Raw genomic sequence first — 230,686 nt, forward strand, 5'->3', positions numbered from 1 at the left:
CGGCGGCCTCTTCCTCGGTAGCAGCCTTGCGGCCGAGGATGCTGACCACCGGAGCCTTCGGATCGCTCAGGATGGCGGTGCCGATCGGGGCGCTGATGTCGCCCACGTGGATGGAGTGGCCGATGGCGAGGTCAACGACGTCAACGTTGATGTGCGCCGGGATGTGAACCGGGAGGCACTCGACTTCAACGGTGTGCATAGCGAAATCAAGGAAGCCGCCAGCTTTAACGCCGGCCGGGGTGCCGACCAGGTTCAGCTTGACCTGTACCTTCACCTTGTCGGCGAGGTTGATCTTGTGCAGGTCGACGTGACGTGCGTGGTTCTTCAGGGAGTCACGCAGCAGGTCGGCAACGATGACGTTGGCGCCTTCCAGTGCCGGCACGCCCTGCAGGGTCAGGATGTGGTTGCGGCCGCCTTCACCGGCGATGGCTTCGGTAAGGTCCTTCAGGGCCAGCGAGATGCAGATCGGCTCGATCCCTTTGCCGTACACGACGGCCGGAACGCGGCCAGCGGCGCGCAGACGACGGCAGATACCCTTGCCGGTTTTTTCCCTCAGTTCAACATTCAGCACCTGCTTACTCATACATCCTCCGATGTCAATCTTGGTATTTGATCTTCCAATGACAGTTTTATTTTGGTACTACACAAAAAGGGAGCTGACGGATTCGTCCTCGTGGATGCGGCGGATCGCCTCGGCCAGGAGGTCTGCTACGGAAAGCACCCTGAGCTTGTCGGTCTGTTCTGCCTTCTCGCCCAGCGGGACGGTGTCGGTGATGACCACCTTCTCGATGACGGAATTGTTGATCCTCTCGATCGCCGGCCCGGAAAGGACCCCGTGGGTGGCGCAGGCGTAGACGTTGGCGGCGCCGTGATCTTTCAGAGCCTGGGCAGCATGGGTCAGGGTGCCGGCGGTGTCGATCATGTCGTCCAGGATGATGGCGTTCTTGCCCTTCACGTCGCCGATCAGATGCATGACCTCCGCCACGTTCGGCCCGGTGCGGCGCTTGTCGATCACGGCCAGGGTGCAGCCGAGCCTCTTGGCAAAGGCACGGGCACGCTCGGTGCCGCCTGCATCCGGCGATACCATGACCAGGTTGTCGAGGTCATCAGCGAAGCGGCTCTTCAGATGGGTCAGGAGCACCGGCGCTGCGTAGAGGTTGTCCACCGGGATGTTGAAGAAGCCCTGGATCTGGCCTGCGTGCAGATCGATAGTCACTACACGGTCGGCGCCGGCTGCGGTGATCAGGTCAGCGACCAGCTTGGAGGTGATCGGAGTCCTCGGGGCAGCCTTGCGGTCCTGGCGCGCGTAGCCGTAGTAGGGAATCACGGTGGTGATGGTCGCTGCGGACGCCCTTTTGAGGGCATCGATCATGATGAGCAGTTCCATCAGATTGTTGTTGGTCGGGCAGCAGGTGGACTGCACCACGTAGATGTCACGACCGCGCACGTTCTCGCCGATTTCGACCATGATCTCGCCATCGGAGAAGGTCCTCACCTTCGCCTTACCCAGGGGGACCCTGAGGCAGTCACAGATCTTTTCTGCCAGAACCGGATTGGAGTTACCGCTGAACACCCTGATCTTGTTTTCCATCAATGCACCGGCCCTCTTTGTTTTTTTCTTTTATAAATGGCTGCGCGTGCACCGGTCGCATCGGCGGGGCAGCCTGCATCCAGAACCCAGGAAACGCTACTTAATACAATAGTTGCCCCTTGAAGTCAATCGAAAAGCTATCACGAGAGCGCCTCTCCGCGCTCACCGCCACGCCCTTCGCAAGCCTTGCGCGGCACACTTCGCCTGCCGCGGCAAAAAACCTGCGCTACAACGGATTGTTGACAAAATCCGCTATAGTTAATATCTAATCTGGACGATAAGAAGCCTGCCGATCAACACACATGTGTGCGAGGAGGATACGGAGATGGAACAGCGACGCTTTCACCGGGTCACATACAGTGCCCCCGGAGAATTAGTTCATCATGGCATCAAATATCGTTGCCGCCTGGAAAACGTCAGCCTGCGCGGCGCCCTGATCAGCGCCGACGAGTGCCTCATGGTACCTCTCCACGAGTCATGTAAACTCACCGTCCCCGTGGAACCGGGGAAAGAGCCCCTGACCATCACGGTCTGCGTGGTGCACTGCTTCTTCTCGATGGTTGGGGTGAAGTTCATCGGCTTCGCTGGAGACACCGAACTGAGACTGCTCGAACTGCTAAAGCGGGAAACTTCCGAACCGGACAGGCTCGCAGAGGAGTGGCAGAGCCTGGAAAAGAAGAGTGCAGTAAGCGAGGGAGAAGGGACAACCTGCATCCCTGAACCGGCCGTGGCGATCTTTTGATCGCCACAGTACCGAACCCCGTTCAGTGCTTGGTGGGGTGAATCTCGGAGTCCTTGGGTATGCGGCTTTCATAGGGAAGGCAGCTGTTGATGTTTAGTACCTCTTCAGCCAAAGCCACACTCTTGTACCTCAGCGAGACCTGTTCCAGCTTATCCTTCAGGCGCAGCAGAACGTCAATGCACTCGGTTTTGGCGTACTCGTTGTACAACTGCATCACTTCCAGGAATACCTCATCCAGCGATTCATCCAGGGAAACTTCCGGCACCGTCACTTCCGAACCTTCCTTGTTCCAGTTCTGACGCACCTCGTCTTTAAAGCGACCCAGAGCCATTTTGTCGATCTTATACTTGGCATTACCAATTTCAAGGATGCTTCTAACCATGCCCTCTCCCGATACAGCTCAAATTCATCAAAACAAGACGAGGCTACGACCGCCTCCATGATGTAAGATTTCGGCAACTACACGGGAAACTTTAGTGTTTTTGTCGTCAGCAGTAATGTGCAGCCGCAGCAAAATTGATTTCGCCTTAAAAACCTTCCTTGACAGGGTTCATGCCTTGAGCTATCGTTCCCACAACTTTTCCGACTCCACATACGATAGACGATAATACTAAACCATCCGCGAGGATGGGACGGAAAGCCTACAGGGTCTCACCGAGACAGCCGGGTCGCCGAAATATCAAAGAGATATTCGGTCCCGGCTTTTTTATTGCCCAAAATCCAGCCCCCCTTTCCGTCCAGACTCCAGCTATGACTGGATCAGGAAAAGGCTGATACACCAGGAGGAACTGACATGAGCATAAAATCGTTACTCAACACGCTTGCGGCAGGAGCCGTTTTCTGCATGCTCGGCGTCGCAACCGCGCAGGCCGGTTCTGTCGGCGTTAACATCAACCTGAACGGCTATATCCCCGCCCCCCCCGGAGTGCACATCTATTACGATTCCGGCCGCCCCTACTACGTAGAAAACCGCCAAAGGGTTTACCTGAAGGAAAAGGATCACCACGAGAAGGAGCACCACGACCACGGCAAGAAGAAAGGGCACAAGAAGCATCACAAGGACTAAATCTCTTCACAGGTAGAAGGAGGTTAGCACTATGCGAAACACGACTATTGCCTTTAGATCCGTCATCATCGCCATCGGCGCCATCATCGCTACAATGGTTTACCTGGGAGGATGCGGCGGCGGTGGCGGCGGCGCCAGCACCGGAACCCTGAAACTCGCCATCACCGATAAGCCAAGTGATGCCTACCAGAACCTGGTCATCTCCATCAAGGAGATCAGGGTCGTGCCCGCCGGTCACGAAAATGCGGCAGACAACGACCCGGCCCTCCCGGTCCTGGCCACCTTCAACCCGCAGGAAAAGGTCATTGATATCATGACCCTGCAATTCATCCAGCAGGCGTTGGGCGAGATCGTGCTGCCGGCAGGAACCTACAACCAGATTCGCCTGGTCCTTTACCCGAATCCGAACGAAAACCAGGCTCCGGTCAACTACCTCACCCTGAAGAGCGACCCGAACACGAAGATCCCACTGACCACTCCGAGCGGTCAAACCTCCGGGCTCAAGATCCTCGGCCCGCTCGAGGTCAAACCTGGAGTTATCAATGCCGTCATGATCGACTTCGACCCGAACACTGCAGTGGTTAAGCGCGGCAACAGCAACGAATACAACTTGAAGCCCACCGGCATCAGGATGATCCAGATGGCCAACATGCTGAGCCAATTCGGCTCCATCGTGGGCAACGTCAGCAACGCCTTGCAGAACTGGAGCAGCGCCACGGTCTCCATCAAGCGTCGCGGCACCATCAACGACGCCACGCCCATCGCCTCTGGCCAGATCTTCGCTGCCTATACCAGCGGCAAATGGCAAGCCCCCTTCTCCGCCTTCGTGCCGGCCAGCGAATCGGGCTGGGGCTACAAGACCTTCATAAACTCCAACGGCTTCGCTCTCTACTCCTCACCCACCGTGCCGGTGGTGCAGAGTCAGCCCAGCGATCTGGGACAAATCGTACTCGCTCCGCAATAGCGGAGGTCGTCATAACCCGGTCTTCCCCGCATGGGGGAGACCGGGTGCATTACTGATGAGGGAGAACAAAGTGTATGCCTATAATTGAATGGAAGGACTGCTATGTGGTCGGCATACAGGAGATCGATCAACACCACCAAAGCCTCGTGCAGTATCTCAACAAAACCTATGACCACTTCCGGGAGGGGCACCCGTTGGACCCCTCAGTGCTGGAGATCCTCATCGACTATTCCATGCAGCACTTTGGCTGTGAAGAGCGTTGGATGGAGAACTCCTCTTACCCAAAGCTCGGAACGCACAAGGATGAGCATCGACAATTCCGCGCCAAGATCTCGCAATTGAAGAAAAAACGGCCATTCGACACCAAGTGGTCGGTCGAACTCCTATGGTTTCTCTGTAACTGGGTCACCCACCACATACGGGAAACCGATGCAGAGTTCGGCAGGTACCTGAACACCAAGTCTCGACACGGCTGAGAACAATATAGCGACAATACTCAACCATCCGCGAGGATGGGGCGGAAAGCCTAAGGGTCTCACCGAGACAGCCGGGTTGCCGAACTATCACCAGATACTCGGCCCCGGCTTTTTTGTTTCTTCTGGGAAGGCTGGGGAATAAAATACAAGTCAAGGAAGCACTGCACGAGTTCTCGCACAATTTGACCACGAAGATCTGCCCCCGCCTCATCCCGTGTGCAAAGGGGAGACAGAGGGGATTTGCCATGGTGGACATTACCTGCATCACCTGAAAAGGAGGAACACACCGTTATGAAAATGATGAAACTTCTCGCAACAGCAGTAGCCGCAGTCATGATGACAATTACAGTCACCCCCGCCTATGCCGGGAAGGAATCGAGGAAGATTGAGGACTGCATCGAGGTGGTCAAGGCGATCAAGGCCATCCCCGAGGAAGGTATCCCCCCGATGTTGTTGAAGAACGCGCAAGGCATCATGATCATCCCCGAAGTGCTGAAGGTCGGTTTCGTGGTCGGCGGCAGGTACGGCACCGGTATCTTGACCGTGCGCGACGAAAAGGGGAACTGGACCGATCCGGTATTCGTCAAGATCGCCGGCGGCAGCCTGGGTTGGCAGATAGGCGCCGAGTCGACCGACCTTGTCCTGGTGTTCAAAACCAGGAAGAGTGTGGATGGTGTTCTCAGGGGCAAGTTCACTCTGGGTGCTGACGCCTCTGTTGCCGCTGGCCCGGTTGGACGAAGCGCCGAGGGTGCGACCGACGTCACTCTGAAGAGCGAGATACTCTCCTATTCGCGCAGTCGTGGTCTCTTCGCCGGGATTGCCCTCAACGGCGCCGCGCTCATGATCGACGATGATGCCAACGGTGCCTACTACGGCAACCTCGACCCGAGGACGATCGCCGCCGGAGAAGCCGGCAAGCGCACACCGGAAGTAAAGCAACTGCTCGACCTGCTGTAATTTATATACTGTAAGTGCCGCCCCTCTACTGTGGTGGGGCGGCATATACTTGTCTCAACGTCCCCTCGCTTCCCTCCATTTTGATACATCTCCCCTACCTTTCATTCGCCACCGCCATTTACACAAAATTGTTTACAGGCCCGCCAGTGCTTCCGCCGCGCGATTGAAGCAGGTTCCGCAGAAAAACATTTCTGCGAGCAAGTGAAGCGTTCCGTTGCGCAGAGAAGGCTTTCGACGGGCGACGGAAGTGTTCCGTCGAGCGGAGAAAGCTTTCCGCGAGCGACGAAAGCGTTCCGTTGAACAGAGAAAGCTTTCCACGAGCGACGGAAGCGTTCCGTTGAGCAGAGAAAGCTTTCCGCGAGCGACGGAAGCGATCCGTTGAGCAGAGAAAGCTTTCCGCGAGCGACGGAAGCGTTCCGTTGAGCAGAGAAAGCTTTCCGCGAGCGACGGAAGCGTTCCGTTTGACAGAGGAAGCTTTCCGCAGGTGACGGAAGCGCTCCGTCTCGCAGAATGTCATCAACACTGGAAAGGTAGGACGAGAAAGAGTAAGATAAGTTTTGGGCCATGAGCCCAGGCACATCAACCATTCAACCGGCGGGCTGTCGGGGTTGGTGTAAACTCCGAAGACGGAGAAATCCTTGAAAAGGCATAGAGGTTTGCCATGACAAAAGATCTGCTTAAAAATAAAGAATTCGACTTGGTTAGCGTTATTTACAACGCCTCGCAGGCAGCCGAAACCTGTAGCCAGTACATCAAAGACGCCGAAGGCGATCAGGAAGTGGAAAGATTCTTCAATGATGTAATCGACTCCAACTCGAACTTGGTGCAAAAAGGCAAAGACCTGCTGAAAGACAGGATCTAAAACACCATACGAGATGGAAGCGTGATGAGGGGGATTGACCGTAAGGCCAGTCCCCTTTTTGATGGCCGGTGGACAACAAATTTAAAAGCAAAAGGGCCAGCTGTAATAGCTGGCCCTTTCCTATGATTGGCTGGGGCGCCAGGGATCGAACCTGGGAATGACGGGATCAAAACCCGTTGCCTTACCGCTTGGCGACGCCCCAATAATTCTGTTTTTCTCTTACAGCGTCTGCACTGCTTCAGCGAACCAACCGTGCGCCGCGGCTATGTCGGCCGCCGCTTTTCTGGCGACTGCCTCGTCTTCGAAAATCCCGAAGACGGTGGCGCCGCTGCCGGACATCAGTGAACCGGCGGCCCCGGCAGCAAGCAGCATGTCCTTCACCTCGTTTAGGAGCGGATGTTTCCCGCAGGTTACAGGTTCGAGGTCGTTGGACAAAAGCTCGGCAACTTCTGTCGCGTTGCTGTATGAACCGCGAATTATAGTGGCAGGTCGCTTCCCTGTCAATATTAAATTTTGGTAGACCCAGGCGGTTGAGACATGGATGCCCGGGTTAACGAGCACCACCCACAGACTCGGCATCGATTCCAGGGCGGTGAGCTTGTCCCCTATTCCTTCCGCGAGCGCAGTTTTCTTGAAGATAAAGAAGGGAACGTCGGCGCCGAGCTTGACTCCTATCTCCATGAGATGCTGATCGGAAAGCCCTAGTCCCAGCAGTTCATTTACTCCCATGAGCACGGTGGCGGCGTCGCTGCTCCCTCCGCCCAGACCGGCAGCCACCGGAATGCGCTTGTCGATGGCGATGTCGATGCCGGTCTCTTTCCCAGAGAGTTTCAATAGTACATCGGCGGCACGCCAGGCGATGTTGCCGGGTCCATCGGGCACCCCCTTCTTGCCGCAAGTGACCCGAATACCGGGAGTCGCACTCAGGGCGATAGTGATCTCGTCGTACAGGCCGACCCGCTGCATGACCATGCGCAGATCGTGATAGCCGTCCGGCCTCTTCCCCAGCACGTCCAGCCGGTAGTTGACCTTGGCCGGCGCCTGTAATTGCAGTTTTTCCACGATTTACTCCTTCCGCCCCATAGGGGAACTGCATTTATTGATCTTTCATTACCTCGTTCAACACGCAGGTGGCGTAAGCGCCTCGCGGCAGGGCGAAATCGAAAAGCAGGTCACTACCATCCTGGCGCACTGTGGCGGCCAAAAGCGGCACGCGCAGCGGACGCCGCTCACCTTCCATCCTGAGTCCACCCGACAGGTTGAAACTCTCCGGCACCAGCCCTTCGCCAGCCAGGATCCCGGCTTCCAACTCACCTTGTGCCCCCTTGGCTTCCATCATGGTGCAACCGAACATGGGGCCGGTCGGCGAAATCTCGAAGGCCTGGACGCGCGGTGCCTCGGCGGCCGCATCCTGCACCAGGAAACAGGCACCGTTGTCATGCTTGAACGCGATGTCGCCCGCTTCCACCAGGTCCAGACGCTCCAGCCTCTGCTCCAGCGCCAAGTCAAACAGGGAGGACTGGAATGCGGAGAGGTACAATCTCTTCATGCGCGGTTGCACCGCGTGGAAGGCTTTCTCATAGGCATCGGGACGCTGCTGCAACCGTCCCAGCAGTTCGCGCTCGGTGCGGAAGTGTCCGGGGAACAGGGCGAGGCTTTCCGCCAGGTCCCCCTGGCGGTAGGCCTCGATGGCTTGCCGCCAGCGCTCATCCGTCACGTGGGCGGGGTCACCGATCAAGGTATCAATGGCCGCCTTGTAATCGCGGCGCAGCATGGCCGCGCCGATGGCGTGGGTGTTCCCCTGCACGCCGTAGCGCTGCACGCCGAACCGGTTAGGTACGCCCCGGGACATCAGGACGGCAAGTACCGCTTCGGCCTGGGTCAGAGCACCGAGCGCCACGTCACGAACCCTGATCCCGAAGCGGTTCCCCTTTAGGTGCCCAAGCCTCAGCTTATTGCCATGCAAAACGGCGGACAGCACCTTGATGCCCGGGATCTCCAGTGCGCGCACCTTGTCGGGTGCGACCCGGGGGATAGAGACGGTCTGGCGGGTGATGCCCACCGCGTCTTTCATGCCGGCATAACCTATGTCCCGCTCCTGCACACCAAGCGCCTTGGCGAGGCGACGCACAGCTTCGGGCGTCGTGATGCCGCGCTTTTCGATGGCGACGTAGCAGTGCTCCCCCTGTCCCGAAGGGAGGTACGCGGGAACCTCCTCAACGATAAAGTCTTCGGGGGTATTTTTTATAGTACCGCCGGTACCGGGTACCTCGGCTGTCAAATATCTCTGCACCGCTCCTCCACACCGAACGTTCTCTCGATCCCGGCATCATACCCAGTAGCAGGTCCACTTTCAACAGGTTTTGTCAGAGACAAAGAAAGGTTCAGCCTTGCCTTTCTCCTGACCTCCTGCGCCATTTTCATACCTACTTTCCCACCGTCGCTACGGAGGTTACCGATGAAAGAAGCTGTTGGTTGCAGCAGTGATGGGGCAGTCTGTTTACTCAAAGCAAACTTTTTTCAATCAGAAGCAAGATCTATTAAAGCAAATCGCTTTGTCGCTGATATACTGGTGCAGAAGCAGTTATATCGAAGCTAAAGGGGAATGAAGCATGACGAGCAAGGCCAATGTCAGGAAAAGCGTCGCCAGTGAGCTTTTAGAAAACCACAAATGGCTGAAAGAGCAGATAAATCCCTATTTCTTCACATCGATGCAGGACGAACCGGAGGCACTGGTGCTTCTGGAGCGCGAGCTTCGTTCCCTCAAGAGCAACCGGCGCCTGATCCTGGCGGACCGCGACAAGAGCCTGATCCTGGCGAGGGTCAACGAGCCGGGCTCCCTGTACGATTCGTTGCGCCACTTCCAGGACCGGGAGATCTCCTATGCCATGATCACCCATTCCGACGGCCCTATGCCCGGGATGAGCCAGGCGCTGGAGATACAACGCTTCGAATTCGACCGCAAGAGCAACGACGACATCAAGGCCTGGAAGGACGTGCAACTCCCTCAAGGGCTGACGCGCAAGATCGCAGCCGAACTGCGCGCGACCTATCCCGAATTTGATATGAAGGAGTTCGAGCGCCTGCTCAAGATCCTCTGGCTCAACAATGAAAGCTACGTCAAGGTGGCTTCGCCGCTGCGCGTGGCCCAGGTGCTGCACCTGATGCAAAAGTCGAGCAGGAGCGGCGGCCTGTACCTCCACGTCGAGCCGACCCCGGACGTGAAGATATCGAGAGTGCATTTCGCGGTCGCCAACCCGCCCCAGAAGGAGTTCCTGCTTCAGCTCATGGAGGTGTTCAACCGGCTCGACCTCGGTGTCAACCGTGCCTACTGCCTCACCATCTCCAACGGCATCCACCCCTATTTCCTGGGGACCTTCCTGGTGAACCGGCGCTCGGGCGAGGTGTTGGAGTTAGGATCGGAGCTCTACCGCAGGCTGCAGCAGGAGCTCTACAACACCCAAATCGTTTCGACGAAGAGCTACACCTATCGCGAGTTCGTCACCAACAACGTCATGACCGGAGAAGAGGCCTCGTTGGTGAACGCATTCATCGCATTCTGCCACACCAACCTGGCCCACAACCAGCCAGACCGCTTCGGGCTCGACGACGTGCAGAACGCCTTCCACGCGCACCCTGAGATGTCGCTGCAGCTCGTAAAGCTGTTCAAGGCCCGCTTCGATCCCGCAATCACCGAGAGCCATCCGCTCTACGCCTCGATTCTGGAGGAAACGGTGCGGGCGGTGAACGACTACAACACAGGTCACCGCTACCTCGACGAAGTCCGCCGCGCCATCTACCGCTGCTGCCTCATCTTCATCACCCACACGTTAAAGACCAACTTCTTCGTGCTGGAGAAGCAGGCCTTCGCCTTCCGGCTCAATCCGAATTACCTGTCCGAGCTGGGTCCGGCTTTCACCGCAGACCTGCCACAGGCGCTCCCCTTCCGGGTCACCTTCTTCTTCAGCCGCTTCGGTTTCGGCTATCACATCGGCTTCTCCGACATCGCGCGCGGCGGCTGGCGCACCGTCATTGCCCGCAACATGGACGACTTCATCACCAACTCGAACACCATCTTCAGGGAGAACTTCGTGCTGGCGCACACCCAGCACCTGAAGAACAAGGACATCTATGAGGGGGGCTCAAAGCTTGTGCTGATCCTGGATTCCTCCGATCTGCAGCGCGGCAGCGAGCGCCAGATGGAGAACTGGCGCCTGTACAAGCTGCAGCACGGAGTCACCAACGCGTTCCTGGACATATTCGTAACCGATCAGGGGGTGGCCAAGTCACCCGCAGTGGTGGACTACTACCGGGAGGATGAGCCGATCGAACTCGGGCCGGACGAGAACATGCATGACTCCATGATCGAGAACATTGCGCGCATTTCCAAACGGCGTGGCTACATCCTCGGCATCGGCATCATGTCCAGCAAAGAAGTGGGGATCAACCACAAGGAGTACGGCGTCACCTCGACCGGCGTTGTGAAGTTCGCCGAGATCACCATGGCGGAGTTGGGCATCGATATCTATCGCGATCCTTTCAGCGTAAAGTTCACCGGCGGCCCCAACGGCGATGTCGCGGGCAACGCCATGCGCATCCTCCTCGAGCGCGCGCCGCAGGTGGCGATCAAGCTCGTTCTGGACGGTACTGCCGCCTTGTGCGATCCGGAGGGGGCGGACCGCAAGGAACTGGGACGGATCGTGTTACAGCAGGATCTGGATGCCTTCGACCCGCAGGCGCTGCACCCCGGGGGCTTCCTGCTCTACCGTAGCGGCAGCCGACGCGACGGCCTGCGCGAGCTGTACCGCAAGGTGAGCAAGACCGCCGAGGGACTTAGGGAGGAATGGATCTCCACCGACGAGTTCTCCAGGGTCTACGCCGGCCTCCCCTTCACGGTGAAAACCGACCTTTTCATCCCGGCCGGCGGACGACCGGAGACCATCGACAAGGACAACTGGCAGAATTACATGTTGCCCAACGGCGCTCCTTCTGCGGGTGCAATCGTCGAGGGCGCCAACTCCTTCATCACTCCGGAAGCGCGGGTGCAGTTGCAGAAGAAGGGGGTCATCATCATGCGCGACGCTTCGGCCAACAAGTGCGGGGTGATCTCTTCCTCCTACGAGATCATCGCCAACCTGCTGCTCACCGAGACGGAGTTCATGGCACATAAGGAGCGTTACGTGCAGGACGTCCTGGAGATACTGGAGCAGCGCGCGGCGGACGAGGCACGGCTGATCCTGAAGCGGCGCCGCGAGCAGCCGGGGCTGCTCTGCACCGAGATCTCCGACGCACTGAGCGGCGAGATCAACGAGCAGTACGCGACCATCTACCGCTTCTTCCAGAACAGGCCTCACCTCTGCCTGCAGCCGATCTACAAGAAAGCGATCCTATCGCACCTGCCCAAGATGCTCAGGGACGAGCCGAAGTATGCCAAACGCATCAAGAACCTGCCGCAGAAGTACCTCTTCGCCATCCTGGCTGCTGAGATTGGTTCATCGCTCGTCTACCGTGGCGATCGCGAGGCCGATTTCGAAGCGACGCTCAAGGGGCACCTGACCAGGATGTTCGGAGAGTAAAAAGGCTGGCAGCACAAAAAAAGAGGGGGACCCCAAACGGGGTCCCCCTCTTCCATTATTTACTCACAAGGCTACTTCACCTTGTAGTGCATGAAGTAGATCTGTTTCCCTTCGGCCATGAACTTGCGCATGTATTTCGAGAGGTGGTAACCGGGGAACTCGTGGCGGTAGAGATCCGGGCCAAACTGGTTCTCGAGAGCCGCGATACCAGGAAGCGCGTTGGCGACGTCGATGCCGTAGTCGTCGAAGTCGGTGGCGAAGAAGAAGTCGGCACCGGGGACCATGTAATCCAGGAGAAACTCGATGAACTCCTTGTTCACCAGACGCCGCTTGCGATGCCGCTTCTTGGGCCAGGGATCGGGGCAGTTGATGTAGATGGCGGACAAGCTCCCCTTGGGAATACGCTCGGTGACGAAGGCGCGGGCCTCGTCGCGCACCACGCGCACGTTGGGGACGCCATGCCGGTCGATGCGGCGGCAGGTCTTGTCGCACCCCTTGTTGTAAAAGTCGATGGCGACGAAGTTGGTGTCAGGTTGGTCCAGGGCGGTCTTGAGCATGAAGTCGCCCACGCCGCAGCCGATCTCCAGGGCGAGCCGGTTGTCGTTGCCGAAGATGCTTGGCCAGTCTGGCTGGGTGGGAAGGTCTTGGAGTCTCAGGTAGTTGGGTGATTCGATGTGAATAAAGGATTGCGTCATCGGTACCTCTTGGGGATTTTGTCGCGGGGGAACATACCACAAAAAAACGTGTCACGCAAAGCCGCAAAGGCGCAAAGCGATCCAAGCACTCTTTTCCCCTTCGCGTCTTGGCGGCTTTGCGTGACATAGCCTTTGATTTGACGACAAACCGGCGTTCCCCTTTCTGTCATTGCCATTTTTCTCACAACATGCTAATTGTATCCGGTTGAAATAAGGCAAAAAAGGAAAACAACAACATGAAATTTACCGAGCTGCAGCTGCCGGAACTGGTCCAGAAGGGCATCGACGAAACCGGCTTCACCGACTGCACACCGATACAGGAAAAGGCGCTACCCCTGGCCCTCACCGGCAAGGACGTGGCAGGACAAGCCCAAACGGGCACCGGCAAAACCGCCACCTTCCTCATCACCGTCTTCACCAAGCTGCTCAGCCAGCAGAAAACCGGCGCCGTCAATCACCCCCGCGCCCTCATCCTCGCCCCCACCCGCGAACTGGTGGTCCAGATCGAGAAGGACGCCCAGGCACTGGGCAAGCACACCGGCTTCACCGTCCAGGCCATCTACGGGGGCGTGGACTACATGAAACAGCGCGATGCTTTGAAGGCGGGCGCCGACATCGTCATCGGTACGCCGGGCCGTCTCATCGACTATCTCAAGCAGAAGGTCTACTCGCTGAAAGACATCGAGGCCCTGGTCATCGACGAGGCCGACCGCATGTTCGACATGGGCTTCATCGCCGACCTGCGCTTCATCCTGAGAAGGCTCCCCCCCTACGACAAACGCCAGAACCTTCTCTTCTCCGCCACCTTGAACACTCGGGTCATGGAGCTTGCCTACGAGTTCATGAACATGCCGGAAAAGGTCTCGGTGACGCCGGAGCAGATGACCGCCGAGCGCGTGGAGCAGGTGCTCTACCACGTCGCACGCAAAGAGAAATTCCCGCTGCTCCTCGGCCTGCTCCGCAAGATGGGCATGGAGCGCACCATGATCTTCGTGAACACCAAGCGCGAGGCCGAGTACCTGCAGGACCGCCTGAACGCCAACGAGTTCCCGGCCAAGGTGATCTCCGGCGACGTCGAGCAGAGAAAAAGGATGAAGATCCTCTCCGACTTCAAGGCCGGCCTCCTCCCGATCATGATCGCCACCGACGTCGCCTCGCGCGGCATCCACATCGAAGGTGTCTCCCACGTCATCAACTACGACCTGCCACAGGACTGCGAGGATTACGTGCACCGTATCGGCCGCACCGCCCGCGCCGGTGCCGAGGGTATGGCGATCTCGCTGGCCGACGAGGACGGTGCCTTCTTCATCGAGGCGATCCAGGAGTTCATCAAGCAGAAGATTCCCACCGAGTGGGCGGAGGACGATATGTTCGTCCACGACTACAAGAGAACCGCCAGGCCTCCGCGCCGCACCGAGGAGAAGCCCGGCGGCAAGGGCGGCAAATCCGGCGGGCGCGGCGAGAAACCCGGGCGCGGTGAATCCCGTGGCAGGAGTGGCAGATCCGGTTCCGGCAAGGACAAAGCGGAGCAGAAGGAAGCTCAGCCGGCCGTAAAGGATGCAGCTCCGACAGGTGATGCCGCCGCAACAGGCGATGCACCGGCCAAGCGCAAGCGTCGTCGCCGGAAACCAAAGGCGAAGACCGGCGAGCAACAGCCCGAGCAGCCGTGACCGTAAAGGGACGTCCCCCGCGCAAATACTCCCAGGCGGGCCGGGTCCACGACGTGATCCGCCTCATCGAGGCGCGTCACGGCATCTCCGTGGCCGAGCTCGCCGATGAGACTGGCGTAAACAAGCGCACCATCCACCGCGACCTGGTCGCCATCCAGGAGGCGGGCTACCCGCTCATCTCCGACTGGCAGGACGGCGAGAAGGTGTACCGCTTCCTGACCCGTTTCAAGGACGTCCCTCCCATCAGCTTCACACTGCAGGAGCTGATGACCCTTTCCCTTTTGCGCTCCCAGCTCGACCTCCTCAAGGGGACCCCGTTTCTGGAGGACATGCAGAGCGTCTTCCGCAAGGTGAACTCCGTGCTGCCGCCTCGCCTTGCCGCCCACATGGAGCGCATCGCCGAGGTGTCCCTGCCGCTTTTGCAGGGAAAGCGCGACTACTCCCGCTACGCCGAATACCTGCAACTGATCCGCAACGCCCTGCTCTACCAGCAGACCGTAGTCATCTCCTACCGTCCCCCCAACCGTCCCGAGCCGGTCGGCTACCGGGTCGATCCCTACACGCTGCTGTTCCAGAAAGGCGGCATCTACCTTCTGGGCTACGCGCAGGAGCGTGAGGCACTGCGCACTTTCGCCGTCGAGCGCATCTGCGGCGTCGAGCCGCTCAAGGAACGCTTCGAAATACCGGAGGGGTTCCATCCCGGCTCTGCGCTAGGCGAGGCGTTCGGCATCGTCGCCGAGCCCCCCATGGACGTGGTGATCAGGTTCTCCGCGTCCATCGCGCACGCCATCAGGGACCGCGTCTGGCACTCGTCGCAAAGGATCGAGGAGCAACCCGATGGAACGATTCTTTTGACCTTTCACGCCGGCGGCAAGATGGAAATCCTTGCCTGGCTCCTCTCCTACGGCGCGCACGCCGAACTTCTCCAACCGGCTCACCTGCGCGAGGAACTGGCGGGGATGGTGCAGGCGACGGCGCGGGTGTACTGCCCCCCTCCCTGTCCCTCCCCCTCCGGGAGCGGGAACGCTTGAGGTATCGGGGTCACATCGTGCGACGGCGCAACTTTGCCGTCACCGAGTGCCCAGGCAACATTCCTTTTTGTCCCGCCTCAGTGAGCACTATATATAATTCATCCTGCCCCCGGTTCTCCCCCTGCGTTGACAACCATTTTCGTTCCGTATATATAAAGACCTTCAGATTCAGGAGGGCTTTTAATGGCTGACGAAGTGGCAACGACGCAACTGGCAGAAATCATCCTCAAACGCATCCGCTCCCGCGGTGACATCACCTTCGCCTCCTTCATGGAGAGCGCTCTCTACGAACCCGACCTGGGCTACTACACCTCCCCGGGGCGCAAGGTAGGCGCCGAGGGGGATTTCTACACCAGCATGAACGTGCACAGCGCCTTCGGCCGCCTGATTTCCCGCGAGATTGGCCGGTTCTGGCAGCTGCTGGATCGCCCAGAGTCCTTCACGGTCGCCGAAGCCGGCGCGGGGGGAGGGCAACTGGCACAGGACATCCTCGACGCCATCGCCGAGGAGAATCCCGACCTCTACGCCGCCCTCACCTACCGCTTGATCGAAAAGGAACCGTCCCTGCAGGAGGCTCAGGCAGCACGGCTCGCACAGCACGTCGACCGCCTGGCCTGGAGCTCGCCGCAGGAACTCTCCGAGGGCGCGCTCAGGTTCACCGGCTGCATCATCTCCAACGAGCTCTTCGACGCCATGCCGGTACACCTGGTCGAGATGGCGGAGGATGGTCTCAAGGAGGTCTTCGTCTCCGCCGACGCCAACGGCTTCCGCGAAAAACTCCTCGCTCCCTCGACCCCTGAACTTGCGGCGTACCTGGCCAAGTTCGAGGTACACCTCATGCCGGGCCAGCGGGCGGAAATCAACCTTGCCGCACCCGCCTGGATCACACGCGCCGCCACGACCCTCGAGCGCGGCTTCGTGCTCACCATCGATTACGGCTACCTCGCCGAAGAACTCTACACCCCGCAACGACGCAACGGCACCCTGCTCTGCTACCACAAGCACAGCACCAACGAGGATCCGTACCAGCTGGTGGGCGAACAGGACATTACCACCCATATCAACTTCAGTTCGCTCATCGAGGCAGGCAAGGAGGAGAACCTGGTCGCGGTCTGGTACGGCGAGCAGTACCGCTTCCTTTTGGGCGTGGGACTGATGGAAGAACTGATGCAGCTCGTGGCCCAGGCCAAGGACGAGCACGAAAGCCTGAAACACCGGCTTGCCATCAAGAAGCTGATGATGCCCGAGGGTGGCATGGGTGACACCTTCAAGGTGTTGATCCAGGCCAAGGGGGTGCAGAACCCGCAGCTTCTCTGCATGAGAAAATGGGGAATGGGGCTTTGATCGTCAAGGCCATCGTCTTCGACCTGGATGGGACCCTGTACCAGGAAGACCGCCTCGGTGAGGAGGTCAACCAAAGCGCCATACACTACGTGGCCGACCTCAAGGGACTCTCTCCACTCGAGGCGGAATCCCTCCTGGAGGCCACCCGCGCCGGCGACGGCGCCGGCGGCACGCTCAGTCGCACCGTCGTGGAGTTGGGGGGAACCCTGCAGGAGATGCACAGAAGATTCGCCGCCGACTGCCACCCCGAACGACTGCTCAAGCCCGACCACCGCGTCCGGGAGCTCCTGCAGCTCCTCTCAACCCGCTGCCAGCTGCATCTCTACACCAACAACAACCGCGACCTCTCCAGCAGGATCATGAAGCAGATCGGGGTGATCGACCTGCTGGACCGAGTGTTCACCATCGAGGATTACTGGATCCCGAAGCCGGATCGCCGCATCATCGAGGACATACTGGCAAAGATCGGCTGCCGCCCGCAGGAGACGCTCTTTGTCGGCGACCGCTACCGTGTCGACCTGGCAGTTCCCGAATCGATGGGATGCCGTATCTTCGAGATGAAAACGACTGAAGAGCTGCTGACACTGGCAGATCTGGTACACTGATAGCGCCATGCTGAGACTGAGACTCCGCCTGATTCTCCACGCTTTTTCTTAGAGAGAAAGCGAGAGAAACGAGTGACGGCACTAAGCCAGTGCAGGAGTCTTGAGCGACAGCATGCCCAAATCGTTTTCGAGGAGCTAGTCATGGCACACCGGTTGGAAAAAGACACCATGGGGACGGTCGAGGTCCCCGAAGGCGCCTACTACGGCGCCCAGACGCAGCGCGCAGTCAACAACTTCCCCATCTCAGGGCTTAAGCCGCACCAGGCGCTGGTGCGCTCCACAATCCGCATCAAAAAATGCGCGGCCATCGCCAACATGACCACGCACCGTCTGCCCAAGGAATTGGGCGAGGCCATCGTCAAGGCCGCCGACGAAGTGCTCGCCGGGCAGTTCGCCGACCAGTTCGTAGTCGACCCGTTCCAGGCCGGTGCGGGCACCTCGCACAACATGAACGTGAACGAGGTGCTGGCCAACCGCGCCAACGAGATCCTGGGCGGCACCGTCGGCGAGTACGCCCGGGTCAACGCCAATGACCACGTCAACATGGCGCAGTCCACCAACGACGTATTCCCGACGGCAATGCGTCTGGCGGCACTGGAACTTGCGCAAGAGCTCGATAACGAGTTGCGCGACCTCTCCGATGCGCTGGCGCGCAAGGGAATCGAGTTCGACCACATCCTTAAATCGGGGCGCACCCACCTGCAGGACGCGGTGCCGATCCGCCTGGGGCAGGAGTTTTCGGCCTGGTCCATCGCTATCGCCAACAACCGCTCCGGCATCGAGCGCACCTTCACCGGGCTGCGCGAACTTGGTATCGGGGGCACCGCGGTAGGGACCGGGTTGAACGCGGAGCAGGCCTTCATCGACCTGGTCGTCGAGGCGCTCGCTCGCGAAACCGGGCAGGAACTGACCCGGGGCGAAAGCCTCGTCGAGCGGATGCAGAACATGGATCCCTTCGTTGCCCTTTCCTCCAGCGTAAAAGGGGCAGCGGTCAACCTGATCAAGCTAGCCAATGACCTGCGCCTGCTCTCCTCCGGCCCCCGCACCGGTTTGGGCGAGATCAACCTCCCCGCCATGCAGCCGGGCTCGTCCATCATGCCGGGCAAGGTGAACCCGGTGCTCCCGGAGGTAACCAACATGGTCTGCTTCCAGGTCATGGGGTGCGACCTGACCGTTGCACTGGCGGCCCAGGCCGGGCAGTTGGAACTGAACGTGATGATGCCGGTCATTGCCTTCAACCTGCTCTTCGCCATGGAGATCCTGAAGAACTGCCTGCACCAGCTGACATCCCTCTGCATTACCGGAATCACCGCCAACGAGGAGCGCTGCCGCAACTTCCTCGACCAGTCTGTGGGACTCGCCACGGTGCTGGCGCCCAGCATTGGCTACGCCGCCGCAGCCGAGGTCGCCAAGGAGTCGGCCAAGAGCGGCAAGAGCATCCGTGAGGTGATCCTGGAGCGGGCCATCCTCACCGAGGAGGAGTTGGAAGAGGTGCTGGCGCCCTACCCGCTCACCACCCCTGGCGTACACGGCAAGGATTAACCGGCGGACGGAGTGTCGGCGGGCTTTGCAATTATTGTAAAAATCCTATAGACTCATACCTGTTCCAAACCAAAGATCACTGGAGGAGTACATGACTGAAGAAGTAAAAGCGATACTGGAAAACATCAGGCCGGCGCTTCAGGCGGACGGCGGCGATGTTGAACTCGTAGAAGTGACCGACGACGGTGTCGTCAAGGTGCGTCTGGTAGGGGCATGCGGCCACTGCCCGATGTCCACCATGACCCTCAAGATGGGGATCGAAAGGACCATCAAGGACAAGATCCCCGGCATCAAGGAAGTGGTTTCTGTGTAACGGGTACCCCCTCATTCGTAACACCCGAAGCGCGGAAGTAACCGATTGACGTTATTTCCGCGCTTTTCGCTTTTGGGTTCGGCTTATGACCAGCGTGCGGCGAAAAAGAAAGCAGTTGCTGTTTCAGACGGCAAAGTTCTTCGATTTTTTCAGGAGGAACACTGAGGCCGCCACGTTCATGGGCAACCGCGCCACGCTGTACCGCTACGGCTCCGAATTCTTCGCTGCACTTCTGGAGGCCCTGCCCGAGGCTCAGGAAAGCATCTGCCTGGAGTTCTACACCATCGCCGACGACGAGACCGGTCGCATGGTAGCCGACGCCCTCATCGCCGCCGCCTCACGCGGGGTACGGGTTTACGTGCTCTACGATTACATCGGCTGTTTCGACACCCCTGCCGCGTACTTCAAGAGGCTCGCCAAGGGAGGCGTCAACTGCGCCCCCTTCAACCCGCCCCCCTTCCGCAAAGGGATCGCCTGGTTCGACAAGCGTGATCACCGCAAGATCGTCATCATCGACGGCTGGCGTATATTCACCGGCGGCATGAACATCGCCGACGTCTACTCCGGCTTCGGCAAGAAGAAGACCAAGTGGCGCGACGTGGGACTGCGTATCGAAGGCGAGGCAGGGCTTGAGTTGCTGCGCCTGTTCCGCGAGACCTGGGCCGAGGAGTTCGGCGTGCCTCCGGTGGGAACCGATCCAGCTCCGCTGCCAGAACTTGACGGCGATGCGAAAGTCATGGTAGTGAACGGCGGACCGCACCAAAAGCGGAGCTTCATCAGGAGCGCCTTTCGGGTCGCCATCGCCGGCGCCTCGGAAAGCGTCACCATCGCCAGCCCCTACTTCATACCGGGCCCGCGGGTGATCCGCTCTATGCTGCGGGCGGCAGGGCGCGGGGTACGGGTGAGGTTGCTGCTCCCTTACAAGAGTGACGTCCCGCTGGTGCGCCTAGTGAGCCGGACCTACTACGGTCAGCTCTTGAAAAACGGCATTGAGATCCACGAGATGGACCGTGCCGTACTGCACGCCAAGGTTCTCATCATCGACGGCGACTGGACCATGGTCGGCTCCGCCAACATGGACCTCAGGAGCTTCCACCGCAACTACGAACTGAACGTGGTGGTAGACAGCCACGATTTCGGCGCACAGGTCGCCGACATGCTGGAGGCCGATTTCGCCGGCACCCGGCGCATCGTGCTGCACGAGCACGAAAAACGCGGCTGGCCGGTGCGCTTCCTGGAGCGCCTGTTCAGCCCGGTCGCCTGGTTTTTGTAAAACGAAAAGGTTCGCCAAAATCCTTCCCCTTGGCCTTTGCCTGTTTCTTCCCCCGGAGTTAGCTACATGATCGACAAGGACACCCTGAAGCGGCTGGAATTCGACAAGATCCTGGAAACCGCCGCTACCTTCGCCCACTGCGAGGCTTCCCACGAGGGAGCCCTTGCCATAGCACCGCTGCAAAGCCGTCAGGAGATGGAACTACGCCTGGGGCTCGTCGACGAGATACGCAAGCTGACTCGGCTCGGCATCGCGCTGAAGCTCGCCCCCTTCGAGGACATCACGCCACAGGTAAAGGCGGTCCGTCCCAAGGGCGCGGTCATTGCCCCCATTGCCCTCCAGCGCTTCATCCCTACCCTGCGCGTCATGGCAGCGGTGGCGTCACAGCTCTCCTTCCGCAGCGACGTACCGCTGCTACTCGCCGAGGCGGGCTGCATCACCGGATTCCCGGACCTTTTGAACCCGCTCGAGCACACGGTGAACGAGGAGGGCGAAATACTCGACACCGCCTCACGGCTTCTGGCTGACATCCGTGGTAGAAAGAAGGGGCTCACCGCGCGCATCAAGAAGAGGCTGGAGGAGATCGTGCGGGAGCGGCACACCGCTATCTTTCTGCAGGACGATTTCATCACCCAGAGGTCGGGGCGCTGGGTAATCCCCGTGCGCATGGACTCCAAGGGGATGGTCCCCGGGGTGGTGCACGATGTCTCCAACTCCGGCGAGACCGCGTTCATGGAGCCGCTGGAGATCATCGGTCTCGCTAACGAGCTGGAGAACCTGGTGGCCGACGAGCGCGCCGAGGAAATCCGCATCGTACGGCAGATCTGCGACTGGATCAGGGAGGACGCCGAGGCGATCCAGCAGCAGTTCGAGGCGCTGGTGGACCTGGACATCCGCAACTGCATCGCCACCCTGAGTGATCGCCTCAAGAGCGAGACGCCGGTCATCGCCGACACACCGACCATACTGCTCAAGGCAGCGCGCCACCCGATCCTCACCCTGATGGGCAAGGACGTGGTCCCGCTGGACCTGGAACTTGCCGCGGAGAACCGGGTCATGGTGGTCACTGGCCCCAACACCGGGGGCAAGACCATCGCCATCAAGAATGCGGGGCTTCTCTCGGTCATGGCACTGTGCGGCATGCCGGTCCCCGCCCTCTCTGGCACCATCCTGCCGAAGGTCGAGAGCATCTTGGTGGACATCGGCGACGAGCAGTCCATCGAGGAGAGCCTGTCCACCTTTTCGGCCCATATCTCCAAGATTTCCAGCATCATCGAGCACGCCGACCGGGGCGCGCTGGTGCTCCTCGACGAACTCGGTACCGGCACCGAACCGGGCCAGGGGGCGGCCATCGCGTGCGCCGTCCTTAAGGAGCTGCAAAACAAGGGGGCGCTGGTGGTCGCCACCACGCACCTCACCGAGATCATCGGCTTCGTGCAGCGCGAAGCCGGCATGGTGAACGCGGCCATGGCCTTCGACCGTCAGAAGCTGGCCCCCTTGTACCGGCTGGTGGTGGGCGAGCCGGGCGAATCGCACGCCCTCGAGATCGCAAGCCGCTACGGGCTGCCCGATCGGGTGGTGAGCTTCGCCCGGAGCATGATCGGCACCATGGAGGCCGACTTCCACGCCTTGCTGCGCGACTTGAAGGAGAAACGCGAGCAGTTGGACCGCACGCTCACCGAACTTGCCGAGCGCGAAGAGACGCTGGTACGCGCCGAGCGCAACCTGGTGGACCGCCGCGATGAAGCGGCAGCCCTGGTGCGCGATGCCCGTGAGAAGGGACTCCTGGAGGCGCAGCAGATCATCGCCAAAGCGCGCCGCGAGGTGGCAACCATGCTCGACGAGGCCAAGCGCGAGAAGGCGCGCGAAGCCAAGGAGAAACTGGACCAGGCGGCGCGCGAGGTCGAATCGGCGCTGGACGGACTACATCCCGAAGAGAACGTCGACCCGGACCAGGTGGCCGCTGGCGACGTCCTCTTCGTGAAGCCGCTCAACTGCGACGCCACCATCCTCTCCGTCGATCGGCGCGCCGGCCGGGCCCGGGTGCGCGCCGGCAGCATGGAGCTCGACGTGGCACTCATATCGCTGTTAAAGCCCAAGGGCAAAGAGCCGAAGAAAGTACGTAAGCAGCGCGCCAAGCAGCAGGAAGCGGAGGCCGCCGCCCAGGAGCCAGCAAGCAGCATCAACCTGCTCGGGATGCGAGTGGAAGAAGCCATCGGCGCGCTGGAGCCGTTCCTGAACCACGCCTCCCTGGAGCGGATGTCGGAGGTGCGTGTGGTGCACGGCAAGGGGACCGGCGCCCTGATGAAAGGGGTGCGCAGCTACCTTACCGGGCATCCGCTGGTGGCTGAGTTCCGCACCGGCGAGCGTTTCGAAGGAGGCGACGGTGTTACGGTGGTGACACTGCGCTAGTTGAATTGCATCACAGTGACCGCGGAGGCCTTATGATCATATCCATCATAGCTGCCATGTCTGACAACAGGGTGATAGGCGCGCACGGGAAGCTCCCTTGGGACATTCCCGCTGATTTAGCTCGTTTCCGAAGCCTCACGATGGGACATGCGGTGTTGATGGGGAGAAAGACCTTCGAGTCGATCGGCCACCCGCTGGACGGGCGCAAGAATATCGTGCTCAGTAAGAGCATGGGAAGGACCGACGGCATCATCGTCGCCCGCACTCTCCAGGAAGGGATCGCGGCCGCCGAGGGGGGCGAGGAGCTTTTCATCTGCGGAGGCGAGGAGGTCTTCCGGGAGGCGCTCCCCCTTTGCCAGAGGATTTACCTCACCGTGGTGCACGGCCGCTACGAGGGGGACGTCCATTTCCCGCAGCCACCCTGCACGTTCACCGAGATGCACCGGGAGGAATTCCTGGAAGGGTCCCCCCCCACCAGCTACGTGGTGCTGGAGAAGGTTGATCAGATCCAGCCGGGGAGCGACGTGTTCGAGCTCAGGGAGAAAGGGGTGGAGGCATTGAACCGCCAGCTCTACTTCCTGGCCCGCTGCTGTTTTGGACAGGCGCAGGCACTGGAGGATGATCCGGAAACCGCCTCCGACCTTGCCTTCAGCCAGGCTAAAAGCGGCGGCGACCTGGGCGAGGCCCTGAAGCTTGCGGAGAAGGCCTTCCGGGACGATCCCGGCAACCTGCGCATCCGGCTGAACCTGGGGCGCATCCAGATCATAACCGGCGAAAAGGGGAAAGGGCTCGACACGCTGCGCAAAGGGGTGCAACTGGGCGGCGGACAGGAGTTCTACACTGAACTAGCCAAGTGCGGCACCAGGGGTACACCGCCCATCAAGTCGCTGCCGCGAAGCCACCCGCTGAACCGGTATTTGGGACTGCTGATGAATAGGTTGAACATACGGGGGTAATCCCCCCTCCCAACCTCCCCCCTCCAGGGGGAGGAGTGTGTGTCGAAGTTATCACCCATTGACTCGCCACCTGCCGCAATGCTACTTTTCACCGCATGAAAAACGCTGAAGTTGAAGGGATAGTGCTGCGCCTCACCGACTTCGGGGAGGCGGACCGCATCGTCACCCTGTTTACCCTGGAACAGGGGAAACTACAGGGGGTGGCGCGCGGCGCCAAGCGGAGCAAGAAACGCTTCGCCGGCGCCCTGGAACCTTTCGCGCACCTTAAGCTTCAGCTACACCTCGGCACCGGCCTCGCCACGCTGTCCAACACTGACATCATCGACATCTTCCCCGGCATCCGCGCCGACCTCGCCCGGATCGGCTGCGCCGCCTACGCCTGCGAACTGGTGGAACGGCTCACCCCCGAGGACGAGCCGAGCCCCCGCCTGTTCCGCCTCCTGTACTGTTACCTGGAACGCCTCAACAACGCACCTGCCTCCCCCTCCGATCGCCGCTTCTTCGCCGTCAACCTTTTGAAGATCCTTGGCTATCAGCCGGAGCTGCAGGTGCGCGGTGTTTCCGAGGAAACCGCTGCTCTGCTCGCCCGCGCCATGCAGACGGGACGCTTCGGTGCCGTGGTCTTTCCGGACGCGCTCCTGCGCGAGGCTGACCTCCTCCTGAATCCCGCCATCGACCTCCACCTGGACCGGGAACTGAAGTCGTTGGCCTTTCTTAAGGAGTGCGGTGTGTAGCTGCAGCCAACAGGCCGGAAGCCCCCGGCACTGCAGCAACTTTCTTTTGCAAACCGTCAATTTTGTTGACCCCGGCGCCGGTAACAGGTACTATTCCTCGCTTCAGCCAAACCCGTACGTGCGGCCGCGCCTAGGCGCAGCTTTTTGTTTTTGAGGAACTGCATGAACCAAGCGGACATGAGAAAACTGCCGCCACAGAGCATCGAAGCGGAGATGTCGATCCTGGGAGGGATCCTGGTCGACAACGAGGCGATCAACCGCGTGCTCGAGGTCCTTTCACCGGAGGAAATGTACCGGGAAAGCCACAGAAAGATCATGCGAGCCATGATCGAGTTGAACGAGCGCGGCGAGCCCTGCGACCTGATCACCATGACCACCATCCTGCGCAAGAAGGGTGAGCTGGAGGAGGTCGGTGGCGGCGCCTACCTGGCCACCCTCGTCGACTTCGTTCCCATGGCGGCCAACATCTCCTACTACTGCAAGATCGTGAAGGAGAAGTACATCACCAGGAAGCTCATCTCCGCCGCCACCGACATCGTCAGTAACGGTTTCGAGGACAAGGTTGAGGTCGAGGAGCTGCTCGACTCCGCGCAGAAGGTCATCTTCGAGATCTCTGAGAACAAGCTGCGCCCCTCCTACTACAAGGTCAGCGACATCCTCAAGGACACCATCAAGAACATCGAGCTCCTCTACGAGAAGAAGGAGCTGGTGACCGGTGTCCCAACGGGGTACATCGACCTCGACAAGCTCACCGCCGGTTTTCATGCCGGCGACCTGGTCATCATCGCGGGACGTCCGGCGATGGGTAAGACCACCTTCGCGCTCAACGTGGCCCAGTACGCGGCGGTGGACTCGGAGAAGAAGTTCCCGGCTGCCATCTTCTCGCTGGAAATGCCCAAGGAGCAGTTGGTGGAGAGGCTTCTGTGCTCCGCCTCCCGTGTCGACCTTACCCGCCTTCGCTCCGGCCATCTGCAGGAAAACGACTGGCCCAAGCTGATCAAGGGCGCGGGGCTTTTGCACAACTCCAAGATCTTCATCGATGACACCCCGTCAATCACCGTGATGGAGCTGCGTTCCAAGGCAAGGCGGCTCAAGGCCGAGCACGACATCGGCATCATCGTCATCGACTACCTCCAGCTCATGCGCGGCGGCGCCAACAGTGAATCCCGCCAGCAGGAGATCTCGGAGATCTCGCGCTCGCTGAAAGCGCTGGCGAAGGAACTGTCCATCCCGGTGATCGCCCTGTCGCAGTTGAATCGAAGCTTGGAGCAAAGAACCGACAAGCGCCCGATGATGAGCGACTTGCGCGAATCCGGGGCAATCGAGCAGGACGCCGACATCATCATGTTCGTCTACCGCGGCGAGGTGTACGACAAGGAGAACGAGGACCTCAAGGGGAAGGCGGAGGTCATCATCGGCAAGCACAGAAGTGGTCCCATCGGCACCGTCGACCTCGCCTTCAGAGGCGAGTTCACCCGGTTCGAGAATCTCAGCAACAAGGATGGATATTAGATGCACCATTCGTGACCGGCACGGGGAGCTGGGTGAATGATTATTCACCCCTACAGGTGTCACGCGCGGGTCCACCTCCCCCCTCCTGGGGGAGAAGCAAACCAACACAGAAAGGAACGTAGATGAGCAGATACCATGCAATGACGGAAGTGCCGGCTACCGCCGGTTATAAGGAAGGGGACGTACTGTTTCTCTGCGGCGAGCTGTTCGGCCGCGGCTACGCCAACGGCATCGTGGACGAGGCCAGGGCCAAGGGCATGACCATCTTCGGCGCCACCGTAGGAAGGCGCGATGCCGACGGCACCTTGCGCCCGCTCAACGAGGAAGAGCTCGCCACCGCCGAGGCGGGGCTGGGCGGCAAGATCATCAACATCCCGCTGGAGGCCGGTTTCGACATGGAACCAGGCAAGGATGGCGTCGCCCCGGTGGACCGCTTCAAGGGTGTCAAGCCTGATGACTGGGCTTCGGTCAAGCTGGACGCGGCGGAAGTCGAGTACTCCAAGCAGCGCGGCACCGAGCGTTTCTGCAAAAACCTCGCGGCCGTAGTCGCAGAACTGGAGAAGATGATCCCGGCGGGGAGCAAGCTGCTCGTGGTGCACACCATGGCCGGCGGCATCCCGCGCGCCCGCGTCTTCATGCCGATCCTGAACAAGCTCTTCAAGGGACAAGGCGACCGCTTCCTCTCCTCCGAAGCCTTCTGGGGCTCCGACATGGGCAAGCTGTGCGAGGCGAGCTTCAACGAGGTCACCGCCGACACCTTGCGCTACCTGATCGATGCCACCGCCGGCCTCAGGGACAAGCACGAAACCCACTATGCCGCCTACGGCTACCACGGCACCGCCGTGCTGATCGACGGCGCCATCACCTGGCAGTCCTATACCCCCTACCTGCAGGGGTGGGCCAAGATCCGCCTGGAAGACATCGCCATCGAGGCGTGGGGCAAGGGAATCAAAGCGACCGTGTACAACTGCCCGGAGATCCTCACCAACTCGAGCGCGCTCTTCCTGGGCGTCGAGAACTCCCTCTACCCCCTCATGGCCACGCTGCGCGCAGAGGGTGTGCAGTCGGTAGTCGACGAATGCCAGGCGCTGCTGCGCGAAGGAGTAACCATTGACGATCTGCTGAAGATCGCCAACACCTATCTCACCTCCGATCTGGTTACCAGCACCCGCGACTTCGACAGCTGGCCGCAGCACAACAAGCCGGAGCAACAGGAGTACATGCTGAACACCTCGGCGGAGTTGATCAGCATGAACGCGGATCAGAAGGACATCGTTTGCGCGGTACTCTCACGCGCCGTGTTCCAGGGGGTAGGCAGCCTCATGTTCAACAGTTCCTGGAACCCGCAGGCGCCGGTGTTCTGGCTGAACCATGACGTGATAGCGAAGACGCTGGCAAAAGGGTAATAGGCAATAGTAAAGGGGCGAACGTGTTTCGCCCTTTTTTTAAAAAGGCAAATCCCCTCTGTCTCCCCTTCGCAAAGGGGAGGACGTGGGGGACGGGCGGTGCTTCGGTAGCACATTTACGGCTGGGAATGCTGGACCCGAGGCGTTTCGGGAAACGGATTCGGTGACGTGAAGCTTTCTTTGAACTTAAACTCTTGAACACACCGAAGAAGTAGGAGTACGCGTGGCACACAAGGTCCTGCTGGTAGATGACGTGAGTATGTTCCTGGAACTGGAGAAGGACTTTCTCTCCCTGTCCGCGGTCGATATCTTTACCGCCCGCAACGGCGAGGAAGCACTGCGCATCTGCCGGGAACAGCACCCGGACCTGGTGGTCATGGACCTGCACATGCCGGTCATGGACGGCGCCGACTGCTGCCGCGCCATAAAAAAAGACCCCCAACTCTCCAGCCCGGTGATTCTCGCCGTTTCTGAAGGGAAGGAGGCCGATCGTCAGCTCTGCCTGGCGGCAGGCTGCGACGACATTGTCTTTAAACCGCTCGACCGCGTGATTTTTCTCGAGGCGGCCCGCAAGCTCCTGCCCGCCGTGGACCGGCGCGACCGGAGGGGAAGTTGCCGCTTCAACGTGAAGTTCCGGGCCTTCGGCCTCACCGTCTCGGGCTTTAGTGTCAACTTAAGCCAAAACGGCCTCTACCTCGCGACAGACGTCGACCTGAGTGAAGGGACCGAACTGGAACTGCTCTTCGCGCTCCCCGAACCGTCAGGCGCCATCATCCAGACCAAGGGACGCATCGCCTGGCTCAACACCAGCAAGGTCCGCAGGAAGAGCGCGCTGCCCGAGGGCTTCGGCATCCAGTTCACCGGGATCTCCGACGAGGACCGCGAGCGGATCGACCGCTACGTCAGCACCCTTTCCCCTACCTCACGAGCTTAGAGAGCTTCTTGAACTCCTCGGTGCCTGCGACGCGCAGCAGTTGGAACAGCGCCGACTCCGTCGAGGTCATCACCGCGCCGGCCTGCGTCATGGTCTGCAGCGCGATATCCCAGTTGTGCTTCTTGCGGCTCATCACCGCGTCGACCACCAGGTGCACCACGTAGCCGCGCGACAGGAGTTCCAGCGCGGTCTGCAACACGCAGACGTGGGTCTCCATCCCGGTCAGGATCACCTGGCGCCTGCCGTTTTTCTCCAACGTCTCCAGGAAACCTTCCCCGCCACAGCAGCTGAAGGTCATCTTCTCCAGGCTCGGTGTGCACAGCTTCTCTTTCAAGGCGGGCACCGTCTCGCCGAGCCCCTTGACGTACTGCTCGGTGGCGAGCGCCGGGATCCCCAGTTCGGCCGCCGCATCGAGCAGGATGGAGATGTTGTTGGTCAGCTTCCCCAGCACCTTCTCGTCCATGGCGCGGCAAAGCTTGTCCTGCACGTCGACCACCACCAGTTGCGCACTATCTTTGTCCAGAAAAAACCTTTCCAGCAGGGTCATGGGAGCCTCCTAAAAGCAGGTTGAAGTTAAGGTTGGGACTGAGAAAACCAGTTACTCTTACTCCTTGCGGAGTTCGATCCCCAGCTCGGTGATCTTCTTCCGCAAGGTGTTGCGGTTGATGCCCAGGATATCGGCGGCGCGGACCTGGTTGCCACGGGTCTTCTCCAGGACGAAGCGGATCAGCGGACGCTCGACCTGCTCCAGTACCATGGCATGCACATCCCCGCTCTCCATCTTCTCCATGTTGGAGAAACTGCCGCGCAGTTTGAGATCGACGATCCCCTCCAGCGACAGTTCTTCCCCCTTCCCTTCGCTCTGGCGGGTCCTGAGGCCGGGGAAATCGGAGGCAACCAGCAGCGGGTCGGGTGACAGGATCACGGCCCGCTTGATGGTGTTCTCCAGCTCACGGATATTGCCGGGCCAGTTGTAGTTGGAAAGGAGCTTTACAGCGTCGGCGGAGGTGCGCTTGAGCGGGACCTCCAGCTCGGAGCAGATCTTGCCCAGGAAATACTGCACCAGGAGCGGAATGTCCTCCTTGCGCTCGCGCAGCGGCACCAACTGGATCGGGATCACGTTGAGCCGGTAGTAGAGGTCCTCCCGGAACTGCTTGTTGCGGACAGACTCCTCCAGGTCCTGGTTGGTCGCGGCCACCACCCTGACGTCCACCTGGATACTCTGGTTGCCGCCGGTCCGGGTGATCTCGCGCTCCTGCAGCACCCTCAAAATCTTGGCCTGCAGGTCGATGGGCATGTCGCCGATTTCGTCCAGGAAGATGGTGCCGCCGTTGGCCTGCTCGAACTTGCCCAGTTTCCTCTCGGTGGCACCGGTGAAGGCCCCCTTCTCGAAACCGAACAGTTCGCTCTCCAGGAGCTCCTTGGGGATGGCCGCGCAGTTGAGCGGGATGAACGGTTTACCCAGGCGCTTGGAGTTGTAGTGGATGGCGCGGGCGATCAGCTCCTTGCCGGTGCCCGACTCGCCCTGCACCAGGACCGTGACGTCCGAAGGCGCCACCTTGCCGATGGTCTTGTAGACCTCGCGCATCGCGGGGGAGTTGCCGATGATGGTCTTCTCGAGCTGGTAGCGGTCGGCCAGTTCCTCTTTGAGGAGCGACACCTGCGAGGTCATCTCGCGCGCCCGGCTCACCTTCTCCACCACCGCGTCGATGACGCCCAGGTCGAAGGGCTTGGTCAGGTAGTCGTAGGCGCCGCGCTTCATCGCCTCGACGGCGTTCTTCATGCTCGCCTCGGCGGTCATGATCACCACCATCAGGTCGGCGCGCTCCTCCTTGACCCGATCCAGGAGTTCCAGTCCCGTGACGCCAGGCATCTTGATGTCCAAAAGCGCCAGGTCGTAGACGTTTTCCTTGATGAGCTTGAGCGCCTCGTTGCCGTCCTTGGCGAGTTCGACGTTGAATCCTTTTTTCTTGAGGGCCTTGGACAGGACCCAGCGCATGCTCTCTTCGTCATCCGCCACGAGTATGTTGTTGATTGACATAAATGCTCCTAAAAAAACCGTTCAATGGTCAATGTTCAACGTTCGATGCGGTCATCCGCCCTTGGACTCTACGCCTTGACGTGCGACGCTGCAGGTCAGGCCAGGATGACGGCGCCACGGAAGCGGCGCGATCGAACCTTGAACGTAGAACGTTGAACAGCTGTAAGTTATTGCACCAGCGGCAGCATGACGGTGAAGACGGTGCCGCGGGAGGGATTGGAATCGACGCGGATCATGCCGCGGTGCTCGGACACGATCTTCTGGCAGATGGCCAGCCCCAGTCCCGTGCCCTGGGACTTGGTGGTGAAAAACGGGGTGAACATGTTCTCCAGCACGTCCTCGGGAATGCCGGGACCGTTGTCGGAGATGTCGATGGCGACCATGCGGGCACGCCGCTCTCCCTTTTGCGTCAATGCGTAGTCGGCAAGTACCCGGCTGGTCACCTTGACCACGCCGCCGGTACCGACGGCCTCCATGGCATTCTTGATCAGGTTCAGGAACAGCTGGGTCAAGAGCGCCTCGTCGGCGAGTATAGGGGGGATGCTGGGGTCGAAATACTGCTGCAGGTAGACTTCCTTCCCCTCGCAGGCGTTTTTCTGCAAGAGGACGATGTCGGAGAGAACCCGGTGCAGGTTTACCTTGCCGAGTTTCAGGCGCCCCGGCGAGGCGAGCCCCAGGAGCTCCTCGACGATGACGTTGACCCGCTGCACTTCCTTCAGCATGACCCGCACGTATTCCCTTAAGTCTTCGTTGTCCGGAAACTCCATCTCCAGGAGCTGGGCCGCCCCCTTGATGCCGCCAAGGGGGTTCTTGATCTCGTGGGCGAGGCCGGCGGCGAGCGCTCCCAGCGAGGAGAGGCGGTCGGCCTGACGCACGGCGCTCTCGAGCTCGCGCACGTTGGTGAGGTCGCGCAGCAGCACGATGGTGCCGATCCGCTCGCCGCTCGAGCTCAAAAGTGGCGAGGTGCTGGTCCCCACCGGGGTGATACGACTCCCCCTCTTGAGCACGATGTTTTCGTGGTCGGAAACGGACATGCCGGTGCTGACAGTCTTGGCCACCAACTCGTTCAGGGCGTGATCGTCCTTGAAGATCTCGCTGAAAAGATGCCCCAATGCCTGGCGCCTGGACACGCCGGCCAGTTCCTCGGCAGCCGGGTTCACCAGCGTCACGGCCCCGGTGTTGTCCAGTACGATGACACCGTCACCCACGCTGTCGACCACGTTTGCGTAATAATTCTCCAGGCGGTCAGCCATTAAAGAACTCCTCCATCGCCCCGACCAGCTCGGCAGTATGTTCGATCCGGTTCACCGCGGCGCGAAACTGCGCGGCTCCCGGAAGCCCCTTGGAGTACCAGGCAAGATGCTTGCGCATCTCCATCAGGGCCACTCTGCCCCCCTCTAACTCGGTGAAGAGCTCGAAGTGCCTGCGGGCGACCGCAAGCCGTTCCGCCACCGTCGGCGGTGCCGGGGTCTCACCGGCCAAAAGGGCAAGCGCCTCCCGGAATAGCCAGGGGTTGCCCATCGCGCCGCGGGCAACCATCACCGCGTCGCAGCCGGTTTCCCGGAACATGCGGACCACGTCGTCCGCGCTGAAGAGGTCGCCGCTGCCGATCACCGGGATCTTCAGCGCGCTCTTCAGTTCAGCCAGTTTGGACCAGTTCGCCTTCCCCTCGAACATCTGGGCACGGCTCCTGGGGTGCAGCGTGATGGCGTCGCACCCTTCCTCCTGCGCGATGCGTCCCACCTCGAGAAAGGTGTCGTCGCCGCAGACCCAGCCGGTGCGGATCTTCACGGTAAAGGGGAGCGAGGTCGCCTTGCGCACGCAGCGGATGATGCGGCCGACCTTGGCCGGGTCCTTCATCAGCGCGCTGCCGGCGCCGGTGCCGACCACCTTCTTCACCGGGCAGCCCATGTTGATATCGATGAGCTCACCGTATCCCTCAACCAGTCGGGCCGCTTCGGCCAGCATCTCCGGTTCGTCCCCGAAAAGCTGCATGCCGATGGGACGGTCCTCGGGAGTGGTCTTCAACAGATCGAAACTCTTGCGCCCCTCCCTGGTCAGGCCGTTAACGCTCACCATCTCGGTGAAGGTAAGCGAGGCCCCGCCCTCGCGGGCGATGATGCGCATGGGAAGGTTGGTGATGCCGGCCATGGGGGCCAGAAATACCCGATTCTTCAAGGTAAGGGAGCCGATGGCCACCGTGTTTTGCATATGTGATGACTTCCTTATCTGCCTAAAAAATGTGCATACTAACAGCCAAGAATTTAAAACGCAAGGGTTTTTTGTGGACGGCGTATACGGAAAACGGGGGAAATTTATAGGGAAATTGGAACGGGGTAAGGGGATAATCCCCCAAAGCTCACAGCAACCGCAGCGCCTGTTCGATGCCGGAAAGGCCCTCCAGCGCGCCGCAGGTAAGGGAGAGGTGTGGCGACCGGATCTGCGGTTCACGGGGGTTGATGCGGATGACGCGCGCGCCGGAAAGCGAGCCGATACGCTCGCTGGCGGCGCGGACGGTGGGAATGGCTGTCCCGGCGCCCATCTCCACGACCACGATGCTCCGGCCGGACTGGCGCGACAGGAACTGCCGGAAGCGCTCCTGCTGCCTCGCGGTACGCTCGCCGATCCAGGCGTAGTCCCCGAACATTAGGATGTTGGGACGGGCCGCCCTGCCGCAGCGGGGACAAAGCGGAACGTGGTCGGCGCGCATGGTCCCCTCGTCAATCTGGAACTGTTCGCGGTTGTCCCAGATCCGCTCGCAGCAGGGGCCGGTGCACTGCAGGTGGTGGATGGAGCCGTGGAATTCGAGGACGCCCTGGTCCGGGAACCCCGCCTTCTGGAACTGCCCGTCCACGTTGGAAGTGGCGACGAACAGGTCGAGGCAAAAGCGGGCAGCCCAGTCGAGCAGGAGCGCGAAGCCGGGATGGGGGACAGTGGCGCGGTACAGGTTGGTGCGGTGGCCGTAGAAGCCCCAGCCGAAGGCAGGGTCGTGTTCGAAGTGTTCGGGGTTCGCGGCATCGACGAAGCTGATGCCCAGACGCTGGTACAGGGGATAGGCGCGCCAGAAGCCGGTGTCTCCGCGGAAGTCGGGGAGACCGGAGTCGACCCCCATGCCGGCGCCCGCGGTCACCACCAGTGCCTGCGCACCGGCAAGCGCCTCGGCCGCAGCCTTGAACACCGGGGCACGGTCGACCGCCACGTCTAGATCCCCACCTTGACCGGGACCGGCTGCAGCACCCGCTGCAGCTCGGAAGGAGCCATGGATACCAGGAAGCCGCGACTGCCGCCGTTGATGTAGATGAGCGGCAGGTCGAGGATGCTCTCTTCGACGTAGACCGGCATCTGCTTCTTGGTGCCGAAGGGGGAGGTACCACCGACCATGTAGCCGGAGTGCCGGTTGGCGGTATCGGGGGTGCAGGGGGCGACGCTTTTGACGCCGATGGCCCGCGCCAGTTCCTTGGTGGAAACCTGGAGGTCACCGTGCATCAGCACCACGAGCGGCGCTCGGGCCTCGTCCTCCATGATCAGGGTCTTGATGACGCTATGCTCGTCAACGCCCAACTCGCGTGCGGAGACGGCGGTACCGCCCTTTTCCTCGTATTGGTAGGGATGCTCGCCGAAGGTGACCCCCGCTTGCCGCAGTACCCGGATGGCAGCCGTGACCGGCGATTTCACCTTGGCCATTGCAGTTCTCCTTGAACACATTTGATTTCGCTAGTAAAAAAGTCACTTGCCAGGCACGGACATACCGGCTATAGATTAATAGCACGTCTTCAGCAGCTTAACAACCGTGTAACTAGGGTAACTTGTTATGGGAAATGAGAACCAACGACCGGCCAAAGTTCTGGTGATGGACGATGACGAGATGGTCCGGTTTGTAGCCGGCGAAACCTTGAAGCGCTACGGCTTCGAGGTCGAGTTCGCCAATGACGGCGCGCAGGCCGTCGACATCTACCGCGAGCGCCACGAAGCGGGCAACGGCTTCGCCGCCGTGATCCTGGACCTGAACATCCCGGGAGGCATGGGAGGGCAGGAAGCAATGAAGCGCCTGCTCGAGATAGATCCCGCCGCCAAGGGATACGTGTCCAGCGGCCGCACCGACGATCCCGTCATGATGAACTACGAGAGCTTCGGCTTCAGCGGCACCATCGAGAAGCCGTACTTCTACCTGAACAAGCAACTCATGGAAGATTTCAGCAAGACCCTGCGCGGCACCGAGTAAGCATGACCGGATTGGAAAACTATTGGGCCCTCCTGGCACGCGTCGACGAAATCTGCCGGCGCACATCGGAAGCATTCAGCACGCACATCACCTGCCATGCCGGCTGCGATGCCTGCTGCCGCCACCTCTCTATCTTCTCCGTGGAAGCCGCTGCGCTCAGAAACGCACTCAAGGAGCTCCCGCCCGAGCAGGCCGAACTGGTCCGCTCCAAGGCCCGGGAGGCGCGCGAAGACTCTCCTTGTCCGCTGCTCCACGACGGCCTGTGCCTGCTCTACCAGGCCCGCCCCATCATCTGCCGCACCCACGGGCTGCCGCTTCTGCTGTTGCGCGAGGGGGAAAAGACAGTCGACTTCTGCCCGGAGAATTTCCAGGGGCTCCCGAGCATCCCCGGCAGCGCCGTCCTCGACCTGGAGCGGCTGAACATGATGCTGGCCACCATCAACGCACTGTACCTGCAGTCCTTCCCGGGGCCCGAGCGGCTCACAATTGCCCAGGCGCTTCTCGCCGATTGACTTTTCCATCGACTTCAGGATATATGGCCCGATGCGAAAAATTAGCGTCGCCGCCGTCGCACGTAAAGCGGACGATGGCGCGGTGGATTTGGGCGCATATACTTTACTGCTGGAAAAGGAGAGGCAACACGATGAAGGTAAGCTACAACACATCCGGGAGCTGCGCCTCCCGCATCGAGATAGAAATCGAGGACGGCGTCATCGTCGCCACCAAGTTCGTGGACGGCTGTGCCGGCAACACCCAGGCTGTGGCAGCCCTGGTACGCGGCATGGAGGTCAGCGAAGCGATCAGGCGCCTGAAGGGAATCGCCTGCCAGGGTGACACCTCCTGCCCGGACCAGCTGGCCAGGGCCCTGGAGCAGTCACAATGCAGCACCAGACCTTCCTAGACGGAGGCATTATGGAAATCTTCGGTGGCTTCATGATGATGATGAGCATCATCGGCTTCTTCCTGGTCGTGATCTGGTTCATCCTTCCCTTCGTGATCTTCAACATCAAGGGGCGGGTGGACCGTTCCGCGGCAATGCTCGAGGAGATGGACCAGCGCTTGAAACATATCGAGCGCCTCCTGCAGGAACGAGACGTCGAGGAGCCTCGCCCGCTCGACCCGCCGCTGTAGCCAACCGACTGCCCCTTTGGTCTCCACATCAAGCCCTCCCTCCGCCCGCGGCGGGGAGGGTTTCCCCCTCCCTCCCCCACCTTAAAAGGCTGTCATATCCCTTGCCAACCCCAGCTTTTTTCATTATCATGTGCCGCTGTGTGTCCGCCGGCAGACTAGAGAAGGTTAATCTGGCGCAGTCGACGGCAAGGAGAGTTCATGGGTTTACTGGAAGGCAAAAAAGCACTTATTTTCGGAGTAGCTAACGATAAAAGCATCGCCTGGGCTACCGCTGAGGCGTTTCACCGCGAAGGGGCTGATGTCGCCCTTGCCTATGCGGGCGAGGCGGTCGCCAAGAGGGTGATGCCGCTGGCGGAAAGCATCGACTGCAAGCTGGTGCTCCCCTGTGATGTGAGAAGTGACGAGGAGATCGCGCGCCTGTTCGCGGACGTGCGCGAGGCGTGGGGAGGACTGGACATCCTGGTGCACTCGGTCGCCTTCGCCAACAAGGAGGAACTGAAGGGCTCCTTCCTGAACACCACCCGCGAGGGGTTCGCGACCGCGCTCGACATCAGCGCCTATTCGCTGATCGCCATGGCACGGGAGGCCGCGCCGCTCATGCAGGGGCGCGACGGCAGCGTGATCGCGATGACCTACTACGGCGCCCAGAAGGTGTTCCCGAGCTACAACGTCATGGGTGTCGCCAAGGCGGCGCTGGAGGCGAGCGTACGCTACCTGGCCGAGGCGATGGGGCCGGAAGGAACCCGGGTCAACGCCATCTCCGCGGGCCCGCTGAGGACGCTGGCTTCCGCCGGCATCGGCGGCTTCGGCCAAATCGCCGGGCACGTCGCTGAAAAAGCGCCGCTTCGGCGCAACATCTCGCAGGAGGAGGTCGGCAACGCCGCCCTCTACCTCGCCAGCCCGCTCGCCAGCGGCGTGACCGGCGAGATCCACTTCGTGGACTGCGGCTACAACACCATCGGACTGTAGCGGAGGCGCGCCATCAAAGGACTGCACGGTAACCTGACAGGGCTGAAATCAAGCCAGGTGAACAGGCTGGAGAGGCTGTATCGCCGCCGGGTCAAACCCACGGAGGTCATTTCGCTGGAACTTGCCCGGGAGCTCGCCGACATCTCGCTGGAGATCCGGCGCCAGATCGGCATCCTGGTGAGCCGGATCGGCGAGATCGCCTACGTGGTGGTGGGGGACGAGCGCGGCATCATGATCCCCGCCCTCGAAGATTACCCGCTGGGCAAGCGGCTTTTGCGCGGCGTGCGCCTGGTGCACACCCACCTGAAAGGCGAGGTGCTCTCCGACGACGACCTGACCGACCTGTCGCTGTTGCGCCTGGACCTGATCGCCGCCCTGCAGCTCACCCAGAACCCGGACCGCTTCTCGATCCAGACTGCCGCGTTGGTCCCCCCCGACGGCGGCCACCTTCCCTACCAGGTAGAGCCCTCGGTTCCCTTCCAGAAGTACGACCTCGAGTTCAAGGGATTCGTGGAAACCCTGGAACAGACCATGGAGCGCGGCCTCAAGGAAGGCAAGATCGTCGCCAGCAGCCAGGAGCGCGGCATCCTGATCTCCGTCACCCAGCGTCCCATGGAGGAGGCGGTCGATTCCATCGAGGAGCTGAAGGAGTTGGCCCGCACCGCCGGCGTCGGCGTCCTCGATACCGTTATCCAGCGCCCCAAGGAGTTCAACCCGCGCTACCTGCTGGGCGAGGGGAAGATCCGCGAGGTGGTGATCAAGGCGCTGCAGTACGGCGCCACCATGCTGGTCTTCGACCAGGAGCTCTCGCCGGCCCAGGTCCGCTCCATATCCGAGCTGACCGAACTGAAGGTTATCGACCGCAGCCAATTGATCCTGGACATCTTCGCGCGGCGCGCCACCACCCTGGATGGCAAGGTGCAGGTGGAACTGGCCCAGCTAAAGTACCTGATGCCCAGGCTCTCCGGGCGCGGCGTGCAGATGTCGCGGCTCATGGGCGGTATCGGCGGGCGCGGTCCCGGCGAGACCAAGCTCGAGATCGACCGGCGCCGTATCAGGGACCGCATCGCGCACCTGGAAAGAGAACTGAAGGAGCTCTCCAACGGCCGCTACCAACGCCGACAGAAGCGCGTCAAGGCGGGCATCCCCATCATCTCCATCGTCGGGTACACCAACGCCGGCAAGTCCACCCTCTTGAACACCATGACCAAGAGCGAGGTGTTCACCGAGGACCTCCTCTTCGCCACGCTGGACACTTCTTCCCGGCGGCTGCGCTTCCCCTTGGACCGCGAGGTGATCATCACCGACACCGTCGGTTTCATCAGGAGCCTCCCCAAGTCACTGCTGGGCGCCTTCAAGGCAACCCTGGAGGAGTTGAAAGACGCCGACCTGCTGTTGCACCTGGTCGACTGCGGCCACCCGCGCCTGGAGGAGCACATCAACCAGGTGAACGACATCCTGGCCGAACTGGAACTATCCCAGAAGCCGACCCTCCTGGTGTTCAACAAGATGGACCTGCTTCCGGACCTGAAGAAGAGCGATCCCCTTGCCTTCATGAAGGTGCGGCAGCTGACCCGCAAGTACGGCGCCATCACCATCAGCGCCTCCGATCGCAAGACCCTCGAACCGCTCATGAAAGAGTTGCAGCACCGTTTCTGGCACGACGTCGAGGATTACCGGGCCCCGGGGGAGAACCACGACGAGTTCGAGGAGTAGTTCGGCTCTCTCCTTCCCGTAGTAGAGGAATCGATCTTTACATGGACCAGCAAGCCATCATCTACGCCCTCGACCTCCTGGGCACCGTCGCCTTCGCCGCCTCGGGAGCGCTCGCCGGCGTACGCCGCGGCATGGACCTCTTGGGCATCATCGTGCTCGGCATCGTCACCGCAACCGGCGGAGGCGTCATCCGCGACGTCCTCTTGAACGACACTCCCCCCTTCTGTTTCAAAAACGAGCTCTACCTCTACCTCGCCGTGGCCGCCTCGGTAGTGGTCTTTCTCACCCCGCGCAGTTTCGAGCGGATGAACCGCGCCATGCTCCTCCTGGACGCCCTGGGATTGGGGACTTTCCTGGTGATCGGGACCTCCAAGGCGCTCCAGTTCAACCTGGGGCTCATGGGCGCCATCATCATGGGGGTAATGACCGCGACCTGCGGCGGGTTGGTGCGCGACCTCCTCTCCAACGAGATCCCGCTCATCCTGCAGCGCGAGATCTACGCCTCGGCCTGCGTGGTCGGAGGAGCCCTCTTCTTCTTTCTGCACCAGACCAGCCTCCCCTCCCAGGTGAACCTCACCGTCTCCGCCGCGACCGTGATCGCCATCCGCTGCACCGCCATCGTCAAGGGGTGGCAGCTGCCGCGCGGCCAGGCCCTCTAACCCATGCCCAAACAGAGTGCGGGGCTCATCATGTACCGCGTCGTCAACGGCGAACCGGAGCTTCTTCTGGTGCACCCGGGCGGGCCGTTCTGGGCCAAGAAGGATCTCGGTGCGTGGTCGATCCCCAAGGGGGAATACCTTCCGGGCGAGGATCCATTCCAGGTGGCCCGGCGCGAGTTCTACGAGGAAACGGGACTGACCCCGGAGGGGGAGTTCCAGGAGCTGGCCGAGATCAGGCAGGCGGGGGGCAAGCGGGTCAAGGCATGGCTCTTTGCCGGCGACTGCGATCCCGCCACCCTTACCAGCAACAGTTTCACCATGGAGTGGCCGCCCCGCTCGGGACGGCAGACAGAGTTTCCCGAGGTGGACCGCGCCTCCTGGTTCACGGTGGCACAGGCCCGAGAAAAAATCCTCCCCAGCCAACTATCGCTGATCGACCAAGTAACCACACTGCTGCGCAAGTCGGACCAGTAAACTCGCACGGACCTCTTCGTTTTTTCCCGCCACACTCCCTCCCTTTTCATCCGGCTCATCTTTCCAGCTAAACTTCAGCACCTTACCTGCCAACAGTAAACAGCCACACTGTTCCCCTACCTTTTTTGACTCTTCTGTACCCTACTTTTTTTATCGTATACATTTAAGTCCATGAATCTACTGGTCGATGGGGTAGAAAGCGTCGCTGCGAAGACAGAGCCGACCACAAGGGCAGGTGCGGCACGACTATGAATGAACCAGGGGGGAAAATGAAGATTCAGGACATGAAGATCGGTACGCGGCTTAGCGTTGGCTTCGGCATCATCCTGTTACTGCTCCTTGTCATCGGTACCATCAGCGTTTTCAGCATGCTCAAGATCGACCAGGGGCTGGAAACCATCGTAAAGAAGGATTACGCCAAGATAAAGCTTGCCAACGAGAGCGCCGACAACGTCACGACCATCGTCTCCAGCATCAAGTCGATGGTCATCGAGTCCGATCCGATGGCCAGGCGCGAGGAAAACAAGAAGATCGAACAAGCCCGGCAGCAGTACAAGGCCGCCATGGAAAAACTCGAAAAACTTGAGAGCACCGAGAAGGGCAAGGCGCTGATCGCCAAGGCCAAGCTCTCGCTCGACAACGCCCGCAAGGCCAACAACCAGGCTATAGAGCTGGCCCTGGCTGGCAACAGCGCCCGGGCCGCGACCTTGTTCGAAAAGGAGGCTGAGCCGCTGTGCGCTGCGATCGACTCGGCATTCAGGGATCTGGTGCAGTACCAGGAGCAGGGTATCGAAGAGCGCTACGATAATGCCGCCGCACTCTCCGCGCGCTCCCGCATCATCGCCATCACCCTGGCGCTGTTCGCCATAGCCATTGGCGCGGCCATCGGCTTCGTCATCACCCGCAGCATCAGTCGCCCAGTGGGCGCACTGTCCGCCTGCGCCGACAAGCTCGCGCTCGGGGACGTCGAGGTGGAAATCGACACCGAGGGCAAAGACGAGATCGCCCTTTTGGCACGCTCCTTCAAGAACATGGCGGACAACATCAAGGAGGCCTCGCTTGCGGCCGAGCGCGTCGCCCACGGTGACCTCTCGGTGCAGGTCACCCCGAAATCGGAGCGGGACCTGATGGGCAACAACCTCTCCACCATGATCGCCACCATCGGCACGCTGAGCCAGGAGATGAACGAATTGATCAAGGCGATCCGGGAGGGCAAGCTCAGCGTACGCGGCGATGCGGCAGCGTTCCAGGGGGCCTGGGGTGAGCTCCTTACCGGGCAGAACCGGCTGATCGAGGCGTTCGTGCAGCCGATCGACGTCACCTCGCGCCACCTCGCCCGTATCTCCAAGGGGGACATCCCCGCCAAGATCACCGACACCTACTACGGCGATTTCAACGACATCATCAACAGCCTCAACCTGCTGATCGACGCCAACAACGACGCCACCAATCTCGCCAAGGAAATCGCGGAGGGGAACCTGCTCCTCGAGGTGAAGCAGCGCTCGGAAAACGACGGGCTTATGCAGGCGCTGTCAGCCATGGTGCGCAACCTGACCCGCGTGGTCTCCGACGTCAAGATCGCCGCCGACAACGTCACATCCGGGAGCCAGGCGCTCAGTTCCACCTCCGAGGAAATGTCCCAAGGGGCGAGCGAACAGGCAGCCTCGGCGGAAGAGGCGAGCTCGTCCATGGAGCAGATGACCTCCAACATCAGGCAGAACGCGGACAACTCGATGCAGACGGAAAAGATCGCGGTTAAGTCGGCGACCGACGCCAGCGAAAGCGGCCAGGCGGTGGCGAGAACGGTGGCGGCCATGAAAGAGATTGCCTCCAAGACCTCGATCATCGAGGAGATCGCGCGCCAGACCAACCTCTTGGCCCTGAACGCAGCCATAGAGGCGGCGCGGGCGGGGGAGCACGGCAAGGGATTCGCCGTGGTGGCCTCAGAGGTGAGAAAGCTCGCCGAACGGAGCCAACGGGCAGCCGGAGAGATCGGCGATCTTTCCCTCACCTCTGTCGAGGTGGCGGAGCACGCCGGAGCCCTGCTGGAGATGCTGGTCCCCGACATCCACAAGACGGCGGAACTGGTGCAGGAGATTTCAGCCGCCTGCAAGGAACAGGACACCGGCGCCGAGCAGATCAACCGCGCCATCCAGCAGCTGGACCAGGTGATCCAGCAAAACGCCAGCGCGTCCGAGGAGATGGCCTCCACGGCCGAAGAACTCGCCTCCCAGGCCGAGCAGCTGCAGGGCACCATCGCGTTCTTCAAGGTCGGCGCATCAGCCGTTGAACAGAGACGGCCCAGCAAGCCGGCGGCGGCGACGCAAAAGCGGGGGCAGCAGAAGCTGACCCGTTCCGGAAGCGTATTGCCGGGGCTGACCGGAGTCGAACTGAACATGGTGGCCAACGAGGAGAGCCTGCTGCAGGCGGGATTCGAGAGGTACTAGCAGACCATCTACAGCGTGACGAGAAAGGCGGCCCAACGCGGCCGCCTTTTCTTTGTCACGAAGTCGGGGTGATGGCCACCGCGCCGGGTCCCCCTTCCCTCCCTTCCACGCGGCAGGAAAGCTTCAGGAAGTAGCCCGTCACCAGAAGGTTGATGGCAAGGTGGCTGGTGATGCGCGAGGTGCGAAAGAGCGAGGCCCCCGTGCCACGGGCGAGGTAGAGCACTAGCTGGTCGGCGAGGTGGGGGTCGACCGCTTCGCCGCTTTCATGGTGCTCGAGAAACTCGCTGGCCGCCTCGGCCCCGACCGTTTCCGCGGGCTTGCCCCGCTCCCCCAGGGCGGTGAACCCGGCCACGGCGTGCTCGTACTCTGCCTTGATGAAGATGAAGGTCCCCTGCCCGAAGATGGTCAACTCCCGCGTTTCTATGTCCATGGGCAGACCGCGCTCCAGCTTACCCTTGAGGCCGGTGAGGGCTGACTGGATCTGCCGCTCGGCGATGGTCCTCGGGAGGTTGCCGACGGCAGAGACGATGCGCAGTCGGGTGAGCTTCCCCCTCTCCCGGGGGAGGTACGGGGCCAGCACTTCGGCTGGTTCCACCGTGCACTCCACGCGCCCTCCCCCCTTGGGGTAGAAGCCGAAGGAGCGGGCGGTGGTTTCGCCGCGCACCCCGAGCCGTGCGATGCTGGGCCAGAAGATTTCCTCGAAGTAGTTCCAGGAAGGGCTGAAAGGGACGTGGGTGCTGCCAATGACGGTGACCCTGCTTGCCTTGCGGGCGGCAAGCAGGGGGGGAATCACGGTCTGGAGCACGAGCGTTGCGGAACCGGCGGTGCCGATGTCGAAGCTGTACTCTCCGGCGGTGATGCGATCGGGTAGGAAGCTCAATTCCGGTGAGCCGAGCCGGTCGCCGGCCACGTTGGCCGAGGAGATGCGCGCCGCAGCCTGCACCGCCATCAGGTGCTGGCGCATCAGGCCCGATTTGGAACGGTTCTTCCTGATGTTGTAAATGTGGAAGCCTTCGCCGGTAAGGCAGGACAGGCTCAAGGCGCTGCGCAGCACCTGCCCTCCCCCTTCCCCTACGCTGCCGTCAATCTCGATCATGGCTGTCCCGCTTTCAGTACAGGAACATCGGCTTGCCCAGCACGTGGCGCACCTTGGGCCGGTACTCGGCGGCGTCGTACAACTCGGCCACGTCCACCCGCTTTTCCCCCTGCATGATGGTGCTGATCGGGATGTGCCGGTAGGTTCCCCCCTGCATGGCGACCATACGCCCCGACATCCCCTCGGTGATCAGGTCCATGGTCATGTTGGCATAATTGTAGGCCACCATCAGGTCGAGCGAATCGGGGGCACCGCTACGCATGAGATAGGAGAGCTGCTGGTAGATAATGTGGGACCCAGTCAGCTGCTTGATCGCCTCGCTCACCACCACGCCGATGCCGCCCAGCTTCTTGTGCCCGTAGGCATCCTCCTGGCCATACTCGACGATCTGCCCGCCGACCATGGAGGCCCCTTCCGAGATGGTCACCATCGCGTAGTTGCTGCGGTTGGATTTCTTATCCTCCTGCAGGAGCAGCGAAAGCTTCTCCACGTCGAAGGGGACCTCGGAAATAATGGCGCGGTCCACCCCGGCCAGGTACGCGGAGATGAGCGAGGTTTCCCCGGAGTTCCTGCCGAAGAGTTCCACAACCGCGATCCGCTCATGCGAGCCGGCGCTGGTGCGCAGGTTGTGGATGAAGTTGACGCTCCTTGTGACCGCCGTGGAGAAGCCTATGCAGTAGTCGGTGCCGAAGACGTCGTTGTCCATGGTCTTCGGGATGGCCACGATGGGGACACCCTCGCGGTTCAGGCGCTCGGCATAGCTCAGGGTGTCGTCCCCGCCGATCGGTATCAGCACGTCGATGCCAAGGTGCTCCAGGTTGGCGAGGATGTGCGAGGTGAAGTCGTGATTCCCCTCCGCGGACGGGTCGAACTCGGCGCCGCGCAGGAAGGTGGGAACGTCGCTGCCGGCCACCTTGCCGGGGTTGGTACGGCTGGTGTGCAAAAAGGTCCCGCCGGACCGGTCCACGGTGCGCACGGTGTGGCGATCAAGCGGCATGATGGTGTCGTCCCAGCTGTCCGGGTCGTCGCGGTTGTAGGCCAAGAGCCCGCCCCAGCCGCGCCGGATGCCGACCACCCGGTACCCGTTTTCCGAGGCGCGCGCCACCAGGGTCTTCAGGGCGGGATTGAGCCCCGGCACGTCACCACCGCCGGTCAGAACGCCTATGGTCTTCTGCCTGTCTGCCATGGCAATCTCCTTTAATGATCAGCATTAAAAAACTTTCACATTATACAGGAGCGGGTTTTCATTTCAAGGTGACCTGAGATCTCCATTTTAGGAATGTTATTCGGGAATTGTGGGGGGCTTGGTAAGACAAATTGCAATCCAGACAAAGAGCAAATCCCCCCTGCCCCCCCCTTTCACAAAGGGGGGACCTGGATCCCCCTACTCTTCCCGTTTGGCCGGGGCGAGGCGGAAGATGAAGAGGGACATCTCGGACGGGAGCATGGGGCCGCCGTAGCAGCCTTGCATGAGGCGGCGTTCGGTTGGCGCTTTCAGGTGGTGAGGTAGTAGGTGATCTCGTTGTGCCCGACCAGGAGTTCCAGCCCGGAGAGAGCGGGAGGGGCGCAAGGGGTCGCGCCGCTTTCCTGCAGCATGGACCAGGCGTGCTGTTCGCACTCGGGGGTGAAGTAGAGGTCAGTGCCCCCGTCTTGTACCGGTTTGCGGAATAAAGCCATGGTGCGGGGACCGCCCGCCGAGCGGAACAGCGCGGTGAAGGCGTCCTGGATCGCGGTCGACCTCCCCGCTGAGACCTCGACGGCGCTCAGGTGAAGATGGTGCCATTGCATACTCATACTCCCTCCCCGCCTTTACTTTCCGGGGGCGCAACGTAGCCGGCGCAGGTGCCGACCAGTTTCTCGTGAATCGCGTCCAGCATCTCCGCCTCGTCGGTGAAACCAGCGGCGGCACCCAGATTCAGGGCCAGAGGCAAGAGTCCCATGAGCAGGTTGCGCATGTTACCGCACCCCGTCGAGCCGCCCAAGGCTTCGGAGACCTTGCGCTGCAGGCCGCGCCCGATGACGAAGCCGTTCAACTCTGCCATTCGCGCCGATACGTTGCGGCAGTCCGGAGTGGGGGACTTACGGAAATCGGCTTCCGCCGAGATGATCTTCATAGTGGCTACCTCGACCCGCACCTCCAGGAGCACGTCGTGGAAGCGGTCCTTCATGGTGGCGGTGAGCAGCGCCGTACCGTCGCCCTGCTTCAACAGGCGGTACGAAATGTCCCTCTGGAAATCTTCCATGCTGTTCAGTTGCATCGACACTACCTTTCTGCGTTGGATGTCCGTCCCTGGAGCCGCAAGGCGGCCGGTCCGTCGGGGGGTGAGTTTCGCCGCTCGGGCAGGATATGTCAAGCGAAACTGGGGAGGGCTCCCGCCGCGCCGGCCAAGCGCGCAAGGAGAACGCCCGCTACACCCGCTCGAAGATCGCCGCCACCGCCTCACCGCCACCGATGCAGAGGGAGGCGAGGCCATAGCGCTTGCCGCTGCGGCTCAACTCGCGCACCAAGGTGGCGACCAGTCGGGCGCCGCTGGCCCCGATGGGATGGCCGATGGCGCAGGCGCCCCCGTTGACGTTGACCTTGCCGGCGTCGAGCCCCAGCTCCCTGATCGCTATCAGGGGTACGGCGGCGAAGGCCTCGTTGATCTCGAACAGATCGATCTGTGCCAAGTCCACCCCCGCCCTGGCACAGACGGCCTTGATGGCGCAGACCGGCGCGTCGGTGTAGTGGTCGGGATGCATGCTGCAGGTGGCATAGGCGACCAGGCGCGCCTTGGGCGCGAGGCCGAGGCGCTGTACCGCCTCCCCTCCGGCAAGGAGGGCAAAGGCGGCGCCGTCGTTGATGGTGGAGGCGTTGCCGGCGGTGATGGTCCCCTCCCGGCCGAAAGCAGGCTTCAGGTCCGCCATCCGCGCGATATCGGAGCGGAACGGCTCCTCGTCCTCGTCGACCACCTCCTTGCCGTGGTGCACCTTTTTCACGACCGGCACGATCTCGTCGGCGAAGATCCCCTCGCTCACCGTCTCCTGCGCCAACCGGTAGGAGCGTAGCGCAAACTCGTCCTGCGCCTCCCGCCCGAGCGCATGCCGCTTCACCGCCTCCTCGGCTATCTCCCCCATGTGCCGCCCCGAGTACGGGTCCTGCAGGCCGTCGTACAGCATCAGGTCCAGGAGCTGCCCGTGCCCCATGCGATAGCCGTAGCGCGCCTTCTTCAGGATGAAGGGAGCCAGGGACATGCTTTCCATGCCGCCGGCAATGACGATTTCTGCATCGCCCAGGGCAATGGATCCCGCGGCCAACATGATCGCCTTCAAGCCGCTGCCGCAGACCTTGTTGATGGTCATGGCGTTGGTGCTGTCCGGGATCCCGGCTCGCCGCATCGCCTGGCGCGCCGGTGCCTGCCCACAACCGCCGGACAGGACCTGCCCCACGATCACCTCGTCTACCGCCTCCGGGGTGACGCCGCTGCGCTCCAGGAGGGCCTGCAGCACCGGGGCGGCCAGGGCCGGCGCCTCCACATCGCACAACGCCCCGCCGAAGGAACCAAACGGTGTCCGCAACGCTTCGACCACGAATATGTCTTTCATGCCCCGTCCCCCTCACGCCACAGTCGATAAGAGAATAAAATGTACCCGCTTTTGGTCACATCTCCAGTGGCCGCTGACAAAACCGTGCTGGCTTCAAAAGAAAAAGGGCAGCCCGGTGTGGGCTGCCCTTGATGAGAAAGTCTGTGCCTATGCTCAGAGGTAGACGATGTCGTCAGGAAGGTCACTCAACCTGACGCCACCGTCGTCGCTCACTGCGAAGGTGTTTTCTATGCCGATGACCCCCATGCCGGGAAACACGAACTTCGGCTCTATGGCCAGGGTCTGCCCAGCCTGAAGCGCCACCTTGAACCCTTGTGCCAGTACCGGGAACTCGTCCAGCTCAAGCCCCACGCCGTGCCCAACAAACTTCGCATTCTCGCCTGGAGCTCCCATGAAGTGGTCGGAGAGCCCGGCAGCCTGCGCCATCTCGGCAGCCTTTAGGAACAGCTCCTCGCAGATCGCCCCCGGCTTCAGGTTCAGCGCCAGGTACTCCTGGATCGAGAGCGCCGTATGGAAAGCGTGCTCGAGCTCGGGGGCAAGCTTGCCGATCACAAAGAACCTGGTCATGTCGATGATGTAGCCGTTGAAGACCCCGGTGTAGTCAATGAGGATAGGAGCGTTGACGGGGATGAGGGCAGCGGAGGCGCCGTGCGGCGAGGCGCTGGACATCCCCTGCCCGGTGACCGCGCCGTCGAAGAAGCCGGTGTCGCCTGCGGTGGCCGAGGAGACCGCCAACCCCTGGAACAATTCCTGGTTGAAGGCGCGCATGCGCACGTACCCTTCTCCCCCAGCTTTCCTGAGCCGGTACTCGAACTCGGCAGCGAGGTCCACCTCGCGCATCCCGGCTTTGAGAAACCCGGGCACCTCGCGGAAGACGCCGGCCAACTGCGTGCCGCAGTAGCGGATCTGTTCCAGTTCCCAGGGCGACTTTACCGACCGAATCTCGCGGTTAACTGCGGAGACGTCGACGAAGTTACGGCCGGGGAGCAGCTTTTGATAGTAGTTCAACTGCTGTACCGGTGCCACGTCGAAGGTGAAGCCGATAGTAGTCAACTCGGCTCCGAACTCCCCGGGGAATTCCTTGCTGGAGGGAAAGGGGCGAGTGTCGTCGATGCAGCTTTCCTGCTTCCCCCTGATGAAGCTTTTGCGCACCCAGAGGCGCGGCTGGCCCGTGGCTGGGACCCATAGGGTCGAGTTCTGCCGGGTGCCAGAAAAATAGTAGACGTCGATCGGGTGGATGAAGAGGGCGCCGTCCATCCCCTTGTCCCGCAGCGCCTCTTGCAGCCTCGTGATTCTCTGTTGCGCTTCCTGCCTGGTCAGCATCGGTCCCCCCTGGTTGCGGCCTTAGCCGAGCGTGAAGAAAAATGTGGCGCCACTGCCGGGCTCGGACTGTGCCCAGATGTGGCCGCCATGGCGCTGGATGATGCGCTGCACACTGGCCAGCCCGATGCCGGTCCCCTTGAAATCATCCGAGTCGTGCAGGCGCTGGAATGGCTTGAAGAGGACCGAGGCCCGGCTCATATCGAACCCGGCGCCGTTGTCCCGCACGAAAAAGGCGTCCCGCCCCTGGTGCGACACGATGCCGAATTCCAGCCGGGTCTCCTCCTTCTTGGCTGAGTACTTCCAAGCGTTGCCCAAGAGGTTGTCCAGTACCACCCGCAGCAACTGGGGGTCAGCGTCGGCCACAATGCCGGGCTGGATCACGCACTCCACGCGGCGCTGCGGGTCGGAAAGCCTCAACTCGGTGAGGATCTCCCCGGCCAGTTCGCTCACATCCACCAGCTCCCTATTCAAGGATACGCTGTAGCGGCGCGAGAAGTTGAGCAGGGTGTCGATCAGGTGGTTCATCTTTAGGCTGCCGTTGATGATCTCCTGAACGTAGTCCTTGCACTGCGACTCCAACTGTTGCCCGTACAGTTCCATGATCACCTGTGCGAAGCCGTAGATGGCGGTGAGAGGGCGCCGCAGGTCGTGGGACACCGTGTAGTTGAAGGCTTCCAGTTCCTCGTTGGCCGTCTCCAGTTCGAGGGCGCGAGCGGAGAGATAGGTATGGAGCACCTCGATCTCCTCCGCGGCCTGCTTTCTGCGGGTGACGTCGGAGATCATGGCGAAGGAGCCCTGGAATGTGCCGCTTGCATCGTGAATGGGCATGGCCGATACGCTGGCCCAGACCCTGGAGTTGTCCTTGCGCACCAGGATGGTTTCGTAGTGTTCGGAGACGCCGTTCTCGCGGCTTCTCTGGCGGTCGGCGGTTTCGTCGTGCAGTGCCTGGTCGACGAACTCCAGGAAGGGACGCCCCAGCAGCTCGATAACCTCGTATCCCAGCATCTCGGCGAACTGGCGGTTCAGGTAGGAGAGGCAACCAGTGCGGTCGGCAGCGACGATAGACTCCTGCGCGGTCTCCACGATCATGCGGAAACGAGCCTCGCTCTCCTTGAGCGCCTTCTCGGCCGCCTTCCACTCGGTGACGTCGATCATGACGGCCATGGAGCGGACGATGGTTCCCTGCGCGTCCCGCTCGGCAGCGGCGCTCAGCAGGACGTCGATCACCGCCCCGTCCTTCTTGACCAGCTGGTATTCGACGTTGCGGCAGTAACCGACGCGGAAAAATTCCGGCAGCACCGTTTCCACGGCGTAACGACGCGAAGCGGGGGTAAGAAAGTCGATGGACGGGCGCCCCAAGACCTCGTCGCGGCCATAGCCCAGCACCTCGCACCAGTAGTTGCTGACCCCGAGCAGCAGACCGTTGCGGTCGATGGAGTGCAGCATGACCGGGGTGTCGTTGTAGAGGCAGCGGAAACAGCGCCCCCCCTGGTCCTCCCCTTGCAGAGCCTCCTGCTGTTCCTTCAGGATCAGACGCAAAGCGGCATTTTCAGCCTGCAGCCTGGCTACCTCGGCCTGGAGATCGCCTCCGGTTGTCACTTCGCCTTTCATAACAACTCCGGCACTTGCACGTAACGTTGGGGTGAGGATCTGTTTACGCTTTGTGGAGCGAAGTGTCAACCTGATTTGTGCCAGCAAAATCGCTGGAATTGGTCAGGCAACCTCGCGATTCGACAGGGATGAGGCATCGTCACAGGTTTTTTTGTATACGACATGCGACGCGCCCTTTATTTCCAGGAAAAACTCTGCTAAGGTAACCCTGCTTTACGTGCACGTAAACCAGATGAGGAGAAACTAGAGTGTCCAATTCAACCGTACTGAAAGCTTGTGAGCAGACCGAGATCGATCTCAGCGGCGCACCGGACTGGGTTCCGTTCGACGCACCGGCCCTGGTGGGAGACTCCCTGCGTTTCGTCTCCGGCGACTCCCGCGGCGACCGTTTCCGCGCCCGCTACTACCGGGACGCCGAACAGCACCTGCACGCCCGTTTCTGGCTGGGCCCCGAGGCGGAGGGGCCTCCAGGACATGCCCACGGCGGCGCCGTTGCGGCCATCATGGACGAGGCCCTTGGGCTTGCCGCGTGGGCAGCCGGCTATCCTATCGTGGTCGGCAACCTCAATGTGAGCTTCCGTAACATGCTGCCGCTCAGGAAGGTAGTGACCGTGGAAAGCAGGGTCGTTTCGGTTGAGGGAAGAAAAATCATGGTACACGGCCGTATCTTCCGCGGCGAGAAAACCTTCGCCGAGGCCCAGTGCCTGTGCATCACCATCCCCGGCAAGTGAGCCCGCTCCACGATTCCGCGGCGGCGTAGCCGCCGCGGGTCTCCGCCCGCCCTCGCGCTGGCCTGCGGGGCCCGCGGGCCGGCGCCCCCCCCCCCGCCCCCTCCGCCCCCCCCCCCCGGGGGGGGGGGGGGGCCCCCCCCCCCCGGTTCTCCTCCCCCCCTCCATCTTCCCTTACGCTCCAGCTGCCCTTCCCCCCGCACCTGCTTCCCTTTCACTCGCACTCCTCTCCTCGCTGCTGGCGCGCTGCCGCTGCTGGCGCGCACCTGCGCCGACGAGCCCCCTCTTTTTCGCAAAAGTCAGGTCCCAATTTCCCATTCACATTCCCGCACATGTTGCCGATAAACCACAATGAGTATGTCATAGCACCTCGGCAACTCTATCTGATCCGCAACCTGCAAGCCATAGGCACCGGGCTGCAAAGGGAGAAACTGAATGAGCATAAAACGGTTCAAAGACTGGAGCATCGCGGCAAAGGTGCTGAGCATCTCGCTGGCCACTGTGGTTATCATAGCGGCTGTGAACTTCTTCTACCTGCTGCCCACGATGCAGGACAGGATTTTAGCCGAACGGGAAGACACCCTGAAAGCGGTGGTCGACCTGCCGGTCGAGTTGGTCGCGGAATACGACCAGAGGGTCCAGAAAGGGGAATTCACCCTGGAGGAGGCGAAGAAGCGCGCCATGGAGCGCATCAGGAACATGCGCTACGGGGATAACGAGTACTTCTGGATCAACGACGTGAACGCGGTCATGCTCATGCACCCCCTCAAGCCGGAGTTGAACGGCAAGGACCAGAGTGGCACCAAAGACCCTACCGGCAAGACGCTCTTTGCGGAGATGGCCAACGTAGCCAAAAATAACGGAAGCGGCGTGGTTGAGTACCGCTGGCCCAAGCCGGGCTCGACCGTCCCGGTGGCGAAGCTCTCCTACGTGAAGCTGTACAAGCCCTGGGGGTGGATCATCGGCACCGGTCTCTACATGGATGACCTGCACCAGGTGATCGCGGATATGCGGTGGAAGATGGCGGGGATCACTCTGGCCATCGCGGTGGCGGTGCTGCTGCTGGGCTACCTTGTGGCGTCGCGGATCAGTAAAAACATCAACAAGCTGATCAAGGTCGCCGACCAACTGGCAGTGGGCAACGTGGACCTGGTCATCGAGAGCGATTCGCAGGATGAGGCAGGGAACCTGGCCCACGCCTTCAGCAAGATGGTCGACAACATAGCCGAGGCTGCCAGGGCAGCTGAGAAAGTGGCTGCCGGAGACCTGTCGGTCCAACTGCAGCCCAAGTCCGAGAAGGATGTCCTGGCCGTGAACCTCAACGTCACCATCGCCGCCGTACAGGCCATGGTCGCCGACGCCAACATGCTGGCCCAGGCCGCCATGGAAGGAAGACTCACCGAGCGCGCCGACGTCACCCGGCACCACGGCGACTACCGCAGGATCATCGAGGGGGTCAACGCCACCATCGCGCGACTGGTCGGTCTGCTGGACGCCATGCCGGCGCCGGCCATGATCGTGGACCGCGACTTCAGCGTCATGTACATGAACGAACTGGGCGCAAAGGTGGGGGGCAAGACCCAGGCCCAGGTGGTCGGCACCAAGTGCTACGACCACTTCAAGACCAGCGACTGCGGCAGCACCAACTGCGCTTGCGGCAGGGCAATGCAGACCGGCACCATGGCCAGTTCGGAGACCGACGCGCACCCGGCCGGGCTCAACCTCGATATCGCCTACACCGGCCTCCCTCTCCACGACAACAGTGGCCGCGTCATCGGCGCCTTCGAAGTGGTCACCGACCAGACCGCGGTCAAGCAGGCGGCCCGGCTGGCGAACAAGATCAGCGACTACCAGGAACAGGAGACCAGGAAACTTGTGCACGGCCTGGACAAACTGGCAAAGGGCCAGGTCGACTTTTCCATCACCACGGCCGAGGCGGATGCCGACACCGCCGACGCCAAGCAGATCTTCGATTCCCTCGCCGCCGCGGTGAACGGCTGCGTCGACGTGATCAAGACCCTCAACGCCGACACGGCGCAACTGTCCCAGGCGGCGCTGGAAGGGAGACTCACCGCCCGCGCCGAAGCACAGAAACACCAGGGGGCCTACCGCGATATCGTGCAGGGGGTGAACGACACGCTGACCACCATGGTCGGGTTTATGGACAACATGCCGGCGCCCGCCATGGTCATCGACAAAGACTTCAACGTCCTGTACATGAACCAGTTGGGCGCCAAGGTAGGCGGCAAGAGCCAGGCCCAGGTCATCGGCACCAAGTGCTACGACCACTTCAAGACCGGCGACTGCAGGACCGCGAACTGCGCCTGTGCCCAGGCCATCACTTCCGGCCTCGAGGCGACGCGTGAGACTGACGCCCACCCCTCCGCCGGCCTCGACCTCGACATCAGCTACACCGGCGTCCCCATCAAGGACAAAGAAGGCAAGGTGATCGGCGCATTCGAGGTGGTCACCGACCTCACCTCGGTGAAAACGGCGGCGCGCCAGGCCAAACGGATCGCGGACTACCAGGAGAACGAGACCAGGAAGCTCGTGGAGGGGCTCGGGCGGCTGGCTTTGGGCGACGTCAACATTTCGCTTTGCACCGAGCCCGCCGACAGCGACACCGCGGAAGTGAAGCACACCTTCGACACGCTGGCCCAGGCAGTGAACAGCTCCGCACAGGCCAACCGCAATATCTCCCAGGTCGCCCAGCAGATCGCGGCCGGGGACCTGACCCTGAAGCTGGTCGAGCGCTCCCCCGAGGACCAGCTCATGATCGCGCTCAAGGCGATGCTGGCCAAGCTGAACGAGGTGGTCACTGACGTCAAGGGTGCCGCGGACAACGTGGCGTCCGGCAGCCAGGAACTCTCCTCCAGTTCCGAGCAGATGTCGCAGGGTGCCAGCGAACAGGCGGCGGCAGCGGAGGAGGTCTCCTCCTCCATGGAAGAGATGACGTCGAACATCAGGCAGAATGCGGACAACGCACTGCAGACCGAGAAAATCGCCTCTAAGTCGGCCAAGGACGCCAAAGAGGGTGGCGAGGCGGTGACCCACACGGTTGCAGCCATGAAGGAGATCGCGGGCAAAATCTCCATTATCGAGGAGATCGCACGCCAGACCAACCTGCTCGCTCTGAACGCGGCCATCGAGGCGGCCCGCGCCGGCGAGCACGGCAAGGGGTTTGCGGTGGTGGCGAGCGAGGTGAGGAAACTGGCCGAGCGTAGCCAGCGGGCGGCAGCGGAGATTTCGGACCTCTCCTCCAGCAGCGTCGAAATCGCGGAACGTGCCGGCAACATGCTGAACCAGATGGTCCCGGACATCCAGAGGACGGCGGAACTGGTCATGGAGATCTCCGCCGCCTGCCGCGAGCAGGATACCGGCGCAGAACAGATCAACAAGGCCATCCAGCAACTCGATCAGGTCATCCAGCAGAATGCTTCCGCCGCAGAGGAGATGTCGTCGACCGCAGAAGAACTGTCGAGCCAGGCGGAACAGTTGCAGGGCTCCATCACCTTCTTCAAGGTGGAGGGCGCCCATGCCCAGCCCCCACTGCACGGGCTGAAGCAGGAGCCGGTACAGCACAAAGCCAAGCCGGCACCTCGTAAGAAGACCCTGACGCAGGCGGTGCCGCGGGTATCGGTGCAGTCCAAGCGCTCAGTCGTGGCGAGTGGACTGGCACTGGAGATGGACCAGGACGATTCCGACTTCGAAAAATTCTAATAAATTAGCTACAATAATAAGGCAGCACCGACAGTAACGGTGCTGCCTTACTTTTTTGAAGTTTTTGCTTCAGTAAAAACGGCCGACGCCGATAACTGAAACTATTGTGCAAACTCTGAAAGGACGCCCAGCGCGGGCCCACCCCCATCCATGGAAAAAACTCCCTTCGTCGTGCTGCTGTTCGTCGCCATAACAGCCCTTTTCGCGTTGAACCCAGGAATCCGCAAGGCAAGCCAGCAAGGCCGCAGCGAAATATCCGGCTACCAATACTCACAATTACATTCCGCGATGCAGCGCTACCCCGAGATCGCCGACAAGGCGCTCAATGAACTGACAGGAGAGCGGGTCAACCTGTCTCAGTACAACAGGATCATGCAGATAGTGGACCTCATCAAGCTCAGGGACGCACGACGCATGACGGCACACAACGGTGCAGTTCTACCAGTCAAAGCACTAGCCAAAAATTAGAGTGATTTTTTATTGATTATTTTTAATTGTATCGGTATTATTTCCGCGCTGGATCTAAAGCCGAAACTCCTGGGGCCACTTTACGTCGCCTCCCAGTAACTCTCAGCCTCGACCCCGTGGTCGCATTACTCATAAAAAGGAGACACCATGAGCAAAAAGATCCGCAACATCATTCTCGCAACAGCGGCTGTCGCAGCATTCGCCGTTCCGGCCCTGGCCGAAAGCACCAACTGCACGGTAACTGCCCCCGAAATCCGCCTGCGCAAGAGTGCCAGCAAGAAGGCGAAGGTGATCGCGGTCCTTAAAAAAGACGCCAAGGTCACCGCGGAGAGCTGCTCGGGAGGGTGGGTCAAAGTCTCCTCAGCTGACGGCAAGCTCAATGGTTACGTGGGTGGGTGGTCGCTCGCCTCGGCCGCTCCGGTCATGGTCGCCTCGACCGAACCGGTGCCCATCCCCTCCAATGCAGCACCGGCGGCAGAAGCTGCCAAGGAAGTCCCCAGCAACGAGAAGCTCGCCATGCAGATCACCGACCTGCGCCTCAAGGTGCTCAACGTCGAGCGCGACGTGGCCATGATGCGTAAGGACATCCGCAAAATCAAGGTCGCTATGAAGCACAAGAAATGATCCACGTGGGGACCGGAAACGGTCCCCATTCCCTCCCTCCCGCCGTCTTCCCCCAGTATCTCCCTTAGTCACGTCTCTAAGCCTGCCGACCCGCGCAACCTCCGGAAGCATCCAGCAGACCAGCTACGACGTGCAGCAAACGACCCGGGCGGCACATGACTCCGCGGAAGCGGCTTCGTTACTGAACCAGAACACGATGCAGCTCCAGGCCAGGGTGCGACAGTTCAGCATCGATTAGGGGATTGTTGAATCGGGATCGCGTTGCCTGGCGGCGCGTCCTTTGCTGCGCCGCGGCACCGTCCGCAGCGCAAGCAGGTACAGGGTCGCGCATGCGGCAACGGAGAAGAGCAGGACTCGCAGCCAGAGTGCTTCGACAACGACCAACGCGGTAACGGGGAAGGAAACCCAGATAGCGGCAAGAGCCAGGCATTTGGCGCGAAGCGGGACTGAGCCGTGCGCTAGGTACTCCTTCAGTACCGGGCCGAAATGCCTGTGTTCGACCAGCCAGGTGTGGAAACGTTCGGAGCTCCGGGAAAAGCAGATGACCGCCACCAGGAGAAACGGGACAGTCGGTATGAGAGGCAGGAACAACCCCACCACCCCGGCAAGAAGCGACAACAGGCCCGTCGCAATGAGCAGGTAGCGCAGCCATTCGCTTTTTACCAGCCTGACCTTCAGATGCCGATGCCGCATTGTACCCTCGGACAAGAACGGTCGCAGTGAAACTGCACGCCGAATCCACGTAAGACGAAATAACTCCCGTCTTAATTGTAAGCGAGGCGGACCGGTTTTAATATGGTATTTGTGCCAGGGTCAGGGACGCTGCAGCAGGAGAAGCTCGCGCTGTGCAAGCAGAAAGCGTCCCTCGGAGCCGAAGTCCCAGCGCTCAACCGTGCAGCATGGCGGGTCATCGTAGGCTAAGCGGCGACGGCGAGATCGAGCACATCCTGACAGCACAAAGAGAGGAGTTTAACACAATACGGGAGGGGAACAGGGTCGCTAAGAGGGAAGTTGACTATCTGCTGCCGGTTCTGCCACAATCGCGGAATGGAAATATTCGCATTGATAGCAGAAAGACGAATCAAGGAAGCGATGGAGCGCGGCGAGTTCGACAACCTTCCCGGGCGCGGCAAGCCGCTGGTGCAGGAAGACCTCTCGGCGGTCCCCGAAGAGTTACGCATGGCGTACAAAGTGCTCAAAAATGCCGGCTGCGTGCCTCCGGAGGTGGAGTTGACCAACGAGGTAGCTTCGCTACGGCGGCTGGTCTTGGATATGGAGGAGAGCGACGAGAGGGTTAAAAAGGTACGCGAACTCAACTTCAAGCTGATGAAGCTGGAGATGACCCGCAAGCGCCCTCTTTCCCTGGACCTGCTCCCCGAGTACCAAGGTAAGCTGCTCGACAAGCTGCACGGGGAATAGATCGTTTTATCTTTATCCTTGAAATGATCTGCCCCGTTCGGTATGGTGCCAGTGGAGACCACTACTAACCCCGCCCATTACATTCCCAAAGGAAACCCAGATGGAAAAACTAGACGAGGCGCTGGTAAGCATGCGCGAGAACACGACGGACGGCAAGAAGCAGTCCGCATTCTATGATCTCTTTCTCAACTCTTCCTTTTTCGTACCCATTATCGAGGATGGTGAGAAGCAAGACGAACAGGGCGGCGTCATGCCGCTGATCGCCGAGGCTGACGGCAAGGACTACTTGATGCTTTTCAGCTCGGTAGAGCGCCTCCAGGCTTGGGAAGCCACAGCCCCGTATATCGAGGTTCCTGGTCACCTACTCGCGTTGAGCACGGTCGAGCCGCTGAACTGGGCACTTAACGTCGGCACGGAGTATTCCAAGGAATTCCATTCTGAGGAAATCGCCTGGCTCAGAGACGCGGTCGAGCGATGCAACGCCGAAGCTGCGGCTGGCCAACAAGCTTGATGATCTTTCCGGGCGGGGTCCCGCCCTTTACAGCAAAAAATTGATCTCGAAGGGGCAGCGACGCCGGCTGCCTCTTACTAAACAGGAAAGGGGCAGCCATAACGGCTGCCCCTTTCTCATTTCACTACTGTCTAAAAACGAGCTTACTTCGAACGTTGTACCACGGCAGCCTTGACGCCGAGCTTCTCAAGTTCGGTCCCCTTCCGGGCGGCCTCCTCTTCGCTTTTAAAAGAACCGGCCGTGAGACTGAAGGTCGGAACCTGAACCGCTATCGGCCTGAGCTCCGTGGTGATACCGAAACGTGCCAACCGCAATTGTTCGTCCACCGCACTGATCTTGTCGAAGTAGGAGCCGGCATACACGTTGAACTTGCCACTCTTGTCCTGAAGCACGAAGTGATCAGCCTTGGCTTTACGCAGTTTCTGCAGCATTTTCTCTGCGGCCTGCGGATCAATGTACTCGCCGGCATGGATCCGGTTCATCTGCTCTTTTCGCTTGGGCCCACGCACCACGACTGCCTTGATACCGGCATTCTTGATCTTCTTCTTGACCTGGGCCACCTCGGACTTCAAGACAAAATTCCCGAAGTCGAGACTATAGCCACCAGCAGAAGCTGCACGTGCCGGTGCCTGCGGTTGGGATTGCGCTGCAACTACAGGTGCGGCAGCAGGTGCCGTAGCGTTGACCGCAGCATCGGTGCTGGTCTTCGCAGCGGCCTTGGCTACTAATTTCTCTGCAGCGGCCTTTTCCGCAGCAGCTTTCTTCGCGGCGGCTTTCTCTTCAGCCGTCTTTTTGGCAGCGGCTTTGTCAGCAGCAACTTTGTCAGCAGCGGCTTTCCTGGCAGCCGCCTTGTCGGCGGCGGCCGTTCCCGCAGCAGCTTTCTTAGCAGCGGCCTTCTCTTCTGCAGCTTTCTTGGCAGCGGCTTTGTCTGCAGCAGCTTTTTCCACAGCGGCTTTCTTGGCAGCGGCTTGGTCAGCAGCGGTCTTTTCGGCAGCAGCCTTCTTGGCGGCCGCCTTGTCGGCAAAGGCTTTCTCTGTAGCTGCTTTCTTGGCTGCAGCGTACTCAGCAGCGGCTTTCTCGGCAGCGGCTTTGTCAGCAACAGCTTTTTCCGCGGCGGCTTTCTCGACTGCTGCCTTGATGGCCGCGGTTCGCTTAGCAACCGCTTCCTCGATAGTCACCGGTCTTGCAGCAGATGCCTTGGGGGCAGCAGCTTGATCTGCAGACCCTTTTCCTGCGGCAGCCTCTTCAGCAGCTACTCTCTGAGCAGCCACCCTGTCCGCTGCCAGTTTCTCGGCTATCGCCTTGTCTACAGCAGCGTGCTCCGTTACTGCTTTCTCGGCGGCGGCCTGGTTCTTGGCTTGGGCAAACATTTCGTCTGAGTCTGCGAATGAGATGGAAGGAACAATTAGACAGGCCAGTACGAGTGCCACAAACAGGATGCGCATGGTGCTCATTCAAAACCTCACTTGTTTCAATAGAGTCCCCAGTTTTGGTGCGGTTGAGACAGAAGCAGGGAATGTTTCTGAACTTTTTGCAAGATTAGTGTACACGAAGGTCAATGTCAAAGAATAATTTAATATCATATTAGAAGAAGCCTGTAAGACTCTCCTGTAGAGTAGAGTAGAGTAGAGTAGAGTAGATCGTCCCACTACTGTTTGGCACAATCTCATTGCGTGACAGGTGCATTTCTTTTAGTACAATCTGCGGTATGAAAAGCATCGAATCATGGAATGAAGAGGAATTCCGCTCCGGTTTGACGGCTACGGTAGTGGAGGCTTTGCGAAAAGGCGCCGACCCTGCAACCGTGGCGCGTATGCTGGAGTCCTGTGCGGATGCTGCACAAGGCCTCTGCAACGATCGCCCCTACGCCTGTGCTGCCGGCTGCCCGCACTGCTGCGTGCTCAACGTAGCGGTTTTACTACCAGAAGCGATGACCATAGCGCTTTGGCTACGAGAAAGGCTCTCCGGTACGGAACTGGCCGGGCTGCAAATGCAGCTAGCCACGCATCGCTCCTGGGCCCGCTGGATGGACGACGACGAGCGGATCCTTAAGCAGATGTTCTGTCCACTGCTCGACCGTTGGGAGGCCTGCAGCGTCCACCACGTGCGTCCCCTCTCCTGCCGGGCGATAACCTCGCTGGACAGCCAGAGTTGCAAGGACGCGTTCTTCCCGACCGTCACGGATGAGGACCGTATGGTTCCTGCAGACCTGTTCCGCAAGGTGGTCTTCGACGCCGCCTTCACCGCCCTCGCCTCGGGGTTGTGCCAGGTCGGGCTGGACGACCGCAGCATCGAACTAGGCACGGGGGTTCTTGCCTTTTTGGAGCATCCTGAATTCGTGGAGAGGTTCCTGGCGGGGGAGAGGCTACCGCAGGCACTTTGGTTGTAATCCACCTAACCGCGGCAAAGGTTGAGGCAAATCCCCCCTATCCCCCCTATCCCCCCTATCCCCCCTATCCCCCCTTCGCAAAATGTGAGACCTCGTGATCTGGATCTATTGGGCAGATGCTCTGCAAAAGGGGCCCAGGCCATGGCCCTACCCTTTTTTTACGGCAGGACACGCTTATATTGGATGGCTGGTGTAGTCAATGACAAATTGCTCCAACAGGTTATGATACGCAGCTGTACCGGCGATTCCAATTCCGAAGTATGTCGCAGAGGCAAGACAAGCTGCACAACCAAAGGAAGCTGTTACAATTGTCAACTTGTCGTCGAGAACAGCGACACCCAGCTCACTTTACCAAAGTATGCGAAGGAGAAGCACTATGCCAGTTCTTGCCACAGTGTTAGGCCACCCCAGGATCGGTATCGCGAGAGAGTTGAAGAAGGCGCTCGAGGCTTACTGGAGCGGCGCATCCCCAGCAGAATCGCTTCTGGCGACAGCGCAGGAGATCCGCACCCGGCACTGGTCCATGATGAAGGAGGCCGGGCTGGACCAGGTCCCGTGTAACGACTTCTCCCTCTACGACCACATGCTGGACATGGCCGTTGCCGTCGGAGTCATCCCCGAGCGGTTTCGCAGCATCGCCAATCCCTTGAACCGCTACTTCGCCATGGCCCGCGGCGTCCAGGACAGGGGTGCCGGTATAGACCTCTCTCCCCTGGAGATGACCAAGTGGTTCGACACCAACTACCACTACATCGTTCCGGAGTTGGCTGCGGACCAGTCTTTCGCGCTGGACCCGACTAAAATCGCCGGCGAACTCGCCGAGGCACAGGCCCTGGGCGTGACGCCGCGCATGGTGCTCCCGGGCCCGGTAACCTTCCTGAAGCTGTCCAAGTTTGCCGACAACGTCTCCGGGTTAGACACCCTGGACCTGCTGCCGCGCCTGCTCCCGGTCTACGAGGAGTTGCTGGCGCTGCTCGCCGGCCACGGTGTGACTTGGGTCCAGCTCGACGAACCATGCCTGTGTTTCGACCTGGACACGCGTAGCGTGCAGGCGTACCGCACCGCCCTGGGCCGCCTGGCGACCACTGCCAAACGTCCTGCCCTGCTGGTGGCCGGCTACTTCGGGTCCATCGGCGATAACCTCGCCCTGGTCGCCGAGTCGGGATGCGACGCGCTGCACGTGGACCTGGTGCGCGCACCGGCGGACCTGGAAGCGGTACTGACCGGGCTCCCGGCTACCATGAAGCTGTCGCTTGGGGTGGTCGACGGTCGCAATATCTGGCGCGCGGACCTGGAAGCGGCGCACGGCATGGTCCGGCGTGCCGTCTCTACCCTCGGCAGCGAACGGGTCATGGTCGCCAGTTCCTGTTCGCTGCTGCATGTCCCGGTGGACCTGGATGCCGAGACCAGGCTCGACGCAGAGTTGAAGAGCTGGATGGCCTTCGCGGCGCAGAAGGTCGCCGAGGTGCGCCTTCTGGCCGACGCCGCCGAGCAGGAGCAGCCCCAGGGCGCGGTCTTCGAACAGGGCACCGCGGCGCTCGCCCGGCGCCGGGCCGCTGCAGCCGCCGACAACCCCACCGTCCGCCATCGGGCGGGACAGGTGACCGAGGCCATGATCAGGCGTAGCGCCCCCTTCGCGGAGCGGAGCGTCAAGCAGAAGCAACGCTTCAACCAGCCCCTGCTTCCTACCACCACCATCGGCTCTTTCCCGCAATCAAAGGAGGTGCGTGAGGCGCGCTCGAAGTGGCGTAGCGGCGCGCTCGACGCCCAGGGGTACCAGGATTTCCTGCGCGCCGAGATCAAGCGCTGCATCGAGAGACAGGAACAGCTCGGGCTAGACGTGCTGGTGCACGGCGAATTCGAGCGCACCGACATGGTGGAGTATTTCGGCGAGCAGTTGGATGGCTTCGCCTTCACCCAAAACGGCTGGGTGCAGAGCTACGGCTCGCGCTGCGTCAAGCCACCGGTGCTCTACGGCGACGTGGCACGCCCCCGCCCGATGACTGTCGAATGGAGCAGCTACGCCCAGTCGCTCAGCCAGCGCCCGGTGAAGGGCATGCTGACTGGTCCCGTCACCATCCTGCAGTGGTCCTTCGTGCGTAACGACCAGCCCCGCTCCGAGACCTGCCGCCAGATCGCACTGGCCCTGCGCGACGAGGTGGCCGACCTGGAGCGGGCCGGCATTGCCATGATCCAGGTCGACGAGCCCGCCATCCGTGAGGGGCTGCCGCTGCGTCGGCGCGACTGGGACGAGTACCTGGAGTGGGCCGTCGCCGCCTTCTGCCTCGCAACCGCCGGGGTGAGCGACGGGACCCAGATTCACACCCACATGTGCTACTCGGAGTTTGGCGACATACTCCCCGCCATAGTCGCCTTGGACGCCGACGTCCTCTCCATAGAATCCTCGCGCTCACGCATGGAACCGTTGGAGCATTTCCGCCAGTATGGCTATCCCAACGACGTCGGCCCCGGCATCTACGACATCCACTCACCCCGGGTGCCTACCGTGGAGGAGATGACGACGCTCTTGAAACTCGCCGCCGAGGTCCTGCCGGTGGAGCGCCTCTGGGTGAACCCCGACTGTGGTCTGAAGACCCGCGGCTGGCCTGAAATCGAGGCCTCGCTGGCCAACATGGTACAGGCGGCGCGGCAGGTCCGTCTCCAACTCGCCGCCGGTTAACCTACCGAACAGCCCCAACCGACGAAGTGAAACGCAAAAAAGGGATCAGCCGGTATCGGCTCATCCCTTTTTTCATGCGCGGGGCGCGGCACGTGCCGCGACAGTATCAGTCCAATGAGCGCGCCGCAGTTTTGCGCGTTCCCTTCTTCACCTTCGATACCGGTGCCCGGTGCGGCAGCTTCTGCTCGTCCACAGCCAGCGGCAGGAACGACGCCGGATCCGCCGGATGCAGTTCACTTAGGTGTGAGCTGGCAATCTTCCTGACGATCCCATCGTTGAAGTGGATTGCGACCCAGGCCGCGCTGATCTCCATGACCTTACCGGCACCCCACTGGCTCGCTCCGCCGTGACTTATTACATCACCTCGTTTGATGGACATATGGTTCCCTTCCTTGGTTAGCAGCATGAAAGGTGGCGCACCGGCAGGAACAGATGCGATGGTGAGCAGTGGGGAGGGGGATTTAGGAGGTGCCCCTTGATGTGTTCAAGAGGGGGCGCGTTCTGGAGCTGTACGGGGCGCGTCAGGCAGAACCTGGACGCCCCGCACAGGGATGCTTCAGTTACACCCTTGTTACATTGGCAGCCTGGAGGCCTTTGGGCCCTTTGACTACGTCGAAGGTCACGCTATCACCTTCAGCCAAGGATTTGAATCCGTCGCCGCTGATAGCGGAGAAGTGGCAGAATACATCCTCACCGTTCTCCTGCTCCAGAAAACCAAACCCCTTGCTGTCGTTAAACCATTTCACAGTACCGTTTGCCATGTCTTTTCGATCTCCAAAAATGTGTTGCGAATATGTCCGGAAAATCCGGAACTTTTGCCACCGTAACAGCTTGGTATTCACAAAGCAAGCTATTTAAATGTAACACACACACTTTCAATACCCAGTTTTTTGCTTTTTGCCGGTTCAGCGGCGGGTAAAAAAAGTATTCAAAAAAACCTGCTTATGCAACGAGTTCGGCAACTTATCTTATAGTGTCATTATAAATCCCCAAGCTCAGTAATTGTTGTTGCTATTTAAATGATGGAGGTTCAGCATTACGTGTGTTTTTGACTGGATAAAAAAGTAAGGCTAAGGGAACTATATCTGAATAGGCCGGTTTTTTTAAGAGGGAGGTCTGATGGCACAAATCAATTTTAAGTTTCAAAAGCGCCAGAAGGAACTGGATCGTAAGAAGAAGCAAGAGGAGAAGGCACTGCGCAAACAAGACAAAACGGGCCAGACACTCGAAGACGAGGCCGACCAACAGGATGCACTGACCGGGGCGGTCGAGCCGTAAGGCTCCCTGCGCTGGAGCGGAAACGGACAGGAGAGGCGAGCGTGTGAAGCTTTGACGAAAAAGGGATCAGCCCGCCGGCTGGTCCCTTTGCTTTTCTACTGATTGTATTGTTTGCTACGCCCGCCTACTTGGCGCCTGTTACCGGGTGCATGCTCCACGGCCCGCGCGTCGATATCTGCAGGACGGTTTCCTCGTCCACCCAGCCGTTGTGCACCGTCTTGGGCGGGATCGCAAAGTAGCTTCCCGCCGGAAGCACGGTCGGATTGTCCTGGGTCACTCCCATGGCCAGCTTCACGGTGCCGGAGATCACCGTCACCCGTTCCATCTTGCCATGGTAATGAGGCGCAATCTTGGCGCCTGCGGGGAGCTTGATCCTTGCCACGAAGAACCCGGGCTTGGTCAAATCCCCATCCAGAACGGCCATCTGCGCGCCGGGTATCGCCGGGGGACCGGCATGCCACTTGACTTGATCAGGCAGTACTATCACCTGTTGCACCGCTGCCTTGCTTACCTTCTTCTCCGCCGCAACCCCGACGACGGCCAGGGAGAAGAAGACCATCACCAGGAGCATCATCGTCCGTTTCATGTCTTTGCCTCCTCAACAGCCTGATTACCCTGTTATTCCACTTGCCTGACCTCTATTGTACGGCCCCCTCCCCCGCCAGCACCAGACAATTCTCCGGGAGCACCGGGCGTACCCGGCCCTTCCGAAAATAATTCTTTACATCGTATGACAATATGAATAAAATTCGCATTGAAAGGTGTAAACGAGAATGTTTGACGAAATAGACATTCACATACTGGAGATTCTTCAGGAGAAGGCGAGGATCCCCAACGCGGAGGTCGCCCGGCAGGTAGGGATGGCTCCTTCGGCAGTACTGGAGCGCATCCGCAAGCTGGAGGAGCGGGGCATCATCGAGGGGTACGAGGTGAGGCTGAACCCCGCCTGTTTCCACCAGGGGCTCTCTGCCTTCGTGCAGGTCGAAACGGACGGGGCCGACGCGCAGACCGCGACCGCGCTGGCCGCCATCCCGTCGGTGCAGGAGGTGCACCAGGTGGTAGGTCCCGACGGCTTTCTGGTAAAACTGAGGACCGCAGACCACACCACCCTGTCCCGCATCTTGCAGCAGATCAGGCCTCTGCCGGGGGTGAAGTCGATCCGGACCCAGGTGGTGCTGGAAACGGTGAAGGAAACCAGGCGGGTGGATCTCACGGACCACAACGGCAACGGCCGTCACAGCTAATCACGCTAAGCAGCTAACACTATAGAAGGAGAATTAAAGTCATGCCGATGTCCGCTTCTTTCAAAGATCGTCTGTTCCCCCGGATCCCTGAAATTCAGCAGCATTTCCAGACCCCGTTCCACATCTACGACGAGGCGGGCATCAAGGAGACCGGCTCGCAGCTAAAACAGGCCTTCTCCAGCATCCCCGGCTTCCGCGAGTTCTTCGCGGTGAAGGCACTCCCCAACCGGGAGATCCTGAAGCTCATGAAGGAGATGGGTTTCGGCTTCGACTGCAGCTCTATCCCCGAGTTGATCCAGGCCCGCCAGCTGGGCGCCAAGCCGGAAGACATCATGTTCACCTCCAACAACACCAGCCCCGAGGAGTTCGAGTTCGCGGCCCAGGACGGCGGCTGCATCCTTAACCTGGACGACATCTCGCTGATCGACAAGGTGCCGGTCTTCCCGGAACTGATCTGCTTCCGCTACAACCCCGGCCCGCGCCGCACCGGCAACGTCATCATCGGCAACCCCGAAGAGGCGAAATACGGCGTTTCCCACGAGCAGGTAGTCGAGGCGTACCGCAGGGCCAAGGAGCGCGGTGCCAAGCGGTTCGGCCTGCACACCATGGTGGCTTCCAACGAGCTGGACTACACCTACATCGTGGAGACCGCCCGCATGGTGCTCGAGGTGGCCGAGGAGGTCGAGGCGGCACTGGGCATCCAGTTCGAGTTCGTCAACATCGGCGGCGGCTTCGGCATCCCCTACCGTCCCGAGCAGAAGGCGCTCGACCTCTCCACCATGTCCAAGGAGATCACCGCCATATTCGACGGCTTCCGCGCCCGTCACGGCCACGCCCCCGCCATGTTCATGGAGAGCGGCCGCTTCATGACCGGCCCGCACGGCGCCCTGGTGGCAACCGCCATCAACAGCAAGGACACCTACAGGAAGTACATCGGCCTGGATGCGTGCATGTCGTCTCTGATGCGCCCGGCGCTGTACGGCTCCTACCACCACATCGACGTCGTGGGCAAGGAAGGCGTGGAGCGTAGCGAAGTCTACGACGTGGTCGGCTCGCTGTGCGAGAACAACGACAAGTTTGCCATCCAGCGCGAGCTCCCCCCCATCGAGGACGGCGACCTGGTGGTGATCCACGACTCTGGTGCCCACGGCCACGCCATGGGCTTCCAGTACAACGGCAGGCTGCGTCCCAAGGAGCTCATGCTGCGCGCCGACGGCCGGGTGGAGCTGATCCGCCGCGCCGAGACCGTCGAGGACTACTTCGCGACCTACAACTTCGAGCCCAACGTGCTCAAGCCGTAGTGATTGGTTCAAGGTAGGGCGGTGGTCACGCCCTGTCTGCGGAAAATGAGAAAGGCACCCAGTCTCACGGCGGGGTGCCTTTTTTTAATTTCTAGTTTTGCCCACTACCAGTACACCTGCCCAAGAGTTCCCCCCATTTCTCCACCCCCGGCGTTCACCAATGGTCTCTCACACGCTCCCGACCTTCATTGTTTGTCCCTCACAAGCTCCCCTTCGCCCCGCACAAGCGCCCTTCGGCCCTCACAAGTTCTCCCCTTTCCCTGCTCCCGCCTCGGCGCGGGCGAAGGCATCCTGCAGGAAGGCAGCGGCCTGGGGGGGGGGCATCGGCCTCGCATGCAGGTACCCCTGGACCTGGTCGCACTTGCACAACAGGAGTTTCTCCTGCTCCTCCTGGCTCTCCACACCCTCGGCGATGACCTGGAGCCCCATGCTGTGCCCGATGGCGACGATGGCCTTGATGATCCCGACGGCGTCGTCCCGGGCGGTGACGTCCCTGACGAAGGACTGGTCGATCTTGATCCGGTCCACCGAGAAGTTCTTCAGATAGCTCAACGAGGAATACCCGGTGCCGAAGTCATCGATGGAAATCTGTACCCCGAGTGATTTGAACATGCGCAGCATGGCCACAGATTCAGCCGCTTTCTCCATGAGCATGCTCTCGGTCAACTCCAGGTCGAGGAACTTCGGCTCCAGCCCTGCCTCGAGGAGCGTCCCCACCACCATCTCGGAGAATCCCTCCTGCATCATCTGCTTGATGGAGACGTTGACGCTGACGGTTACCTGGTAGCCTTTCTGATGCCAGCGCTTGCACTGAACGCAAGCCTCGCGCAGCACCCAGGCCCCTAGTTCGTGAATCAACCCTGTCTGCTCGGCGATTGGGATGAAGCGCGCCGGCGAGACTTCCCCCAAGGTGTCGTCGTGCCAGCGGGCCAGGGCTTCCATGCCGAGCCCCCTCCCCCCCGGCAACTCGAGCTGCGGCTGGTAGTGCAGCGTCAGCCGGTCGTTTTTGAGCGCCTCGCGCAAGGCCGCCTCGAGCGCCACCCGCTCCAGCGCCTGCTGGTTCAGCCCTTTTGAGAAGAACTGGTACCGGTTCCCCCCTGCGCTTTTGGCGGCGTACATGGCCAGGTCGCCGTTCTTGAGCAGGGTGGCGATGTCTCCGCCATCCTCGGGGAAGAGGACGATGCCGATGCTGGCGCCGGAATAGATCTGACGGTTCTCCACCTCGAAAGGCTGCTTGCCCAGGTCAAGCAGCTTCTCGGCCAGCTTGGTTACGCCGTCCACCCCCGACACCTGACAGCACAGCAGGGCGAATTCGTCTCCCCCCAGGCGGGCGAAGGTGTCGCTCGCCCTGATGATCGTCCGGAAACGCTGCACCACAAGTTGCAGCAACTGGTCGCCGGCATGGTGCCCCAGTGTGTCGTTGACGTCCTTGAAATGGTCCAGGTCGAAGAAGAGGATGGCGAACATCTCACCGTAGCGCTTGGCGCGGGCGAGCGCCTGGGAACAGCGGTCGTAAAACAGGGTCCGATTGGCCAGGCCGGTCAACTGGTCAAAGTACGCGAGGTTGTGGACCTCCTGCTCCGCCTGTTTGCGCAGCGTGATGTCGTGGCTCAGGCAGAGGAAGCGGTCCCTGTTTTCGCTCGACTCCAGCATGGTCGCTGACAAGTGAACGTGGATGGCGCGGCCGTCCTCGGTCGTCAGGCTGGCCTCCCGCTCCACCAGCCCTTCCTGGCGCAGCACCGCGGCGATGAAATCATCACCCAGGTTCGGATCGACGAACAGCCCGGCAAAGTCGCGGCCCACCATGTCCTTCCTGGCAAAGCCGAACACCTCCTCGGTCGCCCGATTCACGTCGAGGATGGCCCCTTCGCGGGAGACCACGGTGAGCGCTTCGGGCATGGTGGCGATGATACTGTCCAGGTACTTGTTGGTCGAACTGAGCCGTTCCTCAGATTCCCGCAACCGCTGCACCATGGTGTTGAAGGAGGCCGACACCGCCGTGATCTCGTCATGCTCGGTTACCGGGACGACCACGTCGCGCTTGCCTGCGGCGACCGCGGCGGCGGCATCCTTAAGGATCCCGATACGGCGGGAAATCTTGTAGGGAACTGTCACGCTTAGAAAAAGGGCAGCGGTCAATGCCACCACGGAGAGCACCACCGCTGAAACGATGGCGCTGGAGACGTTTTGCAGTGTTGCGGCGAGGTGCAGGTTCAGGTCGGCCATCTCCCGGTCATGCGCCTCGTTGACGACCTGAAGAAAATCCCTCTCCGCCTGCTCGAAGCGCTCCTTGGCTGCGATCAACTGGGAGCTGCTCCCCCGCGCATCGACAAGGGCGATGTAATTTCGCGACTCCTTGAGCAGGTCCTGGCCGCCACTCTCCAGCGCCTTGGGCATCGTTTCCGTACCGTGCACCAGGGTTTTGCTGCAGAGTTCGAGGTTGGCAGTAAAAGTGCTGCGGCCATCTTCGAGAAGCCGCGCCTCTTCTGCTTTGGCCTCCAAGTCCTCTTTACCTTCCCCTCCGGCAGGCTGCACCGAGGTAAGGAACGCGTACTCCATCGATGAAGAGACAATACGCAGCCCTGCATAGCGTAGATCCTTGAGCGCGAGCAGGTGGGGGATGACCTCCTTGTTGACTTTGTAAAAGCTGTCCCGCACCTTCTGTGCACCTGATATCCCCCCGATCGAGATCAGGACGGTGGCACAGATGATGGCGAGATAACTCAACAGCAATTTAAGCCAAAGTCGCATGCTACTCCCTCTGGTAGAAAAACTGGCACAGTTCAGTCATACCTATCGGCACAATGCCAGAAATCCTGAGGGCGTTATGTGGGGAAAGGAGCTTGATTGAAGCAACGGGGAGAAAAGATGGCGGAGGGCGCTCAGTGTGCCCTCCGCCATCTCATGCAAGTAAGGGTTATTGTCCAAGCGCGTGCTGCAGGTCCTGCTCTGGAGTGGTGATGGGGCCAAGGTCATAATTCTGCACCAGGACGTCGAGCACCGCCGGCGTCACGTAAGCGGGGAGTGATGGACCCAGGCGGATTCCCTTGATGCCGAGATGCAGCAGCGTCAGCAGGATCACGTGGGCCTTCTGCTCGTACCAGGACAGGATCATGGAAAGCGGCAGCTCGTTGACCTCGCACTGGAACGCGTCGGCCAGGGCGACCGCGATGCGGATTGCGGAGTAGGCGTCGTTGCACTGCCCCACGTCCAGTAGGCGCGGGATGCCGCCGATGTCGCCGAACTCTATCCGGTTGAAGCGGTTCTTGCCGCAGGCGAGGGTCAGGATGACGCAGTCCTTGGGGACCTTCTCGGCGAGGTCGGTGTAGTAGTTGCGCCCGGTCTTTGCCCCGTCGCAGCCGCCGATCAGGAAGAAGTGCTTCACCGCGCCGTTTTTCACCGCGTCAACCACGGTGCCGGCCACCTTGAACACCGCTTCGTGGCCAAACCCCACCAGGATTTCCTGTCCAGGGTTCTCGGGAAGGTCCGGCAGCGCCAGCGCTTTGTCGATAACGGGGGTAAAGTCGTACCCCTCCAGGTGTGGGATACCCGGCCACGCCACCTCGCCCCAGGTGAAGAGCCGGTCGGTGTAGCTCGCCTCGGGCTTCTGGATGCAGTTGGTGTTGAAGATGATGGCGCCGGGGAAGTCGGGAAGCTCGCGGGCCTGGTTCTGCCAGGCGGTGCCGAAGTGGCCTACGAAGTGGGGATATTTCCTGAGGCCAGGGTAGCCGTTGGCGGGAAGCATTTCGCCGTGGGTGTAGACGTTGATCCCCTTCCCTTCACTTTGCTTTAGGATCTCCTCCAGCATGGGGAGATCGTGGCCCGAGACCACGATCCCCTTGCCGCCTCGGGTGCCGAGGTTCACCTTCATCGGCTCCGGAGCCTGCAGCAGCTCTGCGTGTCCGTCGTAAAGCAGTTCCATGGTGCGCAGGTTCCACTTGCCGCACTCAAGCGACAGCCCGACGAAATCCTCCAGGCTCGCCTGCGGGTCGGTGGTCTTCGCCAGGGAGCGGTGGATGAACTCGTAGATGCCGTCATCTTCCTTTTCCATCTCGGCGGCGTGCCAGGCGAAGGCACCCATCCCGAGCAGGCCGTAGATCAGGATCTCGATGGTGGAGAGAATGTTTTCGTCCTGGTGCCAGGTGCGGATCCCGTGGTGACGCCCCTGGTCGATGAGCGCCCGGGTGTCCCCCGCCGGCTGCCAGTTGGCCGCCTCCTCGGTCAGTTGTGTCGCATCGCCCCCCTTTTGCTGGCGATCGGCGTCCTCGTAAAGCGCCTTGGCCTTCTCTTTCATCCGGTGGCAGTTCTGCAACCGGCGCGCTATGTCGTCGGGGTCGAAGTTGACGTTGGTGACCCGGGTGAAGAGGCCGTCCAGCATGAAGCGATCGACTTCCTCGTCCGTCTTGCCCAGCTCGCGCGCCTTGCTCGCGTACAGCGCCACCCCTTGCAGCCCGAAGATCATCAGGTCCAAAAGCGCCGAGACCTCGGGGTTCTTACCGCAGTTCCCCATTACGTCGCACCCTACCCCGCGCGCCGCCTGTTCACATTGCCGACAAAACATCGCACTAGCCATGTACGCCTCCTTAAAAGGTTGGAATTTTCCAATCAGGAGAGTTTGTCAGATCCCGAACAATTTTCAACCGGAGACGTTAGAGGGCTCACACCCGGCACCGGTCAGACTCATTTGCCATCGTCCCCCGGGGGTATCGTATCGGGGTAAAGGAGCGTCTCCCCCAGACCCTGGCGGGGCGCCTTCACAACCGGTCCGGCTTTTGTAAGGCCGGAGGAGAACCGGTGACCTTCAAAATCCGCCGCTGCCGCACAAGCACCACCGGCATTGCCTTCACATCGTTCAAATTTATATACTGTATTTCACAAGTTGATACGTGTTAAAATCAGCTTGTGGTCCGGTATTAACCCAAGTAATAAAATAGTAGCGTAGTTGTTTAAAAGGAGATCAGCCATGAGATCCAGCAGCAGAGATACATCAAACGGCATACTCCACGAAACTAAGGGCAAAGTTAAGGAAACTACCGGCAAGGTATTCGGGAATGTTTCATTGGAAACCGAAGGCAAGGCCGAGAAGATAGCCGGCAAGGTGCAGAAAAACGTCGGCAAAGCTGAGAAAAATATCGAGGAGGATCCCAGCTTGCACCGTCACGGCAAATACTAATCCGATCGGCCAACAGGTTTGACCAGAAGGGGACGGCGTCCGCGCCGCCCCTTTTCATTTGTGCAGGGGTGCCCTGGGCCTTTGCCGCGCGGGATTACTCCGGCAGAGGAGTTCCGCAGTAGGGGCAGACATGGCAGGAGGGGTCGAGGTAACGACCACAGGGGGGGAAGGTGCACTGCTTGGGCGGCTTTCTCGCCGGGGGCACCGGCTGAAATTCCTCAGGATCCTTGAGCGGCGTGCTCGGCAGCGGATCGCTCTGCGCGGCCTCCTTGAGAGGCAGGCATTCCAACGCTTCCTGCATCTGAATACGGCGCTTCTCCACGTTCTTTGCTTTCTTCAATTTGCCGTTTTTCGACATCTCGACACTTCCAGACGCAAAAAGGGGTTACCTGGCTGGGTAACCCCTGCTTCGTAATTAGTGGGGCAATGTAAACCTGCACTCTCGGGGGATAGTGCCTCGGCACCTCCGCTTTCCAGGAGCCGGTAGTCCGCCAGCTATAACATACATCCAGCCGCAACGCAACTTCTGGCTCCCCCCCCTGCCGCCAAAGACACCGGATACTGCTGTAGCATCCAGGGTTCCCATTGGAACAGCGCATGGCAGTGATCTCACAGGCAACAATTGCTTGTCTACTTCAACGAGGCAATGACTTCCCCACACCCCACGTACGGGAATAGAGAAGTCACTTACGAAAACTCCCACAGTGAAACAATTATTAGCATGATATAAACCACGAGATACCAAATCAAAACCTAGTGGCACGAACGCACTATCCTAATCTAATCCTGCACAGGAGAACAGTTTGCCCGTGCCGCTTTACCATAAGCAACAGCGCTCCCTTCTGCTGGCAGCCCTCATCCTCGCCGGTCTAGCCGGCAACTACTTCAATTTCAGCATCTTCCTCAACATCGACTTCCTCTTCGGCAGCATCTTCGCCATGCTGGCCCTGCAAACCCTTGGCCTGGGCCGCGGTGTGCTCGCAGCACTGGTCATCGGCAGCTATACCTATTTTCTGTGGAACCACCCCTACGCCACCCTGATCGTGGTCGCCGAGACCGCACTGGTCGGGCTTCTGGTGCAGCGGCGGCGTATCGGCCTGGTCGCTGCCGACGCGTTGTACTGGGCCGTAATCGGCATGCCCCTGGTCTTTTTGTTCTACCACGTGGTGATGCAGGTTCCCTTGAGCAACACCTACATCGTCATGACCAAGCAGGCCGTGAACGGCATCGCCAACGCGATCGTCGCCCGCCTCATCTTCACCGGCTTCGCACTCAGGTTGAAGTCTGCACGTATCTCGTTCGGAGAGGTAATCGCAACCCTGCTGGCCTGTTTCGTCCTGGTTCCCTCCCTGCTGCTGCTGGCCATCGGCTGCCGCTCAGAATTCACAGAAACCGATCGGATGATCAGGCAGGACCTGCTGCAGGGCATCGGGGTGGAAGCAAGGCGGCTGGAGACCTGGGTGGAGAACCGCAAAATTCCGCTGGTGCACCTGGCGGAACTGGCGGCTGCGTCCTCCCCGCGGCAGGTGCAGCCCTTCGTGGAGCAGACAGTCAAAAACGATCACAACCTCAAGCGCGCCGGCCTTTTGGACCGCGATGCCACGATCACCGCATATTGGCCCCTGCTAGACGACATGGGCCAACCCTGCATCGGCAAGAACTTCGCCGACCGCCCCTACATCCCGGAAATGAAGCGGACGCTCAAGCCCATGCTCTCGGAAGTAGTGATGGCGCGCATCGGGACACCGCACCCGATCGTATCGGTGTGTGCTCCGGTGGTAACGGCGGGAAAGTACAACGGCTACGCCATCGGGATTTTGAGCCTGGAGCAGGTCAAGGAACAACTGGACAAGGTGTCGGCTCATAGCGAGATGCTGTACACGCTGCTGGACAAAAACGGCAAAGTCATCATGAGCAACAGGCCGGGGCAGAAGGTGATGACCCCCTTGCACAGGGGTGAGGGAAGCCTGCGTCGCCTCGATGCCACGATCACCCAGTGGGTCCCCGTCGCGGCCCGCAACGTCCCGATATCGGAGCGGTGGAAGAAGTCCTACTACGTTGCCGAGGCGACCTTGGGCGATTTCGCCGAGTGGAAGCTGATCCTGGAGCAGCCGGTGGCCCCGTTCCAAAAGCGGCTCAACGACAGCTACACCGGCAAGCTCACAGTGCTCTTCGTGATCCTGCTCATGTCGCTGGCGCTCGCCGACCTGTTGAGCCGCCGCTTGATGGGGACCTTCCAAAACCTGCGCAGGATCACCAGCGATGTCCCCGCAACCCTGGCATCGGGTGGCAGCGTGACCTGGCCGGAGAGCGGCATCACGGAAACCAGCGACCTGATCGCCAACTTCAAGGAGATGAGCGGCAGCATCGAGCAGTACCTGGCCGAACTGAAACACCTGAACGATTCCCTCGAGCAGCGGGTCGAGGAGCGCACCCGCCAGGTGGAGAGACTGTCGAGCGAGCAGCGCACCATCCTCAGCACCATGCCGCTTGGCGCCTGCCTGATCATGGACCGCAAGATTCACCGGACCAACCCCGCCTTCGACAGGATCATGGGGTACCAACCGGGGGAAACGGTAGGGCAGGAGACTTCAATCCTCTACGCCGACCCGGGGTGGCACCAGAGGGTGGGAGAGGCGGGGTACCAGGCGCTCGAGCGGGGGGAAATCTACTGCACGGATGCCCTGATGAAGCGCAAGGATGGCTCGCTGATCTGGTGCAATCTCATGGGACAGATGGTCAATCCCGGCGCGCCAGAGGACGGCTCCATCTGGATCATCCAGGACATCACGGAACGAAAGGCGATGGAGTCGCAGCTGCGCAGCAGCGAGAGCCACTACCGCCTGCTTACCGAGGACGTGGCCGACGTGGTCTGGAAGCTGGACGGGGAGTTCCGTTTCACCTACATCAGCCCCGCCGACCATAAACTGCGCGGCTTCAAGGCAACCGAGGTCCTCGGGCACACCATCTTCGAACAGACCAGCGAGGCCTGGCATGACGCCATAACCGTGGCGATGGGATCGCACGACGCGGACCAGCCACCCGCCACGTCGCTCGAGATCCAGCAGCTTTGCAAGGATGGCTCGCAGATCTGGACCGAGATATCGATCACCGCCGAGCGCGGCAGGGACGGGGCGGTGACGGGGTACCACGGCATCACCAGGGACATCACCCAAAGAAAGCAGGCGGCCCAACTAGAACAGCAACTGCTGCACGCCCAGAAGCTGGAAAGCCTCGGCGTGCTGGCCGGCGGCATCGCCCACGACTTCAACAACATCCTCATGGCCATCATGGGCAACGCGGACCTGGCCCTGTTGCGCACGCCGGAGGGATCAGCCGTGGCGGACAACCTGCACAGGATCCAGGACTCGGCTGCACGGGCCGCGGATCTGACCAAGCAGATGCTCGCCTACTCCGGCAAGGGGAGGTTTGTCGTGGAGACGGTGGACCTGAACCGGCTCATCGAGGACCTGATGCACCTGCTGGAAGTCTCTGTCTCCAAGAAGGTCACCCTCACTCTCGACCTGCACCGGCCGTTACCGCTCATGGACGCCGACCCGACGCAACTGCGCCAGATCGTCATGAACCTGGTAATCAACGCCTCGGAAGCGATAGGGGACGCCACCGGCCATATCGTCATCGCCACCGGCAGCGCGGAGGTCGAGCGGCAAAAGCTGCAAGGTGGGCAGGAGGTGGCGTTGCCTGACGGTACCTACGTTTACCTGATGGTCTCCGACAACGGTTGCGGGATGGAGCAGGAAACGCAGGCGAGGCTTTTCGATCCCTTTTTCACCACTAAATTCACCGGCCGGGGTTTGGGTATGGCAGCAGTCCAGGGGATCGTCAAGGGACACAAAGGGGCCATCAGCATCGACAGCAAACCGGGCGAGGGGTCCATCTTCAAGGTCTTCCTGCCGGCAGGAGCAGTCGCAGCGCCGGTGGCGAAGAGCAGCCCGCCCCAGGCGGTCCGGCATCAGGGCGGCGGCACGGTACTGCTGGTGGACGACGAGGAGAACGTGCGCAGCGTAGGGACTCTCATGCTCAGGCAGATGGGGTATACCGTGCTGCAGGCAAAGGATGGCTATGAAGCGCTGGACGTCTTCCGGAAGACACCGGGGATAACCTTTGTCCTCCTCGACCTGGTCATGCCCCGGATGGACGGCAGGGAATGCCTGCGCGAGTTGCGCCGGCTCGCCCCGGACATCGCGGTCATCATGTCCAGCGGCTACGACGAGCAGGAGCTGGCACGGGAGTTCGACGACATCAGACCCAACGGGTTTTTGCAGAAACCCTACGACCTGGCGGTCCTTAGGGAAACGCTGGCAAGATCGCTGCCGGTGGAGGCTGTCACAACCTGAACTGCCCTACCAGCCGCTCCAGTTCCTCCGACTGCAGCGCCAGGGTGGTGGCTGCGGCGGCCGTGTGATTCACCCCGCGCGCGGTCTGCTGCACCACCTCGGTAATCTTCTGGATACTGCGGGTTATCTCGTCGGTGGTGGAGGTCTGCTGCTGGGCAGCGGCGGTGATCTGGCCGATCTGGCTGTTCACCTCTCCCACCTGGGCCAGGATCTCCTCCAGGGCCTCTCCAGAGCGGGTCGAGGACTCGGCCCCCTTGCCCACCTCGGCCACCCCTTCCTCTATGGCGGCGATCGCGCCGCGTGTCCCCCCCTGGATTGCCTTGATCATCTCCCCAATCTCACGGGTGGCGCTGGTAGTCCGCTCCGCCAGCGCACGCACCTCGTCGGCGACCACGGCAAACCCCCTCCCCTGCTCCCCGGCACGGGCGGCCTCGATGGCGGCGTTGAGCGCCAGGAGGTTGGTCTGATCGGCGATATCCTGGATGGTGCCGATGATCTGGTCGATCTGGTCCGAACGTGCGCCCAGTTCCGCCACGGTGGTAGCCGCCCCCTGCACCCGGCTCGCGATCCGCTCCATCCCCTGCGTGGTCTGGCGCACCACCTCGGCGCCAAGGCCGGCGCTCTGGCTGGCACGCTTGGAGTTGTCGGCTGCATTCATGCAGTTGCGCGCGATGTCGCCGGAGGTTACCGCCATCTGCTCGCTGGCGACAGCCACAGCATTGGTCTGGGCGGCGGCGTCATCGGTGCCGGCGGAGATGCGCTCCGCGTTCTCCTGCAGCTGGTGCGAGGTGAGGGCCACCTGCTCCGAGTTCTGCTTGATCTGGCGGATGATGTCGCGCATTGTGCTTTGCAGTACGTCGATCGAGCGGATAATGGTGCTGATCTCGTTGTTACGCTTGGCGGCGATGGGCTGGGACAGATCCCCGTCAATCATGGTCTGCAGGATGGCGATGATGCGCCGCAGCGCGTCGTTGACCGACCAGAACAGCAGCGCGCTGAAGAATGCACCCAGTACCAGGAACACCGTGGTCGAGACTACCGAGAGGGCCAGCGAGAACGACCTTCCTGCGACCACGGCAAAGACAATGCAGAAGCTGTAACAGATACAAAGCAGAATGATACGAGTGCGAATGCGGAGGTGGAGGTAGAGATCGAGTAGAAAGTTCATGACGGTCCCCGTTATTTCTTGCGACAGCAGACCGGCCTCAATGCCGTCTGCATCAGTTCCTGCAAAACCTCTTCGGTATGATAAAACGATGCTTTAGCGCTTTGTCACCCTTTTTTATCAAGAGCGGGCTCATAGTACTCAATTAAGTACCGACTGACTCAGCAGCGGGCGCACACTCTGCAACTTTTTTTATCCTCTAGATGATTCCGGAAACAACCGATAGAGTAGAGAAGAACGTTCCCTCCCTTTAACCGCAGATGCAAAGAGTGTGGCTGTGGCAGCGGCATTAATGCTTCCCTTTCCCTCACGGGAGACACAGCCCACTTTTGAGTACACAACTGAGTAGTAGTTGTAGTCACGTGTATGACAAAAGAAGCGCACCCAGGTACAGAATTAAAAATTACCAACCATGAAAAACCTTGTTTTTTCGAAACTAGCACCCTCTCCGCCCGTATACGCTGCACATGGCACGGTAACTGCTCTTTAGCGTTAATCGAATTGACCGAACAACTACCCCCCCGGCAAAGGTTGCATCATGAAAACAATCGGATTACCCAAGAAGCAGGGGATGTACGATCCCCAGTTCGAGCACGACGCCTGCGGCGTCGGCTTCGTCACCAACATCAAGGGGAAGAAGTCCCACGAGATCGTCCAGCAGGCGATTACCGTCCTGGAGAACCTGGACCACCGCGGGGCCGTCGGCAGCGAGCACAACACCGGCGACGGCGCCGGCATCCTGATCCAGCTCCCCGACGCCTTCTTCCGCAAGGTCTGCCCCGAGGCCGGCTTCGAGCTCCCCGCTCCCGGTGACTACGGCGTGGCCATGCTCTTCACCTCCCCGGAAGCCACCGAGCGTAGCGCCGCGAAGCACATCTTCCAGCGCATCATCGCCGAGGAAGGGGTCGAGGTGATCGGCTGGCGCGAGGTGCCGACCGACAACTCGTCTCTGGGTGACACCGCGAAGGCGGGCGAGCCGCTGGTACGCCAGATCTTCTTCAAGCGCGGTGCTTCCTGCCCCGATGAGGATGCCTTCAATCGGAAGCTCTACCTGGTGAACCAGAGGGCGATCCACGAGATCCGCGACCAGGAAGTCGATCCCTACTGGTACGTGGCCAGCATCTCGACCCGCACCATCGTCTACAAGGGGATGCTGATGCCGGCCCAGCTGGACCAGTACTACCCCGAGTTGCGCGACGAGGACGTCACCTCCGCCATCGCGGTCGTGCACTCCCGCTTCTCCACCAACACCTTCCCGAGCTGGGACCGCGCCCATCCGTACCACTACCTGGCGCACAACGGCGAGATCAATACCCTGCGCGGCAACGTGAACTGGATGCATGCGCGCCAGTCCATGTTCAACAGCGAGTTCTTCGGCGACGACATCAAGAAGCTGTTGCCGGTGATCAACACCAACGGCTCCGACTCGGCCATGTTCGACAACTGTCTCGAGCTTCTGCTCATGACCGGCCGTCCCCTGCCGCACGCGGTGATGATGATGGTGCCGGAACCGTGGGAAAACCACGAGACCATGAGCAAGGAGAAGCGTGCCTTCTACGAGTACCACTCCTGCCTGATGGAGCCGTGGGACGGCCCTGCCGCCCTCACCTTTACTGACGGCCGCATCATCGGCGCCGTGCTCGACCGTAACGGCCTGCGTCCCTGCCGCTACTACCTGACAGACGACGACTTGGTCATCATGGCCTCCGAGGCCGGCGTCCTGCAGGTACCGCCCGAGAAGGTGATCAAGAAGGGGCGCCTGCAGCCGGGCAAGATGTTCCTGGTCGATACCGTGCAGGGGCGCATCATCCCTGACGAGGAAATCAAGAACGAGCTGGCCACCGCCAAGCCGTACGCGGACTGGGTCAAGGTGAACCACCTCCCGCTGGCCGACCTTCCCAAGGCAAAAGGCCAGGCGGTGGAGGATTCCCCCCTGGTACAGCGCCAGAAGGCCTTCGGCTATACCTTCGAAGACCAGGAAACCATCATCGGACCGATGGCGACCTCCGGCATCCAGCCGCTGGGCTCCATGGGCACCGACACGCCGCTTGCGGTCCTTTCCGAGAAGCCGCAGCTGCTCTACAGCTACTTCAAGCAGCTCTTCGCCCAGGTGACCAACCCGCCCATCGACCCGATCCGCGAGGAGATCATCACCTCGACCGCGGTAAGGATCGGCTCGGAAACGAACCTCCTGAAACCCTCCTCGACCGGCGCCCGCGTCATCCGCCTCGAGCACCCGATCCTTACCAACGAGGAATTGGAGAAGCTGCGTGAGCTGGACCGCCCCGGATTCAAGAGCGCAACCCTGTCGCTGCTGTTCAAGGCGGCCGACGGCGCCGAGGGGATGGAGAAGGCACTGGAGAGCCTGTTCAACAGCGCCATCCGTCACATCGAGATGGGCACCACCGTCATAATCCTCTCCGACCGCGGCGTCAACGAAGAGTACGCGGCCCTGCCGGCGCTTTTGGCCGTGGCTGGCCTGCACCACCACCTGATCCGCACCGCCACCAGGACCCACGCCTCCCTGATCCTCGAGTCGGGCGAGCCGCGCGAGGTGCATCACTTCGCGGTGCTCCTGGGTTACGGCGTCACCGCCATCAACCCCTACCTCGCCTTCGAGTCCATCGAGGACATGATCCAGCAGGGGATGCTTACCGGTATCGACTACAAGAAGGGGGTCAAGAACTTCGTCAAGGCCTCCATCAAGGGTATCGTCAAGACCATGGCCAAGATGGGTATCTCCACCATCCAGAGCTACCGCGGCGCCCAGATCTGCGAGGCGGTCGGTCTGCACCAGTCCGTGATCGAGAGGTACTTCACCTGGACCCCGTCCCGCATCGGCGGCATCGATCTCGACGGCATCGCCCAGGAACTGCTGTTCCGCCACAAAAAAGCCTACCCGCACCGCGTGCCGGCCGATCCGACCCTCGACCCGGGCGGGCAGTACCAGTGGCGCAAGGAGGGTGAGGAGCACCTGTTCAACCCGCTCACCATCCAGTCGCTGCAGAAGGCCACCAGGACCAACGACTACAACGAGTTCAAGGTCTTCTCCAAGCTGATCGACGAGCAGAACGAACGTCTCTACACGCTGCGCGGTCTCCTGGACTTCAACACCGACATCCGCATCCCGGTACCCATCGAGGAGGTCGAGTCGGTCGAAGATATCATGAAGCGCTTCAAAACGGGCGCCATGTCCTACGGCTCCATCAGCCAGGAGGCGCACGAGGCGCTGGCCATCGCCATGAACAGGATCGGCGGCCGCTCCAACACCGGCGAGGGTGGCGAAGATCCGGCGCGCTTCACCTGGACCAACGAACTGGGCGATTCCAAGAACAGCGCCATCAAGCAGGTCGCTTCCGGCCGTTTCGGCGTCACCAGCAACTACCTGACCAACGCCAGCGAACTGCAGATCAAGATGGCGCAGGGCGCGAAGCCTGGCGAAGGTGGCGAACTGCCAGGCCACAAGGTGTACCCGTGGGTTGCCAAGACCCGCCACACCACCCCGGGCGTCGGCCTCGTGTCGCCGCCGCCGCACCATGACATCTACTCCATCGAGGACCTGGCGGAGCTGATCCACGACCTGAAAAACGCCAACCGCCGCGCCAGGATCAGCGTCAAGCTGGTCTCCGAGGTCGGCGTCGGCACCATCGCGGCCGGCGTGGCCAAGGCCCATGCCGACGTCGTGCTCATCTCGGGCTACGACGGCGGCACCGGCGCTTCCCCGCTCTCCTCGATCAAGCACGCGGGTCTCCCCTGGGAGCTCGGTCTCGCCGAAACCCACCAGACCCTGATGCTCAATAACCTGAGGAGCAGGATCATCGTCGAGGTGGACGGCCAGCTGAAAACCGGCCGCGACGTCGCCATCGCCGCCCTCCTGGGCGCCGAGGAATTCGGCTTCGCCACCGCGCCGCTGGTCACCCTGGGTTGCGTCATGATGCGCGTCTGCCACAGCAACACCTGCCCGGCCGGCGTTGCGACCCAGGATCCGGAGCTCCGGAAGAACTTCTCCGGCAAGCCGGAGTACGTGGTCAACTACATGCGCTTCATCGCGCAGGAAGTGCGCGAGATCATGGCGGAACTCGGCTTCCGCACCTTCAACGAGATGGTTGGCCGCGCCAACCGCCTCGAGCCCAAGCGCGCCGTGGCCCACTGGAAGGCTCAGGGGCTCGACTTCAGCAACGTGCTGTACCAGCCGCAGACCGGCATCAAGGGAAGCCGCTACTGCACCGAATCCCAGGACCACGGTCTTGAGAAGTCGCTCGACATGACCAGGCTGCTGGAGATTTGCAAACCGGCCATCGAGAAAGGCGAGAAGGTGAGCGCAGAGCTGCCCATCACCAACATCGACCGCGTCGTCGGCACCATCGTCGGCAACGAGGTTACCCGCGCCTACGGCTCCGAGGGGCTTGCCGACGACACCATCAGGCTCAAGTTCCGCGGCTCCGCGGGGCAGAGCTTCGGCGCCTTCGTGCCCAAGGGGATGACCCTGGAACTGACCGGCGACGTCAACGACTACCTGGGCAAGGGCCTGAGCGGCGGCACCATCGTGGTCTACCCGCCCGACGGCTCCCCGTTCAAGGCGGAGGAGAACATCATCGCCGGCAACGTCGCCCTCTACGGCGCCACCAGCGGCTCCGCCTACATCAGCGGCATCGCCGGGGAACGCTTCGGCGTACGTAACTCCGGCGTCAACGCCGTCGTCGAAGGCGTCGGCGATCACGGCTGCGAGTACATGACCGGCGGCACCGTCGTGGTACTGGGTGAAACCGGCCGCAACTTTGCCGCCGGCATGAGCGGCGGCGTCGCCTACGTCCTGGACAGCGCCGGTGACTTCAAGGAGCGCTGCAACACCGAGATGGTTGCCTTGGAACTGCTGGACGACAAGGACCAGGAGACCGTCAAGGAGATGATCGCGGAGCATGCCAGGAGAACCGGCAGCGCACGCGCCACGCGCATCCTGCACGACTGGAAGACCCACGCCCACAAGTTCGTCAAGGTCATGCCGATGGACTACAAGCGGGTACTCCAGGCCTTGGAACGCGCCCAGGCCTCCGGGCTTACCGGCGACGACGCGCTGGCCGCCGCCTTCGAAGAGAATGCACGCCAGGCAGCACACTAAAGACAGGTTGACAACCTCAACCTCAACCTGATTTTAAGGATAGAGCTATGGGAAAACCTACCGGATTCATGGAATACAAACGCGAGCTCCCGGCCGACCGCGAGCCGCTTGAGAGGCTCAAGGACTGGAACGAGTTCCACCTGCACCTGCCGGAAGAGCACCTGCGTACCCAGGGTGCCCGCTGCATGGACTGCGGCATCCCGTTCTGCCACACCGGCATGCTGGTGAGCGGCATGGCCTGCGGCTGCCCCATCAACAACCTGATCCCCGAGTGGAACGACCTGGTATACCGCGGCCTGTGGAAACAGGCCCTGGCCCGGCTGCTTCGGACCAATAACTTCCCGGAGTTCACCGGGCGGGTCTGCCCCGCTCCGTGCGAGGGGTCGTGCACCCTGGGCTCCATCGACCCGGCGGTCACCATCAAGAACATCGAGGTGAGCATCATCGACCGTGCCTGGCAGGAGGGGTGGATCACCCCGAACCCGCCGCAGGTCAAGACCGGCAAGAAGGTCGCCGTGGTCGGCTCCGGCCCCGCCGGCCTCTCCGCTGCCGCCCAGCTCAACAAGGCCGGCCACCAGGTCACCGTGTTCGAGCGCGCCGACCTCCCCGGCGGCTTGTTGATGTACGGCATCCCCAACATGAAGCTGGACAAGCGTGAGGTGGTACTGCGCCGCGTCAAGCTGATGGAGCAGGAAGGGATCAACTTCGTCTGCAACACCGCCATCGGCGGCGCCGACTACCCGGTGGAGAAACTGCGCGGCGACTTCGATGCCGTCGTGCTCGCCACCGGCGCCACCCTCCCCCGCGACCTCCCCATCGACGGACGTTCGCTTAAAGGGATCCACTTCGCCATGGACTTCTTGACCGCCAACACCAAGGCGGTATTGAACGAAGGGGCCGACTTCATCTCCGCCGAGGGCAAGGACGTCATCATCATCGGTGGCGGCGACACCGGTACCGACTGCGTCGGCACCTCGCTGCGCCACGGCTGCAAATCCGTTACCCAGCTGGAGATCATGCCGCGCTTCCCCGACACCCGCGCCGCCGACAACCCGTGGCCGGAGTGGCCGAAGGTACACAAGGTCGACTACGGCCAGGAGGAGGCAGCGGCCAAGTTCGGTGCCGACCCGCGCGTCTTCGTCACCACCGCGACCAAGTTCGAAGGGGATGCCCAGGGCAACGTGACCGCGGTACACACCGTCCAGGTGGAATGGAAGCAGAACGAGAAGGGGCAGTACATACCGGTTCCGGTGCCGGGCACCGAGCAGGTCCGTCCCGCCGACCTCGTGCTGCTCGCCATGGGTTTCCTCGGCCCCGAGCAGGAACTGCCCGAGGCCCTCGGTCTCGAGCGCGACGGCCGCAGCAACATCAAGGCCGACTTCAACCGCTACATCACCAACATCCCGGGCGTCTTCGCTGCCGGCGACTGCCGCCGCGGCCAGAGCCTCGTGGTCTGGGCCTTCAACGAAGGGCGCGGCGCCGCACGCGAGTGCGACCGTTTCCTGATGGGAGAGACCGAGCTCCCATAGTTCTGGTCAATACCGACGCAGCAACAGCGAAAAAGGCACCCGGGAAACCGGGTGCCTTTTTTTATCCGCATCAGCGTTACGCGGGTTGCCACGAAGGGCAGCAGACGAACCCGCGTCCCTCCCTTTGCGAAAGGGAGACAGAGGGAATTTGCTGCTGTGGCGTACCCCAAAATTGTGGCCGGCAGAGTGTGGCATGCCACAACTTAGCCCCCTTCATTAAACACCTCCCCCCTCCCCTTCACACCATACCGTGCACGTCCTCCTCAATGTAATTCCATACAATTTCAGCATGTTAACGACGCACCATCATCAAAATTCTAAATTTTCCCCTCCGTTAACCCCAATGGGAACGAATCATGTTTACGTAATACGACAAAGACCGACGCCAGGCACGCAAAGGTCTGGATCAGGCGACCAAGGGACAACAAGGCAAGGAGGGAGAAGCCATGACTGCACAGGCCAATTACACCAGCAACGATTTTCATCGTATCCGTCACATGTATCGCTCCTCTACCGGTATCACGCTGGGACATCACACCAGAGACCTGGTGTACAACCGAATGTCACAACGGGTGCACGCCACCTCCGGGCAGAACTTCTCCCAGTACCTGGACCGTTTGGTCCTCGGCGACAAGAGCGAATGGAGCGCCTTCACCAGCGCCCTCGGTTCGTCCCCAAGCTGTTTCTTCAGCGATGCACCCCATTTCGCCGCACTGAAGGAGTACCTGCAGGCCCTCCAAGGCCACGGGGCGCTGCTTTGGTCGTGTGCCACCGGTACTGGAGAGGAGGCATACTCGATGGCGATGACCGCCCATGATGCGCTGGGGGGCGATATCCGCTCTATCAAGATCCTCGCTACCGACATTGATCTCTCCGCCTTGGCAATTGCGGAAGACGGAGTCTACACTGCCGAACGGCTGCGTCACCTCCCCCAGCGCTACAAGGAGAAATACCTGGTCCGGCTCGCCTGCCGTGAAGAGGCATACCAGGTCGTGCCCGAGATTCGGCGCATGGTCTCCTTCCTCCCCTGCAACCTTGCGACGCGGGAGTGGGTGCTGAAAGGGAAGTACGACGCGATCTTCTGCAAGGAGGTCTGCGACCACTTCGATGCCGCGACGCAGCAGGAGTTGGTCGGGCGGATGGCGGGAATGCTGAAACCGGACGGGCTGCTCTTCCTGGGCAAAGCCGAACCGTCCCTCGTAGGTGATGCGCGCTTCGAGCGCAGAGGCGACAGGTCCTACGCCATGAAGTTGCGCTTCAATAACAGCGGCAGCTAGCCTGGCACAGGAACCGGGCGCCATCGTACCAGCTACGGTGGCGCCTCTCTTAGGCTGTTACGACACTCCCAGCTAAGACACTGGCCGTTCCCACACCGCACTCGTGTCTTCAACTACATCTGCTTAACTAGGGCTTGGGGTATTCAGGCCGGAAAGTATCTGGAAGAAATTGTGCGTCAGTACCGGATGCAATTCGGTGCCGGACATCTCGAGCATCATGCCCTTGATGCGCTCGAGTTCGATGGGGTCGCGGTAGCTGCGCCGGGTCCGGGTCGCATCGAAGAAGTCAGAAACCATGGTCAGGTGGCTGCAGAGGTTGAGCCGCCAGGATGGGGGGAGCTTGGGGTAGCCGCTCAGGTTGAACTTGGCGTGGTGCTCGTAGGCGGCAATCACAGCCATTCGGGGGACTCCCGGGATATCCATGAGGTAGCGCGCGCCCCGGACCGGGTGCTGCTTGATCGCTTCGAATTCCTCGTCGGTGAGCCTGCCGTTCTTGTTGATGATCTCTTCGGGAACGAAGAGCTTGCCGATGTCGTGCAGCATGGCGGCCACCCCGACATCCTTGAGCTGCTGTCCCTCGATGCCGAGAGCCATCGCCTGGGCAAGATTCAAGATGCAGACATTGGCGCAATGGGTGAACGTGTACTCGTCGCTATCCCTTAGGGCGGCGAGAACGACAAGAGGCATCCCTTCCTGGCGAAACAGCTCGACGAACCCGGCTACGATCTCGGCAATGCCGGAGACCTTGAACTTCTGGCGGCGCTGCACCGCCTGGTAGATTTCCGAGAACCGGTCCAGTTCCTGGCGGTTGAGTTCCTTGAGCACTTCCGCCGCACACCCCACTCCTGCCGCAGTTGCGGTGGAAGACTCCTCAGGGACCTTGAGCCAGCCAAAGCGCAGGTGATCCGTCGATGCGGCCTCGTCCCCTTGTCCGGAACTCAGCAGGAGAATGAGGTCGGCCACCTCCTGCCGGGTGATCCCCCGCAACAACTTGAGGGACTCGATGCCGCGCTCCTTGAGCATCAAGGTAAAGCGGTTCAGGAACAGGCTGTACTCCTGCGGGCGGCCGTCGATGATGAGGTCGTTTTCCACCACGATCAGGTGCAGTTCGCCGCGGGTATCGAGCAGCGCACTTAGCTCCTCGAATAACTGGTTTCCCAACCGGACGACCTGAAGATGCCCGCTCGAGTAAAGCGCGGCGCCGGCACTTGCCGACAGAAGCAGTCGGATGATACGGGATGTCGGGGTTGTACTGTTCATGAGGTACCGTCCACCCTGCCGCGCAGCATTGACGCAGCCTGCCGCCCGACCGCCCCCCTCTTGGCAGCGATCTTCTTCAGAAGTGGCAGGGCGGCATCCGCGGGGTACCGCCACAGCGTCATGACGGCATCGAGTTTCAACTTGGTCAGCCTGCTGCGGTACAGCAGGTTGACCGAGGCAAAGAGTTTCTCCAGCAAGGGGAGCGACTCTGGATTGCCTACCTCCCCCAGCGCCTGTACGACCTGCCTCTTCACCTGCAGCTCTTTGGTGGAGAAGCCCGGTGCCAGCAGCATGGCATGCAGGATCCCGAGGACCCTGGCCGACCCGGCCATTCCTGCGACCTCGAGCGCCGCGAGCACGGCCTGTTGGTTATCGCTCTCAAGATCCCTCACCAGCTTACCCTCCGCCATGGTATCCCCGAATTCGAGCAGCGCCCTGAGGGCTTCCTGGGCAACCCTACGGTCGGAATGACGGGCCAGCACGCGCAGCCTCTCCACGGTGTCGGAGAGTTTCATACGCCGAACCAGTGTGATCAGGTTGCGCAGAAAATACCAGCGGCTATCGGAGAGCCGAGCGATGACGGAGGGAGCGGCCGGGGTACCGATCTCCACCAGACGGTCCATCATGAACCGTCTCAGCGACATGCTCTCGCTTTGCGCCAGGCCCTCCAGGAGGGCATCGCTAAAAGGTGCACCTACCGTTGCAATCACCTCGGCGATCTCATCGAACCTGGGCTTTCCCCAGGTTTCCAGTCCGTCCAGTACCTCGCTGACGAACTCATCGCAGGCCAGAAGCTCCATGACGCGCTGGCGCACCTCGATGGGCACCTCGCCCCCGGTCACCTCGCGCAGAATCTTGATAAACTGCGGGTAGTCGCCCTCCCGCAGGAAATAGATCCCGATATCGTAAAGGTTCCTGGCATACCCGTCGATTTCCTCCCCCTCGCCCACGCCTGACTTCAGGAAGAGAAGCAGGAGCTCGCCGGTGCTCTTCTCAAGGCATGACTGTTCGAGGGTTACCAGGAGATCACGCACACCTTCGCTCCCCAGGAGGGGCACCTGGCCCGGGTCCATCATCTTGTGCAGCTTGTCCTGATAACTTTGCGGGATGAACTCTTCGCTGGCGTGTTCCTTGAGGATGGTCTCGACCCGCGCCGACAACTCCGCCTCCGGCAGGACTGGCTGCAGGGACTCGCCGGAAGGAGGGGCGCTGGAACTGAGCTGCCGCAGCAGTTGCAGTACGAAGGGGGGGATGCTCTGCTGGCGCTCGCCAATTTCCTTCAGCGTGTCCCGCACCACGTTCAGTGGCATGTGCCGGATGAGCGATTCCATTTCCGGTGCGGTGATCGCCTCGGACAACCATGCGGCGGCGAGAAACTGCTGACGCAAAACGGGGTTCAGCTTGGCGACAAAACCGGCGAAACTCCGGCCGATGACTTCTTTGGTGCGCGGAGCTGCGGTTTCTCCACGGGCAAAGGCATCCCCCAAGAGACGTGTGAAGTCCCCCAAAAGGCCACCTTGGCCGAATTGACAGTTGAGGGCTTCGGCTACCAGTTCCGGATCCAGCGCTCCTCCGGCGAGCACATCTCCCGCCTTCAGCCCGCTCTTCAAAACCAGGGCAAACCGTTCCCAGAGATCGAGAGCTTGACTCGCCACCTCCCCGGCCTGGGGTTGCGGTTCCTCTGTTGCAATGAACAGGTCGTAGCGTATCTCCCTGATAGCGAGAGAGGTGATGCCGGACTTCTCCCAGACCGCACCGACCCCGCCGGCGGCATGAATCTTTTCGCGTTTGCTGCCCAGGATGATGATGAAACGGCGCAGCTCCTCCTTGCTGAGCCCCCGTTTCAGAACAAGCGTCCCTATCCCCCGTTCATGCAACGTCCGGGCGAAATCCCTCATGACCGGATTCGACTTGTCGACTACCTGATCCGCCAGCACGAGAGTTGAACCGGCCACCCCAACGATGATCTCGTCGTGTTCGCCGAGGAATTCGGCGTAGCTGGTCAAGGCGCTGGCTAAAGAGGCGTCGATTATTTGATGCCCGGGCGGGTAAGCGGCCATGTTGCGGCGCGAAACATTGAGTTCACGCACCAGCCGCACCAATGACGGTGAGGACGCCGTGCTCAAGGGGGTAGTTTTTTTGGTTCGATTGCTCATATCAAGGCTTGTCTGAATCTGTCTGCAACCGTTGACGCCTTCTATCCAGGATAAGCGGAGGAGGACCGGACAATCACCCTGGCGAAGTCTATTAAACCAAGCTTTAAGTAGAGCGGCATATGTCCGGTAAAAGGGGAAGAACCAGACCGACACAACACAAGATATCCTATTAACATCACGGAATATATCTTAAACATTCATCAAAGAAAAGTTTATTGTGTCGCAAAGAGGTTTGTCAGGAACTGTCACATCAGACATCCCAGGACCGCTACCACCTGCCCCCATAATATTATTGAATTCTGCACCTGTTAGTGGGGGCAAGTTCAGGGTACCTTGAGGCAAAGTTCGGAAAGGAGCTTGATGCCCGGATCTATCTCGGCAACGCTCATGCCCCCGAACCCGAGCATGAGGCGAGTCCATGCGGGAGTTCCTCCGATGCAGGTCACGCTGAAGGGGAACAGGTTGATCCCCCTTGCCGCGGCGTCGCGAATGATGGTGCTCTCGGCGCAGGGGGCGTTCTGCAACTCAAGGATGACATGCAATCCTGCTCCCGCACCGATCACGGTCCCCCTGTCGCCGAAGTGTTGCTCGATCGCCTTGAGCATGGCGTCGTGCTTCTTGTGGTAAACGATGCGCATGCGCCGGATGTGGCGTTCCCAGTAGCCGTGCGCCATGAACTTCGCCATGGCCCTCTGTTCGAGGAGCGAGACGGTAGGGAAATAGTCGCCATACAAGGCGCGGAAACCCGCGAGCAAGGAGCTTGGCAGCACCATGTAGGAGAGGCGCAGCGCCGGCGAGAGTATTTTGGAGAAGGTTCCCAGGTAGATGATGTCCGCGTCCGGACGCAACCCCTGCAAGGACGGGATCGGCTTGCCGTAGTAGCGCAGTTCGCTGTCGTAATCGTCCTCGATGATCACGTTACCGCCGGACATCGCCCAGTCGATCAGGTTCAACCGGTTGGCGACGGGCATCACCTGACCCAGCGGCATCTGGTGGGAGGGGGTAACGTAGGCGACGGTACTCCGGCTGGCGCGCAGTCCCTCCAGGTCCATCCCCCCCGACCCGACCTCGACCGGCCGGATCTCGAAACCGTTGTTTTGGAACACTGCTCGCGGCAGATGGTACCCGGGGTTCTCGACCGCCAGTGCGGAATGACCTTTTCGCAGCAGGTGCGCCACCAGGTCAAGGCTTTGTTGCAGGCCGGCGCCGATGAAGATCCGTTCGGGGCCGCACATCACCCCGCGGGAACGCTCCAGGTACCTCTGGATGTTGCAGCGTAACTCCCAATCGCCCTGGAAACCTCCGTAATGGGAAAGCTCCGCCGGGCTCTCGCGCAGGGTTTCCAGAAGGGAGCTGCGCCACTGCGCCATGGGAAAACCGTCGGGGTCGAGGCGTGCGGGATGGAAGTCAAACCTGAACCTGGGTTCGCGCTGGCGCGGGCGCTCACTCTTGCGTACGGCACGGGACCGCGACACCGGTGCAACCGGCTGATCGATGGGGGATACGAAGTAGCCACTGCGTTGCCTGCTGTAGATGTAGCCTTCGGCGAACAGTTCCTGGTAGGCCCCCTCGACTGTGTTTCGGCTGGATTGCAGCTCTGTTGCCAGGTCCCTGACTGAAGGAAGCTTGGCATGCGCAGGGAGTTTCCCCGACAGCACCTGTTCCCTGATCTGGTTGTAAAGTTGCCTGTAAAGAGGGACTTTGTCTTTCACATCGAGAATAAACATAACGTCTTCCAGTCACACATTGGCTGTGCAAGATCACTAACAGGAGGTAGAAGAAATGATACCCGAAAAGCTGCTGGAAATTCTGAAACAGGATGGCGTGGTCGCCATCGCCACCCTGGGAGAGGATGGTCCTCACCTGGTCAACACCTGGAACAGCTACATCCGCGTCTCCGCAGAGGGGCGCGTATTGATTCCCGCCGGCTACATGAACCGGACCGAGGCCAACGTCGCCTACAACCCGGAGGTCCTGCTCACGGTGGGGAGCAGCAAGGTGCAGGGCCTGCACGGACCGGGCGCAGGTTTTCTCATCAAGGGGAAAGCCGCATTTATAACGTCCGGACCCGATTTCGATCAACTAAAATCCAAGTTCAGCTGGCTGCGCGCCACTTTGTCTGTCACCCCCGACACGGTCACCCAGACCTGGTAGACCTGAAACACCGACCAGCCCGATAAAGAAAAGGCAGCCCTTCACGCTTCACCTGTAATCACGTGGAGAGCTGCCTGCCCCCACCTCCCCCACCACCCACCAGCCTCTTCCCCTTTGAACTTCCCCGCTGCGACCGCATCGTTCCCCTCTACATCCCGGCTCGCGCTCTCTATCAAAATGGCCACATTGACTTTTCATTTAGCCGCGACATATACTTTGAACTCTCGAAGCCTACCGCAAACCTCCACCTCGCTCAGAAGGACCAACTCCCTTTGATTCGTTCGCGGTACATGAAAGGTAGCATCCTCTTCACGCAGCACATCCTGCCGGCACTGCTTCTGCTGGCCCTGTGCCTGGTCATGCCGTACTCCGCCTGGGCGGCGGGTGGGACCATCGTCGTCGGCGGTGACCACAACTACCCCCCGTACGAATTCATCGACAAGGACGGCCATCCCGCCGGTTTCAACGTCGACCTGACCCGCGCCATCGCGGAGGTGATGGGGATGACGGTGGAGATCCGCCTCGGCCGCTGGGACGAGATACGCAATGCGCTACGAACCGGCGAGGTGGACATCGTCCAGGGGATGGTCCAGGCGGACGTGCGTGCCAGGGATTACGATTTCTCGCCACCGCATTCCATCATCAACCAATCGGTCTTCGCCCGCCGCGGCACCAAGCCGGTCCGCGATCTGAGCGACCTCAAGGGGAAGGAGGTCTTAGTGCAAAACGGCGGCATGATGCACGACTACCTCCTGGGAAAAAACGTGGGGGCGCGCATCTTCCCGGTGGATACCCACATCGACGCGCTGCGACAACTCGCCGCAGGCAAACACGACTACGCCCTGGTCGGCAACCTGCCCGGACTCTACCTGAGCCGCGAGTTCGGGCTCTCCAATATCGTACCGGTGGGCAGGCTCTTCGCCGGCCAACCTTATTGCTACGCGGTCAGTAAAGGGAACGAGCAGATCCTTTCCCAGTTCAGCGAAGGGCTCGCCATCCTGAAAAACACCGGGCGCTATCAGAAGATCCACGACAAGTGGCTCGGCGCGCTGGAGCCTCCCACCGTCTCCTGGCGCAAGATCCTCACCTACGCGGCTATCACCGCGCTGCCGCTTTTGTTGCTGCTGAGCGCCATCGGCTACATCAACCGCAGGCTCGCCAAGGAAGTCGCCGTGCGCACCCAGGAGATGCAGTTGCAACAGCAGCAACTGATCCAGGCGGACAAGATGGCGTCGCTCGGGGTCCTCGTGTCGGGTATCGCCCACGAGATCAACAACCCGACCGGGCTTTTGCTCTACAACCTGCCAGTATTGAAGAAGATCTTCCGCTCCACCGAAGAGCATCTGGAACAGAGGTTCCAAAAGGAAGGAGACTTCCTGATCGGCGGGCTGCGCTACTCGCAGTTTCGCGAGGACATCCCTCTGCTCATCGACGAGATGCAGGACGGTGCGACCCGCATCAAGCGCATCGTCGAGGACTTGAAGGACTTTGCCCGCAAGGACACCTCGCAGATGGACCAGTCGGTGCTCCTGAACGACGTGGTCCGGGCCGCCCTCAGGCTGGTGGAGAATTCCATCCGCAAGACCACCGGCAACGTCGTCACCACCCTTGCCGAAGGCCTACCGGCAGTGCGGGGCAACGCGCAGCGGATCGAACAGGTAGTGGTCAACCTGATCCTCAACGCCTGCCAGGCACTCCCAGACCCGACCAAGGGGATCTTCCTCGCTACCAGTTATGACGCCGAACGAAACGAGGTCCTGCTGCTGGTCCGCGACGAGGGGGTGGGTATCGCCAGCGAGGATCTGCATCGTATCGCGGACCCCTTCTTCACCACCAAGCGCGAGACAGGCGGGACTGGCCTGGGCCTCTCCGTATCGGCCTCCATCATCAAAGAACACAAGGGGACCATGGCTTTCGACTCGCGACAGGGCGAGGGGACCACGGTACGGGTGGCGCTGCCCGCCCTGCAAGGAGCATGACCATGATCGACTCACTTAATCCCACGTTCGAGATCCTCCTGGTGGACGACGAGGAGGCGTGGCTGCGCAGCATCAGCATGACCCTCGCCATGTCGGGCGGCATCAACAACGTGGTGCGCTGCTCCGACAGCACCAAGGTCCTGGAGTTGCTCCGATCCCGCCCCATCGGCCTGGTCCTGCTCGACCTGAACATGCCGAACCTCTCCGGCCAGGACCTGCTCCCCGCCATCATCGAAGAGCACCCGGAGGTCCCGGTGATCGTGCTGAGCGGACTGAACCAGGTATCCGTCGCCGTGGAGTGCATGCAAAAGGGCGCCTTCGACTTCTTCGTCAAGACCGTCGAGGAGGAACGCCTGATCCAGGGGATCCACCGCGCTATCCGGCTGATCGACCTGCAGCGGGAAAACAGCGAGATGAAATCCCGCATTTTGAGCGACCGGCTGGAGCACGCCGAGGCTTTCGCCGACATCCTCACCGCGGACCGGGCCATGCTTTCCATCTTCCGCTACATCGAGGCGGTGGCCGGGAGCAGCCAGCCGATACTGATCACCGGGGAAAGCGGGGTCGGCAAGGAACTGGTGGCGCGGGCGGTGCACAAGGTGAGCCGGCGCCCCGGACAGCTCGTCTCGGTCAACGTGGCGGGACTGGACGACCAGATTTTCAGCGACACCCTCTTCGGCCACACCAGGGGCGCCTTCACCGGTGCGGAACTCCCCCGCAGCGGCATGATCGAGCGGGCGGCGGACGGGACCCTGTTCCTGGACGAGATCGGGGACCTGGCCATCACCTCACAGGTCAAACTGTTGCGCCTGCTGCAGGAGGGTGAGTACTTCTCCCTGGGCAGCGACGTACCCAAGCGCATGAACGCGCGGGTGGTCGTGGCGACCCACCACGACTTGGCCGCCAAGCAGGCCGCCGGAGAGTTCCGCAAAGACTTCTACTACCGCCTGTGCGGTCACCACATCCACATCCCGGCCTTGCGCGAGCGTCCCGACGACATCCCTCTTCTCTTCGACCACTTCCTGGACGAGGCGGCCCGGGAGCTCAACAAGAAGAAACCGACCGTCCCCAAGGAACTCCCCGTCCTGCTGACCAACTATTCCTTCCCCGGCAACGTGCGCGAGCTGCGCGCGCTGGTGTACGACGCCATGAGCCGCCACGAAGCGCACATGCTCTCCATGGACACCTTCAAGCGGGTCCTCGGTAAAGATCAGAGCCGCCCCGTGCGGCTGGACGAGCAGGGACAACGCAGTGTCTTCGTCCCCACCGAACCGCTCCCCGCCCTGTACGAGGTGAGCGATCTCCTGGTCGCCGAAGCGATGCGCCGGGCACAGGGGAACCAGTCCATAGCCTGCCGCCTTATCGGAATCTCCCAGCCGGCACTGAGCAAACGCCTTAAAAAGACAGGAGATTCCTTGTCGTAACCGTCAACGCCCAACGCAGTTTTACCCTCTCGCGCCGCCTGCGCGGCGGCGAGGGCGTCCGTCGCTTCTCCTCCCCACACAACCCCTATAACCTGCGCCCCTGCTATAACCTCCGACTAACTCGCCTAACCTTTCTTGATTCCAGGACAAATCTCTCTTAAGCACCGCATTGGCGCCCACAGGTTATACCCCCCTGTGCATTCCCTCCCCCGCCTGCGCACCTCATAACTTGTGGAGTTTTCGCCACTTATCCTTTTGTAAACGAGTTGGCAATTGTCTTGCTATCTCCGGGGTACTGCAGGATGTAGAAAACTATTTTATGGGAAGCTGTGAGATTGGGGACAACAATGCAATTCAACCTGAAGGAGAGTGCAGCATGAAAAAGAACAAATTGACCCTCTACATCCTGGTGGCGATGATTCTCGGAATCGTCGTCGGCTACTTCTGTAACCTCAATGCACCGGACGCCAAGGCTGCCAAAGTGATTGCCGGATACTTCGACATCATCTCGTCGGTCTTTCTGCGCCTGATCAAGATGATCATCGCGCCGCTGGTCTTCGGCACCATCGTCTCCGGCATCGCCGGCAACGGCGACTCCAAGGCCATCGGCCGGATCGGAATCCGCGCCATGGGCTGGTTCCTCTGTGCATCGGTGATCTCCCTGGTGCTCGGCATGGTGTTCGTCAACCTGTTCCAGCCCGGCGTCGGCACCTCGCTACCCGCACCGGCGACAGGCGCAACCACCAACCTCAACGTCGCCGCCCTCAACTTCAAGGATTTCGTTACCAACATCTTCCCGACCAGCTTCCTCGATGCCATGGCGAAGAACTCCATCCTGCAGATCCTGATCTTCTCCGTCTTCTTCGGGTTCGCCATTGCCTCCTTCAAAGACGACGCCACCAAAACCGTGGTCGCCTTCGTGAAGGAACTGGTAAACATCATGCTCAAGGTGACCGACTACGTCATGCAATTCGCCCCGGTAGGCGTCTTTGCCGCCATGGCGTCCTGCATCACCGTGCAGGGGCTCGGTGTGTTGACCACCTACGGCAAGTTCATCGGGAGCTTCTACATCGGCTTGATCGTGCTCTGGGCCGTGCTCATCGGCGCCGGCTACCTGTTCCTGCGTAACTCCACCTGGACCCTGCTCAAGCTGATCCGTGAGCCGATGCTGATCGCCTTCTCGACCGCGAGCAGCGAGGCCGCCTATCCGCAGACCCTGGAGTCCCTGGAGCGCTTCGGCGTGAAAGAGAAAGTCTCCGGCTTCGTGCTGCCGCTGGGCTACTCCTTCAACCTGGACGGCTCCATGATGTATCAGGCCTTTGCCATCATCTTCATCGCTCAGGTCTACAACATCGAGCTTTCCATTTCCAAGCAGATCGCCCTGCTCCTGGTCATGATGCTGACCAGCAAGGGTATGGCCGGTGTCGCCCGCGCCTCGCTGGTGGTTGTCGCCGCCACCCTCCCCATGTTCAACCTCCCCGAGGCGGGCCTGCTGCTCATCATGGGCATCGACCAGTTCCTCGACATGGGGCGCACCGCGACCAACGTCATCGGCAACAGCATCGCCACCGCCGTCGTCGCCAAGTGGGAAGGCGACCTCGGTGCCGAGCAAGAGGATGAGGCAGACGACGCGCTCCTCGTCGCGGTACCGGTACAGGAGTAGTACGGCTAGCTACCGTCGAACTGCCGGCACACCCGGCTATTGAAAACAAGAAAGGCACCCGGTTCATGACCAGGTGCCTTTTCTAGTTCATCTTCCATTATCGGATTGTTGAGAGTCAGTGATCACGAAGTTTCTTCGTCACATTCTTCGCGACATCGGAGGGAGCCAAACCCGGTTCCAGACCAGTTTGCGCTTTCAATGAACTCGCCCCTCCGCTGCCATTTTGCCGCGCTGCTGACCCCGGACGTACCCCTTCCAAAGCCTATTTCACCGGGAACTGTGCCCTTTGTCCCTGGGGCGTATTCAATATCGTCACCAGCTCGTTGCGCAGTTGGTTGATCCTTTCCATGAGCGCCGCGGTGTTGGCATCGCTGTTGTTCTTGATGGAGGTGGCATTGTTGTTGTCGTTGCGTTGTATGTCGGCGTGCTGGGTATAAAGGGTTGCGAACCCGCTGTCGATGCTGCCGGCGGTGTGCTGCAGGCAGGAGAGCGTAGAGGTCTGCAGCGCCCCCTGTTCCGACTTGAGGATCTCATCCACCGTGGTGTAGGCGATCTCCAGCACGGAGGCTGCCGTCTCGAAGGCCAGACAGACGATAGCGCCGTTGCCGCCGAACCCCAGGGCGACCGCGGTCTGTTTGCAACTGGCCCCCGCCATCCCCGCAAGTCCGCGCGCGGTGACCGATACCTGCCTCATTACCCCTGACGCGATGTCCAGGCCGGGGGTGCTGACCGGCGTATCGCACCCAGCCGAAACGGTCTGAGCCGACATCGAGAAGAGTGCCTGCGGCGCGACGGCATTCAGTTCCTCGAGGTCCCCGTTTACCTTGTGCAGTTCCCCTTCCAGCGCACCGTAGGCCTGTTCCATCGGCTCGGCTTCCGCCTGCATATCCTGCCGCTCCGCGTCAGTCACACCGTCATCCGCGTTGCAGATCTGATCGCACTCCAGGCCGTCCTGCCCTTTACCCTTGTTCTTCTTGAGCGGATTGCAGGCCTGCTTGTTCCCGTTGCTGTCAAGATCGATGGCAGCGCATTTCGCGCTCAGTGTGCCCTGGTCGTAGTCGCAGACGCCGTCGTTGTTCTGGTCATCCTGGGCCGAGAGCGGCACGCGGTAACAGGCGTTCTTGTTCGATTTTGCCCCGGTCTTGGCCAGTTTTTTGAACTCGCTGGCTCCGTTTTTGATCTTTGAGCGGCCAGTATTCATCTTCACCCCTTTAAGATGCTCGCGCTGCCCGGCCGTGAGCTTGTCGCCCAGCAGTGATCCCTCCTGGAAAAGACCAGTCATGAACTCGATCTGGTTGGCGACACCGTCGTGCTTGCACTTGAGCCTGTCGTAAATGTCCGTTTGATCACACGAAGCCGTGGCGGGTGGTGATGCCCATGCTGCGGTGTGGGAAGTGATGACCAGGACAGAGACAACGATGGCGCCAAACAACACAGGGGAGGCCAAACCGTTCAGTTTCATACTTTTCTCCTTTTGGGCTGCGAGGTGTGGAGTGTCCGGTTCTGGAACAGACGGTATCGGTATGGGGCAGACAAAAAAATGCCGGGCGCTGAACGCCCCCCGCAAAGGAGGCTCCGGCAGCCCGGCTGACTTGTTGGAAGTAAACCTCGAGGAAGTCCCGTGGTTTCCCGTGCCTCGGTCACCCGAGGTTCGGCTTTACCTGATGCAATGGTATTGCTGGAATCGGGAATGTCAAAGTACGAAAGGTCCTACATCACAACCTAACAGACCACGCAACGAATAATGCCACAGTGGATGTTTTTCCTGATCTTCTTGACTTGTATCAAAGGCGGGAGTCGACACGAGTGGCATCATATGATCATGATAGCTCCTCGAGTGACCATAATGAGTATCGCACTCCTGCTGATGATCGTTTCTTTTGTCGGCACCGCTGCAGCTTCCGGCCACAGCCTTGAGTTCAACGCCACTTCCGACCTCAGCGCCTCTTCCCTTGAAAACCCGCACAATTGGGACGATCAACCCGCTGATGACGATCATGATGGAATCCGGTGTTGCCAACAGGATGTTCCTTACGGGACGCTTGAGGGTAACGGGTATGAACTGAAAATAACGGAGCGGAAACTTGCCTGGCATGTCTCCGCACGTGGACTTGACGGATACACCAGGCAAATCTATATACCTCCACGGTGACCTCCCTACAGTGCTAACTTCCCCTCAGATGCACAACGACTGGGCACACTAGTGCCTGGGACACAAGGAGATGGAGATCTTTCCATGATGAGATTGGTAAAAATAACAGGGGCAGTAATTGCCACAGTAGCCACTGTTTCACTGGCAACGCCCGAGTTGGTGTCCGCACATTGCGACACGCTGGACGGCCCCGTGGTACAGGACGCGCGCAAAGCGCTGGGAACTAAAAGTGTCACCCCGGTTCTCAAATGGGTGCAGGCGAAGGACGAAAAGGCAATTAAAGTGGCATTCGACAAGGCAGTTGCGGCAAAGGGGAGCAAATCCGAAGCCGCACATAAACAGTTCTTCGCCACCCTGGTGAAGGTGCACCGCGCCGGCGAAGGCGCCCCTTACACGGGTCTGAAGCCTGCAGGAGCCGTAGAACCTGCCGTAGCCGAGGCCGACAAAGCCTTGACGACCGGGTCGGCTGACAGCTTGGTGCGACTGGTCACGGAGGATATCACCGCAGGTATCCAGAAACGCTTCGAGCGTGCCCAAGCGGCGTACACGCACAAGGACGAAAGTGTTGCCCAGGGCCGCGAGTTCGTTGAGGCCTACGTCGACTTCACCCATTTCGTGGAGAAGGTGCACCTTTCCACCACAGGCACCGCCCACGGTGAACACGCGGAGCACACCCGCCACGCCCCTGCCGGGCATGGCAGCGAAAAGCACTGAAAATGACATTAAGGGGCTCCGTAAGGAGCCCCTTAATGTGTCGCAGCCCAAGCCAGGAAATCCGGGTGAGGATGGAGGCCGATCTGGAATCGGACAAAAGCACCTTATCGCTGTCGGCTTTTATCCAGGATCGCGTCTATCGCTTTGGTCAAAATAGCGAGGTTGAAAGGTTTTTCTACGAATCCGGCTAATCCCGAGCCGGCGAACTTCGGCGCAACTTCGTACTCGCTGTAGCCGCTTGCCATGAGTACCAGCACCTTCGGGTCCAACTGCCGCAGTTCACGGAAGCATTGTTCCCCGTCCATCTGCGGCATGGTGAGATCGAGGATCACCAAGGCAAGATCCGGGTGTTTTTTGAAGAGCTCTACGGCCTCACGCCCGTTTTCGGCGGCGATGGGAGTGTAGCCGAGCAACTGGAGCATCTCGCAGCCGATCTTTCGCACCTCCTCCTCGTCGTCCACGAGGAGGACCTTTCCTTCGCTTTTGCGCCACTTCATTTCGGGGGCAGGAGACGCAGCGATCTCCGCAGCCTTGTCGCACGCCGGCAGGAGCACCCTGAATACGGTTCCCTTCCCGGGGGTACTGTCAACCTTGATGGTGCCCCTGTGCCCCCTGACGATCCCCAGTACGGCAGCCATCCCCAGCCCCCTACCTGTAAATTTGGTAGTGAAGAAGGGGTCGAAAATCTTTGCGGCCGTCTCTGGTGACATGCCGCATCCGGTGTCAGCGACTTCGACAAAGACATAGAGCCCTTCCGGGATGGCATCCACGAGCCAGGTCCCCTGGAGATACTTCTCGTCGCACTGGACGCTTCCCGTACCGATATCGATCACCCCTTCCTGCTCATCGAGGGCCTCAGAGGCGTTGATGACCAGATTCATTACGATCTGGCGGATCTGCGTGGCATCGGCATCAACAGGTGGCAGCGGCCGGATGAGATTGTAGTTCACCACCGCCTTCTTGGAGACCGACACCTCCAGCATATGCTTCATCTCCTCGACCAAGCGGTTCAGGTCGGTTGGCTCGACGATGAACCTCCCCTTTCCAGAGTAGGCGAGCATCTGTTTGGCAAGGTCGGCGGCTCGTGCTGCTGATTTTTCGATGCGTTGCAGGTTCTCCATAACCGGCGACCGAGGTTCGAGTTGTGCCAGGGCCAGATCTGCATTGCCGATGATGCTGGTGAGAATGTTGTTGAAATCGTGGGCTATGCCTCCCGCCAGGACGCCGAGGCTTTCCAGTTTCTGCGTGTGGAGCAGCTGCTGTTCCAGCCGGTTGCGCTCCTCCTCAGCCTCCTTGCGTTCCGTTATGTCACGTGCTGTCGCGTAAGTCATCCCGTCTTCCTGGTTATACACTGCGCTCCACGATAGCCAGCGGATAGAGCCATCCTTGCGCACATATCGGTTTTCAAACCTAAACGAGTTCCCAGACAGCATCTGCTGTTCCATTTCCACAACGGTAAATTCCCTGTCCTCGGGATGGACAAAGTCGATGAAAGGCTTAGCTACCAGTTCCTCCTCGCAATAGCCGAGGATTTCCGAGCAGGACGGATTGGTCTTGAGGAAGGCGCCTTTTGGATCTGCGATGCACATGAGGTCGTCGGAGGTCATGAACAGGGTATGAAACTGTTCACGTTCTTTTTCCGCCCGCTTGGAGTCAGTGACGTCATGGGCTGAACCGAAAAAACACTCCAGGGCACCCGGGTCGTCAAAGCAGGCGGTGGTTGAATCACGCAGCCAGCAGTACTCCCCATCAGCCCTCCGGAGACGGTACTCGAGGTCCAGGTTGACAGTTGGGCCGGTGCGATTAAGAAATGCCTGGTCAAGGGCGGCAAAAATGCGCACCCTGTCTTCGGGATGGAAGTAATCCTTGAGTGTCTCGAGACTGTTCTTTTGGAATTCTGCGACGGGATGGCCGGTTATCTGTTCGAAAGCGGGGCTCAGGTAGTCATACCTGCCTTGTGCTACGTTGAGGCGGTACAGGACGTGATGACGGCTATTCAGGGCCTGGGTGAAACACTTGTTCGTGTAGTCAAGCTCAGCCAGTTGCTGCCTGCGCTTGGTAATGTCACGGGTCAGCGCAAGCGCGACCGGCACTCCCCCCAGGTTAAAAACCGAGGTTCGTATCTCGACCGGAAATCGTGTCCCATCCTTGCGCTGGTGCACAGACTCGAAGATAGCCGGCGGTTGCCCTATCAGTGAGGCGAAGTGGGCTGTGAAATCCTCCCTGCTGATCAGGGGATCAATATCAGTGATCTTCATTTTGAGGAGTTCGTCCCTGGTATAGCCCAGACAGTCGCTGGTGGCGCTGTTCAGGTCCAGGATCTCCCCTTGTACCCCTATCAGTTCAAAACCGTCTCCAGCCTGTTCTACTAAGGTACGGAAGCGACGTTCGCTTTCGGCAAGTGACCGCGCAGCTTTCCGTGATTGGAGCATCTGGCGCAGCAGGACCATCAGGAGTATAACCAGGGCCACGATGGCAACGGACGCCGTGATGTGGTATGAGCCGTCCTCCCCAGGCAAGGCGCCCCCCCTTGCTCCCCCATCCGGAGTTGCAGCAGTTGCAGGCAACGGCACCTGCAGCACAAGGAACAGCAAAGCTCTGTGATAAAGCGAATTGAGCTGCAAGGAGATTTGGTTCATGGTCGCTGTCCGGTATGGGATCTCTACTGCAAGGCCGCTATCAGCTCATCGGTGGGGGCGGTCTTCCTTATTTTACACAGCACCACGTTCTGCAGCCATCGTGTGCAATATAACAGAAAAACATAAAAAAGTAGGACTGCGAGCACCCGACTCGGCTGCGAAAAAAGAAGCGGCGACTTCAAAAATGACTGGATATGTACTAGAGCAGAGCCGGCATGATCGATGATCGCACAGCTTTAGGCGGGTCATTACAGAAATCAAATAAGTTGTCGAGCAGGAGGAGGCTATCCTTTGGTGTCTTTACACCTGTCGCAGATCCTTACATCTTTTCCCCCGCGCATCCTTCGAAGCCCTTCATAGAACACCTCTACGGCGAGCCCCTCTACCGTAAATGGCTGATTTAACAGGATCGGCACGCGAGTTGCCTTACAATGGACAGCTTCAAAATAACTACGAACAGGAGGGCATGAGAATGAGAGCGTTTTTGGCAGGAATTCTGACCGTAGCGCTTATGCTTGGCGCGACCGGAATCGCCGGGGCAACATTCTACACGAGCACCACCGACCTGGACCGGATCCTGACCGGCATCGGCACGTTGTCTTGGCAGCAAGACATGCCGAGCGACTTCACGATGCCATACGACACCATCAACAGCGCGCACTTGACGATCTACTCGAACTTCGTCAACGGCAGCAACGACTACGTGCAGGTAGAGAGTAACTTCATGGGGACGCTAAAGGATGACACCGGCTGGACCTGGTTCTGGAACCCGATGGAATCGACCAAGTTCGACGTTGCCTCGAGCATCACAGCACCATGGGGGCAGGGCCAGGACCTCGACGTATCCCTCATCTACAGAGAAATTGGCTGTCTTGATTTCCTCTACTTGGACAAGTCGGTGCTCTGCCTCAACTATGACAACGGAACCGCCCCGGTCCCTGAACCCGGCACCATCCTTCTTATGGGCCTTGGCCTGGCCGGGATTGCCATCTACGGGAAACGCCGCGAAAACCAAGCTTGACCTTCTGTACGATCTGTTGAAGACCAAGGGGCTTTACATAAAGTGTAAAGCCCCTTTTACACAAATCTGCACGTGCCCCTGGCCGAAGACGGGCCGGCGTTCCCTCCAGAAACAAAGTGCGTCCCCGTCCCCAGTCTCCCCCGGGGGGTGACTCACTTTTCTTGACGGTTCTAGATTAGAGGGAACTGGTCCCTGATGGGAATGAACTGGAACCGTTCAGGGCCTCACGGGCCTGCTTGTTGTGGCAGCGGCACCCTCAATTCGACTTAGGCCTCTTTTGCATCGATGTTCAGGCCATGAATGCTCTCACGCAGCGCCGTCAACTTGTACGGCTTCTGAATAAATCCTGCCAGCCCTTTGCCGATGAACTTCTGTGTCACTTCCAGTTCACCAAATCCACTACTCATGATCACTTTAACGTTCGGATTCAGCGCCCGCAGCTCCCTAAAGCATTGTTCGCCATCCATGAAAGGCATGGTGAGGTCGAGGATGACGAAACTGATATCATGGCGTGATCGGTAAGCCTCAATAGCTTCACGACCGTCGTTAGCGGTAAGGACGTTGAAGCCCATTTCCTGAAGCATTTTTGTTCCAATATCTCGAACGGTCTCCTCGTCGTCGACGAGCAGCACTGTCCCCTTAAAGCTTCCATGATCGCTCTTTGCAACGTGCTTGACCAGTTCGACGGCTTTGTCGCTCGCAGGGAGGAGAATCTTGAAGGTGCTCCCCTTGCCCAACTCACTGTACACTTTCACGGCTCCCTTGTGCCCGCGGATGATGCCGAGGACCGCTGCCATGCCGAGGCCCCTTCCGGTAAACTTCGTCGTGAAGAACGGATCGAAAAGCTTGGCGAGCGTATCTTTGCTCATGCCGCATCCGGTGTCAGCGATTTCGATAAAGACGTATTGCCCTTCCTTTACCTGCTCATCGAGCAGGGCATCTTTCAGATAGCCGCTGTCACAGTCCAAGCACCCAGTGGTGACGGCGATGACGCCGTTATCCTCGCCAATGGCTTCCGAGGCGTTGATGACCAGATTCATAATGACCTGGCGGGTCTGGGTGGCATCCGCCTCTACCGGAGGCAAGGGGCGGTTGAGATTGAGGTGCAATACTGCTTTCTTGGAAATGGACACTTGCAGGATGTGCAGCATTTCTTCCAGTAGATCGTTGATGTCGTGGTTACTGATGACGAATTTCCCCTTGCCGGAGTACGCAAGCATCTGCTTCGCCAGATCGGCGGCTCGGGCCGAGGCCTTTTCTATGCTGTGCAGATTGTCGATGGCAGGAGATTCAGGGTTGATACGCATAAGAGCCAGATCGGCATTGCCGATTATCGAAGTAAGGATGTTATTGAAGTCGTGGGCGATACCACCGGCCAGCACCCCGAGGCTCTCAAGCTTCTGGGCATGAAGGAGCTGCTGCTCCAGTTTCAGGCGTTCCTCCATGGCGCGCTTTCGTTCAGAAATGTCACGGGTGTATGCGAAATTGAATTCATGGTTGCCGAAATGAACGTAGTTGGCGTTGACCTCCACAGGAAATATCCGGCCGTCTTTGGTGCGGTGCCGGGTCTCCAGGATGATGTTGCCGCGGGTCCTGAGTTCTTCGAAGTGAAGAGACCACACGCCAAGCTGGTATTCCGGATCCAGATCGAAAATGCTCATGCGAAGCAGTTCCTCACGGGAAAAACCAAGGCCCTCGCAGGTTGCATCGTTGACGTAGAGGATGCGCCCTGCGCTGTTGATCCAGAACATGCTGTCGCCCGCATGGTCAACGCAAAACCGCATCATCTGCAACGACTCGGCAGCCGTTCTCTGTTCAGTAATGTCGTGAAAGGACCAAAAGCGGCCAACGATCTCATTGCCGACCTTCTGGGGCTGCGTGTAACGCTCGAAGATGCGGCCATCGGCAAGGTAGAGTGTTTCGGTACACGATGCGTCCGGGTGCTTATACAGCTCGGCGACATGGGCGGTAAACTCGTCGGGGTTGGCCATTTGGGACGCGGCATGGGCAAGCAGCAGCTTGTTGTCGGGCATCTCGAGCAGATGCTGTGGTACCCTCCAAAGTTCGACGAACCGTTGGTTCCAGCGGGTGACCATACCCTGCCGGTTCACGATGAGGATGCCATCGGGCGTCGACTCCAAGGCAGCTGTGGCTAGGGCGGTCGAGTAGAGAAGTTTCAGGTCCGCTTCACGGCGGTCTTCCTGCTTCTTCAAGATCAAGCCGATGATGGTGGTGAGCACAGGATAGATGAGAAGGATAGGCAGGGCGATCTTCGCGAGGATGGCATTGCGCATTGGCGCCGGGAAGAGAAACATGCAGGAGAGCATGGCCAACTGGACGACGATGCCGAAGAGGTACAACTGAATCCAGTTGGGCACCTTGGTGAACTTCCCCTTGAACCGCCTTCCGCCAAGGCCCACCAGTGCGGTCACCAAAATGACGACCGTTCCGACTATCCCCCCCGCCCCCCCCTGGTAGAGCCTGAAGGCTCCGGAGATCGCAACCGCAATCGCCGTTGGGATGGTGCCGAAAAAAAGGCCGCACAGGCTGAGGAGAACCCACCTGGTGTCGAAATACAATCCCTTCTCAAGGGACCAGGGGTTGAGCATGACCGCGATGCAAATGAAGCCGACCAGGGCACCGATCAGCCCCTCACGCAGTTGCTTGTTTGATATTTTGTGGATGCTGAACGTGTCATAGACGACGCAAAGGATAAGCATCAATGCAGCATTGTTCAAAAAAACAGTGAAGGTATCCAAAATCCCCCCCATGTCAGACTTCAAGTACGGGCAGTTGCGAGAGCGGCATGATGCGTATGAAGTATCTTCGATTATGGCAATGAAAGCAATGACTCCGCGCACAATCCTTCAGAAAGTTATGGCGACGACACATATTTGCCACCAATTTCGGGGAAAGTGCTTGACCCGAATGGGGTGCAACCAGCTCCTGCCGACCTACGTGGAGCAGCACTTCCATCATGAAGAGACATTCCTGCGGTTCTTAGGAAGAATAACGAAATGATGAAGAGTAGACTAGAGTCCGGGCCGTGAAGTGCCACACTTGTCTTGGATTAACTTTGGTGGATCAATATGTAAAGGCAGGGAATAGGGTGAATTCGCAAAGAACGCAGATCTAAAACTTGGTGCTCGCGTACGATTAGCGGGTGTAGTGTGGCAGCCTGCCACAATAATGACAGGTGACAAAGGGGCATGTAGTCGACACCTAAATAACCACGTCCACTTTCTCCAACAATTTTATAACTGCCATCACTTTTGCAGGGGAAATCCAGATCGGCGCCAGCCAGCCATGTGTCCGTCAAGCAGGGCGATATTCCGGTAACCGTACGCCTGTAACAAGCTCTCAGCGATGCGCGCCCGGGGGCCGTGCTCACAGGTGATGACGAGCTCCGCGTTGCGATCAGACGGAATTTTGTCCAGTCTCAGCAGAATCTTCCATGTCGGGGCATGAAGCGCACCGGGAATGTGGCCTCTTCGGAACTCGATTCCCGTCCGTACATCAACCAGAATCGGTGCATTTTTCGATTTCATGCACTTCATCAATTCATTGGGCTGCATGTTATCTCCATATCACTTTTGCTCTGCCTCGCCATTCCTGTGACGTCCAAATCACAGGTAGTGAGGATACCCGAGTGTTGCGTGGCAAGAAGCAGCTGGGCACAGAGAGCGCTAGAAAAAGAGGGCCCCGGAACCCGGCCGATCTGTTGGAAGTACACCGCGGGAGCCGTATCGAGAATCGGCAGAGTCAACCTAAGCGAGTAGCATCTTAAGTGCGATAAGCAGCATGACCCCACCAAAAATTTTCTCCAGCATTACCGAAGAAACACTGGTGGCGAGTTTTGCGCCAAAAAATCCGCCCACGACAAATCCGAGACAGACCAGGGCTGCGATTTTAATATCGACGAACCCTTTCTGGTAATAGGTCCACGCAGCCAGTATACCAATCGGCGGTATCATGAGTGCAATCGTGGTCCCTTGTGCTGCCTGTTGTGAAAGTCCGAACAGAAAAACCAGAGCCGGGACAATGATGACACCACCGCCTATGCCGATCAGTCCACTCAGCGTCCCGGCCACCAGTCCCAGGAAGATTAAAGCAAATATCATCATTGTGAGACCTTTCCTCTTTCGTAGGGATAAATCGAGCGATCCCAATATACAGCAAGAGACACCTCATTGAATCACTTTTCGTAGCAGAGCAAAATTTACCTGCTGACATCGGTGACCACTCCGGAGTGAGCCACAAGCGCTGCTCGTAATTTTTCCGGGTTGACCAACGTGGCTAATCCCTTTCGTTCCAACAACTGCCATGCCTCCTGCGCGAGAGTCCCACCACCGGTTTCAGTTTCGTGAACCTCGACAAAGACATGCCCACCCACCAGCGCGACTTTGACAGGCTGATTGACGATGGTGACCTTTATCCCCACCGGGACACGCTTGAACAGTTCCAAAATATCTTCTGGATACAAGTGAATGCAGCCATGGCTTACCCGCATCCCTATGCCGAAAGGGCGGTCCGTTCCGTGAATCAGCACGGTTCCGATGGAAAGGCGCAAAGCGCGGTTGCCCAAGGGGTTGTCCGGACCGGGAGGGACCACCGCTGGCAGTTCCGGTTTTTGGGCCCTGATCGATGCGGGAACATGCCAGGCCGGATTTTCGATCTTCTCGATTACGCGGTAGGTCCCAAGCGGGGTGTCCCACCCCTCGTCCCCGATGCCGACCGGGTATGTGGCCACATGGTCACTTTCCCGCTCGCCGAACAGGTACAGGCGCATTTCGGCAAGGTTTATCACGATCCCTGAGTGCGCGGCCACATCGGGAAGAAGCCAGCGCGTCGGCAGAAGCACCGTGCTTCCCGGATCAGGAATAAAGGGGTCCAACACAGGGTTGGCGCCGGTTATCGCGTTGTAACCGATGTCATGGGCGCGGGCGATCTCCGGTAAGGAATCGTCACTGCGCGTCGTTGTCGTCTGCAGCCCTCCTCCCAGCCCTTCGTGGAACACGACGTCGGATGCCAGTGCCGCCATAGGCGAACCTGCAAGCAGAGTGAACAGCAAGACGGTGCTTGGCAAAGCTACCGCTAGTATAGAATGAAGAGCTTTCATATCGATTTCCTACACGGTAAAAATATTGAGGTAGAATACAACTAATTATTCATCCGGCTCTTCAAAGTGCAACTCCTGACTTTTGATCGACTACACTGTGGAAGACATCCTTTGAGTCCCACGGTGGAAAACAAGTAGGGAACCGCCTATGCCAGTTGTTTCACCTCCTTTGCCCCCGTCAGTCAACGCCCGTCAAAGTATCCTGCCATTTGCACTACTGGCTGTCGCCGGCCTGGCTGGCAACTATTTTGCCTTTACTTTCTTTTTGGACATCCGGTTCTTCACCGGATCGATCTTCGCGCTCTTGGCCCTGCAGCTTATGGGGCTGCGTATCGGTTGCGCGGTGGCGGCTGTTGCCGGGGCGGTCACCTGCCTTACCTACGGACACCCCTTTATCATGCTGCTTCTGGTAGCCGAAGTAGCCTCGGTCTGGTTCCTGGTTGTGCGCCGCAACGTCACCATGGTGCTCGCGGACACCTGTTACTGGCTTTTCGTTGGGATTCCCGCGATCTACCTGATGTTTCATCTGGCGCTGCAGCTCCCCTACGGGAGCACGACAATGACCATGGCAAAGCTTACCGTGAACGGTATCGCCAACGCCCTGCTCGCCCGGATGCTCTTTATGGGATGGGCAGCCTACTCCCGAAGCGTCCCCCTGTCCTACCGGGAAATAGTGCAAAACCTGTTTTCGCTCTTCGTACTGCTGCCAAGCCTCGTCATACTAGCCGTCAGCAGCAGGGCCGATTTCATAGAGACCGAACGCGCCATCAGCACCTCGCTAAACCAGGATTCGCAGCGGATCGACAAGCTGATGGAAACATGGGCGCTGAACCGAAAACAAAACCTTGCCGTGCTGGCCCAGACGCTTTCCGCGGCAACCTCGAGCGAAATTAGGAACTACCTGCTCCTTGCCACCAGCTCAGATCCAAGCTTCAAGCAAATAGCGCTTATGGACGCGAATGGTGAGGTCGTTGCCTTCTACCCGCCCCCCCGTCAGAGCGAGTCGTCCGAGGTGGGCCTAAACCTTGCCGACCGCCGCTATCTACCCCTGCTCAGGGCGTCCCTCACCCCGATTCTTTCCGATGTTTCCTTCTCCTGGAACGGATCCCCGCGTCCGCGGGTCGCCGTGCTCGCACCTGTAGTTAAAGGGGGCCGCTTTGCCGGTTATGTCTGCGGTGTGATAAGCCTGCAGCAGACCCGGGCACTGCTCGACAAGTTCACCGAGCACACTGAGAAAATCTATACGCTGTCGGACAAGAACGGCAGGGTCATCATGACCAACCGCCCGGCAGACACCGGGACGTCCCCCTCCGACGAAAACGCCGGAGCCTCCCCGATCTCCCTGCTGGGAAAGTGGCGCAGGGAAACGGACCGCTCAGGCGCCATGGTCACCAGGGCTACCGCTTACCGGTCGAAGATCGTGGTCGGGGAACTTGGCGAGTGGACTCTTACTCTGGAGCAACCGGCCGCTCCATTCCGGAGGGCACTGTACGCCAAGTACACAGAGAGGTTCACGCTGTTGTTACTGGTGTTGATCATGTCGCTGGGCCTCGCTGAAGTCCTGAGCCGCCGCATCATGACCAACCTGGAGCAACTGCTTCAGGTGACGCGTGCACTCCCGTCCCGGCTGGCCTCAGGGGCTACCGTCAGTTGGCCCGAGACCAGCGTCTTTGAAGCGAGCTACCTGATCGGCAACTTCAAGGAGATGGCCGGTTCGCTCCAGGACCAGTTCAAAAGAATCCAGGCCGCTAACGAGGCACTCGCGCGGCAGACGACGCTACTGCAGGAAAGCGAGGAAAAGTACCGGCTCCTCTTCGACAGCGCAAACGATGCCATCTTCATAACGGATATCGGCGGGCGCATCCTGGAGGCAAACCCGCTGGCCGTCGAACGGCTCGGATATTCCCGCTCCGAGCTTACCGGGATGTGCATCGCCGACGTGGAGACGAAAGAGGAGCGGCGCCCGCGGGAAGACCCCACGGAGCGACTGCTGGAAACGAAGTCCGTCACGTACGAAACGGTGCACAGACGCAAGGACGGTGCGCCGGTCTCTACCGAGGTGAGTGCGCGGCTGATCCAGTGGGGGGACCGGCCGGTCGTGCTGAGCATCTGCCGCGACATCACCGAGCGCAAACGGGCCTATCAGGCGCGCGTAATCGCCATGAGCGACCTCATAAGCGCCATCGCCCACCAGTGGCGTCAGCCCCTTGCCACCCTCGGCATGATCATTCAGCGCACCCATGCCTTGGGCTCGCGGCAGGAGCTGTCTCCGGAATACCTGGATGAGTTCAAGGCCAACGCCATGCGTCAGATCCACTACATGTCCGAAACCATCGACGAATTCCGGGACTTTTACCGCCCGGACAAGGAGCGCCAGGAATTCTCCCCCGCAACATGCATCGAGGAGTCCCTGAAACTGCTGGAGGCCCAGTTCGCCCATCACGGCATAGAGGTGCAATTAATCAGGGAGCCAGGTGCGGATCTTTTGGTGCGCGGGGGAGGAAACGAGTTCAAGCAGGTGATGCTCAACCTGTTGGGAAACGCGCGCGACGCCATCCAGGAACGTCGCAGCAAAGAGGGGGGGCCAGAGCGGGGCATCATAAGGGTGACGGTGGCAAGCCGCCGCCCCGGAATGCTGAACATCGAGGTCAACGACAACGGCTGCGGCGTGAGCGAGGAGACCGCCCCACGCCTCTTCGCCCCGTACTTCACCACCAAAAAGGAGAGCGGCGGAACCGGCATCGGGCTTTATCTCTCCAGGACCATCATCGAAGAAAGCATCGGGGGAACCCTCCGCTTCGTCCCCGATCAGGAAATGACAACCTTTTACATCGAGCTGCCCACGGGAAACCAACCATGAACGATCTGAAGAAAGTCACCTTATTGCTGGTCGAAGACGAACCGGATCTGCGGCACGAGACGGCCGCCTTTCTTTCGCTTTACTGCCGCAGGGTCATTGAGGCCGCCAACGGCAGCGACGCCTTGGCGCAGTTTTCCGCCCAAGCGCCGGACATCGTCTTAAGCGACATCCGTATGCCGATCATGGATGGACTTGAACTGACAGCAAGGCTGAAAGAGCTCTCCCCCGGCACTCCGGTGGTGCTTTGCACCGCCTTTACCGAAACCAGCTACCTGCTAAAGGCAATCGAACTCGGCATCAGCGCGTTCGTAAGAAAGCCGGCCGACGCCGACCAACTGCTGGCAAGCCTGACCAAGGCCGCGCTTCCCATAATCCAGCGGCGCGAGATCGACGGACTTTCCGACGAGCTGAGGGCGAACCTGTGGGAACAGTTGGGCGGAGCGCCGGCTCAGCGCTCCATGGCCGACCAGGTGGCAAAGGTTGCGAGAACCTCGTACAACGTTTTGCTGCAGGGCGAAACCGGGACGGGAAAGTCGCGGCTGGCGTCCCTCATCCACTCGCTTAGTCCACGCCGCACCGCGCCGCTGGTGACGGTGCAGATGGGAGCCCTCCCGGTGACCCTGGTTGAAAGCGAGCTTTTCGGACACGTTAAAGGTGCCTTCACCGGTGCTGATCGTACCCGGATCGGCCTCGCTGAACGGGCGGACGGGGGAACGCTTTTCCTTGACGACATCGAGTCTGCACCACAGGAGCTGCAGGCCAAGCTGCTGCGTTTTGTCGAGGAGAAACGTTTTAGCCAGGTCGGGGGAGCCGAGGAAAGAAAGATCGACGTAAGGATCATCGCAGCGAGCAACCTCAATCTCAAGGAGGAAGCAGCTGCCGGACGTTTCAGACAGGATCTCTACTACCGCCTGGCAGACACGGTGATCTCCATCCCCTCGCTGCGCTCCACCCCCGAGGCCATCTTCCCGCTCGCGCTGAGATTTCTCAGGGAGAGTTGCGAGGAACTGGGGCTGCCGTCCCCCCTGCTGGACGATGCCGCAATCAACCTTCTTACCGTTCTTCCCTGGCCGGGGAACATACGGCAATTGAAGAGCCTCATGCGCAGGGTGGTCCTGGAAACGGACGGGGTGATCCGGAGCAGCGACATCGAGGCACTTGCCGATCTACCCGTTAAACCTGAGGAGCGGACGTCGGCAGAGATACTTCTTCCCCCACCGTTTCCCTGTACCATGGAGACCATGGAGCGCTGGACCCTGGAGCAGGCTCTGCGCCACTGCGGCGGCAAACGCATGAAAACCGCGGCGATGCTCGCTATGAACTACTACACCTTCCGCCGCAAAGTGGAAAAGTACGGTCTCGCCGGCACCGAGGAGTGACGGGGGGCTCTCCCCCACTCCCCCCACCTATCTATTCGCGCTATCTATTTTCGATACCACTATCATCGCAGGACACTCCCCCCGGTCGCCGCTGCCGGCATAACATACTAAAATCACATAACCATCCCTCTGGCACGCCGCATGCTATCAGGAATGCATAAGCCCCTGTGCACAAGGTCGCGTACCTTGGCTGTGCCGCACCGCACGGTTGGCTGGTGGTGCCGGGCTAATATCTGACAGAGGAGGTAAGAAGCTATGAAGAAGGTGACGATGCTGGGGCTTTTGGGTTTGGTGCTCGCCATGTCGGGATGCGCGACGGACAGGTACGTCCAGGGACAGGTCGATCCACTGGCAGATCGACTGACTAAGGTCGAAGGAAAGGTGAACGCCTTGGAAACGCGGCTCACCTCGGATGAAGCCAAGCTGGAGCAGTACCATGCCAAGGACGACGCCAAGGCGGATCGTGCCGTGGAACTGGCTGGAAAGGCAGAGGGTGAAGCACGCAACGCCCTTGCCGCAGCAAATAAAGGCGAGGCTGCTGCCCAGTCTGCGGACCAGGCCGCCAAGGAGGCCGAAAAAGAGGCCAAGAAAGCGGAGAAGATCTTCCGCCTGGACCAGAAAAAATAGCCCGCCTGCCTGACGCACAAGGGAAAGGGGAGCCTGGAGAATTTCCATGAAACAGAGAATCCAACTGATACTATTGGCAGCCGGTCTCGCGACATTGACCCTGTTCGGCACCACGGCCCTGGCCGCGACAGCGCCAGGAAAACATCTTTTGAGACAGACTCCGGACTACGTGAAGCTCGCTGAGGACCTGACCCCGGCCGTTGTGAACATCAGCACCAGGAAGACCCTCAAGCCAAGCCGCCCGCAGTCATCCCTGCAGAATCCAGGGAACAGTGATCCATTCCAGGACTTCTTTGATCACTTCTACCAAGGCATCCCTGAACACTCTCAACCGCAAACGAGCCTCGGCTCCGGGGTGATCATCAGCGGCGACGGTAAGATCCTGACCAACTACCATGTTATAGCCGATGCCGACGAGATAACGGTAAGGCTCTCCGACCATCACCACTACAAGGCCAAGGTGCTCGGCACCGACGAAAAACTGGACGTGGCGGTGCTGAAGATCTCAGCCAAGGGCGCCCTGCACGCGGCGCCGCTTGGGGACAGCGACCGGATCCGCGTAGGGGACTGGGTGATGGCCATCGGCAACCCGTTCGGACTGGAACGCACCGTGACAGCCGGGATCATCAGTGCCAAAGGAAGGGTTATCGGCAGCGGCCCTTACGACGACTTTCTGCAGACGGATGCCTCGATAAACCCAGGCAACTCAGGCGGCCCGCTCATCGATGGCAAGGGTGAGGTAATCGGTATAAATACGGCCATCATCGCTTCCGGCCAGGGTATCGGCTTTGCCATCCCAATCAACATGATCAAATCCGTACTTCCCCAGCTGCAGCAAGGGAAGAAGGTGACGCGTGGCTACCTCGGCGTGAAGGTGCAGATGGTGACCGATGATCTGGCCAGCTCCTTCGGAATGGACGAGGCCAGAGGAGCCCTGGTCGCCGAAGTGACCAGCGGCGGACCTGCTGACAAGGCCGGGGTCAAGGCGGGCGACATCATAACCGAATTCGACGGCAAGGTGGTGCGTGATATGAATGAGCTCCCGCGTCTGGTGGCAGGGACCGCTGTGGGCAAGAACGTGCACCTCAAACTGCTCCGAGACGGAAAGACCATAGACAAAGCGGTCACGGTTGCGCTCCTGCCGTCGGATAGCGGGGCTGCGGCAAAAGCGGAGGCGTCCAGCATCGGCATTGCCGTACAGGACCTCACTCAGGAGTACGCCGCAAACGCCGGGATTTCCTACCGCAAGGGGGTCGTTGTCACTTCGCTTGAAGCAAACAGCACTGCGGAAGCGGCAGGTGTACAGGTAAACGACGTGATAACCGAGGTAAACGGAACGAAGGTGGCGACGGCAGCGGAATACGACAAGGCCGTAGCACAACTCAAAACGGGGAGTACAGCCAGGCTGCTGCTGAAGAGGGGGGAAACTTCCCTTTTCGTAGCCTTCCGCATCCCCTAAAAGCCTGCCGCAGACAGGCAAGGTGAAGTCATGGACCGTAAAAGACTGACACGCATACTCCATGGACGGAGCTGGGCACTCATCTTAATGATCGTGGTGCTGGTTTCCGGGTGCAAGAACGCACAGCAGGCGTCGGTAGTCGCGTTCCCTCGCTCCTTTTCGGAACTCGCTCAAAAGGTGCAACCCGCCGTGGTGAATATAAGCAGCACCAGTACCGTCAGGATCCCCGGCGATCCTTTCCGCAACTTCTTCGGGCAGGACGGTGATGCAACGGGTTTGAACGATTTTTTCGGCAATTTCTTCCACGACATCCCTGACCGTGCCGTGAAACAACAAAGCCTCGGCTCGGGCTTCATCATCGACCGCGGCGGCTACATCATCACCAACAACCACGTAGTGGACAAGGCGGACGAGATCAGAGTCAAGCTCTCTGACAGCAGGGAATTTTCCGCGAAGGTTGTCGGCCGCGACCCCAAGACCGATCTAGCTCTGATCAAGATATCGTCGCCCTTCAAGGCACTTCCGGTACTTCCTCTGGGGGACTCGGATAAGATGAGGGTGGGCGACTGGGTTCTGGCGGTTGGCAACCCCTTCGGGCTGGAACACACGGTGACCCAGGGGATCATCAGTGCCACGGGGAGGGTGATCGGCTCCGGCCCTTACGACAATTTCCTGCAAACCGATGCCCCGATCAACCCCGGCAACAGCGGCGGCCCCCTGATAAACATGCAGGGTGAAGTGATCGGCATTAACACCGCCATCATCCAGGGGGGACAAGGGATCGGCTTTGCCATCCCAAGCAACCTCGCCAAAACGGTTAGCGAGCAGATCAAGGAGAAGGGGAAGGTTACCCGTGGTTGGCTTGGGGTAACAGTACAGTCGGTCACACCGGAGCTCGCCCAGTCTCTGGCTCTCAAGGAACCCAAAGGAGCCCTGGTATCTTCGGTGGTGGCCGACAGTCCGGCAAGTGCAGCCGGCATCCACACAGGCGATGTGGTGATCTCCTGCTACGGACATGAAGTAACCAACGCCAACGACCTGCCGAGAATCGTCGCAGAGGCACCGGTAGGTAAGGAGATAGCAATTACCGTCATCCGGAACGGAAAGGAAATCCCGCTGAGAGTGACTTTAAAGGATGCCTCTACGTCGGTGGCGAGTCGCCCGGCCTTGACCTCGGAGAAAGATCTTGGGCTCACGGTCAAACCGCTCGATTCCTTACGTCAACAACGCAGCGGGCTCCCGAAAGGACGGGGGGTAGTAGTAACCGATGTCGACGAGGACGGTCCTTCCCGGATTGCCGGGATACGCCCTGGCGACATCATCCTTGAGGTCAACCGCAGGGTCATCCGGAACATTCATGATTTCAAACAAGCTCTCTCCGGGCACGGAACCCCGGTGCTGATGCTGGTACACCGGGGAGACGCAGAGTTCTTTGTCACGATTGGATAACCGACTCGTGGGCCTCACAGCCTCAGGGAGACCCCATGAGGGGCGAAGAGGAACAGGTAGGACAACATTGAAGCAACAACAGGAGGTGTACCATGTTAAGAACGATAGCAGCGCTAACAATGGCAACGATGGTAATGACCAGCATTCCCGCTCTTGCCCAGGGCAAAGACGAGTGCCTGCTGGTATCTCAGAACTGCAAGGACCAGGTGGACAGCATTCAGCAAAAAATTGCAAGACTGAACAAAGAGATAGCCAAAGGGAATAGGGTGTACACACCCAGCGAGATCAAGGTGCTGCAAGGAAAACTCAGGGAAGTCAACAACCAGTTGGACGTTCTGATGAGCCCTGGTCACTGATCATAAGCAGAATGGTTAACAGCATTTATGAGAATGTCTTGCAGCAGTCCCAGGGGCTGCTGCAAGACTGATTTATGACTGTTTAGATGAGGTGAAACCAGGTGGATCGAAACCTGAATCGAGAGTCATACCTTGAGGAGGACATCAGCGTCCACATTTTTACAGCTTCCGCGGCAATGGTGGGCGTCTGCCTTACCGTCATCGGACTGATCCGTGTTTTTACAAGCATGAGAAAAATCGACACACTAGCAGATGATATTTTGGCTGCTACTTCGCTTGCCTTCCTAATTTCATGCATACTTTCATACTGGGCCTTAAGGACCCGGAAGCACCGGCGAATGCACAAAATCGAAAGAATAGCCGATGGTGTTTTTATATTCGGTTTACTGTTGATGGTGATAGTCTGCGGGATTATCACATTCACCATAGAAGCAATATGAAGTAAAAATAGCGAAAAGCGGAACCTGCGTCGACATCCGCGCCTACAAAAACAAAAAGCCAGCTAGCTATTTGAGCTAACTGGCCGAAATGCCCTACTGCCCCAACTTACCCATATGACAAAGCTAATTAAAACCAAGTAAAAATTATCAACACCCCTAATTGGCACTAATCTTCCGCATGGGAATCCAGCTCCCTCAATCGGGACTTAATTACATACACCTCAATTCCCACAGTCACAGGCAAGCAACCTAGCTGGACGCAGCATTGCACTCCAGCCACAGCAGGAGACCGCCCTACTCTCACGGCAGAGTTTTATGACATATTTACCATTTCGCCAGTGGCGAATAAATAGCTCAAAAGTGCTAATTTGAAATATAAATTTGATTTTCCAGGCTGACCGAATAGAATTTCAATTATGGCTAATCTCTTAGACATAGTCTACAGTCGCGGCACTCCGGGGATCTTGATCTTCAATCTGGCAGGAGACCTGATTTTTTCAAATGAGGTCGCGATCGAGATGCAGGTCGTGACGCCAGGAGATGGACACAAGCAAGGATGGGTGCACGACGAAATTAGAAATGTATTACAATCAGTATTTAATTACTCGACGGACGACTTCGCATGCAGGACCGAACACCAAAACGTTGTCAATGCAGGAAAGCTCCCGTACTCGGCTCGCCCCTTCCTCATCGGGGGGGACGGCAAAGGCAGAATGCAGACCTGCATCCTGGTCCTGGTCGAAAAAGTCGTTAAGGAACACGAGGTCAACGTCGCCAGGTCACGGCAGAAATTTCGACTCACCAAAAGAGAAGCCGAAGTGGCCAAGTTCATAAGCAAGGGCTTCTCCAACAGGGAAATATCCGACAAGCTTTTCATCTCAGAGTTCACCGTTAAGAACCACTTGAAGCAGATCATGAAAAAGACCGGGGCGACTGCCCGGAGTCAGATCTTCGCGTTGCTTCAGTAGTACCCTGACGTACCTGCCAGGTTCACCTTTGCTCAAGACAGCGTCATTCTCTCTGGATCGGATTGCAAGTTTAACCCACCTCGGCACTGTTGAGCCTCACCTGCTGTCCTAACTGTCTAATGTTATGTTGTAGCTCGGTCATCTTTCGGACGCCGATAGGAGGGTAATTATTGGAACTCGATTGACAAATTTCCATTTACCCCAACAGGCTACAGCACCAAGAGGATTTGGAAATTAGAAGGAGGCGACGGCAATGAAAACACCTAATAAAATGGGGGTTGCTCTCTTTTATTTTTTGTCCTTGAATAGTATTGCTTATGCATTAGAGGGTAACATAACAGGCGTTGCAATAAATGGTTTCTTTGTCGATGTGAAAAATCCAGAAGCTGATACTCAAAAAATCCTCGGAAAAGAAAAAAATATAATCAAAAAGTGGATAGTTCAGTTCTCAGGATCAATCCATGAGGCTGACAAAAAAAAGATTCTGGATATCGGCTGCCGCATACATGATTACATCCCTGAGTTTGCGTTCATCGTCTCAATGGATGAAAAGACCAAGAAGAGAGTAGAGGGCTTTCCATTTATCCAAGGAGTGGTCAAGTATAAAGCCGAGTACAAGATAGAAAAAAAACTCGCCGAGAAGCTCGGAAAGAACGAAACGATAAAACAGTTCCACATCAGGGCTGATTCCGCTGAAAATATCTCAGTTATCCTGTCTGCTGTTTTAAAGAAAAAGGGTGTAATTCTGGATGTAGGACGGGCTGTGGCGAGAGTAAAGGTTGATTCTGGAGCAATCAACCAGATTGCAAACCTTGAGGAAGTAGTCTGGATTGAAGAAGCCGCAGATATGATGTTGCTGAACGATATTTCCAAATGGACAATCCAATCGTACATTCCTGAAAACACAACAATATGGGACAAAGGTATACTTGGTTACGGGCAGATAGTGGGCATCGGCGACACCGGTGTCGACTATGACATGCCATGGTTTTATGATCCTTTGGGAGTGCCTCTCGGCCCTACACATAGAAAAATCGTCGGGTATACGAGCTATGCAGACGATTATGACGGCACCTTCGGACACGGCACCCACGTATCGGGTACCGTTGCTGGCAATCGCACCCCAGTGGACGGCCTCTCTAACGCCAACGGAATGGCACCCAATTCCAAAATTTTCATGCAGGATTTAACGCCTGGTGATGAAAATTCCGTTTATCCTCCATCAGACCTCGGACTTTTGTTCAATACTCCCTATTACGCAGGGGCCAGGCTCCATACCAACAGTTGGGGAGCAACTGTCAATGCATATGATACGTTCGCCCGGACCGCCGACCTATTTATCTGGGAGAACAAGGATTTTCTTGCTTTCTTTGCCAACGGAAACTCAGGCGATGCCACAGGTACAGTCGGTACTCCGGCTACCGCAAAAAACGTCGTCAGTGTCGGAGCCTCTGAGAATGGTCTTAATGCGGAGAATCTGGCATCGTTCAGCAGCAACGGCCCCACTACGGATGGCCGAACCAAACCAACGGTCACTGCTCCGGGGGTAAATATTGTCTCTGCCGATTCCGACGGCATTCAAAACAGCTTCAACAGCGGAACGATCGCCATGAGCGGTACTTCGATGGCAACACCTACGGTCGCGGGTGCCGCCGCCCTTGTGAGGCAATATTATACGGACGGTTACTGGCCCAACGGAACGGCCAACGCTGCCAATGGTTTCGAGCCCTCAGCTGCCATGGTCAAGGCAACACTCATCAACAGCGCTCAGAACATGACCGGCAATTACACCGATGCCCCCATACCTTCCACCGGACAGGGGTGGGGAAGGATAAACCTCTCCAATGTTCTTCATTTTTTCGGCGACAATAAGTTTCTCAATGTAACTGACGTTACTTCCGGCCTGGTAACCGATGCAACATGGAGTCGGCGCTATTTTTCAGCAGGCGCCCAGATGTTAAAGGTAACGCTGGTCTGGTCGGATTACCCCGGGGCTGAGGAAGCAGCCAAAGCGCTCGTGAACGATCTCGACCTCACGGTAACCGCACCTGACGGCACCACCTATAAGGGTAACGTCTTCCAAAATGGTGTGTCCATCGCCGGTGGCAGTGCCGACAGGCTAAATGTTGAAGAGCAGGTTTTGATCCCGCCCACTTTGCAGCCAGGGAACTATACCGTATGGGTCACTGGCTACAATGTGCCATTCGGCCCTCAGCCTTTCACCGTGGTCGTCACGGGTGCCGCGGATATTACCTCAAAGGGATTCATCTATATTGACAAGACCAGATACAACGGCTCGGATACCATCAAGATCAATGTCGGCGACCGGGACCTAAATCACAACAGTTCGGCAGCCGAAACAGTGAGCGTAATCATCAAAAGCACAACAGAACCCGGTGGAGAGACTGTACAGTTGGTTGAGAGCGGGCCAGACACCGCGATGTTCACGGGTTCGATCGTTACCCGCAGTGGAGCGGCACAGACCAACAACGGGTATTTGGAGGTGGCGGAAGGGGATACCATCACAGCCACGTACCTTGACGCAGACAATGGCACCGGAACACCCTCGAGTACTTTTGCCACAGCTCTTGCCGATCTCAGTCCTCCGGTCATTTCGGCGATAACAATCAATTCAGTTGGCCAGGACAGCGCAACGGTCATGTGGACTACGAATGAACCGGCTTCGGCCGCCATCAATTATGGCGATACGAAAGTTTTAGGGGCATCACGGTCTAATCCCTGGTTCATGACCTCACAGGCCTTAACCATCAAGAATTTGAAAGAAGCCACTACATACTACTACGAGGTGAATTCCACCGACGAGGCAGGAAACATCGGTCGTGATAACAATGGTGGTGCCCTGTATTCATTCACCACGCTCAGTCTGCCTCCTGCCGTAACCGTGAATTCATCTAATTTCACGGTGACGTACCAGCCCGAAACCGTAATTTACGGTACTGCCAGCGACCCCTCGGGCGTTGCTTTTGTTGCGGTCAACGGCCAGCCGGCCTCCTATAGGCCCAGCGACGGCTACTACGAACTTACGGTCCCTCTAACCATTGGAGAAAATATCTTCACTGTAATTGCAACCGATACCCTCGGCAATTCAAATACACTCAGCATAAAGGTTACCCGCAATGTGCCGCCTGATCTTGCTATAACCTCGTTGGTCAACCCGGTGAAAGGAGGGTGGAACGAGCCCATCCACATAGAGAACAGCGTGTGCAACATCGGTTCAGGGACTTCTCCTGGCACGGGATATATCACATGGGTTCTTTCGGCCGACACAGTCATTTCTCCCGTCGAGGACAGAATGTTCGGCGCGCTCATATATGGGGATGACATTCTACCGGGAGAATGCGTATCAATACCTGTTGATATCCAACTTTCGCTCCCTATAAGCTTCGTATCAACCGCCTATTACGTGGGGGTCTGCGTTGATGCTTCGGATGATATATGGGAATCAGACGAAACGAATAATTGTCGCACGGGCAATAAAATGACCATTGAAGGTCCTGATTTGGTTGTGAGTTCCGTGTCTAACCCGGCCACCGCACTTACCGCAACCAGTTTCACCGTCTCAAATACTGTCACCAACATTGGTGTGGGAGCGAGTCCAACGGTTGACGTCTTGATATACCTTTCCACTGATCCCATAATCACTACGTCGGATATCATTATCGGCTACAGGCATATTCCCCTCCTCGAACCTGTTGGTTCACCCTCTAAATATCCTTCTGAGTCACGCGATAATACTGTCGTGACGATCCCCAGTACAGTTCCCGGGGGTACTTATTACATCGGTGTCATTGTGGACCCGTATAATACAGTCAAGGAATCTAATGATGCAAACAATGCCCGGACAGGTACCCCCGTCACCGTAATCGGGCCTGACATTGAAATGGCTTCCGTGAGCGGCCCTGCCAGCGGTTCTATTGGTCAGGCCATCACGGTCAGTAATACGGTCCTCACGAGTGCAACCGGCGGCGGTTCGTCCGGATTTAATGTAGCCTTGTACCTGTCAAAAGACAGCATGATCAGCACTTCTGATATCTACCTTGGAAGTCGTTATGTGAATGGTCTCGTGGCGGGCGGGTCAAGCACGTCCGAGATGACGCTCACCTTGCCTTCTTCAGTATCTCCCGGGACGTACTATATTGGCGCCATAGCGGACTATGACAATAAGGTGCTGGAATCCAACGAGATGAACAACGCCATTGCGGGAAACCAGATCGAGGTTGCCACTAGCAATCCCGCTGGTGTAGTGCTCACCCCGACGACAGTGTCGGTCACCGAAGGGGGCGCCACCGCCACCTATACTGTGGCGCTCGCAAGCCAGCCATTGGCAACCGTAACAATCTCCGTCACACCCGATAGCCAGGTTACCGTGGACAAGGCCGCGCTCACTTTCACAACGAGCAACTGGAATGTGGCACAGAGCGTTACGGTTACGGCAGTAAACGATGCTGTGGCTCAAGGGGCGCATACCGGGACCATCACGCACCGGGCCTCCGGCGGCGGCTATGATGCCGTGACGATCAGCAACGTCACGGCAAATATCACCGATAACGACGCCGCCGGGGTTGTAATCACCCCGACGACAGTATTGGTCACCGAAGGGGGCGCCACGGCCACCTATACTGTGGCGCTCGCGAGCCAGCCATTGGCAACCGTAACCATCACCGTCACACCCGATAGCCAGGTTACAGTGGACAAGGCCGCGCTCACTTTCACAACGAACAACTGGAATGTGGCACAGAGCGTTACGGTCACGGCAGTAAACGATGCCGTGGCTCAAGGGACGCATACCGGTACCATCACGCACCGGGCCTCCGGTGGCGGCTATGATGCCGTGACGATCAGCAACGTCACGGCAAATATCACCGATAACGACACCGCCGGGGTTGTAATCACCCCGACGACAGTATTGGTCACCGAAGGGGGCGCCACGGCCACCTATACTGTAGCGCTCGCAAGCCAGCCATTGGTAACCGTAACCATTACCGCCACTCCCGATAGCCAGGTTACCGTTGACAAGGCCGCGCTCACTTTCACAACGAACAACTGGAATGTGGCACAGAGCGTTACGGTCACGGCAGTAAACGATGCCGTGGCTCAAGGGGCTCATACCGGTACTATCACGCACCGGGCCTCCGGTGGCGGCTATGATGCCGTGGTGATCAGCAACGTCGCGGCAAGCATTACCGATAACGACACCGCGGGGGTTATAATCAGCCCGACGACAGTGTCGGTCATCGAAGGGGGAGCCACCGCGACCTATACTGTGGCGCTCGCGAGCCAGCCATTGGCAACCGCAACCATCACCGCCACACCCGACAGCCAGGTTACCGTGGACAAGGCCGCGCTCACTTTCACAACGAGCAACTGGAATGTGGCACAGACCATTACGGTTACGGCAGTAAACGATGCTGCGGCTCAAGGGGCGCATACCGGGACCATCACGCACCGGGCCTCCGGTGGCGGCTATGATGCCGTGGTGATCAGCAACGTCACGGCAAGCATCACCGATAACGACACCGCCGGGGTTGTAATCAACCCGACGACAGTATCAGTCACCGAAGGGGGCGCCACCGCCACCTATACTGTGGCGCTCACGAGCCAGCCGTTGGCAACCGTAACCATTACCACCACACCCGATAGCCAGGTTACCGTGGACAAGGCCGCGCTCACTTTCACAACGAGCAACTGGAATGTGGCACAGAGCGTTACGGTTACGGCAGTAAACGATACTGTTGCTCAAGGGGCGCATACCGGTACTATCACGCACCGGGCCTCCGGCGGCGGCTATGATGCCGTGGTGATCAGCAACGTCACGGCAAACATCACCGACAACGACACCGTCAAGCCTGATCTGGTTGTGAGCGGACTGTCCAGTCCTGCGCAGGCTAAAAATGGAGTCACAATCACGGTTAAAAATACGGTTAGCAATGTAGGTGGAGGATCTTCTGGCGGCTTTTTAATCGGGATATACTTGTCGAGTGACAACTTAATTACAAATTCTGACATCTATATTGGAAGTCGCTATGTAGGAGGGCTCATGGCGGGTGCTTCGAGCACGGGCAGCACAACAGTTACTTTGCCTCCTTCACTAGGGGCAGGTACATATTATATCGGAGCCATAGCGGACTATAACAATGAAGTGTCGGAACAGGTCGAGACAAACAACGCTTCTGTTAGTAATAGCAGGCTACGCATAAAGTAAGGGCAACACAAGTAATCAAGGTGATCTGCATCAGATGACTGACTGTTACCGCGACTGAATCCCATGGTACACATGGAACGAGAAAAGGGGTTAGCCATTACGGCTACCCCCTTGTAATCGTTTGGTTGCGGGGATAGGATTTGAACCTATGACCTTCGGGTTATGAGCCCGACGAGCTACCAGACTGCTCCACCCCGCGTCACGAACAACTTGACCTTTATACTACACGATTCCTCACAAGTCAATGTAAACATTTGATGAAAGCGAACAGGGATAAAGGGGATAAAAGGGGTAACTGCAAATCACTTGATCTTAGATCCCTTGCCTCCTTCCATCCTTCTACCCTAGCTGCAAAGCCTCTGACGCACGACCTCGAAAAGGAAAATGCCTCCTGCTACTGAGGCGTTCAAAGAGTTAACTCCTCCTTGAAGGGGGATGCTAACCACTTCGTCACATCCCTTCCGGACCAGGGGGCGGATCCCCTCCCCTTCCCCACCGATCACCAGGACGACTCGACCGGTGAAGTCCTGCTGATACAAGGTGCTCCTGGCAGAGCCGTCGGCGCCGTAAATCCAGAAACCACTCTTCTTCAACGTTTCCAGCGCCTGGGATATGTTGGTGACCTGCACGACGGCTACCGTCTCGGTGGCTCCAGCAGAGGATTTCTCGACTACGGCGGTGACACCTGCGGCGCGGTCTTTTGGGATGACGACGGCATGGGCGCCGGCGCACGCTGCGCTGCGGATCAGCGCACCAAGGTTGTGCGGGTCCTGTACACTGTCGAGAACAAGGATCAGCCCGCTCGGGTTGCCTTCGAGTCCTGCCAGCAGGTCATCCAGATCGGCGTAGGGAAAGGGCTCGACTTTCAGGGCGACGCCTTGATGGTGCTCAGTGCCGCACAAACGGCTCAAGTCGCCCTTCTCGCGCTGCCGGATCGGGACCTTCTTGTCGGCGGCCAGCTTTAAGAGCTTCTCCAGGCGCTTGTCGGCGCTGGTGCCGGCGACGAAAAGTTCGAAGATGCGACGACTGCCGCGCAAGGCTTCGGTGACCGGGTTCAGGCCGTAGATGATTTCTTCTTTTGACATATTAAGCCCTCAAAAAGGTGGAGCTCCCTGACGTGAGAATTTGTGCTCACGGGAAGCTCCGTCGATGGTGCAATTTTATCAGCCGCGCGGTCTGAGGGGGGGGCGAATGATTAATCGCCCCTACAGGTAGACCGCTGCCCCCCTCCAAACCTCCCCCCTCCGGGGGGAAGAGCAGGTTCGGGTCTAGCCGGCGACGATTTCGTCGACGATCTTCTGGGCGGCTTCAGCCGGGCTCTGGGCGGCGGCGATGGGACGACCGATGACGAGGTAGTCGGAGCCCGCCTTGACGGCTTCGGCCGGGGTCATGATACGCTTCTGATCGTCGGCCGAGGCGAAGTTGGGACGAACTCCCGGGGTGACCACGAGGAAGTCGTTGCCGCAGGCTTCCCTGATCAGTCCCACTTCCTGGGGGGAGGCGACAACGCCGTCGACGCCAGCACTCTTGGCCAGCTTGGCGAGCTTCACAACCATCTCGGGGACCGGGAGGTCGATGCCGATACCGCGCAGGGTTTCCTCGTTGGAGGAGGTGAGCACGGTGATGGCGAGCACCTTGGGACGCGGAGTGCAGCCGCTGAAGTTCTTGTCCAGGGTCTCCATGGTTGTGTTCATCATCTCGTAACCGCCCATGGCGTGCAGGTCGCAGAGCTGGACGCCGAGATTGGCGGCTTCGAGGGCAGCCATGGCGACGGTATTGGGGATGTCGTGGTATTTCAGGTCGAGGAACACCTCGCCGCCGCACTTCTGGATCATGCGGACCGCGGCGGGGCCGCAGGCGGTGTAGAGCTGCTTGCCGACCTTGAACATGCCGACGTGCTGGGAAAGGAGCTCCGCCCAGTACTGGACGTCACTGAATTCCTTCACGTCCATGGCGAATATGATCTTCTTGATTGCTTCTTCTCTGGTCATAGTTGAATCCTTTTAAATTCTGAAGCTAACCACAGAGGGCCCGGAGGTCCACAGAGGTCTCAGAGGAAACCACTTCCGCTCTCTTTATCCTCTGAGCACCGTTGTGTCCTCTGTGTTCCGCTTATTAATTATGCCTGCAGCGCCTCTTTCACGGCGGCCTTCACCTTGGCTACGGCTTCGGCTATCGGGAGGATCTCCACCTCGCCGCCCCTTCTCTCCTTAAGCTCCACGTTGCCCTCTGCCAGCGTCTTGGCGCCGACGACAATGCGCAGCGGGATGCCGATCAGGTCGGCGTCCTTGAATTTGAAGCCGGGACGCTCGTCACGGTCGTCGAGCAGCACTTCCACGCCTGCTTCCATGAGCTCGTTGTAGATCTGCTCGGAGGCGACCTTCACTTCGTCGTCCTTTGCGGAAAGCGCGGAAACGATGCAGTGGAACGGCGCGATCGGAATCGGGAAGATGATGCCGTTCTCGTCGTGGTTCTGCTCGATGCAGGCGGCGACGGTACGCCCAATGCCGATGCCGTAGCACCCCATGAAGATGATCTGCTCTTTGCCGTTGGCGTCGAGGAAGCTGGCGTTGAGGGCCTTGGAGTACTTGGTGCCGAGCTTGAAGACATGGCCGACTTCGATGCCGCGCCAGATCTCCAGCTTGCCGCTGTCGCAGCGCGGGCAGGCGTCGCCGATGACTACGTTCCTGATGTCGACGTACCCTTCCACCTGAAAGTCGCGACCGATGTTGACGTTCTTCAGATGGGTGTCGGCGGCGTTGGCGCCGGTGACGAAGTTGTGCATCCCCTGCAACGAGAGGTCGGCAACGACCTTCACCTTGCCGACCAGGCCGACCGGGCCCGCGTAGCCGGTGGGAGCACCGGTCACCTTGAGGACGACGTCGTCTTCTGCCATCTCGAGTTCGGCAGCGCCCAGATGGTTCTTCAGCTTGATCTCGTTGAGATCGTAGTCACCACGCACAAGCGCCACGACCGGTTCGCCGTCGGCGACCAGCACCAGGGTCTTCACGACCTGGGTCGCGTTCACGCCCAGGAATGCGGAGACGTCTTCGATGCTTTTCCGGCCGGGGGTGGCAACATGCTCCATCGAGCGCGGGTCGGCGTGCTCCACCGCGTCGTTCCTTTTGGTCTCTGCTTTCTCCATGTTGGCCGCGTATTCGCAGCAGGAGCAGGAGACGATAGCGTCTTCGCCGGAGTCGGCGAGCACCATGAATTCGTGGGAGTAGTTACCGCCGATGGAACCGGTGTCGGCTTCGACGGCACGGAATTTCAGGCCGCAGCGCTCGAAGATGCGGCGGTAGGCCTTGTACATCTTCTCGTAGGAGACGTCCGCACCAGCCTCGTTCACGTCGAAGGAGTAGGCGTCCTTCATGATGAACTCGCGGCCGCGCATGAGGCCGAAGCGCGGGCGGATCTCGTCGCGGAACTTGCCCTGGATCTGGTACAGGTTGATCGGCATCTGGCGGTAGCTGCGGATCTCCTTGCGGATCAGGTCGGTAATGACTTCCTCGTGGGTCGGCCCCATGCAGAACTCGGCGTCCTTCCTGTCCTTGAAGCGCAGCAGTTCCTTGCCGTAGAATTCCCAGCGCCCCGACTCTTTCCAGAGTTCGGCCGGCTGTACGGCGGGCATAAGGAGCTCGATCGCGCCGGCCCGGTTCATCTCCTCGCGGACGATCTGCTCGACCTTGCGGATGGAGCGCAGCCCCAGCGGCAGGTAGTTGTAGATGCCGGCGGCGAGTTTCCTGATCATGCCGGCGCGCAGCATCAGCTTGTGGGAGATGACCTCCGCGTCAGAGGGGGTTTCCTTGACGGTGGGGATGAAATACTGGGAATAACGCATTCGTTCGACCTCTAAGTGAATTTAAAAGCAAAAAGCAAAACCTCTCACAAGGAGAACATCTGAGGAAATCTGAGACTACAAAGACGGAGAAAAACATGTAAGTCTTAGGTTTTCTCAGACGTTCTCAGATTTCCTCCTTGTGAATGGTTTCAGGTTTTAAGGTTTCAACACTTCTTCTATCAGCGCATCGGCAAGCTTATCCTGGGGAACTTTGCGCAGGATCTCGCCGTGCTTGAACAACAATCCTTCTCCCCTGCCGCCGGCGATACCGAAATCGGCTTCGCGCGCCTCGCCAGGTCCGTTCACGGAACACCCCATGACGGCCACGGTGATGTTCTTGTCCAGGTGTGCCAGGCGACGCTCGACTTCTTCGGCTACGGGGATGAGATCGATCTGGCACCTGCCACAGGTGGGGCAGGAAACGAAGTTGATGCCGCGCTGCCTAAGCCCCAGCGACTTCAGGATGTCATAGGCAACACGCACTTCGTGCACCGGATCGCCGGTGAGCGATACGCGCATGGTGTCGCCGATGCCCTGGTGCAACAGGATACCCAAGCCGACGGAGGACTTGATGGTGCCGGAGAAGATGGTGCCGGCCTCGGTCACACCGATGTGCAGCGGGTAATCCACCGCTTCGGAGAGGAGTCGGTATGCCTCCAGCGTCCGCAGCACATCGGACACCTTGATGGAGATCTTGATCTCGCGGTAGTTGAGCTCTTCCAGTATCCTCACATGCCCCAGTGCCGACTCGACCATCGCCTCAGGTGTCGGATGCCCATACTTGACCAAGAGCTCCTTCTCCAGCGACCCGCCGTTGACACCGATCCGGATCGGGATCTGCCGCTCGGCGGCAGCCTTGACCACCTCGGCCACTTTCCAGCGCTCGCCGATGTTGCCGGGGTTCAGGCGCAGCCCGTCGACGCCAGATTCGAGCGCCTGCAGGGCCAGCTTGTAGTCGAAGTGAATGTCGGCGATCAGCGGCATGGGACTGCCGGCCTTGATGGCGGCCAGGGCTTTTGCTGCGTCCATGTCAGGGACCGCGCAGCGCACGATCTCGCAGCCTGCCTCGGCCAGACGACCGATCTGCCCCAGGGTCGCGGTCACGTCTCTCGTGTCGGTGGAACACATGGACTGTACGGAGCAGGGAGCGCCGCCACCGATCGGCACGTTGCCTATTTTTATCTGCCGGGTGAGCTTTTTCATAGCGGGACATACTAGCTAAATCTATGGGGAAAAGCAAGGAAGGATCACCCCCCACCGTCATTGCACGCAGCAACGGCGAACGGCGATTTCCTGCGCCACTAATTAGCGGGAGGACTATACTGTGCCTATTGGAGGTAAAAGACACAGGAGGTAGCTGTCATGAGTAAATTGGATCTGCTGAATCCAACCAACAGCACGGTCATCTTCATCGACTTCCAGCCTCAGATGACTTTCGGCGTTGCCAGTATCGACCGGCAAACACTTTTCAACAACGTCATGATCTTGGCCAAGGCCGCCAGGATTTTCCGCATTCCAACCATTCTCACCACCGTTGAGACCAAGAGCTTCTCGGGGAACATGTGGCCCCAGCTCCTGGACATCTTCCCGGACAACGACATCATCGAGCGCAACTCCATGAACTCCTGGGATGACCCGAAGTTCGTTGAGGCGGTAAAGGCCACAGGGCGCAACAAGCTGATCATGGCCGCGCTCTGGACGGAGGTGTGCCTCGCCTTTCCTGTCCTGGAAGCCATGAAGGCCGGCTTCGAGGTGTACGCGGTAGAAGACGCCTCGGGCGGCACCAGTGTCGCCGCGCACAACGCCGCCATGCGCCGGATCGAGCAGGCCGGGGCGGTGCCGATGACCTCGCTGCAGGTAATGCTGGAGTACCAGAGAACATGGGCCCGCAAAGAAACCTACGACGATGTCATCTCCGTGGTGAAAGAACATTGCGGCGCCTACGGGCAGGGGGTGGAGTACGCCTACACCATGGTGCATGGTGCGCCGGCCAGCCGCGCGAGCATCCTGAAATAGGATTGCCCATCCCCAAGGTGTCTATATACCCTCGCACTTTGGGAGAGGGTGGCCGAAGGCCGGGTGAGGGTATTTGGCACTTCGTGGCAACGCCCTCACCCCGCCCCCCTCCCGGGGGGAGAGGGAGAATGGACAGGGGCTGATGCATTTTCAGGATTTAAAGGGCTGTATGTTCGGCAGGCAGGGGCTCAGTCCCCTGCCTGTGTCTTTTGGGGAGGCACAATAATGAAGGGACCAGACCTGCTCATACATAACGGAAGAATAAGCACACTGGAGCAAGGCACTCCAGAGGCTTCTAGTATCGCAATAAGGGGAGGCAAGGTTGAGGCTCTCGGCGGCGAGGAGTTGACCGCGACAGCGGATGACAACACCCAGGTTATCGACGCAAAAAGGCGCCGGGTTATTCCGGGGCTGAACGACTCGCACATACACGTGATCCGTGGGGGACTCAACTTCAACATGGAGCTGCGCTGGGACGGGGTGCCGTCGCTGGCGCTGGCGCTGGAAATGCTGATGGAGCAGGCAAAGCGCACCCCGCCGCCGCAATGGGTGCGGGTCATCGGCGGCTGGACCGAATTCCAGTTCGCAGAACGGCGCATGCCCACTCTCGACGAACTGAACCTGGCGGCACCAGATACCCCGGTTTTCATCCTGCACCTGTACGACCGCGCCCTGGTGAACCGGGCCGCGCTGCATGCCCTGGGCTACGGCAAGGACACGCCCGACCCACCGGGGGGAAAGATCGAGCGGGACCGAAACGGCAATCCCACCGGGCTGCTGATCGCCAAGCCGAACGCCATGCTGCTCTACGCGAGCCTTGCCAAGGGGCCAAAGCTCGATTTCGAGGACCAGGTGAACTCGACGCGCCACTTCCTGAGGGAGTTGAACCGGCTCGGGCTGACCAGTGCCATAGATGCCGGAGGTGGCTTCCAGAATTATCCGGACGACTATCGTGTAATCCAGGAACTGGCCAAGGCGGGGGAGCTTCCGTTGCGTATCGCCTACAACCTGTTCACGCAACACCCCAAAGGTGAGCTGGCCGATTTCTCGCAGTGGGTCACCATGACAGAACCGGGACAGGGCGACGATTTCCTGCGGTTAAACGGCGCGGGCGAGATGCTGGTGTTCTCGGCTGCCGATTTCGAGGACTTCCTGGAACCGCAGCCGGATCTCCCGGCCGTAATGGAGGAGGAACTTACCTCTGTGGTTCGATTGCTGGCTGAGAAGCGGTGGCCGTTCCGGTTGCACGCCACCTACAACGAGTCGATCACGCGCTTCCTGGACGTGTTCGAAGCGGTAAATCGTGACGTCCCCTTCAACGGACTGCGCTGGTTCTTCGACCACGCCGAAACCATTAGCGCCGAGAACCTGGAGAGGGTCAAGGCACTGGGGGGCGGCATCGCAATCCAGAACCGGATGGCCTTCCAGGGCGAGTATTTCCTCGACCGTTACGGTGAGAGGGAAACGGCGCACACCCCGCCGGTCCGCAGCATGATGGCGCTGGACATCCCGGTAGGTGCCGGCACCGACGCGACGCGGGTGGCGAGCTACAACCCGTGGCTGTCGCTGTACTGGATGGTGAGCGGGCGCACCATCGGCGGGACCTTGCTTTACCCCGAGGCCAATCACTTGAGCCGCATGGAGGCGCTGAGGTTGTACACGGAGGGGAGCAGTTGGTTTTCCGGCGAGGAGGGTAAGAAGGGGATCCTGACACCCGGCGCCCTCGCCGACTTGGCGGTGCTCTCGGCCGATTACTTCGAGGTCCCCGAGAAGGATATCAAGGCGATCGAATCGGTGCTGACCGTGGTAGGCGGCAAGGTGGTGTACGGCGGCGAGGAGTTCGGTAACCTGGTACCGCCGCTGCCGGTGAGCCCGGACTGGTCGCCGGTAGGACGCTACAACGGCTACCACCGCGATGAGGCCTCGACTAACCACGTGGCGCGCAAAGAGGCGGAACCTGCGCACCGCCACACACGCATCTGGCTGCCGCGGCAGCGGCGCCTTTGGGACCTCGGCTGCGATTGCTTCGCCTACTAGGCCCTCAGCGGTGTGCATAGACCCCAAGGAGCTCGGCCTGCGCCAGGACTTTGCCGCGCATCGCCTGGTCGAGCTCCTTCCTGGTGCTGTTGCCGGAGAGGTTCAGGCGCTCGGAGAGCGCGTAGAGCCGGAAGTAATAACGGTGCTGCCCAGAGGGGGGACACGGTCCGCCGTAGTTTTTGCGCCGCCAACTGTTCACACCCTGCTGTGCCTCGCCGGGCAACGTCCCCTGGGCAATCTGGGTGGTGGACGGATCAATGTTCCAAAGCAGCCAATGCACCCAGGTTCCGCCGGGGGCATCAGGGTCGTCCATGATGAGAGCGAGCGACTTGGCTTCCTTGGGGACTCCCGCGATGGCGAGTGGTGGGCTCGTGTCGGTGCCGTCGCAGGTAAACGCGACGGGAATACTGCCAGAGTTACTGAATGCGTTGCTGGTAAGTTTCAGTTGCGACACCTTTACCTCCTTCGCCTGGAGCGATGCCGTACACAGAGGTGCCGACACCAGGCACAACAGTAGACTCCGCCAGAGAAAAATCATGGGATGCCTCCGTAACGTAAACCGTTTCTCACGTTCTACCGCTCTCTGAGGACTGATACAGCGGCGCCAGGCTTGAGTGTAACTTTTGCCCCGGACTCTGCAAGTGTCCGTGAAAATTCGGCGGTTGACATGGCTTGGTTTTCCCTTTAAGTATGAGGGATGAAAAATACCAGAAAACCAAAGCAATTCGACAGTCCCAAACCCCATCGCAAGGAAACTCCCACCGCTCCCGCGGCGAAAAAATCGGGTGCAAGAACGGATCGCCCCGCTTCGGCTGACCACTCTACCGCGAACAAGCCTCGCTCCACAGCGGGGAAGTTACACGAACAGCGCGAGCACGCGCCGGCTAAGTCAGCCAAGCGGACCGAGAATAAAGGCACCGACAGGCAAGCCAAGGGGAGGACTTCCGACAGGCCCCGCACCCAGGAAGAACGTCAGCCCACGCTGCGTAGCGGCCAGGTGCTGGAAGTTCAGATACAGGCCAACAACGACGAGGCCTACGGCGTCGCCTACAACGAGGGAACTAGGATCCTGGTCGCGGGGGGCATCGCCGGTGAAACCCTGGTGGTGAAAATTACCTACGTGGGACGCCGCGAATCCTTTGCCAACATCATAAAGATACTGAAACGCTCACCCGACCGCGCCCCCTCCCCCGCCTGCACCATGGGCCGGGCCTGTGACGGCTGTGGCCTGATGCAGATGAACTATCCGGCCCAGCTCACCTGGAAGAAGGGGCTCGTTGCCAGGCAGATCCGAAAGTACCCGTCGCTCTCCGATGCGGTGATCCACGACACCATCGCCTCTCCCAACGAACTGGGCTACCGCAACACTGCCAAGCTGGTGGTGGCAGGAAAAAACATCGATCCGGTGATCGGCATCTACCGGCGCAACAGCCACGACGTGCTCGAGATCGCTGACTGCGCCCTGCACCACCCGCTGATCAACAAGGTGGTCAAGGCGGCCAAGGCCGGCATCAAGAAGGGAAAGGTGCAGATCTACAACCCCAAGAGCGAAATGGGGCTGTTGCGGTACCTGGTGGTGCGGGTGGCCGAGCAGAGCAACAAGGTCATGGTGGTGTTTGTTACCACCGACGAGGGGTACAACGAGATGCACCACCTGGCCAAGTTCATCCAGCAAGCAGTGCCTGAAGTCGCGGTGGTGGCCCAGAACATCAACACCTCGACCGGCAACGTGATCTTCGGCCACAAGGACCGTTCCATAACCAAGGCGCAGACGCTGAAGGCTTACATCGGCGACAAGAGCTTCAACCTGTCCCCGCACTCCTTCTTCCAGGTCAACAGCGGCGCGGCCCGCATCATCTACGAAAAGGTGCGCGACTTCGCACGTCTGACCGGCAAGGAGCGGGTCATCGACCTCTACTGCGGCATCGGCGGCATATCGCTCTTCCTCGCCGACCGCGCCCGCGAAGTGGTGGGAATCGAAGTGGTGGATGCGGCCGTCGCCGACGCCACCGCCAACGCGGCCATGAACCGCGCCGACAACTGCAGCTTCGAGGCCGGTGATGCCGTGCACCTCATCGACGAGATCGGCGAGGAAGGTGGTGCCGATCTCATCGTGCTCAATCCGCCCAGGAAGGGGTGCGACGAGAAGGTGCTGAAGAGCGTGGCTTCTATCAAGCCGCAACGGATCATCTACGTCTCCTGTTCGCCGGAGACGCTGGCGCGCGACCTGGACATCCTGGCAGGGCTAGGCTACAAAACGCTGGAGATACAGCCGGTGGACATGTTCCCTCAGACGGTGCACGTCGAGGATGTGGCGTTGTTGGAAAAACTCTAAAAGCTGCTCCTCACGCAAAGGCGCAAAGACGCAAAGGTGACGATGGTACCCTCTCCCCGTGGGAGAGGGTGGCCGCAGGCCGGGTGGGGGTGCTGCAGAGGCAACATCTCTCTTCATGGCGACGCCCTCACCCGTCCCTCTCCCGGGGGGAGAGGGGGCTATCCGCTGCCGTTCTCAAAAATCACGCCTCTAATTTGCAGAGGTTTCCGTGGACCAGATAATCCAGAAACTGAAATCTTTCTTCCCCGACCATCTGCACTCTTCCATCTTCATGGTTGGCGGCATGGTGCGGGACGTGCTGCTCGGAGTCGAGTGCCAGGACGTGGACCTGGCAGCGGCCGTTCCCATCTCTGAACTCTCCGCCCTTGGCTTTCGCCTGGTGGAGTCCAAAAGCACCCCCAACATCTACTTCCGCTTCAAAGAACCCTTCGGCAAAATCGAGGTGACCTGGCTCCCTGCGCTGGACGCCCTTCCCGACGACCTGTCCCGGCGCGACTTTACGGTTAACGCCATGGCAATGTCACTGGACGGGCAGCTCGTTGATCCTCTTGGCGGCCAACCCGACCTCGAGCCGCGTATCCTACGCTGCTGCAGCCCCACCAGCCTCACCGATGACCCCTTGCGCATTCTGCGCGCCTTCCGCTTCGAGTGCGAAGGGTGGCACCTCGATGCCGAGGCGGAAGCGCTCCTGAAAAACCAGGAGTGGTTTGCGCAGTTGCAGGGAATCCCGGTGGAGAGATTCTCTCAGGAGATGCTGAAGGCTATGGCCAAGCCGGACCCGTCCCGCTTTTTCCGCCGCATGGTGGAGTTCGGTATCGGCAGCAACTTTCTCCCCGAGATCTTCAGGATGACGGAGATCATTGCGGGACCGCCTCAGCATCACCCTGAGGGGGACCTGTTCACCCACTCGCTGGAGGTATTGGAGCGGATGGCACACCTGACCCCGGACACCACCGCCCGCTTCTGCGCTCTCTTCCACGATCTCGGCAAGCTCTACACGCCGCCGGAACTCCACCCCAAGCATCACGGTCACGACACGCTGGGTGCAGAGCAGGTGCCGGCCTTCTGCAAGAGGCTGCGTCTGCCGGTCGCGCTGCAACGAGCACTGCAGGCGACCAACAGGCTGCACAACAATGCTAACCGCTGGGAGGAGTTACGCGATTCAACTAGGATCAGGCTGGCGTTGAATGCCATCAAGGGGGGGATTCAGAACTTCCTGCCATTGCAGGTGGCCGCGGACTTTCATGCCACCATGCCGGGATGGGAGGTGGCGCTGGAGGTGGCCAGGATGAACGCAGCGCAGTTGGGGATTGATCCGGTGCTGCTGGACAAAGAGGTCCCACCGGAAAAGCTGCAGCAGGTCATCATGCAGCATAGGGTGGCTGAGTTCAGGAAGCTTTCTTTATGACTCGGGGGAAAGGACAAAGGCAAATCCCCCCTGTCCCCCCTTCGCAAAAGGGGGGAACGTTTGGGCACGTGTACCGCTAATGGTCAAGACTTCCCCACTCCCCCACTCCCCCACTCCCCCACTCCCCCACTCCCCCACTCCCCCACTTCACTACTTCACTACTTCACTACTTCACTACTTCACTACTTCACTACTTCACTACTTCACTACTTCACTACTTCACTACTTCACTACTCCTACTCCTACTCCTACTCCTACTCTTTATTCTTCGCAGGCTTGACGGTCCGGTCCAGGCCGATCTTGAGGACGGAGCTGTCGTAGATCATCTCGAACATGTGCTCGATCCGGAAGAACGCTGCCAGGACGGCTGGGTCGAAATGGGCAGCGGGGTTAATCCGGTCATCACCGTTTCTAAACACATCGAGCGTTTCCCGGTGGCTCATGGCTCCCTTGTAACTCCGCCGCGAGCGCAATGCGTCGTACACATCGGCGACTTTGACGATGCGGCCGGAGATCGGGATCCTATCTCCCTTGAGGCGCTTGGGGTAACCGGTGCCATCCCAGTTCTCGTGGTGCGAGAGGGCGATTTCTCTGGCAATGCGTAGTTTGGGGGAGTCACCAATGATCTCGGAGCCGTAAGCAGGGTGCTGGCGCACCAGCTTCATTTCCCTCGGGGTCAGCCTCCCCTCCTTGAGCAGGATCTCGGTCGGGATGCGGATCTTGCCGACGTCGTGCATCTGGGCGGACAGGGACATGTCCTCAACGAAATCTGCATTGAACCCCATGTTTGCTGCGAGCGCTCCGGCGTAGCGGTTCACCCGCACGATGTGGCGGCCGGTATCGGGCTCGGCGGCCTCGCAGGCGCGTGCCAGCGCCTGAATGGTGTAGTGGAAGGCATGCTCTGTCTCACGCATACCGTTGGAGACGGTGAGCAGCGACCCGATCATGACGGCTGCGCTTCTGAGCACGTCGGCATCGTATTCGGTGACGTGGCCTGCATAGTTGAAGGCTTCGATCACCCCGCGCACATCGCCGCTGATGCGGCAGCTCACGAAATTGAGGATGGGCTCCCCCATGGCGGCCACCACCTCGGGATGGAAGAAGGTCTGGAACTCCTCGACGCTGGCGCAGCTATCCGACCAGTTGAGTGCCACCGCCTCGCTACCCCCCTCTACCATGATGAGGCTGCTGGCGTAGGTGGAGCCAGGTTCGATGGTGATCTGGTCGGATTGCTCCAGGAGTTCGCCGTGCCGCAAATGGAAAACTCGGCCGTTGCAGCAGACTTTACCAGGGCCTTCGTTGGCAATCAGGATACCGCTCGGGCCACGGCGGCCGTTGCCGCCGAGCAGTTTGCCGAGCACCTCGCGGTACAGTTCGTCGCTGCTAAACTTGCGGCGCGTCAGGTCCTTCAGCGCCTCGTCGGTCAGCCCGATGAGATCAAGGGTCTGTCTGAGGGCAAGGTGGCACAGTTCCTGGGGCATGCTTTTGTCCTTTATGGGCCGAAGTGTATCAGTGGCCTATTCTTTATAACTGATGACGGACAAACTTCAACGCCTCCGACACTCCACCTTACGCAAAGGCGCCAATGCGCAAAGCCCGCAAGGATTACCACAGAAAGAGACCGTGACAGTTCGAAGGCTTTACCTTTTACCTTCCTTGCGTTGTTGCGGTATTGCGTGAGATAAAAAAAAGGCCCGGCTGTGAGGCCGGACCTTTCCTGTGTCACTGGATGTCAGGACAATTAGGCGCGTGCTGCGATGGCTTTCTCGTAGCCCATCTGGAACGCCTTCTTGTTCAGCTCCATGAAAGCCTCCGGCACGCGGGCCAGGACTGCTTTCTCGGCGCCTTCTTTGGTGACCACACCGGTCAGTGCCACCATGGCGCCCAGCGCCACGATGTTGGCCACGATCTCACGGCCAACTTCGTTCTTGGCGGTGTTGATGATCGGGAAGGCAACGGTGTTGAAGTTCCCTTTGGGGATGTTCTTCACCAGGTCGGAGTCGATCAGCAGTACGCCCCCTTCCTTCAGGTCGTGGGAGTACTTGTCGGCTGCTTCCTGGGTCAGCGCCAGCAGCGCGTCGACCACGGTCGCTTTCGGGTAGTCGATCATGGTGTCGGAAACGATGACCTCCGACTTGGATGCGCCACCCCTTGCCTCCGGGCCGTAGCTCTGGGACTGAACTGCCTGCTTGCCGTCGTAGATGGAAGCGGCTTCTGCCATGATGACGCCGGCGAGGATGAGACCCTGCCCACCAGCCCCGGAAAATCTGATTTCATATCTCTGAGACATCTGAGGTTCTCCTCCTTTGTTATTTCTTGGCGCGCTCAATGACCTTCGCGTATTCGTCGGTGTAGTTCGGACGCTCTTCCTTGTACAGAACACCGGTGAGGATCTTGCCTTCGAGCTGCTCGGCAGTCATCTTCTCGGCGGCCTTGACCGGAACGGCGATGTCCTTCAGGCGGTTCATCATCTCGATGACGGACTTGAACTTGTTGCGGCGACCGTAGGTGGTCGGGCAGTCGTCCAGAATCTCGACCACGGAGAAGCCTTTGTGCTGGATCGCTTCGGCGATCAGCTTGTCGATCTGGGTCGCGTGGTACGCGGTGCCACGGGCGACAAAGGTAGCGCCCGCGCCGATGGCCAGCTTGGCGACGTCGAACGCCGGGTCGGGGTTGCCGTACACGGTGGTGGACGCCTTGGCGCCGGTCGGGGTGCAGGGGGAGAACTGGCCGCCGGTCATGCCGTAGATGTTGTTGTTCATGATGATGTAGGTCATGTCGATGTTACGACGGCAGGCGTGGATGAAGTGGTTGCCGCCGATCGCGGTACCGTCGCCGTCGCCGCCCACCAGGATGACGTTCATCTCCGGCTTGGCCATCTTGACGCCGGTTGCGAAAGCGGCGGCGCGGCCATGCGCGGTGTGCAAGGTGCAGAAGTCCATGTAGCCGGGGAGACGTGATGCGCAGCCGATGCCGGAAACGATGGCAGTGTTGTTCTTCTGAAGACCAAGGGTGTCGATTGCGCGGATCAGGCCTTTCATGACAATGCCGTGACCGCAGCCCGGGCACCAGATGTGCGGCAGCTTGCCGGGACGGATGTACTTATCGTAATCAAAAGACATGTTACTTAACCTCCTTGATCTTTTCGAGGATCTGCCCCGGGTTGATCGGCTCGCCGTCAACGCGGAAGATGCCGTGGACCGCCGCCTTGCCTTCAGTGCAGCGCTTCACTTCGCCGGTGCACATACCGAGGTTCATCTCCGGGGTGATGAACGCCTTCACCTTGCCGGCAAGAGCCGCGATCTGCTTCTCCGGGAACGGCCAGAAGGTCTTGATCCTGAACAGGCCGGCCTTGATCCCCTGCTTCCTGGCCTCGTTCACTGCGAAACGGGCGGAGCGGGAGGTGGAGCCGTAGGCAACGATGGCGACTTCGGCGTCGGCAAGTTCGTACTCTTCAAACTGGACGATGTCGTCGATGTTGGCGTCGACCTTGCGCACCTGGCGCTCTTCCTCGGCCTGCACCCAGGCAGCCTTGGTGGTCGGGAAGCCGTCCTGGCCCTTGTTGAGGCCGGTCACGTGGAAGCGGTACTCGCTGCCGAAAGCTGCCAGCGGCGGTACGTCGCCGAAGCTGGTGTCGTACGGCTTGTACTCGGCAGGCGAAACGCTCGGAGCGGTCCTGTTGATGACTTCCAGTTCGCCCGGCTCCGGGAACACGATGCGCTCACGCATGTGGGCCACGATCTCGTCCGGCATAACCATAACCGGGGTGCGATATTTCTCGGCCAGGTTGAAGGCGCGCACGGTCTCTTCGAAGAGTTCCTGCACGGAAGCCGGGGTGAGGCAGATGGCCGGGTGGTCACCGTGGGTGCCCCACTTGGCGCACATGACGTCGGACTGGGAAGGGCCGGTCGGCATACCGGTGGACGGGCCGCCCCTCATGACGTTGACGATGACGCACGGGGTCTCAGCGATGCAGGCGTAGCCGATCAGCTCCTGCTTGAGCGAAAGGCCCGGGCCGGAGGTCGCGGTCAGTACTTTAGCGCCGGTCAAGGAAGCGCCGATGACGGAAGCCATGGCACCGATCTCATCTTCCATCTGGATGAATTTACCGCCGATCTTCGGAAGCTCGACAGACATAACCTCTGCCACCTCGGTAGAGGGTGTAATCGGATAACCGCCGAAGAACGTGCACCCGGCGTAGAGTGCCCCCTGTGCGGCAGCTTCGTTCCCCTGAAGGAATGCAACTTTTTTAGCCACTTTCATACCTCCTAAGATTGTTTACGATACTTTGATTGCAAAATCAGGGCATCTCAGCTCGCACTGCATGCACTTGATGCAGGCCTCAAGGTTCTTGACGCTTGCCACAAAGCCCTTCATTTCCAAGACCTTGGTGGGGCAGAATTCCACACAGATGTGGCACCCCTTGCAGTACTTCTCGATGATCTCGATGTTCGCCGGTGTTTTCTCCATCAACGTAGCTCCTTTGACAAATTGCCCTCGCAGGCTGTGCAAATTGTGGGGTTATAACACATAGTGTTTACAAAATGCAAGTGCTCGGATTTTGGCCCAAACGGTATGTTTTTTGTAAAAAGGGGGTAGAGAGGGGAAACCTCCCTACCCCCTGTAGTACCACGTAAGCTGCCTCTTACTTCATGGAACCAACGAGTTCCTTAACGGCGGCAACCGACTTGTCCATCATGGCCTGCTCTTCGGCATCCAGTTCGAACTCGAGGATCGCCTCGACGCCGTTCTCGCCCAGGACGCAGGGAACGCCGACGTAGAATCCTTTCACGCCGAACTCGCCGTTCAGGTAGGCGCAGGTCGGGAGGACGCGCTTCTGGTCTTTCAGGATGGACTCAGCCATGCAGATGGCGGAGGAAGCCGGGGAGTAGAATGCGGAACCGGTTTTCAGCAGTGCGACAACCTCGCCGCCTGCACCGCGGGTCCTCTTGACCATGGCGTCCATGACTTCTTTGGCCTTGGCCTTGTCCTTGTACTTCTTCTCGAGCAGTTCCATGACCGGGATGCCGTTCACGGAGGCGTAGCGCACCAGCGGCACCATGTCGTCGCCGTGGCCGCCCAGGGTCATCGCGTTCACGTCTTTCACGGAAACACCCAGTTCCCAAGCGATGAAGGTCTTGAAGCGTGCGGAGTCGAGTACGCCGGCCTGACCGATGACGCGGTTGTAGGGGAAGCCGGTGATCTTCTGGCACAGGGTCACCATCGCGTCGAGCGGGTTGGAGATGACGATGACGAAGGAGTTCGGTGCGTGGGCTTTGATACCTTCCGCGACGGAGGTCATGATCTTGGAGTTGACCTCGATCAGGTCGTCGCGGCTCATGCCCGGTTTGCGGGGCAGACCTGCGGTGACGATGACGACGTCGGCGCCCTGGATGTCCTCGTAGCTGTTGGTGCCCTTGAGGCAGCAGTCAAAGCCGTCAACCGAACCGACTTCTGCGATGTCGAGCATCTTGCCCTGCGGCAGGCCTTCAACGATGTCGAACATTACCACGTCACCCAGTTCGCGCAGAGCTGCAAGCTGAGCAAGTACGCCGCCAATCTGACCACCACCGATAAGTGCGATTTTCTTACGTGCCATGTTTTGTTCCTCCGTTAATTGAATGAGATGTCTGTCGTACACGGAAAACTACTGTTTACGCTTCTTAGACGATAGAGTCAATAATCGCGTTCAGGGTTGCGCTCGGACGCATAGCGGCTTCGGTCTTGGCATCGTTCGGGTGGTAGTAGCCGCCCATGTCGACCGGCTTGCCCTGTGCGCCGATGAGTTCGGCGTTGATCTTCTCTTCGTTTTCCTGCAACGCCTTCGCGACCTTGGCGAACTTGGCGGCGAGGTCGGCGTCCTTGGTCTGGGCGGCAATCGCCTCAGCCCAGTACATGGCCAGGTAGAAGTGGCTACCGCGGTTGTCGATCTGGCCAACCTTACGAGCCGGGTTCTTGTTCTGGTCCAGGAACTTGGTGTTGGCGGCGTCGAGGGTCTCGGCGAGGAGCGCTGCCTTGTCGTTTTTGAAGGTGGCTGCCAGGTGCTCGAGGGAAACGGCCAGGGCCAGGAACTCGCCCAGGGAATCCCAGCGCAGGTAGCCTTCCTGCTGGAACTGCTGTACGTGCTTCGGAGCGGAGCCGCCCGCACCGGTTTCGAAGAGGCCGCCGCCCGCGAGCAGCGGAACGATGGAGAGCATCTTCGCAGAGGTGCCGAGCTCGAGGATCGGGAACAGGTCGGTGAGGTAATCCCTGAGGGCGTTGCCGGTCACGGTGATGGTGTCTTTGCCAGCCTTGGCCCTGGGCAGGGTGAATTTCATCGCCTCAACCGGGGACATGATGTGGAGCTCAAGACCGGTGGTGTCGTGGTCCTTCAGGTAAGCATTCACCTTCTCGATCATCTGGGCGTCGTGGGCGCGGTTCTTGTCGAGCCAGAACACGGCCGGAGCGCCGGTGGCGCGGGCACGGCTTACGGCGAGTTTGACCCAGTCGCGGATCGGGAGATCCTTCGCCTGGCAGCCGCGCCAGATGTCGCCCTGCTCGACCTGGTGCTGGATCAGCACTTCGCCGGCGGCGTTGACGACGCGCATGGTGCCGTTAAGCGGAGCCACGAAGGTCTTGTCGTGGGAGCCGTACTCCTCCGCCTTCTGTGCCATGAGGCCGACGTTAGAGGTAGCGCCCATGGTGGTCGGGTCGAACTGGCCGTTTTTCTTGCAGAAGTCGATGCACTCCTGGTACCACTCGGAGTAGCAGGTGTCAGGAATGACGCACTTGGTGTCGGCGAGTTTGCCGTCCGGGCCCCACATCTTGCCGGAGTCGCGGATCACGACCGGCATGGAGGCGTCGATAATGATGTCGTTGGAGGCGTGGAGGTTGGTGATCCCTTTGTCGGAGTCAACCATAGCCAGCGGCGGCTGCTTGGCGTAGGTGGCCTGGATGTCGGCCTCGATCTCGGCCTTCTTGCCTGCCGGCAGTTTGTCGAGCTTCTTGTAGAGGTCGCCCAGACCGAGGTCGGCGTTGACGCCGATTTCCTTGAAGGTCGCCTCGTGCTTCTCGAAGACGTCCTTGAAGTAGACGGAGACGAAGTGACCGAAGATGACCGGGTCGGAGATCTTCATCATGGTCGCCTTCAGGTGCACGGAGAAGAGGATCCCCTTGGCCTTGGCGTCGTCGATCTGCTCCTGGATGAACTTACGCAGCGCGCGGACGTTCATGAAGGATCCGTCCAGCACCTCGCCAGCCTGCAGCGGGAGCTTCTCCTTGAGCACGGTGACGTTGCCCAGGTTGTCCACGAACTCGATCTTGGCGGTGGTGGCCTCTTTGAGGGTCACCGACTTCTCGGAGTGGTAGAAATCGCCCGCGCTCATGTTGGAAACGTGGCTCTTGGAGTCGGAAGCCCAGGCGCCCATCTTGTGCGGGTGCTTCTTGGCGTACTCTTTAACGGCCTTGGCGACGCGACGGTCGGAGTTGCCTTCACGCAGCACCGGGTTGACGGCGGAACCGAGCACCTTGGCGAAACGCGCGTGCAGCGCTTTCTCCTCATCGGTCTTGGGCTCTTCCGGGTAGTTGGGGATGTTGTACCCCTGGCTCTGCAGTTCGGCGATGGCCGCTTTGAGCTGCGGAATGGAGGCGGAGACGTTGGGGAGCTTGATGATGTTGGCTTCCAGCTTCTGGGTCAGTTCGCCCAGGTAAGCCAGTTCGTCCGCGATCTTCTGCTCCGGGGTCAGGTTCTCCGGGAAGTTCGCGATGATCCTGCCAGCCAGGGAGATGTCCCTGGTCTCGACCTCGACGCCGGCTGCCTTGGTGAAGGCGTTGACGATGGGGAGCAGGGAGTAGGTTGCCAGTGCGGGGGCCTCGTCGATCTTGGTCCAAACGATCTTAGTCTGTGTTGTCATGATCTCTCCTTGGGTTTTGTACGAAGCTCAAATACAAAATGATGGGAAATGGCTACGCCGCCATCACCCGACATGGTGTTTTATTAGCCTGCGGGAGTCCGTCAACAACCTGCCACCTACCCCACGCGAGGGGCCATTGTGGCGACTCTCGAAATATATAAAGGATTATGGGATGTTAGCAGGATAAGCTGGGATTTCAAATTTTGTATACAGTATACAAAACGTTTTTCACTGTCAAGGGAAAATCTGGGCGAATTTGATGAGGATTCAAATGGGGTAAGAAGGGGTAGGTAAGGGGGCGCCGGCGAGGAGTGTGCTAGGCCAGGGCATGAAAAAATCGCGGTAAAACGCGCAGTGGCGTGGAAGCATTGACAAAAAGGACTGGAGCCGCACCCGGTGGGACAGGTACAGCGGCAACCATGCCCGAGCAGCGCCCCTCCACCTCCTCACCAGCGATGCATGGTGCCGGCGAGGTATCGACAAAATACCGTTCAAAAATAGTGTCTAACGAAAAAGGAAATTCAGTGCAGCGGGTGGTCTTGGGCGTAATGGCGGGCCTCGGCGTAATCATCGCGCCCGGCATTTCGGGGCACGCGCAGCACCTGCCCCGGCCAGATATGTTTGGGATCGCGGATCTGGTCCCGGTTGGCCCGGTAGATCAGGGGCCAGAGGTTGCGGTCACCGTAGACCTCGGCCCGCGAGGCGATCAGCGGCAAGGATTCGCCCCTGCGCACGGTCCAGGAGGCGACCAGAACCGGCTCTTTCACCACCGGACGCGCCTTGCGCCGCTCCGCCTCGATAGCTTCCCGCTGCGCCTTTTCGGCGGCCAACGCCTTGGCCAGGCGCTCCTCCTCCAGGCGGGCCAGCCGTACCAGCTCGGCCTGCCTGCGCTCTTCGGCCAGACGCGCGGCCTCCGCCAAGCGGCGCGCTTTTTCCGCGGCCACCTCCTGTGCCAGGAGATCCCCCTTGAGGATGGTCATCTGGAAGTAGCGGTCAGCTTCCTCCTGCTCACTCTCCATGAGGTAGGCGTCCCCCTTGAGGAACGCCTGCAGCACGCTCGCGTACTCGGCCGGGCGCAGCCGCTCCCCGCCTTCGAGCTTCAGCTGGTCCAGCTTGGCCGCAGCCTCATCGCGAAACCGCGGCGGCTGCGTTGCGCAGGCCGCCGCGGTTACGAGGAGCAGCAAGGTAATGAAACGGGCAAAAAGCCTCAAAAGTGCGGACTCCTACTGCTTGGTGGCAAGACGGATGCCCAGGTCGCGCAGCTGCAGGGTGTCGACGCCCGAGGGCGCCTCGGACATGAGGCAGGCACCCTTCTGGGTTTTAGGGAAGGCGATGACGTCGCGGATGGAGTCGGATCCGGTGATCAGCATCATGAGGCGGTCCAGGCCGAAGGCGATGCCACCGTGCGGCGGGGTGCCGTACTCGAGGGCGTCCAGAAGGAAGCCGAACTTGCCGCGCGCACTTTCCTCGGAGAGCCCCAGCATCTTGAACATGAGGGACTGCACCTCTTCCTGGTGGATCCTGATGGAGCCGCCGCCTATCTCGTTGCCATTAAGGACCAAGTCGTAGGCCTTGGCGCGGCAACGGCCGGGGTCGCTCTCCACGTACTGCAGGTCCTCGTCCATCGGCGCGGTGAACGGATGGTGCACCGCGGCCCAGCGCTTCTCCTCTTCGTCCCACTCGAGCAGCGGGAAGTCAGTGATCCAGACGAAACGGAACACGTTCGGGTCGGTGAGCCCCATCTTGGCAGCCAGGTGGTTCCTGAGCTTGCCAAGCGAGTCGTTGACGACCTTGGGCTTGTCGGCCACGAACAGGAGCAGGTCCCCTTCCTTGGCGTCGAAGGCCTTGTCCATGGTGGCTATCTCTTCCGGGGTGAAGAACTTGGCGATCGGGGACTGCCACCCTTCCGCGGTCATCTTCACGTAGGCGAGGCCCTTGGCGCCGTAGATCTTGGCGAACTCGGTGAGATCGTCGATCTCCTTACGGCTCATGGCACCGGCGCCCTTGACGTTGATACCTTTGACGATACCGCCGCCGTTGACCACGTCGGCGAAGACCTTGAAGCCGGAGTTCTTGACGATGTCGGAGAGCTCCACCAGTTCGAGGCCGAAACGCAGGTCCGGGTTGTCCACGCCGAAGCGGCGGATCGCCTCCTGGTAGGTCATCCTCTGGATCGGGAGCTCGACCTTCACGCCGCCTGCTTCCGAGAAGATGCGGGCCATAAGGCCTTCCATGACCGTGATGATATCCTCGCGGTCGATGAAGGACATCTCGCAGTCGATCTGGGTGAACTCGGGCTGGCGGTCGGCGCGCAGGTCCTCGTCGCGGAAGCAGCGCACGATCTGGAAGTAACGGTCAAAGCCCGAGACCATGAGGATCTGCTTGAAGAGCTGCGGGGACTGCGGCAGTGCGTAGAACTCACCCTTGTTAATGCGCGACGGGACCAGGAAGTCGCGGGCGCCTTCGGGGGTGGATTTGGTCAGGAACGGGGTCTCCAGCTCGAGGAAGCCGTTGTCGGTTAGGTAGGAGCGGGTAAGCTGGGCCACTTTCGAGCGCAGGATCAGGTTCTGCTGCAGCTGCCCGGTCCTGAGGTCAAGGTAGCGGTACTTGAGACGGATGTTTTCGTTGACGTCGACGAAGCCGTCCAGGGTGAAAGGGAGTGCCTTGGATGGGTTCAGGAGCTTGCACTCCTTGACCAGCACCTCGACCTCGCCGGTCTTCATCTTCGGGTTGACGGTCCCTTCCGGACGCGCCGCCACGGTTCCCTTGATGGCAAGCACGAATTCGTTGCGGGCGGTCTCGGCTTTGGCGTGGGCGTCGGCGTTTCTTTCCGGGTCGAAGACCACCTGGGCAACGCCGTCGCGGTCGCGCAGGTCAACGAAGATGAGCCCGCCGTGGTCGCGCCGCTTGGCTACCCATCCCATCAGGACCACGTCCTGACCGATGTGCTCGGCCCGCAACTCGCCGCAATAACTGGTTCTCTTCCAATCGCCCAGAAAATCTATCATGTAAACCCTCCTTGGTTTTATCTGCAGGGAAATAAATCGCGTAACTATAACCAAAAACAATTTTTGCTTCAACCAAAAAGCACCCCCGCGCGGGGATCGGGCGGCGTTCCGTCTGCCGGGGCCGGTGCAGCAGCAGCGAACAGCGGAGGCAAAAAAGGCCCGGCAGAGTGATCTACCGGGCCCTGGGCTCCCCTGGCTGGGGATGTTATTCGGATCCGCGCATGGAGACGTAGGCGGAGCAGCGTTTCTGCGCGAAATCGAGGTGCTCCAGCATGGCTTCGCGGGCGCCGTCCGGGTTGCGGTCGCGGATCATCTCGTAGATCTTCAGGTGGTGATTGAAAAGCAGTCGCTGGTCCTCCTCGGTGAGGTAGACGGCGCGCCAGACGTCGCGCTGGAACTCCTGCATCGCCTCGAAGATGCTCTGCATCATATGCGACCAGACCACGTTGTGGGTGGCGCGGGCCACCAGCATGTGGAAGTGGGCGTCGAAGTCCTCGGAGTGCTGGAGCTCCTCGAGGTTCTTCTTCATCCCTTCGATGACAGCCTCGAGGCGCCGGATGTCCTCGGGAAGCGCCCGGGTCGCCGCGTACCAGGCGGTCCAGGACTCCATCCCCTTGCGCACCTCGATCACGTCGAGGGCGCGGTCGCCGTCGATGCGGATCAGCTCCGTGAGCGGCATGGCCGCAGAGTTCTCGACCAGGGAGCGGACCAGCGTCCCTCCCCCCTGGTAGGTTTCTACCAGCCCCGACGAGGTGAGGATGTTGAGCGCTTCGCGCACCGAGGGGCGGGAAACGCCGAACAGCTCGGCCAATTCGCGCTCGGGGGGGAGCTTTTCGCCGGGGTTGAATTCACCCGCCAAAATCGAACTGCGGATCTGTTCGGCGATCTGCGTCGATACCTTTTTCGGTTTAATCGGCGTAAATTTCATGAGGCACCGATACTACATTAGAGTGGCTAAGGCAACAAAATTTTTAGAATCTGGCCGCGCTGACTGCGTCAATTTGACGCATGCGTCACCCTCATTTAGACCTGCCGCACCGCTCCCGTTCAGGCATTGAGACTCATCTGCAGCAGCTCGGTCAGGTGGATCACCTTGACCGGCGGCGTAGCCTCGGCGAGCGCCTTTTTCAACTGCAATAGGCAACCGGGGTTGCTGGTGACCAGGTAATCGGCGCCAGTCTTCTGAACGTTCTGCACCTTGCGCGACAGTACCCGGTCCGACATTTCCGGTTTCTCAATGTTGTAGGTGCCGGCCGAACCGCAGCAGGCATCCGCCTCGGGAAGTTCGCGGAAGTCGATGCCCGGAATCAGGTTGATCAGGGCGCGGGGCTGGCTGCGGATACCCTGGCAGTGGGCGATGTGGCAAGGGTCGTGGTAGGTCACCTTGATCGGCAGGGGCTTGAGCTTATCTTTCAACGTCGCCGCCTCGGTGGCCAATATCTCCGAGATGTCCCGAACCTTGGTGCTAAAGGCGGTAGCGGCAGCTTCGCCATCCAGGTGGTGGCCGTACTTTTTTAACTCGGCGCCGCAGCCTCCGCAGTCGGTCACCACGAAGTCGAGCTCCTGCGACTGGAACAAGTCGGTGTTGAAGCGGGCCGCGTCCTTGAGGCCATCGATGTCGTGTCCCAGCATGTTGGGGGCACCGCAGCACTTCTGGTCCTTCGGGGTGACCACCTTGTAGCCCAGGGTGGAGAGAAGTTCCACCGTAGCGAGGCTCGCTTCGCTGAAGATGAGGCTCATGACGCACCCCAGGAAGAAGCCGACCGTCCCCTTCTGCTCGCCGACCGCCGGGGTAACCTCGCTGATGGTCTGGCGCAGCGGGGCCGCGGGGAGTTTCGGCAGCAGCCCCTCCATCCTCCCCAGTGCCGACGGAAAGACTTTCAGGAGCCCCAGCGAGCGCACCACCTTCTGCAGACCGGTGCGCTGGTAGAGGCGAAGCGGTGCAGTGGCTGCCTCAAGGCGGTCGGGGTGCGGCACCAGCTTTCTGAGGATCAGGTCCTCCATGGTGGAGAGTCCCTGTTCCTGCTTTCTCTCGCAGCGGAACTCGGCTACCAGCTCACCAGCGTTGACGCCGCAGGGGCAGGCGGAGGCGCATGCCTGGCAGTCCAGGCAGAGGGAGACGTATTCCAGGAACTTCTCGCTTTCTACCAGCTCCCCCTCCTGGAATTTGCGCACCAGTGCCACGCGGCCGCGCGGCGATGCGGTTTCCAGGAAGGTTTCCTTGTAGGTCGGGCAGTGCGGCAGGCACATGCCGCAGCGCATGCAGTTGATGAGTTTTACATATTCCATGATGCCCTCTTTCTTTTCCGATCGGTCGGACGGTCTAACTGGTCCTGCAGGGCCGGCGGAGCCGGCGCCCGCCTAGAAGATCTTGCCCGGGTTCAGGGTCCCCCTGGGGTCGAAGGCGCCCTTGATACCGCGCATGACGCGCAGCCCCGACTCCCCTACCAGCTTGGGAAGGTACTTCTTTTTGGCCACGCCGACACCGTGCTCGCCTGTGATAGTCCCCCCCATGGCGATGGTCGCGTCGAATATCTCGCCGAAAGCCTGGTGCGCCCGCTTGATCTCATCGGGGTTTCTTTCGTCGGTGAGGCAGGTCGGGTGCAGGTTGCCGTCGCCGGCGTGCCCGAAGGTGCCGATCAGCAGGTCGTACTTCTTGGCGGTGTCCTGTATCAGCTTCACCATCGGGGCGATGCAGCTTCTCGGTACCGTGGCGTCCTCGAGGATGGTGGTGGGGCGGACCCTGGCCAGGGCGGAGAGTGCCACGCGGCGAGCGGTGGCGAGCTTCAGGGCCTCCTCGGTGCTGGCCGCAGTCTGGAAGAAGGAGCAGTGGTGCCGCTCGCAGATGTCACGGATGCCGGCGGCGTCCTCCTCCACCTGGGCGGGGTGACCGTCCACCTCGATGAGAAGCACGGCGTCAACGTCCAGCGGCAGCCCCACGTGGGCATAGTCCTCGACACACTTGATGGTGGTGCGATCCAAAAACTCCAGCGTCGCCGGGATGATGCGCGCGGCGATGATGTGCGACACGGTGAGTGCGGCCTGCTCGAGCTGCGGGAAATGCACCAGCATGGTCTTCTTGGCCTGCGGCTTGGGGATGAGCTTCACAGTCACCTCGGTGAAAACGCCGAGCGTCCCTTCCGAGGAGACCAGGAGCTGGTTCAGGTTGTAACCGGCCACGTCCTTCACCACCTTGCCGCCGGTCTTCAGCACCTCGCCGTCCGGGAGGATAGTCTTCAGGCCCATGACGTAGTCATCGGTGACGCCGTACTTAAGTCCCCTCAGGCCGCCGGAGTTTTCGGCCACGTTCCCCCCCATGGTGGAGATGTTCATGCTGCCCGGGTCGGGCGGATAGAACAGACCTTTGGCCTCTACCTCGCGATGCAGGGTCGAGGTTATGACGCCGGTCTCGACCGTCGCGGTCAGGTTCTCCTCATCGATCTCGACGATCCGGTTCATCCTGCTGGTCTGCAAGACGACGCCGGCATCGAAGGAGATGGAGCCGCCGGAGAGGTTGGTGCCTGAGCCGCGCGGGGTGACGCGGACGCCGGTGCCGTTGCAGAGCGCCAGCACCTTGGAGATCTCCTCTGCAGTGCCGGGGAGCACCACCGCGCCCGGGCGGCTTTGCAATTCGGGGGTCGAGTCGTAGCCGTAGCAGGCCAGTGATTCGGGATCAGAAAGGGTGTACTGCTCCCCCACGATGTTGCTGAGGGCTTTTATGAAGCTATCTTCCATGGCGTTAGTTCCTTTCATTCGTGTGAGGTTGAACCGTTAGCCGCTGTCGCTGCTAGCGCAGAAAAAGAGGCAAATAGTAAGGAGCCACCAGCGCGGTGAAAACCGCCGCAATGGCCATGGCCACACCGCCCATGGCACCGGCGGTCTCGTTTTCCAGTAGCGCCACGGCGGTACCCTGCCCGTGCGAGACGGTGCCCAGGGCGAGCCCGCGGGCGACCGGGCTCTGCACCCGGCACAGGGTGAGCAGCGTGGGGCCAGCGACGGAGCCGATCATCCCGGTGGCGACTACGAAGGCGGCGGTGAGACTCGCGTCGCCCCCGGTCAACCGGGAGATCTCCACCGCGATGGGGACTGTCACCGATTTCGGCCCCAAGGAGAGAAGCACGCCGTCATCCAGGCGCAGCAACCGTCCGGCCACGAGTGCCGCGGCCATGGTGGTCAGGGAGCCGGCGGCGACGCCGGAGAAAACCGGAAGCGCGTGTCTGCGCAGCACGAGCCGGTTGTGATACAGCGGCAGCGCCAGCGCCACGGTGGCCGGTCCCAGCAGGAAGGTCATCACGTCCTTCGCGGGGCGGTAATCCTCCAGCGTGAGCCCGGTCGCCTGCAGCAGCGCGATGATGGCTACAGTGCTGAGAAAGACCGGGTTCAACAGCGGGTGGCGGTAGGTGAGGAAGAGCCAGCGGGTGGCCAAATAGACACCCACGGTGAGCAGCACCAGCGAGGTGAAGATCAGCGGGTTCACGGATCCCTCCTGCGCTGCAAAAGCTGTACGGAAACTCCGGTCACCGCCGCCCCGGCAAGCGCACTCAGCAGCAGGATGACCAGCAGTGCCAGGCCACTGCGGCGCATCAGAGGACCGAAGGACATGAGCCCCACCGAGATCGGAATAAAGAAGAAAGCGAAGTGCTTGAGGAGAAAGCCGCTGCCGGCCTCGATCCAGGTTGGCTTGACTACGCCACTTACCAGCAGGGCGAACATGAGCAGCATTCCGGCCACGTTGCCGGGAAGAGAGAGATGAAGCGCGCCGACCAGGTACACCCCCAGGCGGAACACCAGCCACAGGAGCGCGGTCTGCCAAGTTATCTTGATGAGGTTAGTCGCCATGCCATGATGCCCTTAGTCGTTTAGAGTGGTCCCGGCGCCGCAGTATCAGACTGGTCGTTGTGCGAGCGGTGACCGGTGACGCTTCCCGCCGCCCACACGGGCGCCGGAAATTCCCCGGGAGGTGTGGCCTCCCGGGGTGTGACTGCCGTCTATCAGGGGATCATCCAGGGGAAGACATATGCCTGCAGCGCGACGATGATGCCCATGACCGTGGTCAGGAACAGGGCGTGCTTCAGGGTGAAGCGGAACAGGTTCCCCTCTTCGCCGACGAGGCCAGTGGCTGCGCAGGCGACGGCGATGGACTGCGGGGAGATCATCTTGCCCATGACACCACCGCTGGTGTTGGCCGCGCCGGTCAGGAGCGGGTTCATACCCAGCTGCTCCGCGGTCACCTTCTGCAGGCCACCGAAGAGGACGTTGCTGGAGGTATCCGAGCCGGTCAGGAACACGCCGAGCATGCCCAGGAACGGGGAGAGGAACGGGAACATCGCGCCCGCCTTGGTGAAGGACATGCCCATGCTGGTGGTCATGCCCGAAGCATTCATGACGAAGGCGAGACCGACCACCGAGGCGACGGTGACCGCCGGCCAGCGCATGTCGTACAGGGTCTTGCCCAACACCTGGATGAAAGAGCCGACGCCGACGCCGCAGATGAGGGCCGAGATGATGGCCGCGATCAGGATGGCGGTGCCGGCCGCGGACATGAAGTTGAAGGTGAACTTGGCGGCAACCTTGGCCGGGAGCTGATCGGTGACGGCCTTGTCCAGCGCCTTGAACTGCGCCTTATCAACTGTCTTGGCCTCGACCAAATCTTTCTGGATTTTCTGCAGGTCCTTCTGCTTCTTCTCGACCGCGTCATAGGCAGCCAGTCGCTCGGCGGTGACGACAGCCTTGCCGGCGGGGAGACTCTGCTCAACTGCCAGCACCTTGTCCTCGAGCGCCTGCAGTTCGGTCAGACCGACGGCCAGGGCTGCCTGCTTGGCATCAGCCGGGGAGAGGAGCGCGGCCTGCTTGGCGGCTTCCGCCTTAACTGCTGCGACCTTCTTGATGCCGTCCTCCGGCTTGGTGACTTTCTTAACAATGGCGTTGTCCAGGCCGGCGACCGGGATGACGACCTTGCTCTTGTCCAGGGAGGTCTTCACCGACGGGATGCCCCAGACCAGCACCATGATGGTGAGCACCAGGTAGGGAGCCCAAGCGCGGAACACCTCAGCGCCGGTGTAGTCATGGCTTTCCTTGCCGCTGAACTCCGGCTCGTGATCGAAGGTCCAAACGGTGGCGGGCTGCCAGAACTTGAGCAGGATGACCAGGGCGGCCAGGGTCAACAGCGATGCGGTGACGTCGGGGAGGTAGGGACCGAGGTAGCTCGCGGTGCCCCACTGTGCGAAGGCGAAGGTGACGCCGCAGACGATGATGGCCGGCAGCACCTCGATGGTCTTCTTCCAACCAGCCATGATCATGATGACGTAGAACGGGATGAAGATGGAAATGAAGGGGAGCTGGCGCCCCACCATGGTGGAGAGCTTCATGAGACCTGCATCGTCGTACCCCATGACGCCGGCCAGTGCGACCACCGGGATGCCGATGGCGCCGAAGGCGACCGGCGCGGTGTTGGCGATAAGACAGACACCCGCCGCGTAGAAGGGACGGAAACCCAGGCCGACCAGCGTGGCGCCGGCGATGGCGACAGGAGTGCCGAAGCCTGCGGCACCTTCGATGAATGCGCCGAAACAGAAGGCGATCAGCAGGGCCTGCAGGCGACGGTCACCGGTGAGCCCAGCCAGCGAGGCACGGATCACTTCGAACTGCCCTCCCTTGACCGTGATGTTGTAGAGGAGAATGGTGGTCACCACGATGTAGAAGACGGGGAAGAGACCAAAGGCGGCGCCGTGCAGGGTGGCAAGCCCGGCGAGCTTAGCCGGCATCTGCCATACGAAGATGGCGATGGCAATGGCGGAGGCAACCGCCAGCGGGCCGGCCTTGTGAGCCTTCATCTTGAAGACGGCCAGACAGACAAAGATGACGACGAGGGGGATGGCGGCAACCAGCGCGGACATCGCGAGGCTTCCCGCAACGGGAGTGTAGCTCTGAATCCATGGCATGACTGATGTTCTCCTTTGGTTCGTGATGCTGGTATGGGCGGCAAAATTGGCTATCTCAATTCAAATCGAATACGTTCGGAATGCCCCTACTGGGTGACGCCCACGACCTGACTTGCGGAGAACAGGGCAATCAAACCAAGTTATACATTTTGGTAAGGCCAATTAACCACCTTTTCAGAACAGTGTCAAGTTATTTTGCATACGCTATATAAATAGCTTTACTGATGCGGTTTTTTGGACTAGGATATTTTGGCCATATGGTAATATCTTTTTTCTTATATACCTAAGACCTGCTTCGCCGAACGAACGTATGACAGAAAAATCGAACAGGTTCCAAAGGATTTAAAACAGCTTTACCCTCATCAAACGCCCCACTCTCACGAAACCGACGCGGTGTTAAGCGGGTAATGTCAAAAGCGATGGAGGAAGAACAGCTATGTACGAGCAATTTAAGGCCAGGGCAGTCGGGGTCGGGGCGGAAGTGCACCGGGTCGGCACCTGTAGCGACGCGGTCGAATTCGTCCTCTCATTTTTAAAACAGGAAGGAGTTACCGACACTGCGGGGAGCTATGCCGTTTGGGCCAAGGGCCCTTTTCTGGAGGCGGCAGGCCAGGAGTCGCTGGCAGGAATTCCCGGGCTGGGCTTCGAGGTGACCAGAGAGCGTGCGGCACAGGCAAAGGTCGGCATCAGCGACATGTCCTTTGCCGTGGCCGACACCGGTTCCCTGGTGCAGGACCAGGCTGCGCCGGACCAGCGTTTGGCTTCCGCGCTGACCGGTATCCACATCGCACTGGTCCCGTCTGCCAACATCGTCGCTGACAAGGCAGCCCTCTTCGCCCGCATCAATCCTAAAAACAGTCGTTACATAGCCTTCATCACCGGCCCCAGCCGTACCGCGGATATCGAGCGCGTTCTCACTATTGGCGTACATGGGCCGGAGCGACTAATAATTCTGTTTGTCGACGAGTTGGGAGGTGAGAAGAAATGAAACAGGAATTCAAGGCATCGATAAAGCGGGCTTTGAACGACGCCAACCTCACCGGCGCGTTGGGGAAGTTTTCGGAAGCTTACAAAGTGAATCGCACTAAGGCCTACGAGGGGATCGACTTCGAGGAGTTGCGCGGCCGCATCGCCGAGGCCAAGTCGGCGGCGGCCTGCCATCTGGACGAGGTGGCGGAAACCTTCCGCAAAAACGCCGAGGCCCTCGGCGCCAAGGTCTTCCTTACCAGCGACCCTGAAGAGGTGAAACAGTACATCCTCAAGGTGGCGCGCGACAACGGCGTTAAGAATGTGGTGAAATCGAAGTCCATGGCCACGGAGGAGATCCACCTGAACAAGGCCCTCGTCGAGCAGGGCATTTCCGTCGCCGAGACCGACCTGGGCGAGTGGATCATCCAGCTCGCCGGGCAGACCCCGTCCCACATGGTGATGCCCGCCATCCATATGACCAAGGAGGAAGTCGCCGACATCTTCAGTAAGGAAGTGAACGAGCGGCTGGACACGGACATCCCGCGCCTGGTCAAGGTGGCCAGAAATGAACTGCGCCCGAAGTTCCTGGAGGCCGACATGGGCATCTCCGGCGGCAACATCGCCGTCGCCGAGACCGGCTCTATCGTCCTGGTTACCAACGAGGGGAACGCGCGCCTTGTGACCACCCTGCCCCGCATCCACGTGGCACTGATCGGCGTCGAGAAGCTGGTCGAGAAGTTCGAGACGGTGGTGCCGATCCTTGACGCACTGCCGAGAAGCGCCACCGCACAGCTCCTCACTAGCTATGTTTCCATCATCACGGGGCCCACTCAGAACGATGACGGCTCTACCAAGGAGCTGCACATCATCCTGATGGACAACCAGCGCACGCAAATGGCCAAGGACCCCAAGTTCAAGCAGGCGCTGCAGTGCATCCGCTGCGGCTCTTGCCTAAACGTCTGTCCAATCTTCCGCCTGGTAGGCGGGCACGTCTTCGGCAAGGTCTACACCGGCGGCATCGGCACCATCCTCACCGCATGGTTCGACGAGCTGAAGAAGTCCGAGGAGATCCAGGGACTGTGTATCCAGTGCGGTAACTGCACCCAGGTTTGCCCGGGCAAGCTGGACATCCCGGAGATGATCATGGAGATCAGGCGGCGGCTGGTGCTGGAAAAAGGACAGCCCCTGGTGCAGAAGGCGATCTTCAGCGTGGTCAACAACAGGAAGCTCTTCCACGGCATGCTGCGCGCCGCCTCGGTCGCCGGCAAGCCCTTCACTTCCGGCAAATTCATCCGCCACCTGCCGCTGTTCCTGTCCGAGCTCACCGACGGGCGCAGCCTTCCGGCCATAGCGGAGAAACCGTTCCGGGACCTCTATGCGGGGATCCAGCAACCCAAGGGTAAAGAAAAGGCCGTCTTCTACGCCGGCTGCCTGATCGACTTCGCCTACCCGGAAACCGGGGTCGCACTGGTCAAGCTGCTTAACAAGGCCGGGATCGAGGTGGTGTTCCCGGAGGAGCAGACCTGCTGCGGCGCACCCGCGCTCTACAGTGGCGCCTACGAGGTCGCCGCCCAGAACGCCGCTGATAACATCACGGCGCTCCTGGAACAGGACGCCCAATATGTCGTTTCCGCCTGCCCCACCTGTACCGTGGCGCTCGCCCATGATTTCGCCAAAACCCTCGAGGCTGTCGGGCGAACCGAGTGGCTGGACAAGGCGAAACAACTGGCCGAAAAGACCGTTGATCTCGCCACACTGGTCAAGCACCTGGTGGACGAGGGACGCCTGAGTTTCCAGGAAGGGGCTGAGCTCGGCAAGATCACCTACCACGACTCCTGTCATCTGAAGCGGACGCTGAAGGTTTCGGAACAGCCGCGCGAACTGCTGCAGCAAGCCGGCTACCAGGTCGAGGAGATGTTCGAGTGCGACATGTGCTGCGGCATGGGGGGATCCTACTCCATGAAGCTGCCGGAGATCTCGGCGCCGATCCTGAAGAGGAAGCTGAAGAACATCAAGGAGACCGGGGCGCCACTGGTGGCGATGGACTGCCCGGGATGCGTGCTGCAGATCAGCGGCGGGTTCGATCAAGACGGAGCTGCGGTGCGGGTCAAGCACACGGCCGAACTACTTGCAGAACGGCTAAAAGATTAGTACTCAAGTCCCCTCTCCCTTTGGGAGAGGGCTAGGGTGAGGGGAGTAGCGCTAGAACCTTACCCTCACCCGCCCTTCGGGTACCCTCTCCCGGAGGGAGAGGGTAGTAGCTGTAGATCATGACTAGCCAGAAAAAGAAAAGCCGCTCAGAAGAGCGGCTTTTCTTTTTACAGCGGACTACTACCACACCCTTGTTACGCCTTCATCTTGGCAGCCTCCGTTTTGCCAACCAGCGCCTTCAACGCGCCGATAACCAGCATGGCTGCAGGAACCATCTGGCCCGCGACGATGACTGCGGCAAAGCCCATGAAAGCCCAGACAAGGATGCCAGGCTCATCCGCCTGCGCACCGTTAGCGGCAAAAGCCGACGTTGCCGATGCGACTGTTGCGATGATCGAGGTGATAGGTGCTTTCGCTCTCATGACATCCTCCTTTTAGGATCGGTTGTTAGCCTGCTGGTTTCATGAACAGCATCATCCGTGCCAGAGACTGAGCCAGTCCTACATTTGTGCCAAGTATTTGATATCACGTCACTTTGTAAATGATTACCAACCACGGGGCACAGCAGCAGCGGCGCGGGTAGTATGTTTTTTTCATACACCCAGCTCCGCACTCCCCCCCCACCACCCCATGGCTTTACCACAACGCATTGAAAACACATGGAATATTTCCTAACGCAGGGGTGTATAATCGCCGCATGCGGCCACTGTTCAACCTTAAAACGAACAGGGGGCCCCTCCTGCCGGAGGCGCCCCCTGTTCCACCACTATCGGTTCTGCTGCTTACTTGGCCTTGGTCATTTCCACCTCGATATTGATCTTGACCTCGTCACCGACGGCTACTCCTCCCGCTTCCATCATCTTGTTCCAGGTAAGGCCAAAATCTTTCCTGTTGATGCTGGTGCTTGCCGTGGCGCCGCGCCGCATGGTGCCCATCGGGTCCTTGATCTCAGGCGAGAGTCCTTCCACGTCAAGGACTACCGGCCTGGTCACGCCGTGCAGGGTCAGGGTGCCCATAACCTTGAAGTTCCCCCCGCTCCCCCTAGAGACACCGGTGGAGACAAAGGTCATGGTGGGGTACTTGGCGACATCCAGGAAGTCCTGACTTTTCAGGTGTGCGTCACGCTTGGCGACGCCGGTATCGATGGAAGTGGTATCGATGGTTGCCGTCACCGAAGACCTACTGAGGTCGCTGTCATCGATGTTGACCACACCGGAAACCTTGCCGAATACCCCCTTGACGTTGGAGACCATCAAATGGCGCACCTTGAAGCCTATGCTGCTGTGGTCGGAGTCTATGTGCCAGGTGGCAGCCGAGGCAAGTACCGGTGCTGCAAAAAGAAATGCTGCCGTTAACAAGCCGGTGACCCGAGTCCCTGTCAATCTAAACATGGCCATCCTCCTCTGTGTCACTTGGTGCAACCAAACGACAAAATGATGTCATACGACATCACAATAATACCATTTTGGTCCTGTTTGTCGATAATGAGAAAAAGGCTTCGCAGGTCGGAGCCCGGTGACGGTCACCGAGCGTGTCAACGGATGGGAAAAGGTAGGGCAAGACGTGATGTATGGAGACGGCGATTTTCAGTCAGACAGCGGTCGAACCGGGGCAGGCGAGACCGCGGCCTTTATGCCGAATAGGCCAAGTGCAGCAGCGGCACCCCTACGTTCCTCACCGAAGTACGGCGAGCAACGCTGACTACGCACCGGATCGATGCCGACGCGAACCCACCCGGACCTCCGCTTGAAACTGGAGATGGCGCCAGACTGGATCAATTGATCCAGCATGTAGTCTTTGACGTAGTCGAACTTGTTGTCGTCGTAGCTCACCTGAATCAGCATTACGTCCTCCACACCTTGAGATGGATGCCGCCATCTGTTTCGGAAACGACACGGTACCTGCCTCGTATCGGCACCAGAGCTTAGCACAGGCTATTGAAAATGTCCAAATGATACGACATTTCTTATGCCAGCTTTGCCAAGCCTGGCGGGACATGCGCCGTCCCTGAAACAGTAACAGGGGAAAACCATTGGCTTTCCCCTGTACATTATCGACAACGAGACGTCTGACTTTAATAAAAGCTGAACTATTCTCCCAGGTAGGTGTAGGACTGCAGCGTTTTGTCCAGGAGTTCCAGGAAGTGGCTGCTCTCCTCGATAGACACCTTCTGCAGAGAAACGTCCTTCTCCAGGTTATTGCGGACCCGCTTTAGGATCTCCTGGGCGTCGTACTGCACGTACTTCAGGCTCTCCCAGGTGGCGTCACCGGTGATGACAGTATCGATCTTGTAGTTGGTCTTCTTGTTGAAGGTAATGTGCACGGCGTTGGTGTCGCCGAACAGGTTGTGCATGTCGCCCAAGATCTCCTGGTAGGCGCCGATCAGGAAGAAGCCAATGTAGTACTGCTCGTCACCCTTGATCTTGTGCAGCGGCAGCGCCTTGGTCCTGCCATTTTCTCCAACGAAGCTGGTGATCTCGCCGTCAGAGTCACAGGTGATATCGGCGATGGAGGCTAGGACGTCCGGTTTCTCGTCCAGACGCTGGATCGGGACGATCGGGAAGAGCTGATCGATGGCCCAGGAGTCCGGGATGGACTGGAACAGCGAGAAGTTGGCGAAGTAGGTCTGCCTCAGGCTCAGCTGGAAGTTCTGCAGCTCGTCCGGGATCGGCTTCATCTTCTCCACGATGGAGTTGATCTTCCTGATGATCTTCGAGTAGATCCACTCCGCGTTGGCGCGCTCGGCCATGTTCAGATAGCCCAGGTTGAAAAGGCTCACCGACTCCTGGATCAGCTGGATGGTGTCGTGGTAGTCCTCGCGCAGGGAGTGCTTGTCGATGCTCTTGTAGATGTCGACCAGTTTCTTGACTGTCGGGGAAAGCTTCTCCGTCTCGGTCAGGATGAACTCGAAGTCCGGCATGAGCGTCTGAGTGTTGTTGTTAAGCACGTCGGTGATCAGCACCGAGTAGTGTGCGACGGTGGCGCGGCCGGACTCGGAGATGATGTTCGGGCACGGCACGCCGGCGTCGTCACATATGTTCTTAACCTGGTAGATGACGTCATTGGCGTACTCATCGAGCGAATAGTTGACGCTGGAGAAGTAGCTCGACTTGGAGCCGTCGTAGTCGACGCCGAGGCCGCCACCGATATCTAGGAACTCGAGGTCGACGCCGAGTTTCCTCATCTCGGCGTAGATCCTGGTTCCCTCGATCAGGGCGTTCTTGATTTTGTCGATCTTGGTGATCTGGCTGCCAACATGGAAGTGAAGCAGTTTCACGGTGTTCAGCATGCCGTTTTCGCGCAGCATGTCGATTGCTGCAATGATCTCCGAGATGCGCAGGCCGAACTTGGCGTCCTCGCCGCCGGAGGTAGACCACTTGCCGATCCCCTTGGAGGAGAGCTTGACGCGGATGCCCAGTTTCGGCGTGATCCCGGTCTTTTTGGCGACCTCGACGATTTTCTCGAGCTCGAACAGTTTCTCCACCACGATGGTGATGTCATAGCCGACGCGGGTGGCGAAGAGCACGGTCTCGATGAACTCAGTGTCCTTGTAGCCGTTGCAGATGATGGGAAGGTTGCTCCCGGTCACCATAGAGATGGCCGCCACCAGTTCCGGCTTGGAGCCGACCTCGAGGCCGATGTTGTACTTCTTGCCGAAATTGGCGATCGCCTCAACCACCTGGCGCTGCTGATTGACCTTGATCGGGTAGAAGGTCTGGTACTTGGCCGGGTAGTTGTTGTCGTGAATAGCGTTTTTGAACACGCGGCTGATGGAGGCGATACGCCCCTCCAGGATGTTCATGAAGCGCAGCAGGATCGGCGGCTTGATCTTTCTCTTGATCAGGTCGTCGACCAGCACCTTCAGATCGATTGAGTATTTTGAATTGGGGGTCGGATGTACGCAGACGTTACCCTTCTTGTTGACCGAGAAGAGTTCCGCGCCCCAGTTGTCGATGTTGTAGATCTTCGAGGAATCGTTGATGGTCCATTTAGCCATGTTCAGTTCACCATGTTCAGCAAAGTGGAATGTTGACAGTCATCACGACAGCCGGTTCTTGAAATCTTCATAGCCGAAGCTGCGCACAACGCACAGTTCCCCGGTTTGCGGCTCATAGGTACAAATATGCGGCAGTTGGATGCCGTTGAACGTGGTCGTCTTGACCATGGTGTAGTGCGACATGTCCAGGAAGGCAAGCTTCTCCCCCGGCACCAGTTCATGGTCGAAGGACCAATCGCCGATCACGTCGCCGGCCAGGCACGAAGGTCCGCCGAGGCGGTAGTCGTGCCCCTTCTCTCCCGGCAGGTAGCCGTTCTGGATCTCTGGACGGTAGGGCATCTCCAGGATGTCAGGCATATGGCAGGTGGCCGAGACGTCCAGGATTGCGATATCCGCCTCGTTGTGCACTACGTCCAGCACTTCGGAGACCAGTATGCCGGTGCCGATGGCGATGGCCTCGCCCGGCTCGAGGTAGACCTCGAGGTCGTACTTCTCGCGGTAGTAGCGCACCAGTTCCACCAGGGCGTCGATGTCGTACCCCTCGCGGGTGATGTGGTGCCCCCCACCCAGGTTCAGCCACTTCATCTGCGGCAGGAACTCGCCGAACTTCTCCTCGAAGACCTTGGAGGTGCGCTCCAGGGGCTCGAAGAGCTGCTCGCACAGGGTGTGAAAATGGAGCCCTTCCACGCCGGCGAGAGATTTACCCTCGAACTCGGAGTGCAGGATGCCCAGGCGCGACTTGGGCGCCGCCGGGTCGTAGATCGGCGTGTGTCCCTCGGAGTGCCCGGGGTTGACTCGCAGGCCAATTGAGACGCGGCCGGCTTCCTTTTCCCACATGGGGCGAAAGCGCTCCAGCTGGTTGAACGAGTTGAACACCAAGTGGTTCGAGGTGGTGAGCAGCTCCGCCACGTCGCTTTCTTTGAATGCGGCTGAGAAGCTGTGCACCTCTTTGCCAAATTCCTCGCGACCAAGACGCGCCTCCCACGGCGAGCTGGCGCAGATCCCGTGCAGCGTCTGCGCGATGATCGGGAAGACGCTCCACATGGAAAACGCCTTCAGAGCCAGGAGGATCTTGGCGCCGCTGCGCTGTTGCACCTCGTCGAGTATCGCCAAATTGTGGCGCAGCCGCCCCAGGTCGACCACGAAGGCCGGCGAGGGAGCGATCCGCGTCATTTCTTCTACGTGCAGTTTGGTCACTTACAGTTCCGCCCAGTCACCACCGTCGACAACGACGGTCGGGAGGCCCATGGGGCCCAGTTTCTCGATAAACGGCTCCGGATCGAACTGCTCCATGTTGAACACGCCCTCGCTGCGCCACTTGCCGGTGAGCATCATGATGGCGCCAACCACGGCCGGAACGCCGGTGGTGTAGCTGATGGCCTGGCTCTTCACTTCGCGGTAGCACGCCTCGTGGTCGCAGATGTTGTAGATGTAGACCTGCTTGCGCTTGCCGTCCTTAATGCCGCGGGCAATGACGCCGATGCAGGTGCGCCCCTTGGTGAGCGGCCCGAGGCTGCCCGGATCCGGCAGCACCGCTTTCAGGAACTGCAGCGGCACGATCTTCTGGCCGTTGAACTCGACCTCGTCGATGCGGGTCATGCCGACGTTCTGCAGCACTTCAAGGTGCTTCAGGTAGTTGTCGGAGAAGGTCATCCAGAACTGTGCCTTCTTGATGGTCGGGATGTGCTTCACCAGCGACTCCATCTCCTCGTGGTACATGCGGTAGATGTTCATCGGGCCAATGGCATCCGGGAAGTCGAACACGCGCTTGGTGGACAGGGGCGCGGTCTCGACCCAGTCGCCGTTCTCCCAGTGACGGCAGGGAGCGGTCACCTCGCGGATGTTGATCTCTGGGTTGAAGTTGGTGGCAAAGGGCTGACCGTGGTTGCCCGCGTTGGCGTCGATGATGTCGATCTCGTGCACTTCGTCCAGGTACTTCTTGGCGGCAAGTGCAGTGTAGACGTTGGTGACGCCCGGGTCGAAGCCGGAACCGAGCAGGGCCATCAGCCCCTTCTCTTTGAAGCGGTCCTGGTAGGCCCACTGCCAGCTGTACTCGAATTTGGCGGTATCAAGGGGCTCGTAGTTGGCGGTATCGAGATAGTCCACGCCTGTGGCCAGGCAGGCGTCCATGATGGTCAGGTCCTGGTACGGCAGCGCCACGTTGATGACCAGCTTGGGCTGCTCGCGCTTGATCAGCTCTATCAGCTCCGGCACGTTGTCGGCATCCACCTGCGCGGTGCCGATCGGGAACTCTATCTGGTCCGCGATGGCGCGGCACTTGGATTCGGTGCGGGAAGCGAGGGTAATGGCGGTGATCACGCCGGTTGCCTGGGCACACTTATGGGTAACAACCCCGCCTACGCCGCCTGCCCCGATAATCAATACTTTGCTCATTTGACTAGCTCTCCTTCTTATCAATAGTAAAACGTTGGGGGTGTCACAACCCAGAGCAGCTTCGCCGCGCTCTTTCCTACATTTTTGACTGTATGCTTGCGGTCCGAGGAGAAGTAGAAGCACTCCCCCTTGTCCACCGTATATAGCTTGTCGTCCAACCGTAACTGCACCTTGCCGGAAATGACGAAACCGAATTCCTCGCCCTCGTGGATGGGCTGTTCGTCCATCTCGCCGCCGGGATCGAGTGTCACCAGCACCGGGTCCATCTCACGGTTCTGCGCGCCAGGCACCAGGAGCTCCACCTTGACGGTATCGCCATCGTCGGTCGCCTGCACCCGGGCATCTTTTCCGAAGACGATGTCCTGGTCGACTTCTTCACTGAAGAACTCCTGCATGCTGATGCCGAGAACGTCGACGATGTCTTTCAGCGTCGCGATGGACGGTGAGGTCGCGTCGTTCTCCAGCTGCGAAATGAAGCCCTTGGTCAGATCAGCGCGGCTGGCCAGCTCTTCTTGAGTGAGCGAATTGGCCATCCTGAGCCTCTTCAACCTCTCACCGATTTTCAAGTGCCCTCCCCGGTTTAGTAACAGTAAACCTTTTGTATTTTGGCAATGTATTGCGTTGCCCGAAGTTTGTCAACAAAAAGTTTAGTAATGGTATACTTCCTGTTTAACATTTAACACTCATTAATATTACTACTGTTATAAGTTGCTGATGTCCTGACAGTTTACACTACAGACGCGACGTAGATGCCGTATACGGATAATCTGCCAGTTCCCCGACCGACGGCCGTCAGCCCTGCGGCGGAGGTTGCAGCGCCGCCTCTCACCCGGCCTTGGTCCCAAGGGACCGTGTCCCCTACTGAAGTTCGCTTAACGTATACCGATTCACGCTAACTAGCTGTTGAGCCGTGACTTTTTTTGTGCTACTACTCTTAGATCGGCCCCTTCCCCCCTCTTGGCCGAGGCAAAATTCCAGACAGAGGAAACAGCATGAATCTTTTAGACGGCAAAAAGTGCGCTGACAGCCTGATCGCGGGCATCGCGAAGCAGGTCGCACGCCACGTGGACGCGGGGCTCAGGAAACCGCACATGACGGTGATCCTGGTCGGCAACCACGCCCCCAGCGAGTCCTACGTCAAATCGAAAATCACCACCTGCTCGCTCTCGGGCTTCGACAGCAACCTGATCCGCCTCCCCGAGTCGGTCAGCGAGAAGGAACTCCTGGCGCTGATCGCCGAAATCAATGAGGACAACTCCACCGACGGCGTCATCGTGCAGCTCCCGCTCCCCAAACAGATCAACGCCCAGCGCGTCATCAACGCCATCTCCCCTGACAAGGACATCGATGGTTTCCACCCCACCAACTTCGGGCGCATGGCCCTCGGACAGAAGGCGTTCCGCCCGGCAACCGCCTACGGCATCTGCAAGCTGCTGCAGTTCTACCAGGTGCCGGTAGCCGGCAAACACTGCGTGGTCATCGGTCGCTCCAACATCGTGGGCAAGCCCATCTCCATCATGCTCTCCAACGACTTCGATATTGGCAACGCCACGGTGACCCTCACCCATATCGAGACTCCGCGGGAACTGCTGCTCGAGGAAACCCGCCGCGCCGACATCGTCATCGTGGCCGTCGGTATCCCCGGTTTCGTCACCCCCGATATGGTGCGGGATGGCGTCACCCTCATCGACGTCGGCATCAACCGCCTGGAGAACGGCAAGCTGGTCGGTGATGTCGCCTTCGAAGCCGTCGCCCCCAAGTGTGAGTGGATCACCCCCGTTCCCGGCGGCGTCGGCCGCATGACCGTGGCCGCCCTCATGATCAACACGCTGGCCGCGTACCAGAACAACTTCGAGCTGGCTTAACCCCCTCATCGCTAGTCCATCCCCTCTCCCGGAGGGAGAGGAAGACTTAAACAAAAAGAAAAGGGTCCCGGCATTTCCGCCAGGACCCTTTTTCTTTAACAGCTGCATGCTTCTATCTTATCTTGCCGTTATCTCTTTTATCCCCTTTATCCCTGTTATTCCTTTAGAGAATGAACTGCGAGATGGTGTAGGCGACCACGGTGGAGACGCCGACGCCGATCAGGCCCGGGATCATGAAGCTGTGGTTCAGGAGATACTTGCCGATCCTGGTGGTGCCGGTGCGGTCCATGTTGATGGCGGCCAGGTCACTCGGGTAGAAGGCGAAGAAGAAGTAAGCGTAGCTGGCAGGCATCAGTCCCAGTAGCAGCGGGATGGGAAGACCAAGGGCAAGGCCCAGCGGCAGCGTGATGGCGAGAGTCGCCGCCTGGCTCTTGACGAAAGCGGAGATGCAGAAGGTGGCGATGGCGAAGGTCCAGGGTGCCATCTTCACCATGATGCCGATGTTGTCGATCAGGTACTTCTTGTTGGCGCTGATGAAGGTATCGCTCATCCAGGCGATGCCGAAGATGGAGACGACCGCGATCATGCCTGCGATAAAAACGCTTGAGTGGGCGATGTCTTTTGCCTTGACCTTGGCGGCGAAGAGAATGAAGGCACCGTAAGCGAGCATGATGAACTGAACCACGGTGGTCATCGGGACTGGCTTCTTGTCGGCGGCCAGCGGGAGGAGCCAGGGGCAGCTTGCCATCAGTATGATGGTACCGACGCCGGCAAAGAAGAGCGCCACGGAGACCTTGGCGACGGTGGAGATTTTCTTGTCCAGAGTGGTCACGTCCGCGTCGAGATTCTTACGGAATTCGGGATCCTGCAGTCGGGCCTGGAAGTCGGTGTCCTTGTCGAGGTCAAGACCGCGGTTGAAGCTCCAGGCTGCGGCGGCCAAGACACCGATGATGCCGGCAGGCATGGTGACCGAGATGATGTCGATCAGGGTGACGGGGTGACCGGACTTGGCGGCGAAGCCCAGGAAGAAGGTAACGGCGGCGGCAACAGGGCTCGCCGTGATCCCCATCTGGGAGGCGACACTGGAAATCGCCATCGGGCGTTCCGGACGGATCTTGGTCTTGATGGCCACGTCGGAGATGACCGGCAGCAGCGCGTACACGGCATGCCCGGTACCGCAGCAGACGGTCAGGAAGAAGGTACAGAGCGGGGCCAGAATGGTGACGTACTTGGGATGGGCGCGCAAAAGCTTCTCGGTCAACTGCACCAGGTAATCGAGTCCCCCCGCCACCTGCAGGGTTGCCGACGCTGTGACCACCGCGAGGATGATCAGCATGACGGCGATGGGGGGCTCGGATGGGGCGCTGCGGAAACCGAGCACCAGCACTGAAACGCCGAGGCCGCCGATCAGGCCGAGCGCCACGCCACCTTTGCGGATACCTATCAGCACCGCGCCGAGTACGAGTATGAATTGGATCCAGAACATCGCTGCCATGACAACCTCCTATGCTGCTCCTGGTTAGCTTTGGCGAGGTGATCCCTCGCGTCGTTATCTAACCGTGGTAGAGCAGGCATGATGCCAAGATCCACATTTTATATAAACCATTGTAATTACAAGTAATACCACCTAAAAGGCACCAACCAAAAAACAAAAATGCCATAACCGGAGGCTATGGCATCTCATATCTGCAGGGCAAAATATATGTCTTTTCAAAGAGTTATGTCCGGATATAACGCGAGGTTATCATTATAACCGAAGGTTATGCCTCTTCATGAGGGACGGCCGCGGCGTCGCCAACCGTTCCCGCAAGCCACCCTTGTGATTCAAGAGTGCATCATCTTCAACCGTTTGCTCAGGGCGGGCTGGGAGATGCCCAGCAGCCGCGCGGCGAGGGTCTGGTTGCCGTTGGCGCGGGCAAGTGCCTCCTGGACCAGGAACGCAGCCGCATCGCTGAAGGTGGGAAGCTCGTCGAAGCCGCTGAATGGATTTTCTCTTGGGGGAGGCACAGCGGAGGGGCCCGCCTCGGCCTGGGCGGACTCGACCGCCTTGACGAAGCTGTCCATGGAAAGCATCCGGTCCCGGTGCACGCTGACCGCGTCGAACACCATCGCCTTCAGTTCCCTGACGTTACCCGGGAAGCTGTAAGTGGAGAGAAACTGCGCCAGCCCCTTGGGGGGCGTCGGCTTCTTCTTCCCCAGCGCCTCGGCGGCCTCGGCCAGGAAATGGTCCAAAAGAAGCGGGATGTCGCCGCGCCGCTCCCTGAGCGCGGGAATCTGGACGCGGTGCGTGCGCAGGCGATAGTACAGGTCGCGGCGGAACTTCCCTTCTCCCTCCTTGGCGGAAAGGTTCTGGTGCGTTGCCACGATGATGCGCGCCTTGAGGCGCTTGGGTAGGTCGCACCCCAGCGGGAAATACTCGCGCTCCTGCAACAGCCGCAACAGCTTCACCTGCGAGGCGATGCTCAGGTCACCGATCTCATCCAGAAAGAGCGTCCCGTCGCTGGCTTCCTCCACCATGCCGCGCCTTGCCTGGTCCGCGCCGGTGAAGGCGCCGCGCACATGGCCGAACAGGGTGTCGGCGAACACGGTGTCGTCCAGCCCCGCCACGTTGACCGTGACCAGCTTGCCGCGGCAGCCGCTCAAGCGGTGCACTGCCTGGGCGACCAGCTCCTTCCCTACCCCGCTCTCCCCGGTGATCAAGAGCGGTTGCGGACTCTTGGCCACCGCCTCGATGTAGGCGAAAACATCGAGCATGGAGCGGTCGCCGGTGACGATGGCAGAGAAGGCCTCGGGGTGCGACAGCTCGCGCGAGATCAGGCGACTCGACACCTCCTGGAACTCGCTTCTCATCTCCACCATCCGGATCGCCCGCAGCACGCTTCCGACGATACGCTCCTCCTCGTCGGTCTTGACACAATAGTCGAAGGCGCCCAAGCGCATGCAGCGCACCGCCGTCTCCAGCTGGTTCAGGCCGCTCAGGACGATTACCGCGATGTCGGGGAAGCGTTCCGCGATCTGGGCCAGCACCTCCTCGCCGGATAGGTGCGGCATGGTCAGATCGAGCATGACCAGCCCGATGCGCGTCTCCTCGAGTATCGACAGCACCTGTCGGCTGTCGCTGCAGGTGGTGATGTTGCTGATCCCGCCGGCGGTCTCCAGGGTGAGGGTCAGGGAACCGAGCCAGTCGGGTTCGTCATCGACCAAGAGAACGCCGAAATCGGGGTAGAGGGTCTCGGTCACGCGTCAGCCTCCTTGTGATGGGCGGGCAGGGTCAGGGTGACCGTAGTGCCGCTGCCGTCTGATTGGAACTCGAGGGTGCCACCATGCTCCTTGACGATGCCGGCAGAAACCGAAAGCCCGAGGCCGGTCCCCCCCTGGTCCTGCTTGGTGGTGAAGAAGGGATCGGTCAGGCGGGACAGGTGCTCGGGCGCGATCCCGGCCCCTTCGTCGCGCAACCTGAGCACGACTGTGTCGCGAAAGGCATCGTGCCAGGTGATGAGTTCGATGCCCCTCTCCGGGTCGGGGAGCGCCTGGCATGCGTTCAAGATCAGGTTGACCAGCACCTGCTCGAGGCGCTGCCGGCTGCCGCGCACCCGGGGCAGCCCCTTGCGGTAACCGACGCTGAAATTGCGGGTGGCCTTGCGGATGGTCGGCTCTACCAGTCGCACCGCTGCCTGGGCGGCCGTGTTCAGGTCGATAACCTCGGTGCCGCTGGTGGTGTCCTGGCGGGCGAAATCCTTCAGGTCGTCCACGATCCTCTTGATGCGCTTGCCGGCATCCTGGATCTTCGCCAGCGACTTGGGCACCTCCTGGCGCATCCGGGAATACGGCAGCCCACCGCAGGTAAAGTCACCGTTTTCCTCGTAGTAGCGCTCCAGAATCTTGGTGGCGTCGGTGTGGAAGCGCTTCAGAATCGGGGCCTCCAAGAGGATGATCCCGGTGGGGTTGTTGATCTCGTGGGCGACGCCGGAGACAAGCACGCCCAGCGCGGCCATCTTGTCCGCCTGTACCAGTTGCTGCTGGTTCAGGCGCAGTTCCTCCTCAACCTGGCGCCGTTCCCCGATCTCCCGGGTCAGGTCGGCGGTACGCAAAGCCACCTGCCGGTGCAGCGTACGCGACCAGAGGGCGAAGCCGCCCAGGAGGAGAATCAGCGGCACGACGACCACGGCCGCGTACTTGACGATGGTCCACCAGTCGATGGGGGCAGTGTCCACCACCCCGAGCCACTTGTTGTGGATCGCGTCGTACTGACCGGTCTTCTTGAGGATGGCGAGCCCCTCGTTGAAGCGCGACAGCAGTTCGGCGTTCCCCTTGTCGACGGCATAACAGTAACGGTGGGTTGCCACGTTGCGGACCACCGGCACCAGGTTGGTGAGTTTCAGCTCGCGGATCATGTACATGCCGGGCACGATGGCCACCACGGCATACTCGATCTTGCCCGAGGCGACCATGCGCATGGCATCGGCGGGGGTGTCCGTCAGGGTGAGCCGCTCCCCCAGTCCCTGCTTGACCAGGTAGTCGTGCATGATGCCGCCGCGGTGCACCGCGACCGTCTTCCCCTTGAGCTCCTCCAGTGAGTTGATCGACGGATTGTCCTTGCGGCCGAAAATGGCGTGGTTGACAACGGCGTGCGGCACCGAGAAGTCGACCTCGTCGGAGCGCTCGGTTGAGAAGGACATCCCCTGCAACACGTCTACGCGCCCGGACTGGAGTGCGCCCCGCATCTCGGCCCAACTCCCCAGCCGGAACTCCACCTTCATCCCCATGACCTCGGCGATGGCGCGGGTCAAGTCGACGTTGTAGCCGGCGGGCTGGCCGGAGCGGTCAATGAACTCGTAGGGAGGATAATCCCGGTCGCCGCCGACCACGACGGTGCGAGTCTGGGCGGCGGTGGCCGCCCCGGCTGCCAGCAGCGCGGAAGGAGCGGCGAGCAGACAGAGGGTGATAAGGGTGAAAAGGGTGAAAAGGGCGAGGAAGGGGCGCCTCCTCCCCTGCCAAGATGCGGGGAGGAGTTGCGCTGGTTTGGTGCGCATGCGGCTGTTGCCAAGCCGGCGGTGGTTCATGCTCTTATTCCGGCACTGCCGGTGCCTGTTGGTGCTGCTCTGCCACTTCGATGCCCGCGAAACGGAGCAACTCCGCCTCGACATCCTCCGGGGTCCCGGGTTCCTCGAAACTGATGCGCCCCGCCTTGCCGGCGCGCAGTTCGCGCAGGAAGGTCTCGGCGGCACGGTGCACGTCGACGACGCCGCCGCTCATGATGCAGCCCAGGCAGCGTCCCACCGCCTCGACCACCTCGTACGGTGTCTCCGGGAGCTCGGCCAGCTTGTAGCGCTCCTTCAGGAGATCGGGGTAACGGCGCATCATGTAGGCGGCCGCGAAAACCCCGACATTGGTGTAGTCAAGGGCATTGGCGCCGATGGCGCCGCTGGCCGCCAGACGGTAGGCGCCCCCCTGGTCGTCCATGGCGGGCCACAAGAGACCGGGGGTGTCGAAGATGAGGATGCCGTTGTTAAGCGGGATCTGCTGCGGGCGCATGGTCACCGCCGGGCGGTCCCCCACCTTGGCGATGCTTCTCCCCGCCAGGGTGTTGATCAGCGTCGACTTGCCCACGTTGGGGATGCCGACCACCATGGTACGGATCGGGTAGCCGGGGTTGCCGCGCTGGGGCACCAGCTGCTTGCACAGCTTCACCAGGCTCTTCACTTCCGGGATGTTCTTTGCGACAAGCGGCAGGGCGCGCACGCCCGAACTCTTCTGAAAATGCTGCACCCATGCCCTGGTGACGGCCGGGTCGGCGAGATCGTTCTTGTTCAGCACTTTGATACAGGGCTTGTTCCGGCGTACCTGCTCCAGCAGGTGGTTCGAGCTGGAGTACGGAAGGCGCGAGTCGAGCACCTCGATGATCAGGTCGATCTTGCGGACCAGTTCCGAGATCTGTTCGAGCGCCTTGCTCATGTGGCCGGGATACCATTTAATCGTCATTTACTCTTCCTTGGCACTGCAAAAATCAGACACAAGGCGACACCATAGCACAGGTACCACTCAAAATGCCACTCCGCTGGCGTCTCCGACCCTTCTCATGTGTATCGCACGTCTGACGCATTAATATTAACCCGATTGACTCAGGTTGCCAGCGAGGCTAGCATTGCAAATATTAAAAATTACACACCATTTGGAAAGGAGCAGGTTTACCGGCGGTGCAAAAGGCCGCGGCAGGAGAACGAGCGATGAGAGAGCTATTGGCAGAGGCAATCAGGCTTGCGGTGAACGTGGAGAGGAACAGCGAAAGGCTGTACCGGAAAGGCGCCATGGCTGCGACGGAATTGGTGCAGAGGAGCTTCTTCGAGCGGCTCGCCCAGGAGGAGTCGCGGCACATCGAGGCCCTGTTGCAGCAATTGTCCCAGCGCGAGGCCGCGCAAAGTGACTCCGGCGCCATCTCGGCGCGACCCACTGCGGCGGCGGAACCGGCAACCGCGCCGATCAACCACCTGTACCAGGCTCTGCTCGACAAGCGCTTCAGCATCGACCTTTACGCCACTTTCTGCCGGTGCTTTAAGGACCCCGCCTTGTGTCGGTTCTTCGATGCCGCCCTGGCCGTCGCCCGCCGGGAGTTCAAACTGATCACCGCCGAGTACCTCAAGGGAAGTCACAGCGAGACTCCCACTGCCGTTCCGCCGCGGCGCAGCCACGTGCGGGGCGAACTTCCCCACCGCATCCCCAACCGCCATACCCAGCTCTTCTTCGCCATGCAGGACTGCGGCAGGCAGTCCCGTATCGGCTGATCCATAAGCCGCCTCAGCCGATCTCGGCTGACTCAGCAGACAGCCAACCTCAGGCTGCCTCGGGCGCAAGCTCCGGCAGCCTGTTCTTGTTTATCCTTAGGACCAAACCCGCCGCCAGCAGGCAGATCATACCCGACAGCAGGAAGGCGATCATGTAATCCCCCAGGTAGGTGCGCACGGTGCCGGCAAAGGTCGCCGCCAGCGCGGCTCCCACTTGGTGGCTGGCGAAGATCCAGCCGAACATCACCCCGACGTTCTGCCTGCCGAAGGCTTCGGCGGTGAGGCGCACGGTGGGGGGCACGGTGGCAATCCAGTCCAGGCCGTAGAAGATGGCGAAGGCGGAGAGGCTCCACTGCGGCCCCGAGAGCGCGAAGGGAAGTCCCAAAAGCGACAGCCCCCGCAGGCCGTAATACCAGCACAGCAGGTAGCGGCTGTTGTAGCGGTCGGAAAGCCACCCCGACAGGGTGGTGCCGAACAGGTCGAGGATGCCCATGAAGGCAAGCAGCCCCGCCGCCTGGACCTCCGGGATGCCGTGGTCAACGCAGGCAGGTACCAGGTGGGTGCCGATCAGGCCGTTGGTGCTGGCACCGCAGATGAAGAAGCTGCCGGCAAGAAGCCAGAAGTCGGTGCTGCGGATGCCGCGCTGCAGTCCCGACAGCGCGATGCGGAAGGGGTTTTCCCCGGAAGCGGTCGGCGCCGGCTCATTCTCGGCGGCGCCGTAGCGCGAGGTTCCGACGTCGTGCGGGTGGTTGCGCATGATAAAAAGCACCAGGGGGAACACGACGATGGCGGCCCCGGCGGTAGCGAAGGCGGCGGCACGCCAGCCGTGGTGGTGCGACAACTGGGCCAGCAGCGGCAGAAACAGCAGCTGCCCGGTCGCGGCACTCGCCGTCAGCACCCCCATCACTGTACCCTGGGATTCCTTGAACCACCTGCTCACCACGGTGGCGCTCAGGCTGTACGCAGTCATGCCGGCCCCGCACCCCACGACGACGCCCCAGATCAGCACCATGTGCCAAGGGCGGGTCATCAAGGTGGTGGAGCTTACCCCGACGGCGAGCAGGAAAAGCGCAATGGCCATGGTCCGGCGCACGCCGATCTTGTCGAAGAAGGCCGCGGCGAAGGGGCCCATCAACCCGTACAGGAGCAGGTTCACCGAGACCGCCAGCGAGATGGTGGCGCGGGACCAGCCGAACTCGTGCTCCAGGGGTACGATAAGGATTCCCGGTGTCGACCTGATCCCGGCCGTGGTGAGCAGTGTCAAAAAGGTCACGGCCACGATGAGCCATGCGTAGTGAAATTTTCTCGAAGCTGCCATCGCTACTGCCCTCCCCTATTCGGACTCGACAAAGTCCGCCGTTACCGCATCCTCTCCGGCGACCCCTTCCAGCGCCACAACCAGATCACCGAGCCGCCGCACGCCGTCGGCGCCGAGACGTTCCTCGATCAAGCGCTGTGCTTCTATCCAGCGCGGCCGCGCCTGCGCCACCGCTGCCCGGCCGCTTTCGCTCAGGCTCACTCCCCTCTCCCGCGGATCGACCGCTGTGGCCCCTTCGACCAGGCCGGCCTGCTCCAGGCTCTTTAGGTTGCGCACCAGCGTGGTCCGGTCCAGCCTGAGCATCCTGGCAAGCGCACTGACGCTGACCACACCGGCCCGGGACAGGTTCACCAGCACGGAGTACTGGGTCACCTTGAGCCCAGCCGGTTGCAGAGCGTCGTCGTAGACCTTGGTAATGGCGCGCGATGCCCGGCGTAGGTTGACGCAACTGCAAACGCTGGGCTGGTCGGTGGGTTTCTTTTTGATCCTGGCGGACGTTGCTTGAGTCAACGCTTCCATAGCGCCTCCTATGCGTGCATATACACGCATATAACATCAGGGCATCATTAGGTCAACTGTTTCTTGCTCCGGGCTGCTGCACTGGCATCGCCGCCGCCACGAAACATGATAAAGTTAAACCTTTCGCGCCGGGAACACGCCGCCACCGGAGCCCATCCGGGGCGCGCCACGGCCCAAACGACGGAGAAAGACCATGCCCAACCTCGCCGATCATTACCAGCAACTCCCGGGGACTGAAGGTGTGCCCGCGCCCCCGCTCGAACAATACGAACAGCTCCGCCAGCGCCGCGGCTATGCCTACCGTCCGCGCACCCGGCACCTGCTCCCGGAGGGATGGGCGAAGTACACCAACCGGCTCTTCCTGGAGACGAGCCCGTACCTGCTGCAGCACGCGCACAACCCGGTGAACTGGTTCCCGTGGGGCGAGGAGGCCTTCGAGCTGGCCCGACAGCTGGAACGGCCGGTCCTGGTCAGCATCGGCTACGCCACTTGCCACTGGTGCCACGTGATGGAGGAACAATCTTTCGAGGATGAAGCCATTGCCGAGTTCCTGAACCGGCACTACATCGCCATCAAAGTGGACCGCGAGGAGCGACCGGACGTGGACACGGTCTACATGACCGCGGTGCACGCCATGGGGATGCAGGGTGGATGGCCGCTCAACGTCTTCGTGGCTCCGGACCGCAAGCCCTTCTACGGCGGCACCTACTTCCCCCCCAACGACTATCCCGGCGGCCTCGGCTTTCTCTCGCTGCTCATGCGTATCAGGGAAAGTTACGTCGCCACACCGGACCGGGTCAGCCGTGCCGGGGTGCAGCTGACCGAGGCGATCCGCACCATGCTGGCGCCGACCGAGGGAGAGGGGGCCTGGCGCGAGGTCTCCCTGGAGCTTGCGACAAGGTTGTACCGGGACCGCTTCGACGACCGAAACGGCGGCCTGGCCGGAGCGCCGAAGTTCCCCAGTTCCCTGCCACTCCCCCTGCTGCTGCGCCGCTACCAGACCGGCGACGACCGGCAGCTGCTCGCCATGGCAGAGTTGACCCTGCAGCAGATGGCGGCCGGCGGAATCTACGACCAGGCCGGAGGGGGCTTCCACCGCTACGCTACCGACACGGCGTGGCAAATCCCTCACTTCGAGAAGATGCTCTACGACAACGCCCAGCTCACGGTGACCTACCTGGAGGGGTACCAGGCCACCGGGCGCACCGAGTTTGCCAGGGTGGCGCGCGAGATCCTGCGCTACTTGCAGCGCGACATGCAGGCGCCGGAGGGGGGATTCTACAGCGCGACCGATGCGGACAGCCTGAGCCCCGAGGGACACCGGGAGGAAGGGGTCTTCTTCACCTGGACTCCGGAGGAGTTGATCGATGCACTGGGCGAGGAACGGGGGAACCTGGTCGCCCGTTGCTACGGCGTGACGCCGGCGGGGAACTTCGAAGGGCGCAGCATCCTGCACCGGGACCGGAGCCTGGCGGAGTTGGCAACCGAGTTGAAGCTCCCCGAGCAGGAACTCGAGCTGATGTTGGCGGACTGCCGCGAGATGCTGTACCGGGCCCGGGCCAGGAGGCCGCTCCCCTTGAGGGACGAGAAGATCCTGGCATCCTGGAACGGCCTCGCCATTTCCGCTTTTGCCCGCGCCGGTCTCGTCCTCGACAACCCAGAGCTGGTGCAGGTGGCGGCAAAGGCGGCGGAATTCGTGCTGCAGAACATGGTGCAGGAGGGGAGACTGCGCCACAGCTACCAGGAGGGGAGCCCCAAGGGCGAGGGGTTCCTCGACGACTATGCCTTCATGGTCGCGGGGCTGATTGACCTGTTCGAGGCGAGCCACGAACTGCGCTGGCTGGAGCGATCGCTCGAGCTGTGCGCGTCGGCGGCGGAGCAGTTCGAGGACCGCGAACGAGGCGGCTTCTTCATGACCGGGCCGCACCACGAGCAGCTCATCTCCCGGGAGAAGCCGGCCTACGACGGCGTGATACCGTCCGGCAATTCCGTGATGGTGATGAACCTGCTGCGCCTGAGCACCCTGACCGGGAACGAGCGGCTGCTGGAGCAGGCCGATCGCGCCCTGTCCGCCTTCGCCACGCAAATGGCGCAGTCCCCCGCCGCCCTCTCCGAGATGCTGCTGGCCGTCGATTACCAGCAGCAGACGGCCAGGGAGGTGGTGATCGTGGCGCCGGCCGGAAAGCCGGAACTGGCGGAACCATTTTTGGCCGCATTGCGGCGGGTGTTTCTTCCGAACAGGGTGCTGGTGGTGGTATGTGAGGGGGAAGAGTTGAGCCAAGCGGCACGGGTGATCCCACTGGTGGAGGGGAAGGTCGCCCAAGCAGACCGTGCAGTGGCGTACCTGTGCCGGAACAGGAGCTGCCAACGTCCGACTGCCGACCCGGACGACTTTTACCGGCAGCTCAAGGAGGGCTAGCGCTCATCCCTTTTCCAGTAGGGGGCCTTGACCGGCATGATCCAGCGCACACCGCCGCGGGGATCCTCGGTGTCACCGGCATAGCGCGGGATCAGGTGGATGTGCAGGTGCGGCACGGTCTGCCCGGCAGCAACGCCATCGTTGACCCCGATATTGAACCCGTCCGGGGAATGTTGCTGCAGGAGCCGCTCCCGCATCTGCCCTACGAGGTCGAAGAGAGCGGCCTGTTCCTCCACGGTCGTCTCAAAGAAGGAGGCGACGTGTCGTTTGGGGACCACGAGAGTGTGCCCGAGTGTAACCGGAAAACCGTCGTGGAGGGCCAAAGCCAGCTCGTTTTCCAGCAGGACGTGGGCTGGATCGATCCGGCAGAAAGGGCAGGCAGCCTGGGTCATGATCGCCTCTATACGAATTCCACCTTCTCGGTCGCGGCGGTCACCACGAAGGCTCTCTCGTTATTGCTGTTGGGGTCGCAGGGGAAGACGATGAAAGTGGCGCGTGCCGGCGAGAAGCCCTGTGTGTAACCGACCAGGGTTTCGCCATCTTTGAAGCGGACCTTGATCTTCTTGCCCAGCCCAACCCTTTCCACGTCCAGCCGCTCCTGGTATTCGTGATTTCCCTGGAAGCTCTTGACGAAGAAGATGGCTTTCAACTGCTCGACGTTCACTTCGTAACGGTTTGCCGTTTCAGTCTCAGTGAGGTGAAAGAGCATCTTGTTGGCGGCGAGATCTTCGGTGGTACCCTTAACGACCTTGCCGTCTGCATAACGAACCACGATCTTTGCTATCACCGGTAACCTCTCCCTTCGTAAATCACAGCAGATTCAGGTTGTAAACCAAAGGCACTCCCCTACTATCACAAACCGTGAATAATTAGAAGCAGTTTTGCTTGGGTTACAGCCAGTGGCGCGGATAGGAGCGGTGATAGACAACGTTATTGGTAAAGCAGGCCACAATGAGCAGGATCAGCGCCCCGGTCAGTACCGGGAGCAGCACAAACGACGGCCCCACCGCCCCCTGCACTCCTATCAGGGCGGTGGCGCCGCCGGGAGGGTGGGTGGTGTGAGTCACATTCATCAGAAAAATAGAGGTACAGACGGCGAGGGCCATGCTAACTGGCGTCGACCCGAACAGTGCGACCGCGACCACCGCCACCAGGGCGGAGACGACGTGTCCACCGACCAGGTTGCGCGGCTGCGCCAGTGGAGACTCGTTGGCCCCGAACAGGAGCACCGCCGAAGCGCCCAGGGAACCGATAAGCAGGGGATGGCCTAGCAGGATGGTCAGTTCGCTGATGACGAGGAGGGCGCCCATGGCGCTGACAAAGCTCCAGGCCGCGTAGCGCAGCGTCATCGGGGAGCGTGTACCGCGAATGGGGGCCCGGCAGCGCCGCGGCACCCGCGCCAGCCTCTTGCGGATGGCGACCTTCCTCCGCATCACCACGGAAAGGCGTCGTTTCAAAACAGTTCCTCCGGTATCAAATGAAAAAGGGGCGGCGCCCAGGCGCCGCCCCCGTAATGGCAAGGCTACTTACCCGCGAATGGATCCTTTATCTCCTGTTCCGGCTTGAACATCAGCTTCTTCACGCCGCGGTTGTTGAGATATTTCGCCAGCTCAAGGTCAACCTTGGCGGGCACGTCCACCCCCGCCTTGACCAGCAGCTCCCGCAACAGCCGCTCGGCTGCCGCCGCGTGCGACATGGCGTCACCCAGGACGCGCTGCGCCTCGCCGGGGTTGTGGAAGCCAACCGAGTTTTCGGCCCCGATGAAGACCACGCGGTAGAAGGCCTCTTCGTAATGGTCCTTGGCCTGGGCGTAGAGCGTTTCATCAAGCTTCTTGCCGAAGGCGCGTGCCTTGTTGGCCATCTCGAACAGCTTGGCGTCGGTAGCGGTGGCGTAACCGGAGCGGATGAACTGCGACATGACCCGGTCCTGGATGGCGAAGATCTTCTCTCGCATTTGCGCCGGCGACTCGTCATGGCACTGCTTGCACGCCTTCAGGTCGTTCTTGAGCGGGCTCATGATGCGGTGATCGGAGACTTTGTCCTTACCCTCTCCGGTGGACGGCATGTGGCAATCGGCACAGGTGACGCCAGCCTGCCAGTGCACGCTGTTATTGGAGAAAAGCTCGAACTCGGGGTGACGGATGAAGGCGAGCTTGAAGCCGGTGACGCTCTGGGTCCACTCCCCGCTCGGCTTGTTACTCCTGAGCTTCTTGATGATGTTCTCGATGGTGATGCCCCCCCACTTGCTGCCGTCCCAGGGGAAGAAGACGTCGGTGGACTTCATGTCGGCGTCCTTGGGAATGCTGTAGGTGACGTGGCACTGGGCGCAGGCGAGGGTCCTCAGATCCTGCTTAGTCAGCTTGGACTGGTCGACGCCCAGCTTCTCCAGCCCCTTGCCCAGGGTGAAGCCGCGGGAAATTTTGAGCGACATGTCGCGGTTGTCATGACAGTCGATGCAGGCAACGCCGAGGGTCTGGTCACCCTTGGGGATCTTGCCGCGGATTTCCTGGTAGGGCTTGGCGAAGTAGTCTTTGCCGAGCTGCCTCTGCAGCGTCGGGGCATAGGGGGTCTTGCAGGTCAGGCAGGAGCCGCCCGCCTTGTAGCGACCGGGATCGACCTCGAGCTGGTCCTGGATCATGTAGAAGTGTCCGCGCGGCTCCTTGTACTCGGTCCCGAAGGCCCAGCCGTTGTACAGCAGCGCGAGGAAGGGGTACTCGTCGATCTTGTCCGGGTTCTCCTCGCCGACGTCCCACCCTTTCTTGTACCTGCTCTTGCCGGCCGGGGTCGGCTCGGAGGTCTGCTTCCAGAGCTGGTACTGCTTCGGGTAGAGCTTGCCCCACTCGGCCGGGTCAACGGTCCCGTCCGCAATGGCCGGGCGCACCTCGGAAACCTCGATCTTCTTCGGGGAGCAGCCGGCTCCCGCCAGGGCCACCCCCGCCACCGCCATGACGACACATCCTCGCAGCATCTTCATCACATTCTCCTCTGTTCTGATTTCCCGCCTTGCGCGGCAGCCGCCGACACGGGTAACGATCTAGATTACCTTGAGCAGGGACCGTGCCACGGTGACATTCAGCCATAAATCATGAGAATTCCATTGTCTTGAGAAGACATCGGAAGGAGCAACGGTGGCGGATGGGTAACGCGACGTTACCTACTGGTAACGCTTCATCTTCTTCCAGAGGGTTTTGCGTGAAATACCCAGGAGGCGCGCGGCCTCTGCGCGCCGATTGCCGGTGGCGGCCAGCGCCTGCTCGATTAACTCGGCCTCCCGGTCGTCGAGCTTGCAGGAAAGGACCGACCCTTGGGCAGTAGAGGACAGTGGCGTTGCGGTTTGCGTAGGCAACACAAGGTGGCCGAATTCGGCGGGGAGGTCGGCGATGGTGAGGGTGTCGCCGGTGCACAGCGCGGTGGCGCGTTCCATGGCGTTCTTGAGTTCCCTGACGTTGCCGGGGTAGCGGTGGCTCAAGAGTGCCTCCTTGGCCTCCCGGGAGAGCCTCAGCTCCGGCCGCCCCATCTCGGTAGCGAAACGGGACAAAAAGACGCCGGCAAGCGGCAGGATGTCCTCCAGGCGTTCCCGCAAGGGGGGGAGCTCGATCGGGATCACGTTGAGGCGGTAGAAGAGGTCCTCGCGGAACTGCCCGGCGGCGACGTCCTGGCGCAGGTCGCGGTTAGTGGCTGCCACGATGCGCACGTCGACCTGGATCTCGCGGCTGCCGCCGATGCGCTCCACGGTCTTCTCCTGCAGGACGCGCAAAAGCTTGGCCTGGGCCGACAGGGGGAGCTCGCCGATCTCGTCCAGGAACAGGGTGCCGCGGTGGGCCTGTTCGAACTTCCCCTTGCGCTCCCTGAGGGCGCCGGTAAAGGCCCCCTTCTCGAAGCCGAACAGCTCGGATTCCAGCAGGTTTTCCGGAAGTGCGGCGCAGTTGATCTTGACCAGGGGGGCACCGCTGCGCCGGCTCTTGCCGTGCAGTTCGCGCGCCACCAGTTCTTTGCCGGTGCCGCTTTCTCCGGTGATCAGGATGGTGGAGTCAAGCGGAGCAGTCGAGCGGATCATCTGGAAGACGGGCTGCATGGCGGGACTGCGGCCGATCATGCCGCCGAAGGAGCTTTCGCTCAACAGCTGATCGCGCAGCACCGAGTTTTCTTCCTTTAAATGTTCCCGCTCGGTGATGTCGCGGCTCACCATAAGGGTGCCGACGAAGCCGTCCTCCCCGTCCTTTATGGGATAGTAGCTGTTCTCGAAGATGCGTCCCTTGACCTCCAGGGGACGCGTGTGAAAGGCGAGGGTTCCGCTTTTGAGGCTGGCCAGGATGGCGGCGATGCGCGGCCGGGCCGGCGGCGAGTGGATGGCCAGGAGGTCGCGCCCCAGGTAGTTGGCTGCGTCGATGCCGCGGATCTGCTCGGCAGCCGCGTTGACGCAGACGATCTTGTTGGTGTGGTCGGCGAAGATGATCCCCTCGCCCATGCTGGTCAGTATGGCGCGGTACACCGCGCTGCCAGGTTCACTCTCTGTCATTGTCATCACGCCCCCGTTACCCATTGGTAACATCGATAGTAGGCGTTAGTGGCAGGAGCGCCTTGACCGAGATCAAAAACTAGTGAAAGAAGGCATGAATGACGAACAGGGTAGGCTTGGCTCTGGGTGAGAAGAGCCCCCTCCGACATCCGCCCTCCCTGGGCGGCAAAAACCTGCTCCATTTGTGACCTGTGACCATTGTCACGCCCCGTCCGTCGGGTATCGTTAGAATTCGTTAAAACATCAACCTTTCTTCCTATTCAGGCGAGAGCTGTTGCGGTGGCCGAGCCGGTACCCTCGGCGCCTGACAACCGGCAGCGCGACCTAAGGAGGCATCCCATGAGAGCCAAAAACATCGATGCAGATGTCGTGAACAGAAGATGGATGAGCGTTGCGGCGGTGGTGCTGCTCCTGGCATTGCCGCTGCTGAGAGAAGCCGGTGCCGGAGTGGTGCAACTGCCGAAGACCGGGCAAAAGACCTGCTACGACACGAGCGGGGCGCAGGTACCGTGTGCTGGGACCCGACAGGACGGGGAACTGCAGATGGGACTGGCGCCACCATCCCCGCGCTTTACCGACCACAATGACGGCACGGTCACCGACAACCTCACCGGGCTGATCTGGCTCAAGCAGGCCAACTGCTTCGGCCCCCAGCTCTGGATGGATGCGATGAGCCTGGCGAAGAACCTGCAGTCCGGTACTTGCGGCCTGTCCGACAACTCCCTGGCCGGTGACTGGCGCCTGCCCAACATCCTCGAACTTGAGAGCCTGGTGGACATCTCCAATATCAACCCGGCTCTCCCCACCGGGCATCCCTTCACTAGCGTTCAGAACACGGGTTACTTGTCTTCCACTACCAATGCTTTCCACCCGCTGCGGGCACGCTACGTCTACTTTCCAGACGGTGCGGTCAACGGCGCCAGCAAGACGACGGAACCGCATTTCGTGTGGCCGGTGCGGGGAGGACGCTAACCGACAGAGCATAACGACAGCCCCGGACGCTCGGTCGCCCGGAGGGCAGGAGGTGCCAGATGTTCAGATACGCTTTTCTGGTGTGCTTGTTGTTGCTGACCTTCGGTTGCGGGGGTGGAGGTGGCAGTGCCGGAACCGGCAGCAGTGGTGGAACCGGAGGGGGCACCACCGGAGGGGGGGCCGGAGACAACGGCACCGGCGGCACGGTGACTCCTCCGCTGCCACCCCCAGTACAGCCAACCAGCGCGGTGGTGACCCTGTCCACGTCCGGCTCACTGCAGCAAGGGACCGCCATTGCCGGCCTTACCGTCACCCTGGGTATTCCCGCCGGCGTCACCGTCGCCACCGACGCCAATGGCGCGGTGGCCGCCGGTGTGGTGACCGGGGCGGGACAGACCACGGCCCAGAACGCGGTGACACTGACGACCCTGGTCCCATCTACGGCCAGCACTGCCGGCTCGTTGCGGGTGGTACTCGCCAGCAGCGCCTCGGCCGGCTTCACGACCGGCGAGTTCGCCAAGGTCTATTGCGGTATCAACAGCGGCAGCTTTCCCAAGGCATCGGACTTCTCCACCACCGACTTCCGGGCTGTCGATCTGCGGGGGGCCACCATCACCGGCGTCTCGCCCACCGTCAGCGCGACCATACAGTAGACGCCGGGTATTTCGGCGCTCACGATTCAGGAGGCCGTCATGTGGTTCACTACGGTACTTTGCTTCTTAGTAATGACACTAGCTGCGCCCGCGGCACATGCCGCCACCATCCAGCTTCCCAGGACCGGCCAGACCCTGTGCTGGGACGTTGCCGGCACCGTGATAGACTGCGCCGGAACCGGTATGGATGGCGAAACCCAGATCGGCCACGAGTGGCCCTCGCCGCGCTTTACCGATAACGGCAACGGCACCTTGACCGACACCATGACCGGCCTGGTCTGGCTCCAGAATGCCAACTGCTTCGGCATCGTAACCTGGCAACAGGCGCTGGACGCCGCGAATTCCTTCGCCAGCGGTCCGTGCGGCCTGGCCGACGGTTCAGTGGCGGGGGCATGGCGGCTTCCCAACCGCAAGGAAATGCTGAGCATCAGCAGCCAGAACGTCTCCGACGGCGGGGCGTGGTTGAACAGCCAGGGGTTCGTGAACGGGCAGCATACCTACTATTGGACCTCGGACACCGACCTCAACTACTCCGCGGCCTACAAGTGGATCGTCCACCCAGTCGGGGCCGCCTACCCGGAAAGCTGGAATACTGATCCCCCAGTCTTAGGCCGGATGGTGATGCTGGTGCGCAACCCCGTCCAAGTCACCCTGACCGCGGCGGTTACCGACGGCAACGGCAGTATCACATCCCCCAACCCGCTCACCGTCGCCTACGGGTCGGCGGCAGCGTTCACCGTCGCACCTGACAGCGGGTACCTGCTGGCCGGCAACGTCAGCGGTACCTGCCAGCCGGGCGCCCTTAGCGGCAACGTCTATGAGGTGGCAGCCGCTACGGCGGATTGCTCGGTGAACTTCTCATTCACCCCGCAGACCTACACCGTTGCGACCAGCACCACCGGCAGTGGCACCCTCACCTGCACACCTTCAGCGTCCGCCACTTACGGCACCGCCATCTCCTGCACGGCCACCGCCACCCCCGGCAACCATGTCGCAACGGTGACCGTGGACGGTGTTACCCAGGCGACAGCAAGCGGGATCAGCTATACCTACTCCTTCGGCGCTCTGGATGCCGACCATACCCTGGCCGCGACATTCGACCTGAACAACTACCAGCTCACCTTCGCAGTCGACGGCAGCGGCAGCATCATCGGGAGCAGTAACCAGAACGTCGATCATGGCGGGACGGCATCAGCGGTCACCGCCGTCCCCGCCACAGGTTCGCACTTCGTGAACTGGACCGGAAACAACGGCTTCGCTACCACGACGACCAATCCCCTGACGGTGACCAACGTGTCCGCAGGTCTCGTGGTAACCGTGCATTTCGCTCTCGACACCCACCTGGTCACTCCGGGGAGCCCGGCCAACGGCACGCTCATCCCGTCATCGCCCCAGACGGTTGCCTACCAGGGGGTTACCACGTTCACCCTGGTCCCCGGCACCGGCTACCGGGTAGCCTCGGCCACCGGGTGCGGCGGCACCCTGGACGGCGCCACCTACACCACCGGGCCGATAACCGACGACTGCGCCATCAGCGCATCCTTCGCACCGGTGCTGTACACCATCCTCACTACCAGCGGCAGCGGGGGGAGAATCGACTGCACCCCAGGATACTCGGTCACCTACAACGGGACCGTTTCCTGTACCGCGCTGGCCGATACCGGCTATCACATCGCGAGTGTCGCGGTCGACGCCGCAGACCAGCCGGCAGCCTCCGGGACGTCCTCCTACACCTACCCATTCACGGAGGTGACGGCCAACCATGATCTGCGGGTCGTGTTCGCGGTCAATACCTACACGGTCAACTACACGGCGGGCGACCACGGCACGCTCACCGGAACCGCAACGCAGACCGTTAATTATGGCGGCAGCACCACGGCGGTTACCGCCGTCCCCGCAACCGGCTACCATTTCCTGGGCTGGATCGGCGGCAACGGTTTCAGCTCGACCCCCAATCCCCTGGTGCTGACCGGAGTGACCGGCAACGTCACCGTGACGGCCGGCTTTGGCATCGACACACACCAGATCACCCCGCTAGCCGCCGCTCATGGCGGCATCGCCCCGGCGACGGTGCAGACCGCAGAGTACGGGACCGTAGCCAGCTTCACCCTGTCGCCTGACACCGGCTACCGCGTCGCCTCCGCCAGCGGTTGCGGAGGGGTGCTCACCGGTGCGACCTACGCCACCGCCCCGGTCACCGCGGACTGCACCATCGCCGTCAACTTCGCCGCCATTTTCTACCCGTTGACCGCCACCTGCACAGATGACATGGGCACCATCAACTGTCCGGCCGAAACCGTACATGGCGGCAGCGCCACCTGCACAATGACGCCCAAGGCCGGCTTTCACCTCGCCACCCTTACCGACAACGGCAGCGATTGCCTTGGCCAGGTCGCCAACGGCAGCTACGCCTTGAGCGGCGTGACCGCCGCCCACACGGTCGCTGCAAGCTTTGCCGCCAACAGCTACACGCTGGCCGAAGTACAGACCGCCTACCGTTGGATGTTAGGGCAAGTGCAGCTCTCCGACACCGACAAGGGGCTCTTCGACGTCGCCCCGTTGGGTTCCGATGGCAGACCCGCTCCCGACGGGACCGTCGACGTCGCCGACCTGATCATCATGCTTCGCAAGTTGGTGGGTGCGGTGAACTGGTAGAGAATTTGGACGCAAAAAAACCCCGGAGGCGCAGACTTCCGGGGAGCACATGTTGCTAAGAAAGGGGATCAGATGATCCCCTTTCTTATTCATGCCTTTTTTACGTACTCCGACTTCAACTGCATCGCGCCGATGCCGTCGATCTTGCAGTCGATGTCGTGGTCGCCGTCGACCAGGCGGATGTTCCTGACTTTGGTGCCGACCTTGACCACCAGCGAGGAGCCCTTGATCTTGAGGTCTTTGATGACGGTGACCGAGTCGCCGTCCTGGAGCTGGTTGCCGAAGGCGTCACGCACCACGCTCTCCTCCGGTGCGGCCTCCGCTGCGGCCTGGGGCCACTCGTTGCCGCACTCGGGGCAGACGTAGAGCGCGCCGTCTTCGTAGGTATATTCGGAACTGCAGGAAGGGCATTTAGGCAAGGTTGTCATGTTGATCCTTTGGCTGAGATAAATGCGCGGCAGCAGAAAGGCCGCTCCCACCGGACTTAACCTCATCGCCCCCCTGCTGTCAAGCAAAGAGTGACACTCCTGACTTGTTGCCGAAAGCTGCCATCCGAATGCGGAGTTCCCCACGTTATCTTAACGACGCTCCCGCGCCGCCGTTCCTTGCCCTCCCTACTGCGGCGGCTGCTCGGCGGGGGGAGTATGCGGCACCCAGTTGCTGCCGTCGAAGATGTACTCGATGTTGCTGCTGCTGTCCACCCAGATCATGCCCACTACCGCCTTGGGCGGAGCGGTGTCGCTCACCACCTTGCCGCTTGGCGGCAGCGACGGGAGGTCGCTTTCCGTGGCCAGCGTCGTCCCCCCGGGTACCGGTTCCGCAGTGCACACCGTGGCCCACAACAACAAAGTTCCCATAAAGCCGGACGCAATCAAAATCGTCACAAACCGTTTCATGCCGATATCCTCCTCAGATAGTTCCCGCTCGTAATCTCCCAGCACGGCTCGGACCGAGATCGCCGGTCCGAGCCCTCCCCTAGGCCTAGTGGCACCCGAAGCAGGTCGATTTGAACGCCCCCTGCACGTTGACCGTGCCGTTTCGGTGCTGCGCCGGGTTGGTGATCGTCGTCCCCTGGCCGTTCACGCTGCTCACGTCGGGGTGGCACAACTGGCACTGGTTCAGGCTCGAGGTCGGGCCCTGGTTGCCGTGTTGCCCGCTGTGCCATACCCTGCCGTTCGCAGGCGGATTGCCGTGGCAGGCCGCGCACAGCTGGCCGGTCGCGTTCCAGGCCGGGGTACGCTGTGCACCACCGTAGTTCACCGTGATCAAATCGTACTCATCGGTTCCCGCGTTGTACGAGTAATAGCTGAAGCTGCCGGCTTTCACAGCGTGGCAGGATACGTTCGAGCAGCTCTTCCCGGAATCGTACAGCGGCGCAGAACCCGCAGTGAAGCTGTACTGGGTATCGACGGTAACGGTCACGTTCGACTGGTGGTCCTTGATGGGGAGCACCATGAGGTGGTTGGCCGCTCCGCCGCTGTGGCACGGCGTGCAGTTGTTCCATCCCTCCGAAGCCTTGGCCGTCTTCGCCACGTGCGACAAGTGCGCTCCGCCACCGCCCGAGTAGGACTCGAAGCGTGCCCCGGACCAGTTGTTCATAGTGCCGAAGCTAAGACCGACGCGCTTGGGCACTGGCGGATAGCCGTGGCAGGCGTCGCAGGTGCCAAAGGGCTTGAAGGCACCTCCGGCAGCGTTATGGCGATGGCAGTTCAGGCAGCCGGTGCTCGGGTGGCCGGTCTCCGGAACCCCGGCCCGGAAGTGCGCGGTTACGGTGTGGCAAACCTGGCAAAGCCCGAGGTTGGTCCCCTGGTCGACCAGCCCCGTGGTGCTGTTGGTAAAGGTGATGGCGACGCCATTGATCATGGATCTGATCATGGAATGGTTGGCGCTGCCGTGGGTGTCGTGGCAGGCGACGCACCCCATGGTCTGGCCGCTCCCTTTGGCGGTGAAGTGGCTGCTCATGTTGAGGAATGCCGGGCGAACCAGCGCAGCGTTGTTGTGGCAGGAGGCACACAGGGTATTTCCGGAAACGGACAGGCGGGTGTAGGAACCGAGCGCCCCGGAGATGTGCCGGCTGTTTTGATCGTGGCAGTCGGTACACCTGCTGCTTGCGACGTAGCGGCCATGACCGGTGCTGTCGAAGTTCGCCTGGTACGGTGCGGCTACCCCGTTCGGCAGTACCGACGGCTGCGCCGCGTGGCAGGAGGTGCAGGACAACCGGCCGCCACTCCAGGAGGGGAGACCGCCCGGATGGCAGCCGACGCAGGCGGAACCCGCCCCGTTGATGAGATCCACCGAGCCGTTTAAGTGGGTGGCAGGATCGAAGCTGTGGCAGTTCTGGCAGGCAGTCACCCCGTTACCGAAGTAGTTCCCCGGGCCGTAGGCGAGGGTTACGTGGGCGCTGTGCCCACCGGTGGCCATCGGCGTCGCGCTGGCCGCGCTGCCGCCGTGGCAGGTGGTGCAGCTGTCTTTCACCTGGTAGATGGCGAAGCTGTCCGCCATGGCCTGGCTGATGGCACCCGAGGCGACGAGATTGGGGATCGCCAGGGTTGCTACCGAGTTGTCCAGCTGAGCGTTGTCGAGGAAATCGATGGAGTCGAGCAGCAGTTGCTGCGCGTACTTCGGGTTGTGGGCGTAGCCCCCCGGCTCGCTGGCCAGGAGCACGTAGTTGAAGGCGGCCCCCATAGTGTTGGCCCCGTTCTCTCCGGAGCCCCAGTTGGTGGTGCTGAAACCGGCAGTCGGGGAGGTCGTCACGAAGCCGTTAGCGGCAAGCTGCGCCTTGAGAATCTCCAGCCCGTTCAGGAAGGCAGCGCGCTCAGCGGCAAGCCCCGCCTCGCTAAGGGAGCTACCGTGGCAGCTGGCACAGACCGGCAGCGCCCCGGTGACGAATGTGTGGCCGCTGCTGGCGTTCTTGTGGCAGGCGACACAGGGGCCGCTCGCGTCGCTTAGGCCAAGCCTGGTGTGGGTAGACTCGCCGCTGTAGCTGCGCCCCGGGAAGTGGTACCCACCCTTGGCGTAGCTGGTGCCGCCCACCGCCATGAAGTGCGGATCGATGAACTTGAGGTTGCCGAAATCGGCGTAGTTATCGCGCCGGACCGCGATGCTCTGCCCGTTGTTGATGCCGCTGTGGCAGCCAAGGCAGATGTTCGACTTGCCGAGGTTCGGGTTCTGGTAACCGGAGTCCTCGGCATAGGGGCGCACCGGAGTGACTGAGCGCAGGATCCCGTTGCTGATGTCGCTGTGGCAGCCGACACAGCTCAGCACCTCCTTAGTCTTGTCGGCCGCGCTTCCCCAGGCTGCGGTAATCTTGGCGCTGGACCAGGCCACAAAGCCGGTTGTGGTGTGGCACTGCACGCAGCCCGCCTTGGTCTTGAAGTCCTCCCCTTTCCAGGGAGCATCCGCGACTGCGGCGTGTGCCGAGCGCGCCCACTGCTGACGCACCGCGAGGTTTGCACTGCTGTCGGCATGGCAGTTGGAGCAGTTGGAGCGCGAGGTCACGTAGGAGGCCGGGTAGCCGGCGGCGGTCATGGTGTTGAAGTGCACGGAGGTCGCCCCTGCGGCACTTCCTGCAGTACTGTGCGGGTTATGGCAGGCGATGCAGGGATTGGCGCCGATGGCAAACGGGTGGTTGGCCACGTTGCCGCTGGAGTCGCGGTGGCAACCGTTGCAGACACTGTCGGCGACGTCAGGCCGGTGGCCGCCCCCCGTGTGGCAGGTCGAGCAGGTCAGGCCGTTGGCATTGTGGGGCGAGCCGGAAAATGCCGTGACGATCGAGGTCGGGTGGCAGGTAGCGCAAAAATTGGATCCGACGGTCCCGGCACTTGCGTAGGCGATCGTGAACGTGGAACTGTTCACCGTGTTGGTGTTGACCGGCGTTGGCATCGCCGAATTGGTGTGACAGGTTATGCAGTGTATCCCGGCCGTCTTGTGCGATCCGGTCGACCACAAAGAGAACGCCGTGGAAGGGTACACCCCGTGCGAGCTGTGGCAGCCGTTGCAATTGGTGCGCATGTAGCCGGTTACCGAGCTGGTGACGGTGATCTGTACCGTGTCGGAGGCAAGCGTCTTGGTCCCCGCCATCTCTGCCAGTTGCAGAACGTAGGTACCCGGAACGACGGGGATGAAGGAGGGGGTCAGGGTGTTCCAGGCGCTTGTGTCGACGGTGGCGGGACCGCTCACAAAGCTCCAGGCGAGGGTGCCGCTTCCGGTGAGGGTACCGGTCAGGTTGACCACCTGGTTGGTCTGCGCTACCTGGTCCACACCGGCATTGACGGCGGCCTGCATGAACGTTGCGGTCACCGTTCGCGGCCCGGTGACATTGGCGACGGTGATCTTGACAGCACCACCGTAGGGGTAGCTGACAGGACTTCCGTAGATATCGGCCACGGTGCCGCCGGTCACCCCCATGAGGTAGCAGTTGGTATAGGTTGGCGTTGCCGTCAGAACCGCCGAGCTGTTATAGGAGACCAGTACGGAAGTGGCAGAGATGCTGCCGGGCCCTACGGCGGTGGCAGTTACCTTGTACTGCCTCGCAATGAAACCGGCCACCAGGGATTGCGTGGTGCCGTTTGCCTTGTTGAAGGTCGTCGCATACTGGGTGGTGTAGTTGCCGAGAGGCACCGCAGTGCCGCTCTTGGTCAAGGCGGAGATCTTGTACCCCACATTCGCCGAGACCGTCACCGGCACATTGGCGCTGGTGGTGAAGTTGGTGTACACGACACTGCCGGCAGTGGTCTGGGTGGCATTGTTGCGCACCTTGAGCGTTCCACCCGTCGTACTCAGCTTCGTCTGCAACTGCCATGTGGTAGCGGACCAAGCATACAGAACCCCCACCGTCAGCAGGCAGACGAGAACAGATAGTACTCTCTTCAACATAAAGCCCCCCTTGTCTTAGTAAAAGACGGTCAGCGGCGACTTTCCGCTGAACGCGGTGCCATCTTGAAACTTTTCCGAACTATCCGTACAACAACTCTTAAAGCTGCGCTGCAGTTACCAGGGGCACAGTCGGGTTCCTGTCACAAAGTAACAGACAAGCTCACCCCAAAGAGAACATAACGACCTTAACGACCACAGACACCTGTTTTCCCGACGAGAACTGCACTCAAACACATAGACATAGGCTTATAAACCAATCATTACAAGATTTGATCCAAAATGTTACAATGAAAACAAATTTAAAAAATCTCTTCTAAAATAGCTGGATGAGTGAGTCGGCTGACTGGGGACAAGTGACACTGCCAGTGGGACCTGTCTTTTGGCGGGAATAACCGCGAATTCACTAATGTGAAACGTGTTGCGCCGGCGCTACTGTGCCGGCGTAAGCTTCACAAGTTCAGTGCGATGCCCGATTTTTCTCATCCCGAGGTCATAGCAACCTTTCTCATCAGATTCAGATGAATAAACATACACGAAACTGTTTTAAAAAGCATGCCTACTACTGACCACAGTTCCTTACTGAGACAGTAGTTATGATTGTGACTGCCACTGATGGGATTTGAGATAGGGGAAATAGGGTGCAGGTGCGGCCCTCATCATCAGGGTGGACCAGAACCGACTGGTGAACCTGATGGGACATGCCCCCAAAATGACGATTTATGAGGTGTACGGGCGCTACGTGGAAGGGTTGGAGCAGGACCGGCTGAGGATCCTCGCCTACTTCGGGCGGGACTTGAAAAAGGGCAGATAAGCGAAAGCCCCGGCTGCATGTGAAAGTTCATGCGGAAGCCGGGGCTTAAAAAGAAGAATCCGTGAAGATTCCTTGTAGATAGATGGAGCGGGAAACGGGGTTCGAAAACTGGCTGTCCGCACGCGACACAAAGCAACAACACAGTTTTTTCAACATATTACCCAACACACTCCACCGGCCCCAGTCCAAATAAATCTATCTAAATCTAACTTGAGCAACAACCATAAGTGAAAGGAAGATGAAAGGAATTCCCAATTTTTCCTCTTCCCCACAATACCTCCCACAAAGTATTAGATACATTAAATATTTTCATTGACCAGCCTAAAATAGATATAAATTCTGTTTGTGCGGCTATCGTAGGGGGTGAGTTGAACAGATCCCCTCAACAAGCCTAACTGAACATTATATGTTAAGAAATAATCCTGCCGAAACGGTAACATGCTAAAACAATGCTTCTTTAGTTAAACATGTGTCAATCGGCAACCAATTTTAACCCACCATCCGCATCTTGAGACCCACCCCTCAATCTGTAAAAGCTCAATATTTCATAGGGGGTGGGTCACCGTTGGACCCGATACCTGGTTAAAATTCGATGCCGATCCACAATCACTGTGAAATTACAGGTCAAGACATTGAAAATAGTGGGACAGCAATGCCTCGACATGTACGCATATATAAATATTTTAGCCATACTACACAAATCAATCCGGTACTATATATTATAACCTTTTTGATATAACTTTCATTGAATCAAACATATTGTTGTTGATTCTATCTTCTATGCGTCCGCCTCTTATTATAGCATACAGTATCTTATCTCTTTCATCAAACTTTACTTCAAGTTCGTATGCTTTGTTTAACTGAATGATAATTATCCCACCGAATTCGCCGCAAAAACCTTGGTAATAAATACAAGCAGGTCCACCCTTAAATGCAATATACTTTGATTTTGATTTGATTAACTGTTTAACTACATTATCAAGTGATGCATCACGGTGTATTCCAAAAGCCATTTTTTTTGGATAAGCTTTTACGCCTGTCTCAACCCTTTTGGGATTGATTGGATTATAATCTTCAAAATAAATATCATATGTGGCTGGATCGTCTTTACTGCCACCATTATCACCGTTTGCAACAACTCCATAATCAAGCAATTTGGCCTCTAATACTGCCCCTCTTCCAACAGGCTCTACATTATATTGCTCACTAAAAGAATAAATAGATTGAGTTGAGAATGGTTTGTTATCTATTGTGCATTTAAGTAGGTCGATATTAGGAATATGACTTGATGCAAAACAATTTAATTCGCATGACAATAATATCAATAATATATACGACACTATTGATAAAATTACCCCAAACCTAGACACAATCATGTCCCCCCCCCTTTACTTTTAGAAAAATTTATCAGTCAAATTAAAAATGCATTCCATATACAATTAACTATTATTTCCAACTCTGCTTTAAACTGTACATTCCTAATAAAACGCCAATTACGCCTGAGACAGCACCAACAATACCAAGCCAAACAGCAACACGAACTACAAGCTGTGGGTGGTCAATACCTGCGCGAATCTTGAATTTACAAGAATTAGTTGCAACCACGCTAATATCATAATTTTCCTGAGTATTGAATATATCAAGTTTTGCCCTGAACCAACTGTTCATTACAATAGAATTAACAGGGTCATCAATAATAAAGCGAGGTTGTTTATTATACTCACGCAGGAAATTATTATCTATTTGTAGTGCCTCACAGTATATTGCCTTACCATTCTTAGTGTTAATAACCTTAACTACAGATCTAGGAAGAAGCCCTTCCTTAAGTAGCCAAACATGCCCTTCGTTGATGTCATTTTTAAGTGAAGCGAATACTCTCATGCACTCTCCGTAAACATACCTACCATCGGCATCTTGAGACCCCACCCTCAATCTGTAAAGGCTCAGTATTTCATAGGGGAGTGGGTCACTGTGTGTCCCCTTACGCCCCCCCCGTCACGCAAAGCCCACTTCTAGCAAAATCTGTCCTTTTTTTAGCATGTCTTTTTTTTTAAATCAAAAACATTCTAATCCCCCCTAATTAGAGTTGTCAAAATGTAAACTTATTGGTTGACACTACGTCAACTATAGAGTATTTACGTTTTTCATAACGTCAACTAAACGAGGGCCGAGTATGAAAAAAGCGTTTCCTTTCGTAGATATCCCCGACCAGTACAAAGAAATTATCGGGGAAGCAGCCCCCGGCACACGGCTATACAAGACTGTCGGAGATAGGCAGCAATTCCGAGCTTGGAGCGATGCCGTGTTTGAAATTTGTGCAGGAGAAGGCGCTGTCTCTCCTGGCGGTGCGTCCCTTTACACCTATGCAACTAGGGCAGGCGTACATAAACGGCTCAAAGAAGGGCGTTTGACTGGTTTCTGCTTCAGCATCACCACTGATAGCAAGTTGATAAAAGGACGGAAAACTCTCGAAGAAGGTGGTAGGCCCTATGTCTATATTCCCTATAGTGAATGTAAAGCATGGGCTTCGGAACTCGAAGAAAGATCAAAATTTGAAGACATCGACTCCATAAAATCAGAAGCAGCTGGTTCAAAAAAAGACCTGGATGATAGCTTTATGCTGCCATCAAAGGATTGGCGTAAAAAATTGAAATGAGGAAGGAGGTGCTTAAAGTGGCGCAAAAACGTATAAGAGTCAGGGTATGTGATCTTCCCCTATTGTTAGAAGTGGAAGTTCCTCACGGTGAAGAGGTATATGAAATTAAACCAACAAGAAATCGCCTTGGAGTCTTCTTGAACAAAGTTACCACCCCTTTCAGAGAGTTACTGAAGGGCAAATAATTTTCCATCGACATCTGATTCCCCGCCCAATAGCAAGCAAATCCTTCCTGGTATTAGCAAGCAAGGGGCAATTTCTAATGCGTCAAAGACGCAAAAAGGAGTTGTGCCATGACTTGCTACGATCCCACCGACATTCAACAACAACAAGAGTTTAGGCCCGCAGCCTCTGCCTGTGGTCCCGGCGCTGCCGGGGGCATAGGCGGTGGGGCGGAACAGGTTTTAGCCCCCTCGCCACAACCGCAGCTGTCACTCCCAGGCTTAGAGGCATTTTTGCCGCCGCAGGCGGCGCCTCTTGAACTTGATATATGTCCCATAACTCTGACAGAGGACACCAAGAGACTTCTTGAGAAGTGGGACAAGGAAAGGGCTGTTAGTCGTGGTGCCTGCCTTACCATTTACCCCAGCGGAGAAATCTCCGCAGGCTATTTCCGTTCCGGTCGCCGATCGGTTCCCAAGCGAGCAGAAAAGCTGGTTTCTGTATCCTTCACAACCAGAGCACGTAAAACCATCCGCAGGGCCGTGGAGTGCTCGTCTGTAGAGTTCAAGCTCTTTGTAACGCTCACCTTTGATCCCAAAATAGCGCAGCTCAATGATTCCGGCCAAGTTGACCAAGAGTGGGCGAAGACCCGATTCAAGCGATTCCTCAATACCGTCAAAAAGAAGTATGACCGACTTCTCGAAAAGACCCGCAAGGCGCAACAGGAGCTTAGCTATATCTGGGTAGCTGAGATCCAGGAACAGCACACCAAGAATATCCACTTCCATATCCTGTTCGATCACCCCTTCATCCCCGCACAATGGCTCGCTAAGATCTGGGATCAAGCGCCCAACAGTGTCAACGTCAAGCGCTTAAACAACCAGGAGCATGCTGTCAGGTACATGCTCAAATACATGGGCAAAGGGCATTGTCCCATTGAGGGGAAACGATACGGTATGACCAAGAACCTCCTGGATAGCATTAAGCCCCTGAAGATCCGTTATGAGGGCGACGAACGGAGGGAAGCATTCAGGACCGTCAAGCGAAAGTTTTATTGGGAAATTGAGAACAATGGTGGACACGTCTCGGATTTTGGCCTGTCCATCCCCGCCCCTCGTCGGGAGAAGATCTGGCGAGATAAAGACGGTCGGCACCGGACAACCAAAGGCGTTCCTCCTGACCTCGCGCAAAGGTTCCTGCAAGCTCTGGACAAACCTATGAAGCGCATTGACTGGGAAAACGAAGTCCTTGGGATCACTCCTGAAGACGATTCCGATGTTCCGTTCTAAGGAGGGGTGCAGTGGACGATTTTTCTATTGACGCTGTTTTTGTCACCGAATGTCTGGCGACCTTTACCCCAAAAGAAACCGTTGCCTTTCAGGTCTACCTTAACCGGTATCTTAGCGATGGTCGCCTTACGGAAGAGGATGCTTTAGAAGCGGCCTGTCGCCGTGTAAAAGGGGTGAAATGCCATGACTGATAGCAACCCCTCTTTCCCCCAGGATGGCCAGCTCGAATTTCTCACTATTGAGCAATTAGCGGAGCGCTTGCACGTGTCCAGGGCAACTCTTTTCACCTGGAAGCAATCTGCACAACTCGTTCATGGGCGTCATTACCTGCAACGTGGCCGGGTACTGCGATTTGTTTGGTCGGCTGAACTCGCGCTGCTTCTCTTCTCCAACTCGGCCTCACCTGGCTCCATGTCCCATCCAGGGCGACCTTCTTCCAAGAGTCCCAACCTTACCAAAGGACGGGCCGTAAATTGGGATTATTGATCGGGACATTAAATGTGATATGGTTCCCCTCGGACTTTGGCCGGTGGGGATGTGGACAGGAGACATCCATGAAACACAAAACCCACCAAGACGTTTTGCTCTTTGACATCGACGACAAGAAACAGGGAACCATCATCAGAAAACCTGGGTCGCGCAACCTCTACTTCCTTTTCTACTACTTCAACCGGCGTGTCGAAAAAACAACCGGCCTCCCCGACACCAAGAAGAACAGGGATAAAGCTCGGCTCTGGCTGGATCGGGCAATGGAAAAGATCGCAGCAAGCAAGTTCGTCTTTGCTGACGCCTTCCCTGGAGCATCTGAAGAGGAAAAGGCTTACTTCGCCAAACTAGAGGGGTGGCAATACACCCCTGAGCCTAGGGATATCCTCTTCGGGGCTTACGTCCAGGAATGGTTTGAAAGTGTTTGGAGCAATTACCCCGTAGGGACCAAAAAGGACGATTACAAGCAAATCATCGACTACTGGCTTGTTCCGTACTTCGGGGATATGACCTTCTTCCAGATCAGCGGCGTGGAGCTGCAAAAGTTCATCAGCTCACTGAAGAGGAAAAAGGGCGTAAAGAAGGGGCTGCCACTTTCAAAAGCGCGGGCCGTGAACATCCTCATTCCCCTTCGTTCCATCTGGAATGATGCCTGCGACCAATTCAGATGGGTTCTTCACAACCCCTTCACGAACCTGAAAAAGCACCTTCCCAAGACCCGCCCCAAACGCCGGGAGGGCTTTCGCTATCAAGAATGGCAGGAATTCCTCAAGCACATTGACCCTTGGTATCAGCCGGTCGTTGAATTGATGCTTCTAACCGGCATGATCAATTCGGAAATGGCGGGGCTTCGGCGAAGTGACATCCACCCCGATTACATCATGGTGCAGCACACCAACGTAAGGGGACGTGAACAGGACACGCCAAAAACCTTCTACCGGATACGCAAAATTCCAATCACCAAAGCAATCCGGCAACGGCTTGACATCCTCCTCTCCAGGAGTACCGGCGATCTGGTTGTCACTACCAAGACCGGAACCGTCTTCCGGCCTGCAAACTTCCTGAAAGACGTTTGGACCAAGGCGGGAAAAGCAAGCGGCATAACAGACAAGGTGCCTTATTCCCTGCGCCACTCCTTCGCAGCCTGGGCGCTTACTCTTCGGATAGATCCTAACCGCCTTGTGCGGCTTATGGGGCATGGATCTAAGAAGATGGTCTATGAGGTATACGGGGATTACATCGAAGGGCTTGAAGAGGATATTTGGCAGATTTTAGACTACTTCGGAAGAGACTTTATTGAACCCAAGAAGAAACAAGCAGCCAGCATACTAGCTTTCCCAGGTCAACCGTTGACGGTCCCCTCTCCTGTCCTCACCTTGCCAACAGCAATAAACGAAAGCCCCGACTCTCTCTGAGAACCTTCTTAGTGAAAGGTTTGGTGAAAGTCGGGGCAAAAGAAAAGGAATCCCGAAGGATTCCTTGTTGTTAGTATGGAGCGGGAAACGGGGTTCGAACCCGCGACTTCAACCTTGGCAAGGTTGCACTCTACCACTGAGTTATTCCCGCTCAACAGAGATCCGTTTTATAGCAAAACCGTCTTGACCAGTCAACCCAAAAAACTGCCCGGCCTGCTATTTTTTTCATCCGCACGGAAAAAGAACGCTGCGTCAGTATTTTCCGCGGATCTGCTCTCCTGGCGGCTTCGCGTGCTACCGGCTACTTGCCGGTAAGCAGCTTGCGGATCATTTCGTAGATCTCTTTCGGGACGAAGGGCTTCATCAGGATTCCCTTGGCGCCGGCATCAAGAGCGGCCTGGGTGTCGCAGTCGAAATCGGAGGCGCTGGCAACCAGCACCCGGGCGTTGGGGTCCAGGGCGAGCAGGTCCTTGGTGGCGTCGATGCCGTTCATGTCCGGCATGTAGATGTCCATGATCACGATGTGCGGGCGCAGGGCGCGGTACCGCTCCAGGGCCTCGGCACCGTCGCCGGCCTCCCCGACCACGGTGAAACCGATCTTCTCCAAGATGGCGCGCAACACCTGGCGGAAAAATATCTCGTCATCAACGATGAGTATTCTCACGTCCTTCAAAGCCATGCAGACCTCCGCACGCTGATTTCTGCCACTTATTCAGCGTCCTTTTATACGATTTTTTCAAATATGTCAAAAACATCTCTCATTTTTTTGTTCAGTCAATCGATACAGCACCGCTAAGGCGTGACTACTGTAGTAGTGACAGACACGCTTCAAGCCAAAGGGGGCCAACTGTAAGTCCAGTTTGTCATGGCAGTAGCTCTTTGCGTTACCATCACAGCTGTAATAGTGTTGCAGGACCGAGCCACAGGGTGCATCCTCCTGTCTGCTGTTCACCTCGATGAGGAACAGGCCTCCCGGACGCAGGTTGGCCACCACGTTGTCGAGGTACTGTTTTTTGCGGCGGGTGGTCAGGATATTGAAAACGAAGGTGCACAGCACCAGGTCCACGCCCAGCCCCGCCTGGGCCAGTTCACCAACCGTCAACAATCCCGCCAGCCTCCCGGCCTCGGGATGGACCGCGAGCGCCTTGACCTGTTCCGGGACATCGGCGGCATAGACCTGGAACCCCTCTTCGGTGAGATAAAGCGCGTTGCGCAGCAACCCCGCCCCGTAGTCGAGCACCCTGTGCACCTTGGCGAGCCTGAAGTAGCACGCGTAGCGGATCACGCTGCTTGCCGGTCTGAGCATGTCATTCTCCCGGGCTTGCTGCTGCTGTCGATTCCTCTTACATCCGTGCAGCAGCATGTGGGCCTTGCACCCGGACAAGTGTATAGCAATCCGGCAAAAGATTAATCTTCTCCAACCAATTTTTCAGCGTCGGCGCCGTTTACGTTTTTTTGTAAAAATGGGTTGACAGGAGACAGGGGCGTTATTATTATCACGTCCTGTAAAGGGGAGTAGCTATCGACTGGAGAAATGGTCGACCTTTGGTTCGTCAAGACGGTGGTGACACCCGGGCCCGAGGATAATTCATCTAACAGCAAGACCTTTACCTGTAGCGAGCAGTCGCCCCGGGTAAAGGTCTTTTTTTTTACCGTCACAGGCGCCGTCGTGCTGTGACGGCGCCCTTTGCAAACGGGTAACACCCGGAAGGAGAGGAAATTATGGAACCGAAACAATACATGACCCAAGTTAAGAAAAAAACGGCGAGAAAGAAAAAGGAGATCAAGGAGCCGGTACTGAAGAACGTGGTATCGCTCAGGGTGAGCGACCAGGAGAAACGCCTCCTGGAGCGCCTCACCAAGGCCACCTCGCTCAACGTGTCGGACCTGGTGCGCGAGGCGATCGGCTTCTGGATCGCCAAGGGCATCCGCAAGGGGCGCACCCGCGGCAGTTCGACTGGCAGGATTCCCGTGCAACCGCTGCAGTTGGCCGGCAACTGAACCAACCACTCAACAGGAGAAACTACATGAAACGTAACTTCGCCAAAGCTTTCGCACTCCTCGCAGCAGTCTTCATGCTGAGTGCCACGGTGCTGGAAACCAGCGCCCATGCTCGCGCCGCCGGGGGACGCTCCATCGGCAGCCGCGGCTCCCGCAGCTACTCGACGCCGGGGACCACGTATCGCCAGTCCACGCCGTACCAGCAGTCGGCGCCCTCCCCCATGGGACAACCGCAGATGCAGCAGCCCTCCGCCGGGGGCGGCTTCCTGCGCAGCATGGCCGGCGGCATCGCGGGCGGCCTCTTGGGCGGCATGCTCTTCAGGGGCCTCGCCGGCGCGGGCGGGCCGGGTTACGGCGGCGGTGGCATCGGGCTGTTCGAGATCATCCTCCTGGCCGGCATCGGCTACATGATCTACCGCATGGTGCGCAGGCGGCGCAGCAACACCACGCTGCAGAGCGTCTCGACCGGCTACGGCTCGCAGGGGTACGACAGCTACCAGCAACAGAGCATCCCGGCGTCCTACCACGTCGAGGAGTCGATCCGGGACGACGTCCAGACCGGGCTGTTGCACCTGCGCCAGATGGATCCCAGCTTCGACGAGGCCCGCTTCAAGGACCAGGTGATGGACAACTTCTTCAGGATCCAGGGGGGGTGGATGAACCGCGACCAGCAGGCGCTCGCGCCGCTGCTCACCACCGAGATGCAGGGGATCTTCCGCGAGGATATCGAGCGCCTGCTGCGCGAGGCCCGGGTTAACCGACTGGAGAACATCGCTGTGCGCAGCGTAGAGATCGAAGAGGTGTGGCAGGAGGCTGGGCAGGATTATGTCACCGCCCTCATATACGCCAACCTGCTCGACTACACCACCGACGAGCGCGGCACCGTGCTCGAGGGAAGTAAGACCGACCCGGTGAAGTTCGAGGAGTACTGGACCTTCACCAGGCCGGTGGGCAACAATGCCTGGCGCCTGGCGGCGATAAACCAAAAGCAAGGTTAAGGTTGAGGTCGAGATAACCTCAAGACAAAAAGAAGGGCACCCCATTGATCAGGGTGCCCTTTTTTCGTACTTCAGTCTCAGTCTCAGTCTCAGCCTCAGCCTCGACCTCAACCTGCCGTTCTATCCAGCACCTCCCTCACCTTGTGCAGCAGCGTCATCGGCTGTACCGGTTTCATGATCAGGTCGACACTGTCGTCGAAGACACCGCGAGTTTTCATGAAGTCGGCGGTGTAGCCGCTGGAGTAGAGTACCCTGGCGGTTGCATCGATCCTCCTGATCTCGTCGAAGGCCTCCTTGCCGTTTTTACCGGGCATGATCACGTCCATCAGGATCAGATCGATCTTGCCGCGGTGTTCCAGGAACTTTTGAACGCAGTCGCTGCCGTCCACCGCCAGGACCACCTGGTAACCGTACTTCTTGAGCAGCGATTCAACCAAGCCCCTGACGCCGGCGTCATCCTCGGCAACGAGGACCGTCTCGCTCCCCAATGCCGGTGCAACTGGACCGGGTTCCGAGGCGTCCGCAACGGCCGTGGAGGATGCCTCGGGGAGATAGATCTTGAAGGTGGTCCCCTCCCCCGGCTCGCTGTAGACGTTGATGAACCCTTTGTGCTGCTTGACGATGCCGTACACGATGGACATGCCCAGGCCGGTCCCCTTGCCCACCGCTTTGGTGGAGAAGAACGGCTCGAAGATCCGCTCGCGGGTCCCCCGGTCCATGCCGCTGCCCGAGTCGGAAACGATGATGCAGGCGTAACGCCCCGGCTCGCCGTACCCCTGGGACCTGGCGTAGGCCTCGTCCACCTGCTGCCAGCAGGTCTCGATGGTAAGGGTGCCGCCGTCGGGCATGGCGTCGCGGGCGTTGGTGGCCAGGTTCATCAGGACCTGCTCGAGCTGGCTGCCGTCGGCGAACACGTTGAGCGGCTCCTGGGTCGGGGTGAACTGCAACGTAACGTCTTCGCCGATGATGCGCAGCAGGAACTTCTGCACCTGCCCCACCAGTACGTTCAGATCCTGGGTGCGCGGGTTCATGACCTGCTTGCGGCTGAAGGTGAGCAGCCCGCGGGTCAGTTGCGAGCCGCGCTCAGCAGCGGCGATGATCTGGCCCACCTGCTCGTGCTGCAACGTGGTGAGCGACCCGTCCATCTCCAGGAAGTTGCCGTACCCCGCGATGACGGTGAGGATGTTGTTGAAATCGTGGGCAATCCCTCCCGCCAGGTGTCCGATCGCCTCCATCTTCTGGGACTGCCTGAGCTGCTCCTCGAGGTGCTTCTTGTCAGTCTGGTCACTGATCACGCAGGCGATCCTGGTATTGTCTCCGTGGTCCTCGACCGGAGTGTAGGTTACCGTCACCGCGCGCACGCCCCGTTCCGGGAAGAACTGTTCCATCTCGAAGCGCACCGACTGTCCGCCCAGGCAGGCGTCCAGGTGGTGCTTGATCTCCCCGAAATGCTCCTCCCCAACCACTTCAACCACGGTCCGCCCCACCACCTGTTCCGCAGCCAGGTTGTGGTAGCGCAAAAAAGCGCCGTTGGCCATGCGGTAGCGGTAGTCGCGGTCCAGGACGCAGATCAGGTCCCGGGAACACTCGATCACCTTGAGGTACTCGAGCAGTTGCTCCTCGGAGCGCTTCTTCTCGGAAATGTGCTGGGCCTGCTGGGCATTCTGCTCTGCCAGCCGGGCGAACTGGTGCATCGCTTCCAGTTCCTGGGCAGCGCGGGAACTGGCGATGCCGAGCAATGTCTCGATCAGGGGAGCGTTGCGCAGGGGCGAACAGCTCAGGACACCGAGCAGGCCAAGCCCCTCTCCCTGGGCATCCCACAACGGCACCGCCGCGTACCCCTCCACCGCCAGGTCCCGCAGCACGTCGTCCTCCGGGAACAGCGCCGTCACCCCCTGGGGGTAGACGCAGACGCTCTTGCCCACCACGTTGTCGCAGGGGGTGCCAGCCAGGCGGTAGGTGATGTCGGAGCCGCCGCCAGAACGGGCGTAGAAACCGTGGGTGCGCGCCGACTGCCCGTCGGGGTTCAACTGGGCCACGAAGGCGTAGTCCACGCCGAGGGTGTCGGCAAGGTAACGGTTGATGCCGTGGAGGAGGTCATCGGCCCGGTTCTTGGCGCCGCACTCGTTGATGAAAAAGAGGGTGTCCTCGATCATCTTGCGGTCCGCCGTCTGCCGGACCACCTCGGTGGTCTTTTTGCGCACCTGCATGCGGAGCAGGATGATGAAGACGCTGGCCCCAGCGAGGAAAATAATCAGGCCGATCAGGGTGGGCGCGAGCCAGGGGGGAACCGCGTGCAGTGAGGCAGCATCGCCGTGGGCCCAGCGCTCCCGCGCCTTGTGATAGGGGGAATCCTGTGTGCCACGCCAGCTGGCCAGATAGCGGTCCAGGGTGGCGAGCAGTTGCGCGTTGCGCCCTTTGCCGGTGGCGAGGAAAATGTCGAAGGGGTTGAAGATGATGCCCGAGGAGACCAGGCCGTACTGGTACTGCTTGGCGGCCCCGAAGCTGTTGTTCACCACGCCGGCGTCGACCTTGCCGGCGACTACCGCCTGGAAGATCTCCTCGAAGTTGCCGTACTCTACGAAATGGCAGTTGATGCCGAATTTCTGCACCATGTTGCGGAAGCTGGCGCCGTTGAAGTCGCCCTTCATCACTGCGACCCGTTTCCCCGCGACGTCCTTGATGCTGTTCAGGCCGGCGTTGCGCGGGACGTAGAGTTCACCCCAGACCGTGAGCAGCGGCACCTTGCCGTAATCGAGAAACAGGGCGCGCTCGCTGGTCCACGCCACGCTGGTGATCAGATCCACCTCGCCGTTTCTGACACGGGCGATGCCGTCGGCCCAGTCGCCGTAGACGTACTCGATGCGCCACCCCTCACGGCGCGCGATCTCATCCAGGGTGTCCACGTAGAAGCCCTGGATGCTGCCATCCTTGGCCTTAAAGATGCCGGGGTAAAAGTTGAACGCGCCGATGCGCACCGTCTGCTGGGCAGCAGAGGCAGGGGAAATGCGGAGGGCAAGCAAACCGAGCCAGAGCACGGTAAGCATGATGAAAAGGCGTCCGGTAACGCGCTTCACGCAGAAACTCCAGAAAACGTGTGCCTGGGTACTGAGGGAAGAAACAGAATCTTGAACAAAATTGGGGCCGATAGTAACCAAAATCGACACAATTGTCCAGCCACAAGGCGCTCCCCCTCCCCGTGGCTGTCCGTCGTCAGGCCGCTCCCTCGGCCGTCTTGAAGATGGCGGGGACGTCCAGAATGAGCGCCACCGAGCCGTCGCCCAGGATGGTAGCGCCGGACATTCCCTCGACCTGCTGGTACATCCTCCCCAGGGACTTGATTACGGTCTGGTGCTCGCCAATGACCCAATCAACCACGAGTCCCACCCGTTTTCCCTCCAGTTGGCAGATCACCACCTGCTGGATGGCGGGGGCCTTTCCCTCTATCCGGAACATCTTTCTGAGCGGCACGTAAGGCACCAGCTTCTCGCGCACGAGCAGTATGTCACGTCCGTGCCCCTGCTCGATCTCCTTCTCGGTGAGCAGGATGCACTCGTCCACCATGGCCAGAGGCATCACGAAGCGGTCCTTGCCGATCTGCACTAAGAGGCTTTCGATGATGGCGAGCGTGAGCGGTATCTTGAGCGTAATGCTGGTGCCCCGGTCCGGTTCGCTCTTCACGTCGATGCTACCGCGCAGCCCCTCGATGGCCTGCTTGACCACGTCCATGCCGACGCCGCGGCCAGAGACGCTGGTAACCTTGGCCGCGGTCGAGAAGCCGGGGGCGAAGATAAGCTGCCAGATGTCCCGGTCGGGGAGGTCGGAGCCGGCGGGGATGATCTTGCGCTCGATCGCCTTGGCCCGGATGGCGTCGACGTTCAGCCCGGCACCGTCGTCGCGTATGGTGATCAGAACGCTGTCGCCGGAGTGCACCGCGGCGAGGTGGAGGCTGCCGGTCTTCGATTTCCCCTTGGCCAGCCGCTCCTGCGGTGTCTCCACGCCGTGGTCGATACTGTTGCGGATGATATGCACCAGGGGATCGTTCAGTTTTTCGATCACCGTCTTGTCCAGCTCGGTGTCGGCCCCCTCGGTGGTAAGGTCGATCTCCTTGCCCAGCTCCGCCGAGAGGTCCCGGACCAGCCGTTTGAACTTGGAGAAGGTTGCGCCGATGGGGAGCATCCTTATGTCGAGGGCGTTGTCCCTCAAGTCGTTGGTGAGCCGCTCCACTTCCTCGGCCACCGAGACCAGTTCGGTATGCCGTTTCAGTTCCTGTGCCACCAGGCTCAGGCGCGCCTGCACCGTGACCAGCTCGCCCACGAGGTTCACCAGGAGGTCCAGTTTGTCCGCACTGACCCGGATGCTGGAGGCGGCCTCCTGGCTCTGGGTCTGTGCCTGCCGCTCCTGGCGCATCTCCTTGACGTGCTGCTGTTCCACCAGGGCCGAAGTGATGGTGGTGGCATTGACCAACCCCGACTCCACCGCCAGTTCACCGAACCTCTTCTGCTTGCCCAGCAGTTCGTCCATCTGCTGCGGCGTCAGGTCGCCGCGCTCGATCAGTATCTCGCCCAGTTTCTTGTAACCGCCGCCAGCATCGTCCATCGTGCCGTCGTCCACGACCGTGACGCTCAATTCGCAGGAATCGGCGACGAAGATGAAGACGTCGTCGATGGCGTCCCTCCCCGCGCTGGTGCTGAGGATCACGTCCCAGTACAGGTAACAGAGTTCCGGGTCGAGCGCGTCCAGGGCCTGCATGTCGCAGGTATTGGCCACGATGCTGCAGGGTCCCAGTTCCTGCAGCTCGCGCAAGAGGCTCAGCGGATTACTACCGCTGGCGAAGATCCCCGCCTCCGGCTTGAACCGGATCCGGTAGGTAACCAGGGGCGCCGACGAGTCAACCTCCTCCCGAACCCCCTCGGCATCCGGCGGCGCCACGTTCCCGTCTTGGCTGGGAACGAGGGCCCGGAAGCCCCGGATCACCTCTTCGTTTCGTTGCGCATCCGCCGGTGCTCCCCCTTCGGCGGCCTCCAGCATGGCGAGGATGCGGTCCCGCGCTGCGAGACTCAGGTTCACCAGCTCCTTGCTCACCGCCAGTTCGCCGTTGCGCACCAGGTCGTACACCGTCTCCACGTTGTGGGTGAACGAGGCGATGTCATCGAAGCCGAACATGGCTCCCGACCCCTTGATGGTGTGCATGGTCCGAAAGACCCGGCCCACCAGGCCCAGGTCTGCCGGATTCTCCTCCATCTCGAGCAGCGCCTCCTCGAGGTCCGCCAGCAACTCCCGTGCCTCGTCCTTGAATGCCTGGGCAAAAGCATCACTCATACCGTCACCTTATCCGTATCTATGCGCCAGATGCAGGTCCCTTCCACGTCCTGCACGCATCCCTTGAGCCGCGGCAGCCCCGCCACCGCGGCTATGTCCGCCAGCACCTCGTTGCGTCCGGTAATCGTGCAGGGGATCCCCTTGGCCAACGATGTCCTGTGGCAACTGCACAAAAGCTGCAGCCCGGTCACGTCGATGGCGGTGAGCCCCGCCAGGGCGAGTTCCACCGGCTTGCCCGCGGCAAAGGCCAGCAGCAGACGCTCCCTGAGTTCACCGACGTTGGCTATGGTCATTTCCCCTGAGAAGGTGACCAGGGTGCGCTCCTTCTTCTTGGAGACCTTCACTTCTGCCGCTTCCATACCGTCCTCACCTTAATGGGGGCGGCCCGCAGGCCGCCCCGTAGCTTACTTCTAGAACCTCTCGAAGTCGCTGTCGCCGTCCATGTCGGCCATGATCAGGTCGTGCCCCACGGCTTTCTTGCTCTGCGCGTTTGACCTCTGCTTCAGTTGCTTGACCTCGCTCCTCGTTGCCGACTTGGTAAGCTGCTTCGGCGCCGACTGGTGCCCGGACGCCGCCATGTCTACCCTGAAGAAGGAGATGGTCGACTGCAGCTGCTCCGACTGCGAGGAGAGCTCCTCGGCGGTGGAGGCCATCTCCTCGCTGGCCGAGGCGTTCTGCTGAATAACCTGGTCCAGCTGCTGGATCGCCTTGTTGATCTGCTGCGCGCCGGTATCCTGCTCCTTGCTGGAGGCGTTGATCTCCTGCACCAGTTCGGCCGTCTTCTGGATATCGGGCAGGATGGCGGAGAGCATCTCGCCGGCCCGCTCGGCAACCTCGACGCTGGACACGGAGAGCTCGGAGATCTCGCCCGCCGCCACCTGGCTGCGCTCGGCGAGCTTTCTCACCTCGCTTGCCACCACGGCGAACCCTTTGCCGTGCTCGCCGGCACGGGCCGCCTCGATGGCGGCGTTCAGGGCCAGCATGTTGGTCTGGCGCGCGATCTCCTCGATGATGGAGATCTTGCCGGCGATGTCCTTCATGGCCTGCACCGTCTCGGCGACCGCCTTGCCCCCTTCCTTGGCGTCGTCGGCGGATTTCACCGCGATCTTCTCGGTCTGCTGTGCGTTGTCCGCATTCTGCCTGATGTTGGCGCTCATCTCCTCCATGGAGGAGGAGGCCTCTTCGGCGGCGGCCGCCTGCTGCGAGGCGCCCTGCGACATGGACTGGGCGTTGGCGGAGAGCTGGACACTGCCGGAAGCGACGTTGTCCGCCGCCACCTTGACCTCGGTGACCACCTCGGTGATCTTGGCAACCATGGCGGAGAGGGCGTGGATCAACTCGTCCTGTGCGCTTCTCTCTTTCAGGGAGACCATCAGGTTGCCGTTGGAGACCTCCTTGGCCGCGTCGGTGATCTTGTTGATCGCCTCGATCAGCACGTTCAGGTTGGTCTTGATCAGGTTGTACTGTCCCTTGTACTCGGTGACGATGGTCGGCGGCATGTCTCCCTTGGCGATGCGGTCCACGTAGTCCGCGGTCACCATGAGCGGGTTGACGATGTTGGTCACGGTGTCGTTGACCCCCACGACCAGCTTGTTCCACCCGCCTACGAACAGGGTGGCGTCGGCACGCTTGTCCAGCTCGCCGTTGGCCGCAGCCTTGATGATGATATCGGTCTGCTGCAGCAGCTCGTTCATCATCTTGACCACCGCGTTCAGGTTGTCCTTGATGATGTTGTACTGACCCTTGTACTCGGTCGCGATGGCGGGCGGGATGACCCCCTTGGCCACCTTGTCCACGTAGTCCGCGGTCACCATGAGCGGGTTGACGATGTTGGTCACGGTGTCGTTGACCCCCGCGACCAGTTTGTTCCACCCGCCCACGAACAGGGAAGCGTCGGCACGCTTGTCCAGTTCGCCGTCGGCGGCGGCCTTGATGATGATGTCGGTCTGCTCGAGGAGCTCGTTCATCATCTTGACCACTGCGTTCAGGTTGTCCTTGATGATGTTGTACTGCCCCTTGTACTCGGTCACGATGGCGGGCGGGATGACCCCCTTGGCCACCTTGTCGACGTAGTCGGCGGTCACCATGAGCGGGTTGACGATGTTGGTGACAATGTTGTTGACCCCGACCACCAGCTCTTTCCAACCGCCAATGAAGAGGTCGGCGTTGGCGCGCTGGTCAAGCTGCCCATCGGCAGCCGCCTTTACCACCTTGTCCGCCTCGATGAGCAGGTTGTTCATGATGTCGATGCAGTTGTTGAGGTTCAGCTTGATCTCGTTGAAGTCGCCGTTGTAGTTATCGGTGATGCGCGGCGGGATGTCCCCCTTGGAGATGCGGTCCACGTACTCCGCGGCCACGTTCAGCGGCCCGATCACCGCATCCAGCGTCTCGTTCACCCCGGCGACGATCTTTCTGAAGTCCCCCTCGTGTTTGGTCGCGTCGGCGCGGGTGGCCAGCTTCCCTGCCACCGCCGCCTGCACCAGCATGTCGGTGTCGGCAATGAGCGCCTTCAGGTTCGCGCGCACCTGCTCGATGGTGTTGTTGATGAAGGCCTTCTTGCCGGGGAACTTCTCCAGCTCCGCCTCGAAGTTACCGCGCCCGAACTCCGCGATGCAGGCCATCGCCTTCTTCTTCACCGCGATGTGGCCGTTGACCATATTGTTCACGCCTGCCGCCATCTGGCGGTAGACGCCCTGGTAGTTCTCCGCGCCGATCTGCACGTCGATGTCGCCCAGGTCGTGCTGGGTCGACATGTTGTTCATGTCGGTAATGAGGGCATCGAGGGTCTCGATGCAGACATTGAGGTTGTTCTTGATCTCGTTAAAGTCGCCGTTGTAGTTGTCCGTGATCCTGGGCGGGATGTCCCCCTTGGAGATGCGGTCCACGTACTCGGCAGCCACGTTCAGCGGCCCGATCACCGCATCCAGGGTGTCGTTCACGCCGGAGACGATCTTCCTGAAATCGCCCTGGTGCTTGCTGGCGTCGGCGCGGGTGGCGAGTTTGCCGTCTACCGCCGCCTGGGAGAGCATTGCGGCGTCCGCCACCAGGGCGTTGACCGCATCGATACAGACGTTGAGGTTGTTCTTGATCTCGTTGAAGTCACCGTTGTAGCTGTCGGTGATCTTCGGAGGGACGTCTCCCTTGGAGATGCGGTCCACGTACTCGGCCGCCACGTTGAGGGGCCCGATAACCGCGTCCAGGGTATCGTTCACCCCGGCCACCACCTTCTGGAAGTCCCCCTGGTGCTTGGAGGCGTCGGCGCGAGTGGCGAGCTTGCCGGCGATGGCTGCGTCGGAGAGCATGTTGGCGTCAGCCACCAGTGCCTTGATGGACTCGATCATCTTCTGCATGGCAGCCATGACGCTGTCGCCGTGTTTGCTGTCCACCTCGATGGCGACGCTCATGTCGCCCGCCGCCACGCGGTTTGCGACCTCGCCCACTTCCTTGGGATCGGCGCCAAGCTGGCGCTGCACGATCCTGGTGATGAAGAGCCCGAGCCCGATGGCCAGCGCCACGCCGACCACGATTAGGACCAGCATGATCTTGGTGGCCGAGGTGGCCAGTTCGGCGTTGCCGTCAGCGGTGAGCTTCGCCTGCTTCAGCTTGGCGTCGACCAGCTTCTCGATGGCGTCCTGCTCCATCCTGGAGAACTTGGCGCCGTCCCCTGCCATCAGGGCCCGTGCCTCGTTGTCGCGGTTGGCAACTGCCAGGCGTACGATCTGGTCAATGATCGGTTCATAGCCGGCGCGCGCCTGCTTGAACTCCTGGAACAGCTTACGCCCCTCGTCGGTGAGGATGGTCTTCTCGAAGTCGCTGGCGGCCTTGTCCATTTCCCCGCGCAGCAGCTTGATGCGCTCCACCTTGCCCTGCTCCTCCTGCGGGCTCGTGGCAGCGACCAAGTCCCTCAGGTTGACGCGTATGCGCTGGAAGGAGGTGGAAACGTCCTGCAACTGAGCGACCGGGATGGTGATCTTCTCGTACAGCTTGCTGTCGGCAGCTTCGATATTGTGGATCTCCCGGATACCGAAGTACCCGATCGCCCCGGCGATGACGGCTATCGTGATGAAACCCGTCATCAGCTTTGCCCCCAGCTTCAGATCGTAAAACCACTTCATGTCTGCCTCCTTGGTTCCGCGTTATCGCCCCGCGACACGACGCCACGAGGGCTTCGGGCGGCGCGGTGAGTTGTCATTTTCATGCTTGCTGCGCTTTCAGCACCTCGGCCAGGGTTTTCAACAGGATTTCCCGCCCCCCGTCTAGGACCGGCTCGTCGTGGCCGGAATAGATGCATTTAACCTTGAGCCCGCACAACCTCTTCAGGGCTTCGACGTATTCCTCGGTGTAGCTCCCCCCCTCGCCCCGCACCCGGACCTGGGTGTCGCCGGAAAAGAGTGCCTGCGCGGCGGGAGCATACAGGCAGATGGAATCGCTGGAGTGCCCCGGGGTATGCAGCACCTGCAGGAAGTCGTCACCGGCCCTGATAAACTGCCGGTCGTGCAGCACCTCGTCCACCCCTACCCCGTGCCGGTAGGCAAGCACCCGGCAGCCGAAGGCGGCCTTTATCGCCGCCACCCCCGAGGTGTGGTCGAAGTGGTTGTGGGTGAGCAGCACCTGCTCGACCGGCTGCTTGCCGAAGCCGGTGGATATCTCTGCGATCTGTCCCACGATGTAACTGTCCACGCCCGGGTCGATCACCGTGTTCACGTCGTCGATCCGGTTCCAGTCCCCGAGGATGAGGTACGAGTTGCAGCTGTAGGTCGCCGGACTCTTCTTCAGGGGGACGATCTTCATAGACTAGGCCCCTATCTTCTTGAACAGTTGGGCATCGGGAACCACCTGCTCAAAGAGATGGGCCACCTCCTGGGGTAGTTTCTGGGTGTTTTCGGTGGCGAGATAACCGCCGGGGGCGAGGGCCTGGTGGAACATCTTGAAGACCTCGACCCGCTCCTGGTACTGGAAATGGAGCAGCACGTTCTTGCACACCACCAGGCAGTAGTCCCCACCCGGCGCTTTCAGCGAGAGGAGGTCGTGATACTGGAAGTTGACCCGGTCCCGCAACAGTTGCACCACCCGGTACTGCCCGGGCTTGTCGGCCGGCTCGAAGTAGTTGTTGAAAAGTTCTGCGGGGGTGCGCTGGAGTTCTTCATAGGGATAGGTGGCCGCCTTGACCACGTCGCCGAAGTTGTTGGCGCTGTCGTAGTCGGTGGCGTCGATGCGGAGGTTCTTGAAGCCGAAGGAGTTCATCTTCTGGGCGAAGATCATGGCCAGGGTGTAGGTTTCCTGCCCCAGGGCGCAGCCTGCATCCCAGATCTTGATGCGGCTTCGGCCCATCGCGTAGCTGATCATGTGATCGGCCGCGTACTCCAGTGTGGGCTGGTCGCGCATGAAGAACGTAAAAGCCATAGAACACTCCCTAAATAGGAATGGAGTTTTAGCGAAATAACAGCTGCCATAACTCCCATGACAAGCTTTATCGGAGCCTCACTTCAATTCCTTAAATAAGCGTTTACGTTAACTGAATTATTTTATTTTAATTACATAAGAACGATCCGGGATTGTCAGTGCGGCCCTCCCCGTTACTGAAAAAATGAGGTCGGTGACCGTGCATGAGCGGGATCAACCGACGAAAAAAGCCCCGTCTCCATGCGGAGGCGGGGCTTTCGTTTTTGCTGCGGCTGTGGTTGCCGCTATTTCTTGGGCTCGTCCTTCTTGGCTACTGTCATGGCGTCGTTGAGGATCTTGACGCCCGCCTTGGAGGCGGCGATGGAGCCGGTCAGGGACTCGCGGGCCAGGTCGGGGTTATGGAAGCCGTCCGAGTTCTCGGCGGTCCAGTATTCCCACAGCACGTGCGCCTCTTCATGCTTGGCGCGCGCCTCGTCCAGGACGGTCGGGGCGACACCCATGCGCTGTGCCGCGGCGTAGGTATCGATCAGCTGCCCCAGCCAGTACTCGGCCTTGCGCATCTTGCCCTTCACGTAGTTCTGCACCGCGTCGATCTCGTAGGCTTTCTTGGCCACGCTGTCTTTCGGGTGGCAGCCCAGGCAGGCCTCTTTGACGTGGTTCTTGGGACGGATCACGCCGTGCGAGGAGAACATCTTGCCGTTTTTGTCCTTGTGCTGCGGCATGTGGCACTGGTGGCACTGCACGCCGGCCTTGTCGTGGACGCTCCCCGCGTAGGTCTCCGCCTCCGGGTGCTGAAACTTGATCAGGCGCGCTCCGGTGATGGCGTGCTTGAAGTCGAAGAAGTTGAGGTCCTGGTAGTGCTTCAGAAGCTGCAGCGAGTTCTTGAGCGGGAAGTGGTTGGTGCGCAGGTCGTCGTACTTCACCGCCTTGCCGTCGCTCCACTGGGTGCCGGCGTTGCAGTTGTACTCCACGTGGCACTGGGCGCACATCATCCTGGAGTCGGCCTTCTGCATGATGCCGATCTTCCTGAAGCCGCGGAAGTCGATCACCTTGAGGTCGGTGGTGCCGTTCTTGGCGAAGATGTTACCCTTGGGGTCCTTCTCGATGGCCTGGATCAGCGCGTCGCGCACCACGCGCGGCTGGGTGCCGTGCGGGTCGTGGCAATGTACGCAGCCGACCGGGTTGTTGGTGTCCTTGGCGACATCGACGACATTGGAGGTGCGGTCCCACTTGGCCTTGGGGTCCTTGTCACCCATGAATTTCCACTTGAGGAGATGATCGGAGGTCTTGCACTGGATGCAGGTCGCGTTGCCGGCCATGGCGGTTTCCGGGAGCTTCTTGCCGGTGTCGGTCAAGACATCCCAGGTCTTGCCGGTGGAGGTTACGCCTTTCCACCCTTCCTTGAACTGGAAGCGGCCGCCCTGGAAGCGGTCCACCACGAACTGGTCGATGACCATGAAGGCGTGGCCGCGCGGTTCGTTGTGCTCGAAGGTGAAGCCGTGCCCGGCCAGAAGCTTGTCCTGCATCGGCGAGCGCCCGGTGGGGGTGCCCTTCTCTTTCCTGGCGGCGGCCTCGTAGTTGACCTCAAAGAAGCTGTCGTACTGCGCCTTGTGGCACTTGCCGCACAGCGCCGCGTCGATGACGGTGACCGGCTTGTTCTTTTCCGGGTCGCTCATGTGGGCGTCCAACTTGTCGTGGCACACCTTGCAGGAGAGCTTGGCGTGCTTGGAGCCTTCTTTGAGCGCCTTCACCTCGTCGTGACAGTCGTAGCACTTGGCCCTGCCGTCGTTGGCGACCTGCACCGGCTTCGTTTTGGCCGCGGTGGTCAGGGCGGGGATCGACAGCAGCGCGATCACCCCGGCGATTGCCGCGGTTGCAGCCACATTCTTCTTAAGCATCGTTTTCCTCCTCTGTGGTGGGTAGAGATTCCGGCCGACAGCGCCGATTGCAGCATTAAAATTGGATTAATTCATGCACGAAACAGTCGACAAAAGATTTGACGGAAGTCAATTTTATTCAGATTGCCGCCAGCACACCTTTAGAAAGAAATAATACTGACACGGGGTGCGACCTGCGCTGACAAAGAGACAGGCGCCACGCCAAAGAAGGGGGCCTCCTGACATCTCTCGGTGAAAAAGGATGAGTAAAACGAGAAACGCTAAGAGTGTAGCCGCTAAATTATTCAGTGCAAGGGGCTGATATGACTGGGGGAGGTAAGAAATTTCGAAGGTAACTGCAAAGATCGAGGTGGTGGAATGAAAGCGCCGGCGCGTAACACCGGCGACGGCGGGAAGGCAGGTGCATCACCCGCTGATGGCGCGCCGCAGCACCCCCAGCAACTCCTCGGGCTTGATCGGCTTTTGCAGGTAGGCGCCGCCACCGCAAAACCCCTTTTCGGAGATGACGTCGGCAGGATAACCGCTCATGAAGATGACCGGTAGCCCCGGCTCCAGCTGCCGCACCTGCTCGCACAGCTCCCGACCGTTCATGCGCGGCATGACCACGTCGCTTAACAGCACCTGCACGCTCTCCTGGCTGTTCCGGTACAGTTCCAGGGCCTCGTGGCCGTTGCGGGCGGTGAGCACGCGGTAGCCGTGGCGCTCCAGGAGCAGCTGGGTCATGTCGCGCACTGTCTCTTCGTCCTCGACCAGGAGCACCGTACCGCTGCCCGCGCTCAGGCGCCCCTCGCTCTCGCCGCGTTCCTCGCGGGGGCGCTCACCGGACAGGGGGAGGTAGATGCGGAAACTCGTGCCGGTACCCGGTTCGCTCTGCAGGCGGATCTCCCCGTGGTGCTTCTTGATGATGCCGTAGCTGGAGGAAAGACCGAGCCCGGTCCCCTTCCCCACCTCTTTGGTGGTGAAAAAGGGCTCAAAAACCCGTTCCTGCACCTCCTTTGCCATCCCGGTGCCGTTGTCGGAGACCGTGATCACGGCGTACCGGCCGGCGGGGACATCCTCATCCTCCAGCTCCGCGGTCCCGGTGCTGATGTCCAGCACTCCCCCCCCGGGCATGGCGTCGCGGGCATTCACGGCGAGGTTGATCAGCACCTGCTCCAGCTGTCCCCGGTCGGCCACGCAGCAGAGTTCGGCACCACAGACGCGCACCACGAGCTCGATCTCTTCGCTGATAAGCCGGGACAGGCTCTTGTGCAGTTCCGCCACCAGCTGGTTCAGGTCCACCGTCTCCAGGTGCACCTCCTGCTTACGGCTAAAGGCCAACAGGCTCCGGGTCATCTCCGCGGCCCGCTCCACCGAGAACAGGATCTCCCCGGCCATGGCCACGGCTTCGTTTGGCTCCTCCCCGTTGCTCTGGATCAACGAGGCGTAGCCTGCGATGACGGTGAGGATGTTGTTGAAGTCGTGGGCGATGCCGCCGGCGAGGGTGCCGATCGCTTCCATCTTCTGGGACTGCCGCAGCTGCTCCTCCAAGAGCTTGCGCTCGCTCACGTCCTTGATCAGACAGGCAACGCGCTCCACCTTCTCCCCCTCGAATACGGGGGAAAAGGTGACCAGCAGGTCGCGCTTCCCCTTGTCAACGTAGTCGTGGCTATCCTCGTAGCTGAGCTCGTTGCCGGCGAAGCAGGCTTCCAGCCGCGGCTTGACGCGGGCGAAGGTATCGGCCCCGATCACCTCGGGGAGGGTACGACCGATCAGGTCCGGGAACAGACTCTTGCGGCAGTCGCAGTAAGCCTCGTTGGCCATCAGGTAGCGGTAGTCGCGATCAAAAACGTAAATGAGGTCGCCGGTGCACTCGAATACCTTGCGGTATTCCATGAGCCGCTGCTGGGCGCGGTTCAGCTCCTGGACCTTCTGCTCCAGTTTGCGGTTCACCTGCACCAGTTCCTGGTACAACGACCGGGACTCCCCCTGTACGGGGTGGGTAAACATCCCGTATTCCATCCCCTGCTGATCCGGACCTGGCACTATCCCTCCACGACAACTTTCATTTCATTGAAACAACCAGCTCCAGCATGTGCATCGCGTGCCCCACGCCCCTCTCCTCCCGGGAGAAGGCCAGGGTGAGGGCGTTGCCAGGGGCAAAATGGCAGCAGCGTGCAACGCCGTCACCCGCCCGGACACGCCCAGCCGTACAGGGCAAGTACTGCGGCGTTGGCAAGGACGGTCAAGCGGAACACCACCAGGAAGGAGCCCTTCTGCGTCTTGTGGTGCAGCAGGCGCTGCGCCAGGACGGCACCGGGCCAACCACAGCACAGGGCCGCCAGGTGCAGGGTGCGCTCGCGGACCCGGCGCACCCCGGCTACCGCGGCATTCTTGTCCACGGCGTAAAGGAGAAAGGTGGCGAGACTCGCCAGCAGGTAAACGTAGAGCAGCGCTGCCGGGAACAATTCCAGCCGGACCAGGACGGCAAGCAACAGCAAAGAGGCGGGGCCCAAAAGGTAGCTAGGTGGCTTGCGATGCTCACCTGCCTCGGCGTATCCCATCGGCGGTGCTCCCAGGCTTTGCTGCAGCTGCGGCAAGGCCGTGTCGAACGTGTGTCAAGTCATGTGGCGTCCGTATTGCCGGACGGTAAGGCGGGTAACAACGGGGAGCCTGCCTCGCTGTTGGAGAGAAGACAGGCCTCGGTTCTTATACAAGAAGGCAGTACCAGTTTCAAGCACTATTGCTGGAGTTCTTCATCCGCTGTTATTGAAGATGGAATGGGCACTGATGGCCACAAGGGCGTGGTTCATAAAATTAAAATAGCTAAAAATTGCCAATGCATGGCATAATACCCCGCACAGCCCAGATCATTGTCGTACTCCAGGCTGTACCGGCACGGTAAACTACGCTTTCCGCTAAAAGTTCTCAAGAGCAGGAACGTTCTTTCCGATGATGAAACTAAACACTTCATCCTGGTTGCCAAAGGTCTGTACCCTATGACAGAGTTGCGACAGTTTTATCGGGCCCCCTCCTCCAAAAGGGTGGAACTGGTGCACCACGGCGAGTGCCTTACCGGCAGCCTGGAGAACATTTCCTTCAACGGCGCCCTGCTGCACCTGCGCCACGCCGCTGCACTTCCCGGCGGTACCGGCTGCCTGCTGCGCATCCATCTCGACCCCGATCCTAACTTCCGTCCCCCATTGCAGATCTGGACCGAGGTGGTGCACGTCAACGACGAGCTGCTCGGCGTCAAGTTTGTCGACCACGACGTGGATGGCAGCGGCTGCATCACGATCCTGATGGAGCTTATGCGCGAAGAGCCCGACCAGGACCAGGACAACGTGGACCGCATCCGCGGCTACCTGGCCGACTACTGCAACACCCCCTGAATGCCGTGCCCGGCACGCCAACGACCGCTGGCGCGTCCTACGAGGACCGCACCATGAAACCTGCCCAACGAGCAAGGCACAGGGCATGGGCCGCCTTGCTGGCGCTGGCCCTTGCGCTGGCGCTGGCACACCCAGCCCTCGCCAACGAGCGCGTCACCCTCCAGCTCAAGTGGCTGCACCACTTCCAGTTCGCCGGCTACTACGCGGCGCTCGAGAAGGGGTTCTACCGCGAAGCCGGGCTCGACGTCACCATCCGAGAAGGTGGCCCCGAGGTCGAGGTGGAGAACGCGGTCACCACCGGGCAGGCCGACTTCGGCGTTGGCACCTCGGCGCTGTTGCTGCACCGGGCCCACGGCGACGACCTCGTCGTGCTGGGGCAGATCTTCCAGCACTCCCCCGCAATACTGCTCACCCCGCGCAAGACCGGCATCCAGAAGGTCGCCGACATGAAGGGTCGCCGCTTCATGTACTCCAACCAGCACGGCGACATGATCACTCTGCTCAAGAACAACGGCATCGAAGAGAAGGACATCGTCAAGGTGGAGCACCACGGCGATGCCCGCGACCTCATCGCCGGCAAGGCCGATGTCATGATGGCCTACAGCTTCAACGAACCTTACATCCTCGAACAGGCGGGGGAACCCTACCTCGTCTTCTCCCCGCTCACCTACGGCATCGACTTCTACGGCGACAACTTCTTTACCACCCGCGCCACTATCAACAACCGCCCCGCGCTGGTGCGCGCCTTCCGCGAGGCCAGCCTCAAGGGGTGGCGCTACGCCCTGTCCCACAAGGAGGAGATCGCCGACCTGATCCTGGCCAAGTACTCCCGCGAGCGCAGCCGCGAGTGGCTCCTGTTCGAGGCGAACCAGATGGAAGCGCTGATCCAGCCCACCCTTGTCGAAATCGGCTACCAGAGTCCCACCCGCTGGCGCCGCATCGCCGACACCTTCGCCGGCATGGGGATGATGCCGTCGGGGGTCGACCCCACCGGCATCATCTACGATCCCCGGCCCGGCGGCAACTACGGCCTGCTGCTGGGCGCCCTGCTCATCTGCGCCACAGTGATTACCATCCTGGGCGTCATCGTACTCAAGTTCCGCCAGTTGAACCGGGCCCTGAAGGCCGAGGTCGGGGAGCGCAAGGCCGCCGAGGCCGCCCTCAAGGAAAGCGAGGAGCAACTGAGGGTGACCTTCGAGACCTCCCAGGCGGGCATCATCATGGTGGACACGCAGGGGATGATCCGCTTCGCCAACAACCGTATGGCCGAGATGTTCGGCTGCAGCATGGAGCAACTGATCGGCTCGAGCTACATAAGCCACCTGCACCCGGAACAGCTGGCGGAGGGGAGCGAACTGATGCGACGCCTGGTGGCGGGCGAGGTAAAAGGAACCTCCACCGAGCGCCACTACCTGAGCGGCAACGGGGGGCATTTCTGGGGCTACCTCTCGGGCAGGAGGCTGGAGGCGCCGGACGGGTCGCTCAGGGCACTGGTGGGTATTATCTCCGACATCACCGACCGCATCGAGGCGGAGCAGGCGCGCGGCAAGGCGCTCATGCTGGTCGAGACGCTCTTGGCCCAGTCCCCGATGGGGATCGCGGTCTTCGACGGCGAGACCGGCAACTGCATCCGGGCCAACCAAGCCGTGGCGGATATCACCGGGGGCAGCGTCGCAGCTCTGCTGCGGCAAAACTTCAAGGAGCTGGCGTCCTGGCGCGACGGCGGGCTCTTGGAGCTGGCGCAACAGGTGCTCGCAGACGGTACCCCCCGCGTGCTGGAAAAGGAACTGCTGTCGAGCTTCGGCAAGCAACTCACCCTGCGCAGCTACCTGAGTCGCTTCATGGTCGAGGAGAAGGCGCACCTGATGGTAATGGTGCAGGACATCACCGAGGAGAAGCGCCTGGACCGCGAGAACAAGCGCATCGAGGCGCAGATGCTCAACATGCAGAAACTGGAGAGCCTGGGGGTGCTGGCTGGCGGGATTGCCCACGACTTCAACAACATCCTGACCGGCATCGTGGGCAACATCAGCTTCGCCCAGATGGTGCTGGAAAAAGAGCACAAGGCCAAGGGGCCGCTGGGCAAAGCGGAGAAGGCGTGCCAGCGTGCGGCGGAACTGGCGGGGCAGCTGCTCACCTTCGCGCGCGGCGGGCAGCCCATCAAGAAGGTGTTTTCGGTGAAGCAACTGGCGGGCGAATCGCTGTCACTGGTGCTGCGGGGGACCAACGTCAAGGGGAAGATCGAGATCCCCGACACCCTGGACATCGTCGAGGCTGACGAAGGGCAGATGAACCAGGCCTTCAACAACATCATCATCAACGCGGTGCACGCCATGCCCGGCGGCGGCACCCTGACCATCAATGGCAGAAACGAGCTCATGGAGCCGGGGAACCGGCTCGGGCTGGCACCGGGGCACTACGTGCGCCTCGACTTCAAAGACGAGGGGTGCGGCATCTCGGAGAACGACCTGAAGAAGATCTTTGATCCCTACTTCACCACCAAGGCCAGCGGCACCGGCCTCGGTCTCGCCTCGACCCACTCCATCGTGACCAGGCACGGTGGGGTGATTTTGGCCGACTCCACACCGGGCAGGGGCACCACCTTCACCATCTACCTCCCTTCACTGGGGCAGAACACCGCCGCGCTCGCCAGGGAGCAGGAGCCCGGGCACGCCCCCGCCGGGGGAGGCAGCGTGGTGGTGATGGACGACGAGGAACTGATCCGGGACCTCACCGGTGCCATGCTGGAACAGCTCGGCTACACCCCGACCACCTGCTGCGAAGGGAGCGAGGCGGTGGAGCTGTACCGAGCGGCGCGACAAAACGGGGAGCACTACGACGCGGTGATTATGGACCTTACCATTCCGGGTGGGATGGGAGGGAAGGAAGCGGCGCAGCGCATCCTGGAACTGGACCCGCACGCCTGCCTGATCGTTTCCAGCGGCTACTCCAACGATCCGGTGATGTCTGAGTACAAAAAGCACGGCTTCCGCGCCACGCTCAGCAAGCCCTACACGGTGAAGGAAATCGCACGGGTGCTGCGGGAGGTGCTGCCGGCAACGACAGGCAGCGACTAGGCCACCTGGGGCGCCCCCAAAAGCGCGGAGAGCTTCGGGATCTCCCGGGCGTGCGCCAGCGCCAGCACCTCGTCCCCCGGCTCGAAGACAAGGTTCCCCCGCGGCACGATCAGCCGCCCCCCCCGGATCACGGCGGCGACCACGCTCTCGGCCGGCAGCGCGAGGTCCGCGAGGGAGCGCCCCGCCGCGACGGAATGGGGATGCACCTTCTCCTCCACCAGCGAGTACTCCCCTTTCCTGAGCTTCAACAGGGTGATCATCTCGCCCAGCGACATCTCCTCAGCGATCAGGTGCGCCAGGATATCGGCCTGGTTCAGCGCCACGTCCACGCCCAGCTTCGGGGTGAACAGCCAGAGGTGTTTGGGATCGTTCACCCGCGCGATCACCCGGCGCACCCCGAACTCCGCGCGCGCGAGCCCCGCCACCACGAGGTTCACCTCGTCGGTGCCGGTAACCGCCGCCACCGCGTCCGCCTCCCGCACCGCTGCCTGTTCCAGCAGGCGCGGGTCGCAGCCGCTCCCCTGCAGCACCCGCACCCCGTCCAGCTCGCGGGTAAGCTCAGCGCACAGGTCGCGCCGCTCCTCGACCAGCAGCACCCGCTTCCCCCCCCGGGACAGGAGCCGGGCCAGGTGCGCCCCTACCTTGCCACCCCCTACGATGATGACGAACATGGCTCCCTCCTTATGCCAAGCCCAGCAGCTGCTTCAACCGGTCCGAAGAAGAAGTGAGCAGGGCCAGGTGCACGTGGTCCCCAAGCTGGAACAGCGTCCCCGAGGTCGGGATATGGGTCCTCCCCTGCCTGGTGACCGCGACCACCATGATCTCCCCGACCAGACTCAACTCCTGGACGCTGCGGCCAGCCAGCAGCGGCGGCAGCTCAACCTGCACCAGCTCCACCTCGCCTCCCCCCAGGCTCTGAACCTGTTCCACCTGCGAGTAGCACAAGAGCTCGACAATGCGCCCCACGCCCCAGGTCACATGCGAGATGGTGGGGATCCCCAGGCGCCGGTACCCCTCGACCCGGCCGGGGTCGTAGAGGCGCGCCACCACCCGGGGGACCTTGAAGAGGAGGCGCGCCGCCCGCGCGCTCACCGCGTTCACCTCGTCGCTGGGGGTGAGCACGGCCACCGCGTCGGCACTCTCGATGCCGGCCTGCACCAGCACCTCCCGGTCGAACCCCATCCCGGTTACCCGCTTGCCGGTGAAGGAAGGGGAGAGACGCTCGAAGGCCGCCGCGTCGCGGTCCACCACCGCCACCTCGATGCCGCGCCCGGACAACTCCCCGGCCAGCGCGGCGCCCAGCCTGCCGCAGCCGATCACGATCACTTTCATGTGGTACCTCCAGGTAAGCGCCGCGCCTCCCTGCTCCTCAGCCACCACTTGCGCAGTTCCTCAAGGCAGAGGAGCAGCACCGGGTAGCAAAGGGGCACCAGCCAGAGCCGGGGCGGCAGCGGCCCCAGTTCAAAAGCATGCCTTAGCGGCGGCAGGTAGACGATCAAGGCGCAAAGTGCCAACTCGAAACCGATCCCCCCGAGCAGGAGCCTGTTGCTGAAAAGACCGATGGAAAAGACCGAGGTTCGTTCGGTGCGGCAGGCATAGGCGTTACCCACCTGTGCGCAGACCACGCCGACCAGGAAGATAGTGGTCGCCATAACGTAGACCTCCCCGGGCCCGGAGAGCAGCCGTTCACGGTAGGGGAGCAGGTCCGGGCGGGGGAGGTGCAGGAAATCACTGTAGCCGTAGCTCGCGTAGAGGATGAAGAAGCCGACCAGGCAGAACAGCGCCTGAAGGGAACCCAGCCAAAGCAGCGCCCGCAGCAGAAGGGGGCGGTTGATGAGCCGCTCCCGGCGCGACCGCGGCGGACGCTCCATGACGCCCGGCTCCGGCTTCTCGGCCCCGAGCGCCAGCGCCGGCAGCATGTCGGTGCCAAGGTCGATGGCCAGCACCTGCATCACGGTAAGCGGCAGAGGGATACCGAACAGGATCTGCAGGATGAAAGGCCAAGCCTCGGGAACGTTGCTGGTGAGGATATAGGTCGCGAACTTCCTGATGTTCGCGTAGACCGCACGCCCTTCCTCAACGGCGTTGACGATAGAGGCGAAATTGTCGTCGAGAAGGATCATGTCTGCCGCTTCCTTGGCCACCTCGGTGCCGGTCACCCCCATGGCCACGCCGATGTCCGCCTTCTTGAGTGCCGGCGCGTCGTTGACTCCGTCCCCGGTCACCGCCACGATCTCCCCCTGCCCCTGCAGGGCACGTACCAGGCGCAGCTTGTGCTCCGGGGCCACCCGGGCGAAGATCACCGGTCCCGAGAACAGTCCTGGCAGGTCCGTCTCCTTGATCCGATCCAACTCCGCCCCGGTGACGAGGCGGCACTCCTCGCCTTCCCGTACCACCCCGATGCGCCGCGCCACGGTCTCGGCGGTGAGGCCGTAGTCGCCGGTCATCATCACGATGCGGATGCCTGCGACGCGGCACTTACGCACCGCATCCGCAACCTCGGCACGGGGCGGGTCGTGCATCGCCACGAGCCCCAGGAAGACCAGGTCGCGTTCAACCGATTCCGGCGTGTACTCGGGGAGGGGCGTGCTCAGTCCGCGCTCGGCCACGGCCAGCACGCGGTACCCTTTGCGGGCATAGCCGTCCACCTGCCGCAGCACCACTTCCCTTGCCGCCGGGGTCAACGGCTCCGGTTCCCCCCGCACCATGAAGTCGCACAGGGCCAGCACCTCGGCCGGCGCCCCCTTGACGAAGGCGGTCTCGCCTGTTCCGTCGCGGTGTATGGTGGTCATCCTTTTGCGTACCGAGTCGAAGGGAAGCTCGCGCAGGCGCGGCAGCCGTGACGATTCCAGGACCAGGTCCACCCCCCCTTTCACGGCGGCCACCTGGAGCGACGCCTCGGTCGGGTCCCCGAGCACCTTCCACGGCGCGCCCTCTCCCTCCGGCGGGAGCAGCCGTGCGTCGTTGCACAGGGACGCCGCCAGCAATAGCCTGTATGCCCCCGCGTTCTCCGGCAGCGCCCCTCCACCGACGGCGGTGATGGTCCCGTCCGGGGCATAACCGACGCCGCTCACGACAGCCCCCACGCCGCCGCTCCAGAACTCGCGCACCGTCATCTCGTTCTGGGTCAGCGTCCCGGTCTTGTCGGTGCAGATGACGGTGCAGCACCCCAGGGCCTCCACCGAGGAAAGCCGCTTCACCAGGGCGTTTCTCTTGGCCATGCGCTGCACGGCCATGGCCAGGGAAAGGGTGACGGTGGGGAGGAGCCCCTCGGGGACGAAGGCGACCACCATCCCCACGGCGAAGATGAACCCCGTGTGCAGCTCGCGCCCGAGCACTCCCACGGAGAGGGCGAAGAAGAGCGTGCCGATGGCCAGCGCCAGCGCGGTGACCACCCGCGTCATCCGGTTGATTTCCAGCTGCAACGGCGAGGAGCTTGCCGTGGTTTCGGTGGCAAGGTGGGCGATGTGGCCGAACTGCGTCGCCATCCCGGTCGCGAAGACGACGGCGGTGCCGGTACCGGCCACCGCGGAGGTCCCCGCGAACAACAGGTTGGCGAGCTCAGGGAGGGAAAGGGACTCTGCCGGCAGGGGGTCGGCGGTCTTCCTGACCGGGTGGGACTCGCCGGAGAGGGTGGACTGGTCCACGCGCAGGTCCCACTCCGCGATCACCCGCGCGTCGGCCGAGATGCGGTCCCCCTGGCTCACCCGCACCAGGTCGCCGGGGACCAGCTCCTCCGCGGGAACCTGCCGCTCGGTGCCGTCCCGCAGCACGGTGGCCTGGGCCGGCAAAAGCCTCTTGAGGGCGTCCACCGCCTGTTCGGCGCGGTGCTCCTGCCAGAAGGAAAAGATGGCGTTGATGAAGACGACGGCCCAGATGGCCAGGGCGAGTTGCGGCATGTTGCCAAGCCAGGCCATGGCGCCGCCGGCCCAGAGCAGGAGCGCCATCAGGTGGGTGAAGTGAGCCAGCAGTTTCAGGTAGAGGGGTTTCGCAGCGGCGGCGCGGATGGTGTTGGGGCCGTAGCGGGCAAGCCGGGCCGCGGCCTCCGGTGTGGAGAGCCCGGCGGCGGAGGTCCCCAGGCGCTCGAGGAGGTCGGGCACCGGGAGTTCGTGCCAGGGGAGGTTGTCGGGAAGCGGGTCGTGAGAGCCGTTCATGGTCACGCGCCGGCGACCGCCGTGGGCGGGCCGAGATCACAGGGACATGGCAGCGTAAAACCTGAACTTCAACTGTAATGGCAATTAGAAAGGAGTCAAACCCGTACTCATGGGAAAACTTCCGGCAGCGTTACGCTCACGCCGCCGGCATGGTGAAGGAGAATACCGATCCGTTCCCCTGCTCGCTCTCTACCCGCACCGTGCCGCCGTGGGCCTGCACGATGTGTTTCACGATGGAGAGCCCGAGGCCCGTGCCGCCGTTGTCCCGGCTTCTCGCCTCGTCCACCCGGTAGAAGCGCTCGAACAGGCGCGGCAGGTCCTTCTCCGGGATGCCGATGCCGCTGTCGCGCACCGAGATCCGCACCAGTTCCCCTTCGCGGCTGGCGAAGAGTTCCACCGTGCCCCCCGGTTCGCTGTACTTGATGGCGTTGTCCAGAAGGTTAATGAGCACCTGCTCCAGCCGGGCGCGGTCCGCCCGCACCGCCAGGCCTTCCAGCCCGTCCGCGCAGGTGAGCGCCACCCTTTTCTCCTCGCCGCGCTGCGCCACCAGGAGCAGCGCGTGCCGCGCCGCGTCGGCCGCCACGATTCGCTCCGGCTTGAGGCCCACCTCGCCGCTTTCCAGCTCGGACAGCGCCAGAAGGTCGCGCACGAGACCTGAGAGGCGCTCGGCGTGGTTCAGGATGATCTGCAGGAAGCGCTCGCCCCGCGCCGGGTCCTGCGCCAGCGCGCCGGAGAGGAGGGTCTCGGCGTACCCCTTGATCACCGTTACCGGCGTCCTCAACTCGTGCGAGACGTTAGCCACGAAATCGCGGCGGATCCGCTCCACCCGTTTCAGCGCCGTTATGTCGTGGAACACCGCCACCGCGCCCGCCAGTTCCCCCTCTTCGAGCAGCGGGACCCAGTGCACCAGCGTGTCGCGTCCGCCGGGGAGCGAGATTTCCTGGTGCCGCTCGCTGCGCGCGGAGAGCACCTCCCGGCAGGCAGCGTGCAGATCCGGGTGCCGGCTGATCTCCAGCAGCGGCCGTCCCGTCACCTGCGGTCCGGTTTCGAACAGGGCGCAGAAGGCGGGATTGACCAGGGTAACGGTCGCCTCGCGGTCGGTCACCATCACCCCTTCCCCCATCCCGGCCAGGATGGCGTCCAGCTGCCCCTTCTCCGACGAGATCTGCTCCAGCTGCTGCCTGATCCGGCCCGACATCTCGTTCATGACCCGCGCCAGTTCGCCCAGCTCGTCATGCCCGCTAATGGCGATCCGGGTTCCGAATTCGCCGCGACCGATACGGTTGGCGCCGGCGGCGAGCTTTGTGAGCTTGCGGGAGTTGATGTTGGAGAGGAAGTAGGAAAAAAGAAGCGAAGCGAGGACCGCCACCGCCAGGGTCGCGCCCAGGCTACGTCTCAGGCGATCTTTGGCCGCCTCCAGCTCGGAGAGCGGCAGCGCCAGGCGTACAACCCCCTTGTTGCCGAAGGAGGCCGCCACGTAAAGCATGTCGGTGTGCAGGGTCGCCGAGTAGCGAACTGAGCTGCCGATCCCCTCCCGGAAAGCGGCGATCACCTCGGGGCGGTGCCCGTGATTTTCCAGCCTTGACACCTGGGACGGGTCGACCCCGGAATCCGCCACGACGCGCCCGTCCCCGGCGATCACCGTCACGCGGGAACGAATTGCCTTGGCCAGCGACGCGGTCAGGGCCGGCGCGTCACGGTCGAGGTCGCCGATTTCCTTGAGCGCCATCAGCGCAGCCACCCGCGCCTGGTCCTGGAGGTGCTCCCGGGTGTCCCTGGTCATGGAGCGCTCCAAGCTCCCGGAAAGGTAGAGGTAGAGTCCGGCACCCAGGAAAAGCACCAGGGCCAGGTACGACCCCATCAGCTTCCAGCGGAAGCTCCCCCTCATGCCTCCTCCAGCTTGTAGCCGAAACCGCGCACGGTCTTAATCATGTCGCCCGCCGCGCCGAGCTTGGTGCGCAGGCGGGTCATGTGGGTGTCGACGGTGCGGGTGTCGCCCAGGTAGTTGTAGCCCCAGACGTTCTGCAACAGGACCTCACGGCTCTGCACCCGCCCCAGCCGCTCGGCCAGGTTCATGAGCAGCTTGAACTCGGTGGAGGTGAGCTGCACCTCCTCGCCCGCCACCTCGACCCGGTGCCCCTCGGTGTCGATGCGCAGCGCCCCCAGCGTGATCTGCGTCCCCTTGGCCGCCTCGCCGCCGCCGCGGCGCAGCACGGCGCGCACCCTGAGCATCAGCTCGCGGGTCGAGAACGGCTTTACCACGTAGTCGTCGGCGCCCATCTCGAAGCCGACCACCCGGTCGATCTCCTCACCCTTGGCGGTCAGCATGATCACCGGGATGGAGCTGGTCTGCTCGCCCCCCTTGAGCAGGCGGCACACCTCGGTCCCCATCATTCCCGGGAGCATCAGGTCGAGCAGAATCAAGTCCGGCCGGTGGCGGCGCGCCTCGCTCAAGCCGGAATTGCCGTCCCCTGCGATCAGGCAGTGGTACCCCTCCTGTTCCAGGTGGAAGGCCACCAGTTCGGCCAGATCCCTCTCATCCTCTATCACCAGTACCGTCGGCATCGCTGCGTCCTTTCGCCTCTCATGTGAATAGCCAGACAGCTGCATATTTAACGACTCCGTGCGCGATGTCAACGATTATGCACGCATAGGACCGACTGGTTGGGGAGAAATGCGACCAGGGAGGGGCCGCCATCACACATGAGGCTGCGCCGCGTGCAGTTAAATTGGTGATTTTTAATTCTATTCCGCTATACTGCACCAATGTGCCTGCGGCGGACGGGGCACACATGAGCACCAAGGGGCCCACAGATGAGCAACAGCATCAGCGATTACGGCATCATCGGCAACCTGCAGTCGGTCGCGCTGGTCGGGCGCAACGGCGCCATCGACTGGCTCTGCCTGCCGCACATCGATTCCCCGAGTGTCTTCGCCGCCCTTCTGGACCGGGAACGGGGCGGCAGTTTCTCGATTACCCCGGAAGGGGAATGGGATTCCACCCTCTCCTATCTTGACGACAGTAATGTCCTCACCGCGCGCTTCCGCACCAGGAGCGGCAGCTGCACCCTCACCGACTTCCTCACCCTTGCCGAGCCCAAGGGGAAGGACGGCCTGCGCGACTTCGTGCTGTTGCGCCTGATCAAGGTCGACAGCGGGCAGATCAGGCTCCGGGTGAACTTCGCCCCCAGGTTCGACTACGGCCGGGTCGTTCCGGAACTGCGGCTGCATCCCGGGCGCGGCGTGGTCGCCCACAGCGGTGACACCACCGTGGCCCTCTCCTGCACCGGCGAACTCTCGGTCAACGGCGGCGATGCCCACGGTGTCTGGGACCTGCACCAGGGGGACCGGGCCGTGTTGCGGCTGCACTTCGGGGCACGAGAGCCCGATCCCATCTCCGAAGGGAGGGCCGAACACCTCCTGGTGGAAACCCTCTCCTTCTGGCGCGAATGGCTGCACTCGAGCGGCACCGGCTTTTTCAACGAGCTCGGCCCGCACCGTGTCCCGGTGATCCGCTCCCTGCTTGTGCTGAAGCTCTTGTGCTTCGAGCCGCAGGGAACCATGGCCGCGGCCGCCACCACGTCGCTGCCGGAAGATATCGGCGGGGTGCGCAATTGGGACTACCGCTACTCCTGGGTACGCGACACCGCCATGGCGCTCACCGCGCTCTTCGAGGTGGGGCACTTCGACGAGGTGCAAAGTTACCTCGGCTGGCTGGAAGAGGTGATCCTGAAGAGCAGGAAAAACGTGCTGCAGGTGATGTACCGCATGGACGGCACCGGCAAGCTCGACGAATACGAGTTGCCGCACCTCAAGGGGTACCGCGGCTCCGCGCCGGTGCGCATCGGCAACAAGGCGGCCCAGCAGAAGCAGTTCAGCATCTACGGCCATGTCCTGATCGCGGCCCACCTGGTGCTGAGCCGCAACCGCGACAGCGCCGGTGAAATGTGGCAGGGGCTGCGCCTCATGTGCGACTTCGCGCGGGACCACTGGCGCGAGGCGGACTGGAGCATCTGGGAGATTCGCGGCGAGCCGAAGCACTACGTCCATTCCAAGTCCATGTGCTGGGTGACCCTGGACCGCGGCTTGCGCATAGCCCGGCACCTTGGCCTCCCGCCCGGTGAAGGATGGGAGGCGGCGCGCACCGAGATCGAAAACGAGGTACAGGCGCGCGGCTGGAGCGCCACCCGGCAGGCCTTCACTATGTGGTACGACAGCGACACACTGGACGGCAGCGCCCTCCTCATGTCCATCAGCGACTTCATCCCCTACGACGATCCCCGCATGTTGGCCACGGTTGAAGCACTGCGCATGGACCTGGCCGAAGACGGCTTTCTCTACCGCTACCGGGCCGACGACGGGCTCCCCGGGCGCGACGGTACCTTCCTCGCCTGCACGCTCTGGCTGATCACCAACCTGGCCAAGCAGGGGGAGATCGAGGAGGCGGACCTGCTATTGGGGCGCGTGGACCAGGTGGGAGGCCACCTGCACCTCCTGGCAGAGGAATACGACCCGATCTGGCAGGAGCAGTTGGGCAACTTCCCGCAGGCCTTCAGTCACGAGGCCTACATCGTCGCCGCCACCGCGCTCGCCAACGCCAAGGCGGATGAACGGCGCAGGCCCGAGCCCCCGCAGCTGTTCCTCCCCGAGGCGCCGCACGGAAAGGCTGCCGCCACCCCGGAGGAGTTGGCGCACCTGCTGGCCGAGGTGGCCCGCGACCATGCCGAGGATGGTCATCCCGACTACGGCAGGCTCGCCAGGGCCGGCATGCGGAAGAGGCTCGCCGAGGTCCTGGCTTCGCTGGCCGCCTTCGATTTAGACACACTGCAGGATATCCCCGAGCGGACCAGCTACTGGTGCAACCTGCACGCACTGGTGGTGATCCACGCCGTGCTCGCGCTCCAGCCGCGGGTATCGGTGAAGGAAATCCCCAAGTTCTACCGCAAGGCGGGATGCCGCGTCGGCCGCGAGGAGTACAGCGCCGAGGCGATCCTGCACGGCATCCTGCGCGGTAACCGCCCGGCGCCGGGGTGGCTCCTTCCTCCCCTGCCCCCCGGCGACCCGCGCCTGCACCGCTCCATCCGCCCCAGCGACCCGCGTATCCTGTTCGCGGTGCATACCGCCACCGCTTCGTCCCCACCGATCACCGTGCTCACCCCGGGCAACCTGGAGGAGGAGGTGTCGGCGGCGGTGCGGCGCTACCTCGGGCGGGAGGCGCGGCTGGATTTGAAGGGGAGGAAGCTGGTGCTGCCGCGCATCTTCAAGTGGTTCGACGATCCCGGCCGGACCGCCCACGACGTGGCAGTGTTCGTGGCCGGCTACACCGATGCCGACACCGCCCGCGAGATAAGGGAACACCCGGAGTCGTTCCAGCTCGAGTACGCGGAGTACGACTGGAGGCTCGCGGCGCCGCGGCGGCGCTGAGCCCAAGAGGTTTGCGGCGGTGCCGGTCGGGACGGTCCCGCCGCGGGAGGAACCGGCATGAAAAAGGCCATCGTGGAACGGGTGGAAGTGAACTGCTACCGCATCCCCACCGAGGAGCGCGAGTCAGACGGCACCTATCGCTGGGAGGACACGGTGCTGGTGGCGACCCACCTGTATGCCGCGGGAGAAAAGGGTTTCGGCTACAGCTACGCCTCCCCCGCCGCGGCGACCCTGATCAAGGACAAGCTGGGCGACCTGCTGCGCGGGCGCAACGCGCTGGACATCGCCGGGTGCTGGGTGGTGCTCACCGGTGCGTTGCGCAACCTGGGCGACGCCGGCATCGGCATGATGGCGGTCTCGGCGCTGGATGCCGCCCTGTGGGACCTGAAGGCCCGGCTGCTCGGGGTGCCGCTGGTCTCGTTGCTGGGCGAGGCGCGCGAGCGGGTTCCCGTCTATGGCAGCGGCGGCTTCTCCTCCTACACGGTGGACAAGTTGCAGCGGCAGCTCTCGGGCTGGGTGGGCCAGGGGATCGGTCGGGTCAAGATGAAGGTCGGGCGCGACGCCAAGACCGACCCGGAACGGGTCAGGGCGGCCCGGCAGGCTATCGGGGCGGAAACGGAGTTGATGGTGGATGCCAACGGCGGGTACGCCCGCAAGCAGGCCCTCGCCCTGGCGACGGAATTCGCCGCCCAACGGGTGACGTGGTTCGAGGAACCGGTGCCGCACCAGGACCGGGAAGGGCTGCGCCTGGTGCGCGACCTGGCACCGAAAGGGATGGAAATCTCCTCCGGCGAGTACGGCTTCAACCTCGGCTATTTCCTCGACCTGTTGCGGGGTGGCTGCGTCGACGTGCTCCAGGCCGACGCCACCCGCTGCGGTGTTACCGGGTTCCTGGAGGCCGCCTCCCTGTGCGGGGCCTGGGGCATCCCCATGTCGTCCCACTGCGCCCCGGCGCTGCACCTGCACCTTTGCTGCGCCGCGACACCCATCCGCCACTTGGAATACTTCCACGACCACGTGCGCATCGAGCGCATGCTGTTCGACGGCGTCATCGAGCCGTGGCACGGTACGCTGGCGCCTGACCTGGAGCGCACCGGCCACGGCCTGGCACTCCGGGTCACCGAGGCGGAGCGGTTCCAGATCTGACCAAGGAGGAGCGATGAGCGAAGCAGATAAAAAGGGAATCGAAACGCTGAACGCCCAGGCGCTCGAGGCCGAGCTGCGTGCCGCGGTAGACGGCGAGGTCCGTTTCGACAGCACGAGCCGCGCCCTCTACGCAACCGATGCCTCCAACTACCGCCAGATACCGATCGGCGTGGTGCTCCCGAAGACCACCGACGCCGTCATCAAGACCCTGGAGATCTGCCACAGGCATGGCGCCCCGGTGGTCTCGCGCGGCGGCGGCACCGCCCTGTGTGGCCAGACCTGCAACGTCGCCGTGGTCATCGACCACTCCAAGTACCTGCGCGGCATCCTGGACATCGACCCGCACAAGAAGACCGCGCGGGTCCAGCCCGGGGTGGTCCTCGACCAGTTGCGCGACGAGACCGAGAAATTCCACCTGACCTACGGCCCCGACCCGGCCACCCACGACCACAATACCTTCGGCGGCATGATCGGCAACAACTCCTGCGGTATCCACTCGGTCATGGCCGGGCGCACCGCCGACAACGTGCTGGAGCTGGACGTGATCACCTACGACGGGGTACGCATGACAGTCGGTCCCACCAGCGAGGAGGAGCTGGAGCGGATCATCGCCGCCGGCGGCAGGCGGGGCGAGATCTACGCCGGTCTGCGCGATATCCGCGACCGCTACGACAGGCAGATCAGGCGCCGCTATCCCAAGATCCCGCGCCGGGTATCCGGGTTCAACCTGGACGACCTCCTCCCGGAGAACGGCTTCAACGTGGCGCGGGCCCTGGTGGGGACCGAGGGAACCTGCGTCACCGTGCTGGAAGCGACGGTGCGCCTGGTGCACAGCCCGCCGGCGCGGACGCTCCTAGTACTGGGCTACCCCGACGTCTACAGCGCCGCCGACGACATCGGCGCCTTGATGGAGTTCGAACCGGTCGGTCTCGAGGGGCTGGACGAACTGCTCATCAAGTTCATGAAGAAGAAGAAACTGCACCCCGAGGACATCGAGCTCCTTCCCGAGGGGAAAGGGTGGCTCCTGGCCGAATTCGGCGGGGACACCAAGGAGGAATCCGACCACAAGGCGCGCGAAGCCATGAAGAAGATCGGCAAGCGGCACAACCCGCCCTCCATGAAGCTCTTTTCCGACAGCAAGGAGGAGAAGATGGTCTGGGATGTGCGGGAATCTGGACTGGGGGCCACCGCCAACGTCCCGGGCGTGCCGCTGGGGTGGCCGGGATGGGAGGACGCCGCCGTCCCCCCGGAAAAGGTGGGGCCCTACCTGCGCGATTTCCACGCCCTGCTCAAGGAGCACGGCCTGATCGCGTCGCTCTATGGCCACTTCGGCGACGGCTGCATCCACTGCCGTATCTCCTTCGACCTCTTCACCCACCAGGGGGTCCAGAACTACCTGAGTTTCCTGGACAAGGCCACCGACCTCGTGGTCCACTACGGCGGCTCCTTCTCGGCCGAACACGGCGACGGACAGTCCAAGGCGATGTACCTGGAAAAGATGTACGGCCCCGAACTCCTGGAGGCCTTCCGGCGCTTTAAGGAACTGTGGGATCCGGAATGGAAGATGAATCCCGGCAAGGTGGTGGAGCCCTTCCGCCCCGACCAGAACCTGCGCCTTGGGCCCGACTACAACCCCTGGCAGCCTGAGACCCGGTTCCGCTTCCCCAATGACGACGGCAGTTTCCCGCGCGCCATCCTGCGCTGCGTCGGCGTGGGCAAATGCCGCCGCACCCACGACGCCTTTATGTGCCCCAGTTTCCTGGCCACCCTGGAGGAGAAGCACACCACCCGTGGGCGGGCGCACCTGCTCTTCGAGATGTTCCGAGGCGACTTCGTGGCCGACGGCTGGCACAGCAAGGAAGTGCTGGAATCCCTGGAATACTGTCTTTCCTGCAAGGGATGCAAGACCGACTGCCCGGTCAACGTCGACATGGCGACCTATAAGGCCGAGTTTCTGCACCACCACTACCGGCACCGGCTCCGTCCGCTCCCTGCCTACTCCATGGGCCTCTTCGGGATCTGGGGCTCCTTGGGGGCCAAGGTCCCGTGGCTCGCCAACTTCATGGGCCGGACCCCGGTACTCTCCGGAATCACCAAGGCCTTGGGCGGCATAGCCCACGAGCGGAGCATGCCCCGTTTCGCACCGGAAACCTTCACCTCCTGGTACAAAAGCGGCACACATGGCGGCCGTAGCGAGGAGCGCCGCGTCGTTCTCTACCCTGACATCTTCAACGACTGTTTCTTCCCCGAAACCCTGAAGGCCGCCTTCGAACTGCTCACCCGCTACGGATACCAGGTCATCGTCCCGGAAAAGCGTCCCCCTGCGGTGCGTCCCCCCATCGACTACGGCATGATCGACTATGCCAGGAAGAAGATCCTCAAGACGGTGGAGATCTTGAGTCCCTACGTGCGCCAGGGTATCCCCGTGCTGATCCTGGAACCGAGCACCGCCGCCGTCTTCAGAGATGAACTCCCCGAGTTCTACCCGCAGCACGAGGATGGCAAGCGGGTCACCAGTCTCACCGTGACCCTATCGGAGTTCATGAA

181 protein-coding genes, 3 tRNA genes and 3 riboswitches (2 of these 187 cut by a window edge) are annotated in these 230,686 nt (G+C 60.4%); of the genes, 84 read left to right on the forward strand and 100 right to left on the reverse strand.

Features of this window, described 5'->3' with window-relative positions; translation table 11 throughout:
- Both K7R21_RS08330 and K7R21_RS08335 read right to left on the reverse strand, forming a co-directional pair.
- A protein-coding gene (locus K7R21_RS08330; RefSeq protein WP_224982802.1) for a 50S ribosomal protein L25 crosses the window boundary here: on the reverse strand, positions 1-583 show its 5' portion. 5 nt of this gene lie to the left of the window's left edge; only the first 583 of its 588 coding nucleotides appear in the window; its start codon is at positions 581-583; the stop codon falls past the left edge of the window.
- A 57-nt stretch (positions 584-640) separates the two neighbouring features.
- A complete protein-coding gene (locus tag K7R21_RS08335) occupies positions 641-1,591 on the reverse strand; it encodes a ribose-phosphate pyrophosphokinase (RefSeq protein ID WP_224982803.1) in 951 nt (316 codons plus the stop codon).
- Positions 1,592-1,916: 325 nt separating this feature from the next.
- Here K7R21_RS08335 and K7R21_RS08340 point away from each other — a divergent pair, with 325 nt between their 5' ends.
- Positions 1,917-2,333, forward strand: a complete 417-nt coding sequence (locus K7R21_RS08340) for a PilZ domain-containing protein (protein WP_224982804.1) — start codon at positions 1,917-1,919, stop codon at positions 2,331-2,333.
- Positions 2,334-2,355: 22 nt separating this feature from the next.
- On the opposite strand, the gene K7R21_RS08345 is transcribed toward K7R21_RS08340, so the two are convergent.
- Entirely contained in the window at positions 2,356-2,715 is a 360-nt protein-coding gene (locus K7R21_RS08345) for a hypothetical protein (RefSeq protein WP_224982805.1), read from the reverse strand.
- 217 nt (positions 2,716-2,932) lie between these two features.
- Positions 2,933-3,009: riboswitch (cyclic di-GMP riboswitch) on the forward strand.
- Between the two features lie 117 nt (positions 3,010-3,126).
- Between K7R21_RS08345 and K7R21_RS08350 the strand changes: the two genes are divergently transcribed.
- From K7R21_RS08350 to K7R21_RS08370, 5 genes are all read left to right on the forward strand, one after another.
- The gene (locus K7R21_RS08350; protein WP_224982806.1) at positions 3,127-3,399 is read left to right on the forward strand and encodes a hypothetical protein; all 273 of its coding nucleotides are present in this window, start codon (positions 3,127-3,129) and stop codon (positions 3,397-3,399) included.
- Between the two features lie 31 nt (positions 3,400-3,430).
- Positions 3,431-4,363, forward strand: a complete 933-nt coding sequence (locus K7R21_RS08355) for a DUF4382 domain-containing protein (RefSeq protein ID WP_224982807.1) — start codon at positions 3,431-3,433, stop codon at positions 4,361-4,363.
- Positions 4,364-4,437: 74 nt separating this feature from the next.
- A complete protein-coding gene (locus K7R21_RS08360; protein ID WP_224982808.1) occupies positions 4,438-4,839 on the forward strand; it encodes a bacteriohemerythrin in 402 nt (133 codons plus the stop codon).
- An 8-nt stretch (positions 4,840-4,847) separates the two neighbouring features.
- Positions 4,848-4,923, forward strand: a riboswitch (cyclic di-GMP riboswitch).
- Between the two features lie 207 nt (positions 4,924-5,130).
- Positions 5,131-5,796, forward strand: coding sequence for a lipid-binding SYLF domain-containing protein (locus tag K7R21_RS08365; protein WP_224982809.1), 666 nt, complete (start codon positions 5,131-5,133; stop codon positions 5,794-5,796).
- 661 nt (positions 5,797-6,457) lie between these two features.
- The gene (locus K7R21_RS08370; RefSeq protein WP_224982810.1) at positions 6,458-6,658 is read left to right on the forward strand and encodes a hypothetical protein; all 201 of its coding nucleotides are present in this window, start codon (positions 6,458-6,460) and stop codon (positions 6,656-6,658) included.
- 127 nt (positions 6,659-6,785) lie between these two features.
- Here K7R21_RS08370 and K7R21_RS08375 read toward each other — a convergent pair.
- The 3 genes from K7R21_RS08375 to truD form a co-directional block, all read right to left on the reverse strand.
- Positions 6,786-6,860, reverse strand: a tRNA-Gln gene (locus K7R21_RS08375).
- A 17-nt stretch (positions 6,861-6,877) separates the two neighbouring features.
- Complete coding sequence (gene ispE, locus K7R21_RS08380) at positions 6,878-7,720, reverse strand: 4-(cytidine 5'-diphospho)-2-C-methyl-D-erythritol kinase (protein ID WP_224982811.1); 843 nt, start codon at positions 7,718-7,720, stop codon at positions 6,878-6,880.
- Between the two features lie 34 nt (positions 7,721-7,754).
- Positions 7,755-8,951: a tRNA pseudouridine(13) synthase TruD gene (gene truD, locus K7R21_RS08385; protein WP_224982812.1), complete on the reverse strand. Its 1,197-nt coding sequence runs from the start codon at positions 8,949-8,951 to the stop codon at positions 7,755-7,757.
- A 165-nt stretch (positions 8,952-9,116) separates the two neighbouring features.
- Between truD and K7R21_RS08390 the strand changes: the two genes are divergently transcribed.
- Together K7R21_RS08390 and K7R21_RS08395 are read left to right on the forward strand one after the other, a co-directional pair.
- Positions 9,117-9,257 (forward strand): hypothetical protein, encoded by a 141-nt coding sequence (locus tag K7R21_RS08390; protein ID WP_224982813.1) that lies wholly within the window; start codon positions 9,117-9,119, stop codon positions 9,255-9,257.
- A 13-nt stretch (positions 9,258-9,270) separates the two neighbouring features.
- A complete protein-coding gene (locus K7R21_RS08395; protein ID WP_224982814.1) occupies positions 9,271-12,234 on the forward strand; it encodes an NAD-glutamate dehydrogenase domain-containing protein in 2,964 nt (987 codons plus the stop codon).
- A gap of 71 nt (positions 12,235-12,305) precedes the next feature.
- On the opposite strand, the gene trmB is transcribed toward K7R21_RS08395, so the two are convergent.
- Positions 12,306-12,929, reverse strand: a complete 624-nt coding sequence (trmB, locus tag K7R21_RS08400; RefSeq protein ID WP_224982815.1) for a tRNA (guanosine(46)-N7)-methyltransferase TrmB — start codon at positions 12,927-12,929, stop codon at positions 12,306-12,308.
- Between the two features lie 236 nt (positions 12,930-13,165).
- Here trmB and K7R21_RS08405 point away from each other — a divergent pair, with 236 nt between their 5' ends.
- From K7R21_RS08405 to K7R21_RS08465, 13 genes are all read left to right on the forward strand, one after another.
- Positions 13,166-14,599 carry a DEAD/DEAH box helicase gene (locus K7R21_RS08405; RefSeq protein ID WP_224982816.1) on the forward strand — a complete coding sequence of 478 codons (1,434 nt, stop codon included), beginning with the start codon at positions 13,166-13,168 and terminating at the stop codon, positions 14,597-14,599.
- Positions 14,596-15,630 carry a helix-turn-helix transcriptional regulator gene (locus K7R21_RS08410; RefSeq protein ID WP_224982817.1) on the forward strand — a complete coding sequence of 345 codons (1,035 nt, stop codon included), beginning with the start codon at positions 14,596-14,598 and terminating at the stop codon, positions 15,628-15,630. Before K7R21_RS08405 ends, K7R21_RS08410 begins: the two co-directional genes overlap by 4 nt.
- 183 nt (positions 15,631-15,813) lie before the next feature.
- Entirely contained in the window at positions 15,814-16,974 is a 1,161-nt protein-coding gene (locus K7R21_RS08415) for a class I SAM-dependent methyltransferase (protein WP_224982818.1), read from the forward strand.
- Positions 16,971-17,579 carry an HAD family hydrolase gene (locus K7R21_RS08420; protein ID WP_224982819.1) on the forward strand — a complete coding sequence of 203 codons (609 nt, stop codon included), beginning with the start codon at positions 16,971-16,973 and terminating at the stop codon, positions 17,577-17,579. Before K7R21_RS08415 ends, K7R21_RS08420 begins: the two co-directional genes overlap by 4 nt.
- A 141-nt stretch (positions 17,580-17,720) precedes the next feature.
- Positions 17,721-19,121, forward strand: a complete 1,401-nt coding sequence (locus K7R21_RS08425; RefSeq protein ID WP_224982820.1) for an aspartate ammonia-lyase — start codon at positions 17,721-17,723, stop codon at positions 19,119-19,121.
- Between the two features lie 91 nt (positions 19,122-19,212).
- Positions 19,213-19,434 carry a NifU family protein gene (locus K7R21_RS08430; RefSeq protein WP_224982821.1) on the forward strand — a complete coding sequence of 74 codons (222 nt, stop codon included), beginning with the start codon at positions 19,213-19,215 and terminating at the stop codon, positions 19,432-19,434.
- An 85-nt stretch (positions 19,435-19,519) separates the two neighbouring features.
- Complete coding sequence (locus K7R21_RS08435; RefSeq protein ID WP_224982822.1) at positions 19,520-20,707, forward strand: phospholipase D-like domain-containing protein; 1,188 nt, start codon at positions 19,520-19,522, stop codon at positions 20,705-20,707.
- Positions 20,708-20,773: 66 nt separating this feature from the next.
- Entirely contained in the window at positions 20,774-23,119 is a 2,346-nt protein-coding gene (locus K7R21_RS08440; protein WP_224982823.1) for an endonuclease MutS2, read from the forward strand.
- Positions 23,120-23,151: 32 nt separating this feature from the next.
- Positions 23,152-24,075, forward strand: coding sequence for a dihydrofolate reductase (locus K7R21_RS08445; protein WP_224982824.1), 924 nt, complete (start codon positions 23,152-23,154; stop codon positions 24,073-24,075).
- Positions 24,076-24,170: 95 nt separating this feature from the next.
- Positions 24,171-24,809 (forward strand): DNA repair protein RecO, encoded by a 639-nt coding sequence (gene recO, locus K7R21_RS08450; RefSeq protein WP_224982825.1) that lies wholly within the window; start codon positions 24,171-24,173, stop codon positions 24,807-24,809.
- 162 nt (positions 24,810-24,971) lie between these two features.
- Positions 24,972-26,321: a replicative DNA helicase gene (dnaB, locus tag K7R21_RS08455; protein ID WP_224982826.1), complete on the forward strand. Its 1,350-nt coding sequence runs from the start codon at positions 24,972-24,974 to the stop codon at positions 26,319-26,321.
- Positions 26,322-26,443: 122 nt separating this feature from the next.
- Positions 26,444-27,727, forward strand: coding sequence for an enoyl ACP reductase FabMG family protein (locus tag K7R21_RS08460; protein WP_224982827.1), 1,284 nt, complete (start codon positions 26,444-26,446; stop codon positions 27,725-27,727).
- Between the two features lie 223 nt (positions 27,728-27,950).
- Entirely contained in the window at positions 27,951-28,661 is a 711-nt protein-coding gene (locus tag K7R21_RS08465) for a response regulator (RefSeq protein WP_224982828.1), read from the forward strand.
- Here the strand turns inward: K7R21_RS08465 and K7R21_RS08470 are convergent.
- From K7R21_RS08470 to ybaK, 6 genes are all read right to left on the reverse strand, one after another.
- Positions 28,645-29,208: a hydrolase gene (locus tag K7R21_RS08470; RefSeq protein WP_224982829.1), complete on the reverse strand. Its 564-nt coding sequence runs from the start codon at positions 29,206-29,208 to the stop codon at positions 28,645-28,647. The genes K7R21_RS08465 and K7R21_RS08470 overlap by 17 nt on opposite strands.
- A gap of 57 nt (positions 29,209-29,265) precedes the next feature.
- Positions 29,266-30,702: a sigma-54-dependent transcriptional regulator gene (locus K7R21_RS08475; RefSeq protein ID WP_224982830.1), complete on the reverse strand. Its 1,437-nt coding sequence runs from the start codon at positions 30,700-30,702 to the stop codon at positions 29,266-29,268.
- Positions 30,703-30,869: 167 nt separating this feature from the next.
- A complete protein-coding gene (locus K7R21_RS08480) occupies positions 30,870-31,955 on the reverse strand; it encodes a two-component system sensor histidine kinase NtrB (protein WP_224982831.1) in 1,086 nt (361 codons plus the stop codon).
- Entirely contained in the window at positions 31,948-32,913 is a 966-nt protein-coding gene (gene dusB, locus K7R21_RS08485) for a tRNA dihydrouridine synthase DusB (RefSeq protein ID WP_224982832.1), read from the reverse strand. Before dusB ends, K7R21_RS08480 begins: the two co-directional genes overlap by 8 nt.
- 148 nt (positions 32,914-33,061) lie before the next feature.
- A complete protein-coding gene (locus K7R21_RS08490; RefSeq protein ID WP_224982833.1) occupies positions 33,062-33,901 on the reverse strand; it encodes an SIR2 family NAD-dependent protein deacylase in 840 nt (279 codons plus the stop codon).
- A 2-nt stretch (positions 33,902-33,903) separates the two neighbouring features.
- Entirely contained in the window at positions 33,904-34,386 is a 483-nt protein-coding gene (gene ybaK, locus K7R21_RS08495; RefSeq protein WP_224982834.1) for a Cys-tRNA(Pro) deacylase, read from the reverse strand.
- A 127-nt stretch (positions 34,387-34,513) separates the two neighbouring features.
- On the opposite strand from ybaK, the gene K7R21_RS08500 reads away from it, so the two are divergent.
- From K7R21_RS08500 to K7R21_RS08540, 9 genes are all read left to right on the forward strand, one after another.
- On the forward strand, positions 34,514-34,924 hold the full coding sequence (locus K7R21_RS08500; RefSeq protein ID WP_224982835.1) for a response regulator: 411 nt from the start codon (positions 34,514-34,516) through the stop codon (positions 34,922-34,924).
- Between the two features lie 2 nt (positions 34,925-34,926).
- The gene (locus K7R21_RS08505; protein ID WP_224982836.1) at positions 34,927-35,436 is read left to right on the forward strand and encodes a YkgJ family cysteine cluster protein; all 510 of its coding nucleotides are present in this window, start codon (positions 34,927-34,929) and stop codon (positions 35,434-35,436) included.
- A gap of 131 nt (positions 35,437-35,567) precedes the next feature.
- The gene (locus K7R21_RS08510; protein WP_216801565.1) at positions 35,568-35,825 is read left to right on the forward strand and encodes a TIGR03905 family TSCPD domain-containing protein; all 258 of its coding nucleotides are present in this window, start codon (positions 35,568-35,570) and stop codon (positions 35,823-35,825) included.
- 11 nt (positions 35,826-35,836) lie between these two features.
- Positions 35,837-36,055: a hypothetical protein gene (locus K7R21_RS08515; protein WP_224982837.1), complete on the forward strand. Its 219-nt coding sequence runs from the start codon at positions 35,837-35,839 to the stop codon at positions 36,053-36,055.
- Positions 36,056-36,253: 198 nt separating this feature from the next.
- Positions 36,254-37,024, forward strand: a complete 771-nt coding sequence (locus K7R21_RS08520; RefSeq protein WP_224982838.1) for an enoyl-ACP reductase FabI — start codon at positions 36,254-36,256, stop codon at positions 37,022-37,024.
- 42 nt (positions 37,025-37,066) lie between these two features.
- Complete coding sequence (gene hflX, locus K7R21_RS08525) at positions 37,067-38,740, forward strand: GTPase HflX (protein ID WP_224983427.1); 1,674 nt, start codon at positions 37,067-37,069, stop codon at positions 38,738-38,740.
- Between the two features lie 41 nt (positions 38,741-38,781).
- Positions 38,782-39,399, forward strand: a complete 618-nt coding sequence (locus K7R21_RS08530; RefSeq protein WP_224982839.1) for a trimeric intracellular cation channel family protein — start codon at positions 38,782-38,784, stop codon at positions 39,397-39,399.
- A gap of 3 nt (positions 39,400-39,402) precedes the next feature.
- A complete protein-coding gene (locus K7R21_RS08535) occupies positions 39,403-39,873 on the forward strand; it encodes an NUDIX domain-containing protein (protein WP_224982840.1) in 471 nt (156 codons plus the stop codon).
- A gap of 269 nt (positions 39,874-40,142) precedes the next feature.
- Complete coding sequence (locus tag K7R21_RS08540) at positions 40,143-42,320, forward strand: HAMP domain-containing methyl-accepting chemotaxis protein (protein WP_224982841.1); 2,178 nt, start codon at positions 40,143-40,145, stop codon at positions 42,318-42,320.
- 55 nt (positions 42,321-42,375) lie between these two features.
- On the opposite strand, the gene rtcA is transcribed toward K7R21_RS08540, so the two are convergent.
- The 7 genes from rtcA to K7R21_RS08575 all read right to left on the reverse strand — a co-directional run bounded on the left by rtcA (position 42,376) and on the right by K7R21_RS08575 (position 49,935).
- A complete protein-coding gene (gene rtcA / locus K7R21_RS08545; RefSeq protein ID WP_224982842.1) occupies positions 42,376-43,416 on the reverse strand; it encodes an RNA 3'-terminal phosphate cyclase in 1,041 nt (346 codons plus the stop codon).
- A 13-nt stretch (positions 43,417-43,429) separates the two neighbouring features.
- On the reverse strand, positions 43,430-44,602 hold the full coding sequence (locus K7R21_RS08550; RefSeq protein ID WP_224982843.1) for a 6-phosphofructokinase: 1,173 nt from the start codon (positions 44,600-44,602) through the stop codon (positions 43,430-43,432).
- Positions 44,603-44,910: 308 nt separating this feature from the next.
- Positions 44,911-45,210 (reverse strand): hypothetical protein, encoded by a 300-nt coding sequence (locus K7R21_RS08555; protein WP_224982844.1) that lies wholly within the window; start codon positions 45,208-45,210, stop codon positions 44,911-44,913.
- A complete protein-coding gene (locus K7R21_RS08560; RefSeq protein ID WP_224982845.1) occupies positions 45,207-45,674 on the reverse strand; it encodes a DUF2889 domain-containing protein in 468 nt (155 codons plus the stop codon). Before K7R21_RS08560 ends, K7R21_RS08555 begins: the two co-directional genes overlap by 4 nt.
- Positions 45,675-45,825: 151 nt before the next feature.
- A complete protein-coding gene (locus tag K7R21_RS08565; RefSeq protein WP_224982846.1) occupies positions 45,826-47,001 on the reverse strand; it encodes a thiolase family protein in 1,176 nt (391 codons plus the stop codon).
- A gap of 153 nt (positions 47,002-47,154) precedes the next feature.
- A complete protein-coding gene (locus tag K7R21_RS08570) occupies positions 47,155-48,324 on the reverse strand; it encodes a M24 family metallopeptidase (RefSeq protein ID WP_224982847.1) in 1,170 nt (389 codons plus the stop codon).
- 21 nt (positions 48,325-48,345) lie between these two features.
- Positions 48,346-49,935, reverse strand: coding sequence for a PAS domain-containing sensor histidine kinase (locus tag K7R21_RS08575; RefSeq protein ID WP_224982848.1), 1,590 nt, complete (start codon positions 49,933-49,935; stop codon positions 48,346-48,348).
- Between the two features lie 248 nt (positions 49,936-50,183).
- Here K7R21_RS08575 and K7R21_RS08580 point away from each other — a divergent pair, with 248 nt between their 5' ends.
- From K7R21_RS08580 to K7R21_RS08595, 4 genes are all read left to right on the forward strand, one after another.
- Complete coding sequence (locus K7R21_RS08580) at positions 50,184-50,666, forward strand: PaaI family thioesterase (protein ID WP_224982849.1); 483 nt, start codon at positions 50,184-50,186, stop codon at positions 50,664-50,666.
- A 432-nt stretch (positions 50,667-51,098) separates the two neighbouring features.
- On the forward strand, positions 51,099-54,383 hold the full coding sequence (locus K7R21_RS08585) for a cache domain-containing protein (RefSeq protein ID WP_224982850.1): 3,285 nt from the start codon (positions 51,099-51,101) through the stop codon (positions 54,381-54,383).
- Positions 54,384-54,533: 150 nt separating this feature from the next.
- Positions 54,534-54,851: a hypothetical protein gene (locus tag K7R21_RS08590; protein WP_224982851.1), complete on the forward strand. Its 318-nt coding sequence runs from the start codon at positions 54,534-54,536 to the stop codon at positions 54,849-54,851.
- A gap of 147 nt (positions 54,852-54,998) precedes the next feature.
- A complete protein-coding gene (locus K7R21_RS08595) occupies positions 54,999-55,475 on the forward strand; it encodes an SH3 domain-containing protein (RefSeq protein ID WP_224982852.1) in 477 nt (158 codons plus the stop codon).
- Between the two features lie 234 nt (positions 55,476-55,709).
- On the opposite strand, the gene K7R21_RS08600 is transcribed toward K7R21_RS08595, so the two are convergent.
- Positions 55,710-56,168, reverse strand: coding sequence for a YbaN family protein (locus tag K7R21_RS08600; RefSeq protein ID WP_224982853.1), 459 nt, complete (start codon positions 56,166-56,168; stop codon positions 55,710-55,712).
- Between the two features lie 369 nt (positions 56,169-56,537).
- Here K7R21_RS08600 and K7R21_RS08605 point away from each other — a divergent pair, with 369 nt between their 5' ends.
- Entirely contained in the window at positions 56,538-56,894 is a 357-nt protein-coding gene (locus K7R21_RS08605; protein WP_224982854.1) for a DnaJ family domain-containing protein, read from the forward strand.
- 100 nt (positions 56,895-56,994) lie between these two features.
- Entirely contained in the window at positions 56,995-57,405 is a 411-nt protein-coding gene (locus K7R21_RS08610) for an SseB family protein (RefSeq protein ID WP_224982855.1), read from the forward strand.
- 143 nt (positions 57,406-57,548) lie between these two features.
- Here the strand turns inward: K7R21_RS08610 and K7R21_RS08615 are convergent, their stop codons facing one another.
- Complete coding sequence (locus tag K7R21_RS08615) at positions 57,549-58,859, reverse strand: SPOR domain-containing protein (protein ID WP_224982856.1); 1,311 nt, start codon at positions 58,857-58,859, stop codon at positions 57,549-57,551.
- Positions 58,860-59,158: 299 nt separating this feature from the next.
- On the opposite strand from K7R21_RS08615, the gene K7R21_RS08620 reads away from it, so the two are divergent.
- A complete protein-coding gene (locus tag K7R21_RS08620; RefSeq protein ID WP_224982857.1) occupies positions 59,159-59,794 on the forward strand; it encodes a YkgJ family cysteine cluster protein in 636 nt (211 codons plus the stop codon).
- A 376-nt stretch (positions 59,795-60,170) separates the two neighbouring features.
- Positions 60,171-62,474 (forward strand): 5-methyltetrahydropteroyltriglutamate--homocysteine S-methyltransferase, encoded by a 2,304-nt coding sequence (gene metE, locus K7R21_RS08625; protein WP_224982858.1) that lies wholly within the window; start codon positions 60,171-60,173, stop codon positions 62,472-62,474.
- 106 nt (positions 62,475-62,580) lie between these two features.
- Here metE and K7R21_RS08630 read toward each other — a convergent pair whose 3' ends face one another.
- Both K7R21_RS08630 and K7R21_RS08635 read right to left on the reverse strand, forming a co-directional pair.
- Positions 62,581-62,853: a DUF3553 domain-containing protein gene (locus K7R21_RS08630; protein WP_224982859.1), complete on the reverse strand. Its 273-nt coding sequence runs from the start codon at positions 62,851-62,853 to the stop codon at positions 62,581-62,583.
- A 181-nt stretch (positions 62,854-63,034) separates the two neighbouring features.
- Positions 63,035-63,235: a cold-shock protein gene (locus K7R21_RS08635; protein WP_224982860.1), complete on the reverse strand. Its 201-nt coding sequence runs from the start codon at positions 63,233-63,235 to the stop codon at positions 63,035-63,037.
- A gap of 358 nt (positions 63,236-63,593) precedes the next feature.
- On the opposite strand from K7R21_RS08635, the gene K7R21_RS08640 reads away from it, so the two are divergent.
- The gene (locus tag K7R21_RS08640; RefSeq protein ID WP_224982861.1) at positions 63,594-63,752 is read left to right on the forward strand and encodes a hypothetical protein; all 159 of its coding nucleotides are present in this window, start codon (positions 63,594-63,596) and stop codon (positions 63,750-63,752) included.
- A gap of 124 nt (positions 63,753-63,876) precedes the next feature.
- On the opposite strand, the gene K7R21_RS08645 is transcribed toward K7R21_RS08640, so the two are convergent.
- Positions 63,877-64,338: a cupin domain-containing protein gene (locus K7R21_RS08645; protein ID WP_224982862.1), complete on the reverse strand. Its 462-nt coding sequence runs from the start codon at positions 64,336-64,338 to the stop codon at positions 63,877-63,879.
- A 187-nt stretch (positions 64,339-64,525) separates the two neighbouring features.
- Here K7R21_RS08645 and K7R21_RS08650 point away from each other — a divergent pair, with 187 nt between their 5' ends.
- Positions 64,526-64,996 carry an Lrp/AsnC family transcriptional regulator gene (locus tag K7R21_RS08650; protein ID WP_224982863.1) on the forward strand — a complete coding sequence of 157 codons (471 nt, stop codon included), beginning with the start codon at positions 64,526-64,528 and terminating at the stop codon, positions 64,994-64,996.
- Between the two features lie 41 nt (positions 64,997-65,037).
- Positions 65,038-66,297 carry a diaminopimelate decarboxylase gene (gene lysA, locus K7R21_RS08655; protein ID WP_224982864.1) on the forward strand — a complete coding sequence of 420 codons (1,260 nt, stop codon included), beginning with the start codon at positions 65,038-65,040 and terminating at the stop codon, positions 66,295-66,297.
- A gap of 240 nt (positions 66,298-66,537) precedes the next feature.
- Here lysA and K7R21_RS08660 read toward each other — a convergent pair whose 3' ends face one another.
- Positions 66,538-69,048 (reverse strand): putative bifunctional diguanylate cyclase/phosphodiesterase, encoded by a 2,511-nt coding sequence (locus K7R21_RS08660; RefSeq protein ID WP_224982865.1) that lies wholly within the window; start codon positions 69,046-69,048, stop codon positions 66,538-66,540.
- A 166-nt stretch (positions 69,049-69,214) separates the two neighbouring features.
- Positions 69,215-70,870 (reverse strand): hydroxylamine reductase, encoded by a 1,656-nt coding sequence (gene hcp, locus K7R21_RS08665; RefSeq protein WP_224982866.1) that lies wholly within the window; start codon positions 70,868-70,870, stop codon positions 69,215-69,217.
- 390 nt (positions 70,871-71,260) lie between these two features.
- On the opposite strand from hcp, the gene K7R21_RS08670 reads away from it, so the two are divergent.
- Entirely contained in the window at positions 71,261-71,470 is a 210-nt protein-coding gene (locus K7R21_RS08670) for a CsbD family protein (protein ID WP_224982867.1), read from the forward strand.
- A gap of 94 nt (positions 71,471-71,564) precedes the next feature.
- On the opposite strand, the gene K7R21_RS08675 is transcribed toward K7R21_RS08670, so the two are convergent.
- The gene (locus K7R21_RS08675; protein ID WP_224982868.1) at positions 71,565-71,828 is read right to left on the reverse strand and encodes a hypothetical protein; all 264 of its coding nucleotides are present in this window, start codon (positions 71,826-71,828) and stop codon (positions 71,565-71,567) included.
- Positions 71,829-72,279: 451 nt separating this feature from the next.
- Here K7R21_RS08675 and K7R21_RS08680 point away from each other — a divergent pair, with 451 nt between their 5' ends.
- The gene (locus K7R21_RS08680; protein ID WP_224983428.1) at positions 72,280-75,828 is read left to right on the forward strand and encodes a PAS domain S-box protein; all 3,549 of its coding nucleotides are present in this window, start codon (positions 72,280-72,282) and stop codon (positions 75,826-75,828) included.
- Here K7R21_RS08680 and K7R21_RS08685 read toward each other — a convergent pair.
- Entirely contained in the window at positions 75,818-76,996 is a 1,179-nt protein-coding gene (locus tag K7R21_RS08685) for a methyl-accepting chemotaxis protein (protein ID WP_224982869.1), read from the reverse strand. The two genes, K7R21_RS08680 and K7R21_RS08685, sit on opposite strands and share 11 nt — an antisense overlap.
- A gap of 535 nt (positions 76,997-77,531) precedes the next feature.
- Between K7R21_RS08685 and gltB the strand changes: the two genes are divergently transcribed.
- From gltB to K7R21_RS08700, 3 genes are all read left to right on the forward strand, one after another.
- Entirely contained in the window at positions 77,532-82,112 is a 4,581-nt protein-coding gene (gene gltB / locus K7R21_RS08690; RefSeq protein WP_224982870.1) for a glutamate synthase large subunit, read from the forward strand.
- Positions 82,113-82,159: 47 nt separating this feature from the next.
- Positions 82,160-83,641, forward strand: coding sequence for a glutamate synthase subunit beta (locus K7R21_RS08695; RefSeq protein ID WP_224982871.1), 1,482 nt, complete (start codon positions 82,160-82,162; stop codon positions 83,639-83,641).
- 446 nt (positions 83,642-84,087) lie between these two features.
- Positions 84,088-84,918 (forward strand): CheR family methyltransferase, encoded by an 831-nt coding sequence (locus K7R21_RS08700; RefSeq protein WP_224982872.1) that lies wholly within the window; start codon positions 84,088-84,090, stop codon positions 84,916-84,918.
- A gap of 123 nt (positions 84,919-85,041) precedes the next feature.
- On the opposite strand, the gene K7R21_RS08705 is transcribed toward K7R21_RS08700, so the two are convergent.
- The 3 genes from K7R21_RS08705 to pdxR form a co-directional block, all read right to left on the reverse strand.
- Entirely contained in the window at positions 85,042-86,178 is a 1,137-nt protein-coding gene (locus tag K7R21_RS08705) for an HD-GYP domain-containing protein (RefSeq protein ID WP_224982873.1), read from the reverse strand.
- On the reverse strand, positions 86,175-88,268 hold the full coding sequence (locus tag K7R21_RS08710; protein ID WP_224982874.1) for a HEAT repeat domain-containing protein: 2,094 nt from the start codon (positions 88,266-88,268) through the stop codon (positions 86,175-86,177). Before K7R21_RS08710 ends, K7R21_RS08705 begins: the two co-directional genes overlap by 4 nt.
- A 389-nt stretch (positions 88,269-88,657) precedes the next feature.
- Positions 88,658-90,061, reverse strand: a complete 1,404-nt coding sequence (gene pdxR / locus K7R21_RS08715) for a MocR-like pyridoxine biosynthesis transcription factor PdxR (RefSeq protein ID WP_224982875.1) — start codon at positions 90,059-90,061, stop codon at positions 88,658-88,660.
- A gap of 55 nt (positions 90,062-90,116) precedes the next feature.
- Here pdxR and K7R21_RS08720 point away from each other — a divergent pair, with 55 nt between their 5' ends.
- The 4 genes from K7R21_RS08720 to K7R21_RS08735 all read left to right on the forward strand — a co-directional run bounded on the left by K7R21_RS08720 (position 90,117) and on the right by K7R21_RS08735 (position 95,554).
- Positions 90,117-90,488: a pyridoxamine 5'-phosphate oxidase family protein gene (locus tag K7R21_RS08720; protein ID WP_224982876.1), complete on the forward strand. Its 372-nt coding sequence runs from the start codon at positions 90,117-90,119 to the stop codon at positions 90,486-90,488.
- 290 nt (positions 90,489-90,778) lie between these two features.
- Positions 90,779-92,467 carry a transporter substrate-binding domain-containing protein gene (locus K7R21_RS08725; RefSeq protein ID WP_224982877.1) on the forward strand — a complete coding sequence of 563 codons (1,689 nt, stop codon included), beginning with the start codon at positions 90,779-90,781 and terminating at the stop codon, positions 92,465-92,467.
- 2 nt (positions 92,468-92,469) lie between these two features.
- Positions 92,470-93,891 carry a sigma-54-dependent transcriptional regulator gene (locus K7R21_RS08730; RefSeq protein ID WP_224982878.1) on the forward strand — a complete coding sequence of 474 codons (1,422 nt, stop codon included), beginning with the start codon at positions 92,470-92,472 and terminating at the stop codon, positions 93,889-93,891.
- 376 nt (positions 93,892-94,267) lie between these two features.
- Entirely contained in the window at positions 94,268-95,554 is a 1,287-nt protein-coding gene (locus K7R21_RS08735; RefSeq protein ID WP_224982879.1) for a dicarboxylate/amino acid:cation symporter, read from the forward strand.
- A gap of 262 nt (positions 95,555-95,816) precedes the next feature.
- Here K7R21_RS08735 and K7R21_RS08740 read toward each other — a convergent pair whose 3' ends face one another.
- Both K7R21_RS08740 and K7R21_RS08745 read right to left on the reverse strand, forming a co-directional pair.
- Positions 95,817-97,016, reverse strand: a complete 1,200-nt coding sequence (locus K7R21_RS08740; protein WP_224982880.1) for a hypothetical protein — start codon at positions 97,014-97,016, stop codon at positions 95,817-95,819.
- A 112-nt stretch (positions 97,017-97,128) separates the two neighbouring features.
- Positions 97,129-97,220, reverse strand: a riboswitch (cyclic di-GMP riboswitch).
- Positions 97,221-97,247: 27 nt separating this feature from the next.
- Positions 97,248-97,553, reverse strand: coding sequence for a hypothetical protein (locus K7R21_RS08745; RefSeq protein ID WP_224982881.1), 306 nt, complete (start codon positions 97,551-97,553; stop codon positions 97,248-97,250).
- 237 nt (positions 97,554-97,790) lie between these two features.
- Between K7R21_RS08745 and K7R21_RS08750 the strand changes: the two genes are divergently transcribed.
- Complete coding sequence (locus K7R21_RS08750; protein ID WP_224982882.1) at positions 97,791-98,420, forward strand: DUF6448 family protein; 630 nt, start codon at positions 97,791-97,793, stop codon at positions 98,418-98,420.
- A 104-nt stretch (positions 98,421-98,524) separates the two neighbouring features.
- On the opposite strand, the gene K7R21_RS08755 is transcribed toward K7R21_RS08750, so the two are convergent.
- On the reverse strand, positions 98,525-100,939 hold the full coding sequence (locus K7R21_RS08755) for a PAS domain-containing hybrid sensor histidine kinase/response regulator (protein ID WP_224982883.1): 2,415 nt from the start codon (positions 100,937-100,939) through the stop codon (positions 98,525-98,527).
- A 586-nt stretch (positions 100,940-101,525) separates the two neighbouring features.
- Here K7R21_RS08755 and K7R21_RS08760 point away from each other — a divergent pair.
- Positions 101,526-102,080 carry a PEP-CTERM sorting domain-containing protein gene (locus tag K7R21_RS08760; protein WP_224982884.1) on the forward strand — a complete coding sequence of 185 codons (555 nt, stop codon included), beginning with the start codon at positions 101,526-101,528 and terminating at the stop codon, positions 102,078-102,080.
- Between the two features lie 266 nt (positions 102,081-102,346).
- On the opposite strand, the gene K7R21_RS08765 is transcribed toward K7R21_RS08760, so the two are convergent.
- The 4 genes from K7R21_RS08765 to K7R21_RS08785 form a co-directional block, all read right to left on the reverse strand.
- Positions 102,347-104,839: a PAS domain S-box protein gene (locus K7R21_RS08765; protein ID WP_318248337.1), complete on the reverse strand. Its 2,493-nt coding sequence runs from the start codon at positions 104,837-104,839 to the stop codon at positions 102,347-102,349.
- A gap of 507 nt (positions 104,840-105,346) precedes the next feature.
- Positions 105,347-105,655, reverse strand: coding sequence for a rhodanese-like domain-containing protein (locus tag K7R21_RS08775; protein ID WP_224982885.1), 309 nt, complete (start codon positions 105,653-105,655; stop codon positions 105,347-105,349).
- A gap of 192 nt (positions 105,656-105,847) precedes the next feature.
- Positions 105,848-106,204: a sulfite exporter TauE/SafE family protein gene (locus tag K7R21_RS08780; RefSeq protein WP_224982886.1), complete on the reverse strand. Its 357-nt coding sequence runs from the start codon at positions 106,202-106,204 to the stop codon at positions 105,848-105,850.
- A 95-nt stretch (positions 106,205-106,299) separates the two neighbouring features.
- Positions 106,300-107,121: a L,D-transpeptidase family protein gene (locus K7R21_RS08785; RefSeq protein WP_224982887.1), complete on the reverse strand. Its 822-nt coding sequence runs from the start codon at positions 107,119-107,121 to the stop codon at positions 106,300-106,302.
- A 226-nt stretch (positions 107,122-107,347) separates the two neighbouring features.
- On the opposite strand from K7R21_RS08785, the gene K7R21_RS08790 reads away from it, so the two are divergent.
- The 9 genes from K7R21_RS08790 (at position 107,348) to K7R21_RS08830 (ending at position 122,960) form a co-directional block, all read left to right on the forward strand.
- Complete coding sequence (locus K7R21_RS08790) at positions 107,348-110,059, forward strand: PAS domain-containing sensor histidine kinase (RefSeq protein ID WP_224982888.1); 2,712 nt, start codon at positions 107,348-107,350, stop codon at positions 110,057-110,059.
- Complete coding sequence (locus K7R21_RS08795; protein ID WP_224982889.1) at positions 110,056-111,438, forward strand: sigma-54-dependent transcriptional regulator; 1,383 nt, start codon at positions 110,056-110,058, stop codon at positions 111,436-111,438. Before K7R21_RS08790 ends, K7R21_RS08795 begins: the two co-directional genes overlap by 4 nt.
- A 255-nt stretch (positions 111,439-111,693) precedes the next feature.
- Positions 111,694-112,065, forward strand: a complete 372-nt coding sequence (locus tag K7R21_RS08800; protein WP_224982890.1) for a hypothetical protein — start codon at positions 111,694-111,696, stop codon at positions 112,063-112,065.
- 46 nt (positions 112,066-112,111) lie between these two features.
- The gene (locus K7R21_RS08805; RefSeq protein ID WP_224982891.1) at positions 112,112-113,524 is read left to right on the forward strand and encodes a DegQ family serine endoprotease; all 1,413 of its coding nucleotides are present in this window, start codon (positions 112,112-112,114) and stop codon (positions 113,522-113,524) included.
- A gap of 30 nt (positions 113,525-113,554) precedes the next feature.
- A complete protein-coding gene (locus tag K7R21_RS08810; RefSeq protein ID WP_224982892.1) occupies positions 113,555-114,973 on the forward strand; it encodes a DegQ family serine endoprotease in 1,419 nt (472 codons plus the stop codon).
- 92 nt (positions 114,974-115,065) lie between these two features.
- The gene (locus K7R21_RS08815; RefSeq protein ID WP_224982893.1) at positions 115,066-115,329 is read left to right on the forward strand and encodes a hypothetical protein; all 264 of its coding nucleotides are present in this window, start codon (positions 115,066-115,068) and stop codon (positions 115,327-115,329) included.
- 101 nt (positions 115,330-115,430) lie between these two features.
- Positions 115,431-115,769, forward strand: coding sequence for a hypothetical protein (locus tag K7R21_RS08820; protein WP_224982894.1), 339 nt, complete (start codon positions 115,431-115,433; stop codon positions 115,767-115,769).
- Between the two features lie 464 nt (positions 115,770-116,233).
- A complete protein-coding gene (locus K7R21_RS08825; protein ID WP_224982895.1) occupies positions 116,234-116,737 on the forward strand; it encodes a helix-turn-helix domain-containing protein in 504 nt (167 codons plus the stop codon).
- A 253-nt stretch (positions 116,738-116,990) separates the two neighbouring features.
- Positions 116,991-122,960: a S8 family serine peptidase gene (locus tag K7R21_RS08830; protein WP_224982896.1), complete on the forward strand. Its 5,970-nt coding sequence runs from the start codon at positions 116,991-116,993 to the stop codon at positions 122,958-122,960.
- A 122-nt stretch (positions 122,961-123,082) separates the two neighbouring features.
- Here K7R21_RS08830 and K7R21_RS08835 read toward each other — a convergent pair.
- The 5 genes from K7R21_RS08835 to ispG form a co-directional block, all read right to left on the reverse strand.
- Positions 123,083-123,159, reverse strand: a tRNA-Met gene (locus tag K7R21_RS08835).
- A 145-nt stretch (positions 123,160-123,304) separates the two neighbouring features.
- A complete protein-coding gene (gene rlmB, locus K7R21_RS08840) occupies positions 123,305-124,045 on the reverse strand; it encodes a 23S rRNA (guanosine(2251)-2'-O)-methyltransferase RlmB (protein WP_224982897.1) in 741 nt (246 codons plus the stop codon).
- A 183-nt stretch (positions 124,046-124,228) separates the two neighbouring features.
- Complete coding sequence (gene pyrF, locus K7R21_RS08845; RefSeq protein ID WP_224982898.1) at positions 124,229-124,951, reverse strand: orotidine-5'-phosphate decarboxylase; 723 nt, start codon at positions 124,949-124,951, stop codon at positions 124,229-124,231.
- 128 nt (positions 124,952-125,079) lie between these two features.
- Positions 125,080-126,801 carry a proline--tRNA ligase gene (locus K7R21_RS08850; protein WP_224982899.1) on the reverse strand — a complete coding sequence of 574 codons (1,722 nt, stop codon included), beginning with the start codon at positions 126,799-126,801 and terminating at the stop codon, positions 125,080-125,082.
- Positions 126,802-126,957: 156 nt separating this feature from the next.
- Positions 126,958-128,004, reverse strand: coding sequence for a flavodoxin-dependent (E)-4-hydroxy-3-methylbut-2-enyl-diphosphate synthase (gene ispG / locus K7R21_RS08855; RefSeq protein ID WP_224982900.1), 1,047 nt, complete (start codon positions 128,002-128,004; stop codon positions 126,958-126,960).
- A gap of 159 nt (positions 128,005-128,163) precedes the next feature.
- On the opposite strand from ispG, the gene K7R21_RS08860 reads away from it, so the two are divergent.
- Positions 128,164-128,817: a hydrolase gene (locus K7R21_RS08860; protein ID WP_224982901.1), complete on the forward strand. Its 654-nt coding sequence runs from the start codon at positions 128,164-128,166 to the stop codon at positions 128,815-128,817.
- Positions 128,818-129,042: 225 nt separating this feature from the next.
- The gene (locus K7R21_RS08865) at positions 129,043-130,854 is read left to right on the forward strand and encodes an amidohydrolase (protein WP_224982902.1); all 1,812 of its coding nucleotides are present in this window, start codon (positions 129,043-129,045) and stop codon (positions 130,852-130,854) included.
- Positions 130,855-130,858: 4 nt separating this feature from the next.
- On the opposite strand, the gene K7R21_RS08870 is transcribed toward K7R21_RS08865, so the two are convergent.
- Complete coding sequence (locus K7R21_RS08870) at positions 130,859-131,308, reverse strand: YbhB/YbcL family Raf kinase inhibitor-like protein (RefSeq protein WP_224982903.1); 450 nt, start codon at positions 131,306-131,308, stop codon at positions 130,859-130,861.
- Between the two features lie 243 nt (positions 131,309-131,551).
- On the opposite strand from K7R21_RS08870, the gene rlmD reads away from it, so the two are divergent.
- Positions 131,552-133,189, forward strand: a complete 1,638-nt coding sequence (gene rlmD, locus K7R21_RS08875) for a 23S rRNA (uracil(1939)-C(5))-methyltransferase RlmD (RefSeq protein ID WP_224982904.1) — start codon at positions 131,552-131,554, stop codon at positions 133,187-133,189.
- A 208-nt stretch (positions 133,190-133,397) separates the two neighbouring features.
- Positions 133,398-134,597: an HD domain-containing protein gene (locus K7R21_RS08880; protein ID WP_224982905.1), complete on the forward strand. Its 1,200-nt coding sequence runs from the start codon at positions 133,398-133,400 to the stop codon at positions 134,595-134,597.
- Between the two features lie 254 nt (positions 134,598-134,851).
- Here K7R21_RS08880 and K7R21_RS08885 read toward each other — a convergent pair whose 3' ends face one another.
- From K7R21_RS08885 to K7R21_RS08955, 15 genes are all read right to left on the reverse strand, one after another.
- The gene (locus K7R21_RS08885) at positions 134,852-136,078 is read right to left on the reverse strand and encodes an HD-GYP domain-containing protein (protein WP_224982906.1); all 1,227 of its coding nucleotides are present in this window, start codon (positions 136,076-136,078) and stop codon (positions 134,852-134,854) included.
- Positions 136,079-136,338: 260 nt separating this feature from the next.
- On the reverse strand, positions 136,339-136,887 hold the full coding sequence (locus K7R21_RS08890) for a 2-oxoacid:acceptor oxidoreductase family protein (protein WP_224982907.1): 549 nt from the start codon (positions 136,885-136,887) through the stop codon (positions 136,339-136,341).
- A gap of 19 nt (positions 136,888-136,906) precedes the next feature.
- Positions 136,907-137,719 carry a 2-oxoacid:ferredoxin oxidoreductase subunit beta gene (locus K7R21_RS08895; protein ID WP_129126502.1) on the reverse strand — a complete coding sequence of 271 codons (813 nt, stop codon included), beginning with the start codon at positions 137,717-137,719 and terminating at the stop codon, positions 136,907-136,909.
- Position 137,720: 1 nt separating this feature from the next.
- Positions 137,721-138,854 (reverse strand): 2-oxoacid:acceptor oxidoreductase subunit alpha, encoded by a 1,134-nt coding sequence (locus K7R21_RS08900; protein ID WP_224982908.1) that lies wholly within the window; start codon positions 138,852-138,854, stop codon positions 137,721-137,723.
- Between the two features lie 21 nt (positions 138,855-138,875).
- On the reverse strand, positions 138,876-139,067 hold the full coding sequence (locus tag K7R21_RS08905) for a 4Fe-4S binding protein (protein WP_129126504.1): 192 nt from the start codon (positions 139,065-139,067) through the stop codon (positions 138,876-138,878).
- A 175-nt stretch (positions 139,068-139,242) separates the two neighbouring features.
- Complete coding sequence (mdh, locus tag K7R21_RS08910) at positions 139,243-140,196, reverse strand: malate dehydrogenase (RefSeq protein WP_216500652.1); 954 nt, start codon at positions 140,194-140,196, stop codon at positions 139,243-139,245.
- A gap of 64 nt (positions 140,197-140,260) precedes the next feature.
- Positions 140,261-142,489: an NADP-dependent isocitrate dehydrogenase gene (locus K7R21_RS08915; protein ID WP_224982909.1), complete on the reverse strand. Its 2,229-nt coding sequence runs from the start codon at positions 142,487-142,489 to the stop codon at positions 140,261-140,263.
- Between the two features lie 521 nt (positions 142,490-143,010).
- On the reverse strand, positions 143,011-143,700 hold the full coding sequence (locus tag K7R21_RS08920) for a LysM peptidoglycan-binding domain-containing protein (RefSeq protein ID WP_224982910.1): 690 nt from the start codon (positions 143,698-143,700) through the stop codon (positions 143,011-143,013).
- 12 nt (positions 143,701-143,712) lie between these two features.
- Positions 143,713-145,497, reverse strand: a complete 1,785-nt coding sequence (gene aspS / locus K7R21_RS08925; RefSeq protein ID WP_224982911.1) for an aspartate--tRNA ligase — start codon at positions 145,495-145,497, stop codon at positions 143,713-143,715.
- A gap of 205 nt (positions 145,498-145,702) precedes the next feature.
- Positions 145,703-146,425, reverse strand: a complete 723-nt coding sequence (locus K7R21_RS08930; protein ID WP_224982912.1) for a FadR/GntR family transcriptional regulator — start codon at positions 146,423-146,425, stop codon at positions 145,703-145,705.
- A 119-nt stretch (positions 146,426-146,544) separates the two neighbouring features.
- The gene (locus K7R21_RS08935) at positions 146,545-147,786 is read right to left on the reverse strand and encodes a (Fe-S)-binding protein (RefSeq protein WP_224982913.1); all 1,242 of its coding nucleotides are present in this window, start codon (positions 147,784-147,786) and stop codon (positions 146,545-146,547) included.
- A 72-nt stretch (positions 147,787-147,858) separates the two neighbouring features.
- A complete protein-coding gene (locus K7R21_RS08940; protein ID WP_224982914.1) occupies positions 147,859-149,232 on the reverse strand; it encodes an FAD-binding oxidoreductase in 1,374 nt (457 codons plus the stop codon).
- Positions 149,233-149,284: 52 nt separating this feature from the next.
- Positions 149,285-149,974 (reverse strand): LrgB family protein, encoded by a 690-nt coding sequence (locus K7R21_RS08945; RefSeq protein WP_224982915.1) that lies wholly within the window; start codon positions 149,972-149,974, stop codon positions 149,285-149,287.
- Positions 149,971-150,336: a CidA/LrgA family protein gene (locus K7R21_RS08950; protein ID WP_224982916.1), complete on the reverse strand. Its 366-nt coding sequence runs from the start codon at positions 150,334-150,336 to the stop codon at positions 149,971-149,973. Before K7R21_RS08950 ends, K7R21_RS08945 begins: the two co-directional genes overlap by 4 nt.
- Before the next feature lie 152 nt (positions 150,337-150,488).
- The gene (locus K7R21_RS08955; RefSeq protein ID WP_224982917.1) at positions 150,489-152,438 is read right to left on the reverse strand and encodes an L-lactate permease; all 1,950 of its coding nucleotides are present in this window, start codon (positions 152,436-152,438) and stop codon (positions 150,489-150,491) included.
- 436 nt (positions 152,439-152,874) lie between these two features.
- Here K7R21_RS08955 and K7R21_RS08960 point away from each other — a divergent pair, with 436 nt between their 5' ends.
- A complete protein-coding gene (locus K7R21_RS08960; RefSeq protein WP_224982918.1) occupies positions 152,875-153,426 on the forward strand; it encodes a LutC/YkgG family protein in 552 nt (183 codons plus the stop codon).
- On the forward strand, positions 153,423-155,558 hold the full coding sequence (gene ldhH, locus K7R21_RS08965) for an L-lactate dehydrogenase (quinone) large subunit LdhH (protein WP_224982919.1): 2,136 nt from the start codon (positions 153,423-153,425) through the stop codon (positions 155,556-155,558). Before K7R21_RS08960 ends, ldhH begins: the two co-directional genes overlap by 4 nt.
- Before the next feature lie 194 nt (positions 155,559-155,752).
- Here the strand turns inward: ldhH and K7R21_RS08970 are convergent, their stop codons facing one another.
- The 7 genes from K7R21_RS08970 to K7R21_RS09000 all read right to left on the reverse strand — a co-directional run bounded on the left by K7R21_RS08970 (position 155,753) and on the right by K7R21_RS09000 (position 162,515).
- A complete protein-coding gene (locus K7R21_RS08970; protein ID WP_224982920.1) occupies positions 155,753-155,980 on the reverse strand; it encodes a hypothetical protein in 228 nt (75 codons plus the stop codon).
- Between the two features lie 360 nt (positions 155,981-156,340).
- Positions 156,341-156,949: a YceI family protein gene (locus tag K7R21_RS08975; protein WP_224982921.1), complete on the reverse strand. Its 609-nt coding sequence runs from the start codon at positions 156,947-156,949 to the stop codon at positions 156,341-156,343.
- Positions 156,950-157,144: 195 nt separating this feature from the next.
- A complete protein-coding gene (locus K7R21_RS08980; RefSeq protein ID WP_224982922.1) occupies positions 157,145-157,402 on the reverse strand; it encodes a GSU3473 family protein in 258 nt (85 codons plus the stop codon).
- Between the two features lie 245 nt (positions 157,403-157,647).
- On the reverse strand, positions 157,648-159,555 hold the full coding sequence (speA, locus tag K7R21_RS08985) for a biosynthetic arginine decarboxylase (protein WP_224982923.1): 1,908 nt from the start codon (positions 159,553-159,555) through the stop codon (positions 157,648-157,650).
- A gap of 42 nt (positions 159,556-159,597) precedes the next feature.
- A complete protein-coding gene (nspC, locus tag K7R21_RS08990) occupies positions 159,598-160,728 on the reverse strand; it encodes a carboxynorspermidine decarboxylase (protein WP_263630675.1) in 1,131 nt (376 codons plus the stop codon).
- Positions 160,729-160,752: 24 nt separating this feature from the next.
- The gene (locus K7R21_RS08995; RefSeq protein WP_224982925.1) at positions 160,753-161,949 is read right to left on the reverse strand and encodes a saccharopine dehydrogenase family protein; all 1,197 of its coding nucleotides are present in this window, start codon (positions 161,947-161,949) and stop codon (positions 160,753-160,755) included.
- Positions 161,950-161,969: 20 nt separating this feature from the next.
- Positions 161,970-162,515, reverse strand: a complete 546-nt coding sequence (locus K7R21_RS09000; protein WP_224982926.1) for a helix-turn-helix domain-containing protein — start codon at positions 162,513-162,515, stop codon at positions 161,970-161,972.
- Between the two features lie 426 nt (positions 162,516-162,941).
- Between K7R21_RS09000 and K7R21_RS09005 the strand changes: the two genes are divergently transcribed.
- Positions 162,942-163,814 carry a bifunctional 5,10-methylenetetrahydrofolate dehydrogenase/5,10-methenyltetrahydrofolate cyclohydrolase gene (locus K7R21_RS09005; RefSeq protein ID WP_224982927.1) on the forward strand — a complete coding sequence of 291 codons (873 nt, stop codon included), beginning with the start codon at positions 162,942-162,944 and terminating at the stop codon, positions 163,812-163,814.
- Between the two features lie 163 nt (positions 163,815-163,977).
- Here the strand turns inward: K7R21_RS09005 and K7R21_RS09010 are convergent, their stop codons facing one another.
- From K7R21_RS09010 to ylqF, 4 genes are all read right to left on the reverse strand, one after another.
- On the reverse strand, positions 163,978-165,309 hold the full coding sequence (locus tag K7R21_RS09010; RefSeq protein WP_224982928.1) for an anaerobic C4-dicarboxylate transporter: 1,332 nt from the start codon (positions 165,307-165,309) through the stop codon (positions 163,978-163,980).
- Positions 165,310-165,638: 329 nt separating this feature from the next.
- Positions 165,639-167,054: a sigma-54-dependent transcriptional regulator gene (locus tag K7R21_RS09015; protein ID WP_224982929.1), complete on the reverse strand. Its 1,416-nt coding sequence runs from the start codon at positions 167,052-167,054 to the stop codon at positions 165,639-165,641.
- Complete coding sequence (locus K7R21_RS09020; protein WP_224982930.1) at positions 167,051-168,877, reverse strand: transporter substrate-binding domain-containing protein; 1,827 nt, start codon at positions 168,875-168,877, stop codon at positions 167,051-167,053. Before K7R21_RS09020 ends, K7R21_RS09015 begins: the two co-directional genes overlap by 4 nt.
- A gap of 4 nt (positions 168,878-168,881) precedes the next feature.
- Positions 168,882-169,796, reverse strand: coding sequence for a ribosome biogenesis GTPase YlqF (ylqF, locus tag K7R21_RS09025; RefSeq protein WP_224982931.1), 915 nt, complete (start codon positions 169,794-169,796; stop codon positions 168,882-168,884).
- 245 nt (positions 169,797-170,041) lie between these two features.
- Here ylqF and K7R21_RS09030 point away from each other — a divergent pair, with 245 nt between their 5' ends.
- Positions 170,042-170,596: a ferritin gene (locus tag K7R21_RS09030; protein ID WP_224982932.1), complete on the forward strand. Its 555-nt coding sequence runs from the start codon at positions 170,042-170,044 to the stop codon at positions 170,594-170,596.
- 49 nt (positions 170,597-170,645) lie between these two features.
- Here K7R21_RS09030 and K7R21_RS09035 read toward each other — a convergent pair whose 3' ends face one another.
- The gene (locus tag K7R21_RS09035) at positions 170,646-171,914 is read right to left on the reverse strand and encodes an MFS transporter (RefSeq protein ID WP_224982933.1); all 1,269 of its coding nucleotides are present in this window, start codon (positions 171,912-171,914) and stop codon (positions 170,646-170,648) included.
- A 15-nt stretch (positions 171,915-171,929) separates the two neighbouring features.
- Complete coding sequence (locus K7R21_RS09040; protein WP_224982934.1) at positions 171,930-172,433, reverse strand: MarR family winged helix-turn-helix transcriptional regulator; 504 nt, start codon at positions 172,431-172,433, stop codon at positions 171,930-171,932.
- A gap of 193 nt (positions 172,434-172,626) precedes the next feature.
- Between K7R21_RS09040 and K7R21_RS09045 the strand changes: the two genes are divergently transcribed.
- Positions 172,627-174,852 (forward strand): thioredoxin domain-containing protein, encoded by a 2,226-nt coding sequence (locus K7R21_RS09045; RefSeq protein ID WP_224982935.1) that lies wholly within the window; start codon positions 172,627-172,629, stop codon positions 174,850-174,852.
- Here K7R21_RS09045 and K7R21_RS09050 read toward each other — a convergent pair.
- From K7R21_RS09050 to K7R21_RS09070, 5 genes are all read right to left on the reverse strand, one after another.
- Positions 174,849-175,244, reverse strand: coding sequence for an HIT family protein (locus K7R21_RS09050; RefSeq protein ID WP_224982936.1), 396 nt, complete (start codon positions 175,242-175,244; stop codon positions 174,849-174,851). The genes K7R21_RS09045 and K7R21_RS09050 overlap by 4 nt on opposite strands.
- Before the next feature lie 8 nt (positions 175,245-175,252).
- Positions 175,253-175,639, reverse strand: a complete 387-nt coding sequence (locus K7R21_RS09055; RefSeq protein ID WP_224982937.1) for a DUF6982 domain-containing protein — start codon at positions 175,637-175,639, stop codon at positions 175,253-175,255.
- Between the two features lie 103 nt (positions 175,640-175,742).
- Entirely contained in the window at positions 175,743-176,309 is a 567-nt protein-coding gene (locus tag K7R21_RS09060; protein ID WP_224982938.1) for an HPP family protein, read from the reverse strand.
- A gap of 65 nt (positions 176,310-176,374) precedes the next feature.
- On the reverse strand, positions 176,375-177,826 hold the full coding sequence (locus tag K7R21_RS09065) for an ammonia-forming cytochrome c nitrite reductase subunit c552 (protein ID WP_224982939.1): 1,452 nt from the start codon (positions 177,824-177,826) through the stop codon (positions 176,375-176,377).
- A gap of 180 nt (positions 177,827-178,006) precedes the next feature.
- Positions 178,007-179,377, reverse strand: coding sequence for a sigma-54 interaction domain-containing protein (locus K7R21_RS09070; protein WP_224982940.1), 1,371 nt, complete (start codon positions 179,375-179,377; stop codon positions 178,007-178,009).
- A 333-nt stretch (positions 179,378-179,710) separates the two neighbouring features.
- Between K7R21_RS09070 and K7R21_RS09075 the strand changes: the two genes are divergently transcribed.
- Genes K7R21_RS09075 through K7R21_RS09085 form a run of 3 tightly spaced genes read left to right on the forward strand, consistent with a single transcriptional unit; the run spans position 179,711 to position 183,651 of the window.
- Positions 179,711-180,343, forward strand: a complete 633-nt coding sequence (locus tag K7R21_RS09075; protein ID WP_224982941.1) for an Lcl C-terminal domain-containing protein — start codon at positions 179,711-179,713, stop codon at positions 180,341-180,343.
- Between the two features lie 59 nt (positions 180,344-180,402).
- The gene (locus tag K7R21_RS09080) at positions 180,403-180,996 is read left to right on the forward strand and encodes a hypothetical protein (protein WP_224982942.1); all 594 of its coding nucleotides are present in this window, start codon (positions 180,403-180,405) and stop codon (positions 180,994-180,996) included.
- Positions 180,997-181,035: 39 nt separating this feature from the next.
- Positions 181,036-183,651, forward strand: coding sequence for an InlB B-repeat-containing protein (locus K7R21_RS09085; protein ID WP_224982943.1), 2,616 nt, complete (start codon positions 181,036-181,038; stop codon positions 183,649-183,651).
- Positions 183,652-183,740: 89 nt separating this feature from the next.
- On the opposite strand, the gene K7R21_RS09090 is transcribed toward K7R21_RS09085, so the two are convergent.
- The 5 genes from K7R21_RS09090 to K7R21_RS09110 form a co-directional block, all read right to left on the reverse strand.
- On the reverse strand, positions 183,741-184,079 hold the full coding sequence (locus K7R21_RS09090; RefSeq protein ID WP_224982944.1) for a zinc ribbon domain-containing protein YjdM: 339 nt from the start codon (positions 184,077-184,079) through the stop codon (positions 183,741-183,743).
- Between the two features lie 186 nt (positions 184,080-184,265).
- Positions 184,266-184,547, reverse strand: a complete 282-nt coding sequence (locus tag K7R21_RS09095; protein WP_224982945.1) for a hypothetical protein — start codon at positions 184,545-184,547, stop codon at positions 184,266-184,268.
- Positions 184,548-184,632: 85 nt separating this feature from the next.
- Entirely contained in the window at positions 184,633-188,526 is a 3,894-nt protein-coding gene (locus K7R21_RS09100; RefSeq protein ID WP_224982946.1) for a multiheme c-type cytochrome, read from the reverse strand.
- 1,530 nt (positions 188,527-190,056) lie between these two features.
- On the reverse strand, positions 190,057-190,713 hold the full coding sequence (locus K7R21_RS09105; protein WP_224982947.1) for a hypothetical protein: 657 nt from the start codon (positions 190,711-190,713) through the stop codon (positions 190,057-190,059).
- Between the two features lie 70 nt (positions 190,714-190,783).
- Positions 190,784-191,218: a hypothetical protein gene (locus K7R21_RS09110; RefSeq protein ID WP_224982948.1), complete on the reverse strand. Its 435-nt coding sequence runs from the start codon at positions 191,216-191,218 to the stop codon at positions 190,784-190,786.
- 292 nt (positions 191,219-191,510) lie between these two features.
- On the opposite strand from K7R21_RS09110, the gene K7R21_RS09115 reads away from it, so the two are divergent.
- The 4 genes from K7R21_RS09115 (at position 191,511) to K7R21_RS09130 (ending at position 195,345) form a co-directional block, all read left to right on the forward strand.
- A complete protein-coding gene (locus K7R21_RS09115; protein WP_224982949.1) occupies positions 191,511-191,993 on the forward strand; it encodes a hypothetical protein in 483 nt (160 codons plus the stop codon).
- Positions 191,994-192,286: 293 nt separating this feature from the next.
- Positions 192,287-193,444, forward strand: a complete 1,158-nt coding sequence (locus K7R21_RS09120) for a rolling circle replication-associated protein (protein WP_224982950.1) — start codon at positions 192,287-192,289, stop codon at positions 193,442-193,444.
- 11 nt (positions 193,445-193,455) lie between these two features.
- The gene (locus K7R21_RS09125; RefSeq protein ID WP_224982951.1) at positions 193,456-193,635 is read left to right on the forward strand and encodes a hypothetical protein; all 180 of its coding nucleotides are present in this window, start codon (positions 193,456-193,458) and stop codon (positions 193,633-193,635) included.
- Positions 193,636-193,998: 363 nt separating this feature from the next.
- On the forward strand, positions 193,999-195,345 hold the full coding sequence (locus tag K7R21_RS09130) for an Arm DNA-binding domain-containing protein (RefSeq protein WP_224982952.1): 1,347 nt from the start codon (positions 193,999-194,001) through the stop codon (positions 195,343-195,345).
- Between the two features lie 76 nt (positions 195,346-195,421).
- Here K7R21_RS09130 and K7R21_RS09135 read toward each other — a convergent pair.
- The 3 genes from K7R21_RS09135 to K7R21_RS09145 form a co-directional block, all read right to left on the reverse strand.
- Positions 195,422-195,496: transfer RNA gene (locus K7R21_RS09135), tRNA-Gly, on the reverse strand.
- 150 nt (positions 195,497-195,646) lie between these two features.
- Entirely contained in the window at positions 195,647-196,024 is a 378-nt protein-coding gene (locus K7R21_RS09140; protein WP_224982953.1) for a response regulator, read from the reverse strand.
- A 66-nt stretch (positions 196,025-196,090) separates the two neighbouring features.
- Positions 196,091-196,651, reverse strand: coding sequence for a class I SAM-dependent methyltransferase (locus tag K7R21_RS09145; RefSeq protein ID WP_224982954.1), 561 nt, complete (start codon positions 196,649-196,651; stop codon positions 196,091-196,093).
- A 416-nt stretch (positions 196,652-197,067) separates the two neighbouring features.
- On the opposite strand from K7R21_RS09145, the gene K7R21_RS09150 reads away from it, so the two are divergent.
- Together K7R21_RS09150 and K7R21_RS09155 are read left to right on the forward strand one after the other, a co-directional pair.
- Positions 197,068-197,346 (forward strand): ribbon-helix-helix protein, CopG family, encoded by a 279-nt coding sequence (locus K7R21_RS09150; protein WP_224982955.1) that lies wholly within the window; start codon positions 197,068-197,070, stop codon positions 197,344-197,346.
- 26 nt (positions 197,347-197,372) lie between these two features.
- Complete coding sequence (locus K7R21_RS09155) at positions 197,373-198,344, forward strand: Tim44 domain-containing protein (RefSeq protein ID WP_224982956.1); 972 nt, start codon at positions 197,373-197,375, stop codon at positions 198,342-198,344.
- A gap of 107 nt (positions 198,345-198,451) precedes the next feature.
- Here K7R21_RS09155 and K7R21_RS09160 read toward each other — a convergent pair whose 3' ends face one another.
- The 9 genes from K7R21_RS09160 to K7R21_RS09205 form a co-directional block, all read right to left on the reverse strand.
- Complete coding sequence (locus K7R21_RS09160; protein ID WP_224982957.1) at positions 198,452-201,421, reverse strand: ATP-binding protein; 2,970 nt, start codon at positions 201,419-201,421, stop codon at positions 198,452-198,454.
- A gap of 136 nt (positions 201,422-201,557) precedes the next feature.
- A complete protein-coding gene (locus tag K7R21_RS09165; RefSeq protein ID WP_224982958.1) occupies positions 201,558-203,666 on the reverse strand; it encodes a chemotaxis protein CheA in 2,109 nt (702 codons plus the stop codon).
- Entirely contained in the window at positions 203,663-204,025 is a 363-nt protein-coding gene (locus K7R21_RS09170) for an STAS domain-containing protein (RefSeq protein ID WP_224982959.1), read from the reverse strand. The genes K7R21_RS09165 and K7R21_RS09170 overlap by 4 nt, the downstream gene beginning before the upstream one ends.
- A 51-nt stretch (positions 204,026-204,076) precedes the next feature.
- Positions 204,077-207,781: an MCP four helix bundle domain-containing protein gene (locus K7R21_RS20820; RefSeq protein WP_318248340.1), complete on the reverse strand. Its 3,705-nt coding sequence runs from the start codon at positions 207,779-207,781 to the stop codon at positions 204,077-204,079.
- Positions 207,782-207,860: 79 nt separating this feature from the next.
- On the reverse strand, positions 207,861-208,457 hold the full coding sequence (locus tag K7R21_RS09185) for an MBL fold metallo-hydrolase (protein ID WP_224982960.1): 597 nt from the start codon (positions 208,455-208,457) through the stop codon (positions 207,861-207,863).
- Between the two features lie 3 nt (positions 208,458-208,460).
- The gene (locus tag K7R21_RS09190) at positions 208,461-209,069 is read right to left on the reverse strand and encodes a CheR family methyltransferase (RefSeq protein WP_224982961.1); all 609 of its coding nucleotides are present in this window, start codon (positions 209,067-209,069) and stop codon (positions 208,461-208,463) included.
- Positions 209,070-209,353: 284 nt separating this feature from the next.
- Entirely contained in the window at positions 209,354-210,967 is a 1,614-nt protein-coding gene (locus tag K7R21_RS09195; protein WP_224982962.1) for an ammonia-forming cytochrome c nitrite reductase subunit c552, read from the reverse strand.
- 405 nt (positions 210,968-211,372) lie between these two features.
- On the reverse strand, positions 211,373-212,992 hold the full coding sequence (locus K7R21_RS09200; protein ID WP_224982963.1) for an ATP-binding protein: 1,620 nt from the start codon (positions 212,990-212,992) through the stop codon (positions 211,373-211,375).
- 140 nt (positions 212,993-213,132) lie between these two features.
- A complete protein-coding gene (locus K7R21_RS09205) occupies positions 213,133-213,510 on the reverse strand; it encodes a DUF1294 domain-containing protein (RefSeq protein WP_224982964.1) in 378 nt (125 codons plus the stop codon).
- 435 nt (positions 213,511-213,945) lie between these two features.
- Between K7R21_RS09205 and K7R21_RS09210 the strand changes: the two genes are divergently transcribed.
- Positions 213,946-214,338 carry a PilZ domain-containing protein gene (locus K7R21_RS09210; protein WP_224982965.1) on the forward strand — a complete coding sequence of 131 codons (393 nt, stop codon included), beginning with the start codon at positions 213,946-213,948 and terminating at the stop codon, positions 214,336-214,338.
- Positions 214,339-214,391: 53 nt separating this feature from the next.
- Positions 214,392-217,415: an ABC transporter substrate-binding protein gene (locus tag K7R21_RS09215; protein ID WP_224982966.1), complete on the forward strand. Its 3,024-nt coding sequence runs from the start codon at positions 214,392-214,394 to the stop codon at positions 217,413-217,415.
- Here K7R21_RS09215 and K7R21_RS09220 read toward each other — a convergent pair.
- The 5 genes from K7R21_RS09220 to K7R21_RS09240 all read right to left on the reverse strand — a co-directional run bounded on the left by K7R21_RS09220 (position 217,412) and on the right by K7R21_RS09240 (position 224,134).
- The gene (locus tag K7R21_RS09220) at positions 217,412-218,086 is read right to left on the reverse strand and encodes a potassium channel family protein (RefSeq protein ID WP_224982967.1); all 675 of its coding nucleotides are present in this window, start codon (positions 218,084-218,086) and stop codon (positions 217,412-217,414) included. The genes K7R21_RS09215 and K7R21_RS09220 overlap by 4 nt on opposite strands.
- A gap of 10 nt (positions 218,087-218,096) precedes the next feature.
- Complete coding sequence (locus K7R21_RS09225) at positions 218,097-218,747, reverse strand: potassium channel family protein (protein WP_224982968.1); 651 nt, start codon at positions 218,745-218,747, stop codon at positions 218,097-218,099.
- Positions 218,744-221,569: a cation-translocating P-type ATPase gene (locus K7R21_RS09230; RefSeq protein ID WP_224982969.1), complete on the reverse strand. Its 2,826-nt coding sequence runs from the start codon at positions 221,567-221,569 to the stop codon at positions 218,744-218,746. The genes K7R21_RS09225 and K7R21_RS09230 overlap by 4 nt, the downstream gene beginning before the upstream one ends.
- A gap of 136 nt (positions 221,570-221,705) precedes the next feature.
- The gene (locus K7R21_RS09235; protein ID WP_224982970.1) at positions 221,706-223,457 is read right to left on the reverse strand and encodes a sensor histidine kinase; all 1,752 of its coding nucleotides are present in this window, start codon (positions 223,455-223,457) and stop codon (positions 221,706-221,708) included.
- Positions 223,454-224,134, reverse strand: coding sequence for a response regulator (locus K7R21_RS09240; RefSeq protein ID WP_224982971.1), 681 nt, complete (start codon positions 224,132-224,134; stop codon positions 223,454-223,456). Before K7R21_RS09240 ends, K7R21_RS09235 begins: the two co-directional genes overlap by 4 nt.
- A 249-nt stretch (positions 224,135-224,383) precedes the next feature.
- Here K7R21_RS09240 and K7R21_RS09245 point away from each other — a divergent pair, with 249 nt between their 5' ends.
- The 3 genes in view from K7R21_RS09245 to K7R21_RS09255 are tightly spaced (at most 57 nt apart) and all read left to right on the forward strand, a layout consistent with a single transcriptional unit that may run on beyond the window.
- The gene (locus tag K7R21_RS09245; RefSeq protein ID WP_224982972.1) at positions 224,384-226,993 is read left to right on the forward strand and encodes a glycoside hydrolase family 15 protein; all 2,610 of its coding nucleotides are present in this window, start codon (positions 224,384-224,386) and stop codon (positions 226,991-226,993) included.
- A gap of 57 nt (positions 226,994-227,050) precedes the next feature.
- The gene (locus tag K7R21_RS09250) at positions 227,051-228,139 is read left to right on the forward strand and encodes an enolase C-terminal domain-like protein (protein ID WP_224982973.1); all 1,089 of its coding nucleotides are present in this window, start codon (positions 227,051-227,053) and stop codon (positions 228,137-228,139) included.
- Positions 228,140-228,152: 13 nt separating this feature from the next.
- On the forward strand, positions 228,153-230,686 hold the 5' portion of the coding sequence (locus K7R21_RS09255; protein ID WP_224982974.1) for an FAD-binding and (Fe-S)-binding domain-containing protein. It continues 364 nt past the right edge of the window; the window shows 2,534 of its 2,898 coding nt (coding positions 1-2,534); its start codon is at positions 228,153-228,155; its stop codon lies off the right edge, out of view.

The organism is Geomonas agri, assembly GCF_020179605.1.
In the GTDB taxonomy this organism is placed as follows: Bacteria; Desulfobacterota; Desulfuromonadia; order Geobacterales; family Geobacteraceae; genus Geomonas; species Geomonas agri.

What these genes read in the sequence shown, in the direction of transcription:
- K7R21_RS09070 (WP_224982940.1), bottom strand. Translation starts at nt 179,377, where the DNA reads ATGACAATGACAGAGAGTGAACCTGGCAGCGCGGTGTACCGCGCCATA.
- ybaK (WP_224982834.1), bottom strand. Translation starts at nt 34,386, where the DNA reads ATGGCCAAGGTGAAATCGCCGGTCACGGCTGCCATCCGGGTACTGCGG.
- K7R21_RS08595 (WP_224982852.1), top strand. Translation starts at nt 54,999, where the DNA reads ATGAGCAAAAAGATCCGCAACATCATTCTCGCAACAGCGGCTGTCGCA.
- K7R21_RS08630 (WP_224982859.1), bottom strand. Translation starts at nt 62,853, where the DNA reads ATGTCCATCAAACGAGGTGATGTAATAAGTCACGGCGGAGCGAGCCAG.
- K7R21_RS08470 (WP_224982829.1), bottom strand. Translation starts at nt 29,208, where the DNA reads ATGACCCTGCTGGAAAGGTTTTTTCTGGACAAAGATAGTGCGCAACTG.
- K7R21_RS08995 (WP_224982925.1), bottom strand. Translation starts at nt 161,949, where the DNA reads ATGAGCAAAGTATTGATTATCGGGGCAGGCGGCGTAGGCGGGGTTGTT.
- K7R21_RS08635 (WP_224982860.1), bottom strand. Translation starts at nt 63,235, where the DNA reads ATGGCAAACGGTACTGTGAAATGGTTTAACGACAGCAAGGGGTTTGGT.
- K7R21_RS09050 (WP_224982936.1), bottom strand. Translation starts at nt 175,244, where the DNA reads ATGACCCAGGCTGCCTGCCCTTTCTGCCGGATCGATCCAGCCCACGTC.
- K7R21_RS08885 (WP_224982906.1), bottom strand. Translation starts at nt 136,078, where the DNA reads ATGCCCCAGGAACTGTGCCACCTTGCCCTCAGACAGACCCTTGATCTC.
- K7R21_RS08705 (WP_224982873.1), bottom strand. Translation starts at nt 86,178, where the DNA reads ATGAACAGTACAACCCCGACATCCCGTATCATCCGACTGCTTCTGTCG.
- K7R21_RS09165 (WP_224982958.1), bottom strand. Translation starts at nt 203,666, where the DNA reads ATGAGTGATGCTTTTGCCCAGGCATTCAAGGACGAGGCACGGGAGTTG.
- K7R21_RS09010 (WP_224982928.1), bottom strand. Translation starts at nt 165,309, where the DNA reads ATGGCAGCGATGTTCTGGATCCAATTCATACTCGTACTCGGCGCGGTG.
- K7R21_RS08415 (WP_224982818.1), top strand. Translation starts at nt 15,814, where the DNA reads ATGGCTGACGAAGTGGCAACGACGCAACTGGCAGAAATCATCCTCAAA.
- K7R21_RS08530 (WP_224982839.1), top strand. Translation starts at nt 38,782, where the DNA reads ATGGACCAGCAAGCCATCATCTACGCCCTCGACCTCCTGGGCACCGTC.
- rtcA (WP_224982842.1), bottom strand. Translation starts at nt 43,416, where the DNA reads ATGATCGAGATTGACGGCAGCGTAGGGGAAGGGGGAGGGCAGGTGCTG.
- K7R21_RS08430 (WP_224982821.1), top strand. Translation starts at nt 19,213, where the DNA reads ATGACTGAAGAAGTAAAAGCGATACTGGAAAACATCAGGCCGGCGCTT.
- K7R21_RS08575 (WP_224982848.1), bottom strand. Translation starts at nt 49,935, where the DNA reads ATGAAAGGCGAAGTGACAACCGGAGGCGATCTCCAGGCCGAGGTAGCC.
- ylqF (WP_224982931.1), bottom strand. Translation starts at nt 169,796, where the DNA reads ATGACGATTAAATGGTATCCCGGCCACATGAGCAAGGCGCTCGAACAG.
- K7R21_RS08480 (WP_224982831.1), bottom strand. Translation starts at nt 31,955, where the DNA reads ATGGCTGACCGCCTGGAGAATTATTACGCAAACGTGGTCGACAGCGTG.
- K7R21_RS09245 (WP_224982972.1), top strand. Translation starts at nt 224,384, where the DNA reads ATGAGCAACAGCATCAGCGATTACGGCATCATCGGCAACCTGCAGTCG.
- K7R21_RS08915 (WP_224982909.1), bottom strand. Translation starts at nt 142,489, where the DNA reads ATGACAACACAGACTAAGATCGTTTGGACCAAGATCGACGAGGCCCCC.
- K7R21_RS08440 (WP_224982823.1), top strand. Translation starts at nt 20,774, where the DNA reads ATGATCGACAAGGACACCCTGAAGCGGCTGGAATTCGACAAGATCCTG.
- K7R21_RS08850 (WP_224982899.1), bottom strand. Translation starts at nt 126,801, where the DNA reads ATGCGTTATTCCCAGTATTTCATCCCCACCGTCAAGGAAACCCCCTCT.
- K7R21_RS20820 (WP_318248340.1), bottom strand. Translation starts at nt 207,781, where the DNA reads ATGAAGTGGTTTTACGATCTGAAGCTGGGGGCAAAGCTGATGACGGGT.
- K7R21_RS09195 (WP_224982962.1), bottom strand. Translation starts at nt 210,967, where the DNA reads ATGCTTAAGAAGAATGTGGCTGCAACCGCGGCAATCGCCGGGGTGATC.
- K7R21_RS08345 (WP_224982805.1), bottom strand. Translation starts at nt 2,715, where the DNA reads ATGGTTAGAAGCATCCTTGAAATTGGTAATGCCAAGTATAAGATCGAC.
- K7R21_RS08475 (WP_224982830.1), bottom strand. Translation starts at nt 30,702, where the DNA reads ATGTCAATCAACAACATACTCGTGGCGGATGACGAAGAGAGCATGCGC.
- K7R21_RS08975 (WP_224982921.1), bottom strand. Translation starts at nt 156,949, where the DNA reads ATGTTTAGATTGACAGGGACTCGGGTCACCGGCTTGTTAACGGCAGCA.
- K7R21_RS08535 (WP_224982840.1), top strand. Translation starts at nt 39,403, where the DNA reads ATGCCCAAACAGAGTGCGGGGCTCATCATGTACCGCGTCGTCAACGGC.
- K7R21_RS09170 (WP_224982959.1), bottom strand. Translation starts at nt 204,025, where the DNA reads ATGGAAGCGGCAGAAGTGAAGGTCTCCAAGAAGAAGGAGCGCACCCTG.
- K7R21_RS08645 (WP_224982862.1), bottom strand. Translation starts at nt 64,338, where the DNA reads ATGAAACGGACGATGATGCTCCTGGTGATGGTCTTCTTCTCCCTGGCC.
- K7R21_RS08540 (WP_224982841.1), top strand. Translation starts at nt 40,143, where the DNA reads ATGAAGATTCAGGACATGAAGATCGGTACGCGGCTTAGCGTTGGCTTC.
- K7R21_RS08350 (WP_224982806.1), top strand. Translation starts at nt 3,127, where the DNA reads ATGAGCATAAAATCGTTACTCAACACGCTTGCGGCAGGAGCCGTTTTC.
- trmB (WP_224982815.1), bottom strand. Translation starts at nt 12,929, where the DNA reads ATGACGCAATCCTTTATTCACATCGAATCACCCAACTACCTGAGACTC.
- K7R21_RS08515 (WP_224982837.1), top strand. Translation starts at nt 35,837, where the DNA reads ATGGAAATCTTCGGTGGCTTCATGATGATGATGAGCATCATCGGCTTC.
- K7R21_RS08935 (WP_224982913.1), bottom strand. Translation starts at nt 147,786, where the DNA reads ATGGAATATGTAAAACTCATCAACTGCATGCGCTGCGGCATGTGCCTG.
- K7R21_RS08890 (WP_224982907.1), bottom strand. Translation starts at nt 136,887, where the DNA reads ATGTCTCAGAGATATGAAATCAGATTTTCCGGGGCTGGTGGGCAGGGT.
- K7R21_RS08335 (WP_224982803.1), bottom strand. Translation starts at nt 1,591, where the DNA reads ATGGAAAACAAGATCAGGGTGTTCAGCGGTAACTCCAATCCGGTTCTG.
- ispG (WP_224982900.1), bottom strand. Translation starts at nt 128,004, where the DNA reads ATGAAAAAGCTCACCCGGCAGATAAAAATAGGCAACGTGCCGATCGGT.
- K7R21_RS08600 (WP_224982853.1), bottom strand. Translation starts at nt 56,168, where the DNA reads ATGCGGCATCGGCATCTGAAGGTCAGGCTGGTAAAAAGCGAATGGCTG.
- K7R21_RS09110 (WP_224982948.1), bottom strand. Translation starts at nt 191,218, where the DNA reads ATGAGAGTATTCGCTTCACTTAAAAATGACATCAACGAAGGGCATGTT.
- K7R21_RS09020 (WP_224982930.1), bottom strand. Translation starts at nt 168,877, where the DNA reads ATGAACCACCGCCGGCTTGGCAACAGCCGCATGCGCACCAAACCAGCG.
- K7R21_RS08365 (WP_224982809.1), top strand. Translation starts at nt 5,131, where the DNA reads ATGAAAATGATGAAACTTCTCGCAACAGCAGTAGCCGCAGTCATGATG.
- ldhH (WP_224982919.1), top strand. Translation starts at nt 153,423, where the DNA reads ATGAAACAGGAATTCAAGGCATCGATAAAGCGGGCTTTGAACGACGCC.
- K7R21_RS08670 (WP_224982867.1), top strand. Translation starts at nt 71,261, where the DNA reads ATGAGATCCAGCAGCAGAGATACATCAAACGGCATACTCCACGAAACT.
- K7R21_RS09225 (WP_224982968.1), bottom strand. Translation starts at nt 218,747, where the DNA reads ATGAAAGTGATCGTGATCGGCTGCGGCAGGCTGGGCGCCGCGCTGGCC.
- K7R21_RS09115 (WP_224982949.1), top strand. Translation starts at nt 191,511, where the DNA reads ATGAAAAAAGCGTTTCCTTTCGTAGATATCCCCGACCAGTACAAAGAA.
- lysA (WP_224982864.1), top strand. Translation starts at nt 65,038, where the DNA reads ATGCCGATGTCCGCTTCTTTCAAAGATCGTCTGTTCCCCCGGATCCCT.
- K7R21_RS09220 (WP_224982967.1), bottom strand. Translation starts at nt 218,086, where the DNA reads ATGTTCGTCATCATCGTAGGGGGTGGCAAGGTAGGGGCGCACCTGGCC.
- K7R21_RS08815 (WP_224982893.1), top strand. Translation starts at nt 115,066, where the DNA reads ATGTTAAGAACGATAGCAGCGCTAACAATGGCAACGATGGTAATGACC.
- K7R21_RS08950 (WP_224982916.1), bottom strand. Translation starts at nt 150,336, where the DNA reads ATGGCGACTAACCTCATCAAGATAACTTGGCAGACCGCGCTCCTGTGG.
- aspS (WP_224982911.1), bottom strand. Translation starts at nt 145,497, where the DNA reads ATGATAGATTTTCTGGGCGATTGGAAGAGAACCAGTTATTGCGGCGAG.
- K7R21_RS08460 (WP_224982827.1), top strand. Translation starts at nt 26,444, where the DNA reads ATGAGCAGATACCATGCAATGACGGAAGTGCCGGCTACCGCCGGTTAT.
- K7R21_RS08355 (WP_224982807.1), top strand. Translation starts at nt 3,431, where the DNA reads ATGCGAAACACGACTATTGCCTTTAGATCCGTCATCATCGCCATCGGC.
- K7R21_RS08550 (WP_224982843.1), bottom strand. Translation starts at nt 44,602, where the DNA reads ATGGCAGACAGGCAGAAGACCATAGGCGTTCTGACCGGCGGTGGTGAC.
- K7R21_RS09090 (WP_224982944.1), bottom strand. Translation starts at nt 184,079, where the DNA reads ATGACAACCTTGCCTAAATGCCCTTCCTGCAGTTCCGAATATACCTAC.
- K7R21_RS09035 (WP_224982933.1), bottom strand. Translation starts at nt 171,914, where the DNA reads ATGGCAGCTTCGAGAAAATTTCACTACGCATGGCTCATCGTGGCCGTG.
- K7R21_RS08395 (WP_224982814.1), top strand. Translation starts at nt 9,271, where the DNA reads ATGACGAGCAAGGCCAATGTCAGGAAAAGCGTCGCCAGTGAGCTTTTA.
- K7R21_RS08505 (WP_224982836.1), top strand. Translation starts at nt 34,927, where the DNA reads ATGACCGGATTGGAAAACTATTGGGCCCTCCTGGCACGCGTCGACGAA.
- K7R21_RS08730 (WP_224982878.1), top strand. Translation starts at nt 92,470, where the DNA reads ATGATCGACTCACTTAATCCCACGTTCGAGATCCTCCTGGTGGACGAC.
- K7R21_RS08650 (WP_224982863.1), top strand. Translation starts at nt 64,526, where the DNA reads ATGTTTGACGAAATAGACATTCACATACTGGAGATTCTTCAGGAGAAG.
- K7R21_RS08775 (WP_224982885.1), bottom strand. Translation starts at nt 105,655, where the DNA reads ATGCAGCCCAATGAATTGATGAAGTGCATGAAATCGAAAAATGCACCG.
- rlmB (WP_224982897.1), bottom strand. Translation starts at nt 124,045, where the DNA reads ATGTCAAAAGAAGAAATCATCTACGGCCTGAACCCGGTCACCGAAGCC.
- dusB (WP_224982832.1), bottom strand. Translation starts at nt 32,913, where the DNA reads ATGCAAAACACGGTGGCCATCGGCTCCCTTACCTTGAAGAATCGGGTA.
- K7R21_RS08615 (WP_224982856.1), bottom strand. Translation starts at nt 58,859, where the DNA reads ATGAGCACCATGCGCATCCTGTTTGTGGCACTCGTACTGGCCTGTCTA.
- K7R21_RS09155 (WP_224982956.1), top strand. Translation starts at nt 197,373, where the DNA reads ATGAAACGTAACTTCGCCAAAGCTTTCGCACTCCTCGCAGCAGTCTTC.
- rlmD (WP_224982904.1), top strand. Translation starts at nt 131,552, where the DNA reads ATGAAAAATACCAGAAAACCAAAGCAATTCGACAGTCCCAAACCCCAT.
- K7R21_RS08785 (WP_224982887.1), bottom strand. Translation starts at nt 107,121, where the DNA reads ATGGCGGCACTGGCATCCGACGTCGTGTTCCACGAAGGGCTGGGAGGA.
- K7R21_RS09040 (WP_224982934.1), bottom strand. Translation starts at nt 172,433, where the DNA reads ATGGAAGCGTTGACTCAAGCAACGTCCGCCAGGATCAAAAAGAAACCC.
- K7R21_RS08360 (WP_224982808.1), top strand. Translation starts at nt 4,438, where the DNA reads ATGCCTATAATTGAATGGAAGGACTGCTATGTGGTCGGCATACAGGAG.
- K7R21_RS09120 (WP_224982950.1), top strand. Translation starts at nt 192,287, where the DNA reads ATGACTTGCTACGATCCCACCGACATTCAACAACAACAAGAGTTTAGG.
- K7R21_RS09030 (WP_224982932.1), top strand. Translation starts at nt 170,042, where the DNA reads ATGAGAGAGCTATTGGCAGAGGCAATCAGGCTTGCGGTGAACGTGGAG.
- K7R21_RS08675 (WP_224982868.1), bottom strand. Translation starts at nt 71,828, where the DNA reads ATGTCGAAAAACGGCAAATTGAAGAAAGCAAAGAACGTGGAGAAGCGC.
- K7R21_RS08640 (WP_224982861.1), top strand. Translation starts at nt 63,594, where the DNA reads ATGGCACAAATCAATTTTAAGTTTCAAAAGCGCCAGAAGGAACTGGAT.
- recO (WP_224982825.1), top strand. Translation starts at nt 24,171, where the DNA reads ATGAAAAACGCTGAAGTTGAAGGGATAGTGCTGCGCCTCACCGACTTC.
- K7R21_RS09150 (WP_224982955.1), top strand. Translation starts at nt 197,068, where the DNA reads ATGGAACCGAAACAATACATGACCCAAGTTAAGAAAAAAACGGCGAGA.
- K7R21_RS08565 (WP_224982846.1), bottom strand. Translation starts at nt 47,001, where the DNA reads ATGAAAGACATATTCGTGGTCGAAGCGTTGCGGACACCGTTTGGTTCC.
- K7R21_RS09080 (WP_224982942.1), top strand. Translation starts at nt 180,403, where the DNA reads ATGTTCAGATACGCTTTTCTGGTGTGCTTGTTGTTGCTGACCTTCGGT.
- K7R21_RS08435 (WP_224982822.1), top strand. Translation starts at nt 19,520, where the DNA reads ATGACCAGCGTGCGGCGAAAAAGAAAGCAGTTGCTGTTTCAGACGGCA.
- K7R21_RS09105 (WP_224982947.1), bottom strand. Translation starts at nt 190,713, where the DNA reads ATGATTGTGTCTAGGTTTGGGGTAATTTTATCAATAGTGTCGTATATA.
- K7R21_RS08980 (WP_224982922.1), bottom strand. Translation starts at nt 157,402, where the DNA reads ATGCTGATTCAGGTGAGCTACGACGACAACAAGTTCGACTACGTCAAA.
- K7R21_RS08830 (WP_224982896.1), top strand. Translation starts at nt 116,991, where the DNA reads ATGAAAACACCTAATAAAATGGGGGTTGCTCTCTTTTATTTTTTGTCC.
- K7R21_RS08805 (WP_224982891.1), top strand. Translation starts at nt 112,112, where the DNA reads ATGAAACAGAGAATCCAACTGATACTATTGGCAGCCGGTCTCGCGACA.
- K7R21_RS08860 (WP_224982901.1), top strand. Translation starts at nt 128,164, where the DNA reads ATGAGTAAATTGGATCTGCTGAATCCAACCAACAGCACGGTCATCTTC.
- pyrF (WP_224982898.1), bottom strand. Translation starts at nt 124,951, where the DNA reads ATGACCAGAGAAGAAGCAATCAAGAAGATCATATTCGCCATGGACGTG.
- speA (WP_224982923.1), bottom strand. Translation starts at nt 159,555, where the DNA reads ATGGCTAAATGGACCATCAACGATTCCTCGAAGATCTACAACATCGAC.
- K7R21_RS09085 (WP_224982943.1), top strand. Translation starts at nt 181,036, where the DNA reads ATGTGGTTCACTACGGTACTTTGCTTCTTAGTAATGACACTAGCTGCG.
- K7R21_RS09145 (WP_224982954.1), bottom strand. Translation starts at nt 196,651, where the DNA reads ATGCTCAGACCGGCAAGCAGCGTGATCCGCTACGCGTGCTACTTCAGG.
- K7R21_RS09005 (WP_224982927.1), top strand. Translation starts at nt 162,942, where the DNA reads ATGAATCTTTTAGACGGCAAAAAGTGCGCTGACAGCCTGATCGCGGGC.
- K7R21_RS08555 (WP_224982844.1), bottom strand. Translation starts at nt 45,210, where the DNA reads ATGAGTATGCAATGGCACCATCTTCACCTGAGCGCCGTCGAGGTCTCA.
- K7R21_RS08720 (WP_224982876.1), top strand. Translation starts at nt 90,117, where the DNA reads ATGATACCCGAAAAGCTGCTGGAAATTCTGAAACAGGATGGCGTGGTC.
- hcp (WP_224982866.1), bottom strand. Translation starts at nt 70,870, where the DNA reads ATGGCTAGTGCGATGTTTTGTCGGCAATGTGAACAGGCGGCGCGCGGG.
- K7R21_RS08780 (WP_224982886.1), bottom strand. Translation starts at nt 106,204, where the DNA reads ATGATGATATTTGCTTTAATCTTCCTGGGACTGGTGGCCGGGACGCTG.
- K7R21_RS09075 (WP_224982941.1), top strand. Translation starts at nt 179,711, where the DNA reads ATGAGAGCCAAAAACATCGATGCAGATGTCGTGAACAGAAGATGGATG.
- K7R21_RS08865 (WP_224982902.1), top strand. Translation starts at nt 129,043, where the DNA reads ATGAAGGGACCAGACCTGCTCATACATAACGGAAGAATAAGCACACTG.
- K7R21_RS08370 (WP_224982810.1), top strand. Translation starts at nt 6,458, where the DNA reads ATGACAAAAGATCTGCTTAAAAATAAAGAATTCGACTTGGTTAGCGTT.
- dnaB (WP_224982826.1), top strand. Translation starts at nt 24,972, where the DNA reads ATGAACCAAGCGGACATGAGAAAACTGCCGCCACAGAGCATCGAAGCG.
- pdxR (WP_224982875.1), bottom strand. Translation starts at nt 90,061, where the DNA reads ATGTTTATTCTCGATGTGAAAGACAAAGTCCCTCTTTACAGGCAACTT.
- K7R21_RS09045 (WP_224982935.1), top strand. Translation starts at nt 172,627, where the DNA reads ATGCCCAACCTCGCCGATCATTACCAGCAACTCCCGGGGACTGAAGGT.
- K7R21_RS08700 (WP_224982872.1), top strand. Translation starts at nt 84,088, where the DNA reads ATGACTGCACAGGCCAATTACACCAGCAACGATTTTCATCGTATCCGT.
- nspC (WP_263630675.1), bottom strand. Translation starts at nt 160,728, where the DNA reads ATGACGCGGATCGCTCCCTCGCCGGCCTTCGTGGTCGACCTGGGGCGG.
- K7R21_RS08905 (WP_129126504.1), bottom strand. Translation starts at nt 139,067, where the DNA reads ATGGAGAAAACACCGGCGAACATCGAGATCATCGAGAAGTACTGCAAG.
- K7R21_RS08570 (WP_224982847.1), bottom strand. Translation starts at nt 48,324, where the DNA reads ATGCTGACCAGGCAGGAAGCGCAACAGAGAATCACGAGGCTGCAAGAG.
- K7R21_RS09190 (WP_224982961.1), bottom strand. Translation starts at nt 209,069, where the DNA reads ATGGCTTTTACGTTCTTCATGCGCGACCAGCCCACACTGGAGTACGCG.
- K7R21_RS09215 (WP_224982966.1), top strand. Translation starts at nt 214,392, where the DNA reads ATGAAACCTGCCCAACGAGCAAGGCACAGGGCATGGGCCGCCTTGCTG.
- K7R21_RS08510 (WP_216801565.1), top strand. Translation starts at nt 35,568, where the DNA reads ATGAAGGTAAGCTACAACACATCCGGGAGCTGCGCCTCCCGCATCGAG.
- K7R21_RS08610 (WP_224982855.1), top strand. Translation starts at nt 56,995, where the DNA reads ATGGAAAAACTAGACGAGGCGCTGGTAAGCATGCGCGAGAACACGACG.
- K7R21_RS09205 (WP_224982964.1), bottom strand. Translation starts at nt 213,510, where the DNA reads ATGGGATACGCCGAGGCAGGTGAGCATCGCAAGCCACCTAGCTACCTT.
- K7R21_RS08520 (WP_224982838.1), top strand. Translation starts at nt 36,254, where the DNA reads ATGGGTTTACTGGAAGGCAAAAAAGCACTTATTTTCGGAGTAGCTAAC.
- K7R21_RS08795 (WP_224982889.1), top strand. Translation starts at nt 110,056, where the DNA reads ATGAACGATCTGAAGAAAGTCACCTTATTGCTGGTCGAAGACGAACCG.
- K7R21_RS08695 (WP_224982871.1), top strand. Translation starts at nt 82,160, where the DNA reads ATGGGAAAACCTACCGGATTCATGGAATACAAACGCGAGCTCCCGGCC.
- K7R21_RS09130 (WP_224982952.1), top strand. Translation starts at nt 193,999, where the DNA reads ATGAAACACAAAACCCACCAAGACGTTTTGCTCTTTGACATCGACGAC.
- K7R21_RS08970 (WP_224982920.1), bottom strand. Translation starts at nt 155,980, where the DNA reads ATGAGAGCGAAAGCACCTATCACCTCGATCATCGCAACAGTCGCATCG.
- K7R21_RS08745 (WP_224982881.1), bottom strand. Translation starts at nt 97,553, where the DNA reads ATGATCGTCATCAGCGGGTTGATCGTCCCAATTGTGCGGGTTTTCAAG.
- K7R21_RS08340 (WP_224982804.1), top strand. Translation starts at nt 1,917, where the DNA reads ATGGAACAGCGACGCTTTCACCGGGTCACATACAGTGCCCCCGGAGAA.
- K7R21_RS08760 (WP_224982884.1), top strand. Translation starts at nt 101,526, where the DNA reads ATGAGAATGAGAGCGTTTTTGGCAGGAATTCTGACCGTAGCGCTTATG.
- K7R21_RS09210 (WP_224982965.1), top strand. Translation starts at nt 213,946, where the DNA reads ATGACAGAGTTGCGACAGTTTTATCGGGCCCCCTCCTCCAAAAGGGTG.
- gltB (WP_224982870.1), top strand. Translation starts at nt 77,532, where the DNA reads ATGAAAACAATCGGATTACCCAAGAAGCAGGGGATGTACGATCCCCAG.
- K7R21_RS08940 (WP_224982914.1), bottom strand. Translation starts at nt 149,232, where the DNA reads ATGGAAGATAGCTTCATAAAAGCCCTCAGCAACATCGTGGGGGAGCAG.
- K7R21_RS09100 (WP_224982946.1), bottom strand. Translation starts at nt 188,526, where the DNA reads ATGTTGAAGAGAGTACTATCTGTTCTCGTCTGCCTGCTGACGGTGGGG.
- K7R21_RS08810 (WP_224982892.1), top strand. Translation starts at nt 113,555, where the DNA reads ATGGACCGTAAAAGACTGACACGCATACTCCATGGACGGAGCTGGGCA.
- K7R21_RS08725 (WP_224982877.1), top strand. Translation starts at nt 90,779, where the DNA reads ATGAAAGGTAGCATCCTCTTCACGCAGCACATCCTGCCGGCACTGCTT.
- K7R21_RS08590 (WP_224982851.1), top strand. Translation starts at nt 54,534, where the DNA reads ATGGAAAAAACTCCCTTCGTCGTGCTGCTGTTCGTCGCCATAACAGCC.
- K7R21_RS08735 (WP_224982879.1), top strand. Translation starts at nt 94,268, where the DNA reads ATGAAAAAGAACAAATTGACCCTCTACATCCTGGTGGCGATGATTCTC.
- K7R21_RS08405 (WP_224982816.1), top strand. Translation starts at nt 13,166, where the DNA reads ATGAAATTTACCGAGCTGCAGCTGCCGGAACTGGTCCAGAAGGGCATC.
- K7R21_RS08390 (WP_224982813.1), top strand. Translation starts at nt 9,117, where the DNA reads ATGAAAGAAGCTGTTGGTTGCAGCAGTGATGGGGCAGTCTGTTTACTC.
- K7R21_RS08740 (WP_224982880.1), bottom strand. Translation starts at nt 97,016, where the DNA reads ATGAAACTGAACGGTTTGGCCTCCCCTGTGTTGTTTGGCGCCATCGTT.
- K7R21_RS08930 (WP_224982912.1), bottom strand. Translation starts at nt 146,425, where the DNA reads ATGAAATTTACGCCGATTAAACCGAAAAAGGTATCGACGCAGATCGCC.
- K7R21_RS09240 (WP_224982971.1), bottom strand. Translation starts at nt 224,134, where the DNA reads ATGCCGACGGTACTGGTGATAGAGGATGAGAGGGATCTGGCCGAACTG.
- K7R21_RS08960 (WP_224982918.1), top strand. Translation starts at nt 152,875, where the DNA reads ATGTACGAGCAATTTAAGGCCAGGGCAGTCGGGGTCGGGGCGGAAGTG.
- K7R21_RS09235 (WP_224982970.1), bottom strand. Translation starts at nt 223,457, where the DNA reads ATGAGGGGGAGCTTCCGCTGGAAGCTGATGGGGTCGTACCTGGCCCTG.
- K7R21_RS09140 (WP_224982953.1), bottom strand. Translation starts at nt 196,024, where the DNA reads ATGGCTTTGAAGGACGTGAGAATACTCATCGTTGATGACGAGATATTT.
- K7R21_RS08445 (WP_224982824.1), top strand. Translation starts at nt 23,152, where the DNA reads ATGATCATATCCATCATAGCTGCCATGTCTGACAACAGGGTGATAGGC.
- K7R21_RS09095 (WP_224982945.1), bottom strand. Translation starts at nt 184,547, where the DNA reads ATGAAACGGTTTGTGACGATTTTGATTGCGTCCGGCTTTATGGGAACT.
- K7R21_RS08660 (WP_224982865.1), bottom strand. Translation starts at nt 69,048, where the DNA reads ATGCGACTTTGGCTTAAATTGCTGTTGAGTTATCTCGCCATCATCTGT.
- K7R21_RS08425 (WP_224982820.1), top strand. Translation starts at nt 17,721, where the DNA reads ATGGCACACCGGTTGGAAAAAGACACCATGGGGACGGTCGAGGTCCCC.
- K7R21_RS09065 (WP_224982939.1), bottom strand. Translation starts at nt 177,826, where the DNA reads ATGAAGATGCTGCGAGGATGTGTCGTCATGGCGGTGGCGGGGGTGGCC.
- K7R21_RS08955 (WP_224982917.1), bottom strand. Translation starts at nt 152,438, where the DNA reads ATGCCATGGATTCAGAGCTACACTCCCGTTGCGGGAAGCCTCGCGATG.
- K7R21_RS08685 (WP_224982869.1), bottom strand. Translation starts at nt 76,996, where the DNA reads ATGAACTTTCTACTCGATCTCTACCTCCACCTCCGCATTCGCACTCGT.
- K7R21_RS08800 (WP_224982890.1), top strand. Translation starts at nt 111,694, where the DNA reads ATGAAGAAGGTGACGATGCTGGGGCTTTTGGGTTTGGTGCTCGCCATG.
- K7R21_RS08500 (WP_224982835.1), top strand. Translation starts at nt 34,514, where the DNA reads ATGGGAAATGAGAACCAACGACCGGCCAAAGTTCTGGTGATGGACGAT.
- K7R21_RS08750 (WP_224982882.1), top strand. Translation starts at nt 97,791, where the DNA reads ATGATGAGATTGGTAAAAATAACAGGGGCAGTAATTGCCACAGTAGCC.
- K7R21_RS09185 (WP_224982960.1), bottom strand. Translation starts at nt 208,457, where the DNA reads ATGAAGATCGTCCCCCTGAAGAAGAGTCCGGCGACCTACAGCTGCAAC.
- K7R21_RS09230 (WP_224982969.1), bottom strand. Translation starts at nt 221,569, where the DNA reads ATGAACGGCTCTCACGACCCGCTTCCCGACAACCTCCCCTGGCACGAA.
- K7R21_RS09250 (WP_224982973.1), top strand. Translation starts at nt 227,051, where the DNA reads ATGAAAAAGGCCATCGTGGAACGGGTGGAAGTGAACTGCTACCGCATC.
- K7R21_RS08585 (WP_224982850.1), top strand. Translation starts at nt 51,099, where the DNA reads ATGAGCATAAAACGGTTCAAAGACTGGAGCATCGCGGCAAAGGTGCTG.
- K7R21_RS08560 (WP_224982845.1), bottom strand. Translation starts at nt 45,674, where the DNA reads ATGCAACTGAACAGCATGGAAGATTTCCAGAGGGACATTTCGTACCGC.
- K7R21_RS08895 (WP_129126502.1), bottom strand. Translation starts at nt 137,719, where the DNA reads ATGTCTTTTGATTACGATAAGTACATCCGTCCCGGCAAGCTGCCGCAC.
- metE (WP_224982858.1), top strand. Translation starts at nt 60,171, where the DNA reads ATGCCAGTTCTTGCCACAGTGTTAGGCCACCCCAGGATCGGTATCGCG.
- K7R21_RS08790 (WP_224982888.1), top strand. Translation starts at nt 107,348, where the DNA reads ATGCCAGTTGTTTCACCTCCTTTGCCCCCGTCAGTCAACGCCCGTCAA.
- mdh (WP_216500652.1), bottom strand. Translation starts at nt 140,196, where the DNA reads ATGGCACGTAAGAAAATCGCACTTATCGGTGGTGGTCAGATTGGCGGC.